183 protein-coding genes, 3 tRNA genes and 1 riboswitch (1 of these 187 cut by a window edge) are annotated in these 230,686 nt (G+C 72.0%); of the genes, 78 read left to right on the forward strand and 108 right to left on the reverse strand.

Annotation, left to right across the window (positions count from 1 at the left end; all coding sequences use genetic code 11):
* Window positions 1-133 precede the first annotated feature (133 nt).
* Window positions 134-415: a DUF4031 domain-containing protein gene (locus tag FYX01_RS15450; protein ID WP_150241941.1), complete on the forward strand. Its 282-nt coding sequence runs from the start codon at window positions 134-136 to the stop codon at window positions 413-415.
* Between the two features lie 45 nt (window positions 416-460).
* On the opposite strand, the gene FYX01_RS15455 is transcribed toward FYX01_RS15450, so the two are convergent.
* From FYX01_RS15455 to FYX01_RS15465, 3 genes are read right to left on the reverse strand one after another with little or no spacing between them, the layout of a single operon-like run.
* The gene (locus tag FYX01_RS15455) at window positions 461-1,153 is read right to left on the reverse strand and encodes an HD domain-containing protein (RefSeq protein ID WP_150241943.1); all 693 of its coding nucleotides are present in this window, start codon (window positions 1,151-1,153) and stop codon (window positions 461-463) included.
* A gap of 29 nt (window positions 1,154-1,182) precedes the next feature.
* Window positions 1,183-1,845, reverse strand: coding sequence for a response regulator transcription factor (locus FYX01_RS15460; RefSeq protein WP_150241945.1), 663 nt, complete (start codon window positions 1,843-1,845; stop codon window positions 1,183-1,185).
* A gap of 40 nt (window positions 1,846-1,885) precedes the next feature.
* Complete coding sequence (locus FYX01_RS15465) at window positions 1,886-3,493, reverse strand: sensor histidine kinase (protein WP_150241947.1); 1,608 nt, start codon at window positions 3,491-3,493, stop codon at window positions 1,886-1,888.
* Window positions 3,494-3,746: 253 nt separating this feature from the next.
* Here FYX01_RS15465 and FYX01_RS15470 point away from each other — a divergent pair, with 253 nt between their 5' ends.
* Window positions 3,747-5,006, forward strand: coding sequence for an MFS transporter (locus FYX01_RS15470; protein ID WP_150241949.1), 1,260 nt, complete (start codon window positions 3,747-3,749; stop codon window positions 5,004-5,006).
* A 96-nt stretch (window positions 5,007-5,102) separates the two neighbouring features.
* A complete protein-coding gene (locus FYX01_RS15475; protein WP_150241951.1) occupies window positions 5,103-5,570 on the forward strand; it encodes a VOC family protein in 468 nt (155 codons plus the stop codon).
* 63 nt (window positions 5,571-5,633) lie between these two features.
* Here FYX01_RS15475 and FYX01_RS15480 read toward each other — a convergent pair whose 3' ends face one another.
* The gene (locus tag FYX01_RS15480) at window positions 5,634-6,404 is read right to left on the reverse strand and encodes a DeoR/GlpR family DNA-binding transcription regulator (protein WP_150241953.1); all 771 of its coding nucleotides are present in this window, start codon (window positions 6,402-6,404) and stop codon (window positions 5,634-5,636) included.
* A gap of 243 nt (window positions 6,405-6,647) precedes the next feature.
* On the opposite strand from FYX01_RS15480, the gene FYX01_RS15485 reads away from it, so the two are divergent.
* Both FYX01_RS15485 and FYX01_RS15490 read left to right on the forward strand, forming a co-directional pair.
* Entirely contained in the window at window positions 6,648-7,367 is a 720-nt protein-coding gene (locus FYX01_RS15485; protein ID WP_150241955.1) for a glycerophosphodiester phosphodiesterase, read from the forward strand.
* Between the two features lie 229 nt (window positions 7,368-7,596).
* On the forward strand, window positions 7,597-8,217 hold the full coding sequence (locus FYX01_RS15490; protein WP_150241957.1) for a TetR-type transcription factor C-terminal domain-containing protein: 621 nt from the start codon (window positions 7,597-7,599) through the stop codon (window positions 8,215-8,217).
* Between the two features lie 31 nt (window positions 8,218-8,248).
* Here FYX01_RS15490 and FYX01_RS15495 read toward each other — a convergent pair whose 3' ends face one another.
* Window positions 8,249-10,183 carry a GDSL-type esterase/lipase family protein gene (locus FYX01_RS15495; protein ID WP_223830499.1) on the reverse strand — a complete coding sequence of 645 codons (1,935 nt, stop codon included), beginning with the start codon at window positions 10,181-10,183 and terminating at the stop codon, window positions 8,249-8,251.
* Window positions 10,184-10,762: 579 nt separating this feature from the next.
* Between FYX01_RS15495 and FYX01_RS15500 the strand changes: the two genes are divergently transcribed.
* Window positions 10,763-11,464 carry an exonuclease domain-containing protein gene (locus tag FYX01_RS15500; RefSeq protein WP_150241961.1) on the forward strand — a complete coding sequence of 234 codons (702 nt, stop codon included), beginning with the start codon at window positions 10,763-10,765 and terminating at the stop codon, window positions 11,462-11,464.
* Window positions 11,465-11,757: 293 nt separating this feature from the next.
* On the opposite strand, the gene FYX01_RS15505 is transcribed toward FYX01_RS15500, so the two are convergent.
* Window positions 11,758-11,831: transfer RNA gene (locus tag FYX01_RS15505), tRNA-Ile, on the reverse strand.
* A 264-nt stretch (window positions 11,832-12,095) separates the two neighbouring features.
* On the opposite strand from FYX01_RS15505, the gene FYX01_RS15510 reads away from it, so the two are divergent.
* Window positions 12,096-13,085: a malate dehydrogenase gene (locus FYX01_RS15510; RefSeq protein ID WP_150241963.1), complete on the forward strand. Its 990-nt coding sequence runs from the start codon at window positions 12,096-12,098 to the stop codon at window positions 13,083-13,085.
* Between the two features lie 197 nt (window positions 13,086-13,282).
* Window positions 13,283-15,790, forward strand: coding sequence for a DEAD/DEAH box helicase (locus FYX01_RS15515; RefSeq protein ID WP_150241964.1), 2,508 nt, complete (start codon window positions 13,283-13,285; stop codon window positions 15,788-15,790).
* Between the two features lie 30 nt (window positions 15,791-15,820).
* Here FYX01_RS15515 and FYX01_RS15520 read toward each other — a convergent pair whose 3' ends face one another.
* Both FYX01_RS15520 and FYX01_RS15525 read right to left on the reverse strand, forming a co-directional pair.
* Entirely contained in the window at window positions 15,821-16,291 is a 471-nt protein-coding gene (locus FYX01_RS15520) for a cytidine/deoxycytidylate deaminase family protein (protein WP_150241966.1), read from the reverse strand.
* Entirely contained in the window at window positions 16,288-16,992 is a 705-nt protein-coding gene (locus FYX01_RS15525) for a RibD family protein (RefSeq protein ID WP_150241968.1), read from the reverse strand. The genes FYX01_RS15520 and FYX01_RS15525 overlap by 4 nt, the downstream gene beginning before the upstream one ends.
* Window positions 16,993-17,462: 470 nt before the next feature.
* On the opposite strand from FYX01_RS15525, the gene FYX01_RS15530 reads away from it, so the two are divergent.
* Entirely contained in the window at window positions 17,463-18,350 is an 888-nt protein-coding gene (locus FYX01_RS15530; protein WP_150241970.1) for an SAM-dependent methyltransferase, read from the forward strand.
* 184 nt (window positions 18,351-18,534) lie between these two features.
* Here the strand turns inward: FYX01_RS15530 and FYX01_RS15535 are convergent.
* From FYX01_RS15535 to FYX01_RS15545, 3 genes are all read right to left on the reverse strand, one after another.
* A tRNA-Asn gene (locus FYX01_RS15535) sits at window positions 18,535-18,607 on the reverse strand.
* Between the two features lie 208 nt (window positions 18,608-18,815).
* Window positions 18,816-20,426, reverse strand: coding sequence for a glucuronyl esterase domain-containing protein (locus FYX01_RS15540; protein WP_150241972.1), 1,611 nt, complete (start codon window positions 20,424-20,426; stop codon window positions 18,816-18,818).
* 510 nt (window positions 20,427-20,936) lie between these two features.
* Window positions 20,937-21,009 (reverse strand) — tRNA-Asn (locus tag FYX01_RS15545).
* A gap of 159 nt (window positions 21,010-21,168) precedes the next feature.
* Between FYX01_RS15545 and FYX01_RS15550 the strand changes: the two genes are divergently transcribed.
* Both FYX01_RS15550 and FYX01_RS15555 read left to right on the forward strand, forming a co-directional pair.
* Entirely contained in the window at window positions 21,169-21,510 is a 342-nt protein-coding gene (locus FYX01_RS15550) for a hypothetical protein (RefSeq protein ID WP_150241974.1), read from the forward strand.
* Window positions 21,510-22,031, forward strand: a complete 522-nt coding sequence (locus tag FYX01_RS15555) for a hypothetical protein (RefSeq protein ID WP_150241976.1) — start codon at window positions 21,510-21,512, stop codon at window positions 22,029-22,031. The genes FYX01_RS15550 and FYX01_RS15555 overlap by 1 nt, the downstream gene beginning before the upstream one ends.
* Before the next feature lie 233 nt (window positions 22,032-22,264).
* Here the strand turns inward: FYX01_RS15555 and FYX01_RS15560 are convergent, their stop codons facing one another.
* The 19 genes from FYX01_RS15560 to ppdK form a co-directional block, all read right to left on the reverse strand.
* Complete coding sequence (locus tag FYX01_RS15560) at window positions 22,265-25,168, reverse strand: FAD-binding and (Fe-S)-binding domain-containing protein (protein WP_150241978.1); 2,904 nt, start codon at window positions 25,166-25,168, stop codon at window positions 22,265-22,267.
* Window positions 25,169-25,305: 137 nt separating this feature from the next.
* Complete coding sequence (locus tag FYX01_RS15565; RefSeq protein WP_150241980.1) at window positions 25,306-26,631, reverse strand: glycoside hydrolase family 18 protein; 1,326 nt, start codon at window positions 26,629-26,631, stop codon at window positions 25,306-25,308.
* 178 nt (window positions 26,632-26,809) lie between these two features.
* Window positions 26,810-27,895: an RNA polymerase sigma factor RpoD gene (rpoD, locus tag FYX01_RS15570; RefSeq protein WP_150242314.1), complete on the reverse strand. Its 1,086-nt coding sequence runs from the start codon at window positions 27,893-27,895 to the stop codon at window positions 26,810-26,812.
* A 104-nt stretch (window positions 27,896-27,999) separates the two neighbouring features.
* A complete protein-coding gene (dnaG, locus tag FYX01_RS27180; protein ID WP_150241982.1) occupies window positions 28,000-30,825 on the reverse strand; it encodes a DNA primase in 2,826 nt (941 codons plus the stop codon).
* A gap of 182 nt (window positions 30,826-31,007) precedes the next feature.
* Window positions 31,008-32,288, reverse strand: a complete 1,281-nt coding sequence (mmsB, locus tag FYX01_RS15580; RefSeq protein ID WP_150241984.1) for a multiple monosaccharide ABC transporter permease — start codon at window positions 32,286-32,288, stop codon at window positions 31,008-31,010.
* On the reverse strand, window positions 32,285-33,865 hold the full coding sequence (locus FYX01_RS15585) for a sugar ABC transporter ATP-binding protein (protein WP_150241986.1): 1,581 nt from the start codon (window positions 33,863-33,865) through the stop codon (window positions 32,285-32,287). The genes mmsB and FYX01_RS15585 overlap by 4 nt, the downstream gene beginning before the upstream one ends.
* A complete protein-coding gene (gene chvE / locus FYX01_RS15590; RefSeq protein ID WP_150241987.1) occupies window positions 33,862-34,953 on the reverse strand; it encodes a multiple monosaccharide ABC transporter substrate-binding protein in 1,092 nt (363 codons plus the stop codon). The genes FYX01_RS15585 and chvE overlap by 4 nt, the downstream gene beginning before the upstream one ends.
* A 37-nt stretch (window positions 34,954-34,990) precedes the next feature.
* Window positions 34,991-36,514: an arabinosylfuranosidase ArfA gene (arfA, locus tag FYX01_RS15595; protein ID WP_150241989.1), complete on the reverse strand. Its 1,524-nt coding sequence runs from the start codon at window positions 36,512-36,514 to the stop codon at window positions 34,991-34,993.
* Between the two features lie 72 nt (window positions 36,515-36,586).
* Window positions 36,587-37,657, reverse strand: a complete 1,071-nt coding sequence (locus tag FYX01_RS15600) for an arabinan endo-1,5-alpha-L-arabinosidase (protein ID WP_150241991.1) — start codon at window positions 37,655-37,657, stop codon at window positions 36,587-36,589.
* A gap of 55 nt (window positions 37,658-37,712) precedes the next feature.
* Window positions 37,713-38,603 carry a carbohydrate ABC transporter permease gene (locus FYX01_RS15605; RefSeq protein ID WP_150241993.1) on the reverse strand — a complete coding sequence of 297 codons (891 nt, stop codon included), beginning with the start codon at window positions 38,601-38,603 and terminating at the stop codon, window positions 37,713-37,715.
* 2 nt (window positions 38,604-38,605) lie between these two features.
* Complete coding sequence (locus FYX01_RS15610; protein ID WP_150241995.1) at window positions 38,606-39,553, reverse strand: carbohydrate ABC transporter permease; 948 nt, start codon at window positions 39,551-39,553, stop codon at window positions 38,606-38,608.
* A gap of 10 nt (window positions 39,554-39,563) precedes the next feature.
* Window positions 39,564-40,895: an extracellular solute-binding protein gene (locus tag FYX01_RS15615; protein WP_150241997.1), complete on the reverse strand. Its 1,332-nt coding sequence runs from the start codon at window positions 40,893-40,895 to the stop codon at window positions 39,564-39,566.
* Between the two features lie 90 nt (window positions 40,896-40,985).
* Window positions 40,986-42,422: an L-fucose/L-arabinose isomerase family protein gene (locus FYX01_RS15620; RefSeq protein WP_150241999.1), complete on the reverse strand. Its 1,437-nt coding sequence runs from the start codon at window positions 42,420-42,422 to the stop codon at window positions 40,986-40,988.
* A 9-nt stretch (window positions 42,423-42,431) separates the two neighbouring features.
* Window positions 42,432-43,124, reverse strand: coding sequence for an L-ribulose-5-phosphate 4-epimerase (locus FYX01_RS15625; RefSeq protein ID WP_150242001.1), 693 nt, complete (start codon window positions 43,122-43,124; stop codon window positions 42,432-42,434).
* The gene (gene araB, locus FYX01_RS15630; protein ID WP_150242316.1) at window positions 43,121-44,797 is read right to left on the reverse strand and encodes a ribulokinase; all 1,677 of its coding nucleotides are present in this window, start codon (window positions 44,795-44,797) and stop codon (window positions 43,121-43,123) included. Before araB ends, FYX01_RS15625 begins: the two co-directional genes overlap by 4 nt.
* 124 nt (window positions 44,798-44,921) lie before the next feature.
* Window positions 44,922-45,968, reverse strand: a complete 1,047-nt coding sequence (locus FYX01_RS15635; RefSeq protein WP_223830494.1) for a LacI family DNA-binding transcriptional regulator — start codon at window positions 45,966-45,968, stop codon at window positions 44,922-44,924.
* A gap of 115 nt (window positions 45,969-46,083) precedes the next feature.
* Window positions 46,084-47,334, reverse strand: a complete 1,251-nt coding sequence (locus FYX01_RS15640; protein ID WP_150242003.1) for a deoxyguanosinetriphosphate triphosphohydrolase — start codon at window positions 47,332-47,334, stop codon at window positions 46,084-46,086.
* A gap of 50 nt (window positions 47,335-47,384) precedes the next feature.
* Complete coding sequence (locus tag FYX01_RS15645; RefSeq protein WP_150242005.1) at window positions 47,385-48,434, reverse strand: YdcF family protein; 1,050 nt, start codon at window positions 48,432-48,434, stop codon at window positions 47,385-47,387.
* Between the two features lie 349 nt (window positions 48,435-48,783).
* Window positions 48,784-51,480 carry a pyruvate, phosphate dikinase gene (gene ppdK / locus FYX01_RS15650; protein WP_150242007.1) on the reverse strand — a complete coding sequence of 899 codons (2,697 nt, stop codon included), beginning with the start codon at window positions 51,478-51,480 and terminating at the stop codon, window positions 48,784-48,786.
* A 549-nt stretch (window positions 51,481-52,029) separates the two neighbouring features.
* Here ppdK and trhA point away from each other — a divergent pair.
* Window positions 52,030-52,674, forward strand: coding sequence for a PAQR family membrane homeostasis protein TrhA (gene trhA / locus FYX01_RS15655; protein WP_394350476.1), 645 nt, complete (start codon window positions 52,030-52,032; stop codon window positions 52,672-52,674).
* A 291-nt stretch (window positions 52,675-52,965) separates the two neighbouring features.
* Here the strand turns inward: trhA and FYX01_RS15660 are convergent, their stop codons facing one another.
* The 5 genes from FYX01_RS15660 to FYX01_RS15680 form a co-directional block, all read right to left on the reverse strand.
* On the reverse strand, window positions 52,966-54,348 hold the full coding sequence (locus tag FYX01_RS15660; RefSeq protein WP_150242011.1) for a permease prefix domain 1-containing protein: 1,383 nt from the start codon (window positions 54,346-54,348) through the stop codon (window positions 52,966-52,968).
* The gene (locus tag FYX01_RS15665) at window positions 54,348-54,722 is read right to left on the reverse strand and encodes a PadR family transcriptional regulator (RefSeq protein WP_150242012.1); all 375 of its coding nucleotides are present in this window, start codon (window positions 54,720-54,722) and stop codon (window positions 54,348-54,350) included. Before FYX01_RS15665 ends, FYX01_RS15660 begins: the two co-directional genes overlap by 1 nt.
* A 368-nt stretch (window positions 54,723-55,090) precedes the next feature.
* Window positions 55,091-56,479 (reverse strand): glycine--tRNA ligase, encoded by a 1,389-nt coding sequence (locus FYX01_RS15670; protein WP_190394346.1) that lies wholly within the window; start codon window positions 56,477-56,479, stop codon window positions 55,091-55,093.
* A gap of 184 nt (window positions 56,480-56,663) precedes the next feature.
* Window positions 56,664-56,960 (reverse strand): antibiotic biosynthesis monooxygenase family protein, encoded by a 297-nt coding sequence (locus FYX01_RS15675; RefSeq protein WP_190394347.1) that lies wholly within the window; start codon window positions 56,958-56,960, stop codon window positions 56,664-56,666.
* An 88-nt stretch (window positions 56,961-57,048) separates the two neighbouring features.
* On the reverse strand, window positions 57,049-60,729 hold the full coding sequence (locus FYX01_RS15680) for a CDP-glycerol glycerophosphotransferase family protein (RefSeq protein WP_150242014.1): 3,681 nt from the start codon (window positions 60,727-60,729) through the stop codon (window positions 57,049-57,051).
* Between the two features lie 336 nt (window positions 60,730-61,065).
* Here FYX01_RS15680 and FYX01_RS15685 point away from each other — a divergent pair, with 336 nt between their 5' ends.
* Genes FYX01_RS15685 through FYX01_RS15700 form a run of 4 tightly spaced genes read left to right on the forward strand, consistent with a single transcriptional unit; the run spans window position 61,066 to window position 63,600 of the window.
* On the forward strand, window positions 61,066-61,443 hold the full coding sequence (locus FYX01_RS15685; RefSeq protein WP_150242015.1) for a DUF6703 family protein: 378 nt from the start codon (window positions 61,066-61,068) through the stop codon (window positions 61,441-61,443).
* Between the two features lie 58 nt (window positions 61,444-61,501).
* Window positions 61,502-62,338 carry a metal ABC transporter ATP-binding protein gene (locus FYX01_RS15690; protein ID WP_150242016.1) on the forward strand — a complete coding sequence of 279 codons (837 nt, stop codon included), beginning with the start codon at window positions 61,502-61,504 and terminating at the stop codon, window positions 62,336-62,338.
* Entirely contained in the window at window positions 62,331-63,227 is an 897-nt protein-coding gene (locus FYX01_RS15695) for a metal ABC transporter permease (protein ID WP_150242017.1), read from the forward strand. The genes FYX01_RS15690 and FYX01_RS15695 overlap by 8 nt, the downstream gene beginning before the upstream one ends.
* A 1-nt stretch (window position 63,228) precedes the next feature.
* Window positions 63,229-63,600 (forward strand): Fur family transcriptional regulator, encoded by a 372-nt coding sequence (locus FYX01_RS15700; RefSeq protein WP_150242019.1) that lies wholly within the window; start codon window positions 63,229-63,231, stop codon window positions 63,598-63,600.
* 112 nt (window positions 63,601-63,712) lie between these two features.
* Here FYX01_RS15700 and FYX01_RS15705 read toward each other — a convergent pair whose 3' ends face one another.
* From FYX01_RS15705 to recO, 4 genes are all read right to left on the reverse strand, one after another.
* Entirely contained in the window at window positions 63,713-64,531 is an 819-nt protein-coding gene (locus FYX01_RS15705; RefSeq protein ID WP_150242021.1) for an SGNH/GDSL hydrolase family protein, read from the reverse strand.
* A gap of 88 nt (window positions 64,532-64,619) precedes the next feature.
* Window positions 64,620-65,381 (reverse strand): SGNH/GDSL hydrolase family protein, encoded by a 762-nt coding sequence (locus tag FYX01_RS15710; RefSeq protein ID WP_150242322.1) that lies wholly within the window; start codon window positions 65,379-65,381, stop codon window positions 64,620-64,622.
* A gap of 35 nt (window positions 65,382-65,416) precedes the next feature.
* A complete protein-coding gene (locus FYX01_RS15715) occupies window positions 65,417-66,232 on the reverse strand; it encodes an isoprenyl transferase (RefSeq protein WP_150242023.1) in 816 nt (271 codons plus the stop codon).
* The gene (gene recO / locus FYX01_RS15720; RefSeq protein ID WP_150242025.1) at window positions 66,229-66,960 is read right to left on the reverse strand and encodes a DNA repair protein RecO; all 732 of its coding nucleotides are present in this window, start codon (window positions 66,958-66,960) and stop codon (window positions 66,229-66,231) included. Before recO ends, FYX01_RS15715 begins: the two co-directional genes overlap by 4 nt.
* 323 nt (window positions 66,961-67,283) lie before the next feature.
* Here recO and FYX01_RS15725 point away from each other — a divergent pair, with 323 nt between their 5' ends.
* Complete coding sequence (locus FYX01_RS15725) at window positions 67,284-68,159, forward strand: CAP domain-containing protein (protein ID WP_150242028.1); 876 nt, start codon at window positions 67,284-67,286, stop codon at window positions 68,157-68,159.
* A gap of 382 nt (window positions 68,160-68,541) precedes the next feature.
* Here the strand turns inward: FYX01_RS15725 and FYX01_RS15730 are convergent, their stop codons facing one another.
* The 3 genes from FYX01_RS15730 to FYX01_RS15740 all read right to left on the reverse strand — a co-directional run bounded on the left by FYX01_RS15730 (window position 68,542) and on the right by FYX01_RS15740 (window position 74,045).
* Window positions 68,542-70,725 carry a TerD family protein gene (locus FYX01_RS15730; RefSeq protein WP_150242030.1) on the reverse strand — a complete coding sequence of 728 codons (2,184 nt, stop codon included), beginning with the start codon at window positions 70,723-70,725 and terminating at the stop codon, window positions 68,542-68,544.
* A gap of 132 nt (window positions 70,726-70,857) precedes the next feature.
* The gene (gene leuA, locus FYX01_RS15735) at window positions 70,858-72,528 is read right to left on the reverse strand and encodes a 2-isopropylmalate synthase (RefSeq protein ID WP_150242032.1); all 1,671 of its coding nucleotides are present in this window, start codon (window positions 72,526-72,528) and stop codon (window positions 70,858-70,860) included.
* A gap of 452 nt (window positions 72,529-72,980) precedes the next feature.
* Window positions 72,981-74,045, reverse strand: coding sequence for an alkene reductase (locus FYX01_RS15740; RefSeq protein WP_150242034.1), 1,065 nt, complete (start codon window positions 74,043-74,045; stop codon window positions 72,981-72,983).
* 389 nt (window positions 74,046-74,434) lie between these two features.
* Here FYX01_RS15740 and FYX01_RS15745 point away from each other — a divergent pair, with 389 nt between their 5' ends.
* Window positions 74,435-75,694, forward strand: a complete 1,260-nt coding sequence (locus FYX01_RS15745; protein ID WP_394350473.1) for a M14 family metallopeptidase — start codon at window positions 74,435-74,437, stop codon at window positions 75,692-75,694.
* 45 nt (window positions 75,695-75,739) lie between these two features.
* Here FYX01_RS15745 and FYX01_RS15750 read toward each other — a convergent pair whose 3' ends face one another.
* From FYX01_RS15750 to FYX01_RS15765, 4 genes are all read right to left on the reverse strand, one after another.
* Entirely contained in the window at window positions 75,740-76,090 is a 351-nt protein-coding gene (locus FYX01_RS15750) for a hypothetical protein (RefSeq protein ID WP_150242038.1), read from the reverse strand.
* Between the two features lie 225 nt (window positions 76,091-76,315).
* The gene (gcl, locus tag FYX01_RS15755; RefSeq protein ID WP_150242040.1) at window positions 76,316-78,031 is read right to left on the reverse strand and encodes a glyoxylate carboligase; all 1,716 of its coding nucleotides are present in this window, start codon (window positions 78,029-78,031) and stop codon (window positions 76,316-76,318) included.
* A 256-nt stretch (window positions 78,032-78,287) separates the two neighbouring features.
* Window positions 78,288-79,169: a 2-hydroxy-3-oxopropionate reductase gene (locus FYX01_RS15760; RefSeq protein ID WP_150242042.1), complete on the reverse strand. Its 882-nt coding sequence runs from the start codon at window positions 79,167-79,169 to the stop codon at window positions 78,288-78,290.
* A 169-nt stretch (window positions 79,170-79,338) separates the two neighbouring features.
* A complete protein-coding gene (locus tag FYX01_RS15765) occupies window positions 79,339-80,136 on the reverse strand; it encodes a hydroxypyruvate isomerase family protein (protein WP_150242044.1) in 798 nt (265 codons plus the stop codon).
* Between the two features lie 389 nt (window positions 80,137-80,525).
* On the opposite strand from FYX01_RS15765, the gene uraD reads away from it, so the two are divergent.
* The 6 genes from uraD to alc all read left to right on the forward strand — a co-directional run bounded on the left by uraD (window position 80,526) and on the right by alc (window position 86,557).
* Window positions 80,526-81,080 carry a 2-oxo-4-hydroxy-4-carboxy-5-ureidoimidazoline decarboxylase gene (uraD, locus tag FYX01_RS15770; protein ID WP_150242046.1) on the forward strand — a complete coding sequence of 185 codons (555 nt, stop codon included), beginning with the start codon at window positions 80,526-80,528 and terminating at the stop codon, window positions 81,078-81,080.
* Window positions 81,077-81,421, forward strand: coding sequence for a hydroxyisourate hydrolase (gene uraH / locus FYX01_RS15775; RefSeq protein WP_150242048.1), 345 nt, complete (start codon window positions 81,077-81,079; stop codon window positions 81,419-81,421). The genes uraD and uraH overlap by 4 nt, the downstream gene beginning before the upstream one ends.
* Before the next feature lie 211 nt (window positions 81,422-81,632).
* On the forward strand, window positions 81,633-82,529 hold the full coding sequence (gene pucL / locus FYX01_RS15780) for a factor-independent urate hydroxylase (protein ID WP_150242050.1): 897 nt from the start codon (window positions 81,633-81,635) through the stop codon (window positions 82,527-82,529).
* Window positions 82,530-82,751: 222 nt separating this feature from the next.
* Window positions 82,752-84,263, forward strand: coding sequence for a nucleobase:cation symporter-2 family protein (locus FYX01_RS15785; protein WP_150242324.1), 1,512 nt, complete (start codon window positions 82,752-82,754; stop codon window positions 84,261-84,263).
* Window positions 84,264-84,415: 152 nt separating this feature from the next.
* Window positions 84,416-85,342 (forward strand): LysR family transcriptional regulator, encoded by a 927-nt coding sequence (locus FYX01_RS15790; RefSeq protein ID WP_150242052.1) that lies wholly within the window; start codon window positions 84,416-84,418, stop codon window positions 85,340-85,342.
* Between the two features lie 87 nt (window positions 85,343-85,429).
* The gene (alc, locus tag FYX01_RS15795) at window positions 85,430-86,557 is read left to right on the forward strand and encodes an allantoicase (RefSeq protein WP_150242054.1); all 1,128 of its coding nucleotides are present in this window, start codon (window positions 85,430-85,432) and stop codon (window positions 86,555-86,557) included.
* Window positions 86,558-86,684: 127 nt separating this feature from the next.
* On the opposite strand, the gene allB is transcribed toward alc, so the two are convergent.
* The 3 genes from allB to FYX01_RS15810 form a co-directional block, all read right to left on the reverse strand.
* A complete protein-coding gene (allB, locus tag FYX01_RS15800; protein WP_150242056.1) occupies window positions 86,685-88,034 on the reverse strand; it encodes an allantoinase AllB in 1,350 nt (449 codons plus the stop codon).
* A 26-nt stretch (window positions 88,035-88,060) separates the two neighbouring features.
* Window positions 88,061-88,489, reverse strand: coding sequence for a hypothetical protein (locus tag FYX01_RS15805; RefSeq protein ID WP_150242058.1), 429 nt, complete (start codon window positions 88,487-88,489; stop codon window positions 88,061-88,063).
* 211 nt (window positions 88,490-88,700) lie between these two features.
* Complete coding sequence (locus FYX01_RS15810) at window positions 88,701-89,978, reverse strand: DUF6986 family protein (RefSeq protein WP_150242326.1); 1,278 nt, start codon at window positions 89,976-89,978, stop codon at window positions 88,701-88,703.
* Window positions 89,979-90,290: 312 nt separating this feature from the next.
* On the opposite strand from FYX01_RS15810, the gene FYX01_RS15815 reads away from it, so the two are divergent.
* Window positions 90,291-91,025 (forward strand): IclR family transcriptional regulator, encoded by a 735-nt coding sequence (locus FYX01_RS15815; RefSeq protein ID WP_150242060.1) that lies wholly within the window; start codon window positions 90,291-90,293, stop codon window positions 91,023-91,025.
* Window positions 91,026-91,341: 316 nt separating this feature from the next.
* On the opposite strand, the gene era is transcribed toward FYX01_RS15815, so the two are convergent.
* The 6 genes from era to FYX01_RS15845 all read right to left on the reverse strand — a co-directional run bounded on the left by era (window position 91,342) and on the right by FYX01_RS15845 (window position 96,473).
* Window positions 91,342-92,310, reverse strand: coding sequence for a GTPase Era (gene era, locus FYX01_RS15820; RefSeq protein WP_150242062.1), 969 nt, complete (start codon window positions 92,308-92,310; stop codon window positions 91,342-91,344).
* Window positions 92,311-92,319: 9 nt separating this feature from the next.
* Window positions 92,320-92,664 carry a cytidine deaminase gene (locus FYX01_RS15825; RefSeq protein ID WP_150242064.1) on the reverse strand — a complete coding sequence of 115 codons (345 nt, stop codon included), beginning with the start codon at window positions 92,662-92,664 and terminating at the stop codon, window positions 92,320-92,322.
* Complete coding sequence (locus FYX01_RS15830; protein ID WP_150242066.1) at window positions 92,661-94,058, reverse strand: hemolysin family protein; 1,398 nt, start codon at window positions 94,056-94,058, stop codon at window positions 92,661-92,663. Before FYX01_RS15830 ends, FYX01_RS15825 begins: the two co-directional genes overlap by 4 nt.
* Window positions 94,055-94,543, reverse strand: coding sequence for an rRNA maturation RNase YbeY (ybeY, locus tag FYX01_RS15835; RefSeq protein WP_150242067.1), 489 nt, complete (start codon window positions 94,541-94,543; stop codon window positions 94,055-94,057). The genes FYX01_RS15830 and ybeY overlap by 4 nt, the downstream gene beginning before the upstream one ends.
* 142 nt (window positions 94,544-94,685) lie before the next feature.
* A complete protein-coding gene (locus FYX01_RS15840; RefSeq protein WP_150242070.1) occupies window positions 94,686-95,804 on the reverse strand; it encodes a PhoH family protein in 1,119 nt (372 codons plus the stop codon).
* 318 nt (window positions 95,805-96,122) lie between these two features.
* The gene (locus FYX01_RS15845) at window positions 96,123-96,473 is read right to left on the reverse strand and encodes a histidine triad nucleotide-binding protein (RefSeq protein ID WP_150242072.1); all 351 of its coding nucleotides are present in this window, start codon (window positions 96,471-96,473) and stop codon (window positions 96,123-96,125) included.
* A 319-nt stretch (window positions 96,474-96,792) separates the two neighbouring features.
* On the opposite strand from FYX01_RS15845, the gene FYX01_RS15850 reads away from it, so the two are divergent.
* A complete protein-coding gene (locus tag FYX01_RS15850; RefSeq protein WP_150242074.1) occupies window positions 96,793-97,323 on the forward strand; it encodes a SigE family RNA polymerase sigma factor in 531 nt (176 codons plus the stop codon).
* Window positions 97,320-98,108 carry a hypothetical protein gene (locus FYX01_RS15855; RefSeq protein ID WP_150242076.1) on the forward strand — a complete coding sequence of 263 codons (789 nt, stop codon included), beginning with the start codon at window positions 97,320-97,322 and terminating at the stop codon, window positions 98,106-98,108. The genes FYX01_RS15850 and FYX01_RS15855 overlap by 4 nt, the downstream gene beginning before the upstream one ends.
* A 113-nt stretch (window positions 98,109-98,221) precedes the next feature.
* Here the strand turns inward: FYX01_RS15855 and FYX01_RS15860 are convergent, their stop codons facing one another.
* Genes FYX01_RS15860 through hrcA form a run of 3 tightly spaced genes read right to left on the reverse strand, consistent with a single transcriptional unit; the run spans window position 98,222 to window position 101,116 of the window.
* The gene (locus FYX01_RS15860) at window positions 98,222-98,959 is read right to left on the reverse strand and encodes a 16S rRNA (uracil(1498)-N(3))-methyltransferase (protein WP_150242078.1); all 738 of its coding nucleotides are present in this window, start codon (window positions 98,957-98,959) and stop codon (window positions 98,222-98,224) included.
* Window positions 98,956-100,098, reverse strand: a complete 1,143-nt coding sequence (dnaJ, locus tag FYX01_RS15865; protein WP_150242080.1) for a molecular chaperone DnaJ — start codon at window positions 100,096-100,098, stop codon at window positions 98,956-98,958. The genes FYX01_RS15860 and dnaJ overlap by 4 nt, the downstream gene beginning before the upstream one ends.
* A gap of 4 nt (window positions 100,099-100,102) precedes the next feature.
* Window positions 100,103-101,116 (reverse strand): heat-inducible transcriptional repressor HrcA, encoded by a 1,014-nt coding sequence (gene hrcA / locus FYX01_RS15870; RefSeq protein ID WP_150242082.1) that lies wholly within the window; start codon window positions 101,114-101,116, stop codon window positions 100,103-100,105.
* A 190-nt stretch (window positions 101,117-101,306) separates the two neighbouring features.
* Between hrcA and FYX01_RS15875 the strand changes: the two genes are divergently transcribed.
* A complete protein-coding gene (locus tag FYX01_RS15875) occupies window positions 101,307-102,146 on the forward strand; it encodes a DUF3097 domain-containing protein (RefSeq protein ID WP_150242084.1) in 840 nt (279 codons plus the stop codon).
* 140 nt (window positions 102,147-102,286) lie between these two features.
* Here FYX01_RS15875 and FYX01_RS26205 read toward each other — a convergent pair whose 3' ends face one another.
* Window positions 102,287-103,165 carry a hypothetical protein gene (locus tag FYX01_RS26205; protein WP_190394348.1) on the reverse strand — a complete coding sequence of 293 codons (879 nt, stop codon included), beginning with the start codon at window positions 103,163-103,165 and terminating at the stop codon, window positions 102,287-102,289.
* On the opposite strand from FYX01_RS26205, the gene FYX01_RS15880 reads away from it, so the two are divergent.
* Complete coding sequence (locus FYX01_RS15880; RefSeq protein ID WP_150242328.1) at window positions 103,154-103,483, forward strand: DUF4870 domain-containing protein; 330 nt, start codon at window positions 103,154-103,156, stop codon at window positions 103,481-103,483. The genes FYX01_RS26205 and FYX01_RS15880 overlap by 12 nt on opposite strands.
* 46 nt (window positions 103,484-103,529) lie before the next feature.
* Complete coding sequence (locus tag FYX01_RS15885) at window positions 103,530-104,171, forward strand: DUF4870 domain-containing protein (protein ID WP_150242086.1); 642 nt, start codon at window positions 103,530-103,532, stop codon at window positions 104,169-104,171.
* Window positions 104,172-104,247: 76 nt separating this feature from the next.
* Here FYX01_RS15885 and hemW read toward each other — a convergent pair whose 3' ends face one another.
* Both hemW and FYX01_RS15895 read right to left on the reverse strand, forming a co-directional pair.
* Window positions 104,248-105,480: a radical SAM family heme chaperone HemW gene (gene hemW / locus FYX01_RS15890; protein ID WP_150242088.1), complete on the reverse strand. Its 1,233-nt coding sequence runs from the start codon at window positions 105,478-105,480 to the stop codon at window positions 104,248-104,250.
* A gap of 94 nt (window positions 105,481-105,574) precedes the next feature.
* A complete protein-coding gene (locus FYX01_RS15895; RefSeq protein WP_150242090.1) occupies window positions 105,575-106,681 on the reverse strand; it encodes a LacI family DNA-binding transcriptional regulator in 1,107 nt (368 codons plus the stop codon).
* 97 nt (window positions 106,682-106,778) lie between these two features.
* Between FYX01_RS15895 and FYX01_RS15900 the strand changes: the two genes are divergently transcribed.
* From FYX01_RS15900 to FYX01_RS15915, 4 genes are all read left to right on the forward strand, one after another.
* Window positions 106,779-108,380 carry a glycoside hydrolase family 13 protein gene (locus tag FYX01_RS15900; RefSeq protein ID WP_150242092.1) on the forward strand — a complete coding sequence of 534 codons (1,602 nt, stop codon included), beginning with the start codon at window positions 106,779-106,781 and terminating at the stop codon, window positions 108,378-108,380.
* Between the two features lie 388 nt (window positions 108,381-108,768).
* Complete coding sequence (locus tag FYX01_RS15905; protein WP_150242094.1) at window positions 108,769-110,016, forward strand: sugar ABC transporter substrate-binding protein; 1,248 nt, start codon at window positions 108,769-108,771, stop codon at window positions 110,014-110,016.
* Entirely contained in the window at window positions 110,016-111,632 is a 1,617-nt protein-coding gene (locus FYX01_RS15910; protein ID WP_150242096.1) for an ABC transporter permease subunit, read from the forward strand. Before FYX01_RS15905 ends, FYX01_RS15910 begins: the two co-directional genes overlap by 1 nt.
* Window positions 111,632-112,537, forward strand: coding sequence for a sugar ABC transporter permease (locus tag FYX01_RS15915; RefSeq protein ID WP_150242098.1), 906 nt, complete (start codon window positions 111,632-111,634; stop codon window positions 112,535-112,537). Before FYX01_RS15910 ends, FYX01_RS15915 begins: the two co-directional genes overlap by 1 nt.
* A 115-nt stretch (window positions 112,538-112,652) precedes the next feature.
* Here the strand turns inward: FYX01_RS15915 and lepA are convergent, their stop codons facing one another.
* Together lepA and FYX01_RS15925 are read right to left on the reverse strand one after the other, a co-directional pair.
* A complete protein-coding gene (lepA, locus tag FYX01_RS15920; RefSeq protein WP_150242100.1) occupies window positions 112,653-114,494 on the reverse strand; it encodes a translation elongation factor 4 in 1,842 nt (613 codons plus the stop codon).
* Window positions 114,495-114,803: 309 nt separating this feature from the next.
* Entirely contained in the window at window positions 114,804-116,057 is a 1,254-nt protein-coding gene (locus FYX01_RS15925) for an RNA-guided endonuclease InsQ/TnpB family protein (protein ID WP_150242102.1), read from the reverse strand.
* 113 nt (window positions 116,058-116,170) lie between these two features.
* Between FYX01_RS15925 and FYX01_RS15930 the strand changes: the two genes are divergently transcribed.
* The 5 genes from FYX01_RS15930 (at window position 116,171) to holA (ending at window position 122,417) form a co-directional block, all read left to right on the forward strand.
* On the forward strand, window positions 116,171-117,145 hold the full coding sequence (locus FYX01_RS15930; RefSeq protein ID WP_150242103.1) for a hypothetical protein: 975 nt from the start codon (window positions 116,171-116,173) through the stop codon (window positions 117,143-117,145).
* A gap of 255 nt (window positions 117,146-117,400) precedes the next feature.
* On the forward strand, window positions 117,401-117,670 hold the full coding sequence (rpsT, locus tag FYX01_RS15935; RefSeq protein WP_150242105.1) for a 30S ribosomal protein S20: 270 nt from the start codon (window positions 117,401-117,403) through the stop codon (window positions 117,668-117,670).
* Window positions 117,671-117,811: 141 nt separating this feature from the next.
* Entirely contained in the window at window positions 117,812-119,005 is a 1,194-nt protein-coding gene (locus tag FYX01_RS15940) for a helix-hairpin-helix domain-containing protein (protein WP_150242107.1), read from the forward strand.
* Between the two features lie 7 nt (window positions 119,006-119,012).
* On the forward strand, window positions 119,013-121,355 hold the full coding sequence (locus FYX01_RS15945; protein WP_150242110.1) for a ComEC/Rec2 family competence protein: 2,343 nt from the start codon (window positions 119,013-119,015) through the stop codon (window positions 121,353-121,355).
* A gap of 99 nt (window positions 121,356-121,454) precedes the next feature.
* Window positions 121,455-122,417, forward strand: a complete 963-nt coding sequence (gene holA, locus FYX01_RS15950) for a DNA polymerase III subunit delta (RefSeq protein WP_150242112.1) — start codon at window positions 121,455-121,457, stop codon at window positions 122,415-122,417.
* 9 nt (window positions 122,418-122,426) lie between these two features.
* Here the strand turns inward: holA and FYX01_RS15955 are convergent, their stop codons facing one another.
* Together FYX01_RS15955 and hflX are read right to left on the reverse strand one after the other, a co-directional pair.
* Complete coding sequence (locus FYX01_RS15955) at window positions 122,427-123,635, reverse strand: amidohydrolase family protein (protein WP_150242114.1); 1,209 nt, start codon at window positions 123,633-123,635, stop codon at window positions 122,427-122,429.
* 453 nt (window positions 123,636-124,088) lie between these two features.
* Window positions 124,089-125,624, reverse strand: coding sequence for a GTPase HflX (gene hflX / locus FYX01_RS15960; protein ID WP_150242116.1), 1,536 nt, complete (start codon window positions 125,622-125,624; stop codon window positions 124,089-124,091).
* Window positions 125,625-125,965: 341 nt separating this feature from the next.
* Between hflX and aceB the strand changes: the two genes are divergently transcribed.
* The 4 genes from aceB (at window position 125,966) to FYX01_RS15980 (ending at window position 131,867) form a co-directional block, all read left to right on the forward strand.
* Window positions 125,966-127,570, forward strand: coding sequence for a malate synthase A (gene aceB / locus FYX01_RS15965; RefSeq protein WP_150242118.1), 1,605 nt, complete (start codon window positions 125,966-125,968; stop codon window positions 127,568-127,570).
* 147 nt (window positions 127,571-127,717) lie between these two features.
* Window positions 127,718-129,208 carry an FAD-linked oxidase C-terminal domain-containing protein gene (locus FYX01_RS15970; RefSeq protein WP_150242120.1) on the forward strand — a complete coding sequence of 497 codons (1,491 nt, stop codon included), beginning with the start codon at window positions 127,718-127,720 and terminating at the stop codon, window positions 129,206-129,208.
* A 44-nt stretch (window positions 129,209-129,252) separates the two neighbouring features.
* Window positions 129,253-130,476, forward strand: coding sequence for an FAD-binding oxidoreductase (locus FYX01_RS15975; protein WP_150242122.1), 1,224 nt, complete (start codon window positions 129,253-129,255; stop codon window positions 130,474-130,476).
* 26 nt (window positions 130,477-130,502) lie between these two features.
* Window positions 130,503-131,867: a (Fe-S)-binding protein gene (locus FYX01_RS15980; protein ID WP_150242124.1), complete on the forward strand. Its 1,365-nt coding sequence runs from the start codon at window positions 130,503-130,505 to the stop codon at window positions 131,865-131,867.
* A gap of 21 nt (window positions 131,868-131,888) precedes the next feature.
* Here FYX01_RS15980 and dapF read toward each other — a convergent pair whose 3' ends face one another.
* Entirely contained in the window at window positions 131,889-132,713 is an 825-nt protein-coding gene (gene dapF / locus FYX01_RS15985) for a diaminopimelate epimerase (RefSeq protein ID WP_150242126.1), read from the reverse strand.
* Between the two features lie 98 nt (window positions 132,714-132,811).
* On the opposite strand from dapF, the gene miaA reads away from it, so the two are divergent.
* Entirely contained in the window at window positions 132,812-133,813 is a 1,002-nt protein-coding gene (gene miaA, locus FYX01_RS15990) for a tRNA (adenosine(37)-N6)-dimethylallyltransferase MiaA (RefSeq protein ID WP_150242128.1), read from the forward strand.
* Between the two features lie 112 nt (window positions 133,814-133,925).
* On the opposite strand, the gene miaB is transcribed toward miaA, so the two are convergent.
* Window positions 133,926-135,392: a tRNA (N6-isopentenyl adenosine(37)-C2)-methylthiotransferase MiaB gene (gene miaB, locus FYX01_RS15995; RefSeq protein ID WP_223830501.1), complete on the reverse strand. Its 1,467-nt coding sequence runs from the start codon at window positions 135,390-135,392 to the stop codon at window positions 133,926-133,928.
* Window positions 135,393-135,713: 321 nt separating this feature from the next.
* Between miaB and FYX01_RS16000 the strand changes: the two genes are divergently transcribed.
* From FYX01_RS16000 to FYX01_RS16020, 5 genes are all read left to right on the forward strand, one after another.
* Window positions 135,714-136,457 (forward strand): amino acid ABC transporter ATP-binding protein, encoded by a 744-nt coding sequence (locus FYX01_RS16000; RefSeq protein WP_190394350.1) that lies wholly within the window; start codon window positions 135,714-135,716, stop codon window positions 136,455-136,457.
* A gap of 45 nt (window positions 136,458-136,502) precedes the next feature.
* Complete coding sequence (locus FYX01_RS16005; RefSeq protein ID WP_150242132.1) at window positions 136,503-137,360, forward strand: glutamate ABC transporter substrate-binding protein; 858 nt, start codon at window positions 136,503-136,505, stop codon at window positions 137,358-137,360.
* Between the two features lie 81 nt (window positions 137,361-137,441).
* Complete coding sequence (locus FYX01_RS16010; protein WP_150242134.1) at window positions 137,442-138,116, forward strand: amino acid ABC transporter permease; 675 nt, start codon at window positions 137,442-137,444, stop codon at window positions 138,114-138,116.
* A complete protein-coding gene (locus FYX01_RS16015; RefSeq protein ID WP_150242136.1) occupies window positions 138,113-139,204 on the forward strand; it encodes an amino acid ABC transporter permease in 1,092 nt (363 codons plus the stop codon). Before FYX01_RS16010 ends, FYX01_RS16015 begins: the two co-directional genes overlap by 4 nt.
* A gap of 153 nt (window positions 139,205-139,357) precedes the next feature.
* Window positions 139,358-141,460, forward strand: coding sequence for a S9 family peptidase (locus FYX01_RS16020; RefSeq protein WP_150242139.1), 2,103 nt, complete (start codon window positions 139,358-139,360; stop codon window positions 141,458-141,460).
* 28 nt (window positions 141,461-141,488) lie between these two features.
* On the opposite strand, the gene recX is transcribed toward FYX01_RS16020, so the two are convergent.
* From recX to FYX01_RS16035, 3 genes are all read right to left on the reverse strand, one after another.
* Window positions 141,489-142,076 (reverse strand): recombination regulator RecX, encoded by a 588-nt coding sequence (recX, locus tag FYX01_RS16025; protein ID WP_150242141.1) that lies wholly within the window; start codon window positions 142,074-142,076, stop codon window positions 141,489-141,491.
* Complete coding sequence (gene recA, locus FYX01_RS16030) at window positions 142,069-143,226, reverse strand: recombinase RecA (RefSeq protein ID WP_150242144.1); 1,158 nt, start codon at window positions 143,224-143,226, stop codon at window positions 142,069-142,071. Before recA ends, recX begins: the two co-directional genes overlap by 8 nt.
* A 158-nt stretch (window positions 143,227-143,384) precedes the next feature.
* Window positions 143,385-143,579 (reverse strand): DUF3046 domain-containing protein, encoded by a 195-nt coding sequence (locus FYX01_RS16035; protein ID WP_150242146.1) that lies wholly within the window; start codon window positions 143,577-143,579, stop codon window positions 143,385-143,387.
* 77 nt (window positions 143,580-143,656) lie between these two features.
* On the opposite strand from FYX01_RS16035, the gene FYX01_RS16040 reads away from it, so the two are divergent.
* Together FYX01_RS16040 and FYX01_RS16045 are read left to right on the forward strand one after the other, a co-directional pair.
* Window positions 143,657-148,210, forward strand: a complete 4,554-nt coding sequence (locus FYX01_RS16040; RefSeq protein ID WP_150242148.1) for an ATP-dependent helicase — start codon at window positions 143,657-143,659, stop codon at window positions 148,208-148,210.
* Window positions 148,211-148,446: 236 nt separating this feature from the next.
* On the forward strand, window positions 148,447-148,938 hold the full coding sequence (locus FYX01_RS16045; RefSeq protein WP_150242332.1) for a GNAT family N-acetyltransferase: 492 nt from the start codon (window positions 148,447-148,449) through the stop codon (window positions 148,936-148,938).
* A gap of 278 nt (window positions 148,939-149,216) precedes the next feature.
* Here FYX01_RS16045 and FYX01_RS16050 read toward each other — a convergent pair whose 3' ends face one another.
* Window positions 149,217-150,431, reverse strand: coding sequence for an ROK family transcriptional regulator (locus FYX01_RS16050; protein WP_150242150.1), 1,215 nt, complete (start codon window positions 150,429-150,431; stop codon window positions 149,217-149,219).
* A gap of 254 nt (window positions 150,432-150,685) precedes the next feature.
* On the opposite strand from FYX01_RS16050, the gene FYX01_RS16055 reads away from it, so the two are divergent.
* The 5 genes from FYX01_RS16055 to FYX01_RS16075 all read left to right on the forward strand — a co-directional run bounded on the left by FYX01_RS16055 (window position 150,686) and on the right by FYX01_RS16075 (window position 156,286).
* Window positions 150,686-151,963, forward strand: coding sequence for an extracellular solute-binding protein (locus FYX01_RS16055; RefSeq protein ID WP_150242152.1), 1,278 nt, complete (start codon window positions 150,686-150,688; stop codon window positions 151,961-151,963).
* A gap of 91 nt (window positions 151,964-152,054) precedes the next feature.
* Window positions 152,055-153,047: a carbohydrate ABC transporter permease gene (locus tag FYX01_RS16060; RefSeq protein ID WP_150242154.1), complete on the forward strand. Its 993-nt coding sequence runs from the start codon at window positions 152,055-152,057 to the stop codon at window positions 153,045-153,047.
* Window positions 153,044-154,012: a carbohydrate ABC transporter permease gene (locus FYX01_RS16065; protein ID WP_150242156.1), complete on the forward strand. Its 969-nt coding sequence runs from the start codon at window positions 153,044-153,046 to the stop codon at window positions 154,010-154,012. Before FYX01_RS16060 ends, FYX01_RS16065 begins: the two co-directional genes overlap by 4 nt.
* Window positions 154,013-154,154: 142 nt before the next feature.
* On the forward strand, window positions 154,155-155,639 hold the full coding sequence (locus FYX01_RS16070) for a glycoside hydrolase family 3 protein (protein ID WP_150242158.1): 1,485 nt from the start codon (window positions 154,155-154,157) through the stop codon (window positions 155,637-155,639).
* Between the two features lie 182 nt (window positions 155,640-155,821).
* Window positions 155,822-156,286 carry an RrF2 family transcriptional regulator gene (locus tag FYX01_RS16075; protein ID WP_073702555.1) on the forward strand — a complete coding sequence of 155 codons (465 nt, stop codon included), beginning with the start codon at window positions 155,822-155,824 and terminating at the stop codon, window positions 156,284-156,286.
* A 166-nt stretch (window positions 156,287-156,452) separates the two neighbouring features.
* On the opposite strand, the gene FYX01_RS16080 is transcribed toward FYX01_RS16075, so the two are convergent.
* The 9 genes from FYX01_RS16080 to FYX01_RS16120 all read right to left on the reverse strand — a co-directional run bounded on the left by FYX01_RS16080 (window position 156,453) and on the right by FYX01_RS16120 (window position 167,322).
* Entirely contained in the window at window positions 156,453-156,809 is a 357-nt protein-coding gene (locus FYX01_RS16080) for a helix-turn-helix domain-containing protein (protein WP_077689304.1), read from the reverse strand.
* Window positions 156,810-156,968: 159 nt separating this feature from the next.
* Window positions 156,969-157,526: a CinA family protein gene (locus FYX01_RS16085; protein ID WP_190394351.1), complete on the reverse strand. Its 558-nt coding sequence runs from the start codon at window positions 157,524-157,526 to the stop codon at window positions 156,969-156,971.
* Window positions 157,523-158,128, reverse strand: a complete 606-nt coding sequence (gene pgsA / locus FYX01_RS16090) for a CDP-diacylglycerol--glycerol-3-phosphate 3-phosphatidyltransferase (RefSeq protein WP_150242160.1) — start codon at window positions 158,126-158,128, stop codon at window positions 157,523-157,525. The genes FYX01_RS16085 and pgsA overlap by 4 nt, the downstream gene beginning before the upstream one ends.
* Window positions 158,125-159,561, reverse strand: a complete 1,437-nt coding sequence (gene rimO, locus FYX01_RS16095; RefSeq protein WP_150242162.1) for a 30S ribosomal protein S12 methylthiotransferase RimO — start codon at window positions 159,559-159,561, stop codon at window positions 158,125-158,127. The genes pgsA and rimO overlap by 4 nt, the downstream gene beginning before the upstream one ends.
* Before the next feature lie 172 nt (window positions 159,562-159,733).
* On the reverse strand, window positions 159,734-160,978 hold the full coding sequence (locus FYX01_RS16100; RefSeq protein ID WP_150242165.1) for a helix-turn-helix domain-containing protein: 1,245 nt from the start codon (window positions 160,976-160,978) through the stop codon (window positions 159,734-159,736).
* A gap of 214 nt (window positions 160,979-161,192) precedes the next feature.
* Window positions 161,193-163,721 carry a DNA translocase FtsK gene (locus FYX01_RS16105; RefSeq protein ID WP_150242167.1) on the reverse strand — a complete coding sequence of 843 codons (2,529 nt, stop codon included), beginning with the start codon at window positions 163,719-163,721 and terminating at the stop codon, window positions 161,193-161,195.
* 227 nt (window positions 163,722-163,948) lie between these two features.
* Window positions 163,949-165,634, reverse strand: a complete 1,686-nt coding sequence (locus tag FYX01_RS16110; protein ID WP_150242170.1) for a ribonuclease J — start codon at window positions 165,632-165,634, stop codon at window positions 163,949-163,951.
* On the reverse strand, window positions 165,631-166,602 hold the full coding sequence (gene dapA, locus FYX01_RS16115) for a 4-hydroxy-tetrahydrodipicolinate synthase (protein ID WP_150242172.1): 972 nt from the start codon (window positions 166,600-166,602) through the stop codon (window positions 165,631-165,633). Before dapA ends, FYX01_RS16110 begins: the two co-directional genes overlap by 4 nt.
* A 339-nt stretch (window positions 166,603-166,941) precedes the next feature.
* Complete coding sequence (locus tag FYX01_RS16120) at window positions 166,942-167,322, reverse strand: phage holin family protein (RefSeq protein ID WP_150242174.1); 381 nt, start codon at window positions 167,320-167,322, stop codon at window positions 166,942-166,944.
* A 97-nt stretch (window positions 167,323-167,419) separates the two neighbouring features.
* Here FYX01_RS16120 and FYX01_RS16125 point away from each other — a divergent pair, with 97 nt between their 5' ends.
* From FYX01_RS16125 to FYX01_RS16135, 3 genes are all read left to right on the forward strand, one after another.
* Window positions 167,420-167,974, forward strand: coding sequence for a GNAT family N-acetyltransferase (locus FYX01_RS16125; protein WP_150242176.1), 555 nt, complete (start codon window positions 167,420-167,422; stop codon window positions 167,972-167,974).
* Window positions 167,975-168,116: 142 nt separating this feature from the next.
* The gene (locus tag FYX01_RS16130) at window positions 168,117-168,989 is read left to right on the forward strand and encodes a 1,4-dihydroxy-2-naphthoate polyprenyltransferase (RefSeq protein WP_150242178.1); all 873 of its coding nucleotides are present in this window, start codon (window positions 168,117-168,119) and stop codon (window positions 168,987-168,989) included.
* A 159-nt stretch (window positions 168,990-169,148) separates the two neighbouring features.
* A complete protein-coding gene (locus FYX01_RS16135) occupies window positions 169,149-169,832 on the forward strand; it encodes a class I SAM-dependent DNA methyltransferase (RefSeq protein ID WP_150242180.1) in 684 nt (227 codons plus the stop codon).
* 198 nt (window positions 169,833-170,030) lie between these two features.
* On the opposite strand, the gene dapB is transcribed toward FYX01_RS16135, so the two are convergent.
* The 11 genes from dapB to FYX01_RS16190 all read right to left on the reverse strand — a co-directional run bounded on the left by dapB (window position 170,031) and on the right by FYX01_RS16190 (window position 181,994).
* Window positions 170,031-170,774 carry a 4-hydroxy-tetrahydrodipicolinate reductase gene (dapB, locus tag FYX01_RS16140; protein ID WP_150242182.1) on the reverse strand — a complete coding sequence of 248 codons (744 nt, stop codon included), beginning with the start codon at window positions 170,772-170,774 and terminating at the stop codon, window positions 170,031-170,033.
* A 26-nt stretch (window positions 170,775-170,800) separates the two neighbouring features.
* Window positions 170,801-171,775 carry an L-histidine N(alpha)-methyltransferase gene (gene egtD, locus FYX01_RS16145; RefSeq protein ID WP_150242185.1) on the reverse strand — a complete coding sequence of 325 codons (975 nt, stop codon included), beginning with the start codon at window positions 171,773-171,775 and terminating at the stop codon, window positions 170,801-170,803.
* A gap of 63 nt (window positions 171,776-171,838) precedes the next feature.
* Entirely contained in the window at window positions 171,839-172,576 is a 738-nt protein-coding gene (egtC, locus tag FYX01_RS16150; protein ID WP_150242187.1) for an ergothioneine biosynthesis protein EgtC, read from the reverse strand.
* Window positions 172,576-173,922 (reverse strand): ergothioneine biosynthesis protein EgtB, encoded by a 1,347-nt coding sequence (egtB, locus tag FYX01_RS16155; protein WP_150242189.1) that lies wholly within the window; start codon window positions 173,920-173,922, stop codon window positions 172,576-172,578. The genes egtC and egtB overlap by 1 nt, the downstream gene beginning before the upstream one ends.
* On the reverse strand, window positions 173,919-175,217 hold the full coding sequence (gene egtA, locus FYX01_RS16160) for an ergothioneine biosynthesis glutamate--cysteine ligase EgtA (RefSeq protein ID WP_150242191.1): 1,299 nt from the start codon (window positions 175,215-175,217) through the stop codon (window positions 173,919-173,921). Before egtA ends, egtB begins: the two co-directional genes overlap by 4 nt.
* 255 nt (window positions 175,218-175,472) lie before the next feature.
* Complete coding sequence (locus tag FYX01_RS16165) at window positions 175,473-175,802, reverse strand: hypothetical protein (protein ID WP_150242194.1); 330 nt, start codon at window positions 175,800-175,802, stop codon at window positions 175,473-175,475.
* Window positions 175,803-175,935: 133 nt separating this feature from the next.
* Complete coding sequence (locus tag FYX01_RS16170) at window positions 175,936-177,015, reverse strand: ABC transporter ATP-binding protein (protein WP_150242196.1); 1,080 nt, start codon at window positions 177,013-177,015, stop codon at window positions 175,936-175,938.
* Complete coding sequence (locus FYX01_RS16175) at window positions 177,012-178,070, reverse strand: ABC transporter ATP-binding protein (protein WP_150242199.1); 1,059 nt, start codon at window positions 178,068-178,070, stop codon at window positions 177,012-177,014. The genes FYX01_RS16170 and FYX01_RS16175 overlap by 4 nt, the downstream gene beginning before the upstream one ends.
* Window positions 178,067-179,062 (reverse strand): ABC transporter permease, encoded by a 996-nt coding sequence (locus FYX01_RS16180; protein ID WP_150242201.1) that lies wholly within the window; start codon window positions 179,060-179,062, stop codon window positions 178,067-178,069. Before FYX01_RS16180 ends, FYX01_RS16175 begins: the two co-directional genes overlap by 4 nt.
* On the reverse strand, window positions 179,059-180,129 hold the full coding sequence (locus FYX01_RS16185; protein ID WP_150242203.1) for an ABC transporter permease: 1,071 nt from the start codon (window positions 180,127-180,129) through the stop codon (window positions 179,059-179,061). The genes FYX01_RS16180 and FYX01_RS16185 overlap by 4 nt, the downstream gene beginning before the upstream one ends.
* Window positions 180,126-181,994, reverse strand: coding sequence for an ABC transporter substrate-binding protein (locus FYX01_RS16190; protein WP_150242205.1), 1,869 nt, complete (start codon window positions 181,992-181,994; stop codon window positions 180,126-180,128). The genes FYX01_RS16185 and FYX01_RS16190 overlap by 4 nt, the downstream gene beginning before the upstream one ends.
* Window positions 181,995-182,234: 240 nt before the next feature.
* On the opposite strand from FYX01_RS16190, the gene FYX01_RS16195 reads away from it, so the two are divergent.
* From FYX01_RS16195 to FYX01_RS16215, 5 genes are all read left to right on the forward strand, one after another.
* Window positions 182,235-182,948 (forward strand): metal-dependent hydrolase, encoded by a 714-nt coding sequence (locus FYX01_RS16195; RefSeq protein ID WP_150242207.1) that lies wholly within the window; start codon window positions 182,235-182,237, stop codon window positions 182,946-182,948.
* 288 nt (window positions 182,949-183,236) lie between these two features.
* Window positions 183,237-183,896 carry an O-methyltransferase gene (locus FYX01_RS16200; protein WP_150242209.1) on the forward strand — a complete coding sequence of 220 codons (660 nt, stop codon included), beginning with the start codon at window positions 183,237-183,239 and terminating at the stop codon, window positions 183,894-183,896.
* Between the two features lie 88 nt (window positions 183,897-183,984).
* Window positions 183,985-185,142, forward strand: a complete 1,158-nt coding sequence (locus tag FYX01_RS16205) for an exonuclease SbcCD subunit D (protein ID WP_150242211.1) — start codon at window positions 183,985-183,987, stop codon at window positions 185,140-185,142.
* Complete coding sequence (locus FYX01_RS16210; RefSeq protein WP_150242213.1) at window positions 185,142-188,147, forward strand: AAA family ATPase; 3,006 nt, start codon at window positions 185,142-185,144, stop codon at window positions 188,145-188,147. Before FYX01_RS16205 ends, FYX01_RS16210 begins: the two co-directional genes overlap by 1 nt.
* Before the next feature lie 101 nt (window positions 188,148-188,248).
* Window positions 188,249-188,677 carry a hypothetical protein gene (locus FYX01_RS16215; RefSeq protein WP_150242215.1) on the forward strand — a complete coding sequence of 143 codons (429 nt, stop codon included), beginning with the start codon at window positions 188,249-188,251 and terminating at the stop codon, window positions 188,675-188,677.
* A gap of 70 nt (window positions 188,678-188,747) precedes the next feature.
* On the opposite strand, the gene FYX01_RS16220 is transcribed toward FYX01_RS16215, so the two are convergent.
* On the reverse strand, window positions 188,748-190,889 hold the full coding sequence (locus tag FYX01_RS16220; RefSeq protein ID WP_150242217.1) for a bifunctional copper resistance protein CopD/cytochrome c oxidase assembly protein: 2,142 nt from the start codon (window positions 190,887-190,889) through the stop codon (window positions 188,748-188,750).
* A 466-nt stretch (window positions 190,890-191,355) separates the two neighbouring features.
* Between FYX01_RS16220 and FYX01_RS16225 the strand changes: the two genes are divergently transcribed.
* The 4 genes from FYX01_RS16225 (at window position 191,356) to FYX01_RS16240 (ending at window position 195,897) form a co-directional block, all read left to right on the forward strand.
* Window positions 191,356-192,603, forward strand: coding sequence for an amidohydrolase family protein (locus FYX01_RS16225; RefSeq protein WP_150242219.1), 1,248 nt, complete (start codon window positions 191,356-191,358; stop codon window positions 192,601-192,603).
* Between the two features lie 186 nt (window positions 192,604-192,789).
* Entirely contained in the window at window positions 192,790-193,911 is a 1,122-nt protein-coding gene (ald, locus tag FYX01_RS16230; RefSeq protein ID WP_150242221.1) for an alanine dehydrogenase, read from the forward strand.
* Between the two features lie 255 nt (window positions 193,912-194,166).
* Window positions 194,167-195,330 carry an enolase C-terminal domain-like protein gene (locus FYX01_RS16235; protein ID WP_150242223.1) on the forward strand — a complete coding sequence of 388 codons (1,164 nt, stop codon included), beginning with the start codon at window positions 194,167-194,169 and terminating at the stop codon, window positions 195,328-195,330.
* Window positions 195,331-195,441: 111 nt separating this feature from the next.
* Window positions 195,442-195,897, forward strand: a complete 456-nt coding sequence (locus FYX01_RS16240) for a MaoC family dehydratase (RefSeq protein ID WP_150242225.1) — start codon at window positions 195,442-195,444, stop codon at window positions 195,895-195,897.
* Between the two features lie 218 nt (window positions 195,898-196,115).
* On the opposite strand, the gene FYX01_RS16245 is transcribed toward FYX01_RS16240, so the two are convergent.
* The 5 genes from FYX01_RS16245 to FYX01_RS16265 all read right to left on the reverse strand — a co-directional run bounded on the left by FYX01_RS16245 (window position 196,116) and on the right by FYX01_RS16265 (window position 204,892).
* A complete protein-coding gene (locus FYX01_RS16245) occupies window positions 196,116-197,810 on the reverse strand; it encodes a glycosyltransferase family 2 protein (RefSeq protein WP_394350474.1) in 1,695 nt (564 codons plus the stop codon).
* A complete protein-coding gene (locus tag FYX01_RS16250) occupies window positions 197,807-199,858 on the reverse strand; it encodes a glycosyltransferase family 2 protein (RefSeq protein ID WP_150242227.1) in 2,052 nt (683 codons plus the stop codon). The genes FYX01_RS16245 and FYX01_RS16250 overlap by 4 nt, the downstream gene beginning before the upstream one ends.
* A gap of 173 nt (window positions 199,859-200,031) precedes the next feature.
* Window positions 200,032-201,693 (reverse strand): glycosyltransferase family 2 protein, encoded by a 1,662-nt coding sequence (locus FYX01_RS16255; RefSeq protein ID WP_150242229.1) that lies wholly within the window; start codon window positions 201,691-201,693, stop codon window positions 200,032-200,034.
* Entirely contained in the window at window positions 201,690-203,714 is a 2,025-nt protein-coding gene (locus FYX01_RS16260) for a glycosyltransferase family 2 protein (RefSeq protein WP_150242231.1), read from the reverse strand. Before FYX01_RS16260 ends, FYX01_RS16255 begins: the two co-directional genes overlap by 4 nt.
* A 131-nt stretch (window positions 203,715-203,845) precedes the next feature.
* The gene (locus tag FYX01_RS16265) at window positions 203,846-204,892 is read right to left on the reverse strand and encodes a class I SAM-dependent methyltransferase (protein WP_150242233.1); all 1,047 of its coding nucleotides are present in this window, start codon (window positions 204,890-204,892) and stop codon (window positions 203,846-203,848) included.
* A gap of 982 nt (window positions 204,893-205,874) precedes the next feature.
* On the opposite strand from FYX01_RS16265, the gene FYX01_RS16270 reads away from it, so the two are divergent.
* Entirely contained in the window at window positions 205,875-206,489 is a 615-nt protein-coding gene (locus FYX01_RS16270; RefSeq protein WP_150242235.1) for a superoxide dismutase, read from the forward strand.
* Between the two features lie 158 nt (window positions 206,490-206,647).
* On the opposite strand, the gene FYX01_RS16275 is transcribed toward FYX01_RS16270, so the two are convergent.
* Window positions 206,648-208,123, reverse strand: a complete 1,476-nt coding sequence (locus FYX01_RS16275; protein ID WP_150242237.1) for an aminotransferase-like domain-containing protein — start codon at window positions 208,121-208,123, stop codon at window positions 206,648-206,650.
* Window positions 208,124-208,242: 119 nt separating this feature from the next.
* On the opposite strand from FYX01_RS16275, the gene FYX01_RS16280 reads away from it, so the two are divergent.
* Entirely contained in the window at window positions 208,243-208,731 is a 489-nt protein-coding gene (locus FYX01_RS16280; RefSeq protein WP_150242239.1) for a DUF3291 domain-containing protein, read from the forward strand.
* On the opposite strand, the gene bioD is transcribed toward FYX01_RS16280, so the two are convergent.
* Window positions 208,697-209,422, reverse strand: coding sequence for a dethiobiotin synthase (bioD, locus tag FYX01_RS16285; protein WP_150242241.1), 726 nt, complete (start codon window positions 209,420-209,422; stop codon window positions 208,697-208,699). The genes FYX01_RS16280 and bioD overlap by 35 nt on opposite strands.
* Window positions 209,419-210,762: an adenosylmethionine--8-amino-7-oxononanoate transaminase gene (locus FYX01_RS16290; RefSeq protein WP_150242243.1), complete on the reverse strand. Its 1,344-nt coding sequence runs from the start codon at window positions 210,760-210,762 to the stop codon at window positions 209,419-209,421. Before FYX01_RS16290 ends, bioD begins: the two co-directional genes overlap by 4 nt.
* Window positions 210,763-211,033: 271 nt before the next feature.
* Here FYX01_RS16290 and FYX01_RS16295 point away from each other — a divergent pair, with 271 nt between their 5' ends.
* The gene (locus FYX01_RS16295; protein ID WP_150242245.1) at window positions 211,034-212,284 is read left to right on the forward strand and encodes an 8-amino-7-oxononanoate synthase; all 1,251 of its coding nucleotides are present in this window, start codon (window positions 211,034-211,036) and stop codon (window positions 212,282-212,284) included.
* Between the two features lie 49 nt (window positions 212,285-212,333).
* Window positions 212,334-213,773 (forward strand): SGNH/GDSL hydrolase family protein, encoded by a 1,440-nt coding sequence (locus tag FYX01_RS16300; protein WP_150242248.1) that lies wholly within the window; start codon window positions 212,334-212,336, stop codon window positions 213,771-213,773.
* A 109-nt stretch (window positions 213,774-213,882) separates the two neighbouring features.
* Here FYX01_RS16300 and rocD read toward each other — a convergent pair whose 3' ends face one another.
* Complete coding sequence (gene rocD, locus FYX01_RS16305) at window positions 213,883-215,157, reverse strand: ornithine--oxo-acid transaminase (protein WP_150242250.1); 1,275 nt, start codon at window positions 215,155-215,157, stop codon at window positions 213,883-213,885.
* 359 nt (window positions 215,158-215,516) lie between these two features.
* On the opposite strand from rocD, the gene FYX01_RS16310 reads away from it, so the two are divergent.
* The 3 genes from FYX01_RS16310 (at window position 215,517) to thiD (ending at window position 219,537) form a co-directional block, all read left to right on the forward strand.
* Window positions 215,517-217,202, forward strand: coding sequence for an acyl-CoA synthetase (locus tag FYX01_RS16310; RefSeq protein WP_190394352.1), 1,686 nt, complete (start codon window positions 215,517-215,519; stop codon window positions 217,200-217,202).
* 417 nt (window positions 217,203-217,619) lie between these two features.
* Window positions 217,620-218,549, forward strand: coding sequence for a DUF368 domain-containing protein (locus tag FYX01_RS16315; RefSeq protein ID WP_150242252.1), 930 nt, complete (start codon window positions 217,620-217,622; stop codon window positions 218,547-218,549).
* 97 nt (window positions 218,550-218,646) lie between these two features.
* A riboswitch (TPP riboswitch) is annotated at window positions 218,647-218,745 on the forward strand.
* Entirely contained in the window at window positions 218,734-219,537 is an 804-nt protein-coding gene (thiD, locus tag FYX01_RS16320; RefSeq protein WP_150242254.1) for a bifunctional hydroxymethylpyrimidine kinase/phosphomethylpyrimidine kinase, read from the forward strand. Its footprint overlaps the riboswitch before it by 12 nt.
* A gap of 85 nt (window positions 219,538-219,622) precedes the next feature.
* On the opposite strand, the gene FYX01_RS16325 is transcribed toward thiD, so the two are convergent.
* Both FYX01_RS16325 and FYX01_RS16330 read right to left on the reverse strand, forming a co-directional pair.
* Entirely contained in the window at window positions 219,623-221,047 is a 1,425-nt protein-coding gene (locus FYX01_RS16325) for an alanine/glycine:cation symporter family protein (protein ID WP_150242256.1), read from the reverse strand.
* A 216-nt stretch (window positions 221,048-221,263) separates the two neighbouring features.
* The gene (locus tag FYX01_RS16330; RefSeq protein WP_150242258.1) at window positions 221,264-221,515 is read right to left on the reverse strand and encodes a DUF6457 domain-containing protein; all 252 of its coding nucleotides are present in this window, start codon (window positions 221,513-221,515) and stop codon (window positions 221,264-221,266) included.
* 256 nt (window positions 221,516-221,771) lie between these two features.
* On the opposite strand from FYX01_RS16330, the gene FYX01_RS16335 reads away from it, so the two are divergent.
* Complete coding sequence (locus FYX01_RS16335) at window positions 221,772-222,983, forward strand: glycosyltransferase family 4 protein (RefSeq protein ID WP_223830495.1); 1,212 nt, start codon at window positions 221,772-221,774, stop codon at window positions 222,981-222,983.
* Here FYX01_RS16335 and FYX01_RS16340 read toward each other — a convergent pair.
* Window positions 222,976-224,304 carry a pyridoxal phosphate-dependent aminotransferase gene (locus FYX01_RS16340; RefSeq protein WP_150242262.1) on the reverse strand — a complete coding sequence of 443 codons (1,329 nt, stop codon included), beginning with the start codon at window positions 224,302-224,304 and terminating at the stop codon, window positions 222,976-222,978. The two genes, FYX01_RS16335 and FYX01_RS16340, sit on opposite strands and share 8 nt — an antisense overlap.
* A 153-nt stretch (window positions 224,305-224,457) precedes the next feature.
* Between FYX01_RS16340 and FYX01_RS16345 the strand changes: the two genes are divergently transcribed.
* A complete protein-coding gene (locus FYX01_RS16345; RefSeq protein ID WP_150242264.1) occupies window positions 224,458-225,396 on the forward strand; it encodes a LysR family transcriptional regulator in 939 nt (312 codons plus the stop codon).
* A 110-nt stretch (window positions 225,397-225,506) separates the two neighbouring features.
* Here the strand turns inward: FYX01_RS16345 and FYX01_RS16350 are convergent, their stop codons facing one another.
* The 3 genes from FYX01_RS16350 to FYX01_RS16360 all read right to left on the reverse strand — a co-directional run bounded on the left by FYX01_RS16350 (window position 225,507) and on the right by FYX01_RS16360 (window position 228,329).
* Window positions 225,507-225,836, reverse strand: a complete 330-nt coding sequence (locus FYX01_RS16350; protein ID WP_150242267.1) for a hypothetical protein — start codon at window positions 225,834-225,836, stop codon at window positions 225,507-225,509.
* A 335-nt stretch (window positions 225,837-226,171) separates the two neighbouring features.
* The gene (locus FYX01_RS16355) at window positions 226,172-227,416 is read right to left on the reverse strand and encodes a glycosyltransferase (RefSeq protein WP_150242270.1); all 1,245 of its coding nucleotides are present in this window, start codon (window positions 227,414-227,416) and stop codon (window positions 226,172-226,174) included.
* A 16-nt stretch (window positions 227,417-227,432) separates the two neighbouring features.
* Window positions 227,433-228,329 (reverse strand): DMT family transporter, encoded by an 897-nt coding sequence (locus FYX01_RS16360; protein WP_150242338.1) that lies wholly within the window; start codon window positions 228,327-228,329, stop codon window positions 227,433-227,435.
* Window positions 228,330-228,715: 386 nt separating this feature from the next.
* Between FYX01_RS16360 and FYX01_RS16365 the strand changes: the two genes are divergently transcribed.
* Complete coding sequence (locus FYX01_RS16365) at window positions 228,716-230,308, forward strand: beta-N-acetylhexosaminidase (protein WP_150242272.1); 1,593 nt, start codon at window positions 228,716-228,718, stop codon at window positions 230,306-230,308.
* Window positions 230,309-230,342: 34 nt separating this feature from the next.
* On the opposite strand, the gene FYX01_RS16370 is transcribed toward FYX01_RS16365, so the two are convergent.
* A protein-coding gene (locus tag FYX01_RS16370; protein WP_150242274.1) for an alanine racemase crosses the window boundary here: on the reverse strand, window positions 230,343-230,686 show its end. Its footprint extends 898 nt past the window's final position; only the last 344 of its 1,242 coding nucleotides appear in the window; its start codon lies off the right edge, out of view — the gene reads right to left on this strand; it ends in the stop codon at window positions 230,343-230,345.

The raw sequence follows: 230,686 nt of genomic DNA on the forward strand, positions 1-230,686 counted from the left end.
CTCCAGGAGTCGTGCGGTGGTGTCGTAGAGTGCACGGGCGAGGGAGTTCAGGTCTTGCGTCACAACATGACCATGGGCTCCCTCGCCTCATGCTCAGACCATGCACCCCTTGGAATTACTCATCTAGAGTTCTGTGGTGATTCTCATCGACACACCTCTCTGGCCCGGGCCGCGCGGCTGGCTGTTCGCCCACCTGGTCAGCGACCGCTCCCACGAGGAGCTGCACGCCTTCGTCCGCGCGCTCGGCGTGGACCCGCGCGCGTTCGACCGCGACCACTACGACATTCCCGAGCACCTGCACGCCCGCGCCCTGGAACTGGGCGCCGAGCACGTCGGCAGCCGCGAGCTGGTCACCCGTCTGCGCGCGTCGGGGCTGCGGCGGCCCAAGGCCGCACGGGCGCGCGACCGCGCCTGACCCTCCCGGGCCGCCGGGCGCGCGCCGCCCGGGGCGGAATCCGGTTCAGTGCGGGGGCGGCTCCTCCGGGGGCGGCGCCTCCAACCGGTCGAGTTCGGCGAGCACGTTCACCCGGGCCCGTGCCTCCCAGCGCGCACGCCCGACCGGGGTGTGGAACAGGTGCGGGGCCTCCAGCAGCGACCGCAGCACCCTGGCACGGCCCGCGCGGAACTCCTCGTCGGAGACGTGTCGGTACTCGGCGCGGACCGCCGTCACGTAGGCCAGGTACCCGTCGGCCGGAGCGGCCAGCACGGACAGGTCGGCGTCGCAGACCACCGCGCCGTCGACGTCCCACATCCCGGGCCGGTGCGTCGCGGTCACCCCGACCAGGCGCGCGACCTCGCGGACGAACGCGGGCTCGGCCCCCATCAGGGACAGCAGCCGCCCGGCCAGTTCCGCGCTCTCCCTCTCGTCGCGTCCGGGGACCCCCTCGTAGACGGCGTCGTGGAACCAGACCGCGTAGCGGACGCGGTCGGCGTCGCGCGCCTCGTCCCGGAGGAGGTCGACCGCACGCAGAGTGGCCTCCAGGTGGGCGAGCGTGTGGTACCGGCGGTGCGGTTCGTTCCAGCGCCCCAGGAGTTCGGCGCCGACCGCCACCGCCTCGGGTGCGTTCCCGGCGAGCCCGCGCCAGGCGGCCTCCAGTCGTACCGCGGCCTTCTGGTCCGACGGTGTCGCACCGCCGGGGCTGTGGAAGCTCATGCCCCCATTCTTCCCCGACCGCCCCGGGCTCAGGTGTGGGAGGTGTCCACGAGTCCGGCCTCGTAGGCGAGGATGGCCGCCTGCACCCTGTTGCGCATCTCCAGACGGTTGAGGATGGCGCTGACGTAGCTCTTGACGGTGCCCTCCACCAGGAACAGCCGCTCGGCGATGTCGGCGTTGGACAGCCCCGCGCCCACCAGGGCCAGCACCTCGCGTTCGCGCTGGGTGAGCTCCTCGACCCGGGCCGAGGCGGCCGCCTCACGGGAGGCCCGGGCCCCGCCGAACCGGGCGATCACCTGCCGTGCCACCTGCGGGGACAGGTAGGCGCCGCCGTCGGCGACGGCGTGCACCCCGCTGATCAGCTCACGCGGGTCCCCGGCCTTGAGCAGGAAGCCGCCGGCGCCGCCGCCGAGCGCCTGGGAGATGTAGCCGTCCTCACCGAAGGTGGTGAGGATGACCACGGCGGTGGAGGGCGCGACCCTGCGGATCTCGGCGGTGGCGGCGAGCCCGTCCATCCGGGGCATCCGGATGTCCAGCAGCGCCACGTCGGGGCGGTGGGAGAGCACCAGTTCGACGGCCTCGCGCCCGTCGGCGGCCTCGGCCACCACCTCGATCTCCGGGTCGCTGCGCATGATCGCCCGCACACCGGCGCGAATCATCGCCTCGTCGTCGGCGAGCAGCACCCTGATCACGTCTGTTCTCTCCTCTGGCATCCGGTTCGGGGGTCCGTGGTCAACGTAGTGGTGCCTCGCCCTTGGTCAGCAGGCGCCCCTCGGCGAAGCACACCTGGTAGACGACCTCCTCGGCCGCGAAGAACGCGGCGTCACTGCGGTAGTAGCTGCAGACGGCGCCCTGGGGAACCGCGCCCTCCTCCAGCGTCCGGGCATCCATGTACAGCGAGGCCGTGGGAAGCACCTCCTCCACATCGGCCTGGCTGTCCCCGACCGTCAGCGAGGCGAACTCCTCCGGGGTCAGCGTGGTCTCCTCCATGCTCCTGGCACCGGTCCAGCCCACGATGAAGACGATCGTCACGGCCGCCATGACCGGCAGCAGCACCAGGGCCAGCGACCATCCGCGCGCCCTGCGACGGGCGGCCGACTGGAGCTGGTCGATCTCGGCGTCCTCCTCCGTCGAGGGCTCCGCCTCCACGGTGCCGTCCAGCGGCATGGCCGCGCAGACCTCCCAGCCGCCGTCGCCGTCCGGCCCCGCGGCGAAGGAGCCCCCGGTCAGGCGGACGCGCTCGCGCAGGCCGATGAGCCCGCGCCTGCCGCCCTCCTCCGTCTCCGGGAGCCGTCCCCGGGGGGTGGAGTTGACCACCCGGACCTCCACCCGCTCCCCGTTCGCGGTGAGCCGCACGGTCACCTCGGAGCCGGGCGCGTACTTGGCGGCGTTGGTGAGCGACTCCTGGACGACCCGGTGGACCGCCCGGTCGACCATCGGCGGCAGGCCGGCGGTGTCGCCCTCGCGGACCAGGTCGACCCGCATCCCGGAGTCGCGGACCCGGCCGACCAGGGCGGCGACGCCCTCGTCCGCGGGGGACGTGGGAACGGGTTCGGCGTCGGTGCGCAGCACGCCGATGATCTCCCGCAGGTGCTGGGTGGCGGTGACCGCGGTGGCGCGCAGTTCGGCGGCCGAGCGGCGGTGCTCCTCCTCCAGGTCGGGGGTGACCTCCAGTGCTCCGGCGCGCAGGGCGATGAGACTGAGCTCGTGGCCCAGGGAGTCGTGCATGTCCTGGGCGATACGGGACCGCTCGCGCAACCGGACCTGGTCGACGGTGAGCCGGTGCTCGCGCTGGAGCTGCCTTGCGTGTTCCCAGCCCGCGGTGGCCAGGGCGACGTGCTGGCGCCGGTAGACGCCCACCAGCCAGGGAAGGACGACGCTGAACGCCATGGTGCTCACGGTGGTGGTCCACACCATCACGTCCTCGGGCCTCGTCAGGGCCGCGGCGACCAGCCACAGCACGGTGCCGGACACGAAGAGGACCACCGCGGACCGCACGTCGGGCATGCGGCGCCCCACCAGGTAGGCCACGCAGAGCACCAGGACGCTGAAGCCGTACACCCAGAACGAGCCGAGCAGGGCCACGACCAGGGAGAGCAACGGGTAGAGGCGGCCGAGCACGACGGCCAGGGCGGTCAGCGCGGCGGCGGCCGCCGCGGCGGCCAGCGCCTCGGTGGCGGCCAGGTTCCCGGAGAGCCGTCGGAAGAGGACCTCCGCCAGGCACAGGGCGGTGATCCCGGTCCCGAACAGCACGTCGCGCAGGACGGCGCCCCTGGTGGGCCAACCCGCCAGCGGACGCAGTGCGCGCTGGACGAACGCGCGCGGTTCGGACAGATCCATGCCGGTGAACCTACACACTCCGCCGGTGGGGCGGCACTGTCGAAAGTCAAGGTGGCGGTCCGGCCTCCTACCTCCGCCGGTACGCCCGGCCCTCCCCCGCCTGCGGTGCCTCGCGGGGAGAGGAGGCGGGAACCGGGACCACCACCGGGAACCGGCCATATCATGGGATGAATTTCGGCCCCTCCCCGATTGCCCGCGCCGTACCGCCGTGCTGGAATCCGAGAGGCGGGAACCACAACAGGACGAGGAACGGATGTCACCACTGCAGACCCTGCGGCGCATGCACGACATCGCCGGGTGGCCGCTGCTCCTGACCACCTTCCTGGCCCGCCTGCCCATCTCCATGTCCCTGATCGGGCTGCTCACCCTGGTCACCACCACGACCGGCAGCGTGGCCGCGGCCGGTGCGGTGACCGGCGCCTTCGCCCTCGGCGAGACCGTGGGCGGCCCCGTCATCGCCCGTTTCGCCGACCGGCACGGGCAGCGGGTCCCCGTGCTGGCCACCGCGCTCGTGGACGCGGTACTGATCACCGTGCTCGTCTACGCCGTCCTGGCCGGCGCCTCCGCTCCCGCCCTGATCGCGCTGGCCGCCGTGACGGGCATGTGCATGCCCCAGATCGGTCCCATGGCCCGCACTCGCTGGGTGGTGCTGATCCGGCGGGGCGGGCAGCGGGGCGTGCAGCGGGAGCGCTCCCTGTCGGCGGCCATGTCGGTCGAGGGGGTGCTGGACGAGGCCGCGTTCGTCCTCGGTCCCGCGCTGGTGGGCCTGCTCACCGTGGCCTTCTCGCCGTCGGCGAGCGTACTGGGCGCCGCGGTGCTCATCGGCCTCTTCGGGTCCGCGTTCGCCCTGCACCCCACCGCACCGCCCGGGGCCCCTCCCGCACCCGGCGCCGAGGGCCGCATCGCCACGCCCGCGCTGCTGGTGCTGGCCGTCCCCATGTTCTGCCAGGGCCTCTTCTTCGGCGGCATGTCCACCGGTGTGACCGCGTTCGCCGCCGGCTCCGGGTACGGCGACCTGTCCGGGCTGATGTACGCGGTGATGGGCGCCAGCAGCGCCGCCGCGGGGCTGATGATGGCCTCCCTGCCCGTGGGGCTGGCCCTCACGGTGCGCACCCGCATCGCGGCGGGCGCGCTGTTCCTGCTCACGCTGCCGCTGTACCTGGACCACGGCGCGGCCAGCCTGGCGGCGGCCGTCTTCGTGCTGGGCGCGGCGATCGGCCCGCACATCGTGAGCCTGTTCGGACTGATCGAGCGGGCCGCTCCGGCCAGCCGCCTGTCCCAGTCGATGGCCGTCATCCTGAGCTGCCTGATCCTGGGCCAGGCGCTGGGGTCGACGGCCTCGGGCGTACTCGCCGACGCCCACGGCCACCAGGGGGCGTTCGTCCTGGCCACCCTGGGAGGACTGGTCTCCTTCGCGGTGACCGCTCTGGTCATGCGCACCCGCTGGTACGGCCCCGCGGAGAGCGGATCGCCCTCCCCCGCGGCGTTGACGGAGCCCACCTCGGAAGGCTGAGAACAACACCTTGCACGAACAGGGTGATCCCGGGAACATCGGGCGTTAAACCCGCGTTAAAGAGTCGCCCATCATTCAGACTCAGACCTAGGCTCAATGATCGTGCTCGATCTACTGGCCACCATCGGCCCCCGCCGCAAAGAGGTGCCCGTGCCACAGCTCAACGGGCTCGCCCGCGTCACTCTGTCGGTCCGCGACCGCGACGAGAGTGTGCGCTTCTACCGCACGGTCCTGGGGTTCCAGGTCCTGGGCAAGCGCGACCACGAGGGCACACGGCGCACCGAGTGCCAACATCCGACCTCGGGACTGCTGCTGGCGCTCATCCAGCACCGAGACAACTTCAAGGGCAGGTTCGACCGCAGACACTGCGGTCTGGACCGCCTCACCATGGGTGTCGCCAACCTGGGCGAACTGGAGGCCTGGGAGGAGCGCTTCGCGGAGATGGATGTGGAGCACTCCCCGGTGATGCACGGCGTGGAGGGCTCCACTCTGCTCTTCTACGATCCGGACGGCACCGAACTGGCCCTGTTCGCCCACGCCGAGCTCGAAGCCGACGACGGCTGAGGACCCGGGGGACGGGCCGGTGGGCGCGTACGGACACCGCCCACCACCCCGCGGGGGCGTCCCCTACTCCACCCCGACCAGCTTCAGGCGCACGTCGCGCTCGGCCAGATCGTCCACGGCGGAGCGCGGCAGCCGGTCGTCGGTGATGATCAGGTCGAAATCCTCCAGGCTGGCCACTCTGAAGGTGCCGAACTTGCCGTACTTGGTGCTGTCGACGGTGAGCACGCTCTTGGAGGCGATCCGCAGCAGCGCCTGTTTGGCGACCACCTTGGCCTCCGAGGGTGTGGTCGACCCGCGCTCGGCGTCCCAGGAACTGCTGGCGATGAAGGCCAGGTCCACGTTCACCTGGCGCAGGAAGTCGGCGGTGAAGCGGCCGACCGAGGAGTGGTCGGAGTGCGAGACCATGCCGCCGGTGTGGATCAGCTCGATCCCCGGGTACTCCATCAGGTGGCCGACGACGTTGAAGTCGCTGGTGATGACGGTCAGGCCGACCTTGTCGGTCAGCAGGGGGACCATCTGCAGCGTGGTCGTGCCCGCGTCCAGGTAGATGGTGAAGTTCTCCCGGACCAGGTCGGCCGCGGCCCGTGCTATGGCCCGCTTGGCGGGTACCTCCAGCTGGGCCTTGGCCAGGTAGGAGGGCTCGCTCTTGAGCCGCGCCGCCAGCCGCACCCCGCCGGTGACCGACAGGACCTTGCCGTCGTTCTCCAGCGCCTGGATGTCGCGCCGCACCGTCATGTGGGATACGGACAGCATCGACGTGAGCTCGTTGATGCTCAGCACGTGGCGCTCCTGGAGGAGCTTGAGGATGTGCTCTCGTCGTTGGTCCGGAATCATCGTTCGCCTCACACTCAGGGGACGGCCATGGGAACGCCGTGCGGTCACGACGCCGTGTAACAAAGTTTCCCAGTTCACCGCACCGCGTCGGCGCCCGCACGACGTGAGTCCGCTCGCAATCGCGTACGCCGCGCGCCCGCGCGCCGCCCCGTGCGGGAACCGGCCCGACCGTCCGGGTCACCCCGGTGGACGTTTTTCCTGTTTACACCACGTGAAGCGAAAGTCTTTGCCACCCTTGGCACCATGACGTTGTCCATCGCACTACGCGGAGACACCGCACGCTTCCCGGGGAACACCCTTCCGGCCCTGCGTTCAGCCTTGCGTGCCGGGGCGGACCTGGTCAAGATCGACGTCCACCTGACCTTCGACGGGTACCTCGTACTGATCGACGAACGAACCGTGGCCACCGCCGGTCCCCCGGCCCGGCCCGTGGGCGAGTCGACCCTGGCCGAGCTGGTCGCCGCCCGCGCCGACGTGGAACGGCGCGTGCCCACCCTCATGGAAGTCCTGGCCGAGTTCGAGGGCGACGGCCCCCCTCCCCTGCTCGTGGACGCCGGCGCGCCGGAGACCGCGCTCGCCGCGGACACCCTGCTGCGCGGACGCGGGTTCGGTGACCAGGTGCTCTTCACCGGTTCCTCCGAGACCCTCGGCGCACTGCGTGCCCGCAGCCCCGACGCCCGGCTGATGCTGGCCTGGGACCAGCCGGGGCTGCCTCCCGAGGACGTGACCCGGTCCCTGCGCCCGAACTTCCTCGGTGCGCACCACACACTGCTGACCCGGGAATTGGTCGAAGAAATACACCGTTCCGGTTGTCTCGTCACGGCCTGGACGGTGAACGACTTTCCCGAAATGGCGCGCGTGATGGGAATCGGCGTGGACGCACTCGCCACGGAGCGGATCGGGGACCTGGCGTCGCCGACCACGGGTCGCGAACGGGGTGAACCGGCCCCCGAACCGGCCTGACGCGGACCGAACACCCCAGGTGAACGGGCGCCCGCCGAGGGCGGATCCCCGGCCTCTCCGCCCCGTGCGGCCGTCGGAGAACGCGCGGTACCAAGCGCACCGAATTTCGCCATTCCACGCTTTTTGTCGGAGTAGCGCGGATACTCTCGAAAACAATGACCCACCGGGTGAGGAGCACATGCCCTCGCTCCCCCTCAAAGGCGTATTCCAAGCGATGAGACACCACCGCATGACGGCCGAAACCTCCCCTCACGCGCTCCGCACCACGGCCCCCGTCCTGGACTGCGCCGCGCGCCTGTTCGCCGAACACGGACCGCGGGGCCTGGCCATGTCCGCGCTGACCCGTCGTATCTCGGCCGAGACCGGGGCCGACGCCGCATCGCTCAGACGCGCCTTTCCCACGCGGTTCGACCTGGCCTACGCCGTCGTGCTCCGTTCCACCCGGGAGCGGGTCAACGGACAACTGGCCGCGGACCAGCCCGGCCGACCCCCCGTCGAACGCATGTCGTCCCTGGTCAGAAGACACGTGGAGATCGGTTGGAAACACCGCGCGACGACCTCGCTGGCGCACGAGATACTACCGACGCTGCGGGCCATCCATCCGACCCGCCACCGCGAGGTCAACTCGCTGGCCCGGGTCTACCGCGAGCACGTCCGCGGGATCATCGTGGACGGCCTGGTCGCGGGCGCCTTCGGGGTACGCGAACCCGGGCGGGCCGCCGACGAGGTGCTGGCGACCTTCGACTCCCTGCTGTACTGGTACGACCCCGATGCCGGGCTGAGCCTGGACGGCCTCGGCGCCATCTACGTGGACCTGGTACTCCACCACCACCTGGGGCACCCGCGCTGACCCGCCCTCCTCGGTCGGTGCACGCCACGTCCTAGCTCCCGACGAGCCGGTACAGGTCGACGGACTCGGCCAGCGCGCGCAGGCCGGCGTCGCCGGGGTGGAGGTGGTCCCCGGAGTCGTAGGCGGGCCGCAGGCGGGTGTGGTCCTGCGGGTCACGCAGGACGGCGTCGAAGTCCCACACCCCGTCGAAGGGCGACATCGGGTCGTTGCTCTGGGAACGCAGGTAGGCGTTGACGTGCTGGCGGGCCTGCTCGACCTCCGCCGTGCAGCGCTGCTCGCCCCCGCACGGGCCGAGCGTGGCCACGAACACCCGCAGGTCGTACTCGTGGGCCAGCCGTGTGAGCTGTCGGATCCCGCTGATCACCGCTTCGGGCGAGGTGCCCCAGCGCAGGTCGTTGATACCGGCGAAGACGACGACGGTGTCCGCGCCGTTCTGGACGAGCGCGTCCCGGTGGACCCGGTGGGCCATCGCGACACCGCTGGGATTGGTGGACACCCCCTCGCCCGGGTAACCGTCCCTGACCACGTGGTTCCCGGACACGCCGAGGTTGAGCACGCCCGGATCCGGCAGTTCGGGCCGCGCGGCCAGGCGGGCACTGAGCACGTCGGACCAGCGGGCGTGGGCGTCGCGGGTGGAGCCGACCCCGTCGGTGACGGAGTCGCCGAACGCCACGATCGCTCCGGGGCCGTCGAGCACCTCCACGCCGGTGAGGAAGGGCCACTGGTCGACCCGGCCGGTGAACGGCTCCCCGGTGGTGTCCAGGGTGTGGTCGCCGCTGCCGGGCTCGCTGGTGTAGTTGGTGTCCACCGAGGCGTAGTGCACCGGCGCGGTGGCCACCCGTCCGGGCAGGTGGACGCTGACCAGGACGTTGGTCTGCGGTGGCACGGAGATCCCGGCGGGATCGCTGAACACCTGTCCCCCGGCCGGGATGACGGTGCCGGAGCGCCCGTCGAAGGTGAGCGGAACCGCGGAACCGTCGGTGGCCGCACCGGTGCCGCGCGGTGCCAGGGAGGCCGCTCCCACGGTGACGGGAGAGGCTGCGAAGGTGTTGTCCAGGCGGATCCGCACGTTGCTGCCGCCGGTGGTGGTGCGTACCGACAACCGCAGGGTCTGGTCCTCCCAGGGGCCGACCTCCAGGTAGCCGGAGGTGGCCCGGGCCCAGGTGCCGGTCCACTCCGGCCCCACCGCGGCGCGCCCGCCCACGGAGAACAGGTGGATGCGGCCCTCGCCGCCACCGGTCTCGGGCAGCACCACGTGGGAGATCTCGCGTGCGGGGTCGACGGGGACGTCGCGCGCGTACAGGCGCACCGCGCCGAGCCCGGGGGCGGCGCCGGAGGCGGAGTTGGCGTGGGGCAGGGTGAGCGCGGCCTCGCTCGCGGGCCCGGCGATCCAGTCGGGAACGGACAGGACGAACTCCCGCTCCTCCCCGTCGGTGTAGACCACTCGGCCGGTGCCGTGGACCTGGGCCCCGGTGTCACCGGTCCCGGTTCCCTCGGTGCGGGTGGCGGTGGCCAGGAAGGTGAGAGACCGGTAGCGGTCGGCGCCGAGCCGGACGGACTGACCGTTGGAAACCAGGTGGTCGGGGCGTCCGGGGGCGTAGTCGGGCAGTCGAAGGGGCGCGCCGAGGAGGACGACCTCCCGGCCGGGGGTCCACCCGGCCGAGGCCAGGGCCTGCCGGGACAGGCTGTTGCCGGATCCGTCGAGGTCGACGTTGGCGGCGGAGCCGTCCCGGGATATGCCGATCCGGTCGATGAGGGAGCTGAAGGGGACCCCCGTGCCCTGGGGGGCCTTCCGCTCGGCCTGTTTCGGGGGTTCGGCGCCGGCACCGTGGGAGACCGCGATGGTGACGACCGTCGCGAAGAGCACCGCCACGACCGCCGTCACCGCACCGCGCAGCAGGGAGGAGGCCGGCTTCCCGCGCCGACGGTGCGCGGCGCGCCGCCGTGACGTCCCGTACGATCCCAACACTCGCCTCCCCGGCACCCGATCCGTCCACCGGTCCGTCGGACGATGCCGGGCGCGCGGTGGTTCTCGAGACGTGGCGCACCCCGTCCCTCTGACCGGCCGTCAGTGTAAACGAGCGGTCCCCGCGCCGCGGGGAGGTTCCAGGACCGTCCAGGCGGCGTTTCACCGTGTCCGGCCCGCGCGGAGGCGAGAGGGCGGATGGGGGGCCGGGCCGGACAGGATCCGGTCGGCGGCCGGCAACGACCGCGCCAGCGCCTCGTCCATCACCAGGTCACCAGGTCACCCGACCGAAGGCTCCCCGCCCCGTCGCCGACGGCCTTCATCGGCCCGAGGCGGGCCGCGGATCCACGACCCGGCCCGACCCACCCGGATCCGCCCCGCCCCGCTCGGTCCAGCCACTCACCACAGCCCTGCGGAGCGTGGTATCCCTCAGGGGCAAGCCGTCGCGCACCCTCACGGACGCGGTCCTCCGTATCCGGCAGGAGCAGGGACCCGGCCACACACCAGGACGCCACGCCGGTGCACAGCGTCCCACGGCGGGAACATAGGACACCAACCTCCGAACCCAGAAGGGTCCGCATGACCTGGCACACCCGCCCCATGGCCGCGTTCGACGTCGAGTCCACCGGCCTGGACCTGGACCACGACCGGATCGTCACCGCCGCCCTGTGGCGCATCGACCCCGTCGCCCGCACCAAGGACGTCACCACCTGGCTCGTCGACCCGGGCATCGACATCCCCCAGGCCGCCACCGACATCCACCACATCACCACCGAGCACGCCCGCGCACACGGCCGCCCCGCCTCCGAGGCGGTACCCGAGATCGGCGCCGCCCTGGAGAAGGCGGCCGTGGACGGCCTACCGGTGGTGGTCTACAACGCCCCCTACGACCTGGGGCTCCTCGCGGCCGAGCTGGAACGCCACACCGCCGGAGTCCGCTTCGACGGGATGCTGCGCGTCCTGGACCCCCTCGTGCTGGACAAGCGGGTCGACACCTTCCGGCGCGGCTCGCGCAAGCTGGTCGACGTGTGCGCCCACCACGGCGTACGCCTGGACGCCGAGAAGGCGCACGGGGCCGCCGCCGACGCGCTGGCCGCCGCCCGGCTGGCCTGGAAGCTCGCCGCGACCTACCCGGAGCTGGCGGAGATGGGCGTCGACGACCTGCACACCGCGCAGGTCACCTGGAAGTCGGAACAGGCCGCCAGTTTCCAGTCCTACCTGCGGCGCAAGGACCCCGAGGCGGTCGTGGACGGCTCCTGGCCGCTCGCCGCCCGCACCTGAGCCCACCGGCCCACGCGGGAGTCAGGGAGTCGACCCACCAGAAGCAGCGGAATGGTCGGTACACAGCCCGTATGTCCTACTTCGCATTCGCACTCACCGCCCCGGCGGAGGGGAACAGAAGCACGGTGCGGGACCCGGCCGGGTTCCATGACTTCCGGGCCCGAAACTTCGACGCGCATTCCCCGTGGCGAAGCGGACAGTCCCGTATCCGGCCGTACGCGCCCGGATAACGGAGAAAGCGCCGCTGGCCTGTATCCGCAGGTCGGCGGCGCTTTTGCCATGCTCGGAAGGGGTAGGCCGGGCAGGACTCGAACCCGCGACCCAGGGATTATGAGTCCCCTGCTCTAACCAACTGAGCTACCGGCCCGCCGTCATCGGCGAACGTCATCCTAACAGGGTGTGTCCTCCGTTTCCGCGCCGTAAATCCGTTACCGGACGGAGCCTGTGGCCACCGGCGGAGGGGCACGGGGACCCCCTACCGCGACCTGGGTCGCGATCCGCGAGGACACGAGGTCTAGGGTGGTGCAGTGCGGCGCGCGCCTGGACGGACCCCAGCGCCCGGTACCGACGCCGCGTCGAACCCGTTGGTAACATCGCGGGCCGCACAACGTCGTTCAGGAGAGTTCACGCCATGTCCAAAGCACCAGTCAACGTCACCGTCACCGGCGCCGCCGGCCAGATCGGCTACGCGCTGCTGTTCCGGATCGCCTCCGGTCAGCTGCTCGGCGCCGACACCCCGGTGAAGCTGCGCCTGCTGGAAATCCCGCAGGCGGTCAAGGCCGCCGAGGGCACCGCGATGGAGTTGGACGACTGCGCCTTCCCGCTGCTCCAGGGCATCGACATCTTCGACGACGCCACCCAGGCCTTCCAGGGAGCCAACGTCGCCCTGCTGGTCGGCGCACGCCCGCGCGGCAAGGGCATGGAGCGCGGTGACCTGCTCGAGGCCAACGGCGGCATCTTCAAGCCCCAGGGCGAGGCGATCAACGCCGGCGCCGCCGACGACATCCGCGTCCTGGTGGTCGGCAACCCCGCCAACACCAACGCCCTCATCGCCCAGAGCCACGCCCCCGACGTCCCGGCCGAGCGCTTCACCGCGATGACCCGCCTGGACCACAACCGCGCGCTCTCCCAGCTCGCCAAGAAGCTCGGTGTGTCGATCAACGACATCAAGAAGCTCACGATCTGGGGCAACCACTCCGCCACCCAGTACCCGGACCTGTTCAACGCCGAGGTCAACGGCACCAGCGCCGCCAAGGCCGTGGGCGACCAGTCCTGGCTGGAGAACGACTTCATCCCGACCGTCGCCAAGCGCGGCGCCGCGATCATCGAGGCCCGGGGCGCCTCCTCGGCCGCCTCCGCCGCCAACGCCGCCATCGACCACGTCCACGACTGGGTCAACGGCACCCCCGAGGGCGACTGGACCTCCGCCGCCATCCCCTCCGACGGCTCCTACGGCGTGCCCGAGGGCCTCATCTCCTCCTTCCCCGTCGTCTCGCGCGGGGGCAGCTGGGAGATCGTCCAGGACCTGGAGATCGACGACTTCTCCCGCTCCCGTATCGACGCCTCCGTCCAGGAGCTCGTCGAGGAGCGCGACACCGTCAAGCAGCTCGGTCTGGTGTAGCACCCGTACCCGTCCGGATCCGCACGACCCGTGCGGGTCCGGGTCCGGGCCACGTGGACGGGCACGCCTCGCCCGGGGGCGTGCCCGTCGTCGTCTCCGGGGCGTCCGGACCGGCCTCGGGGCGTCCGGGCCGGGCCGCTGGGACGGGCGCACGGCACCGTCCCGGCGGGTCTCGGGAAGCAGGCAGTATAGAGACCGTGAGTCTCATCGATGTACTTCCGGCCGAACCAGAACCCGACTCCCTCTTCGAGGCGTTCGCTTTGTGGGCCGAGGAACGGGGCCTCACCCTCTACCCGCACCAGGAGGAGGCGCTCATCGAGGTCGTCTCCGGGTCCAACGTCATCCTCAACACCCCCACCGGCTCGGGCAAGAGCATGGTGGCCACGGGCGCGCTGTTCGCCGCCCTGGCCCGCGACGAGTGCGCGTTCTACACCGCGCCCATCAAGGCGCTGGTGTCGGAGAAGTTCTTCGACCTGTGCAAGATCTTCGGTACCGAGAACGTCGGCATGATGACCGGCGACGCCAGTGTCAACGCCGACGCGCCCATCGTGTGCTGCACCGCGGAGGTCCTGGCCCAGATCGCGCTGGCCGAGGGCGCGAACGCCGACATCAACACCGTCGTCATGGACGAGTTCCACTTCTACGCCGAGCCGGACCGCGGGTGGGCCTGGCAGGTGCCCCTGCTGGAGATGCCGCAGGCGCAGTTCCTGCTGATGTCGGCGACCCTGGGCGACGTCAGCCGCTTCGAGGGGGACCTGGAGAAGCGCACCGGCCGCTCCACCGCCGTGGTCGCCTCCGCCGAGCGCCCCGTCCCCCTCTACTACGACTACCGGGTCACCCCGCTGCACGAGACGCTGGAGGAGCTGCTGGGCAGCGGCAGCGCCCCCGTGTACATCGTGCACTTCACCCAGGCCCAGGCCGTGGAGCGCGCGCAGTCGCTGACCAGCATCAACATGTGCACCAAGGAGGAGAAGGCGGCGATCGCGGCGGAGATCGGCAACTTCCGCTTCACCACCAAGTTCGGCCGCAACCTCTCCCGGTACGTGCGGCACGGCATCGGTGTGCACCACGCGGGCATGCTCCCCAAGTACCGGCGCCTGGTCGAACGGCTGGCCCAGGCCGGGCTGCTCAAGGTCATCTGCGGCACCGACACCCTGGGGGTGGGCGTGAACGTGCCCATCCGCACCGTGCTGTTCACGGCCCTGAGCAAGTACGACGGGACACGGGTGCGCCGTCTGCGCGCCCGCGAGTTCCACCAGATCGCAGGGCGGGCCGGACGGCCCGGGTTCGACACCGTGGGCAGCGTGGTGGCCCAGGCTCCCGAACACGTCGTCGAGAACGAGAAGGCGCTGGCCAAGGTCGGCGACGACACCAAGAAGCGGCGCAAGGTGGTGCGCAAGAAGGCCCCCGAGGGGTTCGTCTCCTGGGACGAGGCGACCTTCAGCAAGCTGATCGAGGCCGAGCCGGAACCGCTGACCTCCCGTTTCCGGGTGAGCAACGCCATGCTGCTGAGCGTGATCGCCCGGCCCGGGAACTGCTTCACCGCGATGAAGCACCTGCTCAGGGAGAACCACGACGACCGCAGGACCCAGCGGCGCCACATCCACGAGGCGATCGCCATCTACCGGTCGCTGCTGGACGGCGGGATCGTGGAGACCCTCCCCGAGCCCGACGAGCAGGGGCGCCCCGCACGGCTGACCGTGGACCTGCAGGCCGACTTCGCGCTCAACCAGCCGCTGTCCACGTTCGCGCTGGCCGCGCTGGAACTGCTGGACAAGGAGTCGCCCACCTACGCGCTGGACGTGCTCAGCGTGGTGGAGTCCACCCTGGACGACCCGAGGCAGATCCTGGGCGCACAGCTCAACAAGGCCCGTGGCGAGGCCGTCCAGCAGATGAAGATGGACGGGATCGAGTACGAGGAGCGCATGGAGCGGCTGGAGGAGGTCGACTACCCCAAACCGCTGGAGGAGCTGCTCAGCCACGCCTACGAGGTGTACCAGAGCGGCCACCCGTGGGTGGGGGACCACCCGCTGCGGCCCAAGACGGTGGCCCGCGACATGTACGAGCGGGCGATGACCTTCACCGAGTACGTGGGCTTCTACGAGCTGGCCCGCTCGGAGGGGCTGGTGCTGCGCTACCTGGCCAGCGCGTACAAGGCGCTCAACCAGACGGTGCCCGACGACGCCAAGACCGAGGAGCTGCGCGACCTCATCGAGTGGCTGGGAGAGCTGGTCCGCCAGGTCGACTCCAGCCTGCTGGACGAGTGGGAGCAGCTGACCAACCCCGAGGTGGAGGTCTCCGGGGACGAGGAGCCCGCCGAGGAGAGGGTGCGCCCGGTGACCACGAACACGCGGGCCTTCCGGGTGCTGGTGCGCAACGAGATGTTCCGCCGCGTGGAACTGGCCGCCCGCCGCCGCTACGACGAGCTGGGCAGGCTGGAGGACAACGGGGAGTGGGACGCCGAGGCCTGGGAGGAGGCCCTGGAGGAGTACTTCGAGGAGCACGACTCGATCGGGATCGGCCCGGACGCGCGCAGCCCGGCGATGCTGCTCATCGCGGAGGAGCCGGAGCTGTGGAGGGTGCGCCAGATCCTCGCCGACCCGGCGGGTGACCACGACTGGGGCATCAGCGCGGAGGTGGACCTGGCCTCCTCCGACGCCGAGGGGCACGCGGTGGTGCACGTGGTGGACGTCAACCGGCTCTGACCGTTTCCGCCCCACCTGGTGGAACCGGGGTCATCCCACCAGGTGGGCGTTGACCCGGCGGACCCCCGAAGCCAGGTCGGGGCGCTCCACCACGGTCCGGCCCGCCGTGCGCAGGCGCTCGGCTCCGTCGCAGTCCACGAACAGGGCGGGCTCGCGCCAGGCGAAGACCACGCGCGGGACCGGCGTGGCCAGGATCAGGGCGCTGCAGGACAGCGGCCGGGAGGAGCGGGAACTGCACGGTTCCAGCGACGAGTACAGGGTGGCCCCGGCCAGCCGGGGGTCGTCTGCGTCCACCTCGCGCAGGGCCGCCTCCTCGGCGTGGTCGCTCGGGTCGTCGCGGCGCGAGTAGCCCTCACCGAGGACGGTGCCGTCGGCGGCGACCACGGCGCACCCCACCGAGAACGCGGTGTCCGAGGGCGGGCAGGAGCGGGACAGCTCGACGGTGCGGCGCAGCCAGTACGCGTCGGCCTCCCCCTCGGCCGGGAGCGGGCCGGCCCTCACGCCTCCTCCCCGGAGCCCAGGCGGTACCGCAGGACGGCCACGTCACCGAGCGACCGGGCCTCCACCAGCCGCATCGGCGCGTCGAAGGTGTGGGGGAAGGCGCCGGGCACGACGAAGCGCGGGGCGTCCTCCTCCCCCACGAAGAACGGGGCGACCGCCAGCCGGAGCTCGTCGACCAGTCCCGAGGTGAGGAACAGGGTGTGGACGTGCCCGCCGCCCTCCACCAGCAGGCGGGACACCCCACGGTCGGCCAGGTCGGCCAGGACCGCCTTGGCGGTGGGGGGATCCCCTGCGTCCACCACCTCGGCGGGCGGGTCGGCGGCGGGTCTCCCCTCCAGCGCGCGCCGGGCGGTCGCGACGCCCGTGCCTCCGGTGTAGACGACGGCGCCCGCGTCCCCGGTGGAGAAGAAGCGGGCCTGGGGGGAGAACTCCCCGCTGCGGGTGACCAGGGCCTTCAACAGGTTACCGGTGCGTCCCCGGCCTCGGCGGCGCTCGCGCAGCAGCGGCGAGCGCACCAGGAGGCGGGGGTCGTCGGCGCGCAGGGTGCCCGCGCCGACGAGGATCGCGTCGCATTCCGCGCGCAGTTCGTCGATCTCGGCGAAGTCGGCCTCGTTGGACAGGCGCAGCCGCCGCGGGCCGGTGTCGTCGATGCGTCCGTCGACCGACATGGCGCAGCTGAGGATGGTGTAGGGGCGGTCCATGCCCCCAGGTTAGCGAGGCCGCGCGTCCCGGGCCGCGCGTCCCGGCGGGACGTCGTATTCTGCCGCGGGAACGGAATTCCCGCAGGCAGTGGCCGGGAACGCGCAATTCCTCGCCGACCGTACGGTAGGTACCTTTTCCCGAACACGTCCGGAAGGGCGCGGAGCCGTCCGAAGACGGCCCGGCGGCGCTTCCCCGGGGTTCATCACGACCTCACCGCCGCACACGCGAAGCCCACCTCCACGGGTTTGCGGGCGGTAACACCGGCCCCCAATTCTTCACATAGTGGACATTGGGCATATAAGTCCTAGCCCGCCCAAGTGAGCCCTTCCCCGCACCGCACGATACTTCCCGGGCACACCGAGCAACGATTTTCACGACCCGTGTCTGTGACTCGGTTAACAACACTGCACACTCGGAATAGAATCCAGAGGCCGACCAGACTTCCCCACCTCAGAACAAGAGGAAGGCGATGCCTCGATTCTCCTCCCCCGATTTCCTCAGGCAGGCGGGGGGCAAACATGTCAGGGCCAACCCTCCACCCCTCCTCGATCTGGCACAGCCCAGCGTGGCCCGGCTGCACTCCTTCCATCTCAAGGGCAAGGACCACTTCGAGGTGGACCGGGACCTGGCCGCCAAGGCGGAGCGGGCCGCGCCGGGATTCCAGGACCTCGTCCTGGGTGAACGGGCCTTCCTCCAGCGCGCCGTCCGCCACCTGGGCGCGGAACTGGGCATCCGACAGTTCGTCCAGTTCGGCGCCGGCCTGCCCGCGCCCGGCGACCCGCACGAGATCGCACACGAGAGCGCGCCCGAGACCCGCGTCGTCTACGCCACCGACGATCCGGTGGTACTGACCCACCACCGCGCCCTGCTCCGCAACGGACGTACCACCACGGCGGTGCACGCCTCCCTCACCCGGCCCGACCGGCTCCTGCGCGACCCCGAGATCCGGGACTTCATCGATCTGGACGAGCCCGTGGGCCTGCTGCTCACCGGAGTGGTCTCCCACACCTCCGACGCCGACACCCCGGCCGAGCACGTCGCGGCCCTGCGCGAGGCCCTCGCTCCTGGCAGCCACATGGTTCTCAGCCACTACTGCCGCCCCGACTCGACCGCCTTCCCGAAGGACGCGTCGCGGGCCGACCAGCTGGAGCGCGTCTTCCTGGACCACCTCGGATCCGGTCGCTGGCGCTCCCGGAGGGCCATCGAGGCCTTCTTCGAGGGCTGGCGGATCTGCGAGCCCGGTGTGATCGAGGTCCAGCGCTGGCGCACGCTGCCCGTGGCCCCGCCCGTGCCCGGCTGTTACCAGATGCCGCAACGCAACCGGCGGCTGATCCTCGGCGGTATCGGCAGGATCTGAGACCCTGCCCTCCCTCTTCCCCGCGTCGAAGCCGCACCGGACCGGCAGCGGGCGAGGGCCGCCCCATCCGGGCGGGTCCACCGGAGCGCTCCGGCGTGCCCGGGGTCGGCCAGGGCGCATCGTGGTGGAGGGCACGACGACGACAGGGCCCCTCCCCTGGTGGGAAGAGACCCTGTTCCTACCGCTCCCGCGACTGGACTCGAACCAGTAACCTGCCGGTTAACAGCCGGCTGCTCTGCCGATTGAGCTACGCGGGATCGTGTCCGCCGAGAGGCCCGAAGCCCTGTCGACGCCCACTAGCCTAGCGCCTTCCGGAGAGTGCTCGCGACGCGTTTTCCACCGTGCTCCCCCGGCTCCGAGGCCCTACACGTCCCCGGACGTGAGGTTTCGCGGGTTCGGACGAGGTCCCGCCCCGGCCGGTGGACACGGGCCGGGACGGGACCGTCAGGGTGTGCGCGGAATCGGTCAGGGGCTGGAACAGGTGAGGCCGCCGGGCTCGGTGGAGGAGTCGCCGGTGGCGGTGAAACCGAAGGTGACGGTGCCGTCGGCCGCGACGGTGCCGTTCCACGGGGTGTTGCCCACCGTGACGGCCCCGCTGGTTCCGGTGCTCTCGCCGTTCCAGAGGTTGCTGATGGACTGGCCGGAGGCCAGGGCCATGTCGACGGTCCAGCCGTTGAGCGCGCCGGCGCTGTCGTTGCGGACCGTCACCTCGCCCTGGAAGCCGCCGGACCAGCTGTTGACCGTCCGGTAGCCGGCGGTGCAGACGCCGTCGCCAGGCGGGTCCTCGTCGCCCGGCGGGTCCTCGTCGCCCGGGGGGTCCTCGTCGCCCGGGGGGTCCTCGTCGCCGTCACCGGTCAGGGTCGGGGTCTGCCAGTCCCTCCATCCGGACAGGTCACCGGACTTGCTGGACGAGATCCTGAACACGCCGGGGGCCTCGCCCGTACCCAGCAGGAACGCCTCGATGCTCTGCCGCAGGGGTCCCTGCCACTCGGACCTGGTGGCGCAGTGGGTACCGTCCTGGACGTCGGACGAGTAACTGATGTTCTCCCCAGCGCCGAGCGCCCTGTAGACCTCGGCTCCGCCCAGGGCCGCCACGCTCCCGGACCGGGCGCCCAACCACTCGACGTGGGGGTTCTCCATGATGAGGAGTCCCCGCGGCGCGATCATGCCCACGATCTCGTGCGTGTCCACCGGCAGCGTGCTCGGGTCGCCCGTGTGGGAGCCGAACGCGTCACCCAGCCACGGCTCCTCTCCGTAGGCGCTGTCCAGGGGCTGGGAGCCGCTCTCCTGGGCGATCCCGCGGAAGACGGGAGCGCCACCGGTACCCGACTCGACCGGCATGGTCAGATCGATGCGCTGGTCGAACGCACCGGCCACGAAGGCGCCCTTGCCGTACCGCGAGCATCCCGTGACACCGGTCGCGTCCGACTGGAGCACACCGCCGCCCGACTGCTCGATGACGTCGATGATGCGGCTCGTGCCCCAGGCCCAGGACATGAGCAGTCCCGTGCCGCTCGAAGAGCCGTAGATGTCGTAGAAGGCGCCCTGCTTGTTGCTTCGGGACGTGCCCTCCGCCCCGACCGCGAAGGGGTCGTAGCTGATGACGGCGGCGCCGGCGGCCTTGATGGTGTCCGTGTCCGCTCCGAATCCCCCGTAGACGATGACGGCCGGGAAGGGCCCGGAACCGCTCGGCAGGTCGACCGAGGCCGAGAAGCTGGTGCTCCGCCCCTGGTCCGTCACGTTCACCGTGATGCTGGACGAGGAGACCGTCCCCGTGACGCTGTCCGGCGGTGCGGGCTTCTCGCCGTAGACGGAGCGCTCCGCCAGTTCGTGGATCTCCGCCCGTCGGCACTCCCACTCCGCCCTGCTGGAGACGCGCGTGCCGTCCAGCTTCGTGAAGGGATCGGGAAGCAGGGAGTCGGAGACCGAGGGGACGGATCCGGGTACCGCGCAGTCGGCACCGTCGTGTTCGTCGGCGGACGCGGCCCGCGGGCTGAGGGTGGTGGCGACCAGGCTCGCGGCGACCACGAAGGCGGCGGCCGTCCACGTCCGGGGGCGATATCGATGGAAGTGCATGAGGACCTCCGGAGGAGGGTGCGCGGCCGACGGGAACGGCCCCGTGCCGGACGGCGTCGGGGTCACGTATCCGCCGGTGCGCACCAACGGGGGGTAGGCACTGGCCACGTCCGGCGAAGGGCGCCACCGGGGACGCGGTGGCGGGGAGACGGCGTGTGGACTTCCGGTGGGGGTTGCGGTGGGTCGCCGGCCGGAACCAGATGGTGACCCATACTAAGAAGAAGTTCCGGCTGTTTTCCAGGAGAGGAACGGAGTTTTTCCGGAATTTTTCGGAACAGACGTGCCGGACGAGCGGAAAGGGCGCGATGAACAGGCCATACGCCTGTGACCGGGGAAGTCCGTCGGCGATCAGCACGGTGTGAGGTCGCCGCGCGCGACCGTGCGCACGGGGGAGCGGGGAGGGAGGGGAACGGTGGAGGCCAGCCGGCGCGGCGGCACGCCACGACGCCTCCGGGCCCCGGAACGACGACAGGGCCCCTCCCCTGCTGGGGAGAGACCCTGTCCCTACCGCTCCCGCGACTGGACTCGAACCAGTAACCTGCCGGTTAACAGCCGGCTGCTCTGCCGATTGAGCTACGCGGGATGGCGTACTCGGCGGCCCTTCCGGGCCGTGAGGACACTCCTAGCCTAGCGCCCTCCGAGGAGTGCTCGTGACCGGTGTCGTCCATGTGTGGTGGAGGCCCTTCGGGGTAACGTCGAGGCAGGATCACGCCGATCGTCCCCGAGGCTGAAGAGGTGCCCCATGCGCTACCGGATCACGTTCGCCGCCGGACTCGCCATCGGTTACGTCCTGGGCGCGAAGGCGGGCAGGAACCGCTACGAGCAGCTCGCCCGCAGCGCCCGCAAGATGGCGGACAGCCCCGTCGTCCAGGAGGTGGCCGGGCTCGTCGGCGCCCAGGTCGGCAACGCGGGCCGCACCGTCTACGACAAGGCCGTGGACAGGATGCCGGTCACGTCGCTGCGCGACTTCCTGGCCCGTCCCACCGACGAGGAGATCGAGTTCGTCGAGTGGGAGAGCCAGAACTCCAACGGCACCCAGCCGCGGGGGGACAAGGGCGCTCCCGGCGCCGGTGGAGAGCGCTAGTGGCCCTGTTCACCAGGGGCGTGCCCTCCGCGGTACGCGCCCGGCTGGAGCGGGGCGAGCGTGTGCTGGCGCACGCGCCCGTCGCCGCCCCGGCCGGGGAGGAAAGCCCGGTCCTGGCCGCCACCACGCGCGCCCTGCACCTGCCCGACGGCCGCACCGTGCCCTGGCAGGACATCGACCAGGCCCGCTGGACCCCGGACACCTTCACGTTCCTGGAGGAGGGGTCGGGCGAGCACACCGTACGCCTGCGTTCGGACCCCGACGCCGACGGCGTGGACTACCGCCGCCTGGCCGAGGCCGTCTCCGAGCGCGTCACCGCGACCATCCTGGTCAACCGGTTCGTACCCTTCCCCCGCGCCGACTCCACCACCGGCTTCCGGCTGGTGGCGCGCCGCCCGCCCGGCGGTACCGACGTGGCCTGGCGCATCCACCTGGGCGAGGGCGTGGACCCGCGGGACCAGCGCCTGTCCGGCGCCGTCTCGCGGGCCCTGGACACCCTCCACGACCAGATGGGTGTCTAGGCAGTGCCTTCTGCGGGCCTCCGCTACGCTTCGGCCCGTGTTCGGGCGTCCGAGGAACGGGAACGGGTTGAAGGAGGCGCAGTGGTGCCTCCGGTGAGACGGCCCGTGCCCACGCCGTCGCCCGCCACCACCCTCAAACGACGGCCTGCGGCCGCAGTTACCCGTCGTCTCACCTCCGCCCCCTCCAGAACCCCGTGGACGCCCGAGCCGACCCCTGGGGCTGAGGTCGCCCCTCAGTCCGCCAGGCCCCGGGCGAGGACCTCGGCCAGGTGCAGGGCGCGGCGACCCGTGCCCTGGTCGATCTGGGTGCGGCAGCTGTAGCCGTCGGCGAGCACCAGGGTGTCCGGTGAGGCCTCGCGCACCCGGGGCAGCAAGTCGCGCTCACCGATGGCCGTGGACACCTCGTAGTGGCCCTCGGTGAACCCGAAGTCGCCCGCCAGACCGCAGCAGCCCGAGTCGAGCACCTCCCCGTCGATGCCCGCGCGCGCGATCAGCTCCCGGTCGGCGTCGAAGCCGATCACCGCGTGCTGGTGGCAGTGCACCTGGGCCATCGCCGAGGCCGGGATCCGGGGCGGCTGCCAGTCGGGGGCGTACTCCTTGAGGAAGCCCGCCAGGGTGTGCACGGCGGCGGCCACCCCCTCGCTCTCCGGCCCCGGGAGCACCTCCACGAGGTCGTGGCGCAGCGCGGCCGTGCAGCTGGGCTCCAGCCCCACCACGGGCAGCCCCTCCTCCACCAGCGGTGCCAGGGCCCGCACCGCACGGCGCATCACCGCGCGGGCCACGTCCAGCTGGCCGGTGGACACCCATGTCAGCCCGCAGCACACCTGGCCCCGGGGCAGCACGACGGTGAACCCGGCGTCCTCCAGCACGCGCACGGCGGCGACGAGCACGTTCGGGTCGAGGTGGTTGCCGAAGGTGTCCGGCCACAGCACCACCCCGGGCCCGTCGGTGCGGGCCTCGCCGCGCGCCGCGCGGCGACGGAACGCCCGGGTGAAGGTGGTGCGGGCGAACGAGGGCAGGTCGCGCTGCGCGGCCACCCCGGCGACCTTCTTGGCCAGGCGCGAGACCCCCGGCAGCCGGGCGGCCCGGTTGGCCTCGGCCGGGGCGAGCGAGGCCAGGCGCGCCCAGACCGGCAGCCAGCCCATCGAGTAGTGGGCGGCCGGCCGCACCCGCCCCCGGTAGTGCTGGTGCAGGAACTCGGCCTTGTAGCTGGCCATGTCCACGTTGACCGGGCAGTCGCTCAGACAGCCCTTGCAGGACAGGCACAGGTCCAGGCTCTCGCGCACCTCCTCCGAGCGCCAGCCGTCGGTGATGACGTCGCCCTTGGCCATCTCGAACAGCAGGTGGGCGCGCCCCCGGGTGGAGTGCTTCTCCTCCTGGGTGACCTGGTAGCTGGGGCACATGACGCCCGGCCCCTCCTGGCGGCGGCACTTGCCGATACCGGAGCAGCGGCGCAGCGCCTTGGCGAAGTCGCCGTCGTCCTCGCGGTAGGCCATGGTGACGTCCGTCAGCGGCAGTGGAGGCCGGGGGTCGGTGTCCACCCTCACGTCGGCGTCGAGCGGGAGCGGATCGACGATGATGCCGGGGTTCATGATGTCGGCGGGGTCCCAGATCCGCTTGAACTCGCCGAAGGCCCGGATGAGGCGCTCGGGGTACATGCGGGAGAGGAGTTCGGAGCGCGCCTGTCCGTCGCCGTGCTCGCCCGACAGGGAACCACCGTGCTTGACGACGATCCCCGCGGCCTCCTCCATGAACTCCCGGTACTCGCGGCGGCCCCGCTCGTGCGTGAGCTCGAAGTCGATGCGCACGTGCAGGCAGCCGTCGCCGAAGTGGCCGTAGACCACACCGAAGCGGCCGTGGCGCTCCATGAGGTCGTCGAAGTCGCGCAGGTAGCCGCCCAGGTTCTCGGGCGGCACGGCGGCGTCCTCCCAGCCCGACCAGGCCTCGTCTCCCGCGGGTGTGCGCTGGGTGAGCCCGGCGCCCTCCTCGCGGATGCGCCAGAGCGCCTTCTGGTGGGCGGGATCGGCGACGACGAGGGCGTCCTGGGGCCGTGAGGCCCCGGGAAGGCCGGAGAGTACGGCCTCGGCCGCCTCGGCGGCCCGCTCGGGGTCCGGTCCGGCGATCTCCACCAGGAGCCAGGCCCCTCCCCCGGGAAGCGGCACGCGGGACCCGGAGCCGTGGCTGTCCAGGGCGGCGACCATGCGCTGGTTGATGCCCTCGACCGTGAGCGGCCGGTGGCCGAGCAGGTCGGGGACGGCGTCGGCCGCCGCGGGGGCGTCCGGATAGCCCAGGACGGCCAGCGCGCGGGCGGGCGGCGTCTCGACCAGGCGCACGGTGGCTCCGAGCACGAACGCGCAGGTGCCCTCCGTGCCCACCAGCGCGGCGGCGACGTTGCGGCCCTTCTCCGGCAGCAGCCGGTCCAGGGCGTAGCCGGACACCCGGCGGCGAAAGTCCGGCATGGCCGTGCGCAGCTCGGCGCGGTACTCCTCCACCAGGCGGGCCAGGGCCGCGTGGATCTCGCCCTCGCGGCCGGGGCGGCGCGCCAGGTCCCGCAGTTCCTCGTCGCTGTCGCAGGAGCCCACGGTGAGCCTGGTGCCGTCGCTGAGCAGCAGGTCGAGGGAGACGATGTTGTCGGCGGTGGTGCCCCAGGCCACCGAGTGGGAGCCGCAGGCGTTGTTGCCGACCATGCCGCCGACGGTGCAGCGGCTGTGGGTGGAGGGGTCGGGGGCGAAGGTGAGCCCGTGCTCGGCCGTGGCCTTGCGCAGCTCGTCCAGGATGACGCCGGGCTGCACTGTGGCGGTGCGGGCCTCGGGGTCGACGCGTTCGATGGCGCGCAGGTGGCGCGAGGTGTCGATGACCACGCCGGTGCCGATGGAGTTGCCCGCGATGGAGGTGCCGCCGCCCCGGGGAACGACCGGCACACCGTGCTCGGCGCAGGCGCGGACCGCCGCCACGCAGTCCTCGACGGTCTCGGGGACGACCACGGCCAGGGGCACGCGACGGTAGTTGGAGGCGTCGGAGGTGTAGAGGGCGAGGGTCCCCGCGTCGAAGGCGACCGTGCCCCGGACACGGCTCTCCAGATCACGGCGCAGGGCGGCGACGTCGGTCGGTTCTGTGGTGCTGTGCGGGTCGGCCATGGTGCACAGCGTGGCGGGTGGGCCGTGGCGTCGCAAGCATGCCGCGCGGGCCCGCCCCGCCGGGCGGTTCCGGTGCCCGGATCCAGGGCCTGGGCGCGGGTCCGGAGCCCGGCGCGGCCCCGCGCGGACGTGCTGGTTCAGCTCTTGAGGGAGTCGTCCATGGCCCGGACCAGCTCGCCCTCGGGGTCCATGTCCAGGTTCCACACCATGAGCCCGCCCAGGCCCTGTTCGAGCACGTACTCGCCCTTGAGGCGGATGACCTCGGGGTTGTCGTAGGTCCACCACTCGTCGCCGTCGTAGACCCAGTAGGCGCCCGCCTCCTCGTCCAGGAAGCGCCGCCCCTCGCGCTCCCGCAGTTCGGAGAAGGCCATGGTCGGCCCGTCGTAGGCGTCGTCGGCGGGCCCGTCCGCCGCCTGTCCGCGCCCGGCGTCGGCGGGGGCCACCCCCTGCCAGCCCCGTCCGAAGGCGGGCACGCCCATCACCAGTTTCTCCGGCGGCGCCCCCATGTCCAGGTAGCTCCGGACCGCCCGGTCGACGCTGTCGGCGTCGGGGTCGAACCCGGGGGTGTACAGGTTGGAGTGGTAGGCGGTCTCCTCGTTCCACGGCCCGGCGAAGTCGTAGCCCTGCACGGTGGCGAAGTCGACGTGGTCGAAGACCGCGTCGTCGTAGGCCCCGCTGGCCGCGGTCCCTCCGGGCAGCGACACGGACAGGGTGTAGTCCGCACCGGTCTCCCGGGACAGCTCGTCGAGCTGGCGGCGGAACTCGGCCACCAGGAGGGCGAAGCCGGCGGCGTCGTCGGGGTGTTCCACGTTGTCCGGGTGGCCCCCTCCCCCGGGCCACTCCCAGTCCAGGTCGATGCCGTCGAAGATCCCGGCGGCCACTCCGTCGCCGCCCTGCGGCTCGTCCTCGAACACCGGCAGGTCGCCGCGCAGCCACAGGTCCAGGCAGGAGGACACGAACGCCTCCCGCGACTCCTCGGTGCGTGCCGCGGTGGAGAAGTGCGTGGACCAGTTCCACCCGCCCAGGGACAGGCTGGCCCCCAGGTGGGGGTGCTTCTGCCGGAGCAGGCGCAGCTGGTGGAGGCTGCCCGCGAGCTCCTGCTCGTAGTCGTCGGCCCGTCCGTCGAGGCTCTCACCCGCGTCGTAGCGACGCTGGTAGAGCTCCCAGGGCTGGTCGTGGTTGCCCGGGACGTGGCACAGCCCCTCCGGGCTGACGTCGCCGAACGCCCACATCAGGCGGGTCAGGTGCTCGGGGGCGCCGCTGTCGTCCAACTCCTTGACGGTGAAGTCGCGGTTGGCCACGTTCCAGTCGGCGAAGTAGCCGATGCGTTCGAGGTTCCTTCCGTTCGCCACCACGAAGACTCCCGTGATCAGTACCGCCGCGGCCGCGACCGCGCCCAGGGCGAGCAGTGGACGCCGCCGGAAGAGGGATCCGGTGCTCGGCGCGGATGGGAAGGCGTTCACACCCCGACCCTAGACGCCGCGTGCCGCGAATCCCCGGGTCGCCGACAGGTCGGCCACATCAGGCCGTCGCGGAACCCGCGTGAGGGCCCGAGCGTTGGGGGTGGCCGGGTCCTGCCGGGGCCGGCGCCGCGGCCGCACCGAACGGTGGCGGGCGCGTGGCCGTCCGGGGCGGGGTGGCTCAGTCGCCGGTGAGGAAGTCGCGCAGCGTCCCGGCACGCGAGGGGTGGCGGAGCTTGGCCAGCGTCTTGGCCTCGATCTGGCGGATGCGCTCGCGGGTCACCCCGAACTCGCGCCCCACCTCCTCCAGGGTGTGCGGATGGCCGTCGGCCATCCCGAAGCGCAGCCGGATGATACGCCGCTCCCGGTCGGACAGACCGGCGAGGACGAGTCCCAGCTGCTCCTGGAGGACGGTGAAGGACGCCGCCTCGACCGGGACGACCGCGTCGGAGTCCTCGATGAAGTCGCCGAAGTCGGACTCCTCCTCACCGATGGGCGACTGGAGCGAAACGGGTTCCCGCGCGATCCGCTGGATTTCCAGGACGCGCTCCCCGCCGAATCCGGCGGCCGAGGATATCTCGGCGATACTGGGTTCGCGCCCGAGTTGCTGGTGCAGTTGGTGTCGGACCCGGACGACCTTGTTGATCGTCTCGACCATGTGCACGGGAATACGGATCGTGCGCGCCTGGTCCGCGATCGCCCGCGTGATGGCCTGCCGAATCCACCATGTCGCGTAGGTGGAGAATTTGAAGCCCTTTCGGTAATCGAACTTCTCCACGGCGCGGATCAGGCCGAGGTTGCCCTCCTGGATGAGGTCGAGGAAAAGCAGCCCCCGTCCCATATAACGTTTGGCGATGGACACGACGAGTCGCAGGTTGGATTCGATCAGGCGCCCTTTGGCCCTTTCGCCCTCCTCGACCAGCGCGGTGAGCTCCTCCGCCGTGCGCACGCCCTCGGCGGGTTCGCAGTGCCGCGCGTACAGGCCGACCTCGATCGCCTTGGCCAGGTCCACCTCCTGCTCGGCGGTCAGCAGCGATACCCGGCCGATCTCACGCAGGTAGAGCCGTACCAGGTCCGATCCGGGGCGTCGGCCGCCGTCGGCGGAGGATCCGGCCTCCTCGGGCTCGGAGACCTCCACACCGGCCTGGGCGAGGTGTGCGACCGCCTGGTCCAGGTAGTCCGGGGACAGGTCCAGCCGGTTCAGGGCCGAGACGACCTCGCCGCGGCTGACCGGGCCCCGACCCGGGTCGGGGAGCAGCCGGACCACCTGGCGGACGGACGGCGTTTCCTTGGTCACAACTGTGGGAGCCACCCCACCATTGTGCCCGCCCGGGTACCGATAAAGGGAGAACTATTATTGTCACCCCGGCGCTACATGCCGCTCGCACGCTCCTCCTGGAGAGCGCGTTTCTGCTGCTGGAGCGCCATGAGTTCGGTGAATATCCTGTTGTGTTCCTCCGCCTGGGAGACCGCGTCGAGCCGGGAGAGCCGAGACTTCAGGTTTGACTCGCGCCGATTGATGGAATGAGTCTTGACTGTGCCCAGTATTTGCCGGGCGTAATGCTCGTCGAGTTCTCCATAGAACTCCAGCTGTTCGACCGCCAAACGCGTGAGGAAATCACGCTGCGTGTCATTGGGCGCGGCCTCGCGCAGGCCGCTCACCCACGCCGCGGGATCGTGCGCGGCGGCCACGCCTCCCCGCTCGGTGATGAGCTTGAGCACCGCCCGGTGCTGGGGGACGGTGAAGTCCTCCTCGGTGAAGGCGTCGAAGCCGACGGCCAGCCAGGGGTACTGCACGGCGATCTTGAGGGCCTGGCGCTCGCGCTGCACGGAGGGGTCGCCGAGGTCGTAGGGTGCCTCCCCGGCGTCCGGGGTGGGCACGGGCCGCGCGGAGTGCGGCCGGAGCGCCGGGCCCCGGCCACGGGCGCCGCGCATGTGCTGCTTGACCCGGCGCAGCACGAAGGCTTCGTCCATCAGGCCGAGCCAGCGGTCGAGGTTCTTGCCGTAGTCCAGGCGCACACCCTCGTTGCGGATGCTCGCGACCACCGGAGCCGCGGCGTCCAACGCGGCGATCCGCCCTTCGGCGGTGCTCAGGTCGTAGCCCTCCATGACGTTGCGGATCATGAACTCGTAGAGCGGAGGAGGGTTCTCGACCAGGTCGACGACAGCCTGTGCTCCGTGCTGGAGTCGCAGGTCGCAGGGGTCCAGGCCGTTGGGCTGCACCGCGACGTAGGTCTCGGATGTGAGGCCGTGTTCCTCGGCGAAGGCGCGCACGGCCGCCTTCTGCCCCGCCTTGTCGCCGTCGAAGGTGAAGACGACCTTGCCGCCCTGGTTGGTGCGCCCGAGCAGCATCCGGCGCAGGATCTTGATGTGGTCCTCGCCGAAGGAGGTGCCGCAGGTGGCCACGGCGGTGGTCACCCCGGCGTCATGGCACGCCATCACGTCGGTGTAGCCCTCGACGATGACCGCCTTGCCCTCCCGGGAGATGTCCCGTTTGGCGAGGTCGAGTCCGTAGAGCAGCCGCCCCTTGTGGAAGATGGGGCTCTCGGGGGAGTTGAGGTACTTGGGCCCGTCCTCACCGGAGTCGAGCTTGCGGGCGCCGAAGCCGACCACCTCGCCGGTGACCTCGCGGATGGGCCACAGCAGCCGGTTGCGGAAGCGGTCGTAGGCGCCGCGCCGCCCCTGGGTGGCCAGGCCGCCCTCGACCAGCTCCTGGTCGGTGAAGCCCTTGCGGCGCAGGTGGGCGGTGAGGTTCTCCCATCCCGCCGGCGCGTAGCCGAGGCCGAAGCGCTCGGCGTGGGTCCGGTTGAACCCGCGCTCGTCCAGGAAGCGCCGGGCGGTGATCGCGCCGGGTGCCAGGAGCTGTTCGGAGTAGAACTCGGCGGCCGCCCGGTGCGCGTCGAGCAGGCGCTGGCGCTTGCCCGAGTCGTGCCTGGCGGTGCTGCGGCCGCCCTCCTCGTAGCGCAGGGTGACGCCGATCTGGCGGGCCAGCGTCTCGACGGCCTCCGCGAAGCTGAGGCTCTCCATCCTCTGCACGAAGGAGATGGTGTCGCCGCCCTCGCCGCAGCCGAAGCAGTTGCCCGTGAGGATGTTGTCCTCCAGGACGAACGCGTGCCCGTCCTCGACGACCGCGCAGAAGACCTCCTCGACGCGGTCGGTCTCCTCCACCGAGCGCACGGTCCAGCCCCGACGTGCGGACTTCCCCCTCGCCCCGGAGAACCGGATCCGGTGTTCGTCGTGGAGGAAGAACGCCTCGGTCAGGTCGTCGTTGACGAAGCGCACCCGGAAGAGCGAGGCGGGTTCCCGGCCGGGGAGGCCCTCGCTTACCTGCTCGGTGACGCCGTAGGTGCCGATACCCAGCCGTGTGCCGACCATACGGACGTGCTCCAGCACGGAGCGGTCGGCGCAGTCGAGCACGACCGCGCCGTCCTCGGCGACGTGTCCGTCCGCGGCGAGGCGCCCGGCGAGCCAGCCGTACAGGTAGGAGGGGGGCTCCTCCGGGGACGGCAGGTCCTTGAAGTGGCCCGGCAGATGGTGCACGAGGACCTGCCGACCATGCTGCGAGGTCTCGCCGTTCGGAAACCACTTGAGGAGGGCGGGGCCCTTCTCGGCGTCGAGCCGGGCCGTGCTGCCCCGGTCCGGCCGGGACCCGTCACCGAAGGTGGTGCCGTGTGCGGCACCGGAAGGGGAGGGGACGGTCGTCGTCACCTGTCCGGCCGGAAAGACGTAGCCGAGCCTGTGGTCCGGCTTCAGGTGCCGGGTGGTGACCTCACGGAGCTCCGACCGGTCCTTGCCCGCCTGCACGAACCAGCGGTGCTCCGGGGTGGCGTAGATCTCCTTGCTCTGGCCGTTCCGGTCCAGGGTCACGCGCATCAGCCGCTGCACTCCGAACGAGTGGAACGGCGCCTCCACCCATCGGGCGCTCCTGGTGAGGATCGTGTGCCTGCCGCCCGCGAGGTCCCGGATCGGCCGCACACCGTCACGGGTGAGGACCCGGGTCTCCCCTGCCAGGCAGTAGTAGAGGTTCTTGGAGGGGGTGACGTTGAAGGAGGGCGACTTCTCGTCGTGGAAGGGGCACAGTCCCTTCAGCGAACCGCCTCCGGCGTTGCGGAGCTGGAGGTACTCACCGATCACGTCCGCGATGGGGGTGCGCTCGCGTACGAGTGCGATGTCTTCGTCTCTGATCCGACCTGCCACGGTCTCCAGGGTAGTTCTCCCCGTCGGCCTTCCGGCCCCCGTCCACAGCCCCCGGGACGACCGGACCGGTGGAGTCCGCGGGCGGCCGGGTGTTCGACGCCCGGAAGCAGGAGCTGGAGCAGGTCTTCCGGGAGGTCCGGGGCTACCAGTGAGTGCCCGGGACCTCCCGGAGACGTCTCCTCTCAGGAGCTCGCCCGCGCCTTGTCCGCGAGGGGCGGTGGTCCGCTGTCGGCCCCTCCCCCGCGCGGCCGGGGGGCGGCCGAGGCGGCGGGCCCGGTGTTGACGCGGCGCTTGTTGTAGATGTCGAAGGCCACCGCGAGCAGCAGCACCAGTCCCTTGATGAGCTGCTGCCAGTCCACGCCCAGGCCGATCAACGACATGCCGTTGTTCAGGACGCCCATGACCAGCGCGCCGACGACGGCCCCGACGACGGTGCCCACGCCCCCGGAGGCGGAGGCGCCGCCGATGAAGGCCGCCGCGATCGCGTCGAGCTCGAACATGGTCCCGGCCCCGGGTGTGGCGGCGTTGAGCCGTGCCGTGAAGACGAGCCCGGCCAGCGCCGAGAGCACGCCCATGTTGACGAACACCCAGAACGTGGTGCGCTGGGTCCTGATCCCGGACAGCGCCGCGGCCTGTTCGCTGCCGCCGACGGCGTAGACGCGCCTGCCCATGGTCGTGGAGCGCATCACGAACGAGTACCCCGCGATGAGCGCGACGAGCAGCAGGCCCACGAGGGGGAGCCCGTTGTAGTCGGCCAGCACGTAGGTGAACGCCAGGATGGCCACGACGGTGAGGGCCGAGGTGGCGGCGGTGACCGGCGCGGGCGCGACCGGCAGCCCGTACCCGCGGGAGCGGGCCCGGGTGCCCCACTGGATCCACACGATCGCGGCGGCCCCGAGCGCGCCCAGCAGCAGGGTCGGCACGTGCGGGCCCCCGCCCTGGCCCGGCAGGAAGCCGCTGGCGATGTCGCGCAGGGACTGGGGAAGCGGGGCGACGGACTCCCCGCCCAGGACCGCCAGGGTCGCGCCGCGGAAGATGAGCATCCCGGCGAGGGTGACGATGAACGCGGGGACGCGTACGTAGGCGACCCAGAAGCCCTGCCAGGCGCCGATGAGCGCGCCGATGAGCAGGGCGACGGGCACGACCGCGACCGTCGGCAGCCCCCACGAGGTGAGCATGATCGCCGACACCGCGCCGGTGAACGCCACCACCGAGCCGACCGACAGGTCGATGTGGCCGGTGACGATGACCAGCATCATCCCGATCGCCAGGATCAGGATGTAGGAGTTCTGCATGATCAGGTTGGTGACGTTGAGCGGTGTGAGGAGCAGTCCTCCGGTGAGGATCTGGAACAGCACGATGATGGCCACCAGGGCGATGGCCATGCCGTACTGGCGGGAGTTCCCGCTCACCAGCGCGCCGCCGATCCGTGCGAGGCGGGAGGTCCTGTCTGGTTCTTTCACGGGTGTCCCCCGGTTCGCGTCATCAGTCTCATGAGGGTTTCCTGGTCGGCCCCCTCGCCGGGGACCTCTCCGGTGATGCGCCCCTCGCACATCGTGTAGATCCGGTCGCACATGCCGAGGATCTCGGGGAGCTCGGAGGAGATCAGCAGTACGCAGGCGCCCTCGGCGGCGAGCTGGCGCACGATCAGGTAGATCTCGTACTTGGCTCCGACGTCGATGCCCCGGGTGGGTTCGTCGAGGATCAGCAGCTCGGGCCGGGTGAACATCCACTTGCCCAGCACGACCTTCTGCTGGTTGCCTCCGCTGAGGGTGCGCACGACCTGGGTCGCGCCGTGGCTCCTGACCCGCATCCGCTCGCTCATACGGGAGGCCTCCACGGCTTCGAGGCCCGGGTCGAGGACCCCGCGCGCGGACACGCGGTCCAGCGCCGCCATCGTGGTGTTGTGGCGGATGTCGTCGTCGAGCACCAGGCCGAGCGACTTGCGGTCCTCGGGGACGTAGGCGATCCCGCCCCGGATGGCCTCGGTGACGCTCCCGGTCGCCATTTCGACGCCGTCCTTGAGCAGGATGCCGCGGACGTGGCGTCCGTAGGAGCGGCCGAACAGGCTCATCGCGAACTCGGTGCGCCCGGCGCCCATGAGCCCCGCCATGCCCACGACCTCCCCGGCCCGCAGGGTGAGGTGGGCCCCGTCCACCACGCGGTGCCCGGTCCGGGCCGGGTGGTCCACCGTCCAGTCCCGGACCTCGAAGCGCACCTCACCGATCTCTCCGATCCGCTCGGGGTGGCGCTGGTCCAGCTCGCGGCCGACCATTCCGCGGATGATGCGGTCCTCGTCGACGGAGGGGGTCCCGTCGGCGTCGCGCTCCACGGCGAGGGTCTCGATGGCGCGGCCGTCCCGCAGGATGGTGATCTCGTCGCAGACGCGCACCACCTCGCCGAGCTTGTGCGAGATGAGGATGCACGTCACGCCCTGCTCCCGCAGGTCCAGGAGGAGTTCGAGCAGCCGGGTGCTCTCCGCCTCGTTGAGCGCCGAGGTCGGCTCGTCGAGGATGAGCAGCCGCACCCGCTTGGCCAGGGCCTTGGCGATCTCCACGAGCTGTCTGGCGCCCACGCTCAGCGCCGAGACGGGCGTGGCCGGGTTCTCGTCCAGTCCGACCCTGCGCAGGAGTTCGTGGGCACGGGCGTGGGTGGCGCCCCAGTCGACGACGCCGTACCGGGCCCGTTCGTGGCCGAGGAAGACGTTCTCGCTGATCGACAGCTGCGGGATGAGGGCGAGTTCCTGGTGGATGATGGCGATGCCGGCGTCCTCGCTGTCGGCGACGCCGGAGAAGGCGCAGGGCTCGCCGTCGACGAGGATCCCGCCGGTGTAGGAGCCCGCCGGGTGGACGCCGCTGAGCACCTTCATCAGCGTGGACTTCCCGGCGCCGTTCTCCCCCATCAGGGCGTGGACCCGGCCGTGCCCGACGCTCAGCGACACCCCGTCCAGGGCCCGCACCCCGGGGAAGTCCTTGTGGATGTCCCGCATCGAAAGGAGCGGTCCGCCCCGGGAGGCGGACCGCCTCTCCTCCTGTCTCATTCGAGTTCAGACTCCTCGTAGTAGCCGCTGCCGACCAGGACGTCGTGGTAGTTGTCGACGTCCACCGAGACGGGTTCGAGCAGGTGGGAGGGGACGACCTTGACCCCGTTGTCGTAGGTCTCGGTGTCGTTGACCGGGACCTCCTCCTCCGCCAGCAGCGCCTCGACCATGTCGACCGTCTGGGTGGCCAGGGCCCGGGTGTCCTTGAAGACGGTCTGGGTCTGCTCCCCGGCGATGATCGACTTGACCGATGCGGCCTCGGCGTCCTGGCCGGTGATGACGGGCAGCGGCTTCTCCCCGGTGCCGTAGCCGACCGCGCGCAGGGACTCGATCACTCCGAGACTGATGCCGTCGTAGGGCGACAGGACCGCGTGCACCTCCTCGTCGGAGTAATTGGCGCTGAGCAGGTTGTCCATGCGGTCCTGGGCGAGGGAGCCGGACCAGCGCTGGGTGGCGATCTGGTCCATGGAGGTCTGGCCGCTCCGGACCACGAGGGTGCCGTCGTCGATGTGGGGCTGGAGCACCGACATCGCCCCGTCGTTGAAGAAGTAGGCGTTGTTGTCGTCGGGCGATCCGCCGAACAGCTCGATGTTGAACGGTCCGTCCTCGTTCCCCAGGTCGAGGGCGTCCACGATGTACTGGCCCTGGAGTACGCCCACCTGGAAGTTGTCGAAGGTGGCGTAGTAGTCGACGTGTTCGCTGCCGCGGATGAGGCGGTCGTAGGCGATCACGGGGATGTCGCCGGAGGCGGCCATGCCGAGCACGTCGCCGAGGGCCTCGCCGTCGATGGCGGCGATGACCAGGACGTCGGCGCCCCTGGTGATCATGTTCTCGATCTGGGCGACCTGGTCCTCCACGACGTCCTCGGCGTACTGGAGGTCGGTGCCGAAGCCGCGGGACTCGAACTCGGCGACCATGTTCTCGCCGTCGTTGATCCAGCGCTCCGACGACTGGGTGGGCATGGCGATGCCGATGGTGCCGTTCTCACCGGAGTCCTGGGCGGCGTCGCCGACGCCGTTGCAGGCGGTGAGCAGCAGGGCCGCCCCGAGCAGTGCCGGGACGACCGCCTTCCGAAGGTGGTGTCGCATGCGCGTGTCCTCTTCTCTCTTCTTCATCCGTGCCGGTTCAACGGCTGCCGGTGGTCAGGGTGAGGGCGGTCCAGGAGACCGGTGGCAGGGTGACGGTGAGCCGCCCCGCCTCCAGCCGCGCGGACTCGTTGTCCCGGGGGACGACCCGGTCGGGGTGGTCCATGGTGTTGGCGGCGTACACGTCGTCGTCGGCGAGGGTGAGAACGCGGGACACGCCGGTCGGGTCGAGGCCGCGCAGGTCGGCCCGGAGGGTGAGCGGCTGGTCGGTGGAGCGGTTGACGAGGAACAGGGCGGCGTGCCCGGTGTCCGGGTCGGAGGTGACCGCGGCGTCGGCCACGGGGACCTCGCCGTACCGGGCGGTCTCCTGCACGGGCGCGGTGACCTCGGCGCGCAGCACGTGGCCGGTGGCGGAGGCGGCGGTGAGGGCGAAGGGGTGGAAGATGGTCTGGCGCCAGGCGGGACCGCCCGGCTCGGTCATGATCGGCGCGATCACGTTGACGAGCTGGGCCTGGCTGGCGGCGGTGACCCGGTCGCTGTGCCGGAGCAGGCTGATGAGCATGTTGCCGACCACGACGGCGTCGGCCACGTTGTACTGGTCCTCGATGACGCGGGGCGCGACCCTCCAGTCGTCGGTGGGCTGCACGGCGGCCTGCTCCTGGTGGCGGCTCAGGTACCAGACGTTCCACTCGTCGAAGGACAGCTGGATGCGTTTGGGGTCGCGGAGCCTGGCGCCGACGGCGTCGGCGGTGGAGACGACGGAGTCGATGAAGTGGTCCATGTCCGTGACCGCGCCGAGGAAGCTGGCCAGGTCTCCGTCGTGCTCCTCGTAGTAGGCGTGCAGGGAGATGTGGTCGACGGCGTCGTAGGTCTCCTCCAGGACGGTGGCCTCCCACTCGCCGAAGGTGGGCATGGTCGATCCGGAACTGCCGCACACGACCAGTTCCAGGTCGCGGTCGGCCATCTTCATGGCCCGGGCCACCCGGGCCGCCTTGCGGCCGTAGGAGCGGGCGTCGAGGTGGCCGATCTGCCAGGGGCCGTCCATCTCGTTGCCCAGGCACCACATGCGGATGCCGTGGGGGTCGGGGTGGCCGTGGGCCGCGCGCAGGTCCGACAGGTGGGTGCCGTCGGGGTGGTTGGCGTACTCCAGCAGGTCCAGGGCCTCCTGGAGTCCCCGGGTACCGAGGTTGACGGCCATCATCGGTTCGATGTCCAGACGCTTGCACCAGGTCGCGAACTCGTTGAGGCCGAACTGGTTGGTCTCGATGCTGTGCCAGGCCAGGTCGCGGCGGACCGGACGCTGTTCCTTGGGGCCGACCCCGTCCTCCCACCGGTACCCGGAGACGAAGTTGCCGCCCGGGTAGCGCACGGTCGTCACGCCCAGTTCGCGGACCAGTTCGGCGACGTCGCGCCGGAAGCCGTCGGCGTCGGCGGTGGGGTGGTCGGGTTCGTGGACGCCGGTGTGGACACAGCGGCCCATGTGTTCGACGAAGGAGCCGAACGTGCGGCGGTGGACCGGGGCGACGGGGGTGGCGGCGTCGACGCGGAGGGAGGCGTTGAGCATGGCGGTCTCCTCGTGGTGTGGCCCGGCCCGGGCGTCATCCGGGCCGGTCGGTCGGTCGGTCGGTCGGCGGGTCTACTGGACGTGGGGCCAGCCGTCGGCCGTCCAGTGCAGCTTCCGGATGGCCATCCGGAAGTCGAAGTCGGGGCCCAGGTCGGTGTCGTAGTAGTGGTAGGCGAGCAGACCGCCGGAGACGGACTGCCCTCCCGAGCCGGTGATGGTGCCCTCCTCGGCGAGGATCACGGTGCCGCCGCCCTCCAGCAGGGGGACTCCGTCGGCGTCCACGTAGGGGCCCGTGACGTCGGCGGACCGGCCGACGGCGACCTTGTAGTCGCTGCCGACGCGGCAGCAGTGGTCGAGGGAGACGAAGAGGTAGTGGTAGCCGTCGCGGTGGGTGATGTGGGGCGCCTCGATGGCGTTGGGCGGCTCACGGCGGTCGGCCAGGTGCAGCACCTCGGCGCCCTCGACGGCCCCGCCGCCCGGCCAGTCCAGCTCGACCATGCGGATACCGCTCCAGAACGAGCCGAACGTCATCCAGTGGCGTCCCTCGGCGTCCTCGACGACGCCGGGGTCGATGGCGTTGTAGGGGTCGCCCTCGAAGGACTCGAACACCGGGCCCCGGTCGACCCACTCGTGGTCGGGGTCGTCGGGGTCCAGGGTGGTGTTGGTGGCCAGGGCGATGAGCGAGCGGTTCGAGCCGAAGGTGGAGGCCGAGTAGTACAGGTAGTAGGTGCCGTCGGAGTGGTGGATCTCGGGGGCCCAGAGGGTCTCCACCCCGGGGATCCTCTCCGTGAGCCAGCCGGGCTTGGCGTCCCAGACGGTGCCGGTGTAGGTCCAGTGCCGCCCGTTCGGTGAACTGCGGATCTGGATGTTGCCGTCGCCGAGTTCGGCGTGGCCGGTGCCGAAGACGTACCAGTCCTCGCCGTCGCCGCCCCGGTACAGGGCGGGGTCGTGGACCCTCAGGCCCCCGGCGAAGGGGTGGATGCCGTCGGGCTGGTAGCCGAGGACCGGCAGCCCGGGGTTGTTGGGCGGCACGTCCCAGTCGGAGCGCGCCGCGGAGGCGGATCCGGTCAGGGCGGTGGTCAGGGACGTGGCCAGGGCCGCGGCGGTGAGGGCCGCCGCGATCCGGATGAGCGGAGGTCGCATGAGCGCTCCTGGGGGGTGGTGGGAGCGGAACGGGGAGCGGGCTGGCGGGAGCGGATCAGCCCTTGATCCCGGCACCCGCCACGCCCGTGACGATGTGCCTCTGGAACAGCAGGAAGACGATGAGCAGGGGGATGGCGCCCAGCACGGCGGAGGCCATGACCTGGGCGTACTGGATTCCGTACTGCCCCAGGACGGTGCCCAGCCCGACGGGGAGGGTCATCATCTCCGGATCGTTGGTCACGATGAACGGCCACAGGAAGTTGTTCCAGGCACCGATGAAGGTGAAGATGCCCACGGCGGTGAGGATGGGCCGGGACAGCGGCAGGATGACGCTCCACAGCACGCGCACGGACCCGGCGCCGTCGATCCTGGCCGCGTCCTCGTAGTCGCGCGGGATGGCGTCGAAGAACCGCTTGAGGATGAACACGAAGACCGGGGCGACCACCTGCGGGAGCGCGACGCCCCAGTAGGTGTCCACCAGGCCGAGCTGGGTCATCAGGACGAACTGCGGCACGATCAGGGTCTGCGGCGGGATGAGGATGCCGCCGATGATCAGGGCGAACAGCCAGGAGCGGCCCCGGAAGTCGAACCGGGAGAACCCGTAGGCGGCCAGCACGCACACCACCAGGGTGAGCGCGGTGACGATCACGGTGATGATCAGCGAGTTCATGGTCCACCGGATGATGTCCCCGCGCCCCAGGACCTGCGCGTAGGCCTCGAAGGTGGCGTCGGGGGTGAACCAGGCGGGCGGCATGGCGGTCGTCTCGCCCTCGGGTTTGACCGAGGTGGCGAACGCCCACAGCAGCGGGACGAGCCAGAGGAGGGCGGCCAGGGCGGCGACCGTGTACAGGGCGGTGGAGCCCACCGTGACGCGCCGCCGCCGGAGGGGTCGTGCGGGGGCGGACGCCGCGGTCGGTGCGGCGGGCCGGGTGGTGGAGGTGACCATGGTCAGGCCTCCTTCCGGGAGAACAGGCGGAACTGGGCGATGGACGCGGCGATGATCAGGACCATGAAGATGTAGGCCATGGACGAGGCCAGGCCGACGCGCAGCCCCACGAACCCGGAGTCGTAGATGTACTGGATGACGGTTCGGGTGGCGAAGTTGGGGCCGCCCATGGTCATCAGGTAGATCTGCTCGAACACGCGCAGGGACCCGATGAGCTGGAGGACGGTGATGAGCGCGGTGGTACGCGCCAGCAGTGGCAGGGTGATGCGGCCGATGCGCTGCCAGGTCCCCGCACCGTCGATGGACGCCGCCTCGTAGACCTCCTTGGGGATGGACTGCATGGCGGCCAGGTACAGCAGGTAGTTGAAGCCGACCTGCCACCAGGCGGTGGCGATGACCACGGAGAACATCGCCGTGTCCTCGCTGAAGAGCCACTCGGGGCCCTGGACGCCGAACCGGGCCAGGGTGCCGTTGAACAGGCCCAGGCTCGGGTTGTACATCCAGTTCCAGATGAGGGTCATCACCGCGACCGGGAGCACGAACGGCGCGAAGAACGACAGTCGCAGGAACCATCCGAGCCTGCGGGCGTGGTCGGTCAGCAGTGCCATGCCGAGCGCGAGCAGGACCATCAGGGGCACGCTCAGGACCGTGAACCACAGCGTGTTCCACAGGGAGTCGTACAGGGCCGGGTCGGTCAGGCTCTCCCGCCAGTTGGCCGTCCCCACGAAGGAGAGCGGCCCTCCGGCCAGGCTGCGGTCGGTGAAGGCGTAGCCGAGGCCGACGACGGCGGGCCACAGCAGGAAGAGGAGGTAGAAGGCGAGGAAGGGCAGGACGAACCACAGGCCGGTCCACGTGGTCGGCCCGCGGCGTACGTCGACGAGGTCGCGTGCTGCGCTCGGGGGCGCGCCGGGGGATGTGCGCGGCTCGGGAGCGCTGGTCTGGCTGGTCATGGTGGGCTCCCTACACCGGTGACGGCACGGTCAGCAGATCGCGGATGGTCCCTTTGAGCTGTGCGAGCGCCTGCTCCGGGGTCTGGGTGCCCTGGTGCAGGGTGGTCAGCGCGCCGGTGGCCTCCTCCTGGAGGCGCCCCGCCGAGCCGCTGAACCAGGCCTGCGGCTCGAACTGGACGTTCTCGGCGGCCTCGCGGTACTCGGCCTGGGGGTGCAGTTCGTCGTACTCGGGGCTCTCCACGACCGGCTGGTAGGCGGGGATGTGCCCGCCCCTCGCCCAGGTGAGGCTGTTGCGCAGCATCCACGCGGCGTACTCGACGGCGGCCCGGGTGCGTTCGGGGTCGCGGTCGCGCTGGTGCGGGAACACGTAGCAGTGGGAGTCGCCGCGTGTGCGGTGGTTGCCGAACACGGCCGGGAACTGGGTGGCGGAGAACCCCACGCCGGTGGCCTCCAGCGTCGGGATCTCCCAGTTGCCGTGGATCATCAGTCCGGCCTGGCCGTTCGCCAGGTTGGCGGCGGTGTCGGCGGCCATGGAGTGGCGGGGCGCCAGCCCCTCCTCCGAGAGCCGGTAGAGCACCTCCATCGCGGCCAGGGCCTTGTCGTCGTCCATCTCGTAGTCGTCCTCGCCGAGGACGAGCTCGCCGTCCTGCTGGCGGTAGAGCGCCCAGAAGTTGGACCAGGGCCCCCAGGTGTCGACGGACACGCCGTAGGTGCCGGTGACGGCCTTGATCTCGCGGAGCATGTCGAAGTACTCCTCCGCCCCCGAGACCTCCATGAGCCGGTCGTCGGCGTCCAGCAGGCCCGCCTGGCGGCACACGTCCAGGTGGTAGTACTGGATCAGCACGTGGGTGTCGATGGGGATGGCGTACAGCCGGCCGTCGAAGAAGCACTTGTCCCAGATGTTGGGCAGCACCACGGTGTCGTCGATGCCCGCCTCGGCCAGCATCGCCGGGTCGACCGGGTCCAGCAGCCGGCCCGGTGCCAGGCTCTCCAGCCGGGACACGTGCGAGGTCGCGATGTCGGCGCCGCGACCGCCCGCGGCTCCCATGGCCACCTTGGTGTAGAAGGGCGCGCCCCAGGTGAAGGTGGTAGCGCGGAAGTCGATGTCGGTGTGCTCGGCCTCGTAGGCGTCGTGCATCTCGATCATCCGCAGGCCGTCACCGCCCGCGAACAGGTTCCACTGGCGCAGTCTGGTCTGCCCGCTGATGAGGGTGTCGGGAGGGGCGCAGCCCGTGGCGGCCACTCCCGCGGCGGCCAGGGCCCCGGTGACGAAGGCCCTGCGGCCCGGCCCCGTGGGAGGAATCGGTGGGGGTGTCTGGTGTGGGGGTGGTGCGGAGCGCATGGTGTTCTCCTTGCGCTGGGGGGTCGAAGAGCTCCCCGGAGCTCTTCGTGGGGGGTGTGGGGATGCGCCGGGGCGCCTGGTGCCTCCGGGTCAGACCCGGACGTACTCGATACCGGAGAGCTCGCACAGGACACGCCAGTCCTCGGCGCGGGCACCGGTGTTCATGACCATGTGGTGGGTGCCGCCCGCGCGGAGCCAGGAGTCCATGCACTCCCGCACTCCCGTCTCGGGGCGGAACTGTCCGTAGGGCATCTCCAGGGACGGCAGCTCGGGTGCGTCGACGACCTCGCCCTCGGCCACGACCAGGCGGAACCTCTCACCGCCGAGGGAGACCAGGGAGGCGAGGGTGGCCGGCCCCGGGCGGTAGCGGAAGAGGATCGTGGGCGGGTCGGCGAGGCCGCCGATGCCCAGTGGTCGCTTGATCAGCCGGACGGGCTCGTCCTCGCGCGCGATCCTCCAGTTGCCCTCGCCCATGTGGCTCATGAGGATGGAGTCACTGGGGAAGTCCATCGCGTACATCTCGGTGAAGTGGCCGTCTCCGGCGAGCTGGTGGCCCGCGTAGACGATCGAGGCGGCCAGGACGTCGCCCTCGCCCGCGAACCCGTATCCCTTGGCCATCAGGGTGGAGGCGGCGGCCATCGGCAGCCGGGTGAAGCGGCCGTCCTCCCCGATCGCGTCGAAGTGGGTGGAGTAGGCGCCGCACCCCGTCTCCTCCAGCAGCCGTTCGATTCCCAGCTGCATGCGGGCGTGGTCGACGCGCTCCTCCTTGGACAGCCGCCCGTCCACCTCCAGGGCCGTGTCCTCCCAGGCCATGAGGTCGCGGACCTCCTCCTCGGGCAGGTCGGCCATCGTCCGGTGCAGGGTGCCCGGCGCGATGACGTGGACCTCGGGGCCGAGCTTGCGCAGCAGGGCGCTCTCGTCCACCCGGGCGTCGCCCATGCCGTTCATCGGGTAGCCGAACACGCCGACCCGGAGGGAGCGCAGCGCGCTGACCGCGCGGGCCGCCCTGGCCCAGCGGTCCACACGCGCGGCGAACTCCGGGCTCCGCCACTCGCCGGTGATGACGTCGAAGGACAGGCCGGCGCGCACCATGGCGTTGGCGGTGTCCTGCGCCCCGTGGATGCCCTGGTTGTAGGTCATGTCGTCCATGTCCCAGGAGGGGCTGACCGCGGGGTCGGGCTGGATGTTCGCCAGTGCGACGGGCAGCCGCATCTGGCCGAACATCCGGGTGACGCGCAGGGAGGGGCCGTAGGTGAGCATGACGACGAGGACCCCGTCGAGGTCGTCGGCCTCGAACGCGCGCATCGCGTTCTCGGCGTCGGCGCGGCCGCGCACCGGCGGGCCGACGGTCCACTCGGCGACGCCGGAGAGCTTCTCGGCGACCCGGGCGGCGTAGGCCGCCTGGTGCTCGGTGATGCCGGGGATCATGTCGTCGTAGAGCGGCTGCATGATGCCGAGCAGACCGATACGGGGTCTGCGGGTCCGCACGGGCGGGTGCTCGGTGGCGGGGGGTGTGGGTACGGGCACTGTGTTTCCCTACTGACCGTAGACGTTCTGGTACCGGTCGTGGAGCGCGTCGATGTGCTCCTGCGGAAGGCGTTCGAGGGGTCCGCCCTGGCGGGCGATGTGGATCGTGTGGGCGACGTCCTCGCACATCACCGCGGCCTTGACCGCCGCCTTGGCGCTCCCGCCGACGGTGAACACACCGTGGCCGCGCATGAGGACGGCGGGTGAGCGGTGGCCGTCGAGGGTGGCGACCACTCCCCTGCCGATGTCGTCGCCGCCGATGAGCGCGAACGGGCCGACGGGGATGTCGCCGCCGAACTCGTCGGCCATCGCGGTGATGACGCAGGGGATGGCCTCACCGCGCGCGGCCCATGCGGTGGCGTAGGGACTGTGCGTGTGCGCGACACCGCCGACGTCGGGGCGGGCCCGGTAGACGTGGGCGTGGGCGGCGGTGTCGCTGGAGGGCTTGTGCCGCCCCTCGACGACCCGGCCGTCCAGGTCGCAGACGACCATGTCCTCCGGGGAGAGGTCCTCGTAGGAGACGCCGCTGGGCTTGATCACCATCAGGTCGGCACCGGGTACGCGGGCGGAGACGTTGCCGCTCGTCCAGGTGACCAGGTTCCACCGCGTGAGCTCGGTGTGCAGGACGCACACGTGGGCGCGCAGGCGCTCCACCTCGTCGCGGTGCTTCCCGGGGACCGTCCGGGACGTGTCGGTGGTCATCGGTCCCCCCTCCCGGTGGCGCTCTGGGCGCTTGTCAGGACGGAGTTGCGCAGGGCCCTCAGACGGTGCAGGCTCCGGCTGCCGCCCCGGCCGAAGTGGTCGTGGAGTTCGGCGTAGACCGCGTACAGCTCGTCGTAGGCGGTGGTCCTGGCCGGGTCGGGGTCGACGGTCTCCTCGCGGACCCGGCCCATGGCGGCCGAGGCTGCGTGGATGTCGGGGTGGGCCCCCGCGGCGACGGCGGCGTGGATGGCGGCCCCGACCGCGCAGCCGTGTTCGGAGGCCACGATCTTCAGGGGGCGTCCGAGCACGTCGGCGTAGACCTGCAGGACGAAGGGGTTGCGGACCATGCCGCCGCCGATGGTGAGGTCCCCCACCGGTACCCCGGAGGCTGCGAAGGCCTCGACGATGGTGCGGGTACCGAAGGCGGTGGCCTCGACCAGGGCCCGGTAGACCTCCTCGGGCCTGGTGGCCAGGGTCATGCCGACGAGCACGCCGGACAGGTCGTGGTCGACCAGGACCGAGCGGTTGCCGCTGTGCCAGTCCAGGGCGACGAGGCCGTGCCCGCCCACCGGCGCCTCGGCGGCCTTGTCGGAGAGCAGTTCGTGGACGGTCAGGCCGCGCTCGCGCGCCTCCTCGTGGTAGGCGGGGGGCACGTAGGACTCGGCGAACCAGCCGAAGACGTCGCCGACGCCGCTCTGTCCCGCCTCGTAGCCCCACGTTCCGGGGGTGATGCCGCCGTGGGCCAGCCCGCACATGCCGGGAACCTCGGCCAGGACGTCGGAGTTCATGACGTGGCAGGTGCTGGTGCCCATGATGGCGAGCATCCGCCCGGGTCCGGTGGTCCGCGCGGTGGCGGCGGTGACGTGCGCGTCGATGTTGCCGATGGCGACGGGGACGCCCTCGGGCAGGCCGGTCCAGCCCGCGGCCTCGGCGGTGAGGGAGCCCGCGCGCTCGCCGAGCTGGGACAGGGGGTGTTCGAGCTTGTCCCGCACGAAGCCGGTGAAGCGGGGGTCGAGAGCGGCCAGGAAGTCCGTGGAGGGCCAGGCGCCGTCCTGGTGGATGCCCTTGTACCCGGCGGTGGCGACGTTGCGGGTCTCGTGTCCGCACAGCTGCCAGACGATCCAGTCGGCGCCCTCGATCCAGCGGTCGGTGCGCTCGTACGTCCCGGGATCGTCGCGCAGGACCTGGAGGGCCTTGGCGAACTGCCACTCCGAGGAGATCCTCCCCCCGTAGCGCGCCAGCCACTTCTCCCCGCGTTCGGCGGCCAGGGCGTTGATCTCGTCGGCCTCGGGCTGGGCGGCGTGGTGGCGCCACAGTTTGGGCCAGGCGTGCGGGCGCGGGGCCAGGTCGGGGAGCTCGCACAGGGGGGTGCCGTCCGTGGTCACCGGAAGGACCGTGCAGGCGGTGAAGTCGGTGCCGATGCCGATGACCTGCCCGGGGGAGGCCCCGGAGATCCGCAGGGCCTCGGGGACGGCGGTGCGCAGGACCTCGCGGTAGTCCTCGGGGCACTGGAGCGCGGTCTCCGGCTCCAGGGGCTCGTCCGATCCCGGCAGGTGGTCCGTGATGACGCCGTGCCGGTAGGCGTGTGCCGCGGAGCCGAGTTCGGCGCCGTCGCCGACCCGGACCACGACGGCGCGGCCGGAGAGGGTTCCGAAGTCGACTCCGATGACCACCGGGTCGGACGGAGGTGAATTGTTAGCGCTCACATTCTGGCCCAAGGGGAAGTCCTTCCACGAGGGGGCGGGCGGGGACGGCAGGGACGGGGTCAGGGCCGGGGATGGAGGAGGGGACGGGGGGTCACGGCGGAGGGGGCCCGCTGCTGCCCCGGATCCGCAGCCGGGCCGGGACGACCCTGCGCGCGGTTCCGGAGGAGGCCGTCGAGCCGTTGCGCTCGGTTCCGATCTCGCCGAGCAGCAGTGCCAGGCTCTCCTTGCCCACCTGGGCGAAGTCCTGGAAGACGGTGGTCAGGGACGGTGTGAGGAACTCGGCCTCGGGAACGTCGTCGAAGCCGACCACGCTGATGTCCCCGGGCACGTTCAGCCCCGCCTCGTGCAGGGCGCGCAGTACTCCTATCGCCATCTGGTCGTTGCCCACGAAGATCGCCGTGACACGCTCCCCCGCGGCCCGCCGGGCCACCAGCGAGTGGCCGAGTGCGTAGCCCGACCGGGGGCTCCAGTCGCCCTGGAGCGGTTCGGAGACCGGTGCGCCGGCCTCCGCCAGCGCCCGGCGCCAGCCGACCACGCGGGCCTCCGACTCCAGCCACAGGGGGTCGCCCTCGATGTGGTGGACGGTCGTGTGTCCGAGTTCCAGCAGGTGGCGGACGGCGTCGTGGGCGCCCTGGACCTGGTCGACGCAGACGACGGGAAGGCCCGATCCCTCACCGCCCTCGACCGCGACCAGGGGACGGGGCCCGGGCAGCGCGGCCAGGGCATCGACCAGGCTGCGCTGGGGGGCGATCGCGACGCAGCCCTCGACCGACTGCTGGATCAGGTACTCGGCGGCCGTGACGATCCCGTCCGGCGACACGTCGTCGAGGCTGACCATGCTCAGGAAGTAGCCCGCCTCGCGTGCCGCGCGCTCGATCCCCGCCAGGGTCTGGGCCGGACCGAAGAGCGTGGTGTCGAAGGCGATGACGCCGAGCACGTTGGTGCGGCGGGTGACCAGGGCGCGCGCGGTGGAGTTGCGGTGGTATCCGAGTTCGTCGATCGCGCTCCGCACCCGGAGCACCGTCTCCTCGCGGACGTTGGGGTGGCCGTTGACGACCCGGGACACCGTCTGGTGGGAGACACCGGCCAGCCGGGCCACGTCCGCCATGACGGGGGTACGGCCACCTGGTGGATTCATCCGAACGACACCTCCGGGCCATGAGCGGGAAACACCTGTGATGTGTGCAACAGTGTTAGCGCTCACATGGAGGAAGTCAACCCCCCTTCCCGAATCGAGGGGACCGGTACCGGCCTCAGCCCACCAGCCGGGCGTGCAGGGAGGTCGCGGAGGTGTCGGTGAGCGAGGCGACCTGGTCGATCACCACGCGCAGCGCCGCGGTGTCGTCCCCGGCCTCGGCGAAGGCCGCGCGGAACTGCGGGTCCAGGCCCTCGGGGGCGCCCTTCCACAGGGCGCCGACCAGTTCGGTGATCAGGCGGCGCTCCTCGACCTGGTAGGCCAGGGCCTCCTCGCGCGAGAGCACGAAGTGGGCGGCGACCGCCTTGAGCAGGGCGCACTCCAGCAGGGGGCGGCGGGGCACGATGAGGTCGGCGCCGTAGCGGGTGAGCCGTCCGGAACCGTGCGCGGCGCGGGTGGCGTTCTCGGCGGCCCGGCAGAAGCGGCCGATGAGTTCGCTGGTGAGGTTCTTGAGGGCGGCGAGGGAGGGCAGGTCCCCGGTGAACTCGCGGGGCCAGACGGGGTCGGCGACCAGGTCGGTGAACACCTCGTCGAGTTCGGCGGCCTCGGCGTCGCAGTAGTGGGCGGCGGCGATCCGGACGACCTCGGCGCGCTCGGCGCTGCCGTGCAGGGCGGACGGGTCCACCAGCCCGGCGTGCAGGGCGTCCTCGACGTCGTGGACGGAGTAGGCGACGTCATCGGCCCAGTCCATGACCTGGGCCTCGAAGCAGGTGCGGTTCCGGGGCGCCCCCAGGCGCAGCCAGGTGAACATCTCGGTGTCGTCGGGGTAGCAGTTGAACTTGTGGGTGTCGCCTCCCTCGCCCCTGCGCCAGGGGTACTTGACGGTGGCGTCCAGGGTGGCGCGGGTGAGGTTGAGCCCGGCGCTGCGTCCGTCGGGTTCGATGACCTTGCCCTCCAGGCGCACGAGCAGGCGCAGGCTCTGGGCGTTGCCCTCGAAGCCGCCGCAGTCGGCGGCGGCCTCGTCCAGCGCACGCTCGCCGTTGTGGCCGAAGGGCGGGTGGCCGAGGTCGTGGGAGAGGCAGGCGGCCTCCACCAGGTCGGGGTCGCAGCCCAGGGCCTGGCCGAGCTCACGGCCGATCTGGGCGCACTCCAGGGAGTGGGTGAGGCGGGTACGCGGGAAGTCGCTCACGCCGGGCTGGACCACCTGGGTCTTGGCGGCCAGGCGGCGCAGGGCGGCGCTGTGCAGGACCCGGGCGCGGTCGCGCTCGAAGGGGTCGCGGGCCCGGTTCTTGCGGTCCTCGCGCGCCCGGCGCTCGGTGTCCTGCGGCGTGTAGCCGGGGGCTCCGCCCTCGCGGGGGTTGTTCCTCATCGTCTGCGAGCCTACTTTCCAGCAGCGACAACACGTGTCGTCCGCGCTGGTCAGGCGGCGTTGACGTCGATATCGCTGCTGTCGTCGAAGATCCAGTAGTACCAGAGCGCGGCGGTCTCCCTGGTGATGTACCAGAGCTGGGTGCGACGCTCGATGACCGCGGGGCCCGAGCGCGAGGGCGAGGTGCCCGCCTCGATGCCGTGGTCGGCGGCCATCCGCTCGGACCGCAGGCTGTGCCAGGGGTCGGAGACGAGGATGGCGCTGTCCCAGGAGCGCTCCTCGAAGACGAGTGAGACGGCCTGGATGCTCTGGAGCGTGTCGCGCCCCTCCTCCACGGCGATGATCTGGTCGGCGGGGACGCCCACCTCGACCAGCCAGTCGCGTCCCGACGCCGCCTCGGTGAAGTTGTCTGCGGGCTGTTTGCCTCCGACGGTGACGATGACGGGCGCGACGCCCTCCAGGTAGAGGACCTGGGCGTGCCGGAGCCGGGCCTCGAAGACGGGCGAGGGGACACCGTTGTACTGGCTGGCGCCGAGCACGACGATGGCGTCGGAGGGGACGCGGTCGTCCTGGCGTGCGGTGTACCAGACCCAGCCCCAGGTGGCGGGCGGCAGGGCCAGGGCGGTGACCAGCAGGAGGGTGACCAGCCAGCGCAGACGGAAGCGGCGCCTCCTGCGACGGGACGGGCGGGGCGGCTCGGGCCGGGTGCCGGGGGGTTCGGGCCCCGGGGCCTCCTCGGGCAGGTCCGGTGCCGGGGGGCGAGGGGCCCGGCCCCGGCCGGGGGGCCGGTCGCGGACGAAGCGCCGGGTGAAGGGAGTCCCGCCGGAGGCGTCCCGGGTGTCGGCGTCCCGGGTGAACTCACTGGTCTGGTCCGGATCGGGGGGAGGGGGCGCCGGGAACTCCCCGCGCCGGAACCGCCGGGTGGCCTCGTCGTCGGGGTCGCGGGAGAACTCGCGGGTGCCGTCGGCGCCGTCGGTACCGGGGGCGGGGGTGAGGGCCTCACGGGAGAAGACCCGGGTGGCCTCGTCGTCGGGAGAGGGAGCGGGGGTGGGGTGGTCCTCCCACGGTTCCTCACCACGGCCGTCGTTCGCCGTTCGCACCGGCTCACCTCCGCACAGATCTTCGGTCGGGGACGTGCCACCCCCACTGGGACGGCCTCCGCCCGCCGCTGGTTCTCAGCGGTCCCGGCAGGAAGGCCGTGGCGGAGGTGGTGTCGGCGCGCCCCCGTCACCGCGCGTGGGGAGGCGGGCGGGAAACGGTGGCCCTTCTGTCGGCCAGAATACATCACGAACAGGTCACGACCACGGTGCGCTGTGACCGCCGACCGGGATGAGTCTAGAGCTTTTCGGGTGTGCTCCCGTCCGTGTGCCGAATCCTTGTACGAGCCCGGGCGCGGTGGCCGGGGGCACCACCGCGCCCGGGCCGCGTCCGGGCTCTGCCAGGGCTCCCTCAGGGCGCGGAGCGGCCGGCGGCCCGGCCCGCCTCCAGGCGCGCGACGGGTACCCGGAAGGGCGAGCAGGACACGTAGTCCAGGCCCGCCCGGTGGAAGAAGTGCACCGACGCGGGATCGCCCCCGTGCTCGCCGCACACCCCGAGCTTGATGCCCGGGCGGGCGGCCCGTCCCTCCTCGACGGCGATGCGGATGAGACGGCCCACGCCGTCCACGTCCAGGGACTCGAAGGGCGACACCCCGAACACGCCCTTCTCCAGGTAGGCGGAGAAGAAGGAGGCCTCCACGTCGTCGCGGGAGAACCCCCAGACCGTCTGGGTGAGGTCGTTGGTGCCGAAGGAGAAGAACTCGGCGTTCTCGGCGATCTGCCCGGCGGTCAGCGCGGCGCGGGGCAGCTCGATCATCGTGCCGACGGGAAGGTCGAGCTCGACGCCGTGCTCCTGTCCCACCTCGCGCAGCACGCGCAGCGCGTCCTCGCGGATGATCTCCAGCTCCTGCACGGTGCCCACCAGCGGGATCATGATCTCGGGGCAGGGGCGGCCGCCCGCGGCGATCCGGTCGACGGCGGCCTGGGCGATGGCGCGCACCTGCATGGTGAACAGGCCGGGCACGACCAGGCCCAGGCGGACGCCGCGCAGGCCCAGCATCGGGTTCTGCTCGTGCAGCTTGTGTACGGCCTGGAGTACCCGCAGGTCGTTCTCGTGGCTCTCGCCGCGCGCCTCGGCCACGGCCACGCGTACCGACAGCTCGGTGATGTCGGGCAGGAACTCGTGCAGCGGCGGGTCGAGCAGGCGTACGGTCACCGGCAGGCCGTCCATGGCCTCCAGGATTCCGCCGAAGTCCTCGCGCTGCAGGGGCAGCAGCGCGTCGAGGGCCTGCGTCTGCTCCTCCTCGGTGTCGGCGAGGATGAGCCGCTCCACCAGCTGGCGGCGATCACCCAGGAACATGTGCTCGGTCCGGCACAGGCCGATGCCCTGCGCGCCCATGCGGCGGGCACGGGCGGCGTCCTCGCGGGTGTCGGCGTTGGCGCGTACGCGCATGCGGCGGGCGGCGTCGACGTAGTGCATGAGCCGGTCCACGGCGCGCACGAGGTCGCCCGCCCGGTCGGAGGCCGGATCGATCTCGCCCTCGAAGTAGCGCACGACGGGCGAGTCCACCACGGGCACCTCGCCGAGGAAGACCTCGCCGCTGGCGCCGTCGATGGATATGACGTCGCCCTCCTCGACCACCTCGCCGCCGGGCGCGGTCATGCGCCGGTTCTTGGTGTCGATGTCGAGTTCCTCGGCACCGCACACGCAGGTCTTGCCCATGCCCCGGGCGACCACGGCGGCGTGCGAGGTCTTGCCGCCGCGGCTGGTGAGGATGCCCTCGGCGGCGATCATGCCCTCCAGGTCGTCGGGGTTGGTCTCACGGCGGCACAGGATGACCCGCTCCCCGCTGCGCGACCACTTGACGGCGGTGTAGGAGTCGAAGACGGCCTTGCCGACGGCGGCTCCGGGCGAGGCGTTCATGCCTCGCCCGATGCGGTGGGTACCGGCTCCGGAGACGGCCTCATCGTCGAAGCGGGGGAACATCAGCTGGGCGAGCTGGTCGCCGGTGACGCGCTGGACCGCCTCGTCCAGGGTGATCATGCCCTGGTCGACCAGCTGGTCGGCGATGCGGAACGCGGCGGCGGCCGTGCGCTTGCCCACGCGGGTCTGCAGCATCCACAGCTTGCCGCGCTCGATCGTGAACTCGATGTCGCACAGGTCGCGGTAGTGGTTCTCCAGGGTGTCCATGACGCCCATCAGCTCCCGGTGGCTGCGGGCGTCGATCTTCTCCAGGTCGGCGAGGGGCACGGTGTTGCGGATACCGGCCACCACGTCCTCGCCCTGGGCGTTCTGGAGGTAGTCGCCGTAGACGCCGGGCTGCCCGGAGGCGGGGTCGCGGGTGAAGGCGACGCCGGTTCCCGAGTCCATCCCGAGGTTGCCGAAGACCATGGAGCAGACGTTGACGGCGGTGCCGAGGTCGGCGGGGATGCGTTCCTGGCGTCGGTACAGGATGGCGCGGGGGGCGTTCCAGGAGTCGAAGACCGCCTTGACGGCGAGGGTCATCTGCTCGCGGGGGTCGCTGGGGAAGGGGCTGCCGGTCTGCTCCAGCACGACCGCCTTGAAGCGGTCGACGAGTCGGCGCAGGTCGGCGGCGTCCAGGTCCAGGTCGCTCGCGACGCCCTTGGCGGCCTTGACCTCGTCGATGGCGTCCTCGAAGAGCTCGCCGTCGATGTCCTGCACGGTCTTGCCGAACATCTGGATGAGGCGCCGGTAGGAGTCCCAGGCGAAGCGCTCGTCACCGCCCTGGGCGGCCAGGCCGACGACGGACTCGTCGTTGAGGCCGATGTTGAGGACGGTCTCCATCATGCCGGGCATGGAGAACCTGGCACCCGAGCGCACGCTGACCAGGAGCGGGTCGTCCGGCTGGCCGAGGCGGCGGCCCATGGCCCTCTCCAGCTCCTTGAGGTTCACCTCGATCTCGGCGTCGAGCCCGGCGGGCACGCTGCCCTCGGAGAGGTAGTGGCGGCACGCCTCGGTGGTGATCGTGAACCCGGGGGGAACCGGCAGGCCGAGGTTGGTCATCTCGGCGAGGTTGGCACCCTTGCCGCCGAGAAGGTCCTTCAGGTCCCTGTTGCCCTCGGTGAACTTGTAGACGTACTTGGCCACGGGGGTTGCTCCCTCGTTCGTCGACGACTCAGCGCTGGGTCGGCGCCTGTGCCCGGATGGCGCGACTCTTCCACACTCCGCGACCCCACTTCCTCATGAACTCCCCGTTTTTGGTGTATTCCCAGTTCAGTACGGTTGAAAAGGTCTATACCAATGGTTCAGCAAAGACGCACCGCGCCTCCTGCGCGGAACATGGGGGATGGATCCGCGACAGCGCTGGTCAGGAGGGTGAGCGCGCTCACGGGGACGCGCGGAACCGGAGGACACCGCCCCGGGTACGGAATCGACCAATCCCATGTCACGGGCACCACGAAGGCCCCCTGTGCCACGAAACACAGGGGTACTGGTGGGTAACCTACGGGCCCGTAGGTTAGGCTGCCGACAGGACCGCAGCGGGGCGGACCGCAGACGGAGGGATGCAGCGTGTCGGAGGAACAGGCTCGGGGGACCGAAGGCACGGAAACCGGTCCGGCCGACCCGGCCCCCCACAAGGAGAACGACCGGCACAGCGGTCGCCACAAGGGGGCCGCGGCGACGGCGGCCGAGGACCTGTTCGAGGCGGTCAAGCCGCGTCTGCGCGGCTGGCTGCACCTGGGGACCGCGCCGTTGGCCCTGGCGGCGGGCATCGTCCTGGTGATCCTGTCCCCCACCCTGCCCGCGATGATCGCCAGCGCCGTGTACGCGCTCAGTTCGGTGCTGCTGTTCGGCACCTCGGCGGTCTACCACGTGGGCCGCTGGTCGACGGGGGCGCAGAAGGTCCTGCGCCGCATGGACCACTCGAACATCTACCTCATCATCGCGGGCACCTACACGCCGTTCGTGCTGCTGGTGCTCGAAGGCACGCTGCGCACCGCCATGCTGGTGCTGATCTGGGGCGGGGCGATCGCCGGGGTCGGCTTCAAGCTGCTGTGGCTCAACGCGCCGCGCTGGCTGTCCACCGCCCTGTACCTGGCCATCGGCTGGGTGGCGGTGCTGTTCATCCCGGACCTGATCAGCGGCACCCATCCGGCGACGTGGATCCTCATCCTGGTGGGCGGGGCGCTCTACAGCGTCGGCGCGGTGGTCTACGGGCTCAAGCGGCCCAACCCGGCACCGCGCTGGTTCGGCTTCCACGAGATCTTCCACTCGCTGACCATCGCGGCCTTCGTCTGTCACTACATAGCGGTGTCCTTCGTGGTCTACACCCCGGGCTGATCCGGCGGGAGCTGAAGGAACGGGCCTCATCGGCACCCCTCGGCCGAACACATCCGGACAAGCGGGACGGCCTCTTCGCGGAGCGCCGAAACGGAGTAGCCGTCCGGGCCGGGACACGGACATCCGTCAGGTCATCGGCTGCCGCCGTCCGCCCGAGGCCACCGGCGTCTCGGCCGCCAGCGTATCCAGGCGCTCGCAGGAACAACGGTCCTCGCCACGCCCCCGCGCGGCTCAGGTCCTCCTCCCCTCCCGGAAGGGACCCGACGCGCGGGGGCGTGGTCGTCGCCCGTGTCAGGCGAAGTCGAACAGCGGCGGGAACACCAGCACGACCAGCCCCGCCCAGACCGCGTAGACCGGAAGGTAGGCCGTCTGCCACCGTTCGATCGCGGCGAACGGACGTACGCCCCGCACGAAGCCCGCCATCAGCCACGCCGACCACACCAGGTGCACCAGCAGCACGAGGTTGAGCCCCAGCGCGGCGGTCTTGTTGGCGGTGAACCCGAACTCGGCGATGCGCGCCAGCATCGCCGTCAGCGCGACGGCGTCCACCGCGAGCGCCGCTCCGACCAGCGCGAGCTGGAGCCAGTCGAAGACGCCCGCCGGGGCCATCGGGTCCCGGGCGGAGACCGAGTACAGCAGGAGGAACAGGACCAGCACCAGAACGGCGTCCATGAGGATGAGCAGGCCGCGATCCACCGTGGTCAGCGGACCGTTCACCAGGAGCGCCACCAGGTCCGCGGCCAACATCAGGACCGCCAGCGGCGTGAAGACCCGGGTCAGGACGGGCGCGATGTTCTCCACCACGCTCTTCTTGGCCTCCACCAGCCACGCGGCCACCAGGAGCGCACCGGGCACGCCGAACGGCAGGAGCCAGTCCTCGAAGAACGGTTCGAGGTCGACGTCGACCAGGGCGAGCACAGCGAAGGTGAGGCCGACGAGGACCATGGACCCCAGCATGATCAGCGCCAGGTACATCACCAGCTCGCCCACGAACCGCACGAAGTCCATGCGCCGCTCGTGGGACCGCCAGTTCCCGCCCGTGTGCAGGACACCCGCGAGCAGCCACAGGAGGACCGGAGCGTGCGTGAACGCGAGTACGGCGGTCATCCCGGGTGACGGGAGCGGGCCGGGGGTCGTCTCGAACGGGTAGAGGTTCACCGCCAGGGCCGGCACCGCCGCGACGGCGGCCACCGCCGCGCACGCGCGCCACGTGACGCGCCGTTTCCAGGCGAACCATCCCGCGAGGAACGGGAGCACCACGAAGGCGAGGTTGCGGATCTGCGCGATCTCACCGTCGACCGACGTGAACAGGAGTTTGACCGCCAGACCCGCGCCGAGCGCGCACGCGAGCACCACACCGAGCTCGCGCCAGCGCGAGAGACCGCCCGCGTCGTCCTCGGCCTCGGGGACGAGGACCAGCTGTTTCCAGAGCCGATGGGAGTGCTCGCGCGCGAACTCCCGCGACACCTCGCCCAGGTTGCCCATGCGCTTGACCGCGACGAGGAAGGCCTCCTCGTCATCGAGGCCGTTCGCCCCCAGGTCGGCTATCTGTTCGCGCAGGTGGTCCTCCATCTCCTCGACGTCCGACGGAGAGATGGCGCGACGGCGGCGCACGAAGCCGCGCCACTGGTCGATCTGGTCCTCCAGGACACCCCCTCGCACGGCGTCGCTCATCAGGCGGTCCCCCCTGCCGCGGCGCTCCCGAGGACCGGAGGGTGCGAGGCTGCCCGCCACACCTGCTTGAGCGCGTCGGCGACGACACTCCACTGCTCCTGCCGCTCGGCCAGCGCCTCCAGTCCTGTCTCCGTGATCGCGTAGTGCTTGCGGCGGCGGCCCGCGTCGGACGTACGCCAGGACGCCTGGACGTAGCCGTTGCGTTCGAGGCGGTGCAAGAGGGGATAGAGCATCCCGTCCGTCCACTGCATCTGTCCGCCGGAGAGCTCGTTGACGCGTTTGACGATGGCGTAGCCGTAGGACTCGCCCTCGGCCAAGATGCCCAGGACGAGCGGCGTGGCCGACGCCGCGACCAGATCCTTGTCGATGTGCACGTGCACTTCCCATACCTAGTTCCGCTAGGGGTCGTTACCCTAGCAGAACTAGGCATTGCAGAGCGAGGTATCGAGACGGCCCCCTCGCCACGGCCATGAGGGCGAGCGACGACGAACCGGGTGGGGAATTCGTCGTCACGATTCCCTTACGCAGTAGGACAATCCGCATCAAACAGCCAGGTACCGCACAGGCCCTACCGCTAGGTTGAGGCCAGGAATCCTCGGCCGTGTGCGGCCGAGGGAGCCGAGGAGGCGGCCGGAGACCACGTCCCCCCGGGCCCGGCCGTCTCACCCCTCCAGAACACGCGACGGCGCCCGCCACCCCCTCAGGGGCGGCGGGCGCCGTCGTCACGTCCGCGGGCCGGGCCCTAGCAGCCGGGCAGGCGCTCGAAGAGGTAGGTCTCCACCCGGTCCAGGGACACGCGCTCCTGGGACATGGTGTCGCGCTCGCGCACGGTCACCGCGTCGTCCTCCAGGGTGTCGAAGTCCACCGTCACGCAGAACGGGGTGCCGATCTCGTCCTGGCGGCGGTAGCGGCGGCCGATCGCGCCGGCGTCGTCGAACTCCACGTTCCAGCGCTTGCGCAGCCTGGCGGCCAGGTCGCGCGCCTTGGGCGACAGGTCGGTGTTGCGCGACAGCGGCAGCACCGCGACCTTGACCGGGGACAGGCGCGGGTCCAGGCGCATGACGGCGCGCTTCTCCAGCTTGCCCTTGGCGTTGGGGGCCTCGTCCACGTTGTAGGCGTCCAGCATGAACGTGAGCACCGCCCGGTCGACACCGGCCGCGGGCTCGATGACGTAGGGGATGTAGCGCTCGTTGTTCTCCTGGTCGAAGTAGGACAGGTCCACACCGGAGGCCTCGGCGTGCGTCTTGAGGTCGTAGTCGGTGCGGTTGGCGACGCCCTCCAGCTCACCCCACTCGGAACCCTGGAAGTTGAAGCGGTACTCGATGTCGACGGTGCGCTTGGAGTAGTGGGACAGCTTCTCCTGCGGGTGCTCGTACAGGCGCAGGTTGTCCTTGGCGATGCCCAGGTCGACGTACCACTGGTGGCGGGTGTCGATCCAGTACTGGTGCCACTCCTCGTCGCCGCCGGGCTTGACGAAGAACTCCATCTCCATCTGCTCGAACTCGCGGGTGCGGAAGATGAAGTTGCCCGGGGTGATCTCGTTGCGGAACGACTTGCCGATCTGGCCGATGCCGAAGGGCACCTTGCGGCGTGCGCTCTGCTCGACGTTCTTGTAGTTGACGAAGATGCCCTGGGCGGTCTCCGGACGCAGGTAGGCCAGGCCCTTCTCGTCCTGGACCGGGCCCAGGTAGGTGCGCAGCAGACCGTTGAACATACGCGGCTCGGTGAAGGAGTCCTTGGCGCCGCAGTTGGGGCAGGCGATCGCGGCCAGGCCCTCGGCGGGCTCGTGGCCGTGTTTGGCCTCGTATGCCTCGATGAGGTGGTCCGCGCGGAAGCGCTTGTGGCAGGACTGGCACTCGGTGAGGGGGTCGACGAACGCCGTCACGTGGCCGGAGGCCTCCCAGACCTCACGGGCCAGGATGACGCTGGAGTCCAGGCCGACGATGTCCTCGCGCTCCTGCACCATGGAGCGCCACCACTGGCGCTTGACGTTGTTCTTGAGTTCGACGCCGAGGGGGCCGTAGTCCCAGGCGGCGCGCAGACCCCCGTAGATCTCACTGGAGGGGTAGACCAGACCCCGGCGTTTGGCGAGGTTGACCAGTGCGTCCATTGCCTCTGACTTGGCGGCCATGGGTGACTCTCCATCCGGCTGGGTGTCGGTGGATCGCGGTTAGCGATACATCGGTTGTCGTGTGGGGCGGTGAGTGTGCGCCGAAACCCGGGAGCGGCAACGGCGGACGACCGCGTCCACCCAGGCTAGGGCACCTGAATACCGCGGGCACACGCTTTTCCCCTGACCACGGGGCCCGGACGGTTCAGGCTGGTGCGTCACCACCGGTCACGACCTCGAACGCGGTGGGTTCGTCGATGGCGCGTGAGAGCAGCGGCACAGCGTTGACCTTGACGTCGAAGTCGGACAGGGCCCGGCGGTAGAACCCGGCGCCGTCCCACTCGGTGACCACGGTCCACAGGCAGGGGTCGTCGGCGGCGCGACCCACCCAGTGGCCCCGGAAGCCGGGGCGGCGGGAGAGCACCTCGACCGCGGCGACGGCGTCGGTCTGGAAGGCCGCGGTGTCGGCCTCGGGCACGGAGTAACGGGTGATGACGATCACGGGATCATTCTGTCCCATCCCGGGGGGCGCCCGGACGAACCGCCCGCGCGGGCGCCCCGGGGAGAGGCCCCGGAGCGCCCGCGCGGGGTCAGCCCCGGCCGAAGACGCGGTCGGCGACGCGCGCGGCCGCGTGCCCGTCGTCGAGCGGGCAGAACTGCTCGACGAAGGCCCGGTAGGAGGCCTCGCCGCGGGCGGCCACCTCGTCGATGTTCACCAGGGCGTCGACGACCTCGTCGGACTCGGTCAGCAGCGGTCCCGGAGCGGTCGACTCGAAGTCGAAGTAGAACCCGCGCAGGTTGTCCCGGTAGCCCTCCAGGTCGTAGGTGAAGAAGAGCATCGGGCGACCGGTGTTGGCGAAGTCGAACATCATCGACGAGTAGTCCGTGACGAGCACGTCGGTGATCAGGAACAGTTCCATGATCTCCGGGTACAGGGACACGTCGTGGACGAAGCCCTCCCCCACGATCGGCACGCTGTCCACCACCCGGGGATGGCGGCGCACGAGCAGCACGTGGTCCTCGCCGAGCCTGTCGTGCATCCGGCGCAGGTCCAGGTGCAGGTCGAGCTTGTGCCTGCCGCGCGTGTAGTACTTGTCGTCGCGCCATGTCGGCGCGTACAGCACCACCTTCTTGTCCTCGGGCAGGCCGAGCCGCCTGCGGGTGCGCTCGGCGATCGCGTCCCGGTCGGGTGAGAAGAAGATGTCGTTGCGCGGGTAGCCGGTCTCCAGGATCTCGCCCTCGAAGCGGAAGGCGCGGCGCAGGATCGGGGTGGCCCAGGGGCTCGGTGAGACCAGGTAACTCCACTGGGCGGTCTCCCAGGCGAGCTTGTCGAAGTAGTCGCGCGACTTGCCGCGGATGTTCTCCACGTCGAAGCCGATCCGCTTGAGCATCGAGCCGTGCCAGGTCTGCACGACCACCTGGTCGGGGCGCCGGTGGAACCACGCGGGCTGGCGGGAGTTGGTGACCAGGTAGCGGCTGCGCGCCAGGGCCTCGTAGTGCTCCCGGCCCCGGTGGCGTACCGGGACGAGGTCGTCGGGCAGGCGCACCTGGCCGTCTGCGACCAGCCACGACATCGGATAGTCCGCCCAGTGTTCCCGTCCGCGCAGTTCCGCGTAGACGCTCTGCGGGCTGTCGGAGTACTGGCGCCCGGTGTAGGTGTCGAAGAGGATCCCCTCGGTGACGGGCTCCCGGCGCTGGACCGGGTAGTGGTGCTCGCGCAGCGCGCGCTGGGCGAAGGCGCCCCGCTCGAAGGGGCGCAGGTCGCTGCCGACCTGGAGCACGGGGACGCCGCGCCCCTGGTAGGAGAGGACGTAGGCGCGCTCCCTGGTCCGTGTCTCCAGCGGCAGGTCGGGGATGAGCGCGTCGGAGAACTCCACGCCCACGTCCGTCGATCCGCCCTCGGCCGCGGGGTCGCTGATCCGGCCCCACAGCTGGTAGGTGCCCGCGGGCAGGGACAGGGTGCCCGACAGGGTGACGACGTCGGCCGGGGAGAGCCGGGCCGTGAAGCGGTGGCCGGAGCGTTCCACCGACAGGGAGTGCTCATCGTCGCGTCCGCGCGCCCTGGCGACCAGGCGCAGCTCGGCGTGGTCGAGGAACTCGCCCTCCAGGAGCAGGTCGCGCCCCTGCCAGCGGGCCCGGTCGACCGTGGGACGGGCGTGTCCGGCGCGCAGCCTCAGGTGGCCGGTCGCCGTACGCTGCACGGCCATTTCCCGCCGGATGCCCTCGTCCGCGTAGGCGGCGGTGGCCACCTCGTCGGGCAGGACCAGCGGAACGCTCCGCTCCCGCGGGGCGGCCAGGTGGACGTCCCACTCCTCCTGGCGGATCACGCCGCCGCACTCGGTGACGCTGCGGGCGAAGAGCTCCTCGGCGTGCACGCGTGCGATGAAGCGGCCGTCGTGGACGAAGACCGGGTACGTGAGCGCGGCGGTGCCGGGGCGCCGTGTCAGGCGCAGCTCGGTGGCCTGGACGGCGGGCGCGGACACCAGTTCGCCCTCCAGCTCCAACTCCCTGGTACGGGTGTCGAAACGGTGGTCGGTGACGCGGACGCGGGTCGGTTCGACGCTGACCACCAGCTGTCGGTCCCTGTTCCAGTGCGGCCGCACCCACACGTCCTCGGCCACCTGGTGGTAGCCGGGCCGCTCGGGTGGCCCGGGGACGGGGCCGGAGACGAACCTGCGCCGGATGATCCCCCGGTTGAGGACGACCAGCTCCAGTTTCCAGTCGCCGGGTTCCCAGGAGCCGGAGGTGCGCAGCACGCTCGGGTCGAGGACGGCGGTGAAGCCGCCGTAGTCGTGGCGGGCGGCGTCGGCGACGTCGGGCAGGCGGTACTCGGCGGCGAGCCGGACGCGCACGGGCACGCGGACCCTGCGGTGGGTGGCGGTGTTGACGGCGAAGGCCACCACGTGCTGCTGCCAGCGCCTGCGGGCGCGCAGGTGGCGGATACCGATCCGGCCGCTGACGTGCAGGCGGCCGTGCCTCCAGTGGATCTCCTCGGTCTTCTGGCGGACCCGGATCTCCTCGTCCAGCCGGTACACCTCACGGGGCACGGCCCTGTCGGGGTCCTCGGACTCGAAGAAGGGGTAGCGGACGTAGTAGCCGAGACCGCGCCGCACGACGGGGGCCTTCTTGATCTCGACGCTCTTGGCGAAGACCGCGACCTCCAGGACGTCGGAGACGCGCCGCTTGCGCACCAGGTGGTACAGGAGCCGGTCGAGGACGTTGAGGCTGTGCAGGAGCCGCGCGGGCACGTGGTCGAGGTAGGCGTTGACCAGGTCGACGGCGACCGCACGGGCCTCCTCGTCGGCCTCGTCCAGGCACAGGAGGAGCTGGTGGAGCTCGCCCCGGAGGAGGGTGCGGTCCCACAGGTCGCGGTCGGTTCCGGGCAGGCTGGCGGCGAGTTCGCCCATGGCGGTGAGGCGGCGGGTCAGGGCGGCCTTGTCCAGGGGGATCCGCGCGGCCTCGCGCTCGCGTCTGAGCAGGACGGGCGCGGGCAGGACGTCGACGGTGCGGGCGGACAGGAGGGCACGGCGCAGGCCGAGGTCGGCGTCCTCGGGGGCGAGGGAGTGGTCGGCCAGGGACTCCCAGAACCCCCTGCGCCAGAACTTGTTGCCGAGGACGCCGTCGGCGGCCAGGTCGGGGATGTCGCGGGGGTCCTCGGCCACGCGGTGCCTGCCGCAGTACTTGCGGTGCGCCTTGGAGGGGGAGGCGCCCAGCTCGTCGAACCTGTACACGTTGCCGACCACCAGGTCCGAGTGTGTGTCGGCGGCGCTGCGCAGGAGGTAGTCCAGGGAGTAGCCGGTGAGTGCGTCGGAGCCCTCCAGGAAGAGCAGGTGGGTGCCGTGGGCGGCGGCGGTGGCGCGTGCGCGCGCGGCGGGCCGGTCGGGAGCGGGCCCACCGGGCAGGAGGGTCACCGCGAGGCCGGGTGGCGGGGACGCGGCGAACGCGGCGGCGACGGCGCGGGCGTCCTCGCGCGCGGACTCGACGGCCTCGTCCCCCTGATCGCCCTCCTCGGCTCGGGCGGGGGCCCCGGGGCCCTCCACGGCGTCGTCGTCGCCATGGGGGTCGGTGTCCGTGCTCTTGGCGGCGGATCCGGATACGCGGAGGCGGTCGCCGTCGCGGACTGGGACGAGAACGACTTCGACGGGCGCCGCGGACTCGGGCGCTCCGGCCTCGCCCCGGTCACCGCCACGTTGGCGGGCCAGGGAGTCGAGGCAGTTCTGCAGGTGTGGCTCCGTGACGTCGAACGTCACGACGACAGTGGCTTGGGGCACGGAAGTCGACATCCTCCGAGAAATTGGTTACCGCGAGCAATATCCACGTAACCATAAGTTACATCTGCCCCTTGCGGAACAAATTATTACTTCAAGTGATTTATTCGTTACCCTGGGTGCGAAGAACTTCGGCGGTTCGCCCGCCGCACGGAAGGGGAGACACATGGCGGGAGGGGACCGCGCCGACACCCGGCGACGCGCCAGGCCTCTGCACTAAGGTTCAGGAAAACAAATACCACAGGCCCGGCGGACCCGCCGCCCATCGCCTGAGGTGGGCGCGTCCGGCCGACGGGCCCATCCGGTGGCGGCACAGGACCAGAAGCGGATACGGACAGCATGGCCCCTCCCGAGCACGGTGACGAGAAGCGGCGGCAGGATCAGGGACGACCCCTCCCGGAGGGAGCCGCCCCCGACCCCAGGACGGAGGGGGCGGGGAGGCTGCGCCGGTCGGTGGAGGAACGCAGCGCGGTGCCGCTGGTGTGGCTGCACCAGCAGCCCCGGTGGCTGGCGCCGCTGGTGCTGGGCGCCCTGTTCGTCGCGGGGCTGATGGCGCCCGGCCTGGTCGGGGCCCTGTGCCTGCTACTGGTCACGGCGTTCCTGGTGTGGCTGGCGTTCCTGACGTGGCCCTCCCTGAGCGCGCAGCAGAGGGTGCCCCGTGTGCTCATGGTGGTGGTCGTGCTGGTGCTCGCGGTGGCGCGCGTCCTGGGCTACTGATCCGCGGGCGAATCCGTCATATTTTGACAACCGTTTTCGTTTTCGTGATAATGGAACGGTGTCTGACCAGTTCACGGACGTCGGGACCGACGTACCACTCGCCCTCCAGGTCGTCGACGCACGTGTCGCCTACGACGGGGTCCCCGTGCTCGACGGTGTGGACCTCGGCGTGCCCGCAGGCCAGACCATGGCCGTCCTGGGTCCCAACGGTTCGGGCAAGTCGACCCTGATGCGCGCGGTGCTGGGCATCGTGCCCCTCACCTCCGGGCAGGTCCTCGTGCACGGCACCCCGCTGCGGCGGTTCCGTGCCTGGCGCCGGATCGGCTACGTGCCCCAGCGGCTCACCGCCGGTGGCGCCGTTCCCGCCACCGTCCGCGAGATCGTCGCCTCCGGGCAGGTCGCCTCGCGCCGCCGCCTGTCCCTGTCCACCCGCGCCGACCGGACCGCCGTCGACGAGGCGCTGGAGACCGTGGACCTGGCCGGCCGGGGCCGCGACTCGGTACGCGAGCTGTCCGGCGGGCAGCAGCAGCGCGTGCTCATCGCCCGCGCGCTGGCCGGGCGGCCCGACACCTTCGTCATGGACGAGCCCATGGCCGGTGTGGACGCCGAGAACCAGCGGGCGCTGGCCCGCACCATCGCCCGCCTACGCGAGCGCGGTTCCACCGTGGTGCTGGTCCTGCACGAACTGGGCCCGTTGGAGAACGTGATCGAACGCGCCGTGGTGCTGGACTCCGGCCGTATCGCGCACGACGGCGCCGCGCCCGAGCCCACCGGCGAGTGCGCGCGTCCCGGCCACGAGCACCAGCACCCGCACCCCGACCCCAACTCCCCCGAGCCCGTGGGCACCACCACCGCCTCGGAGATGATCCGACTCGAGGTACCCGGCCGTGACTGAGCTGCTCGACTACGGGTTCATGCGGCGCGCGCTGATCGCGGCCGTGCTCGTGGGCCTGGTGACCCCGGTCATCGGCACCTACCTCGTCCAGAGGCGCCTGGCCCTGCTGGGCGACGGGATCGGCCACGTCGCCCTGACCGGTGTGGCGCTGGGCCTGCTCACCAGCACCTCCCCCGTGCTCACCGCGGCCGTGGTGGCCACGCTGGGCGCCGTCCTCATCGAACTGGTGCGGGTGCGCACCCGCACCAGCGGGGACGTGGCCCTGGCGCTGCTGTTCTACGGCGGCATCGCGGGCGGTGTGCTGCTCATCGGCCTCACGCCCGGGGCGAGCAACGCCACGCTGGTCTCCTACCTGTTCGGTTCGGTGAGCACGGTGGAGGAGTCCGACCTGTGGGTGGTGGGCGTACTCGCCGCCGGGGTGGCCGCGGTGGTGGCGGTGTTCGGCCGCGAGCTGTTCGTACTGTGCCAGGACGAGGAGGTGGCGCGGGCCCACGGGCTGCCGGTGCGCTTCCTGAGCGTGCTGCTGGCGGTGACCGCCGCGCTGACGGTGGTGATCGCGATGCGGGTGGTGGGCGTGCTCATGGTGAGCGCCCTGATGATCGTCCCGGTCGCCGCCGCCCAGCAGCTCACCAAGAGCTTCCGGGTGACGATGCTCCTGGCCGTGGCGATCGGACTGCTGTCCTCGGTCGGCGGTCTGACCACGTCCTTCTACGCCGAGCTCTCACCGGGCGCGACGATCGTCGTGCTGGCCCTGGCCGTCTTCTGCGTGTCGGTGGTGGTCGGAGGCGTGGCGCGCCGCACCTCCGGGCGCAGGTCCCCGACCACCCACCAGCCCGCGGGGGCGGGCGCGGCCGGTACGATGCCCCAGACTGATCGGGGGAGGGTGTGACATGAGTGCACGACGCGAAGCGGTACGCCAGGCTCTGAGCGGGTACTCCGGTTTCCGCAGTGCCCAGGACCTGTACACGGACCTGCGCGCCGAGGGTTCCAAGATCGGGCTGACCACCGTCTACCGGGCACTGCAGGCACTGAGCGACTCCGGCGAGGTGGACGTGCTGCGCACCGACGACGGCGAGGCCGTCTACCGGGCGTGCGACACCGAGAGCCACCACCACCACATCGTGTGCCGGGTGTGCGCGACCGCCGTGGAGATCGAGGGCCCGACCGTGGAGAAGTGGGCCGCCGAGATGGGCGCCAAACACGGCTTCAGCGGCGTGACGCACACCGTCGAGGTCTTCGGCACCTGCGCCGACTGCTCGTAGGGCGTCCGCCGGCGATGGTCTTGCTCCCAGTGGCACTGTCGGCGGCCGAGAGTGCCGCCAAGGGCAAGATCATCGGGCGGGGGTCCCGGTCACGGTGCTGGTGGTACCGCTGTTAGTCGCGGTGCAGGCGCAGCGTCTCCAGGCTGGGACGCTTGGGGCTCACGTTGTCTCCCGAGGAGCGGCCGGTGAGGCGGCGTCCGATCCACGGCACCAGGAACTCGCGGGCCCAGTACAGGTCCTCCTGGCGCGCTTCCCGCCAGTCGCGGGGCCGGGCCGTCGGCCACGGCTCCTTCCAGTCGCCCTCCACCGGTACCCCGAGCACCTCGCACACGCGCAGGGCCATACGGCGGTGCCCCTCCGGGGACAGGTGCAGGCGGTCCCAGCTCCAGGCACGGGCGTCGTCGAGGATCCGCATGCTCCACACGTCGACCACGTCGCAGCCGTAGCGGTCGGCGATGGCCCGCAGGTGCATGTTGTAGGTGGCGATCCTGCCGCGCATGTGGCGCATCACCGGCTGCCAGTTGGTGTCGAACCCGGTGAACACGACGATGCGCGCTCCGGTCCGGCTCAGCTCCTCCACGGCTCCGGCGAAGGCCACGGCCGCGGCGTCGGGGTCGCAGCCGGGACGGATGATGTCGTTGCCGCCCGCGCACAGCGTGATCAGGTCCGGTGCGAGCTCGACGGCCCGGGGGACCTGCTCGGCGATGATCTGGTCGATGAGCTTCCCGCGCACGGCCAGGTTGGCGTAGCGCACCTCGGCGACGTGGTCCGCGAGGTGTTCGGCCACCCGGTCGGCCCAGCCCCGGTAGCGGCCGTTGGGCACGCTGTCGCTGTCCGGGTGGGGGTCGCTCATGCCCTCGGTGAAGCTGTCACCGAGGGCCACGTAGGAGATGATGTCCTGCTGCGCCGCGTCCGTCCCAAAACCGCTCATGGTGAACGATGATGCAGCCCCGAGGCCGGGTTACGCGACAGTAGGTTGCCGCTTCCCCGGATTTTGGGTGCCACGTCACACCGGAGGGTCAGCGGTCCTTGGTGATCTTGGTCAGCTCCGGGTACTTGGCCGTGACCGAGTCCCCGGAGGAGCGCCCCGTCAGGCGGCGTCCGATCCAGGGGCCCAGCGACTCCTTCACCCAGACCAGGTCGTCCCGGCGCGCCCGGGTCCAGCGGACCGGCTCCAGCGCGGGCCACGACTCGTCCCAGCGCTCCGCCACCGGCACGCCCAGCACCTCGGCCGCGCGCAGGGCCAGGCGGCGGTGCCCCTCCGGGGACATGTGCAGCCGGTCCTCGTCCCAGGCGCGGGCGTCGGTGAGCACTCTCATCGGCCACTGGTCCACCAGGAAGCAGCCGTGCTTGTCGGCGATGGCGCGCACGTGCATGTAGTAGCGCGCGAACAGGCCGATGGTGCCGCGCATGTAGCCCGTGGTGACGTTGACGCCGGTGAACAGGACGACCTGGCTCCCCGCGTCCCGCAGGCGCCCGACCGTGTGGTCCAGGATCCGGGCCATCCGCTCGGGGTCGCCGCCCGGACGCAGCAGGTCGTTGCCGCCCGCGCTCAGGGTGACCAGGTCCGGGGACATCGCCAGGGCGGGCGGGACCTGGTCGGTGACGATCTGGCGCATCAGCTTGCCGCGCACCGCCAGGTTCGCGTACCGGACCTCGCCCAGGTGGTCGGCCAGGTGCTCGGCCAGCCGGTCCGCCCAGCCGCGAAAGGCCGCCCCCGGGCCCGGGTAGGGGTCGCCCACACCCTCGGTGAAGCTGTCCCCCACCGACACGAGCGACATCCCCGGCCTGAGCACCGAACCGTCCTGCGCTGACTTCACTTCTTCTCCTCCGGTACGGGGTTGGGGACGGCGCCGCCGTAGCGGCGGTCCCGGCTCGCGTAGATCTCACAGGCCCGCCACAGGTCGCGGCGGTCGAAGTCGGGCCAGAGCGTGTCCAGGAACACGAACTCGGCGTAGGCGGACTGCCAGAGGAGGAAGTTGGACGTGCGCTGCTCGCCGGAGGAGCGCACGAACAGGTCCACGGGCGGAACGTCGGGGGCGTACAGGTGCTGGGAGATGCTGTTCTCGGTGATCTTGTCCGGGGAGATCAGCCCCGCCGCGGCCTTGCGGGCCAGCTCGCGTGCGGCGTCGACGATCTCGGCCTGACCGCCGTAGTTCACGCAGAACTGGAGGGTGAGCCCGGTGTTGTCCTTCGTCATCTCCTCGGCGTCCTGGAGCTCCCTGATGACGCTCTTCCACAGCCGTCCCGCGCGCCCGGCCCACTTGACGCGGATCCCGCGCGCGTGCAGAGCGTCACGGCGCCTGCGGATGGTGTCGCGGTTGAAGCCCAGCAGGAAGCGCACCTCGTCGGGGGACCGCTTCCAGTTCTCGGTGGAGAAGGCGTAGGCGGACAGGTTGGGAACGCCCATCTCCAGGGCGCCCTCGATCACGTCGAAGAGCGAGGACTCACCGGCCTTGTGCCCCTCGGTGCGCGCCAGTCCGCGGTCCTTGGCCCAACGGCCGTTGCCGTCCATGACCACCGCCACGTGCCGGGGCACCAGCGCGGCGGGCAGTTCCGGGGGACGCGCGCCGCTGGGGTGCGGGACGGGTGCGGTGTACTCCCGCCCTTTGTCGAAGCTGAACAGACTCAAGAACGCTCCACGTGGCGCAGTGATCGGATTCCGTTCTCCAGGTGCCACTGCAGGTAGGCCGCGACCAACCCGCTGCACTCGGAGCGGTGCCTGCCCTCGCTGGCGTCCGCACCGGCCCAGTCCCCTCCGAGCAGGGCCGACATCAGTCGGATCGTGTCCGGGGAAGGGTGCACGGAGCCGTGGGGACGGCACACGGAGCAGACCATACCGCCAGCGTGGACCGCGAACGCGCGGTGTCCTCCCCTGCTGCCGCAGCGGGCGCACTCGGCCAGCGACGGGGCGTACCCGGCGACGGCGAGCGAGCGGAGCAGGTAGGCGTCCAGGACCAGCCGGGAGTCGTGGCCGCCCTCCCCCAGGGTACGCAGGGCGCCGATGAGCAGGAGGAACTGGCGCAGCGCCGGGTCCTTCTCCACGGAGACGACCTTCTCGGCGGTCTCCAGCATCGCGGTCGCGGCGGTGTAGCGGGCGTAGTCGGCCACGACCGCCCCGCCGTAGGAGCGCACCGTCTCGGCCTGCGTGATGACGTCCAGGGTCCGGCCGGTGTACAGCTGCAGGTCGACGTGGGTGCACGGTTCCAGCCGGGCGCCGAAGCGGGACTTGGTGCGGCGCACCCCCTTGCCGACGGCGCGGACCAGGCCGGTTCTTCGGGTCAGGAGGGTGATGATGCGGTCGGCCTCGCCCAGTTTCTGGTTGCGCAGGACGACGCCCTCGTCGCGGTAGAGACTCACTCCCCCATTGTCGCGGATGCCGCGGACCGTCCGTACGGACGGTTGGCTCCGCAAACCCCACCTTGACCAGCTTTGTTACAGTTTAGTTTCCCTTTTCGGGGCATTTGCTCTACTCTCACGCGCTAGGGCGTCCCATGTCGGACCCGCCGCACCTCCCCCGCGGCATTCCGGCGCCAACGCGCGCTCCCGACACCGGCCACCGGGCACCCGTGTGGCCACGGGCACGAACAGCACGGGCCGAGGGGAGAACACCCCTCCTCCCACCGCGGGACGGCAGTATCCGCCCGCGGGCGCCCGAACGATCCCATCCCAAGGAGAGCGATATGGCGCGTGGTCGTCGAGGCAGGCGCAGGACGAGCGCTCGCGGGCACCGCTCGGACCGCCGTACGGGACGGCGCCGGGTACCGCTCGCGGTGTCCCTGGCCGCGGTCCCGGTCGGCCTGGTACTGGCCGCCACGCTGCTGGCCACCGGGACGGGCGAGGAACTCAACCCGTTCCGCAACACGGCCGACGGCCAGGCGGCGGGGCAGGTGGGCGAGGCCGCCACCGACGACTCCTTCGTACCGGAGGCGTCCGAGGAGGACGACTTCTTCGCCGCGCCCTCCACGTCGCCGGAGCGGAATCCGGCGCCCTCAGGCGACAGCGAACCGCAGAGCGCGGATGTGACGGCCTCCTCGATCCCGCAGGACTCCGACGACCAGGAGACCGAAGGCGACCAGGCGGACGCATCAGACGACGGCGCGGGCGGTTCCGGCGGCAATGGCGGAGGCGGCGGAAACGGCAGCGGCGGAGGAAACGGCGGCGGTGGCGGCGGTGGCGGCGGTGTTTCCGCCGGTTCGGCGGTCGGCCGGGTCGTGACGCTGGTCAACAACGAGCGCGCGGAAGCGGGCTGCGGCCCGCTGAGTGTGGACTCCCAGCTGACCGCCGCCGCCCAGGAGCACAGCGAGGACATGGACCGGCGCGACTACATGAGCCACGAGAACCCCGAGGGCGAGGGTCCCGGGGACCGTGCTCGCCGCCACGGCTACGACGCCTGGGGCGCGGAGAACGTCGCCAAGGGGCAGACCAGTCCCGAGCAGGTGATGGACGCCTGGATGAACAGCGAGGGGCACCGCAGGAACATCCTCAACTGCGGCCTGGTCTCGATCGGGGTCGGCGAGTCCGGCAACGCCTGGACCCAGAAGTTCGGCTGGGAGTAGCCCTACGCGGAACGAGGAGCGGGGCCCCGCCCGGGTCGGGTGGGGCCCCGCCCGCACCGTCGAGGAGAGCGCCGGGACTGGAACCGTTAACAGTGGAACCCTCGTCGAGGGTGAGAAGGAAGCCCCGGCATGGCCTCGGACGGTGGGCGGAGGGCGCGACGGCTAATACCAGTGAGAAAAGGGAGTCGAACCCCAGAAGGAAGCCGCCGCATGGCCGCCCTGGTCCCCGCGGTGAGGGAAGCGTGAGGACTGGCCCGGCCCGCCACGCGGATACCGGGTCCGTTGGAGGAGGAAGCCCTCACATGGCCTCACCACCACGGATACTAGCCCAGCGGCCCCGGCCCCGCACCCGGTTTCTCCTCGGGTACGGCGGCCGGGCCGGTCAGTCCGGCAGGAGCGTGCCCAGCTCCCGCGCGGTGAACACCTCGGCCCCCTCCGGCAGCCCGTCCGGGCGCTCCAGACCGACGTAGGCCCAGCGCTCCCCCTCGGGCACCGCCTCCCGCGCCGCCTCCTCGGCGTCGAACGGCGCCACCAGGGCACCGGCCCGCGCCGTCATCGTGAGCAGGTCGCCCACGGTGACGGCGTCGCGCTCCACCAGTGCCCGGGCCAGCAGACCCGCGGACACCCCGGTATCCTCCACCTGGTTGAACGCCAGCCGACCCGTCATGAACAGGTGCAGCCACCGCGCGGTCCACCGGTCGTCCTCACCGCGGGAGAACACCAGCGGGAGCGCGACCCGCGCCGCCCCGCGCAGACCGGACTTGGCCCGCACGGTCCTCGGCTCGAACGGCATGCCCTCCTGCTCGCCGTCGCGGGTCATGAAGCCGAAGAAGCTCTCGGCCAGCTCCATGAAGCCCTCACCGGCGTACACCAGCACCTGCGGCACCACGTGCCTCACCTGGGGGTCCATCGTGGCCAGGCTCAGATCGATCATCTCGGTGGCACCCTCGGGTGCCTCCACGATGTCACCCGAGTGCACCGCGCCCCCGCCCCCCAGACGGGTCCAGGACACCTGCCCGGCCGAGGCGAAGTCGGCGTCGAGCATCTGCACCGACAGGTCGAGGTCGGTGCGGAGCTCCTGCTGGCGCCAGTGGACGAAGAAGCGCAGCCGGTCACCGGTGACCGGCATGGCCGATCCCCTCGGAAGCACGCCCACGCCCCCGGCCACACCCTTGCCCGAGCGCGGCACCGCGACCGTGCGCACGGCCTCGTCCACCAGCACCCGGTCGAAGCGGGGCAGGCGCCGGGCGATGGCCCGGTCCAGTGCCCCCACCACGGGATCGACCCGGTCGGCGGGCAGCGGCTCGCGCCTCTCGGGCTCGACCCAGGCGCGGGCCCGCTGGTTGACGAACATCCGGGCCACACCCGGCCGCCGGCGGGAGGCCAGGTGCTCGCGCGCCGACACCAGGACGCGCGGAGCGACCTGGTCGGCGCGGACGTCCACCGTTCCCGCGACCCGCTCCGCCTCCTCTTCCGAGGCCTGGCTCAGGACCCGGTCGAGGCTCCGGACGAGCATCCCGGGCGCGGTGGCCAGCAGGTCGACCACCCGGCCGGTGTCACCGTCGGCGAAGGCCGCCTCCACCCGCGCGTCGAAGCCGCGCACCCGGCTCTGCCCGCGCGCCACCGCGAACACCTCGCGCGCGTACTCCAGCCGCGGGTACTCGTGGGGGTGCAGGCGCTCGCCGAGCCGCTTGAACGGCTCCCGGTACCGGGCCACGTCGCCGAGCTTGGCCCGGCTGTTCCCCACCACGCCCTCCAGCGCGGTCATCAGGGCGCGGCGCTCGCTCCGACGGAAGGACCGGAACCGGGTGGGCCCGTCCAGGGTGACGTCTCCGTCGGAGAGTGCGCAGGCCAGGCGGAGGACGTCGGTGACGGTGTCCGCGAGCGGGGCGCGGCCCTCGCTCATCCGGGCGCGGTTGACGACGGCGCGGTTCTCCCGGACCGGGATGCGCTCGGGCTGCTCCGCCCCGGCGCACTCGGCGGCCAGCAGCTCCAGCAGGACGAGGTCGTCCTCGCTGAGCGGCAGCGGACTCGCCGCCAGGTCCAGGTACAGGGCGTGCGCCTCCTCCGCCAGGGGGCGCCCCAGGTGCAGCACGCTGACGCGGTCCTTGGCACCCTCCACGAAGGACTCGTGGGCCTCCAGCAGCGCGCCGAAGCCGTGCTGGTAGCGGCCGTACCGGGGCAGCCCCAGCAGGTCGACGCCGCCGACCGTGAGGACGGTCTCCGCCTTGACGCCGGGGTCTGCGAGAGCGTCGGCCAGGCACTCCAGCCAGAACCGGGACGTGTCCGGCACGTTCGCCGGGAAGTCGAGGAAGTAGACGTTGTGCCGCACGTGGTCGCCGACCGCCGCGCGGACGGCCGACAGCACGGGTCCGACCGCCGCCAGGACGTCCTCGGGCCGGAGTCCGGACAGGTGCCGCAGCAGGTCCGCGGAGCAGGTGAAGCCCGCGGTGAGCAGGGCGGCGTCGAACCGGCGCGCCATGGAGGTGCCGTCGCCGAGTTCTCCGGCCGGCTCCGGGACGCGCAGGGTCCGCTTGACGATCTCCGAGTGCAGCATGCGCAGCATCGTCGCACTTCGGCAGCGGTGTCCGCTACGCGTTTTCCGGGGGCGGGCGGTTCGGGAGGCATGACGCCCGTGGGGCCCGTGACCGGCAGCGGTCACGGGCCCCACGGGCCCCACGGGCGTGTGAGCGGGTGCTCAGACGCGGCCGATGGCGCTGCACAGGGCCTTCAGCGAGGCCGTGGTGATGCTGCTGTGGATGCCCACGCCCCACACCACGTTGCCGTCGATGTCGGCCTCCACGTAGGCGGCGGCGCGGGCGTCGCCGTCCCCGCCCATGGAGTGCTCCACGTAGTCCATGACGCGGACCTTGACGTCCACGTCGGCCAGGGCGTCGCAGAACGCGGAGATCGGACCGTTGCCGGTACCGGCCAGCTCGCGGATCTCGCCGTTGACGCGGGCGTCGGCCTCGATCCGGTACGTGCCGTCGCCGTCGGTGGAGGAGCGGTGCGCCAGCACCGCGACCGGGCCGCCGTCGGACAGGTAGGTCGTGGAGAAGATCTCCCAGATGCGCTCGGCGGCGAACTCGCCGCCCTCGGCGTCGGTGAACTTCTGGATGACCTGTGAGAACTCGATCTGCAGGCGGCGCGGCAGGTCCAGCGCGTGGTCGCGCTGCATGATGTAGGAGACGCCGCCCTTGCCCGACTGGCTGTTGACCCGGATGACCGCCTCGTAGTTGCGGCCCACGTCCTTGGGGTCGATGGGCAGGTAGGGCACGTCCCAGGCGGCTTCCTCCTCCTGGGCGGCGAAGCCCTTCTTGATGGCGTCCTGGTGGGAGCCGGAGAAGGCGGTGTAGACCAGGTCGCCGCCGTAGGGGTGGCGCGGGGCGACCGGCAGCTGGGTGCAGTGCTCGACGCTGCGGCGGATCTCGTCGATGTCGGAGAAGTCGATCATGGGGTCCACGCCCTGGCTGAACAGGTTCATGCCCAGGGTGACCAGGCAGACGTTGCCGGTGCGCTCCCCGTGCCCGAACAGGCAGCCCTCGACGCGGTCGGCCCCGGCCATGACGGCCAGTTCGGCCGAGGCCACGCCGGTGCCGCGGTCGTTGTGCGGGTGTACCGACAGGACCACGTGCTCGCGCCGCGACAGGTTGCGGCTCATCCACTCGATCTGGTCGGCGTAGACGTTGGGCGTGGAGCGCTCGACGGTGGCGGGCAGGTTCAGGATGATCTCGCGGCCCGGACCGGGCCGCCAGACGTCCATGACGGCCTCGCAGACCTCCAGGGCGAAGTCCGGCTCGGTGTCGATGAAGATCTCGGGCGAGTACTCGTAGCCGAAGTACTCGGTTCCCTCCAGGTACTGCTCGGCGAAGCGCATGACGTGCCGGGTGCCCTCGACGGCGATCGCCTTGCAGGCCTCGCGGTCCACCCGGAAGACGACGCGGCGGAAGGTGGGCGCGGTGGCGTTGTACAGGTGCACCGTGGCGCGCTTGGCCCCGACCAGGCTCTGCACGGTGCGCTCGATCAGGTCCTCGCGGGCCTGGGTCAGCACCGAGATCTGCACGTCGTCGGGGATCAGGTCCCCCTCGACCAGGGACCGGACGAAGTCGAAGTCGGTCTGGCTGGCGGAGGGGAAGCCGACCTCGATCTCCTTGTAGCCCATCCGGACCAGCAGCTCGAACATCTCGTGCTTGCGGGCGGGGTCCATGGGCTCGATCAGCGCCTGGTTGCCGTCGCGCAGGTCCGTGGACAGCCAGCGCGGCGCCTCGGTGATGGTCTTCGCCGGCCAGGTGCGGTCAGGCAGGTCCACCGGCGCGAAGGGCGCGTAGCGGTGGAAGGGCATGGGGCTGGGCTTCTGCTGCGGCACCATATCGGTGGCTCCTCGGGTGGTTCTGGCGCGTGGTCACGGTCGACCAGGGCAAGCCGAAGTCCCGCGGCGAGGGAGCCGACCTTTTAACGACCCCCGCCGCGGCCGCTAAGGAGAAGCAGCTCGCGCAGCATAGTGACCGCAACGTTAGCAGACCGGCACGAGATCCTGGTACCTCGCGTCCGCATAATGGGACGCACATCACCTGACCTGGGAACTCTCCGAGTGGCGGGGCGAGGCGCCGTGGGCCGCGCCACTACGGGTACCTCGATTTCGAGAGACCCTCGACAGGTCTGTACCATTTCCAGTGAACCCTTCAGTGCTAGGGGGGTTGTTGCAGATCCCGCCGACGGGACCCAGGGTGCGGCCAACACCCGAGGCCGCCACCGGGCGCGCCGCACAGCGCGCTGGTGGCCGTGCCGGTACCGTCGGCGGGATTTCTCGTCCGCGCGGGCTCAGCCCTCCAGACGCGGGTAGTCGGTGTAGCCCCGGTGGTCGCCGCCGTAGTAGGTGGCCCGGTCGGGCGCGTTGAAGGGCCCTCCCGCCCGGATCCGGTCGGGGAGGTCGGGGTTGGCGAGCCAGGCGGCGGCCACGGCGACGGCGTCCGCACGCTCCTCGGCCAGGGCCGCGGTGACGGGGCCGAGGTCGGTTCCGGAGGCGGTGTTGAGCACGAACGCGCCCGCCCACTCCTTGCGCAGCCGCTGGGTGTACTCGGCCGAGCCCGATTCGGTCAGGTGCAGGTAGGCCAGGTCGGAGGAGCGGTGCCGCAGCCCGTCGAGCAGGGCGAGGTACTGCTCCAGGGGGTCGTTCTCGCTGATGCCGTTGAAGGCGGTGCCCGGGGAGACGCGCAGGCCCGTGCGGTCGGCGCCGATGGTGTCGGCGACGGCGTCCACGGCCTCCACCGCGAAGCGGGCCCTGTTCTCGGCGCTGCCGCCGTAGGCGTCGGTGCGCCGGTTGCTGCCGTCGGCGAGGAACTGCTGGATGAGGTAGCCGTTGGCGCCGTGCACCTCCACTCCGTCGAACCCGGCGGCGACCGCGTTCCGGGAGGCGGAGGCGAAGTCGTCCAGGGCCTCGGCGATGTCGGAGGCGGTCATCTCGCGCGGCACCGGGTGCGGAAGCATCTTCTCGCCGTCGAACAGGGACGCGCCCGAGCGGACGGCGGACGGTCCGACCGGCAGGCCGCCGTCGGGGTAGAGGACGGGGTGGCCGATCCGGCCCGCGTGCATGATCTGCGCGAAGATACGGCCTCCTCCCTCGTGGACGGCGCCGGTGACGCGCTTCCACGCCTCGACCTGCTCGGCGCTGTGCAGGCCCGGGGTGTGGATGTAGCCCTGGCCGCGGACGCTGGGCTGGACCCCCTCGGTGATGATCAGTCCGGCCGAGGCGCGCTGGGCGTAGTACTCGACGACCAGGTCGCCCGGGCTGCCGCCACGGGAGCGCGAACGGGTCATCGGTGCCATGAACAGGCGGTTGGGCAGCTGCATCCGGCCGATCCCGACGGGATCGAACAGGTCGCTCATGAAGGCTCCGTGGATCTGGGTGCGTGAGGGCCGTGCCCTCGGGGACGCCCTCACGTTAGGAGGGGGTGTCGTCCGCCTCCTCGCCGGGTGCCGTCCGCCCGGGGAACGGACCGTCCCCGCCGCACGGCGACGGGGGCTCCGAGACCGTCGCCGGCGTCACCGGACAGAAGCTCCAGCGGGTCCGATCCGCCCCGGGCTCCCCGTGGCCGGATCCGGCCACGGGGTGCGCCTGTGTGCGCGGACGCGAAGCGGGCTTCACCTGCCCCGGGGGTTAAACAAGTCAGTTCGCCACGTATGTGACAGAAAGTTAGCCATATTGACAGAACGCATGGCTTTCTTTTGCAATAACGCCACGTATCCGACGCCTCACCCCCGCTCACGGAGGCATCGTGGCAATCAGCCCCCTTCGAAGAACCCTCGTTCCCGTGGCCGTCGGCGCCCTGCTCCTGGGCACCCTGGCCGCAGGCGCCGCCGCCGAACCGGCCTATGACCTCTACGAGGTCCACGGCGCCCTCACCGCCCAGGACCGCACGGAGATCGCCGCCACCGGCGCCGCCATCGACCAGGTCGGTGACGACTCGGTCCTGGTCACCGCGACTCCCGACGACGCCGCGGAGATCGGCCGGCTCGGCTACGGCGTCGATGAGTTCGATCCGCCGGTCCCCCTCGCCAGCCCCGACCCCGGCTACACCACCTACGCGGAACTGCTCGGCGTCGTCGACCAGGTGGTGGCCGAGAACCCCGGTATCGCGACGAAGTCGGTCATCGGACGGTCCCACGAGGGACGCGACCTGGTCGCGGTCAGGATCAGTGACAACGCGAACGCGGACGAGGACGAGCCCGAGGTCCTCTTCGTCCACGCCCAGCACGCGCGCGAGCACCTCACCGTGGAGATGGCCGTCCACCTGATGCACCTGCTCACCGACGGGTACGGCAGCGATCCGCGGATCACCGACCTGGTCGACAGCCGCGAGATCTGGATCCTGCCCAACGTCAACCCCGACGGCAGCGAGTACGACATGTCGGGCACCGACTGGCGGAACTGGCGCAAGAACCGCCAGCCCAACCGGGGTTCCTCCGCCCTCGGCACCGACCTCAACCGCAACTGGGACTACATGTGGGGCTGCTGCGGCGGCTCCTCGGGCAACCCGAGCGGCATCACCTACCGGGGTTCGGCCCCCGAGTCCGCGACCGAGGTGCGCGTGATCGCCGACTTCGTGCGCGGCCGGGTCGTCGGCGGCGAGCAGCAGATCACCACCGCCATCGACTTCCACACCTACAGCGAACTCATCCTGTGGCCGTTCGGCCACACCTACTCCGACGTCACCGGGGGCATGACCCGGGAGGAGTACGAGACCCACGCGGCGCTGGGCGAGCACATGGCCGACGCCAACGGCTACACGCCCCAGCAGTCCAGCGACCTCTACGTCACCGACGGGTCGATCAACGACTGGCTGTGGGGCGACCAGCGCATCGTCAACTTCACCTATGAGATGTACCCGCGCAGCGCGTGGGCGGGCGGCTTCTACCCGCCCTCGTCGGTGATCGAACGCGAGACCGCGCGCAACGAGGAGGCCGTGCTGCGCCTGCTCGACTACGCGGACTGCCCGTATCGGATCATCGGCGCGGAGGCGGCCCACTGCGGCTGACCCGCAGGTGCCGGCCCCGGGCGCGCGGCCCGGGGCCGGCACCGGTCAGAACTTCCCTTCGCAGGCCTGCTGGACGTCGTCGGCGCCGAAGTCCTCCACGTAGGTCTCCTCCGGGGCCTCCTGGAGGTAGCCGTCCGTCTGGGCGCCGTAGAGCATGACGGGGTCCTCCCCGTTCCACTTGAACTGCAGCTGGCAGTCCTCGCTGGCCTCGTAGGTGGCCCACCAGAACCCCTGGGAGTCCGGTGGAGTGATCCTGAACTCCTCACCGGGGAGCCCGTTCTCCACCAGCAGTTGCTGGAACTCCTCCTCCGATCCGCCCTCGGGGGAACAGGCGGCTAGGGTGAGCGCGGCGGCCGCGGCCGCGGCCGCGGAGAGGAAACGCGCGTGGGGGAACATGCTTCCCAACTTCCGAGAGTGCCGACGACGGATCCGTTGCATTCGCCCGTTTCCTGACACGGCGGTCCCGTCGTCCACGTGTTTTCCACGTTTCCCCAGGTCCGAGCTGGAGAAAACGCACGTCACGACACACTCCGGACACAACCCCGTAACGGGGCGTCCGTCCGGGCCCGCGGGCCCGGACGGGAGACGGCCGCCTCCCGTCCGGGCCCCTCGGCGAGGGGGTCAGGCGCCGGGGACCGGCTCGAACTCCTTCACCGCGTCGATCGCGGGACCGTGCGGGGTGTTGGCCTCGCGCTCGATCATGATCTCGACGAGCACCGGCCGCGAGGTGGCCTGGGCCTGCTTGCGGGCCCACTCCAGGGACTCGCGGATCTGCCCGGGCTCCCACACGCGGCGTCCGGAGCAGCCGTAGGCCTCCATCAGCTTGACGTTGTCGGTGCCGTACTCGTCGTAGTGGATGTCCACCTGGTAGTTCATGTCGAACGGGACCGAGGCCTGGCGGATCAGGCCCAGGTACTCGTTGTTGAGCATGATGATCACGTAGGGGACGTCGTACTGGGCGGCCACGGCCAGTTCCTCGACCATGTACTGGAAACCGTAGTCGCCGACGATCCCCACGACCTCGGCGTCCGGATCGGTGCCCTTCAGCGCCTTCTTGACCCCGATGGCGGCGGGGATCTCCCAGCCGAGCGGGCCCGCCTGGCCGCAGATCTGGTAGTGGCGCGGCTTGTGCGCCTTCTGGTGCTGGCCGCCCCAGATCTGGTAGAGGCCGATCGCGGTGACGAAGTAGGTGTCCTCGTCGAAGACCTCGTTGATCTCCTTGTAGACGCGCGGGGCCTTGACCGGGACCGTGTCGAAGTCCTCCCGGCGGGTCAGGGTGGACCTGAGCTCGCCGATCCGGTCGATCCAGGGCCGCACCTCCGCCGTGACGCCGCGGCGCCTGGCCGCGGCCAGCAGCTCGCGGAGGAACACCCTGGCGTCGGAGACCACCCCCAGGTCGGGTTCGAAGACCCGGCCGAGTTGGGTGGCCTCGATGTCGACGTGGACGAACCTGCGCTCGCCCCGGTAGACGTCGATCTGGCCGGTGTGGCGGTCGGCGAACCTCGCGCCCACGGCCAGGACCAGGTCCGACTCCAGGAAGGAGGCGTTGCCGTAGCGCTGGGAGGTCTGCACGCCGGTCATACCGGAGTACAGGGGCGAGTCCTCGTCGAAGGAGCCCTTGCCCATGAGCGTGACCTGTACCGGCACCTGGAGGTGCTCGGCCAGCTCACGCAGCTCCTCGGACGCCTCGGCCAGGATCACGCCGCCCCCGGAGAGGATCAGCGGACGCTCGGCCTCCAGCAGCATGTCCAGCGCGCGCTCGACCCGCGGAAGGTGCGGCTCGACCGTGTTGACCCTCAGCGGGGCGTCGATGGTGGGGTCGTAGTCGATCACCTGCTGGGCGACGTCCAGCGGGATGTCCACCAGCACCGGGCCGGGGCGGCCCTGCCGCGCGACGCGGAACGCCTCCCGGAAGATCCAGGGCGCGGTGGCGGCCTCCTTGATCTGGACGGCCCACTTGGTGACGGGCTTGGCGATCTCGACGATGTCGACCGCCTGGAAGCCCTCCTTGTCCAGCAGGTCGGTGCGCTGCTGGCCGGTGATGCACACGATCGGGACGGAGTCCGCGATGGCCGTGTACAGGCCGGTGATCATGTTGGTCCCGGCGGGACCGGAGGTGCCGATGGCCACACCGACCTTGCCGGTGGTGCGGGACCAGCCGTCGGCCATGTGGGTGGCGCCCTCCTCGTGGCGGACGGTCAGGTGCTCGATACCGCCGACCTGCTCCATCGCCTTGTAGAGCGGCAGGATGGCTGCTCCGGGACAGCCGAAGGCGGTGTCGACGCCCTCGTTCTTGAGGACCTCCACGACCGCGTTCATCGCGGGCATCTGTGGCATGGGAAGTGAACCCTTCGGTACTGGGGCTCCTGGACGCTCGCCCGGCCCCGGGACGTGGTCCGGGCGCCCGAGGGCGGGAACCTGCGGCGCCTTCGGGACGCACGGACACGGAGGACGGCGAGGCGGAGCCCCGGAGGGAAAGCAGTGCTAGGGGTGTTGTGGGCCGGACGGCCGCGCCGACGGTGTCCCGGGTGCGGCCAACACCGGGGACGCCGGAGCGGGACCGTGCAAAGGGGAACCGCGCGGGACGGGGCCGCTACCGGCCGGAGAGCTGCTCGACGATCCTCAGCAGCGCGGAGTGGTCGAGCGAGCCGTGGCCCTGGGCCTTCAGCGCGGCGACGTACTGCGCCACCTGCGCACCGAGCGGGATCGCGATCCCGGCGGCGTGCGCGGAGTCGGTGACGATGCGCATGTCCTTGTCGTGCAGGGCGATGCGGAAGCCCGGGGAGAAGTCGCGCTCGCGCATGGCCCTGCCCTTGCGCTGGAGCACGGTGCTGCCCGCGAGCCCGCCGCCCAGGACCTCCAGGCCGGACTCGGTGTCCACTCCGTGCGCCTCCAGGAAGACCAGGGCCTCGGCCAGGAGCTGGATGTTGCCCGCGACGATGAGCTGGTTGGCGGCCTTGACCGTCTGGCCGGAACCGCTCGGGCCGACCAGGACGGGGGTGCTGCCCAGGACGTCGAAGACGGGTCGGGCCGCCTCGAAGTCGTCCTGGTTCCCGCCGACCATGATGGAGAGCTTGGCCTCGACGGCACCGGCCTCACCGCCGCTGACGGGAGCGTCCAGGACCCGCAGGCCGCGCGCGGTCCCGGCCTCGGCGACCTCCCGGGCGACGTCCGGTCGGATGGTGCTCATGTCGATGACCAGGGTGCCGGGCTTGGCGTTGTCGTAGACGCCGCCCTCGCCGAGCATGGCCTCCCGCACGTCCGGGGAGTCCGGGACCATGGTGATGACGGCGTCGGCGTCGGCGACGGCCCCGGCGACGCTCCCCCCGCGCAGTCCGCCCTCGGCCACCAGGGCGGCGACGCGGTCGTCGGTGAGGTTGTGGCCGGTGACGGTGTAGCCGGCGCGGACGAGGTTGACGGCCATGGGCAGGCCCATGATGCCGAGACCGATGAAGGCGATCTTCTTGACGGGCACGTTGGCCCCCTTCGTGGCTGGTGCTCGTGTGGGTGTTCGCATGCTGCGTGGCTGGTGCTCGTGTGGCTGTGCGGTACCGCGCGGCCGGTGCTCGTGCGGCTGCCCGGTGCCACTCGGCCGGTCCGTGCCGGACGGCTCCGTCACGGCGCGGGCGGGGTGCTCCGGATGCTCAGTCCAGCCAGCCGAAGCTCTTCTCGCTGGGGACGGTCGGTTTGTACTCCAGGCCGACGAGGCCGTCGTAGCCCGCGGCCTGGGCGGCTGTGAGGAGGTCGTGGATCGGCAGCCGCCCGCTGCCGGGTTCCCCGCGCCCGGGGCTGTCGGCGATCTGCATGTGCCCGAACTCGGCGGCGTGGCCGCGGACCACGGCGGCGGCGTCGTCGCCGTTGACCACGAGGTGGTACAGGTCCGCGAGCAGGGCGACGTTGTCGGCTCCGGCCTCCCCGGCCCGGGCCACGAACGCGAGTCCGTCCGCGGCGGTCGTGAACGGGTAGCCCTCGGCACCGCTGATGGGCTCGATGAGCACGGTGCCGCCGACCCCGGCCACGGCCCGGGCGGCCGCGAGGGTGTTCTCCAGCGCGGTCCGGTCCTGTTCGGCGGGGTCGGTCCCGGGCTGGCGCAGTCCGTAGAGGGCGTTGAACCCGGTGGCGCCCGTGCGCTCGGCGATGCGCACCACGACGTCGATGTTGGCTTGGAACTCCGCGCTGCGCCAGGGGTGTGAGAGTACGCCCCGGTCGGGGCCGGGGAGCACCCCCGCGAAGAAGTTGAGGCCGGTGAGGCGGACTCCGGCCCTGTCCAGGGCCTTGACGAAGGCGTCGACCTCGTCCTGGGGCGGGGTCGGGCTCTCGAACGGCCACCAGAACTCGACGGCGTCGAAGCCCGCCTCACGCGCGGCCCGGGGCCGCTCGTGGAGCGGGAGTTCGGTGAACAGCAGGGAGCAGTTCACCGTGTACCCGAGGGTGTGGCTCATACCTTGCCTCCAGCTTATACTTTCACCATGTGGAAAGTAGTTTTCGCTTTAAGGAATGATTGAAGTGTGCGGTGGCCGCCCCCGCTTGTCAACCACCCCCCGGGGGGACGCCACCCGCGCCGACGCCCGCCCCACGGACGCCCTCCGGCGGACGCCGCGAGCCCCTCGCCCTTGGTGCGGACGTACGGATCTTCCTGGCGCGATGACACGCATCTCCTCGCTTCCAGACGATTGCGCCGAGGGTGTTGACAGGGTCACACTGCTATCAACTAGAGTCCCTGCAATCCGCAATACGGAATTATTTGTCTGCACTACGAAATTCTCGGAGCGCGTTCCACGGAGCCCACGGGCTGAGGACCGCGGGCGCCCGCCGAGCCACGGGAGAGCACATGCCCGAGACCACCCCGGAGGAGCGGGCGGACGGATCCGACCCGGGTCTGGACCGCCTGAACAAGCTGCCCGAGGAGGAGTTGCGCGCCCGGCTGGCGCAGTGCCTGAACGTGGACCGCTGGGTCGGGGCCCTCGTCTCCGAGGCGCCCTTCCCCGACCGGGCCGCCCTGTTGGCATCCGCCGACGGGCACGCGCGCTCGATCACCGCCGCCGAGGTGGCCACGGCCCTGGACCGCCACCCCCGCATCGGGGAGAGGGCCACGGGCGGCGGCACCGAGTCCACCTGGTCACGCGGGGAGCAGTCCGCCTTCGCCGCCGGCACGGACGACGCGTCGGAGCGCGTGCAGCGGGTCTTCGCCCACGCCCAGCGTGAGTACGAGGACAGGTTCGGGCAGATCTACCTGGTCTGCGCCAGCGGACGCCCCGGCCACGAACTCCTGGCCGACCTGGTCGGTCGCCTGTCCAACGACCGCGACACCGAACTGCGCGTGGTGGGCGACGAACTGCGCAAGATCGCCGGGCTGCGCCTGGTGAAACTTCTGGAGGACGCATGAGCCATGTGACCACCCACGTGCTCGACGCCGCCCTGGGGCGTCCCGCCCGCGACGTCCCCGTGCGGCTGGAGGCCGCGGCCGACGGCGACCGCGGGTCCTGGAGGACCATCGCCGAGGCGCGCACCAACGACGACGGACGCGTGCCCGACCTGGGGCCCGACCGGCTCGCCGCGGGGTTCTACCGGGTCGTCCTCGACACCGCCGCCTACTTCGACGCGACCGGCCAGCGCGGGTTCTACCCCGAGGTCGCCATCGTGTTCGACCTCGCCGACGAGGACGCGCACTACCACGTCCCGTTGCTGCTGAGCCCGTTCGCGTACTCGACCTACCGGGGCTCCTAGCCACGACCGGCACGGACCACGACCGGCACGGACCCGGCCCGACCGAGGGGAGCGGCTGACAGGAGAGGTTTTCCAGCCAAGGTGCGACACCTGAATCTTCGAGTGCGTGACAGGTCCTTCCGCATGACCACAGCGGTCCTCCCTCGTACGCACGGCGCGCATGCGCGCACGATGACGACTTCACGTATCCACACGGACGGAGTTCACCCTGATGGGCATCCGACTCGGAGACAACCAGTACGGCAAGGCCGAGGTCCGCCTCGTCCACGTCAACCGCGACACCGACGTCCACCGGATCAAGGACGTCAACGTCACCTCCCAGCTGCGCGGGGAGCTGGAGTCGGTCCACACCGCCGGCGACAACAGCACGTGCCTGCCGACCGACACCCAGAAGAACACCGTCTACGCCAAGGCCCGCGAGTGGGGCGGCGTCGGCGCCATCGAGGAGTTCGCCCTGCGCCTGGCCCGGCACTTCGTGGACGAGCACTCCTACGTGCACGGGGCCCGGCAGGAGGTCCACGAGTACTCCTGGGACCGGATCGAGACCGCCGACGGCCCGCACGACCACGCGTTCTCCCGGCGGGGCGCCGAGACCCGCACCACGGTCGTCAACAAGGACGGCGCGCGGGAGTGGGTGGTCTCCGGCTTCGAGGGCCTGTCCGTGCTCAAGTCCACCGGCTCGGAGTTCCACGGCTACCCGAAGACCAAGTACACGACGCTGCCGGAGACGACCGACCGCATCCTGGCCACCGACGTCACCGCCCGCTGGCGCTACGTCGGCGTGGACCACGACTTCGACGGTGCCTACGCCTCCATCCGCGCCCTGTGCCTGGAGGCCTTCGCCCGGACGCACAGCCTGGCCCTGCAGCAGTCCCTCTACGAGATGGGCAGGGCCGTCCTGGAGGCCCGTCCCGAGGTCGCCGAGATCCGCTTCTCCATGCCGAACAACCACCACTTCCTGGTGGACCTGGCCCCCTTCGGCCTGGACAACCCGAACGAGGTCTTCTTCGCCGCCGACCGGCCCTACGGCAAGATCGAGGCCACCGTCGAGCGCGACGACGCACCCGGTGCCGGGGACGCCTGGAAGGCCGTACCGGGCTTCGTGTAGCCCCTCCCCGGGGCCCGTCGCGCGTGACCGGGCCCCGGCACCCCTCTCCCCGTGACCGGAAGGTCCTCCCCCGGTCCCCGGCCCGCTCACCGCGGCGGGCTCCCCCGGCCTCGGCGTGCCCGGATCCCGGGCCGCCCGGCCGGTGCGACACCACCGGGCCGCGTGCCCGAGATCCCGGCCCCCTCCCGGGTGGCCGCCGAGCGCAAAGGCTGGAAACTGGCCATGTCGAACAGTCCGCCCACGAAGGACCCGGCCACAACGAACGCCTCGTCCCCCGCCCGCCCCGAGGACGAGAGGCTGCCCCTGCGCCTGCTGCTCGTCTACGGGCTCCAGCACATCCTGACCATGTACGCCGGCGCGGTGGCGCCCGCCCTCGTCATCGGCGCCTCCGCCGGACTCGCGAACGACCCCGCGGCCATGGGCATCCTGGTCAGCGGTGCGCTCCTGGCGGCGGGCTTCGCCACACTCCTGCAGACCGTGGGCCACCGGCGCGTCGGCGCCCAGATGCCGATCGTGGTGGCCTGCTCCTTCGTCCCCGTCAGCGCCATCACCGCGCTCGCCGCCGGTCAGAACGGCGAGAACCTGCCCGTCGCCTTCGGCGCCTCCCTCGCCGCCGGGCTCTTCGCCCTGGTGCTGACGCCGTTCTTCGGGCAGCTCGTCCGCTTCTTCCCCCCGATCGTCACGGGCACCATCATCACCGTCATCGGCATCAGCCTGATGCCGGTGGCCGCCCGGTGGATCATGGACGGCGCCACCCGCACCCTGGATGACGGCTCCTCCGTCCCGGCCGCACCGCCGGCCGGCCTGGCCCTGGCGGGGCTGACCCTGACGGTCATCCTGGTCGGCTCCCGGGTCCTCCCCGGTATCTGGGGACGGCTGTCCATCCTGCTGGGCCTGCTCGTGGGCACCCTGGCCGCCCTCCCCGCGGGCATGGCCGACTTCAGCCGGATCGGCGAGGCCGACACCGTGTTCGACCCGACCTCGCTGTTCTACTTCGGCGCGCCCCGGTTCGAGGCCGCGGCGATCATCACCATGTGCGTCATCATGCTCGTGGTCCTGACCGAGGGCGCCTCGCACATCATCGCGGTCGGCGAGATCACCGGTTCCAAGGTGGACGCCAAGCGCATCTCCGCGGGCCTGCGCGCCGACGTGAGCGGCTCCCTCATCGGGCCGGTCTTCAGCGCCACCCCCACCAGCTCGTTCGCGCAGAACATCGGTCTGCTGGCCCTGACCAAGGTGCGCAGCAGGTACGTGGTCGCCACCGGGGCGGGCATCCTCATCGCCCTCGGGCTGTTCCCGGTGCTCGGCGGCGTCATGGCCGCCATCCCCGCCCCCGTGCTCGGCGGGGCGGGCCTGGTCCTGTTCGGCAGCGTGGCCGCCAGCGGCATCAAGACCCTGGCCAAGGTGGACTTCACCCACAACCTCAACCTGGTGCTGGTGTCGGCCTCCATCGGCGTGGCGATCATCCCGCTGGCCTACCCGACCTTCTACGCCCACCTGCCCGAGTCGGTCGAGCTGGTCGCGCACTCGGGCATCATCGGGGCGGCCGTCACCGCGATCGTGCTGAACGTGTGCTTCAACGTGGTCGGCCGTGCTCGGGACGCCGCCTCCCCGAGCACGATCGACACCGAGGAGATCGGCAGCGCCGGTCCCGGCGAGGCCAAGTACACCGACCAGGCGGGAGCGGCCTACCTGCGCGACGGCTCCGAGAGCCTGGGGGACCCCCGTTCCTGACTCCCCGGTGCGGGGCGGGCGGAGCTCACGCGTGCGCGCGCCCCGCACCGGTGGGACCGGGCACGCCGGTTCCCCCGACACGGACAGCACGAACACCGGCGGCACGAACACCGGTGTTCCGTTCAGAAGAGCTGAATGGTATCCCTGGGAACGTGACCGACTGGGACCTGCGCAAGCTACGCGTCCTCCGCGCCCTGGAGGAGTTCGGAACCGTCAGGGCCACGGCGGATGCCCTGAGCATGACCCCCTCCGCCGTGTCCCAGCAGCTCTCCTCCCTCTCCCAGCAGGTGGGGGTCGCGCTGCTGGAGGCGCACGGACGGAGGGTCCGCCTCACCGAGGCGGCGCACGCCCTGCTCCGGCACACCGACATCGTGCTCGCCCAACTGGAACGGGCCGAGGCCGAACTGGACGGCTTCGCCCGGGGCGAGGCCGGGCGCGTACGCGTCGGCGCCTTCGCCACGGCCATCCCCAGCCTCGTGGTACCCGCGCTGGACACGCTCCGGCGCGAGTACCCCGGCCTCACCACGAAGGTGCACCAGGCCGAGGCCGCCGAGGTCTACGACCTGCTCTCGGCGGGGGAGGTCGACGTCGGACTGTCGCTGGCCGCCCAGGCCCCCCACGGCCACGACGGCCGCTACGACCGGCGCGAGCTGCTCACCGACCCCCTGGACGCGGCCCTGCCCGTCCACCACCGCCTGGCCTCCGCCCGGGCCCTGCGCCTGCGCGACCTCGCCGAGGAGCCCTGGATCTACGGGGCGGCGGGCCCCTGGCGCGACATCACCGTCGCCGCCTGCGCCCAGGCCGGCTTCGTGCCCGAACAGGCACACGTGGCCTCCGACTGGAGGGCCATCCTCGACATGGTCGCGGCGGGCATGGGCGTCGCGCTGGTCCCCCGCCTGGCCGCCGCGGACGACACCCCCGGCGTCAGCCTGCGGGTCCTGCGCTCCGACCAGCCGCGCCGCCACGTGGTCTGCGCGGTGCGCTCCGGCTCGGGCGGGCGGCCGCAGACCGCCGTGGTGCTGCGCGCCCTGGCGGACACCGCGGCTGGACTGGGCGGCACTATTGTTCAGTCCAACTGAACAGAGTGATCGGAAACTTTCACTGGACGTAACCATTTCACCTTGAGACTCTAGAAATATCCGATAAGTCCACATTTCTGGAGAAACATGAGCGGGGCCCAGCCCACCGATCCGCGCGCCTACAACGCCCAGCCGTACTCGGGCGGTGACCCCTACGCCGACTACCGCCGCACCGACCTCGACTTCTCGGCCCGGGTCGACCTGGCCGACCGCCGCCTGGGCGCCGGTGTCGTCGCCGCCAACGACGAGTTCTTCGCCCACCGCGAGAACCTGCTGCGGACCGAACCGGCCGTGTTCGACCCACACGCCTTCGGGCACAAGGGCAAGGTCATGGACGGCTGGGAGACCCGCAGGCGCCGGGGCGTGAGCGCGGACCAACCGCACCCCACCGCCGAGGACCACGACTGGGCCCTGGTCCGCCTCGGCCTTCCCGGCCTGGTCAGGGGCCTGGTCGTGGACACCGCGCACTTCCGCGGCAACCACCCCCGCGAGGTCAGCGTGGAGGCCGCCCACCTGGCGGGCACCCCCACCACCGACGAACTGCTCGACGCGGAGTGGACCGAGATCGTCCCCCGCACCCACGTGTACGGACATGCCGCCAACGGCTTCACGGTGAGGGCCGGGCGCCGGTGGACCCACCTGCGCCTCAAGCAGTTCCCCGACGGCGGCGTCGCGCGCCTGCGCGTGTACGGCGACCCCGTTCCCGACCCCGACTGGCTGACCGCCCTCGGCGGCTTCGACGTGGCCGCCCTGGTCAACGGCGGTACGGTCGAGGACGCCTCCGACCGCTTCTACTCGCCGCCGGTCAACATCATCTCCCCCGGACGCTCCCACAAGATGGACGACGGCTGGGAGAACCGCCGCCGCCGCGACACCGGCCACGACTGGGTGCGCTTCCGCCTCACCGCCCAGGCCTCGGTCCGCGCCCTGGAACTGGACACCTCCTACTACAAGGGCAACGCCGCGGGCTGGGTGACCGTCCTCGGCCGGGACGCCCACTCCAGCGCCCCGGAGGAGTGGTTCGAGATCGTGGGCCGCACCCGCCTGGAGCCCGACAGCGCACACCGCTTCGTCCTGGGCTCACCGGTCACCGCCACCCACGTGCGCACCGACGTCTTCCCCGACGGCGGCATCGCTCGCCTGAACGTCTTCGGCTCGCTGACCGGGACCGGCACCGCCGACCTCCGGCACCGCTGGGACTCCCTCTGCGGCTGAAGCACGGGTGCCGCGGCGGAGCTTCCGGGCGGTCCCTCGTCGCGGCACCGGAGGCCTCCCCCACGCGCCGGGGGCGGGCGGCGCGTTCGCGCCGCCCGCCCCCGGTCGCGGTCTCCGCGCCCGGGACCTACTCCCGTACGAGCATCCGCCCGGCCGTGTCGTCCGGGCCGACGTCCTCGCCGCGCAGAACGGTGCGGCGCACGCGTCCGAACAGTCGCGCACCGTCGTAGGGGCTCACCGGGTGGCGGTGCCGGAGCTCGCGCACGTCGACCCGGAAGGACTCCTCCGGGGCGACCACAGCGAAGTCGGCGTCGTGGCCGGGAGTGAGGCCCCCCTTGCCGCGCAGGCCGGCCACCCGCGCGGGACCGGCGGCCATCCACCGCACCACGTCCTCCAGCGACATGCCCCGGGCCCGCGCCTCGGTCCACACCGCGGAGAAGCCGACCTGGAGTCCGGACACCCCGCCCCACGCGGTGCCGAAGTCACCGGTGTCCGGGTCCTTGAGCTCGGGGGTGCTCGGCGAGTGGTCGCTGACCACGCAGTCGATCAGCCCGTCCGCGAGCGCCCGCCACAGCAGATCGCGGTTGGCGGAGTCGCGGATGGGCGGGCAGCACTTGTACTGGGTGGCCCCGGCGGGCACCCCCTCGGCCTCCAGGGTGAGGTAGTGCGGGCAGGTCTCCACGGTCAGCGCCACGCCGTCCGCCTTGGCCTGGGCGATCAGCGGCAGCGCGGAGGCGCTGGACAGGTGCAGCACGTGCACCCGGGTCCCCGTGGCCTTGGCCGCCTCGATCACCCGGGCGATCGCCGCGTTCTCGGCGGTGTCGGGCCGTGAGGCCAGGAAGGCGGCGTAGTCGCGCCCGGCGGCGGACGGCGCGCCCTCCAGGACGGCGGGGTCCTCGGCGTGCACGATGAGGCGGCCGCCGAACTCCCCGATCGCCCCGGCCGCCGAGAGCAGCTCCTCCGGAGACAGGTGGCCGAACTCCTCCACCCCGGACGGGGACAGGAACGCCTTGAACCCGTACACCCCCTCCTGCCAGAGCGCGGCGAGCTCCTTGGTGGCACCGGGACGGCTGTTCTCGGGTACGGCACCGCCCCAGAAACCCACGTCCACGGCGAGCTTTCCCTCGGCGGCGGCGCGCTTGGCCTCCAGCCCGCCGACGGTGGTGGTCGGCGGCACGCTGTTGAGCGGCATGTCCAACAGCGTGGTGATCCCGCCCAGGGCGGCGGCGCGGGTGGCGGAGGCGAAGCCCTCCCACCGGGTGCGGCCCGGCTCGTTGACGTGCACGTGGGTGTCGACCAGCCCCGGCAGCAGCACCTCGTCGTCGGCCAGGACGATCTCACGGCGGGCGATGAGGGCGGCGTCATCCCCGGACAGGACACTGACGACACGCCCGTCGAGCACCCCGACGGTGACGGACCGCTCCCCCTCCGGGGTGAGGGCGCGGCGGGCGCGGACGGCGAGATCGTGTTGGGTCATCTGGTGTGGGGCGGATACTCCCGTCCTCAGGCGGGAGGGAAAGCCCCTGCCTCCTTCTGCGTGGTGTAGCCGTAACCGTCCGCCCGCTGGAGCGGGCGCGGGTTCTTCCATGAGGTCCTGACCGGGCCATGCGGGGTTTGCGGAGTGTGGCCGCCAGTGCTGCGCACCGCCACCAGTCCGGCACGCGTGCGGGCACAGGCACCGCGCCCGGCGCACCCGACGACCAGGACCGTGGCGGCGGTCGTGGCGGTGGTCCTGACGGTCTCGGCCCTGCTGGCGGCCGGCGCGTCGGGGGTGTGGGACCCGGGCGGGTGGTCGCGGACGCGGTTCCACCTGGTGCGCCCGCCCGAGGCCACATGGGTGGGCAGGTGCCCGTCCGGGGTGGCGCCACCGGCGGCAGGTGCACCGCCGGTGGTCTCCCCCCGCACATGTTCCACACCGGGTGTCACGCGCACGCGGCCTCCTCGCCCCGTTCCGTCCCTGTTCCCCGGGGTGTCCGCTGACGCGGATTCCAGGGCAGGCCGCTGAGGGAGCACGGCCTGGCGGGTCCTCGGTCCTGTGCGAAACGTAGCCAACGGGTCACCTCTCTGGTGTCGGCTCGTGCTGGCAACGGCAGGCCACCGGCCGCGTGGGCCGAAACCCTCCTCCACCAGGAAGAGGAACCCGTCACCGGTCCTCCTGCCCGACACGTCGGCTGGCCAGGGCGGCGAGCGTGCCGGTGTCGGTTCCGGCGGCCTCCGCCACCTCGGCCTCGTCCAGCGCCCCGCAGCGTATCCCGCTCACCAGGACCGAGGCCAGGGCCTGGGCCGTGGCGGGCTCGTCCAGCACTCCCCCGGAGACGGCGCCGAGGTAGGAGCGCAGGCGCGCCGCCGCGGGCTCGAAGGCCTCCCGGTAGAAGACGTAGGTGGCCAGGTAGCGGGTGGGCAGCTGGTGCGGGTGCAAGTCCCAGCCCTGGTAGAAGCCGCGTTCCAGGGAACGGCGGACCAGGGAGGCGTGCAGCCGCCAGGCGGCGTGCACGTCCCCGGTCCCGCCGACGGGCAGCACGTTGGTGGAGCCGTCGGAGAGCCACACCCCGGTTCCCGCGGCGGCCACCTGCATCACGGCCTTGGCGTGGTCGGCGACCGGGTGGGCCATGCTCTGGTAGGCGGCGGTGATCCCGCAGGCGGCGCTGTAGTCGTAGGTGCCGTAGTGCAGGGCGCTGACCCGGCCCTGCCCGGCGCGGATCATGCGGGCGACGGCGACCGTACCGTCGGGCAGCAGGATCGACTGCGGGGTCTCGATCTGCAGCTCGAACCGCAGCCGTCCCCCGGGCAGGTCCAGACGCCGTTCCAGCTCCTCGGCGAGCCAGGCCATCGCCTCGACCTGCTCCACGGAGGTGATCTTGGGCAGGGTGAGCGCCAGCCCGTCCGGCAGGGCTCCGAGCTCCTCCAGGAGGGTGTGCAGGAACAGGGCGAGGCTGCGGGTGCCGCGCGCGCGTCCGGCGGCCTCCATGCCCTTCATCCGGACACCGAAGACGGTCGGTGCCTGTCCGGCTCCGAGGTCGGAGCACAGGGCCCGGGCCGCCGCGACCACGTCGCGGTCCTCCCGCGCGTCGCCCCGGTCGCCGTAGCCGTCCTCCAGGTCCACGCGCAGGTCCTCGATCGGCTCGCGGCCGAGTTTGTCGCGCAGGCGGGGCAGGACCCCGGCGACGGCGGCCTCCTCCACGCCGGTGGCGGCGGACAGGGCCGCGGCGTCGGGCGCGTGTTCGTCCAGACAGGACAGGGCGGCGCTTCCCCACTCCCGGGCCAGGCCGGTCCGGACCCGGTCCGCGGGCACGTAGACCGTGTGCACGGGCTGCCGGCCCCCGGAGGCCCCCGGATAGTCGAGGGCGAGCCGGGCGTCGGCGTCGGCCAGGCGCGCGTCCAACCCGGCGGCGAGTACGTCCAGGCCCCACTCGGCACCCATGCGCGGGCTCTCGGGCCGGTCCTCTTCCACGTGTGCGTCCTTCCCCAGTATTTTCCCTATCGCGGATACTAACTTCTGCAATTCGGAATAACAAGAAGCACAGGAGTGTCCAGGAAGCAGAGGGAAGCTTCCCGGACGAGCGGACCGCCGCCGCCCCACGTGCTATAGAAGAAGTGATGCCGGGAACCGCCCTCGCATCCACGAAGGCAGGAACCCGAACCCGAGGCCCTCAGCATGGGAGCGCGATCGTTGTCAGCCCCACATACCCCTCTACGCGCCGATGAACAGGGAAAACGTGAACGTTCCAGTGGCGTGCAGTCGCTCGACCGGGCCTTCTCCCTGCTGGAGATCATGGCGGACGCGGGCGGCGAGACCTCGCTGAGCCAGCTGGCCGACTCCTCCGGGCTGCCGCTGCCGACCATCCACCGCATCATCCGCACCCTGGTCGGCAACGGATACGTGCGCCAGCTCCCCTCGCGCCGCTACGCGCTGGGACCGCGCCTGATCGGCCTGGGCGACAAGGCGTCGCAGATGCTGGGCACCTGGGCCCGTCCGCACCTGGCGCAGCTGGTGGAGGACCTGGGCGAGACGGCGAACCTGGCGATGCTGGACGGCGACAAGGTCGTCTACGTGGCGCAGGTGCCCTCACAGCACTCCATGCGCATGTTCACCGAGGTGGGACGGCGCGTGCTGCCCCACTCGGCGGGCGTGGGCAAGGCCCTGCTGTCCCAGCTCGACGACGAGGAGGCGCTGGCCACGGTGCGCCGCACGGGCATGCCCGCCGCCACCGAGCGCACCATCACCGACCCCGACAAGTTCAAGGACGAGCTGCACCGGATCCGCTCGAACGGCTTCGCCATCGACGACGGCGAGCAGGAGGTCGGTGTGCGCTGCGTGGCCGTCCCGGTGGTGGGGGCGCCCTCGGGGATGGCGGTGTCGGTGTCGGGGCCCGAGGCCCGGGTGAGCTGGGAGTTCGTGGACCGGGCCGCACCCATCGTGCGCCGCTGCGCGGCCATGCTGGCCACCGACCTCAACAACCAGGCCTAGGTCGTGTTTTTTGCACCATTCCGGGCTCGCGTCCACCAGGCTGCCTCTCGCCACGCCTCTGCGCTCGTGAAGCACAACCAGGCTGGACTTCGCACATCATCCTGCGAGAGATCGCCTGGGGCGGCCGCTCGCCGACCCGAAAGCCTTCTAGAAAACACTCCCTAGCGGGCCAGCCAAAAACCGTCGCCGGTGCGACGCACGGATCCGACCAGCCGTGATCTTGCTCTTGGTGGCGCCGTGGGGCGTCGGCAGTGCCGCCAAGAGCAAGATCACGGCGTGGGGGCGGGCCGTGGACACACGCCCCGACCCGGCGGGCCTACGTCTGCTGGTCGAAGCCCAGTCTGCGCAGCTGCTTGGGATCGCGCTGCCAGTCCTTGGCCACGCGCACCCGCAGGTCCAGGAACACCCGCCGGCCCAGCAGGGCCTCGATCTGCTTGCGGGCCTGCGAGCCCACGTCGCGCAGCCGCGAGCCCTTCGAGCCGATCACGATCGCCTTCTGGCTGGGCCGCTCCACGTACAGCGACGCGTAGATGTCCACCAGCTCCTTGCCCGGGCGGGTGTTCTCGCGCTCGTACATCTCGTCCACGACCACCGCGATGGAGTGCGGCAGCTCGTCGCGCACACCCTCCAGGGCCGCCTCGCGCACCAGTTCGGCCACCAACATCTCGTCCGGCTCGTCGGTCAGGTCGCCCTCGGGGTACAGCGGCGGCCCCTCCGGCAGGTGCGAGCACAGCACCTCGGTGACCGTCTCCAGCTGGAATTCCCCCTGGGCGGACACCGGGACGATGTCGGCCCAGTCCCCCAGCTCGTCGACCGCCATCAGCTGACGGCCCACGGCCTCCCTGCCCACCAGGTCCGTCTTGGTGACCAGCGCGACCACCGGGGTGTTCGTCTGCTCCGCCAGCTCCTTGGCGATGTAGGTGTCACCCCGCCCGATCGGCTCGTCGGCGGGCAGGCAGAACGCGATCACGTCCACCTCGACCAGGGTGGACCGCACCAGCGAGTCCAACCTCTCGCCGAGCAGGGTGCGTGGCTTGTGCAGGCCGGGCGTGTCCACGATGATCAGCTGTGCCTCGGGCCGGTGCACGATCCCGCGCACCGTGCGGCGGGTGGTCTGCGGCCGACTGCTGGTGATCGCCACCTTCTGCCCGACCAGCGCGTTCATGAGGGTGGACTTGCCCACGTTCGGGCGTCCCACGAAGCACGCGAAACCACTGCGGAAGCCCTCCGGGTGGGAGGGCATCTCCAGCGGCACCCGCAACTTCTCCAGGTCGAGCTCGTTCATCGGTCCTTCTCAACGCCGGGTGATGCTCGCGGGCACCCCGTCGGGGGCCGCGATCACCACCACCTGGGTTTTCAGGTCGTCCGCCACCGCGCGGTCGTCCTCGGTCAACTCCACGGCCTCGGTGACCACCGCGGCGGCCTCCAGGGCCGAGGCCTCGCTGGAGACGGCCGCGGCCACGGCGGCCTGGAGCGCGCTCAGCCGCAGCGAGGGCAACGACACCGTCGTGGCCACGTAGGTACGCCCGGTCTCGTCGCGTACCGCCGCGCCCTCCACCGCCGCGTTGCGGGCACGCGAGGCCCGCGCGAGGGTGACGAGCTTGCCGTCCTCAGGGCCCAACCCCGTCGTATCCGTCACTGATCCATGCTCCTCATGTCGTCGTTCTCGGCTTGGGGCGCCTCCCCGGCGTCGTCGGGCAGGCGCTCCACCAGGACCGTGGTCATCCGGTTCCGGCGGCTGCTCTTGCCCTCAAGGGTGAGCCTGAGACCAGCGTATTCGGCCTGGGCACCGCCGACCGGCACCCGGCCCAGCACGAACGCCACGAGTCCGCCGACGGTCTCCACGTCCGGCACGTCCAGGTCCCGGTCGGGGAACAGCTCGCCCAGCTCGCCCAGCGGCAGGCGCGCGGTCACCCGCACCCGGTCGTCGTCGAGCCAGTCCACCGGCGGGATCTCGTGATCGTACTCGTCGGTGATCTCACCGACGATCTCCTCCACGATGTCCTCCAGCGTGACCAGGCCCGCGGTGCCCCCGTACTCGTCGATGACCACGGCGACGTGGTTGCGCTGCTTCTGCATCTCGCGCAGCAGTTCGTCGATGGGCTTGGTGTCGGGGACGTAGGTCGCTTGGCGCATCACGTCCCCGGCGGTGAGCGGCACGTCGCCCCGGTTGCCCGCGACCGCCGCCCAGCGGTCGCGCAGCCGCTCCACCAGGTCCTTGAGGTAGACGATGCCCACCACGTCGTCCTCGTCCTCACCGGTCACCGGGATACGCGAGTACCCGCTCGTCAGCGCCAGGGCCAGCACCTCGTCGGCGTCGTCTTCGCGTCCGGTGAACACGATGTCGGGGCGCGGCACCATCACCTCGCGCACGGAGGTGTCGTCGAGCTTGAACACCGAGTGGATCATCTGGCGCTCCTCGGGGTCGATGACCTCCCCCTGCTCGGCCAGATCGACCAGCTGGCGCAGTTCCACCTCGGTGCTGAAGGGGCCCTCGCGGTCGCCCTTCGCGCGCGGGGTGAGCGCCCGGCCCGCACCCACCAGCAGCTGGGCGATCGGGCCCACCACGACCTGGACCGGGTGGACGACGGTCGCGCTGGCCCGGGCGACCGGCCCGGAGAACTGGCGGCCCAGGATGCGCGGAGCGATCGCGATCAGCACCGACTCCACCACGACCATCGCCACGGCGGTCAGCGCCAGCGCGGGCCAGCCCAGTCCGAGCAGGAACACCATGCCCACGGCGGCGGCCAGCACCGCGCACACCTCGCACACCACACGCAGGAACAGCAGCACGTTGAGGTGACGGGTGGGGTCGTCCGCCACCCGCCCCCAGCGGCTTTCGGCCACGGCGACGCGCTCGACGCCGCTCACCGCGGGCAGGCCCACGGACATGACACGCGTGACGGCGACCTCGGCCGAGACCAGGAAGCCAGCGACGGCGGTCAGCACGAGGGCCGCCGCGAAGGCGGTGAGCCACTCGGCGGGCTCCCCCGTGGTCAACGGGGCGACGTCGGGCCACTCCGACGGGCTCATCGGGTGCTCTCGTCCTCCTCGGGCCCGGCCGCCTCGCGCTCACGCCAGGCGGCGAGGATCTCGCCCTGCAGTCCGAACATCTCCTTGTGCTCGTCGGGCTCGGCGTGATCGTAGCCCAGCAGGTGCAGGATGCCGTGGGTGCACAGCAGGTCGATCTCGGCCTCGGTACTGTGCCCGGCCTTCCTCGCCTGGCTCTCGGCGACCTGCGGACAGATGATCACGTCGCCGAGGACACCCGGTTCGCTCGTACGGCCGGGGCCGCCGGGGCGCAGTTCGTCCATGGGGAAGGAGAGCACGTCGGTGGGTCCCGGCTCGTCCATCCACCGCACGTGCAGGTCGGTCATCGGGTCCTCGTCCACCAGCACGACGGACAGTTCGGCCAACGGGTGGACGCGCATGGCGTCGAGCACGTGCCTGGCCAGACGGGAGAGCCTCTCCTCGTCCACGCTGGTGACGCCGGACTCGTTGGCGACGTCGATACTCATCGGTTGCGGCTGCCTCACTTGGGATCGCGGCGGCCGGGCGACGCGCCCGGCCGGTGATGCGGCGCGCCCGAACGGCGCGCCCGTGACGTTCGAACCGGTGGGCCCCTGTGTGTCGGGCCCACCGGTTCGAGTGCCTACCGGCTCAGTCTGCCCGTTCCTCGGACACTGTGCCGCCCGGCTCGGACTCCGCCGGGGCGTCGATGGATCCGCGCCGCGCGGATCCGCCCCGGGAGCGGCCGCCGCCGGAGGAGCGCCGGCGCTCCTCCCGGGAGTCGCCCTGGGCGGCGTCGTAGCGGCCGTAGGCGTCCACGATCTGTCCGACCAGCTTGTGCCGGACGACGTCGTCGCTGGTCAGCCGACAGAAGGCGATGTCGTCGATGTCACTGAGGATGTTCTCGATGGTGCGTAGGCCGCTGGTCTGCCCGCCGGGCAGGTCGACCTGGGTGACGTCACCGGTGACCACGATCTTGGAACCGAATCCCAGCCGCGTGAGGAACATCTTCATCTGCTCGGGCGAGGTGTTCTGGGCCTCGTCCAGGATGATGAAGGAGTCGTTCAGGGACCTTCCGCGCATGTACGCCAGGGGCGCGACCTCGATCGTCCCGGCCGCCATCAGCTTGGGGATGGAGTCGGCGTCGAGCATGTCGTGCAGGGCGTCGTACAGCGGACGCAGGTAGGGGTCGATCTTGTCGTAGAGGCTGCCGGGCAGGAAGCCCAGCCGCTCCCCCGCCTCCACCGCCGGACGGGTGAGGATGATCCGGCTGATCTCCTTGTCCTGGAGCGCCTTGACCGCCTTGGCCATGGCCAGGTAGGTCTTGCCGGTGCCCGCGGGACCGATGCCGAACACCACGGTGTGCCGGTCGATGGTGTCGACGTAGCGCTTCTGGTTCACCGTCTTGGGACGGATGGTCCTGCCCCGGTTGGACAGGATGTTGGTGGTCAGCACCTCCGCGGGCCGCTCCGCACCGGGCGAGCCCAGCATGTGGACCATGCGCTCGATGGTGTCGGGGGTGACGTGGGTGCCGCTCTTGGCGAGTTCGATCAGCTCCTCGACGAGGCGGACCACCACGGCGGTCTCCTCGGGGCTGCCACTGATGGTGAACTCGTTGCCACGCACGTGGATGTCGCTGTCGAAGGCCCGCTCCAACGCCCTGAGGAGTTCGTCCCCCGAGCCCAGCAGGCTGATCATCGTGTGCTCGTCGGGCACCACGACCTTGACCTGTGTGTCCCGTGACGGGTGTGTGTGCGTTGTCTCGGACATGGTCTGGCCTGACGGCCGCTGTCCCTACCCTTCGATCGGACGCCTGCCCGCCGCTGCGGACGACGCGCCTCGTGGACGGTTCCCGGCACCGTGGACGACGGCGTCGGGCCGGGCTCCTCGCCGGCGTTCCCAGCGGTCACACCGAACCCTCGAAGCCCACGGCCCCGAGTCTACCAAGGCGGCTCCACCCCGATCGGCCCGTTGTCCCGGCCCCACCGGGACTCCGCCGCGGGCGCCCGCGAGGCCGCTGGAGGTGGCGCGGGTTCCCGCCCCTCGGGCGCCCGGGAGGGGTGAAGCGGTGCCCCGGAACGGGCACGGCTATCCGGGCGGCCAGTTCAGGCCGCGGCCGCCGAGCAGGTGCCCGTGGAGGTGGAAGACCGTCTGCCCCGCGCCGCTGCCGGTGTTGAACACCAGCCGGTACCCGAAGTCGGCGACGTCCTCGGCGGTGGCCACCTCGTGCGCCTCACGGACGATCTCGTCGATCAGTCCGGTGTCCGCGGCGGCGGCCTCGGCGGCGGTGGGGTGGTGCTCGCGCGGAATGATCAGCACGTGCGTGGGCGCTTGGGGGTTGATGTCGCGAAAGGCCACCGTGCGCTCGCTCTCGCGGACGATCTCGGCGGGCACCTCCCCCTTCACGATCTTGCAGAAGAGGCAGTCGTCCTGGGCCATCGAGAACCTTTCCGTCTGTGCGGCCGCCGTCATGGCCACCGCCTCGGGCTGTCCGGAACCATGATGCCGCAGGTCGTCCGTGGACGAACTACTGGAAACAGTCCTTTCGTGATCCTTGGGAAGCCCGTTCGGCCTTGGTCCGAGTTCCAGTCGCGATAGGCTTTGCACCCGTGCGCGTCAGGCCGTCGGCTCCGTCCGGCCCCGGCCGGGTTCCCGCGTGTTCGGATTGAAACGCACGTCTACCTGGAAAAGAAGAGGTATGCCCTTTCGTAAACCCCGCGACAAGGGTGTGCGTCGAACTGATGTGACGACAGAAACCATGGTGGCTGGAGCCACCACGGCTCCTCTCTCGGTGGAGTGGGACGCCGAACACGCCGTGACGGAGCTCTACCGGGAGCACTATCGTCCGCTCGTTCGACTCGCCGCACTGCTCGTCCGCGATCACGCGACCGCGGAGGAGGTCGTCCAGGACTCGTTCGTCGCTATGCACAACGCGTGGCGCCGTCTGCGCGATCCGAACAAGGCCCTGTCCTACCTCCGCCAGGCCGTGGTGAACAAGGCCAGGTCCGTGCTCCGCCACAGGGCGGTTGTGGAGAAGCACGCGCCCAAGGCCCTGCCCGACGCGCCCAGCGCCGAGCACGGCGCACTGAACATGTTGGAGCGCGAAGCCGTCATCCGCGCTCTGCGCAAACTACCCACCCGTCAGCGAGAGGCCATCGTGCTCCGGTACTACGGCGACCTGTCCGAGGCACAGATCGCGGATGCCATGGGGATCAGCCGGGGCGCGGTCAAGAGCCACACGTCCCGCGGCATCTCCGCGCTCCGTTCTGTTCTGGAGCAGGCGACATGAGCAGCCCGACAGATCCGATGAACGATCCGTTCGAGGAGCAGCTCCGCCAGCTGCTCAAGGCCGAGGCCGACACGGTCACGACCTCGCCCGAGGCGTTGAACCTCATTCGTGAGCGCACCGAGCGCAACCGCGGCTCGATCTGGTTCGGCCTGCCCTGGCTACGTCCCGCGCTGGCCGTGGCGGGGGCCACCCTGATCGCCGCTTCCGTGATCATGTCCAGTCCCCAGGTGCGCGACCACGTCCTGGAGATCGTCCCCGCGGGCGCCGACCGCGAGGGCACGCTCACCGAGCAGGAGCGGGGCGACGACGTGACCGTCCCCGATCCCTCCACCGGCTCCGTCGACGGCGCCACCCAGCCGGAACCGTTGCCCCCGGAGGAGCCGGAGGCCTCGCCCAGCCCCGAGGCCGAGGAGGAGGACCCCTCCTCCGAGGAGGCCCCGGAGACCGCCTCCACGTGCCCGGAGCCCGTGGAGAGGCCCTCACCGTCCTCCCCGACGGCGGCCAACGGCGAGGACGGGAAGAGGCCCGCGACCGCCGAGGAGGGCTGCGAGCCGGCCGAGGAGCCCAGCACCGGCACCGGAGGCGGCGAGGGGGCCGGTGACGGTGCCAGCGGCGGCGGCAACGGCGAGGACGACGCCGGAACCGGCACCGGCGACGACGGCGCCGGCGACGACACCGGTGAGGACGGAGGCACCGGCACCGGAGGCGGCGAGGGGACCGGCGGGACCGGTGGTTCCGACGCCACCGGCGGCGACACCACCAACAAGACGGCGACGGGGAACTGACCCGGCCGCACACACGCCCGCACACATGAGAGGCGCCCCGGACCGGAATCGGGGGCGCCTCTGGCTATCCGTGGCCCTGGTGTCCGTGCGAGAGGGGCTCGGGGAACAGCCCCCTACCAGCGGCCGGTGCGCGCCTGGAGCACCGACAGCGCCGCGACCCCGGCCGTGGAGGTGCGCAGCACGCTCGGGCCCAGCAGCGCCCGGACCGCGCCCGCGGCGGTGAACGCGTCGAGCTCGGCGTCGGAGAAGCCGCCTTCGGGGCCGACCACCAGGACGACTCCCGGACCGTCGCCGGTGGGCGGTTCCAGTTCGGACAGGCGGCTGTCGCCGTCCTCGTGCAGCACGATCCCCAGGTCGGCGCCGGCCAGCAGGTCTGCCACCGCGGAGTGGTCCGCGAGGTCGGCGACCTCGGGCAGCCGTCCGCGCCGGGCCTGCTTGGCCGCCTCGCGGGCGGTGGCACGCCACTTGGCCAGCGACTTGGCCGCCCGATCACCCTTCCAGCGGGTGACGCAGCGCTCCGCCGCCCAGGGCACGACGGCGTCGGCCCCGGCCTCGGTCATCATCTCCACGGCCAGCTCGCCCCGGTCGCCCTTGGGCAGCGCCTGGACCACGGTCAGGCGGGGCCGGGGGACCGGTTCCTCCCGGCGCTCCACGACCCCGCAGACGATGTGGTCCCTGGCCACGGCGGTCACGACGCAGCGGGCGACCAGGCCCCGGCCGTCGGAGAGGTCGACGGTCTCGCCCTCCCTGACACGCCGCACCACGGCGGCGTGGCGGCCCTCGGCGCCGCCCACGGTCACCCGGTCGGCCGCGAGGTCCGCGGTACCGACCAGGAAGACCGGCGGTGTCACTTGGCGCCGAAGGCGTCGCGAATCTTGGAGAAGAAGCTGCCGTGCCCGGGGCTGAAGCGGCCCGGGGACTGGTCCTCACCACGAAGTTCGGCGAACTTGCGCAGTAGCGCCTCCTGCTCCTCGTCCAGCTTGCCCGGGGTCTCCACGTCCACGCGGATGCGCAGGTCGCCCCGGCCGCCGCCGTCGAGGTGGCTGACGCCCTTGTTGGGGAGGGTGATGACGTGACCCGAGTTGGTGCCCGGGCGCAGGTCGATGTTCTCGGTCCCGTCGAGGGTGTCGAAGGAGAAGGACGCGCCCAGCGCGGCGGCCGTCATGGGAACGGTCACCGTGCAGTGCAGGTCGTCGCCACGGCGCTCGAAGGTGGGGTGCGGGCGCTGGAGGATCTCCAGGATGATGTCGCCCCGCGGGCCGCCGTTGGGGCCGACCTCTCCCTCACCGGCGAGTTGGATGCGGGTGCCGTCGTCGACGCCCGCGGGAATCCTGACGGTCCTGGTGACCTTCTCGCGCACACGGCCCTCGCCGGCGCAGTCGCCGCAGGGGTTGGTGATGACCGACCCCTGGCCCGAGCACTGCGGGCAGGGGCGGGAGGTCATGACCTGGCCCAGGAAGGACCGGGTGACCTGGGACACCTCTCCCTGTCCGTGGCACATGTCACACGTGGTGCGGTGCGACCCGGCCGCCGTCCCCTCCCCCTGGCACGTCTCGCACAGGATGGCGGTGGGGAAGGTGATCTCCTTGCTGACCCCGAACGCGGTCTCCACCAGATCCAGTTCGACCCGGATCTTGATGCTGCGACCGCGGCGGACCCGCTCCCGGGGGCCGCGCCCGCCGGGCTGGCCGCCGCCGAAGAAGGCGTTCATGATGTCGTCGAAGGCGAACCCGCCCGCGCCGCCGAAGCCTCCGGCACCGCCGCCTCCACCCGGGGCGTACGGGTCCTGTCCCATGTCGAACATCCGACGCTTGCTCTCGTCGGAGAGGACCTCGTAGGCCTGGGTCACCTCTTTGAAGCGCTCCTGGGTGGCCGGGTCCGGATTGATGTCCGGATGCAGCTCGCGAGCAAGCCGCCTGTAGGCCTTCTTGATCTCGTCCTTGGACGCGTCCCGACGCACCCCGAGAACCTGGTAATAGTCTCTGGCCACTGAGTTACTGTCCTGCCAAAATCTGTCCGATGTACCGAGCCACGGCGCGTACTGCTCCCATCGTTCCCGGGTAGTCCATCCGGGTGGGCCCCACCACGCCGATCTTGGCGAGCGACTGGTTTCCCACACCGTAGTCGGCCGAGACGACGGAGGTGGACCTGAGTCCCTCGTGAAAGTTCTCCGCGCCGATGCGCACCGTGAGCATCGACGGGTCCTTCGCCTCCCCCAACAAACGGATGAGGACCATGTTCTCTTCCAGTGCCTCCAGGACGTCCCGGAGGCTGGCGGTGAAGTCGACGGCGGCGAGGTTGGCCGTCCCCGCGAGGACGATCTTCTCCTCGCGCCGTTCGACGAGGCTCTCCAGTAGGACGGAGAGGACCGACACCGCCATCTGACGCTGTTCGGGCGGGACCTGGGAAGGCAGGTCCTCCACCGCGCCGGGCACCTCGCCGAGGTGGAGCCCGGAGATGGCCCGGTTGAGCATGCCGCGCAGGTCGTTGACGGCGGTCTCCTTGGTCTCACCCAGGCCGTCGATGACACGCTGTTCGACACGGCCCGTGTTGGTGATCACGACCATCATGACCCGCTGGGCCCCGAGGGGGATCAGCTCCACGTGCTGAACCGACGAGCGGGTCAGCGAGGGGTACTGGACGATCGCGACCTGACGGGTGAGCTGGGAGAGGAGCCTCACGGTACGGGCGACGATCTCGTCGAGGTCCACGGCACCGGTGAGAAAGGACTCGATGGCGCGCCGCTCCGCCGAGGAGAGCGGTTTGACCGAGGAGAGCCGGTCGACGAAGAGCCGGTACCCCTTGTCCGTGGGCACCCGGCCCGCGCTGGTGTGCGGCTGGGTGATGTAGCCGTCCTCTTCCAGGGCGACCATGTCGTTGCGGATCGTCGCCGGGGAGACACCGAGCCTGTGACGGTCGGCCAGTGCCTTGGATCCCACGGGCTCGTTGGTGTTGACGAAGTCCTCGACGACGGCACGCAGGACCGCGAGCTTGCGCTCATCCAGCAACTCGCCACCTCCTGGCACTCCATGGTCCTCAGTGCTAATTCTATGCCCGACCGCAAACCCGGTCGGCTACCCGTGCGTGGAACGCCCGGGGAACGCGACCTCTTCCTCCCCTTCTTCCTTCCCCACCGGATCGGCGGCACGCGCCGCCGCCACCGGGGACCGGGGCCCCGCACCAGTAGACTGCACGACCGTGGCAACCAAGGGAACCAGCCGTTACAGCAGTGACGTGCTCGCCGAGGACCGGCACAGGCCGAGGAGGAAGGCCGTGCGCGAGGTGCCCCTGTCCCGGGACCTGGTCGTGGAGGACGCCGAGGAGGCGTTCTGCGGGGCCGTGGTGGCCTGGGACAAGGCGACCGTGACCCTGGAGGACCGGCACGGCCGCCGACGCGTGTTCGACCTCGGGCCGTCCGCGTTCCTGGTCGAGGGCGAACTGGCCACGCTCGTGCGCCCCGCCGCGGCTCCGCGGGGACCGCTGCGCAGCGCCTCCGGGTCGGTGGCGGTACCGGACGCGCGTGCGCGCACCGCCCGGGAGAGCCGGATCTACGTGGAGGGCGTCCACGACGCCGAACTGGTGGAGCGGGTCTGGGGCCACGACCTGCGCGTCGAGGGGGTGGCCGTCGAGTTCCTGGAGGGGATCGACGACCTGCCGTCGATCGTGGCGGATTTCTCACCCGGGCCGGGCAGGAGGCTGGGGGTCCTGGTGGACCACCTGGTCCCGGACTCCAAGGAGACCCGGATCGCCGAGCGGGTGCGCGACGAGCACGTGCTGGTGGTCGGCCACCCCTACGTCGACGTGTGGCAGGCGGTGCGGCCGAGTGCCGTGGGCATCGCGGGCTGGCCCGAGGTACCGCGCGGCGTTCCCTGGAAGGAGGGGGTCGTACGGGCTCTGGGGTGGCGGATGGAGACGGGTGAGGCGTGGCGCCGGATCCTGGGCTCGGTCCGTACCTATGCTGATCTGGAGCCGGCCCTGCTCGGCCGGGTGGAGGAGCTGATCGACTTCGTCACCGGACCGCACCCGGACGGCCCCTAGGAAGCACCGCGCGCAAGGGAGCAGGGCAGGACCTAGGATTCTGCCCAGAGCGAGGTGTCGGCGCCGTTGGCGCCTCGGGTCCCCCGCCTCCGGCCCTGCGCGGTCGTCGGTACAGCCCGGTAGTACGAGAACCGCCCCCATCAGCGGAGCCAAGGAAGAGCATGAGCGAGACCCCGACGAATCCTCCCTCCCCGGAGGACCCCCACCAAGGGCAGCAGCCGGACCACGGGCAGAACGAGCAGCAGGAGTACGGACAGCAGCCGGACCAGGGCCGACAGCCCGGGTACGGACAGCCGTCGGGGGCCCATCCCGCCTACGGTCAGCCGTCCGGAGCGCAGTCGCCGTACGCGCCCCGGCCCGACCAGGGACAGCGGCCCTACGCCCCGCAGCCCGGCTACGGTCAGCAGGGGTACGGCCAGCAGCCGCCGCAGTACGGGCAGCCCCAGCCGCCGGAGTACGGCCAGCCCGCCCACGGCCAGCCGTCCGGGGCCCGACCGGGCTACGCGCCGCCCCCGGAGTACGGGCAGCCGCCCCAGTACGGACAACAGCCTCCCCAGCCCCAGCAACCGGGCTACGGCCAGCCCTCCGGCGGTCAGCCCGGGTACGGCCGGCAGCAGCCGGAGTACGGGCAGCCCTCGGGAGCGCAGTCGCCGTACGCGCCCCAGCCCGACCAGGGGCAGCAGGTCGGTGGACGGCCCGCCTACGGACAGCAGCCACCCGGTTTCGCGCCTCCCGGTGACCCCGGTCAGCAGGGGTACGGCCAGCAGCCGCCGCAGTACGGGCAGCCCCAGCCGCCGGAGTACGGCCAGCCCGCCCACGGCCAGCCGTCCGGGGCCCGACCGGGCTACGCGCCGCCCCCGGAGTACGGGCAGCCGCCCCAGTACGGACAACAGCCTCCCCAGCCCCAGCAACCGGGCTACGGCCAGCAGCCCCCGTACCCGGGAGACCCCGCGGCGTACGGTCAGCCCCAGCAGCAGCCCGGCGGTGACAGCGGCACGCTGGTTGCCATGCTCGCCCACCTGTCCGGTTTCGTGATCGCCTGCCTGGGCTGGATCCCGCCGCTGGCGGTCTACTTCGCCAAGCGCAACCAGTCGCCCTTCGTGCGCCACCACGCGGCGGAGGCGGCGAACTTCCAGCTCACCCTGCTGATTCCGTACATCTTCGCCTGGGTCGTTTTCATCGGTTTGGGTATCTTCTTCCCAGCACTGTCCTGGATCGGTTCCCTACTGATCGCTCTGATATGGATCGTCGCCATCGTTTTCGGCGTCATAGGTGCCAGCAGCGCGAACAAGGGGACGTGGTACCGCTATCCGGTGAGTATCCGCCTGCTGAAGTGATCCCCGCACGCACGCAGTCCGATCCGTCCGTACAAAGGAACCAACGATGTCCTATCCCAGCAATCCTCCCGAGGACCCCTACGGCCAGGGCCAGCAGCCGGGCCAGGAGGGATCCGGCGGCTACCCCTCCCAGCCTGGACACCCCAGCGGTGGCTATCCCTCCCAGGCCGGGCAGCCCAACGGCGGCTACGGCCAGCCGGGCCAGCCGGGTCAGCCCGGGTACCAGCAGGGCGGCTACCCGCCTCCGCCCAACCAGCCCGGCGGCTACCCGGGCCAGCCCGGATACCAGGAGCAGGGCGGTTACGGCCCCCAGGGCGCCTACGGTCAGCCGGGCGGTTACGGCCCCTCCTCGGCCACGACCGGTCAGCCCAACTCCGACGAGCGCCAGATGAGCCTGTTCGCCCACCTGGGCGGCGGCATCCTCGGCTGGATCGTCCCGCTGATCATCTACCTGATGAAGAAGGACGAGTCGCCGTTCGTCCGTGACCAGTCGGCGCAGGCGCTGAACTTCCAGCTCCTGATCCTGATCGGCTACCTGGTCTCCAGCGTCCTGATGGTCGTCCTCATCGGTGCCCTGACCTGGTTCGTCGTCTGGGTCGTGTCCCTCATCTTCGGCATCCTGGGCGGCGTGGCCGCCAACCGTGGGGAGTGGTACCGCTACCCGTTCAACGTCAGCTGGATCCAGTAGGACCGCGTACGGCACACGAGGGGCCCGGCCGCCCGGCCGGGCCCCTCGGTCGTGTCCGGGCACAGGTCCCCGGCCCTCAGGTGAGGTCGCGCACCACGGCGTCGGCGAGCAGGCGCCCCCGTCGGGTGAGGACCGCCCTGCCCTCCTTGTGGGCGTCGAGGTCCAACAGGCCCTCGGTGACGGCCCTTTCGGCGGCGTCCCGGCCGTGCGGCTCCAGCAGGTCCAGCGGGCAGCCCTGTTCCACGCGCAGCTCCAGCAGGACGCGCTCGAAGCGGCGCTCCTCCCCGGTGAGCACCTCACGGGCCAGGCCGGGACTGTCCCCGGCGGCCAGGCGGGCGGCGTAGGCGGCGGGGTGCTTGACGTTCCACCAGCGGGTGCCGCCGACGTGGCTGTGCGCGCCCGGCCCCACACCCCACCAGTGGCCACCGGTCCAGTAGAGCAGGTTGTGCGTGCTGCGCCCCTCGGGGGTGCGCGCCCAGTTGGACACCTCGTAGGCGGTGAACCCGGCCGAGGAGAGGAGCTCGTCGGCCATGAGGTAGCGGTCGGCCATCGCGTCGTCGTCGGGCTCGGTGAGCTCGCCCCTGCGGACCCGTGCGGCCAGCCGGGTGCCCTCCTCGACGATGAGCGAGTAGGCGGAGACGTGGTCGGGCCCGGCTGAGATCGCGGCCTCCAGGGAGGCCCGCCAGTCGTCGTCGCCCTCGCCGGGCGTGCCGTAGATCAGATCCAGGTTGACGTGCTCGAACCCGGCCCGGCGCGCCCACTCCACGCACTGCTCGGGGCGTCCGGGGGTGTGGCCGCGTTCCAGCACCCTGAGCACGTGGGTACGGGCGCTCTGCATGCCGAAGGAGATCCGGGTGAACCCGGCCCCGCGCAACCGCGCCAGGTAGTCGGGGGTGACGGTCTCGGGGTTGGCCTCGGTGGTCAGTTCGGCGTCGGGGGTGAGCCCGAAGCGGTCGCGGACGGCGGCGACGATCCGGCCCAGGTCCTCGGCGGGCAACAGGGTGGGCGTCCCCCCGCCGACGAACACGGTGCTCACCGGCGGACGCTCCCCGGTCAGGACCCGGTCGGCCATCTCCACCTCGGCGATGGCCTGGTCGGCGTAGTTGTCGCGGGAGGCGGTGACGCCACCGTCCCGGGAGACCAGCTCCTCGGCCGTGTAGGTGTTGAAGTCGCAGTAGCCGCAGCGCGTGACGCAGAAGGGCACGTGGACGTAGAACCCGAGGGGCCGGTCGCCGAGTTCGGCGAGGGACTGCCCGGGCAGTTCCCCGGTGCGCGGTACGGGATCGCCGTCGAGGGCAACGGAAGGCATGTCCCCAGTGTCGCCGACGGGACGGCGTGCCCAGGCCGGAGCACGTGTGCGCGTCCGGTCCCACCCGTCACCGTCGCGGCCTCGGCCGCGGACCTCAGACCCGGGGGCGTCCGGCCTGGCTGTCCGTGGAGGCGGCGTCGACCGTGGAGACCCGTGTGGCGGAGGGGGTGACGGGGGTTGAGGCGGGGGCGTGCCTGCGTGCGGGGGCGGTGGCGGTGGAGCCGCGGACGACCAGCTCGGGGTCGAAGACGTACTCGGTGTGGGAGACGGGGTGTCCGGCGATCTCGTCGCACAGGGCGCGCACGGCGGCCAGCGCCATGGCGCTGACCGGCTGGCGGACGGTGGTCAGCGGGGGATCGGTGAAGGCGATGAGCTGGGAGTCGTCGAAGCCCACCACCGAGAAGTCCCGGGGAACGCGCATGCCGCGCTGGCGGGCGGCGCGGATGGCGCCCAGGGCCATCATGTCCGAGCCGCAGACCATGGCGGTGACGCCGCGCTCGATGAGCCTGGCAGCGGCGGCGTGGCCGCCCTCCACTCCGAACAGCGACAGCTCGACGAGGTCGTCGCCGTCCAGGCCGTGCCGGACCAGGGCCCGGTGGTAACCGTCGAGCTTGCGGCGGACCGGGACGTAGCGCTCGGGGCCGCTGGTGAAGCCGATGCGGGTGTGGCCGAGCGCGACCAGGTGGTCGACGGCCAGCCGCCCGGCCTCCCGGTCATCGCAGGAGATGAACGCGGCGGGGATGGTGTCGGCGAACCCGTTGACGAGCACGATCGGGAGCCTGTGCGAGACCAGGGCGTGGTAGCGCTCATGGGAGGCGGTGGTGTCGGCGTGGCGCCCGGAGACGAAGAGGATGCCGGAGACGTTACGCTCCAGGAGCAGCTCCACGTACTCGTCCTCGGTTATTCCGCCGGGGGTCTGGGTGCACAGCACGGGCGTGTACCCGCGCTGGGCGAGCGCTCCCTCGGCGGCCTGGGCGAACATCGGGAAGACCGGGTTCTCCAGCTCCGGTATGACCATGCCGACCAGTCCCGCCGAGCGCTGCCGCAGCCGGGCCGGACGCTCGTAGCCGAGTACGTCCAGAGCGGTCAGGACGGCTTTGCGCGTGTCGCTGCCGACACCCGGCTTGTCGTTGAGCACCCGCGAGACGGTCGCCTCGCTGACGCCTGCGTGCCGCGCTATGTCGGCAAGTCGTGGACCCATGGGCGCAACTCTAGTCGAGAGCGGCGTCACATGGCCGAAAGTTGGCGGTAATCTTGCGCAAGAACTTGCAGTCGCCCATAGGGAAGGACCCCCACTGATGGAGCCTCAGTCGCACTGGTGGCGTGACGCAGCCATCTACCAGATCTACGTGCGCAGCTTCGCCGACTCCAACGGTGACGGGGAGGGCGACCTCGCCGGCATCCGTGAGCGCCTCCCCCACCTGGCCGAGCTCGGCGTGGACGCGATCTGGCTGACACCGTTCTACGTCTCCCCCCTCGCCGACGGCGGTTACGACGTCGCCGACTACCGCGACGTCGACCCGCGCTTCGGCACCCTGGAGGACTTCGACGCGCTCCTGGCCGCGGCCCACGACATGGGCATCCGCCTGATCATCGACGTCGTGCCCAACCACTCCTCCTCCGCCCACCGGTGGTTCCGCGAGGCCGTGGCCGCCGAGCCGGGCGACCACGTCCGTTCGCGGTACATCTTCCGGGACGGCCGCGGGTCCGACGGGGAGGAGCCGCCCAACAACTGGAAGTCGATCTTCGGCGGTCCGGCCTGGACCCGGCTCAAGCGGCCCGACGGCACTCCCGAGCAGTGGTACCTGCACCTGTTCGACCCCGAGCAACCCGACTTCGACTGGACCAGCCAGGAGGTGCACGACGAGTTCGACGACGTGCTGCGCTTCTGGCTGGAACGGGGCGTGGACGGCTTCCGCATCGACGTCGCGCACGGCATGGTCAAGGACCCGGAGCTGCCCGACATCGCCGAGGACGCCAAGGCCGACCTGCTCGACGGCAGCACCACGCTGCCCTACTTCGACCAGGACGGCGTGCACGAGATCTACCGCCGCTGGTCGCGGATCGCGGCCGAGTACCCGGGCGACCGCGCCCTGGTGGCCGAGGCGTGGGTGGAGAACGCCGACCGGGTGGCCCGTTACCTGCGCCCGGACGAACTGCACCAGGCGTTCAACTTCGAGTACCTGACCGCGCCGTGGGACGCCGGCCGGCTGCGCGAGGTCATCGACGGCTCCCTGGCGGCCAACAACGCGGTGGGCGCCACCACCACGTGGGTGCTGTCCAACCACGACGTGACCCGGCACGTGACCCGCTTCGGCGGTGGCGAGCAGGGGCTGCGCCGGGCGCGCGCGGCGACGCTGATGATGCTGGGCCTGCCCGGCTCCGTGTACCTGTACCAGGGCGAGGAGCTGGGCCTTCCCGAGGTCACCGACCTGCCCGAGGACGCGCTGCAGGATCCGACGTGGGAGCGCTCGGGCCACACCGACCGCGGCCGGGACGGCTGCCGGGTACCGCTGCCGTGGGAGGACGGAAGCGCCCCGTACGGGTTCGGCCCCGAGGGCAGCGTCCCGTGGCTGCCGATGCCCGAGGGCTGGGGAGCCCTGTCGCGCGCCGCCCAGCGCGGCGTGAAGAACTCGACCCTGGAGTTGTACACCAGGGCGCTGCGCCTGCGCCGGGAGCTGGACGCGCTCGGCGACGGGGCGATGACCTGGCTGGACGCACCCGGGGGCGTGCTGTACTTCGAGCGCGGGTCCGGTGTGCGCGTCGCGGCCAACCTCACCGGTGAGGCCGTGGAACTCGCGGCTGCGGGCGAGGTGCTCGTGTCCAGCGGCCCGGTCGACGAACCGGCCGGGGACGCCCTGACGCTGCCCGCCGAGACGGCGGTGTGGCTGCGCGGCTGACACCGCGCGGGCGGTACCGGGGCACGCGCCCGGTACCGCCCCGGTGTTCTCCCCCACCCCCGCCCCGCCCGTCCGGCGGCGGCGTCGACCGGGGTCGAGACCCGGTCACGTCCGGGTTCGCGTAGCCCGCCATCGTGCGTTCAATGGTGTTACTAAATCCCCGTTCATCACACGGATGATCAGCCTGGCGTCACAGCGCCGCTACGCACCGCAGGACGTCACGCCCGCGTTTCCACTACGTTTCCGCATCTTTATGCAGGAGTTCCGCAAACTCTTTCAAAGCTTGCAAGTTATTGCTAGCGTCACATCACCACGCATGCCCGGCCCGGGGCCGCCGACGAAGCGCATGCGCGACCTCCTCAGTACGGCCTCCCGGAAGGAAGACACCATGAGATTCCGCAGCGCACCAGCGGTCACGGGTATCGCCGCGATCGCACTGATGGCGACGGCGTGCGGCGGCGGTGGCGCCGACGAGGGCGGCGAGACCGCGGCCCAGGACACCCTCGTCATCTGGTCCGACCCCGAGCGCGCCGACGCCATCAAGGCCGCCGCCGCCGAGTTCGCCGAGGCCAACGGCATCGAGGTCGATGTCCAGGGTCTGGCCTTCGGCGACATCCAGGGCGACCTCCTCAACGCCCACCAGGCCGGGAACGCCCCGGACGTCTTCATCGGCGCCCACGACTGGACCGGAAACCTGGTGCGCAACGGCGCCGTCCAGCCCGTCGAACTGCCCCAGGACCGCGCCGCCGGCCTGGACGAGACCTCGCTGGACGCCCTCGGCTACGACGGACAGCTCTTCGGTGTGCCGTACTCGCAGGAGAACATCTTCCTCATGCGCAACGCCGACCTGGCTCCGGAGGCCCCCGAGACCTTCGAGGAACTGGTCGAGGTCGGCACCGAGCTCAGGGACTCCGGTGAGACCAGCGAGGTCCTGTCCATGGCCGTGGGCCAGGAGGGCGACCCCTACCGGATGAACGCCCTGTTCACCTCCGCGGGCGGCTACCTCTTCGGCCAGGACGAGGAGGGCGACTGGGACCCGAACGACCTGGGCGTGGGCTCCGACGAGTCGGTCGAGGCCATGGAGAAGATCGCCGAGTACGGTGAGGCGGGCGAGGACGTACTGCGCCGCTCCATCACCACCGACAACGACGCCTCCCTCTTCTACGAGGGCGAGGCCCCCTTCTTCGTCGCGGGCCCGTGGAACATCGCCGACGCCGACGAGGCGGGCGTCGACTACGAGATCAGCACGATCCCCGGCTTCGAGGGCGGGGAGCCGGCCAGCCCCTACATCGGCTACCAGGCCTTCTTCGTCACCGAGGGCAGCGACAACGGCGCCCTGGCCCAGGAGTTCGTGACCAACTACGTCACCGACACCGACTTCGTCCTCGACCTCTACGAGGCCGACCCGCGCATGCCGGTGCAGACCGAGGCCCTGGAGAGCGTCTCGGCCGACGACCCCAACATCGCCGCGATCGCCGAGGCCGGCGCCGAGGGCATGCCGATGCCCTCCATCCCGGAGATGGGCGAGACCTGGGAGCCGCTCGGCATCGCCCAGGCCGCCGTCATCGGCGGTGAGGACGTCCGTGAGGCCATGGAGGGCGCCCACAGCACGATCGCCGAGCAGATCGGCGAGTAGTGGTGGCTTCCAAGAGCGCCGACAGCGCGGGCGCCTCCGGACAGGGGGCGCCCGCCCGTCCGCACCTGCCAGGCGGCCGGTTCGCCGGAGGCGGGTCGATCGGCGGGCAACTCGTCAGGATCGCGCTGCTGGGCCTGTTCACCGCCCTGGGCGTGTGGGCGGTCCTGCCGCTGTACGTGGGGGGCAACTGGTGGGGTATCGGCCTGGTCGTCGCCGTGGTGGGGCTCGTCTACCGGGTCTACCTGTCCAGGCGCACCGTCCCGGCCAAGTACCTGCTCCCGGGCGTGCTGTTCCTGGTGGCCTTCCAGGTCCTGCCGGTGCTCTACACGATGAGCACCTCGGTGACCAACCTCAGCGACGGCCACCGGGGGGACAAGCAGCAGGCCATCGCCTCCATCGAGGCGTACTCGGTGACCAGCTCGGCGGACGCCGAGGAGTACACCCTGACCGTGGCGACCACCGGCGCCCCCGAAACCGGTGAACTGGTCTTCCTGCTCACCGACTCCGAGGGCGACACCTACGCCGGAACCGAGGAGGGGCTCAGCGGGCTCGACGGCGCGACCGTCGAGCCCTCGGGCAAGGTGACCGAGGCCTTCGGCCACACGATCCTGTCCCCCGCCCAGGTCAACGCGCGCAGCGACGAACTCCAGGAGTTCGCGGTACCCACCGGGGAGGGCACGGGCATCCGCTCCAGCGGACTGTCCACCGCCTTCGAGGGCAGTGCGACCCGCGTCTACGACGAGGCGTGCGACTGCGTGACCGACACCGCGACGGGGACGGTCTACCACGCCGACGACGAACGCGGCGCCTTCTACGACGAGAGCGGCGAGCGGCTGGCGCAGGGCTGGCAGGTCGGCGTGGGCTTCGACAACTTCGCCCGCTTCCTGTTCAACCCGACCTTCGCCTCCTCCTTCTTCACCATCCTGGTGTGGAACATCGCCTTCGCCGTCTCCGTCACCTTCCTGGTGTTCGTGCTGGGGCTGGCGATCGCACTCACCCTGCACGCGCCCAGGCTGCGCGGCAAGGTCGCGTACCGGGTCCTGGTGGTCCTGCCGTACGCGATGAGTTCGCTGGCGATGTTCCTGTTGTGGCGGGACATGTTCAACACCGACTTCGGCCTGTTCAACCGGGTGCTCGGCCTTGAGGTGGACTGGCTGGGTGATCCGTGGACGGCCCGGGCGGCGGTGATCCTGGCCAACGTGTGGCTGGGCTACCCGTACATGTTCCTGGTCGCCACCGGCGCCCTCCAGGCCATCCCGCGCGAGCTGGGCCAGGCGGCGCAGATCGACGGGGCGAGTGCCTGGCAGTCCTTCCGGCACGTCACCCTGCCGCTGCTGATGGTCGCGATGACGCCGATCCTGATCGCGACGTTCGCGTTCAACTTCAACAACTTCAACGCGGTGTGGCTGATCAGCCAGGGCGGGCCGTTCTCACCGGACAATCCGACGGCCGGTGCCACGGACCTGCTCATCACCTACACCTACCGGCTCGCCTTCAACGAGGCCACCGCCCAGTACGGGTACGCGGCGGCGCTGTCGGTGATGATCTTCCTGATCGTGTCGGTGCTGTCCGTGATCAGTCTGAGCAGGAGCAGTGCCCTCAAGGAGGTGGACTGATGGCGGTGGACACACCCGGCACGGTACGCGCGCCCTACCGGCGCACCACCGGAGTCCGGCTGGGCCTGTGGGCCCGCGGGAACGGCTGGCGGCACCTGGTGATGCTGGTGGTCGTGGCCTTCGCCCTGTTCCCGGTGATGTTCGTGGTGTCGGCGGCGCTCAACCCGTTGGGCACCCTGTCCAGCGCGCAGCTGTGGCCCTCCGGGGCGAGCCTGGACAACGCCGCCGACCTGTTCAGGGACACCCCGTTCGCCACCTGGTACACGAACTCGCTGTTCTTCGCCGTGACCAACGCCGCCGTGACGGTGCTGTTCTCGGCGCTGGCGGCGTACGCGTTCAGCCGGATGCGGTTCCGGGGCCGCCGGGTGGGGCTGCTCGGACTCCTGGTCATCCAGATGTTCCCGCAGTTCCTGGCGATCGTGGCGATCTACCTGATGTTCACCAACATCGGCGAGTACTACCCCGTGATCGGCTTCGACACCCGGTGGGGACTGCTGCTGGTGTACCTGGGCGGCGCCCTGAGCATCAACACGTGGCTGATGAAGGGCTTCTTCGACACGGTGCCCAAGGAGCTGGACGAGTCCGCGCAGATGGACGGGGCCTCGCACGCGCAGGTCTTCTTCCGGATCATGCTGCCGCTGGTCACGCCGGTGCTGGCGATCGTGGCCCTGCTGGTGTTCATCGCCACCATCAACGAGTTCCTGATGGCGAGCGTGTTCCTGCGCGACACCGACGCCAAGACACTGGGCCTGGGGCTCTACCAGCTGGTGGCCTCGCAGCGCAACGCGAACTTCGGCATGTTCGCGGTGGGAGCCATCATGCTGTCCCTGCCCACCCTGGCGGTGTTCTGGTTCCTCCAGCGCTACATCACCGAGGGCCTGACCGCGGGAGCCGTCAAGGGCTGAGACGGCCGTGAGGAACAAGGAGGGGCGCCCCGAGCGGGGCCGCCCCTCCTTGTTCCTCACGTGCTCGCAAGCTCGCGTGCGGCGGGCGGACCCGCCAGCACGCGAAAAGCACGGACTACTTCTTCTTCTTGTCCTCGGCACCACCGCTGTCGGTGGACAGAGCGGAGATGAAGGCCTCCTGGGGCACCTCGACCCGGCCGACCATCTTCATCCGCTTCTTGCCCTCCTTCTGCTTCTCCAGCAGCTTGCGCTTACGGCTGATGTCACCGCCGTAGCACTTGGCGAGCACGTCCTTGCGGATGGCGCGGATGTTCTCGCGGGCGATCACCCGGGCGCCGATGGCCGCCTGGATGGGCACCTCGTACTGCTGCCGGGGGATGAGCTCGCGCAGCTTCTTGGTCATCTCCACACCGTAGGCGTAGGCCTTCTCCCTGTGCACGATCGCGGAGAAGGCGTCGACCGCCTCGCCCTGGAGCAGGATGTCGACCTTGACCAGGTCCGAGAGCTTCTCGCCGATGGGCTCGTAGTCCAGGGAGGCGTAGCCCTTGGTACGGGACTTGAGGTGGTCGAAGAAGTCGAAGACGATCTCGGCCATGGGCAGCACGTAGCGCATCTCCACGCGGTCCTCGGACAGGTAGTCCATGCCCTGGAGATCACCCCGCCGCTCCTGGCACAGCTCCATGATCTGGCCGATGTGCTCGGAGGGGCTGAGCAGCGTGGCCTTGACCATCGGCTCGTAGATCGAGGCGATCTTCCCGGTCGGGAACTCGCTGGGGTTGGTGACCGTGTGCTCCTCGCCGTCCTCCATCTCCACGCGGTAGATCACGTTGGGCGCGGTGGAGATGAGGTCGAGGTTGAACTCGCGCTCCAGGCGGGCCCGGGTGATCTCCAGGTGGAGCAGGCCGAGGAAGCCGCAGCGGAAGCCGAAGCCCAGCGCTGCGGAGGTCTCCGGCTCGAACGCCAGGGACGCGTCGTTGAGCTGGAGCTTCTCCAGCGCGTCGCGCAGCACCGGGTAGTCGGTGCCCTCGATCGGGTACAGGCCCGAGAACACCATGGGCTTGGGCTCGTGGTAGCCCTCGAGCATCTCGGTGGCGGAGTGGGCCAGGGTGGTGATGGTGTCACCGACCTTGGACTGGCGCACGTCCTTGACCCCGGTGATGATGTAGCCGACCTCGCCCACGGCCAGGCCGCCGCACTTGGTGGGCTCGGGCGAGCTCACGCCGATCTCCAGGATCTCGTGCGAGGCGCGGGTGGACATCATCTGGATGCGCTCGCGCGGGCTGAGGTGGCCGTCCACGACGCGGACGTAGGTCACCACGCCGCGGTAGGTGTCGTAGACCGAGTCGAAGATCATCGCGCGGGCCGGAGCGTCGGCGTCGCCGACGGGCGGCGGAATCTGGGTGACGATCTCGTTGAGCAGCTCCTCGACACCCGCGCCGGTCTTGGCGCTGACCTTGAGCACCTCGGAGGGTTCGCAGCCGATGATCCCGGCGAGCTCCTCGGCGTACTTCTCCGGCTGCGCGGCCGGGAGGTCGATCTTGTTGAGCACCGGGATGATGGTGAGGTCGTTCTCCAGCGCCATGTACAGGTTGGCCAGGGTCTGCGCCTCGATGCCCTGCGCCGCGTCCACCAGCAGGACCGCGCCCTCGCAGGCGGCCAGGGAGCGCGAGACCTCGTAGGTGAAGTCGACGTGGCCGGGGGTGTCGATGAGGTCGAGCGTGTAGGTCTGGTCGTCGAGCGCGGTGAAGGGGATCCGCACGGCCTGCGACTTGATGGTGATGCCGCGCTCGCGCTCGATGTCCATGCGGTCCAGGTACTGGGCGCGCATCTGGCGGTCCTTGACGACCCCGGTGATCTGGAGCATCCGGTCGGCCAGCGTCGACTTGCCATGGTCGATGTGCGCGATGATGCAGAAGTTGCGGATCAGCGCAGGATCGGTCCAGTTCGGCTGTGCCACCGTGCTCCGTTCACAGGTTGGGTCCGGGTCGTGTGCGCCTCGCGGCGGCCACCCCGCCGCGGCGTGGGCCAACGGCGTCCTCCATCATCCCACGGCGGCCGGGTCGTCCTCTCCTGGACGGCCGCGGTCCGTACGGCAGTATGGGGCTCGGGCGTGGGACTCGCGTCCAGATTATGCGACCCGGCACCGGAAACGGGCCGCACGGGGACAGGCGGCGCGGAGGGCTCGGACGTGGGAGGAGCGGGCGGTTGACTTCCTCCCCCTCTGAAGGAGGGGGATTCCGACCGTCCCTTGCCGGGACGGTTCCGCTTACACGGACTGCCTCACGACAGCGGTTTCCTGCTTCGTCGCCGACCGCGGAAGGGAGGACCCTTGCCGTCTGACACCAGCTCCACAGGCATCACCCGCGTGTTCGCGGGCTGCGGCTCGACCAGCCGCAAGGATGTTCTTCGCCGCGTTCACATCACGGTCGTGCCGTGTGCGGCAGGCCGGGCACGTCCAATAGCGGGTGCCCAAGGAAAGCCTGTCCAGCAGATACCCGCACTCCGAACAGGTCTTACTGCTGGGAAACCACCGATCCACCACCGCCACGACGCGACCGGCCCGCTGGGCTTTGTACTCCAATTGGCGGCGAAACTCCCCCAACCCGGCGTCCAGCACCGACCGGTTGAGTCCGGCCTTGGCGCGGACGTTGCGACCGGGTGCCTCGACGGTGCCTCGGGCAGAGGCAGTCATGCCGGACACGTTCAAGTCCTCGATCGCGATCACGTCGTGCTCGCGCACCAGCCGCGTGGTCACCTTGTGCAGAAAGTCGTTACGGGCGTGGCGGACCTTGCGGTGCGCGACCGCGACCCTGCGCTTGGCCTTGCGCCGGTTGTGGGACCCGCGCTGCTTGCGGGCCATGCGGCGCTGGTAGCGGGCCAGGTTCCTGGCCTTGCTCTCCACATGGCGGGGGTTGGCGATCTTCTCCCCCGTGGACAGGGTGGCGAAGTCCTTGACCCCCACGTCCACACCGATCTCGGCCCCGGACTCGGGGGCGGGTTCGGGTGCGTCGAGCTCGACGGCGAAGGTGGTGTACCAGCGCCCGTCCGCCTCGCGGGAGACGACCACGGTGGTCGGGTTGAGCGTGGCGAGGTCGACGTCATCGAACGACCACGCCACCTTCAGCGGGGTGTCGTGCTTGGCCAGGAACAACTCGCCGTTCTTGATGCGAAACGCCGAGCGGGTGTAGTGCGCCGACTGGCGGCCGTTGCGGTTCTTGAACCTCGGGTAGCGGGCGCGCCCGGCGAAGAAATTCTGCAACGCCGAGTGCTGGTGGCGCAGTGTCTGCTGCAACGGTACCGAGGACACCTCGGACAAAAACGCCAGGTCCTGGGTCTTCTTCCACCCGGTCAGCGCGGCGTCGGTTTGTTTGTAGGAGGTGTTCTCGCCGTGCTGGTGGTAGGCGGTGTGGCGCTGGGCGAGGGTTGTGTTCCACACCAGGCGCACGCATCCGAACGTGCGGCCCAGTTGGGTCGCTTGTTCGGGGTCCGGGTAGGCCCGGCACTTGTACGCCATCCGCATACAGCAAAGTTTACACAAAGGAGATGCATGAGTAAGGCGAAACGGGGATGTGCTGGTCACCTGTCCCGGATTCCTCCCCGACGTGAACGACGGGGCATCCTCCGGGAGACCCGGTGAAGTGGCTTTTGACACGGCTGTTGGCCGGACTGGCCGCGGTCGCGGTCGTGGTGGTGGGAGCGGGGGCGCTGCTCGCCCACCAGTTCTCGGGGGAGCCGGAGCCGTGGGCCTCCTCCCAGGGTGCCGACGCGGCGTGGGTGGGTTCGTGGGAGGACACCGGCGCCCTGGAACGGGTGCTCGGCACCGGCGGGGTGGACACGGTGTACGTGTACGCGGGCGACATCGACGCCGAGGGCGCGGTCGAGCGCGTGGAGGACACCGGAGCGCTGCTGTCCTGGCTGGAGGAGGAGTACCCGGACGTGCGCGCGCTGGCGTGGCTGCGGCACGTGGAGAGCGGATCGTCGCTGGTCCGGGACCGGCTCGACGGGGAGGCCCGCGAGGCGCTCGCCCCGGCGGTGGCCGAGGTGGCCGCGGACGGGTTCGCGGGGGCGCACCTGGAGATCCGGCCGGTGACCGTGAACGACCCGTCGGTTCCCACGCTGATGTCGATGGTGCGCGAGGAGTTGGGCGAGGACCAGGTGCTCTCGGTGCAGTCCCACCACGTGGAGCTGGTGCCGGGCGGGCGGGTGCCGTCCTTCGTCATGGAGCGCGAGGAGAAGTACTGGTCCAAGGGGTACCTGGCGCGGGTGGCCGAGCACGCGGACGAGGTGGTGCTGCCGGGCGTGGGCGCCGGGATGCCCGGGGAGTCACTGTACGGCGGGTTCGTGGTCCGGCAGGTGACCGAGGCGGTGACCGCCCTGCGCGGACGCGGGGACGTGGCGGTGCGGTTCGGACTACCCACGCACGGCGGCGGCGCGTGGGCGCCGGAGGACTCGGAGGAGTCGGTGGCGACCGCGCTGGCCGCCGTACGGTTGGGAGTGACCAGGGCGGAGCCGCCGGAGGGGATGACGGTGGGAGTGGCGTTCTACCTGGGGGACGAGGCGACCGAGAAGGACGTGGCCGCCTACACTGCGGGGTGGCTGCCCTCCTGAGGCGCGGCAGGCGCCCGTGAGGACCGCACGGACTACCGCGAGGGCGCGTACGTGTCCTTCGCGGGTCCGAGCGGTGCCTCGTGTGAGGCATACTGGAAACCCGTGTCTCGGACTTCCACGTTCGATTTTTGAGCCCCGTGGACTCACACACCCGGCGCCGGTACCCACGCTGGCTTCTCGCGGAACGGCTGCCCGCGAGCTGAGCCGCTGGTCCGACCGGCGCGATGATCAGATTAACTTGGAGCACGTTTTCGCATGGCGAACATCAAGTCGCAGAAGAAGCGCATTCGGCAGAACGAGAAGGCTCGTGTCCGCAACCAGTCGGTGCGCTCCTCGCTGAAGACGGCCATCCGCAAGTTCCGCGAAGCTGCCGAGGCCGGGGACATCGAGAAGGCCACCGTCGCGCAGCGCACCGCCGCGCGCGCGCTGGACAAGGCGTCCAGCAAGGGCGTCATCCACAAGAACCAGGCCGCGAACCGCAAGAGCTCGCTCTCCAAGCGCCTGCACGAGCTGCAGTCCGCCTGAGGACCCGCCTTCTGAACCCCGGTCCGGTGTCCGCCACCGGTCCGGGGTTTTCTCTGCCCGGGTCGGAGCACCGCCGCCGGAGTTGTCCACAGCTCGAAATCGGCCGCTGACACAGCGTTCCCGGCTTCCTAACGTAGCCTTATGACCGCTCAGCGCCGTCCCCGGCGCCACTCCCCCGTGCCCGACCAGCAGGAACGACTCCGCGCGCTCACCCTGGACGCCTCCCCCGCCGCCCGGCGTCTGCGCGCGCGTATCCCCCGGCCGCCCGTGGATCCCGCGCCGCCTTCCGACGGCCCGCCGGTCCCGAGCGCGCCCTACGCCGTGGCCGCGCGGACCCCGTACCGCCCTCCGGACTCCGGAGGCGCGCCTCCCCGGCCCCGCGGGACCCGTCCCGCGCCCGGGGAGGCTCGCGTCTCCCCCGACGCGCGGCCCGGACGGGACCCGGGCGGCCTGCTCCCGGTGCCCCCGTCCGACACCACGCCGACGCGGCCCGTGCCGGAGAGGCGCCCGGCCTCCTCCCGGGAGCCGGCCGGGTCCGCCGGGGACGGGGCCTCCCGGGACCGCGCCCGGGAGGCCGGCCCGGGCCCGTGGCACGATCCGACCGAGGGCCGGCACCGGCGCCCGGCGCGTCCCCCGTCGGGGTACACGGAGTTCGCCCCGGAGCCGCCGGACCCGCTCCTGGAGCGGTTGGCCCGGCGGTGGGCGCCCAACGCGGTGCTGTCCCGCCGGGCGGTGCTCGCCCTGCTCGTGCTGGGGGCGCTGGCCGTCGCGCTGGTGCTGGCGCTGCACGACCGGCCGACCACGGTGTCCGCCCCGGAGATGGTCACCCGGGCCGCGTCCGCCGAGCACCCGGCCGGGGAGGAGGGCAGTGGCGCCTCCGAGACGGCGGAGGCCGCAGCGGCTCAGGAGGACCTGGTCGTGCACGTGGGCGGTGAGGTGGAGGACGCGGGGCTGTACACGCTGCCCCCGGGGTCGCGGGTCGCCGACGCGGTGGAGGAGGCCGGCGGCGCGGTCTCCGGGGCCGACCTCGACCTGCTCAACCTGGCGCGTCCGCTGGTCGACGGCGAACAGGTCCTGGTGGGTGTCCCCCCGCCCGCGGGCGGGGCCGGGGCCGCCGGAGCCGGTTCGCAGGGGATCGGCGGGCCGGTGGACGTCAACCGGGCCGACAAGGCGCTGTTGGAGACCCTGCCGGGCATCGGCCCGGTGATCGCCGACAACATCATCGCCTACCGGGAGGAGCACGGTCCCTTCGCCAGCGTCGAGGATCTCGTCAACGTGAGCAAGATCGGCGAGAAGGTGCTCGACACCCTCGGACCCCACGTGACGGCGGGGTGACCCGGCCGTGGTGACGTGGCTGGGAACGGACGCCTACGGGCTGGACCGGCCACCCGACCTCCGGCTCCTGGTACCGGCGGTGGCGGCCTGGCTCACCGCGCTGGCGGCGCTCGCCGTGCCGCCGTGGACGGCTTGGGCGCTCGGCGGGGTGGCGGGGTGCGCGGCGGTCGGTCTGCTCGCGGTGACCCGACCGCCGCTGGAGGCGGTGGCGCTCACCGCCGTGGCGTCGCTGGCCTGCGCGGCCACGGTGGCGGCGGTGACCGGCGTCCACGTGCACAGGGTGGCCGAGAGCGCGGCCCGGGAGGTGTCGGAGCACCGGCGCGGGACGGAGTTCGAGGCGGTGGTGAGCGCCGATCCGGGGTCGCGTGCGGGGATACCCCGGCCCGGACGCGCGGAGTGGGTGGTCAGGGCCAGGACCTCGTGGGTGCGGACGGGGGACGGGGTCCGGGCCTCCCGTGCGCCGGTGGTGGTCCTGGCCTCGGGCGAGGGCTGGCACGACCTGTTGCCCGGCCAGTCCTTCCGGGCACGGGGCGTCTTCCTGGGCACGGAGGACGAACCGCTCACCGCCGCGCTGGTGCTGGTGCGCGGACCGCCCGAGGAGGTGGGCGGACCCAGCCGGTCGCAGGCCCTGGCCGGGCGGGTGCGGGCGCGGCTGCGCGAGGCCGCCTCCGTGCTGCCCCAGCCCGGGCGCGGACTCCTTCCGGCCCTGGTCGTCGGCGACGTGTCCCTGGTCCCGCCGGAGACCGCCGAGGACTTCCGTGCGACGGGGATGACGCACCTGCTGACCGTCAGCGGTGCCAACCTGGCGGTCCTGACGGGCCTGGTGCTGGCGACGGCCAGGCTGGTGCGGGCTCCTCCGTGGTGTTCGGTGGTGGGCGGCACGGCGATGATCTGGGTGTTCGTCCTGGTGTGCCGGCCGGAGCCGAGTGTGGTGCGCGCCGCGTTCATGGGATCGCTGGGGCTGCTGGCCATCGCCACCGGACGCGCCCACGCGGCGCTCGGCGCGCTGAGCGTGACCGTGGTCGGGGTGCTGTTCGTCGCCCCGGGGCTGGCCGCCTCCTTCGGTTTCGCGCTGTCGGTGCTGGCGACCGCGGGCATCCTGCTGCTGGTGCCGCCGTGGACACGGGCGTGGTCGGGGCGCCTGCCGCGTCCGCTGGCGGAGGCCCTCGCCGTGGCGGTGGCCGCCCAGGTGGCGGTCTCGCCCGTGCTGGTACTGCTGTCGGGTGAGCTGTCGTGGGTGGCGGTCCCGGCGAACGTGCTGGCCGCCCCGGTGGTCGCGGCGGTGACCGTGGCGGGGTCGGCGGTGGCGGCCCTGGCCACGGTGTGGCCGGACGCGGCGGCGGTGGCGGTCCGCCTTCCGGGGCTGGGGGTGTCGTGGATCGCGGCGGTGGCCCAGGCCGGTGCACGGGTACCCCACGGTGCGCTGCCGTGGCGCTCCGACGTGGTGGGAGGCCTGTTCCTGGCCGCCGTGCTGGCGGTACTGGTGTTCACGCACGGGCGGTTCCGCCGTGTGGTCGCCGCCGTCGTGGTGGCCGTGCTGGTCCTGGCCCTGGCCGCCCGGTGCGTGCCGGGCGGCTGGCCGCCGCCGAGGTGGGCGCTGGTGGCGTGCGACGTCGGCCAGGGCAGCGCGTTCGTGCTGTCGGCGGGACCGGACTCGGCGATCGTCTCCGACACCGGCGAGGACCCGGAAGCGGTCGACGCCTGCCTGGAGCGCCTGGGGGTGCGTGAGATCCCGCTGCTGCTCCTGAGCCACGACCACGCCGACCACGTGGACGGAACGCCCGGGGTCCTGCGGCACCGGCGGGTGCACACCGCTCTGGCTCCGCCGGGGTTCGGCGACAGCGCCACCGGCCGGTTGCTCGCCGGTGCCGGTGTGGAGCTGCTGGGGGCCGAGCGCGGCCAGCGGCTGAGGGTGGGTCCGTGGCTGCTGCGCGTGTTGTGGCCGAGTGCGGGCTTCTCGGGTTCGGTGAACGACGCCTCGGTGGTGGCGCGGGCGGACGGGACGGCCCTGTCGGTACTGCTGACGGGCGACATCGAGGAGGAGGCGCAGCGAGGGCTGCTGCGGGGACCGGACGCGGACCTGCTGCCGGTGACCGTTCTGGCCGTCCCCCACCACGGGGCGGGCACCCAGGAACCGGCCTTCCTGGAGGCCACGGACCCGGTGGTGTCGGTGACCTCGGTGGGTGCGGACAACACCTACGGGCATCCGGCGCCGTTCACGTGGAGGACGCTGGAGCGGGTGGCGCGGGTGAACCTGCGCACCGACAGGGACGGGGACGTGGCGGTGCTGGACGGCGGCGGTTCCGGACCGGGCACGGCGGTGGTGCGCGGACCCGGCACCACGCGGTAGGACGTGTTCCGTGGACACCGCCCGTCGCGCGGCGGTGCGTTCCCTCCGGACGCGTCCTGGGCGCCCGGCTGGTCTGTGGGGCGTGGCATGCTCTGTTGTATGCCTGCACCCGCCCTGCTCACGATCATCGTCGGGGACGAGGAACTCCTCGTCGACCGGGCCGTCGCCGCCATCGTCGCGGAGGTCCGCGAGTCCGACCCCGAGGTGGACGTCCATGACCTCATGCCCGCCCAGGTGGGGATGTCCACGCTCGTCGAGGTCACCTCGCCCTCGCTGTTCGGTGACCGGCGGGTGGTGGTGCTGCGCTCGTCCCAGGACCTGACCAAGGACCTGGCGGCGACCGTCACCGACTACCTCAAGGACCCCGCCGACGACGTCAACCTCGTGCTCACGCACGCGGGCGGCAACAAGGGCAAGGCACTGCTGCAGGCGGCGGTCAAGGCGGGTGCCCGGCGGGTGGACTGCAAGGGCCCGAGCAAGTCCGCCGAGCGGGTGGCCTTCGTCAGGAACGAGTTCTCCCGGGCCGGGCGCCAGATCACCGCCGACGCCGCGCAGGCGCTGGTGGACTCGATCGGCAGCGAGCTGCGCGAGATCGCGGCGGCCTGTACCCAGCTGGTCGCCGACACCGAGGGCCGGGTGGACGCCGCGGCGGTGGCCCGCTACCACTCCGGCAGGGCGGAGGTCTCCGGGTTCACGGTGGCCGACCGCGCCGTGGAGGGCCGTCTGCCCGAGGCGCTGGAGCAGCTGCGCTGGTCGCTGTCGGTGGGTACCGCCCCGGTGCTGATCAACAGCGCCCTGGCCGGTGCGGTGCGCGGGATCGCCGTGGCCGCCCAGCCGCCGCGCGGCGTCCCCGAGGCGGAGCTGGCCAAGCAGGCCAGGGTGCCTCCGTGGAAGCTGCGTACCCTGCGCCAGCAGGCCCGTGGGTGGAGCCCGGCGGGGGTCACCCGGGCCATGGCGGTGATCGCCGAGACCGACGCGCTCATCAAGGGCGCCGGACGCGATCCCGAGTACGCGCTGGAGCGCGCCGTGATCGAGATCGCCCGGGCACGCGGCAGGCGCTGAGGCCGCGCCTCAGCGGATGGTCCGGCCGCCCTGCCACACGCGCAGGGTGTTCAGGCCCATCGACCAGGCGAACGCGCCCTCGTGGTCGGCGTCCCACTGGACGAGGTCGGCCAGGCTGCCTGGTGCGAGCACACCGCGGTCGCCCAGGCCCAGGGCGCGGGCGCTGCCCACCGTGGCGGCGTGCAGCGCCTCCTGGACCGTCATCTCGAACATGGAGATGGCCAGCGAGATCACCAGCGGCATCGACATCGTCCCGGACTGCCCGGGGTTGTGGTCGGTGCCCAGGCCGATCGGTACCCCGTGGTCGAGCAGGGTCCGCACCGGCGGAGTGCGGCGCTCGTGCAGCGAGGTGGTCGGGCAGGCCACCACCGGTGTGCGCGTGGCGGCCAGCGCCAGGACGTCCTCCTCGTCGGTCTCGTGCAGCAGGTCCACCGACGAACAGCCCATCTCGGCGGCCATCCGCACGGCACCGTGCCGGGGCCGGGAACAGGCGTGCAGCGTGGTGCGCAGCCCCACCGACTGGCCCACGCCCAGCAGCATGTGGGCGTCCTCGGTGGTGAACTGCTGGTTGTCGCAGTACACGTCCACCCCGTCGGCCCCGGCCAGGGCGGCGTCGTTGAGCCAGGAGGCCGCGGCGGCCACGTACTCCCGGGGACGTCCGAAGAACTCGGGCGGCACCCCGTGCGCGGGGAAGAAGGTGACGTTCAGGCGCGGCATGCCCGGCTCCTCCTCCAGGGAGCGCAGCAGGCGCACGTCGGCCAGTTCCCCGTCCCTGGTCAGGTGGTACCCGGTCTTGGCCTCCACCGTGGTACTGCCGGTCAACACCCAGTGCCTGAGCCGCTCACGGACCGCGTTGCACAAGGTCCACGGGTCGGTACCCCGGGTGATGGTCACGGTCGTGGAGACGCCGCCTCCCGCTGCGAAGATGTCCCCCTTGGACGCGCCCTTGGCCCACATGTTGACCTCGGCGTAGCGGTCGCCGGCGTACACCGGATGGCAGTGGGCGTCGACCAGGCCGGGGGTGATCATGCCGCCGCCGATGTTGACGACGTCGTCGACGTCGGTGAGGTCCTCCACCACGCCCGGGATGCGCTGGGGCAGCTCGGCGGCGGGACCCAGCCAGGCCACGCGGTCGTCGTCCATCAGGAGCGCGGCCTTGGTGAACAGCTCGTTCCCGGTCCACAGCCGTCCGATGTTGCTGAGGAGTACTACCGCCATGGGATCGCCCGTCCTCGCCGGTCAGCTCCGCCGCTGTGGCTGGGGGACACGGTCGTGGGATACACGGACGGGCATGACGACCTCGTATCTGGAGCGGTCCGACAGAGCCGGTGGGGGCAGCCGGACGGCCGCCGCGGTGCCGGACAGTGGGGGAGTGTCGGCTGTCGCCGGAACAGCGGCCACTGACGGCCAGTGCTTCAGAACCGTAGTCCATCCGCGGACTCCGTGTACACCTCCTCCTGGCGGCGAATGCGAACATACCGGAGCAGGATTCGCGAGTACTCCGGGTGACGAGCGCCACGAACAGCCGCGCTGGGCCGCGAACGCGTCCGGACGGCACGAGTGGGACACGCCTGGGGCGTGGGCGGTCCATCGGACACAAGAGGGCCGGGACACCCCTGTCGGGGCGCCCCGGCCCTCGGCCGTCACGGTGCGCGGTGTACCACGCTGTTCTCAGACCGCGCTGGGCGTGTACTCGTTCAGCTTGGCGGCGAGCGGCTCGGGGACGAAGGCGTGGATCGCCGTGCCCTCGGCGGTGTGCTCCTCGCTGAGGATGCGCCCCTCCTCGTGCACCCGGGCGACGAGGTCGCCCCGGGAGTACGGAACGAGCGCGCGCACCTCGTGCGCCAGTTCGGGCAGCGCCTCGGCCAGGGCCGCCACCAGTTCGGGCACGCCCTCCCCGGTGCGGGCCGAGACCTCGACCATGTCCGGATAGCGGGTACGCAGCGCCCTGAGCACGTCGGGGTCGGCGGCGTCCACCTTGTTGACCACGACGAGTTCGGGCACGTCGACGGCGTCGATGTCGCCGAACACCTCGCGGACCGCGCTGATCTGGGTCTCGGGGTCGGGGTGGGACCCGTCGACCACGTGCACGATCAGGTCGGAGTCGGCGACCTCCTCCAGGGTGGACCGGAAGGCCTCCACCAGCTGGTGCGGCAGGTGCCGGACGAAGCCGACGGTGTCGCTGAGCGTGAATCCGCGGCCGTCGGGCGTACGCGCCTGTCGGACGGTCGGGTCCAGGGTGGCGAACAGGGCGTTCTCCACCAGGACGCCGGCGCCGGTCAGCCGGTTGAGCAGGCTCGACTTGCCCGCGTTGGTGTACCCGGCGATGGCCACGGACGGCACCTCGCGGGTGCGGCGGACGTCGCGCTTGACCTCGCGCGCGGTGCGCATGTGGGCGAGCTGGCGCCGCAGCTTGGCCATCTTGTCGTTGATGCGTCGGCGGTCGGTCTCGATCTTGGTCTCACCGGGACCGCGCAGGCCCACGCCGCCGCCGGATCCGCCGCCGGAGCCACCCGCCTGACGGGACAGGGAGTCACCCCAGCCACGCAGTCGCGGCAGCAGGTAGCTGAGCTGGGCGAGCTCGACCTGGGCCTTGCCCTCGCTGCTACGCGCGTGCTGGGCGAAGATGTCCAGGATCAGGGCGGTGCGGTCGATCACCTTGACCTTGACCACGTCCTCCAGCTGGCGCAGCTGGCCCGGGGTGAGTTCCCCGTCGCAGATCACGGTGTCGGCGCCGGTGGCCTCCACGACGTCGTGCAGCTCGGCGGCCTTGCCCTTGCCGACGTAGGTGGCGGGGTCGGGCTTGGAGCGGCGCTGGGTGAGGCCTTCGAGGACGAGGGCGCCCGCGGTCTCGGACAGGGCCGCCAGCTCGACGAGCGAGTTGTCGGCCTCGGTCTGGGTCCCGCTGGTCCACACGCCGATGAGGACGACGCGCTCCAGCCGCAGGGACCGGTACTCGACCTCGGTGACGTCGGTGAGCTCGGTGGAAAGCCCCTGCACGCGGCGCAGCGCGTGACGCTCGGCGAGTTCCATCTCGCCCTGGTCGGGGGCGTTGTTCGGGTCGTCGTAGCGGTCGCCGCCGGTGGCCTGGGCCTCGCGGGACGCGTCTGTTGCGTTGACCCCGTCCCCGACGGTGATCGCCTCGCGGAACGCGTCCTCGGCCTCGTGGCCGTGACGGGCGCTTCCGCGGGTGTCAGCTGTATTCATATCCCTCCAGGTGGGTCAACGTGATCGCCACCGTGATTCTTCCCGTGGCCGGGCCGTGGCGGTGCCCTGTCGAGTCGATGGTGACACCTCGTCTTCGCCGGGGCACCTGAATTATCGCAGGACGCGCGGCGGAGCACGGCACCGCGCGCGGACGCGGGGCGGATCCGCGTCACCTCCGGCCAAGAACCCGAGAACTCACGCGGAGAAGTTTTTACGACCTTCCCGTAGCGGGAAACTTCCCGGTCATGTGAGACACGCGCGACGTTGACCGCCCGAAGAACCGGACGGTAACTTAGTTTTCCACATACCAGAAGCTTATTTCGTATTGCGGAAGGTTTTCCATGGGCGCCACGCACGGGGTCGAGATCACAGGTCCCCTCCACGAACGGTTCGACGAGATCCTCACCGAGGACGCCCTCGCCCTCGTCGCCGAGCTGCACCGCACCTTCGAGGGGCGCCGTCAGGAGCTCCTCGCCGCGCGCGAGGCCCGGCAGGAGCAGATCTCGGCGGGTGCCGACCTCGACTTCCTCCCCGAGACCAAGCACATCCGCGAGGACGACGGCTGGCGGGTCGCCCCGCCCGCCCCGGGCATCACGGACCGGCGGGTCGAGATCACCGGCCCCACCGACCGCAAGATGACCATCAACGCGCTCAACTCCGGCGCCAAGGTGTGGCTGGCCGACTTCGAGGACGCCAACACCCCGCTGTGGGAGAACATGATCGGCGGGCAGCTCAACCTGCGCGACGCGCTCGACCGCCAGGTCGACTTCACCTCGCCCCAGGGCAAGGCCTACGCGCTGAAGGAGGACGACGAGCTCGCCACCATCGTCGTGCGCCCGCGCGGCTGGCACCTGGACGAGAAGCACATCCTCGTGGACGGGCGGCGTGTCAGCGGCGGCATCGTCGACTTCGCCCTCTACTTCTTCCACTGCGCCCAGCGCCAGATCGACAAGGGCAAGGGCCCCTACTTCTACCTGCCCAAGATGGAGAGCCACCTGGAGGCCCGCCTCTGGAACGACATCTTCGTCCTGGCCCAGGAGCGCCTGGGGATCGCGCGCGGCACCATCCGCGCCACCTGCCTGATCGAGACCATCCCGGCCGCGTTCGAGATGGAGGAGATCCTCTACGAGCTGCGTGAGCACTCCGCCGGGCTCAACGCGGGCCGCTGGGACTACCTGTTCAGCATCATCAAGGTCCACCGCACCCGCGGCCGCGGCTTCCTGCTCCCCGAGCGCAACGCCGTCACCATGACCGCGCCGATGATGCGGGCCTACACCGAACTGCTGGTCAAGACCTGCCACAAGCGCGGAGCGCACGCCATCGGGGGCATGGCGGCCTTCATCCCCTCCCGCAAGGACGAGGAGGTCAACAAGGTCGCCTTCGCCAAGGTCCGCGACGACAAGTCCCGCGAGTCCGGCGACGGCTTCGACGGCTCCTGGGTCGCCCACCCCGACCTGGTCCCGGTCGCCATGGAGATCTTCGACGGCGTCCTGGGCGAGCGCCCGAACCAGATCGACAAGCAGCGCCCCGAGGTGGAGGTGTCCGCCGCCGACCTGCTCGCCGTCAGCCGGACCCCGGGCGGTGTCACCCTCGCCGGTCTGCGCGGCAACATCAACGTCGCCCTGCAGTACCTGGCGTCGTGGATGGGCGGCAACGGCGCGGTGGCCATCCACAACCTGATGGAGGACGCCGCGACCGCCGAGATCTCGCGCTCCCAGATCTGGCAGTGGCTGCACAACGACATCACCCTCGACAACGGCCCCAAGGTCACCGCCGACCTGGTCAAGGAGATCATCGACGAGGAGCTGGCGGCCATCCGGGAGTCCCTGGGCCAGAACTTCGACGAGGCCCTGTTCAAGCAGGCCACCGAGCTGTTCACCGAGGTCGCCCTCGCCGACGACTACGTCGACTTCCTGACGCTTCCCGCCTACGAGCGCATGCCGTAATTCCGACACAAATTCCACAAAACGGAAAATGATGTCCACCGTGCCCCTTGCCTCGGCAGGGGGCACGGTCGTACTTTCGCCTTGCGAGCTCGCATCCGGCGAGGGCGGGACCAGCCGTGTCGGCGCCGGTGGAACCGGGAGGCCTCCATGTCCGAGAGCGCGACCTCGACGAGGGACCAGGCCGGCGTGGCCGCGCTCGTCCCGCGGCTGCGCCGGATCTGCGGCGAGGACGGCGTCCTCACCGACACCGCCCGGCGCCGCACCTACGAGAGCGACGGCCTCACCCGCCACCGCGCCGTCCCCGGCGTCGTCGTGCTGCCCACCACCGCCGACCAGGTCGCCGCCGTCGTGCGCCTGTGCGCCGAGAACGGCGTGCCCTTCGTCCCGCGCGGGGCGGGCACCGGCCTGTCGGCGGGAGCACTCCCCCACGCCGAGGGCGTCCTGCTCGTCACCTCGCGTATGCGCCGCGTCCTGGAGATCGACGTCGAGAACGAGTGCGCCGTCGTCGAACCCGGCGTGGCCAACCTCGACGTCACCCGCGCCGCCGCGCCGTACGGCTACCACTACGCCCCCGACCCCTCCAGCCAGCAGGTGTGCTCCGTGGGCGGCAACGTCGCCGAGAACTCCGGCGGCGCCCACTGCCTCAAGTACGGGTTCACCGTCAACCACGTGCGCGGCCTGGACATCGTCACCCCCTCCGGCGAACTGGTGAGCCTGGGCGGCAAGAGCCCCGGCGCGCACGGCTACGACCTCATCGGGGCCTTCATCGGCTCCGAGGGCACCCTGGGCGTGGCCACCCGCGTCACCGTCGGCCTCACCCGGTCGCCGGAGCGGACCGTCACCCTGCTCTCCGCGTTCGCCTCGATGGACGCGGGCGGGCGGGCGGTCAGCTCGATCATCTCCGCCGGGGTGCTGCCCTCGGCCATCGAGATGATGGACGCACTGGCCATCGAGGCCGCCGAGAGGGCCGTGGCCTGCGACTACCCCGAAGGCGCCGCCGCCGTGCTGGTCGTGGAACTGGACGGGCCCGCCGCCGAGGTCGACGCCCAACTCGCCGAGGTCACCCGGCTGTGCTCGGAGGCGGGCGCCTTCGAGACCCGCACCGCCACCGGAGCCGACGAGCGCGCCCGGATCTGGAAGGGCCGCAAGTCGGCCTTCGCCGCCGTCGGCCGGATCAGCCCCGCCTACATCGTCCAGGACGGCGTCGTCCCGCGCACCGCCCTGTCCGAGGTGCTGCGCCGCATCACCGAACTGTCGGCCGCCAGCGGCATCCGCGTCGCCAACGTCTTCCACGCCGGGGACGGCAACCTGCATCCGCTCGTGCTGTTCGACGACGCCGAGCCCGGCGCGGAGGAACGGGCCGAGGAGGTCTCCGGGGCCATCCTGGACCTGTGCATCGAACACGGCGGGTCCATCACCGGCGAGCACGGTGTGGGCGTGGACAAGGCGTGCAAGATGCCGCGCATGTACGGACCCGACGACCTGGCCACCTTCGACCTGTTCCGCCGGGCCCTGGACCCGGACGGGATCGCCAACCCGGACAAGCTGCTGCCCACCCCGCGCCTGTGCGGTGAGCAACCCGGCGTGCACCGGAAGGTGCACCCGCTGGTGGAGTCGGGAGTGGCCGAGCAGTTCTGAGCAGCGGGGGCACGCCGGGCAGGACACGAGAGTGGGGAGACACGTTGACACTCGCCGGGGAGTCGGGCACCGGGGGCCGAGCCCTGCGGGAGGGGACCCGCGCCGACGCGGTGGGCGGTCTGGTCCCCGCGCACGTGGCGCGCCCCGACGGCACCGAGGCGCTGGGACGGGTCATGGCGGCCGCCGCGCGGGAGCGGCTGTCCGTCGTCGCGCGCGGCAACGGCACGGCCCTGGACTGGGGCGGCGTCCCCCGCCGCCTGGACCTCCTCGTGGACACCACCGGCCTGTCCTGGATCGAGCACATCGCGGGCGACCTGGTGGTGGAGGTCGGCGCGGGCACCCCCGTGGCCGAGCTGTACGGGGTGCTGGCCGCCGCCGGACAGCGGCTGTCCATGGACCCGGTGCGCACGGGCGGCACCGTGGGCGGGATGGTCGCCACGGGTGTGAGCGGTCCGCGCCGCCTGCTCAGCGGGGCGCTGCGCGACCTGGTCATCGGCATGACGGTGGTACGCGCCGACGGGGTGGTGGCACGCAGCGGCGGCCGAGTGGTCAAGAACGTGGCCGGGTACGACCTGGCCAAGCTGCACACCGGCGGTCTGGGCACCCTGGGCGTGGTCGCCTCGGTGGCCCTGCGCCTGCACCCGCTCCCTCCGGCCCTGCGTGTGGTGGGCCGGGCGATGCCCTCCCGGGAGCACGCCGAGCGGACGCTGGCGGCGCTGCGGCGGAGCACGGTGGTGCCCTCGGCGGTGGAACTGGACCGGCCTCCGGAGGGGCCGGGACACCTGCGGGTGGTACTGGAGGGGACTCCGGGCGGCGTCGGGCCCCGGGTGGCCGAGACCGCCCGGCTCCTGGGCTCGGACCCGGAGGTGGCCGACGCCCTGCCCGGAGGCTGGGGCGTGCTGCCCACGGAGGGCACGCTCGCCCTGGTGTCGGTGCCTCCCGCCGAGAGCGTCCGGGCCGCCGCATGGGTGGGTGAGCTCTCCGGCGCGGTGAACGCGGCCGCGCACGTCACCGGTTCCCTCCCGGCGGGCGCGCTGTACGTGTCCTTCCCCCGGGGCACCGGAGCCGAGGCGGTGGGAACGGTGGTCGACGGCGTACGCTCCGTCCCCGACTGGTCGATGACCCTGCTGCGCGCCGAACCGCGCGTCCACGCCGCCGGGGTGGACCTGTGGGGCGAGGTCCCCGGACTGCCGCTGATGCGGGCGGTCAAGGACTCCTTCGACCCCGGCCGCCGACTGGCCCCCGGGCGTTTCGCGGGCGGCATCTGAAAGACCACGAGTACCCGGGAGGGCCCGTGACCGACCTACCGACCGGCGCCGCGGACGAGGCCGAGCGCGGGACCGCGGACGAGGCCGCGGACGAGCGCGAGCGACTGTTCGGCGACCTCCTCGACGACTGCGTCCACTGCGGGTTCTGCCTGCCCACCTGCCCAACGCACGTGCTGTGGGGGCAGGAAATGGACTCACCGCGCGGGCGCATCCACCTGATGGAGCAGACGCACACCGAGGACGTGCTCACCGAGACCGCCGTCGGACACTTCGACAACTGCCTGGGCTGCCTGGCGTGCGTGTCCGCGTGCCCGTCGGGGGTGGCCTACGACGCCCTCATCGAGCACACCCGGCACCGGGTGGAGGCCGAGTACGACCGCCCCCGGGGCGAGCGTGCGCTGCGGGGGGCGATCTTCGCGCTCTTCCCCTACCGGAGCAGACTGCGGCTGCTGCGCGGCCCCCTGCGCGCCTACCAGGCCAGCGGTGCGTCCTCGCTGGTACGGCGGTCGGGGCTGCTGGAGCGGATCTCCCCGTCCCTGGCCGCGATGGAGCGCGTCTCACCGCCGCTGTCCCCTCCCCCGCCCGCGCTGCCGGAACTGGTGCCCGCCGTCGGACGGGCGCGGGCCCGGGTGGGCATGCTGGTGGGCTGCGTGCAGGGGGCGTTCTTCCCCGAGGTCAACACCGCGACCGCGCGCGTACTGGCCCTGGAGGGCTGTGACGTGGTCGTTCCCCGAGATCAGGGCTGTTGCGGCGCCCTGTCCGGACACGCCGGGCGGCTTGAGGAGTCCGCCGGCTTCGCCCGGCGCCTGATCGAGGTGTTCGAACGCGAGCGCGTGGACCGGATCGTGGTCAACTCGGCGGGGTGCGGCTCCAGCATGAAGCACTTCGACCGCACCCTGGCAGAGGCGGGCTCCGACGAGGCATGGGTGCGCCGGGGCCGGGCCCTGGCCGAGCGGGTCGCGGACCTCACCGAGTTCCTGGTGGACCTGGGCCCGCGCGCCGAGCGCCGTCCCCTCCCCCTGCACGTGGCCTACCACGACGCGTGCCACCTCTCCCACGGACAGGGCGTCACCCGGCCGCCCCGCGCCCTGCTCGCGGACATCCCCGGACTGAGGGTGTCCGACCTGCCCGACAGGGACATCTGCTGCGGCTCGGCGGGGGTGTACAACCTCCTCAAGCCGGAGGCCGCCGGCGAACTGGGCGACCGCAAGGGCCGGGACGTGGCCTCCACCGGAGCGGACGCGCTGGTCTCGGGCAACCCCGGGTGCTCGCTGCAGATCGCCGCCGCCATGGAACGCGCGGGCTCTCCGATCGCCGTGACGCACACCGCCCGGGTGCTGGACGCCTCCCTGCGCGGCCTGACCGTGGAGCGGCTCCTCGGACGTAGCTGACGGGGGAGCAGTGCCCAGGGCTCAGACCAGCGACGTCTCACCCTCGGCCACGATGACGGCGGGGCCGCGCAACCGCGCGCCGTCCAGGTCCAGGAGCACGGTGCACTCGCCCCCGGGGACCCGCACACGCCAGGTCGCGGCCTCGCCCGGAGGGCTGGCGGCCATCGCGGCGGCGACGATCCCGGTGCCGCAGGAACGGGTCTCGCCGGAGCCGCGCTCGTACACGCGCATCTCCAGCACCCCCGGAGCGACCTCGTCGTACACCTCGACGTTGGCACCGGAGGGGAAGGCCTCGCCGTCCAGCACCGGCGGCTCGCTCAGGTCCACCTCCGCGACGGTTCCGGCCACCTCGCAGGCCAGGTGGGGGTTGCCCACGGAGATCTGCGTGCCGTGCACCACCTGCCGGGCCAGCTTGGCGGAGGAGGTCCCGTGCACCTCCACGAAGCCCATGTCCACGGTGATGTCGCCGTCGGCCTCGACGCGCACCTCCTTGGCGCCGTCACGGGTGCCCACCTCGAAGCGATCACCCTGGACGAGTCCCGCGTGCAGCAGGTAGCGGGCGAACACTCTCACCCCGTTGCCGCACATCTCGGCGACGCTCCCGTCGGCGTTGCGGTAGTCCATGAACCACTCGGGGCGCTCGGCCGTGCGCGCGGCCGGGGCGAGGGTCTCACCGAAGGCGCGCGTGCGCACCACACGCAGGACGCCGTCACCGCCGATCCCGGCCCGGCGGTCGCACAGCAGGCGGACGGTCTCCTCCGTGAGGTCGAGATCCCCTTCCGGATCGGGGAGTATCACGAAGTCGTTCTCTGTTCCGTGGCCCTTGGCGAATCGCATGCCGACCATCCTAGGTGCGGCCGCCAACCCCGCCCGCTTCCCGTCCCCGGCGCCTCCGCCGGCGCCGGACGGGTCGGGGCAGGCCCCGGGCTGAATACGCTGGAGGAATGATCAAGGTGATCGCGGTCGTCGGCCCGACCGCTGCGGGGAAGTCGGATCTGGCCGTCGAGATGGCCCTGCGGCTGGAGGAGCGCGTCGGGCGCCGGGGCGAGGTGATCAACGCCGACTCCATGCAGCTCTACCGCGGCATGGACATCGGTACCGCCAAGCTCACCGAGGCCGAGAGACGCGGGGTCCCCCACCATCTGCTCGACGTCTGGGACGTCAGCGAACCCGCGGACGTGGCCAGCTACCAGGCCATGGCCCGCGACCGCGTCGAGGAGTGCACCGACCGCGACGCCCTCCCCATCCTGGTCGGCGGTTCGGGTCTGTACGTGCGGTCGGTCCTGGACCACCTGGAGTTCCCCGGCACCGACCCCGGGGTCCGTGCCCGCCTGGAGGGCGAGCTGAACGACGTCGGCCCGGGTGTGCTCCACGCCCGCCTGGCCGAGTCCGACCCCGCGGCGGCCCGCGCCATCCTGCCCGGCAACGGGCGGCGGATCGTACGCGCCCTGGAGGTCATCGAGCTGACCGGCGAGCCGTTCACCGCGAACCTGCCGGACCACACCTCCTTCTACCCGTGCACGCAGATCGGCCTGACCGCTCCCCGCCCCGAACTGGACGAGCGCATCGGTACCCGCGTGGACCGCATGTGGGAGCAGGGCCTCCTGGAGGAGGTCCGCCAGTTGGACGCGCAGGGGCTGCGGGAGGGCCGGACCGCCTCGCGCGCGCTCGGGTACGCGCAGGCACTCGCCCAGCTGGACGGTGAGATGTCCGCGGAGGAGGCCAGGGAGGCCACCGCCCAGGCCACCCGCCGGTTCGCACGCCGCCAGGAGTCGTGGTTCCGCCGCGACCCGCGGGTGCGCTGGCTGCCCCATGACGCCCCCGACCTCGTGGAGAGGTCCCTGACACAGGTGGAGCGGGCGCTGTCGGTGGCCCCGGAGGAGCCCGGAGCAGCCCTGGTGGACGTGTCCACCTGGGTGCCCAGCTCCCAGCGCACCGCGGAGTAGCCGCCTCCCACGGACACGGACACGGACACGGGTCCGGGCGAGGCCGTCCGCCCCGAGACGACGGCGGCCCCCGGCGCGTGTGCGCCGGGGGCCGCCCGCGTTCACGCGGCGGTCAGGTCTCGCAGCAGCCGCCCGCCGCGGCGGGCTGTTCGGCCGGGACGCCGAGCGCGGGCATGCCCAGCAGCACCTCCGGCCTCCTCTCCGGCACCGGTCGGCCGTTGCGGGCCGCCCAGGCGTCACCCGCACGGGTGCGGCGCAGGCTCCGGACGCCGGAGTCGGCCACGAGGTGGTGCGGGGCGGCGTAGGTGACCTCCACGGTCACCGTGTCGCCGGGGCGCGGCTCCTCGCCGTCGCCGACCGCGAAGTGCACCAGGCGGTTGTCGGGTGCCCGGCCGGACAGGCGCCGGTGCTCGCCGTCCTTCTTGCCCCCGCCCTCGGAGACCAGCAGCTCGACCTCGCGGCCGACCAGCTTCTGGTTCTCCTCCCAGGAGATCCGGTCCTGGAGGTCGACCAGCCGCTGGTACCGGTCCTTGACCACCTCCGGCGGCACCTGGCCGTCCATGGTGGCGGCCGGGGTCCCGGGGCGCTTGGAGTACTGGAAGGTGAACGCCATGGCGAAGCGGGCCTCGCGGACCACGTGCAGCGTCTCCTGGAAGTCCTCCTCGGTCTCGCCGGGGAAGCCCACGATGATGTCGGTGGTGATCGCGGCGTGCGGCATGGCGGCGCGCACCTTCTCCACGATGCTCAGGAAGCGCTCCTGGCGGTAGGAGCGCCGCATGTCCTTGAGGACCTTGCTCGACCCCGACTGCAGCGGCATGTGCAGCTGCGGCATGACGTTGGGGGTCTCGGCCATGGCCTCGATGACGTCGTCGGTGAAGTCGCGCGGGTGCGGAGAGGTGAAGCGGACCCGCTCCAGTCCCTCGACCCCGCCGCAGGCGCGCAGCAGCTTGGAGAAGGCCTGCCGGTCGCCGAAGCCGCTGCCGTAGGCGTTGACGTTCTGGCCGAGCAGGGTGACCTCGCTGACGCCCTCGTCGACCAGCGCGCGCACCTCGGCGAGCACGTCGCCGGGACGGCGGTCCTGCTCCTTGCCCCGCAACGCGGGCACGATGCAGAAGGTGCAGGTGTTGTTGCAGCCGACGGAGATCGACACCCATGCCGCATAGGCGGACTCGCGGCGGCTGGGCAGTGTGGAGGGGAAGTGCTCCAGCGACTCGGCGATCTCCACCTGCGCCTCCCTCTGGACGCGGGCGCGTTCCAGCAGGGTGGGCAGGGAACCGATGTTGTGGGTGCCGAACACGACGTCGACCCAGGGCGCGCGGCGCGTGATCTCGCCGCGGTCCTTCTGCGCCAGGCAGCCCCCGACGGCGATCTGCATGCCCGGGTTGGCGTCCTTGACCGGGCGCAGGTGCCCGAGGTTGCCGTACAGGCGGTTGTCGGCGTTCTCCCGAACCGCACAGGTGTTGAAGACGACGATGTCTGCGGTGGTGTCCTCGGCTGCGCGCGCGTACCCAGCGTCCTCCAGCAGACCGGAGAGGCGCTCGGAGTCGTGGACGTTCATCTGGCAGCCGTAGGTCCGCACTTGGTAGGTACGACTCTGGCTCACGGACCCAGGCTATCGGGTACCGCGGACCGTGCGGGGCCCGTCGGCGCACCCGTGTCGGCCCGTCCGGTCCGACACGGGCCGACACGGGCGCGTCGCGGAACACGGGGAGGCCGCGCGCCCTGCGGAGGGGCCGTGTGAGACGCTGAAGTACGGAACCACGACACGGAGCGACAAACGCGCACCTAATCACCCAAACGGGTAACAGTTTCGCCGATCACGCCGTAACAAGTCTGCTACTCCGCAGACGAGCGGTGATTTTGTGATGACACGGCAATATGGACCCGTTAGGTTCCGAACATGACCTCAACTCCTCTCGTCGTGCTGGAGAACGTCAACAAGCACTTCGGCGACCTGCACGTGCTCCGCGACATCAATATGACGGTGAACTCCGGCGAGGTGGTAGTCGTCATCGGGCCGTCCGGCTCCGGCAAGTCGACCCTGTGCCGCACGATCAACCGCCTGGAGCCCATCGACTCCGGGACGATCACCCTGGACGGGCAGCCGCTGCCCGCCGAGGGGCGCGGCCTGGCCAGGCTCCGCAGCGACGTGGGCATGGTCTTCCAGTCGTTCAACCTGTTCGCGCACAAGACCGTGCTGCAGAACGTGACCCTGGGGCCCACCAAGGTCCTGCGCACGGGCAGGGCGGAGGCCGACAAGCGCGGCATGGAGCTGCTGGACCGCGTACAGATCGGCGAGCAGGCGGACAAGTACCCGGCGCAGCTCTCCGGCGGCCAGCAGCAGCGCGTGGCGATCGCCCGTGCCCTGGCGATGAACCCCAAGGTGCTGCTCTTCGACGAGCCCACCTCCGCTCTGGACCCGGAGATGGTCCAGGAGGTCCTCGACGTCATGACCGACCTGGCCAGCGAGGGCATGACGATGGTCGTGGTCACCCATGAGATGGGCTTCGCGCGCCGCGCCGCCAACCGGGTCGTCTTCATGGCCGACGGCCAGATCGTCGAGGAGAACACCCCGGACGAGTTCTTCACCAAGCCCCGGTCCGAACGGGCCCAGGACTTCCTCTCCAAGATCCTGACCCACTAGCTTTCCCCGCGTTCTTCGCACGAACCAAGGAAGAGGTACCCCAACATGCGAGTTGGTCGCATCAGTAGCATCCTGGGCGGCACCGCGGCCCTGGCCTTCGCCCTCAGCGCCTGCGGCACCGCCGACGTCGGCGGCGGTGGCGGTGGCGGCGACGACAGCGGTGGCGGTGACGGCGGCGGTGAGACCATCACCATCGGCGTCAAGTACGACCAGCCCGGCCTGGGCCTGCTCGAAGGCGACGCCCCCGTCGGCTTCGACGTGGACGTGGCCACCTACATCGCCGGTGAGCTGGGCTACTCCCCCGAGCAGATCGAGTGGGCCGAGGCCGCTTCCGCCAACCGCGAGTCCTTCCTCCAGCAGGGCACCGTCGACATGGTGATCGCCACCTACTCGATCACCGACGAGCGCCGCCAGGTCGTCGACTTCGCCGGCCCGTACTACGTGGCCCAGCAGGACATCCTGGTCAACGCCGGCAACGAGGACATCCAGGGCCCGGATGACCTCGAGGGCAAGGTGCTGTGCTCGGCCTCCGGATCCCGGTCGGCCCACAACATCGTCGACGACATGGAGATCGACGCCGAACTGCGCGAGGCCGGCAACTACTCCGAGTGCCTGTCGCTGCTCGGCAACGGCGCCGTCGACGCGGTGACCACCGACAACACCATCCTCGCGGGCTTCGCCGCGCAGAACCCCGACACCTACCGGATGGTCAACAACCCGTTCGGCGAGGAGAAGTACGGCGTCGGCCTGCCCGCCGGCTCCACCGAGCGGTGCGAGGAGGTCAACGCGGCCATCAGCAAGATGTGGGACGAGAGCTACGCCACCGAGGCCCTGGAGGACGCCTTCGGCGAGACCGACTTCGCCTACGAGGAGTCCACTCCCGAGATCGAGGAATGCCGGTAAGGCCCCTCCTCTGACCGCACGCCCCTCGGCGGGGCCGGATCCGTCCGGCCCCGCCGCTCGGCCCTTGACCAGCTGGGACCCATGGAAGCCTTTCTCAGCAATATCGACAGGGTTGTCGACGGTTTCTCATGGACCGTCCGGCTCACCCTCCTCAGTGCCCTCTTCTCCTTCGTCCTGGGCATCCTGCTCACCGCCATGCGGGTCTCTCCCGTCCCGCTGCTGCGCGGCCTGGCCACCGCCTACGTCGAGAGCATCCGGAACACGCCCCTGACCCTCGTCCTGCTGTTCTGCGGACTGGGGCTGAACAGCGCACTCGGCGTGCACCTGTCCGGCACCGTCGCGCTGGACGTCTTCTGGTGGGCGGTGATCGGCCTGTCCGCCTACACCGCCTGCTTCGTCTCCGAGTCGCTGCGCGCGGGCATCAACACGATCCCCCTCGGCCAGGTCGAGGCGGCCCGCTCGCTGGGCCTGACCTTCACCCAGAACCTGCGGCTGATCGTCATCCCGCAGGCGCTGCGCGCCGTCATCGGCCCGCTGGGCAGTGTGCTCATCGCGCTGACCAAGAACACGACCGTCGCCTCCGTCGCGGGGCTGGGCGTCCAGGAGGCGTCCCGGGAGATGAAGCTCATGTTCGACCAGGGCGTCGCGCCGGTCCTGCCGACCTTCCTCGGCTTCGCGATCGGCTTCCTGATCCTGACCCTGCCGACGGGCTACTTCTTCGGATGGCTCTCCAAGCGTGTGGCGGTGGTCCGATGAGCGCGCAGAAATCCGTCCTCTTCGACGCGCCCGGCCCCAGGGCCCGTGCGCGCAACGTCGTCTACACCGTCATCACGCTGGTGCTGTTCGTGATCGGCCTGGCGGTCCTGTACCTGGGGTTCAACGACTACTTCCGGGGCCAGAGGCCGTCCCTGTTCGACCCTGCCACCTGGGCGGTCAATCCCTCCGGTGAGTGGACGGCGGACAAGTGGGAGCCGTTCCTGCGACCGGGCACGTGGACCGACTACGTCCTCCCGGGCCTGCGGAACACCCTGACCGCCGCCCTGACCGCCTCGGTCCTGGCCATCGTCTTCGGCCTGGTGTTCGGCATCGGGCGCATGTCCGAGCGCTGGTGGATCCGCGTCGCGTCCGGAGCCGTCGTGGAGTTCTTCCGCGGTATCCCGCTGCTGATCCTGATCTTCTTCACGATGGCACTGCCGATCGTGGCCTACCAGCTGTTCGCCATCCCCCCCGGTACCTTCCAGGTGACCGCCCTGGCCGCCGTGGTCACGGGTCTGACCCTGTACAACGGCTCCGTGCTGGCGGAGGTCTTCCGCGCGGGCGTCCTCGCCGTGCCCAAGGGACAGTCCGAGGCCGCCCAGGCCATCGGGATGACCAGGAGCCAGAACATGTGGCTGATCCTGATCCCGCAGGCGATCACCGCGATGATGCCCGCGATCGTCGCGCAGCTCGTGGTCCTGCTCAAGGACTCCGCGCTGGGCTACATCGTCGCCTTCCCCGAGATGCTGCGCAGCTTCACCCTGCTGGCGACGCGCGAGGGCAACGTGATCCCCGCGGCGATCATCTGCGCCCTCATCTACATCGCCATCAACCTGTCCCTGAGCCGGGTCGCGATCTGGCTGGAGCGCCGCAACTCCAGCCGCGGCCGGACCTCGACCAAGCCCGTGGACACCGAGGGGGTGTCGGCGAGGGCCGACACGTCCACCGGCGCCGCGGGCACCGTCGCGGTGGAGCCCACCGTGCAGGAGCCTCTGCCGGACACGCTCCGCGAGGACGGCCCCGCCGAGCCCGGTGACGACGACGCCGGTGACGACGGTGACGACGGCCCCCGGGACGGGCGGGGCTGACCCCTCCCCCCGGACACACGGCCCCGTCCGCGCCCCCAGGCGCGGACGGGGCCGGCGCCGCCTCCGCGGCCTTCTCGGTACTGCACAGGCAAGCGCCTGAGGGCTAAGGTCGACATGTCATCTGATCGGACCCACGACCCTTCCTGAGCGGACATGTCTGAACTGTCGAGCCCCCACGGCTCCTGGCCATCGCCCATCAGCGCCGGTGACGTCGCCCGAGGAGTGCGGCGCATGGCGTTCCCGTCCGTCGTCGACGGGACGGTCTGGTGGGAGGAGAGCCGCCCGGAGGAGGGACGGACCACCCTCATGCGGCGTGACGCCGACGGGGCGGTGACCGAGCTGCTGCCCGCTCCCTGGAGCGCGTGCACCCGGGTGCACGAGTACGGGGGGCGCGCCTACCTGCCGGTCCCCCGCCGTGACGACAAGGCCATCACCCGTATGGGCGTGGTGTTCTCCTCCTCCGCGGACCAGCGCCTGTACCTGCTGGAACACGGATCCCGGGAACCGGTGCCGCTCACCCCCGACGACGGCGCGTCCTCCCGCTACGCCGACCCCGCGCTGGGCGCGGACGGGCGCGGCGTGCTGTGCGTACGCGAACGGCACGAGGACGGCTCGGTCCACCGCTCGGTGGTGTCGGTGCCGCTGTCCGGCCGGGGCGCGCAGGACCCGTCGGCGGTACGCGAGCTGGTCTCGGGCGCGGATTTCTACGCGTCGCCCACACCGTCGCCGGACGGCGCCCACCTGGCGTACGTGCGGTGGAACCACCCCAGGATGCCGTGGGACGGCAGCGAACTGCGGGTGGGCGCCCTGTACGGGTCCGGGCTCTCCGGTGAGTACACGCTCAAGGGCGGCGTGGACGAGTCGGTGGTCTCCCCCGCCTGGGTGGACGACGCGACGCTGTACGTGGCCTCCGACTGGCCGGGCTGGTGGAACCTGTACCAGGCCGGGATCACCGGGCAGGCGATCGCGCTGTACCCGGCCGAGGAGGAGTTCCACGCGTCGCCGGGTCGGCTGGGCAACCGGTCCTTCTGCGTGCTGGACTCGGGCAGGGTCGTGGCGCTGCACGGACACGCGGACATGACCCCGAGCGTGTACGACCCCGGCACCCTGGACCTGACGCCGGTGCGGACCGGGCTGACCACGTGGTCGATGCTGGACACCGACGGGCGCTCGGTGGTGGCGGTGGCCTCCTCGCCGACCGAACCGCAGTGCCTGGTGCGGCTGGACCCGGACTCGGGGAGCGTGGAGGTGCTGCGCCGCGCCGCCGAGAAGCTTCCGTACGCCGCCTACCTGCCGGTTCCCCGAGGGGAGACGCTGCCGGGGCGGTACGGGGCCCCGGTGCACGCGAACGTGTACCCGCCGACCAACCCCGACGTCGCGGTGGAGGGACCCGCCCCGTACGTGGTGTGGGCGCACGGCGGGCCGGTGTCGGCGAGCACGCTGGAGTTCGACCTGGCCAAGGCCTACTTCACCAGCCGGGGGATCGGTGTGGTGGACGTCAACTACGGCGGTTCCACCGGGTACGGACGCTCGTACCGCAAACGCCTGCACAAGGAATGGGGCGTGGCGGACGTGGAGGACTGCGTGGCCGCCGCGCGGGCACTGGTGGAGCAGGGCGCCGCCGATCCGGAGCGGCTGGCGATCCGCGGGCCGAGCGCGGGCGGGTACACGGCCCTGATGGCACTGACCGGGGACACGTTCGCGTGCGGGGTGTCCCTCTTCGGCGTGACGGACCTGCTGGGGTTCAGCGAGACCACGCACGACTTCGAGTCGCACTTCCTGGACTCGTTGGTGGGGACGCTGCCGGGGTTCGCGGAACGGTACCGGGAGAGGTCGCCGGTCCACCGGGCGGGGGACATCGACGCGCCGGTACTGCTGCTGCAGGGCCTGGAGGACAAGGTGGTGACGCCGGACCAGGCCACGGCGATGGCGACGGCGCTGGGCCGGCGCGGGATGCGGTACGCGCTGCTGGAGTTCGAGGACGAGGCGCACGGGTTCACCGCACAGGACGTGCGCGTCCGCGCGCTGGAGGCGGAGCTGGCCTTCTACGCGCGGGTGTTCGGCTTCGAGGCGGACGTGGCACCGCTGGAGCTGGTGGCCACGCCTCCCGAACCGCTCCCGGAGCCGGAGGCCTCCGCGGAGGCGTCCGAGCCGGCCGGGGGCACCGGGACCGGGGGCACCGGGACGGAAGGCACCGGGGCCGTCGAGGAGGCACCGCGTCCCGCCGGTGCCGCGACCCCCACCACCTCCGACTGAGCCCGGAACCAGCCCCGGCGGCGGGAGCTCAGAGGCCGGGGTCGTCCAGACCGGCGTCCACGCCCTCGTGTTCGAGCTCCTCGCGGATCAGCCGGTAGGACAGGCCCGACGGGTAGCCCTTGCGGGCGAGCGCGCCCAGCGCGCGGCGGATCCGGGTCTCCCGGTCCTTGCCCCGGCTGGTGGCCAGGCGGCGGCGGGCCAGGGCCCGGGCGGCCTCCTCCTCGTCCTCGTCGCTGAGCTCGCCGACGGCCTCCTGGACGGTGTCCTCCTCCACGCCGCGGGTGCGCAGCTCCTGGGCCAGCGCACGGCGGGACAGGCGCCTGCTGTGGTGGCGGGAGGACACCCAGGCCCGGGCGAAGGCCGCGTCGTCGATCAGCCCGGCCCCGCCGAACGTGCCAAGGACCGAGGTGATGACCTCCTCGGGGAACTCCCTGCGGTGCAGCGCCCGCTCCAGCTGGGCGCGGGTGCGCGGGGAGTGGGTGAGCATCCGCAGGACCAGGGCCCGGGCCTTGGCCTCGGGATCCTCCCCGGGCGAGCCGCGCCCGCCCGGGGAGGGGTCGTCCTCGGAGGACCCGGGTCGTTGGGGCCGGCCCTGGGACCGGCTCCCCTCACGCATCCGTCGTGGGCGCCTTGGTCGTCCTGGCCGCGGCGCGCTTGGCGGGGGCCTTGGCGGCGGCCACGGCCTCCTTGGCGGATTCGACGGATCCGGCGGCGTCCGCGGCCGGAGCGGAAGCGGTGTCGGCGGCCGGCCCGGAGGCGCTGTCGTCGCCCTTGGAGGGCACGCCCAGCTTCTCCTTGATCTTCTTCTCGATCTCGTTGGACACGTCGACGTTCTCGCGCAGGAACTTGCGCGAGTTCTCCTTGCCCTGGCCCAGCTGGGTGCCGTCGTAGGTGAACCAGGCACCCGACTTGCGCACGATGCCGTGCTCCACGCCCAGGTCGATGAGGCTGCCCTCACGGGAGACGCCCACACCGTAGAGGATGTCGAACTCGGCCTGCTTGAAGGGCGGGGCCACCTTGTTCTTGACGATCTTGACGCGGGTGCGGTTGCCGACCGCGTCGGTGCCGTCCTTGAGCGTCTCGATGCGGCGCACGTCCAGGCGCACCGACGAGTAGAACTTCAGCGCCTTGCCACCGGTCGTCGTCTCGGGCGAGCCGAACATGACGCCGACCTTCTCGCGCAGCTGGTTGATGAAGATCGCGGTGGTGCCGGTCTGGTGCAGCGCACCGGCGATCTTGCGCAGCGCCTGGGACATCAGGCGGGCCTGCAGGCCGACGTGGCTGTCGCCCATCTCGCCCTCGATCTCGGCGCGGGGGACCAGGGCCGCCACGGAGTCGATGACGATGACGGAGATCGCGCCCGAGCGGATCAGCATGTCGACGATCTCCAGCGCCTGCTCGCCGGTGTCCGGCTGCGAGAGGAGGAGCTCGTCGGTGTCGACGCCGATCTTCTTGGCGTACTCGGGGTCGAGTGCGTGCTCGGCGTCGACGAAGGCGGCGATACCGCCTCCCTTCTGCGCGCTGGCCACCGCGTGCAGGGCGACGGTCGTCTTACCGCTCGACTCGGGCCCGAAGATCTCGACGATGCGACCCCTGGGAAGGCCTCCGATGCCCAGGGCCACGTCGAGGGCGATCGCCCCGGTGGGGATCACCTCGATCGGCGGGCGGTCCTCGTCGCCCAGACGCATGACGGAGCCCTTGCCGAACTGCCGCTCGATCTGGGCGAGTGCTGTTTCGAGAGCCTTGTCTCGGTCTCCGGATGCCACGGGATACCCCTGTTGTTGGGTCGATGCCTTTTTCTTCATGATGAGCACGACGCTACGCGGCCGGTACGACAATCGCGACGTCCGACGTCCGCCTGTGGATATCCACACTACCCGAACTTGTGTTCGATGTGACGTACGAAACGCGTGTTCGTGTGGGGTCAGCGCATGGACGCGGGGATGTCGAAGGCCTCGCACACGGCGCGCCACACCTCCTTGGGCCCCACCCCGTCGGCGAGCGCCTGCTGGACCGTGCGGGACCCGAGACCCTCCAGGACGTAGTCCTTGGCCAGGCTCTGCGTGTAGGCCTCGCCGAACTGCTCGTGCATGTTGTTCCAGAAAACCGTGAGTCTCATCGGGCCCAGTATCGGTGATCCACGCGCCCGCCCCGCCCCTCCGGACTTTTGTCACGGCCCACGGGCACACTGGCGGCATGAGCCGTGCGCCACATCCCCTCGAACGCTTCGGACCGGCCACCCGGTCCTGGTTCGACCAGGCCTTTCCCGCAGGACCCACCCCCGCGCAGACCGGGGCCTGGGAGTCGGTCTCACGGGGGAGGAACACGCTGGTGGTGGCCCCGACCGGCTCGGGCAAGACCCTGTCGGCCTTCCTGTGGTCGCTGGACCGGCTGACCTCGGCGCCGGCCCCCGAGGACCGCGCCCGCCGCTGCCGGGTGCTGTACGTGTCCCCGCTCAAGGCCCTCGCGGCGGACGTGGAGCGCAACCTGCGCGTCCCCCTGGCCGGGATCGGGGCCGCCGCCGAGGCCGCGGGGCGCGAGCTGTCCCCGGTCACCGTGGGGATGCGCACCGGTGACACCCCCGCCGGCCGCCGGCGCGGGCTCGCCAGCCGGCCGCCGGACGTGCTCATCACCACACCAGAGTCGCTGTTCCTGGTCCTCACCTCGCGCGCCAGGGAGGGGCTGGCCGGCGTGGAGACGGTGATCGTCGACGAGGTGCACGCGCTGGCGGGCACCAAGCGCGGCGCGCACCTGGCGTTGAGCCTGGAGCGGCTGGACGCCCTGCTGGACCGCCCCGCGCAGCGGATCGGGCTGTCCGCGACCGTGCGCCCGGCCGAGGTGGTGGCGGAGTTCCTCGGCGGTGCCGACGTCGTCTCCCCGCCCGGCTCCCCCGGCATGGACCTGCGCGTGGTGGTGCCCGTCCCCGACATGGACGACCCCGATGCTCCGGGAACGCCCCCGGCACCTCCCGGCGGCGGCTCCCGGGGCGGCGGCTCCCTGTGGCCGTACGTGGAGTCGCGGGTCCTGGACCTGGTCGGGTCCCACCGCTCCACCATCGTGTTCACCAACGGCCGCCGCACCGCCGAGCGGCTGTGCGCCCGCCTCAACGACCTGCACGCCGAGCGACACGGCCTGGAACCGCCGCGGGAGGAGGTGCCCGCGCAGGTCATCGCCCAGTCCGGGCAGAGCCGCGGCGGCGCTCCCGTCGTCGCGCGAGCCCACCACGGCTCGGTGTCCAAGGCCGAGCGGGCCCTGATCGAGGACGACCTCAAGTCGGGGCGGCTGCGCTGCGTGGTGGCCACCTCCAGCCTGGAACTGGGCGTGGACATGGGCTCGGTCGACCTGGTGGTGCAGGTGGCCTCGCCCCCGTCGGTGGCCAGCGGCCTCCAGCGGGTGGGCCGGGCCGGGCACCAGGTCGGCGGGACCTCGCGCGGGGTGTTCCTCCCCCAGTTCCGGGGCGACCTGCTGTCGACGGCCGTGGTGGTGGGGCGGATGCGCGCGGGCGGCATCGAGCGCCTGGAGATGCCGCACGCCCCTCTGGACGTGCTGTCCCAGCAGATCGTGGCGATGGCCGCCATGGACGACTGGCCCGTGGCCGGGCTCGCCGAGCTGGTGCGGCGGGCCGCGCCCTTCTCCGACCTGACCGACCCGGTGCTGGAGTCGGTCCTGGACATGCTGTCGGGGCGCTATCCCTCGGACGAGTTCGCCGAACTGCGCCCGCGCCTGGTGTGGGACCGGGAGGCTGACGTGGTGCGGGGACGGCCGGGCGCGCAGCGGCTGGCGGTGATCAGCGGCGGCACCATCCCGGACCGGGGAACGTACGGGGTGCACCTGGCCGCGGAGGGTGCGGCCCCGGACCGGGGCCGGGCGCCCACCCGGGTCGGCGAACTGGACGAGGAGATGGTCTACGAGTCGCGGGTGGGCGACGTGTTCGTGCTGGGGTCCACCTCGTGGCGGATCGAGGGGATCACCGCAGACCGGGTGCTGGTCTCGCCCGCTCCGGGGCGGCCGGGGCGGATGCCGTTCTGGAAGGCCGACGCGCAGGGCCGACCGGCCGAGCTGGGACGCGCGGTGGGCGCGCTGACCAGGGAACTCGCCGAGGCGGAGCCGAAGGAGGCGCTGGCCCTGGCCGAGGGCGTGGGGCTGGACCGGTGGGCCGCGCACAACCTGGTGGCGTACGTGGCCGACCAGCGCGAGGCCACCGGCCGGGTACCCGACGACCGGACCGTGGTCATCGAGCGCTTCCGTGACCAGGTCGGCGACTGGCGTGTGGTGGTGCACTCTCCGCTGGGCGCCCGGGTGCACGCGCCCTGGGCGCTGGCGATCGCGAACCGGGTGCGGGCGCGGTTCGGGGCGGACGCGCAGGTCGTGCACGGCGACGACGGGATCGTGCTGCGCCTTCCGGACACCGAGCAGGGCGGGCTCGACCAGGCGGGCGGACCGGCCGGCCTGGCCGACCTGGTGGTGCTGGACCCCGAGGAGGCGGAGTCGGCGGTCACCGACGAGCTGCCCGGGTCGGCGCTGTTCGCCGCCCGCTTCCGGGAGTGCGCGGCGCGGGCCCTGCTGCTGCCCCGGCAGCGCCCGGACCGGCGCATGCCGCTGTGGCAGCAGCGGCTGCGGGCCTCCCACCTGCTGTCGGTGGCGAGCCGGTACGGGTCGTTCCCGATCGTGCTGGAGACGGTGCGCGAGTGTCTGCGGGACGTGTTCGACGTGCCCGCGCTGGTGGAGGTGCTCACGGACCTCCGGGCCCGCCGCACGCGTGTGGTCGAGGTGGGCACCGAACGTGCGTCGCCGTTCGCGCGGTCGCTTCTGATGGAGTACACGGCGGCGTTCCTGTACGAGGGGGACGCCCCTGCCGCCGAGTTGCGGGCGCAGGCGCTCACCCTGGACCCGTCTCTGCTGTCGGACCTGCTGGGACGGACGGACCTGCGCGAGCTGCTCGATCCGCGGGTGGTGGAGCACGTCGGCGCGCTGCTGCAGCGCACGGCCGAGGGGACGGGTGCCGGGGACGCGGAGGGCGCGGCGGACCTGCTGCGCGAGGTCGGTCCGCTGACCACGGCCGAGGCCGCCGAACGCGGTGCCCGGCCGGAGTGGCTGGAGGGGCTGGAGGCCTCGGGCCGGGTGGTGCGGACGACCGTGGCGGGCGCCGAGCGGTGGTGCGTGGTGGAGGACGTGGCGCGGCTGCGCGACGCCCTCGGCGCCGAGCCGCCCGCCGGTGTGCCCGCGGCCCTCCTGGAGCCGGTGGAGGAGCCGACGCGCGACCTGGTGTCGCGGTACGCGCGCACGCACGGGCCGTTCACCTCCGCTGAGGCCGCTGAGCGGCTGGGGCTCGGGCGCGACGTGGTGGAGGGCGTGCTGCGCGGGCTCTCCCGCCGGGGACGGGTCTCCGTCGGCGGCTTCCGGCCGGGCGGGACGGGTACCGAGTGGTGCGACGCCGAGGTGCTGCGCCGGTTGCGGCGCGGCTCGCTCGCACGGCTGCGCCGGGAGGTGGAGCCGGTCGGTCCGGAGGCACTGGCCCGGTTCTCGCCGCTGTGGCAGCACGCCGTGCCGGGCGTGCGCCGACGCGGGCCGGACGCGGTGTTCGAGGCGGTGGAGTCGCTGCGCGGGGCGAGGCTGGCGGCCTCGGCGCTGGAGTCGCTGGTGCTGCCCGCGCGGGTGGAGGACTACGCGACCCACCGGCTGGACGAGCTGACCCAGGCGGGTGAGGTGGTGTGGGCCGGGGCGGGGTCGCTGCCCGGCCGGGACGGGTGGGTGTGCCTGTCCCCGACCGACGAGGCGCCCCTCCTGCTGCCCGAGCCGGCTCCCCCCGAGGAGGGCACACTGCCCCACGCGGTGCTGGAGGTGCTGCGTGAGGGCGGAGCGCTGTTCTTCCGCGACATCGCCGACCGGGCGGCGAGGGCGGCGGGCGGCTCCGCGGTCACTGACGCGGACCTGGTCGCGGCGCTGTGGGAGCTGGTGTGGTCGGGTTGCGTCACCAACGACACCCCGGCGCCGCTGCGGGCCGCGCTGGGAGCGGGGGCCGCTCCGCGCCGCGCGCCGTCGCGGCGGCCGTCGCGCGCGGTGGGGCGCCGTCCGGCGATGCCCACCCGGTCGGGGCCGCCCACGGCCGCGGGACGGTGGTGGGCCCTGCCGGAGCGCGAGGGCGATCCCACGAGGCTCACCCTGGCCCGTCTGGAGGCGCGGCTGGAGCGCCGGGGCGTGCTGGTGCGCGGACACCAGGGCGGACGGATCTCGCCGGAGGAGTACCGGGTGCTGCGGACGCTGGAGGAGTCGGGCCGGGTACGCCGGGGCTACTTCGTGGAGGGGCTGGGCGGCGCCCAGTTCGCCCTACCCGGCGCGGTGGACCGGCTACGGGCGCTGTCCGGGGGCGGGGCGGACGCCCCCGTGGTGCTGGCGGCGACCGATCCGGCGAACCCGTTCGGTGCCGACCTTCCCTGGCCGCAGGAGGAGGGGGATCCGGAGAGGCGGGCCAGACCGGGCCGGGTGGCGGGTTCCCTGGTGGTGGTCGACGACGGCCGGTTGACCCTGTACGCGGGTCGGGGCGGCCGTTCGGTGCTGACCTTCGGTTCTCCGCCCGCGCTGCTGGAGCGGGCGGCCCGGGCCCTGGCCGGGACGGTGCGGGACGGGCGCGTGGCGTCGTTGACGGTGGAACGCGCGGACGGGGCGGAGGTGTTCGGCGGCCCCCTGGACACCGCGCTGGTGGCGGCCGGGTTCCACGTGACCCCCAAGGGGCTCCGTCTGCGCTCCTAGGTGCGCTGACCGAAAACGTCGCGGATGTGACGCGCGGGTTCCTCCGCCGATGATCTTGCTCCCAGCGGCACTGTCTGCGGTCGAGAGTGCCACTGGGAGCAGGATCACCCCAGGTGGGGACGGCGGCCCCGGAACGGGCGGGCGCGAAAACGGCTGGACGCGATGGCCGGAACCGGCCAGGATGACGCCTGCCGGAAGAGTGGAGGGGCGCGGTGGAGCACACAGGGGTCCGGCCGATGCGGCCGGAGGACACGTCCCGTCTGGTGGGGGTGTCGCTGGCGGCGGACACGGTGTTCGCCGACGCGGGAGTGGTCCTGCCCCCGGACGACCCCGGGGAGATGCTCGCGCACGCGGAGCGGGTCCTGGTGGCCGACGACCCGGTGACGGGCGCCCCCGTGGTCGGCCTGGCCGCGACCGTGACCGTGGACGGCCACCCGCACCTGGAGCAGCTCGCCGTGCGTCCCGGCCACGGCGGGCGCGGCGTCGGCGGCGCCCTGCTGGGGGCGGTGTGCGCCGAGGCGGCGGCCGCCGGTCACACCCGCCTCACCCTCACCACCTTCCGCGACCTGCCGTGGAACGGCCCCTGGTACGCGAGGCGGGGCTTCACCGTGCTGCCCCGGGAGGAGTGGGGCCCCGGTCTGGAGCAGGTGTGGGAGACCGAGGAGCGGGCGGGTGTCCGGGTGCTGCCGCGTGTGGTGATGGTGCGGGAGCTGTCCCCGCCGGCCTGAGGATCCCCCGGCCACGCGCTCCGGCCGGTACCGGCCCGTCATGGCCGTGGTCCTCGCGAGGCCTGGGATCGGGGCGCCGTGTCCCCCGCGCCGGAGGCCCCCTCGCAGAACCCAGAGCGCGTTTCGAGCCGTCACCAGCCTCCGGAGGGGACCGGTGGTCCGGTCGCCGGACCCGTGGCGCCACGGGGTACGCCCGTGCCCCGGCCGGGTGAGGAGGAGCCGGGGCACGGTACGGGCAGAGGCCATGGGAGGGCTCCCATGGCCCCGGGGGGCACCGGTCACACGGTGGAGGAGAACACGTCCTCCCTGGCGCGTTCGAGGGCGTGCAGGAGCGCGCCGCGCACGACCGGGCTGCCCTCCACCCCGCCCAGGGCGACCTCGGTGGTGTTGGGAGCAATGCGGGCGGTGGCCGCCTGGACCCGCTCGGCGAGCTTGGCGCCGCCCGCGCGGGCGACGTCGCCGCCGAGCACCACCAGGCCGGGGTCGAGGATGACCGTGACGGCGGCCACGCCCCGGGCCAGGCGCTCGGCGAAGGCGTCCAGGAAGGCGTCCCCCCGCGGGGTCCCCGAGGCGGCCGCCGCCGCGACGACCTCGGTGACGTCGGTGCCCTCGATGCCGTACCCGGCGGCGAGTTCGACCACCTGTCCGGCCTTGACCAGGGCCTGGAAACCGTGCGGCAGTTCGCGGTTGGCACCGTCGCGCAGGGACTCGTAGCCGCCGGACAGTCCCACGTCGGTGGGCATGGGGGCACCGGGCACGGGCAGGTAGCCGATCTCGCCCGCGCCGCCGGAGCGTCCCCGGTGGATGCGGCCGTCGATCATGGTGGACATGCCGACGCCGCCGTTGGCGCTGAGCCAGATGAGGACGAACTCGGCCACGCCCGAGGCGGCGCCCTCGGCGTGCTCGGCCAGGGCGGCCAGGTTGACGTCGTTCTCGATCATGACCGAGCGCTCGAGGTCGGCGCGCAGGGCCTCCAGGACGCCCTCGTGCCAGGACATCAGGTCGAAGGAGAAGCGGATGTCGCCGGTGCGGGGGTCGACGACGCCCGGGGTACCGATGACGCAGGCGCGGACCCTGTCCAGGGGGACCCCGGCGGTGTCGGCCAGGCGCATCACCGCGGTGTGCACGAGCGCGACGGGGTCGTCTGAGGCGCGGGGGTCGACGGTGACGTCGCTGATGATCCTCCCGGTGATGTCGGCGATCGTCGCGGTCACCCGCTGCGCGCTGACGTCCAGGGCGGCGACGTAGGCGCTCTCGGGCACCACCGCGTACAGGGCGGCGTTGGGCCCCCGCCCTCCTGCCCGACTGCCCACCACGCGCACCAGGTCCCGCTCCTCCAGCCGCGCCAGCAGTTGGGAGGCCGTTACCTTGGACAGACCGGTCCGCGTTCCCAGCTGAGTCCTGGTCAAAGGCCCCGCGGACAGCAGTAGTTCCAGCGCCGCGCGATCGTTGAGCTGGCGTAGCAGCCGGGGCGTCCCTGGACGTTGAGACATAACCGTGACACCTCACCCTGTTTTTATTAGGAAAGTTTCCTGTTAATTTAGCTCACAACCTCACAGGAGGTCACGTCCTGGCAGGCCCGCTTTTCGGGCCCTTCCGGTACCCGCGCCGGCGGGGCGGCCAACGTGCTATCCCAGCACAATCCCCACGAAGACGTCGAGTCGCGGGGTGGTCCCTCGATCATCCCAGTCGATTCGAGCACAGGCGTCGAACCCCAGCGCGCCGTGCGAAGGGAGAAGAGGTACACATGAGGTTCCCCAAGATCGCCGCGGCCACGGCCGTGGTACTGCTCGCCGCGGCATGCGGTGGCAACTCCGAATCCGGTGGCGGCGGTGAGGCCGACAGCCTGACCGTCTGGGTCATGGGCACCTCCCAGGAGCCCCTCGTCGAGTACTTCGAGGACACCGAGGCACGCTTCCAGGAGAGCCACCCGGGTGTCTCCGTCGAGGTCGAGTTCATCCCGTGGCCCGACGCGCAGGAGTCCATCACCAACGCCCTCGCCGGCGGTGACGCCCCCGACGTCCTGGAGGTCGGCAACGACCAGGTCTCGAACTGGGCCTCGCAGGGCGCCCTGCTGGACATCACCGACCAGGTCGAGGGCTGGGACGCCGCCGCGGGCATCGACGAGGAGGCCCTGGAGTACGGCACCTACGAGGGTGTCCAGTACGGCGTTCCGTGGTTCTCCGGTGTGCGCACCCTGTACTACCGCGCGGACTGGCTGGAGGGGCTCGGCCACGAGCCGCCGAAGACCTGGGACGAGCTGGTCGAGGTCGCCGAGGACATCGAGACCGAGCACGACGTCCCCGGTTTCGCCGCGCCGACCGACTTCACCAACGGCATCGCCAGCTTCATCTGGAGCAACGGCGGCGAGATCGCGGTGCAGGACGGCGACGTGTGGGAGGGCAGGCTCACCGACCCCGCCACCGTCGAGGCCATCGAGTTCTACGCGAGCCTGAGCACCGACGGCATCTCCCCCCAGGACTACGTCGGACAGAACGAGCTCATCGCCCTGGCCGACATGGCCAACAGCGAGCTGGGCATGTACATCGACGGCGGCTGGGCGGTCAGCTCCATGGAGGAGCAGGCCGCGGACCCGTCCGTCGTCGAGAACATCGCCTCCGCGCCGATCCCCGGCGCCGACGGCATCGCCCCGGCCTTCGCGGGCGGCTCCGCCCTGACGGTGTTCACCACCACCGAGCACCCGGACCTGGCCTTCGACCTGCTGACCGTCCTCGGTGACGAGGAGGGCGGCAAGGGCTACGCCGACGTGGCGGGCTTCTTCCCGGCCTACCCGCACCTGCTGGAGAGCGACGAGTACCAGGAGGACCCCGACCGCGCCGCCGCCGCCACGCAGATGCAGAACACCCGCTTCTTCCCGACCACCCCGCGCTGGACCGCAGCCGACCAGGACAGCAAGATCCTGCCGGGCGCCGTGCTGGAGATCGTGCAGGGCGGCGACCCCGAGGAGGTCCTGGAGGCGGCCAACGAGGAGCTCACCTCGATCCTCAACGAGCCGGTCGAGTAGCCGGACCCGACTCACTGTGTAGAGCTGTGCGCGGGCGGGGCCCGCACCAGGACCCCGCCCGCCGCGCCCGGCCCACTCGATTGAGAAGACCATGCCACAAACCGTCGAACCAGCGGCCGAGCGCGAGGCCGAGAGGCCCGTCAGGGCCCCCGTGACCGAACCCGCGCCGCGCCGCCGCAAGTTTCCCACCCCGTACCTGCTCATAGCCCCGGCCCTGATCCTGCTCGCGATCGTGCTGCTGTGGCCGATCGTGCAGATGGTGTGGTACTCGCTCACCAGCTTCACCACCCGCAACCTCCTGCCGAACCAGCCCGGGCCGGCATGGAACGGCTTCGCCCACTACCAGTCACTGCTGACCGACCCCGAGTTCTGGGCGATCCTGCGCAACACGGTCGTCGTCTGCACACTGATGGTCGGCATCACGATGGTGCTGGGCACTCTCGTGGGGCTGCTGCTGCACAAGCTCCCCAATTGGTTCTCGGGGATCGTGGCCCTCGGCATGATGCTCGCCTGGGCCACCCCTGCGCTGAGCGCCTCACTGGTCTTCCGCTGGCTGTTCCTGCCCGAGCGGGGACTGGTCAACGTCGCGCTGGACGGACTGCCGGACTGGCTGGTGGGCGACGGCTGGCTGGAGTACAACTGGTTCCTCGAACCGCTCTCGCTGTTCTCCATCCTGATCACGGTGATCGTCTGGCAGTCCTTCCCCTTCGTCGCGGTCTCCGTCCTCGCCGGGCTCAAGAGCATCCCGCACGAGCTGTACGAGGCCGCGAGGATGGACGGCGCCAGCGCCTGGAAGGCCTTCTGGAACGTCACGTTCCCGATGCTGCGTCCGCTGTTCGCCCTGCTCCTGGTCCTGCAGATCATCTGGGACCTGCGGGTGTTCACCCAGCTGTACATCCTGGCCAACAGCTTCCAGAACAAGGACGTCTACCTGCTCTCGTACTACATCTACCAGCAGGGCTTCAGCGCCAGCCCGGCCAACTACGGCATGGGCTCGGCGATCGCGGTGGTCATGACCGTGATGATCCTCGCCGTCACCGCGTACTACCTGCGCATCATGATCCGCCAGGGGGAGACCCGATGACCGCGACCGACGACACCACCCGCCCCGCCCCGCGCGAACGCGCCACCGGGAGCGCCGAGGCCGGCGGAGCGGGCCGCTCCGGACGCGCCCGCCGCCGCGGTACGACGCGCCGCCTGCGCTCGGTCCCGCTGTACCTGGCCGGCGTCGCGGTGTTCCTGTTCTCCGTCTTCCCGGTGTACTGGATGGTCATCACGGCCCTCAAGCCGGTGGGCGAGATCTTCACCCGGGACCAGACCGTCTTCCCGAGGACACCGACGCTGGAGCACTTCGACAGGGTGCTCAACGGCCAGCTGATCCCGGGCGTGAACTTCTGGCAGTTCCTCGGCAACAGCCTGTTCGTCACCGTCGCGGCCGTGGCCATGGGAGCGTTCCTGTCCCTGCTGGCCGCCGTGGCCGTGGCCCGGTTCCGCTTCCGGCTGCGCACCACCTTCATCATCCTGCTGATGGTGATCCAGATGGTGCCGATGGAGGCGATGATCATCTCGATCTTCATCAACTTCCGCCAGCTGTCCGACGTGAGCGGCATGCAGCTGCTCGGCAACCTGTCCGGCCTGCTCATCGTGTACACGGCCGTGTCCCTGCCGATCACCATCATGATGCTGCGGGGCTTCGTCGCCGCGGTGCCCAAGGAGCTGGAGGAGGCCGCGGCCATCGACGGCGCCGGCCCCTGGACCGTCTTCTGGCGCGTCCTGATGCCGCTGGTCGCGCCGGGCCTGGTCGCGGCGAGCATCTTCGCCTTCATCACCGCCTGGAACGAGTTCATCGTCGCCCTGACGTTCCTGGGCCGCAGCACGGACAACTACACGCTGCCGCTGACCCTGTCCTACTACTTCGGCCGCTTCGGCACCGAGTGGGGACCGATCATGGCGGCCTCCACGCTGCTGACCATCCCCGTGATGCTCTTCTTCCTGTTCGTCCAGCGGCGCATGGTCTCCGGCCTGACCATGGGCGCGGTCAAGGGCTGACCGCCTCCCGCCGGGGCGGGTTCCGCGCGACGGGCGCCGTGGAACCCGCCCCGGACACGCACGCCCCCGACCACGTACCCGCCCCCACGCCACCCGTCTGCCCCGCCCCGGGCACCCCTTCGCTCACCGAACGGAGTCCGTCATGCCGTACGACCCGACCCTGGCACGCCTGGCCAACGCCACGCTGCTGGTGCCCTTCGAGTCCTACCACGCCCCACGCTGGGTCCTGGATGGTCTGGCGGACGGCATCTCCGGTGTCTGCCTGTTCCACAACAACCTCGACGGTCCGGAGCAGGTGACCGCGTTGAACGCCTCCCTGGCCGAGGCCACCGACACCCCGCTGATCTCCCTGGACGAGGAGGGCGGCGACGTCACCCGCATCGGCCAGGCGCGGGGCAGCGACTACCCGGGCAACGCCGCGCTGGGCGCGGTGGACGACCCCGACCTGACCCGCGCCACCCTTCGCTCCCTGGGCGGGCGCCTGGCCGAGCTGGGCTTCAACCTGGACCTGGCCCCGTCGGTGGACGTCAACGTCGCCGACGACAACCCGGTGATCGGTACCCGCTCCTTCGGCGCCGACGCCGAACTCGTGGCCCGCCACGCGGCCGCGGCCGTGCTGGGCCTGCAGGAGGCGGGCGTGGCCGCGTGCGCCAAGCACTTCCCCGGCCACGGCGCCACCTCCCAGGACTCCCACCACGTGCTGCCGCGCGTGGAGGCCGACGCCGACCTGCTGCGGCGCCGCGAGCTGGTGCCGTTCCGGGCGGCGGTGGAGGCGGGGGTCCGGTCGATCCTGACCGCGCACATCGAGATGCCGGGGCTGGGCGGTGACGGTCCGGCCACGCTCACCCCGCGCATCCTCAACGAGCTGCTCCGCGGAGAGCTGGGCTTCACCGGGACCGTGGTCAGCGACGCCATGGAGATGCAGGGCGTCAGCGGCCGGATCGGTATCCCCGAGGCCAGCGTGCGCGCGGTGGTCTCCGGGGTGGACCTGCTGTGCCTGGGCAGGTTCGTCTACGCCGACCAGGTCGAACTGGTCCGCGCCGCCCTGGTGGATGCGGTCCGCGAGGGCCGCCTGTCCGGGGAACGCCTGGAGGAGGCCGCCGCGCGCAACGCCGAACTGCGCACCTGGATCCGGGAGTCGGCCTCCCGGCGCGCGGCAGTCCCCGAGGCCGACGGCGTGGGCCTGGCCGGCGCCCGCCGGGCGGTGCTCGTGAACGGCGACCTGCCGCCGCTGAGGGACCCGTACGTGGTGGAGGTGGACGCCCCCTCCGGCATGGCGGTGGGCGAGGTCCCGTGGGGCCTGGGCCCCTGGTTCCCCGACGTCGAGCGGGTCTCCCCCGAGGAGGGGCACGCCGAACGGCTGGCGGCCAACGCCCGGGACCGTGACCTGGTCGTGGTGGTGCGGGACGCGCACCGCTATCCCGGCACCCGGGCGCTCGTGAACCGCCTGCTCGGCCTCCGTCCGGGGGCCGTGGTGGTGGAGATGGGCCTGCCCATCTGGCGCCCCGTGTGCGGGGCCCACGTGAGCACCTACGGTGCCGCGCACGTGAACGGCCTGAGCGCGGCCGAGCTGCTGGGCGGCGCGGTGGGCGTCCCCTCCCCCTCCCCCTCCCCCGGCGGGAGCTGATCCCCTCCCGCCCCGGCGGGTGGAGAGGGACACACGGACGCGGGCGGGCCGGGTCGGGAACGTCACCGATGTCCCCGAAACCCGGTAGGAGAAGTACCCTTGCCCTGAAGCACTCCGGCCGTCGGCGCACATGTCGGCGTCCGGTGCCCCATTCGCCCTTCTAACCACGGCATAATCACAGCATGCGCCTTTCAGCCCGGGTCGACTACGCGCTACGCGCGGCGGCGGAGCTTGCCGTCGCCGAGGAGGGGCCGGTGACGGCCGAGCAACTCGCACGCGCGCAGGCCATCCCCGGAAAATTCCTCGAGAACATCCTCACCCAGCTACGCCGTGCCGGCCTGGTGCGCAGCCAGCGCGGCCCCGTCGGCGGCTACTGGCTGGCCCGTCCGGCGGCGGAGATCTCCCTGGCCGACATCATCCGCGCGGTCGACGGACCGCTCGCCAACGTGCGCGGGGAGCGCCCCGAACACGTCGACTACGACGGTGCGGCCCGCAGCCTGCAGCAGGTGTGGATCGCCCTGCGCGCGAGCGAGCGCGTCATCCTGGAGGGCGTCAACCTCCAGCACCTGGTGACCAACGAGCTGCCCGCGACGGTGCGGACCCTGGCCGAGGACCCCGAGGCCTGGGTCAACCACACCCACCGCTAGGGCGTGTGTCCGCCGAACACGCCCCGCCCCGCCACGGCCGGAGCCTCCCGCCACCCCGGCGGTCCCGCGTGCGGGAGGGCCTCCGGACACGCGAAAGGAGCCGACCTCCCGGTCGGCTCCTTCACATGGTCACGATGGCGATGGACGGACAGTTCCGAGGTGGGGGTCAGACCCCCACCATGTCGGCGACATGGGGAACGCGATCCGGTACCGGGTCGATGCCGAGGTCCTGGGCGGAGACGGGGTCGGTCGTGACCGAGTCGCCCAGCAGCGCGGCCTCCTGCAGCTCGGCGAGGGCAAGCTGGTCGGAGACCTCCCTCAGTACCTGGGAGAGCGGGACCCCGAGGGCCCCGCAGATCGAGGAGAGCAGTTCGGAAGAGGCTTCCTTCTGCCCGCGCTCGACCTCCGACAGGTAGCCGAGGGATACACGTGCATCGGCCGACACCTCGCGGAGGGTGCGGCCCTGGCGCTGCCGGAGCCGCCTGAGCACGTCACCAAGTAGGTGACGAAGCAGGACCATCATTCGCGCTCCCTCCCACCGGTAGCGACCTTCATATACAACACCGTACCTGCCCCACGCCCGATTCGGGCACCTCTTGCCGTCCTGTTCGCTGGAGGGGGAACCACGTCCGAGGGTGGTTTTGTTCCCCTCGACGAGGGGAGGAGGGACCAACCGAAAGGTTCAGGCCCGGGTGCTTCCCTCCACACTCCCGCGAACGACCGAGTCCAGGAGCGACAGTGCCCCCTCGACCGTTCGGTATCGGATACCCGCACGGTCCCCGGTGAAACGGAACTGATGGACACGGGTCCGGTCACCGGGCGTGGCGACGGCCGCGTAGACGGTGCCGACGGGCTGTCCGTCCTGGGCGTCGGGGCCGGCCACACCGGTCACCGCGACGCCGTAGTCGGCCTCCAGCAGTCGGCGGACGCCGAGCGCCATGTGCTCGGCCACCCCGGGGTGGACGGCGCCGTGTTCGGCCAGGAGGTCCTCCGGAACGCCCAGCAGGCCGGCCTTGGCGTCGGTGGCGTAGGCGACCACGCCGCCCCGGTAGGAACCGGAGGAGCCGGGGATGGCGGTCAGGTGGGCGCCGATCAGGCCGCCGGTCAGCGACTCGGCGGTGGCGCAGGTGGCACCGCGGTCCAGCAGGGCCCGGTGGGCGGCCCCGGCCGCAGTGAGTGCTCCGGACCGGGACTCCGGCTCCTCCGGGCCCGGGCGGCCCCGGTCCTCCTCCCGCCTCACCCCGCGCGCCCCCCGCGGGCACGGACCGCGCGGACGGCGTCGAGCACGTAGGTCAGGCCGGTCCACAGTGTGACCGCGAGCGCCGCTCCCATCACCACGTGGGCGAACCAGGTGAGGACGCCGCTGAGGGGAAGCACCTGCAGGGGGAACAGGTAGACGCTGATCGCGACGATCTGCAGGACCGTCTTGAGCTTGCCGCCCTGGCTGGCGGGCATGACCACGTAGCGCAGGACCGCGAAGCGCAGCGCCGTGATGCCCCATTCGCGGACCAGGATGGCGAGGGTGACCCACCACCACAGGTCGCCCTGCAGGGAGAGCACCACCAGCGCGGCGCCGGTGAGCGCCTTGTCGGCGATGGGGTCGGCGATCTTGCCGAAGTCGGTGACCAGGTTGTGCCGGCGGGCGAGCTCGCCGTCGACGCGATCGGTGATGGCGGCCAGCACGAAGACCGCGAAGGCGGCGAACCGCCACCAGGAACCGTCCAGGAACATGAACCACACGAAGAGCGGCACCATGAGCAGGCGGCTCATCGTGAGGATGTTCGCGATGTTCCACAGCGGAACGTGGGGGCCGGGCGTGGCCGCGGACTCGTGATCGTTCATCTTTGTGCGGCTTCCGGCTGGGCGTCGTCCTGCTCCGCGACGAGGTCGGCGCCGGCCGACTGGATGACGGTGGCACGCACCAGGTCGCCGACGGCGAGGTCCCCGCCGTACAGGATCGTACTGCCGTCCACCTCGGGGGCCTGGTGCTCGGCGCGGCCCTCATAGGCCCCGTCCTCCAGCACCGACTCCACCAGGACCGTCACCTGTGAGCCGATCCGCTCCTCGGCGCGCTGGGCCATCAGCTCCTCGGAGAGCCGGTTGAGCCGGTCCACACGCTCGGCGACGACCTCGTCGGGCAGTCTGCCCTCGTGGGTCGCGGCCTCGGTGCCGTCCTCGTCGGAGTAGCCGAACACGCCGATGGCGTCCAGGCGTGCCTCGGTGAGGAAGGAGACCAGATCCTCGAACTCGGCCTCGGTCTCGCCGGGGAAGCCGACGATGAAGTTGGAGCGGGCACCGGCACCGGGCGCGCGCACCCGGACCGTGTCCAGCAGTTCCAGGAAGCGCTCGCGTTCGCCGAAGCGCCGCATACGGCGCAGGAGGGCGCCGCTGGCGTGCTGGAAGGACAGGTCGAAGTAGGGGACCACGCCGGGGGTGCCGGTGAGGACGTCCACCAGCCCGGGGCGGACCTCGGCGGGCTGGAGGTAGCTGACCCGGACCCGTTCCAGGCCCTCGACGGCGGCCAGGCGGGGCAGGAGCGCCTCCAGGGCGCGCACGTCGCCCAGGTCCTTGCCGTAGGAGGTGGAGTTCTCGCTGACCAGGAACACCTCGCGGACGCCCTCTCCGGCCAGCCACTCGGCCTCGCGGACGATCTCGTCGGGATGGCGGGAGACGTAGGCACCGCGGAAGGTGGGGATCGCGCAGAAGGTGCAGCGCCGGTCGCAGCCGGAGGCGATCTTGAGGTTGGCCACCGGACCGCCGGTCAGGCGGCGGCGCGGGATGGCGGCGCGGTAGGGCAGCTCGGTGCCCTCGGCCCCCGCGAAGTCGGTGAAGTGGCCGGGCACGTGCGCCTGGGAGTCGTCGCGCTCGGCCGGGCTGATCGGCAGCAGGGTGCGCCGGTCACGGGGGTCGTGGGGGACGAGGGAACGCCCGGCCACGACGTCGTCGAGGCGGTCGGTGATGGCGGCGTAGTCGTCGAAGCCGATGACCTGCGCCTCGGGCAGGGCCTCGGCGAGCTCGGAACCGTACCGCTCGGCCATACACCCGGCGGCGACGACCTTCCCCCCCTTGTCGGCGGCCCCCAGGAGGGTCTCGATGGAGTCCTGTTTGGCCGCCTCGATGAACCCGCAGGTGTTGACGAGGGTGACGTCGGCCTCGGTGTCGCCGTCAACGAGGTCCCAGCCGCCAGCCGACAGGCGCCCGGCCAGCTCTTCGGAGTCGACCTCGTTACGCGCACACCCCAGGGTGACAAGTGAGACAGTACGGCGCGATGACATGGCTTCCAAGCATGTGGGAGAGCTTCGAGTGGTGCGGGGGCCGGACCGGTCACGGTTGAACCCTGTCCGGGGCGCGGCGTCGCATGGCGCCGCCCGCAGCCCCCCACACTACCCTGACCGGCTCACCCTCCCGCACTCCGGTCAGGGTTCGCGCCGGCAGCCGACGGCGCCGTCACTGGACCAGGCCGTCCGCGCCGATGGTGACCTCCTTGACCTCCCCGGGCAGCCCGAGGGGTTCGAGTTCCTCTCCGTCGACGGTGACGCTGATCGCCCCGGCGTCGCCGATCCACAGGTCGATGGCCTCCTCGGTCGTGTAGTCCCGCTTCTCGCCCTCCAGTAGGAAACCGACGTACCGGCTCTCGCCGTCGGCCCCCGTGACCTCGATCCAGCTGCGGGCGGAGGCGCTGAGTTCGACGGTGAACTCGGCGGGCTCCGGCGGAGCCGCCTCGGCGGCCTCCTTCGCGCCGCCGGGGTCCACGGCGGAGCCGACGGTGCTCTCACCGGTGGAGGAGTCGAAGGCGGCCCGCAGCGGGTTGCCCGCGTCCCAGTCCTGCCAGGTGCGGACACCGATGAGGACGGACAGGACCACAAGGGCGCCGACGACGGCCCAGGGCCAGTGGCGCCGGACCGCCTCGACCCGCCTGTGGCCGACGGCGCCGAAGGGACGCGGCGCGGGTCCGCCGCCGCGCGCCCTGCCGCCTCCGGCGTGCCTGCCGCCCCGGAGCACGCCGTTCGCCGGCCTGCCGTACACGGGGATTCCGTTCACGGGCCCTTCGTGCGCGTGCCCTCCTTCGTGCGCGTGCCCTCCTTCGTGCGCGGGCCCCCCGCCGGGGACGTGGTGCCCGTCGGGGACGTACTGCCCGTCGGGAAGGTACCGCCCGTCGGGGACGTGGTGCCCTCCGTGGTACTCCTCCCCCGCGTCACGGGGTTCGGGGACCCGTGCGGACCGGGCGTCCCGGAGATCCTCCTCCTCCGCCGGGCGGCCCAGGATCTGCCCGCGTTCGAAGTGGCCCCAGCGCTGAGCGCCGACGCCGGAGTCGTCGTCGCCGAAGCGGTGCGTCGGTGACGAGGACCGTGCGTCCTCCCGCGTGGCCGCCGCGGCGCGCGCCGCGGCGGCCGCACGGATCCCCTCGGGTGTGGCCGCCGGGTGGCGCTGCGGAGAGACGAAGGCGGGTATGGCGCCGCTGGCGTGTTCGCGGTCGTACTCGGCCAGGAGCGGTGCCGGGTCCAGGCCGAGCGCGCGGCAGATGCCGCGGATGTGTCCGCGTGCGTAGAAGTCCCCGCCGCAGGGGATGAAGTCCTCCTGCTCGATGCCCATGAGAACAGGTTCCCGGATACGTGTACGGGCGCTGAGGTCCGCGACCGTGTACCCCGCCGCGACTCGGGCGGCGGACAGGGTCTGGCCGATCGTCGCCATGCGCACTCCCCCCGCTACTGTGCGTTGATGCCGAGACCCACTCTGCCTGCTCAAGGGGCATTTACGCAGGTCACCACGCCCCATGAAGCCCCCAAGATCACACCAAATCGGGCAGGCACGTTTCTAAGGGATGCGAGTGGAGGTTCGGGAAAGTCCGTGACACGGGATCCACCGAACCCCCGACCCGCCCGGGACACACCCGGCTCCGGGCGGGTCAGGAGCCGCGGATGTCCTCCAGGACGGCGGGCAGGTCGTCGGGGGTGACCAGCACGTCGCGGGCCTTGGACCCCTCGCTGGGGCCGACCACGTCGCGGCTCTCCATGAGGTCCATCAGGCGGCCCGCCTTGGCGAAGCCGACGCGCAGCTTGCGCTGGAGCATGGACGTGGACCCGAACTGGGTGGTGACCACCAGCTCGACGGCCTGCAGGAGCAGGTCGAGGTCGTCGCCGATGTCCTCGTCGATCTCCTTCTTCTTGGTCGCGGGGGCGGCCACGTCCTCGCGGTAGCTGGGCGCGGACTGCTTCTTGCAGTGGTCGACGATCCCCCGGATCTCCTTCTCCGCGACCCAGGCGTTCTGGAGGCGGATGGGCTTGCCCGCGCCCATCGGCAGGAAGAGGGCGTCGCCCTTGCCGACGAGCTTCTCGGCCCCGGGCTGGTCGAGGATGACCCGGCTGTCGGACAGGCTGGAGGTGGCGAAGGCCAGGCGGGAGGGCACGTTGGCCTTGATCAGGCCGGTGACGACGTCGACGCTGGGCCGCTGGGTGGCCAGCACCAGGTGGATGCCGGCGGCGCGGGCCAGCTGGGTGATGCGCACGACGGCGTCCTCCACGTCGCGGGGGGCGACCATCATCAGGTCGGCCAGCTCGTCCACGATCACCAGCAGGTAGGGATAGGGCTCGTACTGGCGCTCGCTGCCGGGCGGGGCGGTCAGCTCACCGGTGCGCACGGCGGCGTTGAAGTCGTCTATGTGCCGGTACCCGGAGGCGGCCAGGTCGTCGTAGCGGCGGTCCATCTCCCCCACCACCCACTGCAGGGCCTCGGCGGCCCGCTTGGGGTTGGTGATGATGGGGGTGATCAGGTGCGGGATGCCCTCGTACATGGTCAGCTCGACCCGTTTGGGGTCGACCAGGATCATCCGCACCTCGTCGGGCGTGGCGCGCATCATCAGCGAGGTGATCAGCCCGTTGATGCAGGTGGACTTACCCGCGCCGGTGGCACCGGCGACCAGCACGTGCGGCATCTTGGCCAGGTTCGCGACCACGTTGGAACCCTCGACGTCCTTGCCCAGGCCGACCAGCATGGGATGGTCGTCCGAGGTCGCCGCCGGGGACCGCAGCACGTCGCCCAGGCTCACGATGTCCTTGTCGGTGTTGGGGATCTCCACACCGATCGCGGACTTGCCGGGGATGGGCGACTGGATGCGCACGTCGGCGCTCTTGACGGACAGGGAGATGTTCTTGGCCAGGGCGGTGACCTTCTCGACCTTGACCGCCGGGCCCAGCTCGATCTCGTAGCGGGTCACCGTCGGACCGCGGGTGAAGCCGGTGACGTCGGCGTCGATGTTGAACTGGGTGAGCACCCCGGACAGGGCCGCCACGACCTCGTCGTTGGCCTTGGTGCGCGGCTTGGACGGGCTGCCGGGCTTGAGCATGGTCGGCGCGGGCAGCTCGTAGTCGCCCTCCACCACGCGGGAGGGGATGGTCAGCTGCTCGGTGGTGGCGGGCGCCGGTGTGGGGTCGGGGACCGCCGCCTTCTTCCTCCCCCGCGCGGCCCTCCTCCCGGCTCCGGCCTCCTCGGCCGTCTCCGTTCCCGTTCCCGTCTCCTCGGCCCCGGCCGGCAGGGCGGACTTCTCCTCCTCGCCGGTGAGCGCGGGGACCGCGGGTTCACCGGGCAGCACCGGGCTGTCGTAGGGGCGCTCGTGGTCGCCCGCCACGGTTCCGCCGCTCTTCCTCCCGGGCTTGCGCCCGCGCGCCCTGGCGGGCTTCCTCTCCGTGTCGGCGCCCAGGATGCCGATCCCCGAGTCGGGTCCGTCGTCGCGCTCCATGAGTGCGGTGAACAGGGTCTGCAGGCGCTCGGGGATACGTCGGATGGGGGTGGCGGTGACCACCAGGACGCCGAAGACCAGCACCAGGAACAGCAGCACCCCGGTCAGCCAGGGGGTGACCACGGCGCTGAGCGGCCCGGAGGCGACGAAGCCGATGAGCCCGCCCGCCCCCTGGAGGGCCTCCAGGCCGTCGGAGGGCCGCGGGATGCCGCGGGCGATGTGGATCAGTCCGAGCAGGCCCAGCATGATCGCGGTGAAGCCGATGAACAGACGTCCCGCGTCACCCTCCCGGCCGTTGCCGGGGGTACGCATCAGCCTGATCGCGACCGGCAGGAACAGCAGCGGCAGGATCGGGGAGAACGTGCCGAAGCCGCCGGCCACGACCATGCGGGTGTACTCCAGCAGCAGCCCGTCGCTGCGCCACCACACGGCGGCGGCGATGAGGATCCCCGCGGCGAGCAGGACCAGCCCGGCCCCGTCGCGGCGCAGGTCGGGGTCCAGCCCCCGGGTGCTGCGGCCCACCGCCCGGGCTGAGCCGCCGACGGTGTGCGCGACCAGTTTCCACAGCACCAGCAGGAACTGGCCGAACATGGTGACGGCGAGGGCGATCGGCCCGTCGGGCATGCGCTTCCTCGCCGCGGACTTGCGCGTGGCGGGCTTCTTGCGTCCGGAACCTCCGGAGGAGGCGCGCGTGGCCATCGGGGGTCACCTCCGGGAGAACGGGGTCGTTCGTGCGGTCGGGCAGGACGGCCCGCCACGGCGAGCAGCCTACTGGGGTGTCCACGCCGTCCGCCTCCCACGGGACGGCGTGTCGCCCGAACGGAGCGGCGTGTCGCGCTTCCGCCCGAGGACGCGCGGCCCCGGGAACGCGAGCGGCCCGGGCGCGCCGTGGCGCGTCCGGGCCGCTCGCCGTACCGTGTTCCGGGTCAGACCTCGACCAGAACGGGGATGATCATGGGACGACGCCGGTAGTTGTCGCTGACCCAGCGGCCCGTGTTGCGGCGGATGAGCTGCCGCAGCTGGTGGGGGTCGTTGACCCCGTCCCGGGCCGCCTTGTCCAGGGCGTCCTGGATCCTGTCGACGACGTCGTCGTAGGCGTCCGCGCTGATGCCCGCGCCGCGGGTGTGGATCTCGGGCTCACCGAGGATCTTGCCCGTGGTGGAGTCCACCGCCACGACGACGGAGACGAAGCCCTCATCGCCGAGGATGCGGCGGTCCTTCAGCGAGGCCTCGGTGACGTCGCCGACCGAGGAGCCGTCCACGTACACGTACCCGGCCTGGACCGCGCCGACGATCTTGGCGCGGTTCTTGTACAGGTCCACGGCCACGCCGTCCTCGGCGATGACGATGCGGTCGCTGGGCACGCCCGTGAGCTTGGCCAGGTCGGCGTGGGCACGCATGTGCCGCCACTCGCCGTGCACCGGCATGAAGTTGCGCGGATGCACCATGTTGAGCACGTACATCAGCTCGCCCGCGGACGCGTGCCCGGACACGTGCACCAGGGCGTTGCCCTTGTGCACGACCTTGGCGCCCCAGCGGGTCAGTCCGTTGATCACCCGGTTGACCGAGTTCTCGTTGCCGGGGATCAGTGAGGAGGCGAGCAGGACGGTGTCGCCCTCCTCGATCCGGATCTGGTGGTCCCGGTTGGCCATCCGGCTGAGCGCCGCCATCGGCTCGCCCTGCGAGCCCGTGCAGACCATGAGCACCTCTTCCGGGCGCACCTGGTCGAGCTGCTTGGCGTCGATGATGGTGTCGCCGGGAACGCTCAGGTAGCCCAGGTCGCGCGCGATGTTCATGTTGCGGACCATGGAGCGGCCCACGAACGCGATCTTGCGCCCGTGCTGGACGGCGGCGTCGATGACCTGCTGGACGCGGTGCACGTGCGAGGCGAAGCAGGCCACCACGATGCGCTTCTCGGCCGTCCGGAACACCTTGTCGATGGCCTCGTTCAGGTTGCGCTCGCTGACGACGAAGCCGGGCTGCTCGGCGTTGGTGGAGTCCGACAGCAGCAGGTCGACGCCCTCGTCGCCGAACCGGGCGAAGCCCGCCAGGTCGGTCAGGCGGCCGTCCAGCGGCAGCTGGTCCATCTTGAAGTCACCGGTGTGCAGCACCGTCCCGGCCGGGGTGCGGATGCCCACGGCGAGCGCGTCCGGGATGGAGTGGTTGACCGCGAAGAACTCCAGGTTGAAGGGGCCGCAGTCGTGCCGCTCCCCCTCCTCCACCAGGACGGTCTCCGGCTTGATGCGGTGCTCGCCCAGCTTGGCGGTGATCAGCGCCAGGGTGAGCTTGGAGCCGATGAGCGGGATGTCGGGCCGCTCGCGCAGCAGGAACGGCACACCGCCGATGTGGTCCTCGTGCCCGTGGGTGAGCACGATCGCCTCGACGTCGTCGAGCCGGTCCCGGATGTGGTCGAAGTCCGGCAGGATCAGGTCGACACCGGGCTGCTCCTCCTCGGGGAAGAGCACGCCGCAGTCCACGATGAGCAGGCGCCCGTCGTACTCGAAGACCGTCATGTTGCGGCCGATCTCGCCGAGGCCGCCCAGGGGGACGATGCGCAGGGCGCCCTTGCCCAGGGGCGGCGGCGAGCTCAGCTCGGGGTGCGGATGACTCATACGGATCCCTCCGTGAGGCGCTCGACGCGCACGGCGCTGGCGGGGACGGCCTGGTGCGGGGCCAGACCGATGGGGCCCTTGACGCCCGCGGCGGCCAGGTCCTCGCGCAGGAGGGCCTGGAGCTCGGACGAGGCGTCGGCGAGCGGTGTGCGCACCGGGCCGGAGGGCAGTCCGAACAGGTTGAGGACGGCCTTCGTGGTGATGACGCCCTGGGTGCGGAACATGCCGGTGTAGACCGGGGTGAGGCGGCGGTGGATGGCCAGGGCCTGACCGACCTCGCCCTTCTCGAAGGCGTCGATCATGTCGCGCAGGTCGGAGCCGACGATGTGGCCGACGACGCTGACGAACCCGGCGGCGCCGACGGACAGCAGCGGCAGGTTGAGGATGTCGGTGCCGCAGTAGAAGGCCAGGTCGGTGCGCTCCATGACCCATGAGCTGGCGCCGACGTTGTCCTTGGCGTCCTTGTTGGCCACGATGCGCGGGTGCTCGGCCAGCCGGACCAGGGTCTCGGAGGCGATCGGCGTCCCGGTGCGGTGCGGGATGTCGTAGAGCATGACCGGCAGGTCGGTGGAGTCGGCGATCGACGTGAAGTGCCGGATGAGGCCTTCCTGCGGCGGCTTGTTGTAGTACGGGGTGACCGTCAGCAGGCCGTGTGCCCCCGCCTTCTCGGCCGCCTTGGCCAGCCTGATGCTGTGGCGGGTGTCGTTGGTGCCGACCCCGGCGACGACCGTGGCGCGGTCACCGACGGCCTCCACGACGGACCTGAGGACGCGGTCCTTCTCGTCGTCGCTGGTCGTGGGCGACTCGCCAGTGGTACCGCTGATGATGAGGCCGTCGTTGTGCTGTTCGTCGACGAGGTAGGTGGCCAGTCTGGCCGCGCCCTCGTAGTCGAGCTCCCCGTCTTCGAGCATCGGGGTGACCATAGCGGTCAACATCTTGCCGAACGGGCGGTTCTTGGTGTCCACCATCGTGTGTGAAAGGCGTGCGGACCGCCGCCCGCGGGCGGTGGGGTCCGTGGTAGCCCCTCCTCCTCTCGGTGTGCGTCGGCAGCTGTGGACGTCCCGTGTCTTCCGTGCACGGGTGGGCGGCGCTGCGTGTCCGCCACCACGACCGGCGTGTGCACGACGGTCGCGGGGAAGATCTGTGGTGCCCCTGGGGGCGCGGGACCGCGGTCCCGCCAGGCCACCGTCCTCGTAGGTCGAGGTTGGTGGCTCCGAGAATGTGAACCTACCCGTCCCGGGCCCGTGCCATCCGGCCGGGCCCGGGGTCCGCACGCAGGTCAGGGCGGACGGGAGGGTGTGGAAGGGCTAGTCGTCCCCGCCGTCGGGAAGGAACATGCTCAACAGCCAGCTGACGATGGTGACGACGATCGCACCCCAGAACGCGGGCCAGAAACCCTCGATGTGGAAGGGCAGGTCGAACAATCCTGCGATCCAGTCCGTGAGCAGGAGCAGGAATGCGTTCACCACCAGGCCGATCAGGCCCAGGGTCAGAGCGTAGAACAAGCACCCGACCGCTTTGACGATCGGTTTGATGATCGCGTTGACCACGCCGAAGATCGCGCCGACGGCGAGGTAGACCAGGATCTGGCCGACCGTGTCCTGTGCCGTGACATCGATCCCGTCGATCAGGAAGACCGCCGCCCAAAGGGCGAGCGCGTTCACGATAACTCTGATAATGAGGCTCACAAGGTAGATGTTCCCATGCCATGGCAAGGTCCCGAAACTCCGGCGTAGGTGACCTTGCCTTCAGGCGTGTCGCAACCCCCTCGAAGGAGACCCCACCGTGTCCAGTGCCCAGTTCGTCCGCCCCGCCCGCGCCTCCGACGTGAACACCGTCGTCGACGTCCAGGTGGCCTCCTGGCGGGCGGTGTACGGGGCGCTGCTGCCCGAGGACGTGACCGAGGCGCTGGGCGGCGAGGAGGCCCGTGAGCAGTTCCGCGAGCAGTGGACCACGGCCCTGCAGTCCCCGCCGACCTCCAGGCACAAGCTGGTGGTGTCCACCGACGAGGTCGGCGGGGTGCGGACGGTGACCGGGTTCGCGGCGTTCGGCCCGGCCGGGGACCCGGACCTGTGGCCCGCCACGGACGCGGAGGTGTTCGCCCTGCACGTGGACCCGGCGCGGGCGCGCGAGGGACACGGCAGCCGCCTGGTGAACGCGTGCGTGGACCACCTGGTGGACGACGGTTTCGGCACCGTGCACGTGTGGGTGCCCGAGGCCGACAACGCGCTGCGCACGTTCTTCGAGGCCTCCGGGTGGCGCCCGGACGGCGCCCGCCGGGAGATCGACATGGGGAGTCTGCTCCCGATGGTGCGCCTGCACGCGGCGATCTCCCGCTGAGCCGTCCTCCCGGCCCGGTGACCCGGTCCGGACAACGGGTGGACGCGGGTCGGGACCGCCCTGGGCAGGGACTACCTTGGGGTGGTTGTCTCGGCGCGCACCGGATGGTACGCGCCGTCGTCGAACTGGGAGGGACCGGCGCGTGGCCACGGTCAGTGAATGGGTCTCGGGGCTGCGTCCCCGTACACTTCCGAACTCCGTCGTGCCGGTGGCGGTCGGCACGTCCCTGGCCTTCGCCCTGGGCGGGTTCGTCTGGTGGAAGGCGCTGCTGGCCCTGGTGGTGTCCATGGCGCTGCAGGTCGGCGTGAACTTCGCCAACGACTACAGCGACGGCGTGAAGGGCACCGACACCGAGGCGCGGACGGGCCCGGTCCGGTTGACCGCGACCGGCCTGGCCGCGCCGCGACAGGTGCTGGCGGCGGCCCTGGGCGGCTTCGCCCTCGCCGGTGTGGTCGGCCTGGTCCTGGTCGCGACCTCGTCGTGGTGGCTGCTGCTGGTGGGCGCCCTGGCGATCGCGGCGGCCTGGTACTACACCGGCGGCCGCTCTCCGTACGGGTACCGGGGCCTGGGCGAGGTCTCGGTGTTCGTGTTCTTCGGCGTGGTGGCCGTGGTGGGCACGGTGTTCGTGCAGACGGGATCGGCACCGTGGCAGGCGTGGGTGGCGTCGGTGCCGGTGGGCCTGCTGTCCTGCTCGGTACTGGTGATCAACAACCTGCGCGACATCCCGACCGACCGCGAGACCGGCAAGATCACCCTGGCCGTGCGGCTGGGCGAGACGGGTACCCGGCGCCTGTACGCGGGCGCGGTCGTGGTCGCCTACGCGGCGGCTCTGGCGCTGGCCCCGGTGTCCTGGTGGACGCCTCTGGTGCTGCTGTCGGTACCGCTCGCGGTGCCGCCGGTGCGGCGCGTGCTGGGCGGCCAGGTCGGCCGCGACCTGGTGCTGGGCCTGGGAGAGACCGGGAAGCTCCAGACGGCCTTCGGCGTGCTGTTCTCGGCCGCGCTGCTGCTGGGCTGACCCCGGCGCCCCGGGGCCGCGGAGGCCCCGGCCGCGGGCGGTTCCCGGGCCGACACGCCGGACGGCCGACCGCACAGCGGCCTCCCGCTCCTTCCACGGGCAGTAGGATGCCGCCCACCCGAGACAGGTGCGTACGACACGGCAGGGAGAGATGACACCGTGCCCGGTGAGGACACCGCCCCCGACCCCCTCGAGCAGGCTCCGGACCCACAGGCGTGGGCGGAGCGCTCGGCCCGGCAGGCCGCCGCGTTCGACGCGATCGGTGAGCGCTACGACGAGGCCTTCCCCAGGAAGGAGGGCCAGGAGGACCGGATACGGCGGCTGCTGGACCTCCTGCCGCCCGACGCGTACGTACTCGACCTGGGGTCGGGCACGGGCGTGCCCACCACCAGACAGCTGGTGGCCGCGGGTGCGCGGGTCACCGGCTACGAGATCTCCGAGCGCATGATCGAGATCGCCCGCCGGAACGTGCCGGAGGCCACGTTCGTCCAGGCCGACATCCTCGACCTGGAACCGGTGGAGGCCTCCTACGACGCCATCGTGGCGTTCTTCTCCCTGCTGTGCCTGCCCAAGGCGCGCATCCCCGAGGCGCTGAGCCGTATCCGCGCCTCCCTGGCGCCGGGCGGGCTGCTGTGCCTGTCCATGGTGGAGGCCGACCTGGACGACGTGGCGATCCCCTTCCTGGGCTCGCACATCCGGGTGTCGGGCTACCCGCGCGAGGAGCTGCGCCGGGTGGTGGAGGGGGCCGGGCTGATCGTGGAGGACGAGCGGATCGTCTCCTACGAGCCCGAGGGCGCCCGGCCCGAGGTCCAGGTGTTCCTCACCTGCCGCCGCGGCGCGTAGGGACCGGCCGGCGAAGCGGACCGCGGGGCCGTGTCCCGGACCCGGGACGCGCGCTGGTGCGGTGCCGTCCCGCCCCCACGCCGTGGCCTTGTACCTACAAGTACCTACAAGCGGGGCTCGACGCTCGGATCCCGCCCTACGTACGAGGTCGTCCCTGGTCGGGGTCCGTGGACCGCACCCGGCCGCGGCGGCCCGCCCCTAGTCGAGCCCGAGGAGGGCGTCCAGGCCCACGGTGAGCGGCTCGGACAGGCCGGCCACCCCGCGCACGCCCAACAGCACGCCCGGCATGAAGGAGGTGCGGTTCATCGAGTCGTGCCGGATCCTGAGGGTCTCCCCGTCCGTGCCGAACACGACCTCCTGGTGGGCGATGAGCCCGGCGATGCGCAGCGCGTGCACGCGCACGCCCTCCACGTCGGCGCCGCGGGCACCGGGGATCTCGGAGGTGGTGGCGTCGGGCATGGGCGCGCTACCGGCCTCGCGGCGGGCCTCGGCGACCAGCTCGGCGGTCCGGTAGGCGGTGCCGCTGGGGGCGTCGACCTTCTTGGGATGGTGCAGCTCGATGATCTCGGTGGAGTCGAAGTACGGCGCGGCCTTGCGCGCGAAGTGCATCATCAGCACGGCGGCGATGCCGAAGTTCGGGGCGATCAGCACCTTGGATCCGGGTTTGGCGGCCTGCATGGCGCGCAGGCGCTCCAGCTTGGCCTCGTCGAAGCCGCTGGTGCCCACGACGGCGTGGATCCCGTGGTCGATGAGCCACTCCAGGTTGTCCATCACCACGTCGGGATGGGTGAAGTCGACGACGTGGTCGGCCCCCAGCACCGCGTTCCGGTCGGCGGCGCTGTCCACGCCCGCGACGAGTTCCATGTCGTCGGCGCCCTGAACCGCCCTGACGACCTCTGACCCCATGCGCCCGTCGGCGCCGAAAACTCCTACCTTGAACACGGCACGAGCGTACCGGAACGGGAGGGTCAGCGGACCGAGGCCAGGGCGAGCGCGAAGTCCCCCTCCGGATCGGTCCACCAGTGGACGAGGTCGAACCCGGCGGCGTCCAGCTCGGCGACCAGTCCCTCCCTGCGGAACTTGGCCGAGATCTCGGTGCGCATCTCCTCGTCGGCGGCGAAGTCGACCTCCAGGTCCAGGTCGGCGATCCGGACGCGCTGGTCGACCCGGGAGCGCAACCGCATCTCGATCCACTCCCGCTCGGCGTTCCAGCGCGCCAGGTGGTCGAAGGCCTCGGGGTCGAAGTCGGCGCCGAGCCGGTGGTTGATGACGCTGAGGACGTTGCGGTTGAAGGCGGCCGTCACCCCCTGGGCGTCGTCGTAGGCGGCGACCAGGCGTGCGGCGTCCTTGACCAGGTCGGCGCCGAGCAGCAGCGAGTCGCCGTGGTCGAGGACGCCGCGGATGTCCCGGAGGAAGGCGGCGCGCGGTCCGGGCTCCTGGTTGCCGATGGTGGAGCCGAGGACGGCCAGGAGCTGGCGCTCACCGACCGAGCTGACAGGTAGCAGTCCGAGGTGCTCCTCGAAGTCGCCGACGACGGCGTGCACGTCCAGGCCGGGGTGGTCGTCGGCGACGCGGCGGGCGGAGGAGGCGAGGAAGTCGCCGCTGACGTCGACGGGCACGAAACGGGCGAGGCGGCCGTGGCGGCCCATGGCCTCCAGCAGGAGCCGCGTCTTGACCCCGGAGCCGGAGCCGAGCTCGATGAGCGCCTCGGCGTCCGCCGCCCCGGCGATCGCGTCGGCCCGTCGTTCCAGGATGGCGCGCTCGGCGCGGGTGGGGTAGTACTCGGGCAGCGCGGTGATCTCCTCGAACAGGGCGCTGCCGCGCTCGTCGTAGAACCACTTGGGCGGGAGCTGCTTGGGCCGCGCGCTCAGCCCCTCGGCCACGTCCGTGCGCAGCGCCTTGTCGAGATCGCCGGCGGTCAGGTTTCGATCAATCCGGAACATGGTGCCTCCCTGCGTCCCGGTCGGGACGGGTGCGGTGTGCGGAAGGTGGACGGGGACCTCCCCTCAGCCCAGCGGACGGACCTCGGTGCGCTCCCCCGTGGCCACGACCAGCGAGTCCTCGGGTACCTCGCGCCAGCCGGGCGCGTCGTCGAAGGGCTCCGAGGCGAGGAAGACCCCTCCGCCGGGCTCGCGCAGGGTGAACAGGGTGTCCCCGGCGGCCGTGCCGACGAGCGCCTCGCCGTCGCCGGCCAGCAGGTTGTAGCGGCCCTCGGAGTGCTCACGGGCCTGGCGGACCACTCCGGCCAGGGTCCCGGCCAGGTCGCCCGAAGCCCGCCACAGCCGCACGGTGTGCGCGAACAGGGGAGCGGAGTCCAGGGCGGCGCGGGCGTCCAGCGCCCCTCTCGGCGGGGGCGAGGAGAACGCCGCGGCGAGCGCCTCGTCGTCCCTGACCGCGCCGTTGTGGCTGAACAGCAGCCGGTCGGCGCGGAAGGGCTGGGCGCCCGACTCCTCGGAGCCGAACCCGGGGGTGGCGTCGCGGACGGCGGCCACCACGCACCCGGAGGTGATGGCGCGGGCGGCGTCGGCGAAGGAGGCGTCGCCCCACATGGGCATGGCCCGGCGGTAGCGCAGCGGTTCGGCGTCCGCCCGGGGGTACCAGCCGACGCCGAACCCGTCGGCGTTGACGGTGCCGTACCTCTGCATGCGCGGCGCCCAGGACTGGACGTACAGCGACCGGGGCGCCGCGTACAGCAGCTCGTGCACCGTGCGCGGCGGCCCCAGGTAGGCGAGGTGGCGGCACATCAGGCGGGTTCCGCGTCACGTGCGCACCGGAACCCGCTGAAGACCTGCCGCCGGACCGGGTGGTCCCAGTTGCGGAACGTGGACCGGACGGCGGTGGGGTGGGTGGCCCAGGATCCGCCCCGCAGCACCTTGTACCCGTCGTCGAAGAAGGCCTCCGAGTACTCGCGGTACGGGAAGGCCCCGAACCCCGGATAGCCGGTGAACGTGGTGGAGGTCCACTCCCACACGTCGCCGATCAGCTGCTGCACGCCCAGCGGGGAGGCGCCTTCGGGATGGCGCCCCGCCGGGGAGGGGCCGAGCCTGCGCCGCCCCAGGTTGGCGTGGTGGGGGCCGGGTTCGGTGTCCCCCCACGGGTAGCGGCGGGAGCGGCCGGTGCGCGGGTCGAAGCGTGCGGCCTTCTCCCACTCGGGTTCGCTCGGCAGCCGCTTGCCCGCCCAGGCGGCGTAGGCCCGCGCCTCGTGGAAGCTGACGTGCTGCACGGGTTCGTCGTCGGGCACCATCTCCTGGCGGCCGAACCTGCGGCGGGACCACCCGTCGCCCTCCCGGGTCCAGAAGGCCGGGGAGAGGGCGTCCTTCCCCTCCCGCCATTCCCACCCTTCACGGGTCCACCAGCGGCGGTTCTGGTAGCCCCCGTCGTCCATGAACTCCTGGTAGGCGGCGTTGGTGACAGGCGCGGTGTCGATCCAGTAGGGACCCAGGTCGACGGTGCGGGCCGGGCGCTCGTTGTCGTAGGCCCAGGGGTCGTCGTCGGTGCCCATGGTGAACTCGCCCTCGGGCACGAGCACCTCCCCCTCGGCGGGCGGGCGCAGCATGGCGACGTCGGCGGTGTCCTCCAGCAGCACGGGCGCGCCCCTGCGGAGCTGGTGGGTGGCGAGCATGGTCTCGCCGTGCTGGTGCTCGTGCTGGATGACCATGTGGTAGACGAACCCGGCGTCCAGCAGGGAGCGCCGGTCGTCGGGGGCCTCGCGTGGCCCGGGCACGCCGAGGTCGGCCGAGTCCAGGACGTCGAGCACCTCCCCGCGCACCCGGTCGTTGTACTCGCGGGCCTCCTCCGGGCGCAGCAGCGGCAGGCCGACGCGTTCGGAGCGCGGGTTCTCGAAGGCGTCGTAGAGGCCGTCGATGTCGGGGCGCAGCGCCTCGCGCCCCCCGGCGGCCCGGAGCAGCCACTGCTCCTCGTAGTTGCCGATGTGCGCCAGGTCCCACACCAGCGGCGACATCAGGGGCGAGTGCTGGGCGAGCAGCTCCTCCTCGCCGAGGGCGTCGAGCGTCAGCCCGTTGCTGCTGTGCCTGCTGCGGTCGAGTTCGGCGGCGATGCGCTCCTTGGCGCGCTCCTGTGCGTGGTTCACCGTGCTCCTCCAGCGTGTCCGGGGTCGGGACTCGCGGACCGTTCCGCGGGCGGCCGCTCTCGCGCCGGGCGCGGTGCGGGCACGCGCGGCCGCGTACCGGCGGGGCTGGTCCCCCGCCGCGTGTAGCGGTCGGCGTAGTCGTTGACCAGGACGGACAGGGCGGCGGCGCCCATGCGCGGCAGGGCCTCGACGGCGGCGTCGAAGCAGGCCCGGGCGCATCGGGCGACGTCGGGGTCGGCGATGCCGTGCTGGGCGGACCGCATCCACAGGCGGCGGTCGGGGAAGCGTCCCCGGCACAGCCTCTCGGTGGACTCCTCGGCCACGGCCCGGGCGCGGGGATCGTCGACCAGGGCGGCGGCGAGCGCCACCGGGACCGGCCACCAGCGCGTGGGGAGCGCGTCGATCATGCGCAGCTCCCACCAGCCGCGCGGGCGCACGGGCGGGAAGAGCGTGCTGAGGTGGAAGTCCAGGTCGGCGCGGGTGACCGGGCGGGGCCCCTGTCCGTCGATCCACTGGGCGAGGGTGACGCCGGGGTCCGCGGTCCAGGGGGTGCCCGTGTCGGGACACGCCGGGACCGCCATGACGTTCGCGGCCAGCGCGTACTCGGCCCACGCCGTGGCGGGGTCGGGATCGCTGTCCTGGTCCAGGACCGGCCGGGTCCGGGTGGCGTCGATGGTCGCCCAGATGGCCCACCGGGTGGATTCCCAGCCGGTGGGGCGGCCCCGCCAGGAGGCGGAGTTGGCGAAGGCGGCGACGAGCAGGGGGCCGAGCCGGTGGCTGAGCTCCCAGCGGGCGCGGACGTCGGCGGCGTCCGCGCCGATGTCCAGGCACACCTGGAGCGAGGCGGTGCTGCACATCATGGTGTGGCCGCCGGTGTACCGGTGGTCGGCGAAGAACCGCTCCATGGCCGTGTAGCGGGGCTGCCGGAGCTGGAGCCGGGGCGGGCGGGCGGTGTCGAGTGCGGTCCCGACCAGGTGCAGCCCGGACTCGGCGAGGGTCTTGCCGATGTGGCCCAGATCGGCGGAGAGCGCCTCGTGCGCCCGTGCCGGTCCGGGGAGGGCGGGCGAGCTGAGCTCGAGCTGTCCGCCGGGTTCGAAGGTGATGCTGCTTCCCGCGGGCGGGGGGCCGCTGGCCTCCACCAGAGCCGCGAGGCGGTCGACGGAAACGGGTGCGTTCGGGTCGGCCTGGTCGGTGACCAGCCATTCGGTCTCGACTCCGACCTTTCCGGGAGGGCCGGTCTTGAAACAGATGCCGTTGATGTACTCGTGAACGTCCTCGGTGGTCATCCGGGCCATGGGCTACTCCCTCGACAGCGGTCACCCCCGCCGGGTGACGCCTGACGCCTCCAAGGTCCTGCCCACGACGCCGTCAGACGGAACGCATGGAATGCCCACGAATCTCCGAATACGCCAGGACACTCCCGATGCGGAAGGCGGGCACCGGCGTCGGGAGGCCGGGTGATAGCGGGTTTCGCGGTGGGTGGGCGGACTCCCACCCACCGTTCTGTGATGACCATCACACCGCGGCGAACTCTCGGGGGCCCTGCCCGACTACGGCCCGTCCCCCATGGTCGAGGGCGATGCCGGACACCTCCGCCACACGGTCCAGGCGCAGGCCCCGCCCGCCCTGGGCCCCTGGTGGCCGGCGGTGAGGGGAACCGGTTCCAGGAGGCCTCGTCCAGGTCCACGCGGAGCGGGGAGTGGGGCGGGGGCGGGGGCCTCCGGGGTGGGCGGCAGACCGCCGGACAGGCCCACACGGGTCAGGTGGGCGTCCAGGTCGGGTTCCGCGCCGTGCCAGAAGTCGCGGCCGGTGGTGCAGTGCTCCGGGCGGGGCGCGGGAGCGGAGACGTCGGGACCGGAGATGGCGGTTCCGGATGACATGCCGGTCCTGAACCGGCCCCGTGAGAGCGCTGTTCCGGCACGGATCCCTGCGCCGCGGCCGCGTCCGCTCAGGGAGGGCGGGTGTACGCCGTGCCCTCGTGGAGACGTCCGCGACCAGCGCCCCACCCCGGTCTCAGCCGGTGTTCGGATCCCGGCCGCGGATCCGCCCGGCCGTGTCGTCCGCCGCCCAGTGGCAGGCCACCCGGCGCTCGGCCCCGCCCTCCAGAATCGCCGGGTCCACGGTGCGGCAGCGGTCGGCGACCCCCGCGCGCTCGGCCTCGCCCGAGGCCTGCACCGGGCAGCGCGGATGGAACCGGCACCCCCGCGGCACGCGCTTGGGGTCCGGCGGCTCGCCGGACAGCACCACCGGATCGCCCTCCGCCTCCGGCAGCACCGACAGCAGCGCCCGGGTGTAGGGGTGCGCGGGCGCGGACAGGACCTCCTCCACCGTGCCCAGCTCCACCACCCTGCCCAGGTACATCACCGCGACCCGGTCGGCGATGTTCCACGCCAGTCCCAGGTCGTGTGTGACCACCAGGGCCGACAGTCCCAGGTCGGCGCGCAGGTCCAGGAGCAGGCGCAGGATCTCGCCGCGCACCGACGCGTCCAGGGAGGCCACCGGCTCGTCGGCCACCAGCACCTCGGGTTCCAGCACCAGCGCGCCCGCGATCACCACGCGCTGGCGCTGGCCTCCGGACATCTCGTGCGGGTAACGGGGGAAGAACCGCTCCGGCGGGCGCAGGCCCGCCTTGGCCAGTGCCGCGCCGACCCGGTCGGCCTCGTCGACGGTGGTGCCCTCGTGGATGCGCAGCCCCTCGGCCACGGACTCGTAGACGGTGCGGCGCGGGTTGAGCGACCCGGTGGGATCCTGCTGCACCAACTGCACCCGGCGCCGGTAGCGGCGCATGTCGCGGGACCGGTAGCGCAGCGGGACGCCCTCGAACACCACGTCGCCGCCGGTGGGCCGCTCCAGGCCCAGCAGGGCCCGGGCCAGCGTGGTCTTGCCGCAGCCGGACTCCCCCACCAGCGCCACGATCTCCCCCGCGGCGAGGTCGAGGTTGACGCCGTCCACGGCACGGGCGGAGCCCCGGCCGCCGCCGGGGGCGAATCCGGCCGCGAAGGCGACCTCCACTCCTCTGGCGCTCAGGACGGGGGCCGTCCCCTCCCCGGAGGTCGGCGGAGTCTCGTGGGAGTCGGTCTCTGTGGTACTCACGGGCGCTTCTCCTCGGTGGGGTTGGCGGTCGGCGCCGCGTGCACTCCCCCGCTCCCCGCCGCCCCCAGCGGTCGGGCGGGGCCCACGTGCACGCACGCCGCCTGCCGGGTGGAGGCGCCCTCGGTGTCGGGGTCCACCGGCCACAGGGGCGGGTCGACCGCGGCGCACACGGCCTCGGCCACCGCGCAGCGCGGCCGGAACACACAGCCCGGGGACGGGTCCGCCGGATCGGGCGGATCGCCGGGCAGGCCCCGTGGCGCCAGGCGCGAGGCCGGGTCGCCGATGCGGGGGAAGGCCGCGCTGAGCGCGCTGGCGTAGGGGTGCGCGGGCTCGTGCACGACCTCCGGGGCCGGCCCCTGCTCCACGATCCGTCCCGCGTACATGATCGCGACCCGGTCGCAGGTGGAGGACAGCACGGACAGGTCGTGGCTGATCATCAGCATGCCGATGCCGTGCTCGGCGACCAGCCGCCGCAGCAGGGCCAGGATCTGCGCCTGGATCATCACGTCCAGGGCGGTGGTGGCCTCGTCGGCGATGACCAGGCGGGGTTCGCACGCCAGCGCCATGGCGATCATGACCCGCTGGCGCTGGCCGCCGGACAACTGGTGGGGGTAGTCGCGGGACCGGGAGTGGGGCAGGCCGACCTGCTCCAGGAGCGCGGTGACCCGGGCGGGCGCCTCCCCGGCGGGGACCGTGCCGTGGACGGCCATGGGTTCGGCGATCTGGTCGCCGACCCTCCGGACCGGGTTGAGCGAGTGCATGGCGCCCTGGAAGACGATGGAGGCGCCCGCCCAGCGGACCGCGCGCAGGCGGCCCCAGCGCATGTCGAGGACGTTCTCGCCCTCCAGGAGCACCTCGCCGGTGACACCGGCGGTCCCGGGCAGCAGGCGCAGCAGGGCCAGGGCGACGGTGGACTTGCCGCTGCCGGACTCCCCCGCCAGGCCCAGGGTGTCGCCGGGGTCCAGGGCCAGGTCCACACCGCGTACGGCGGGGACGTCGCCGCCGCCGGTGCGGTAGGTGACGTTCAGGTCGCGGACGTCGAGCAGGGAGGTCAACGCTGCTCCCGGAGTCGCGGGTTGATGACGGATTCGAGTGCCCGGCCGCACAGGGTGAAGGACAGCGCGACCAGGGCGATCGCCAGGCCGGGCGGGACCATGTACCACCAGATCCCGGAGCTGATCGCGCCGGCGTTGCGGGCCGCCTCCAGGACGCCTCCCCAGGACACGGTGGTGGGGTCGCCCACGCCGAGGAAGGCCAGGGTGGACTCGGCGATGATCGAGGTGGCCACGAGCAGGGTGGTCTGGGCGAGCACGACCGGCATGACGTTGGGCAGGACGTGCCAGGCCATGACGTGGGCGTGGCCGCCGCCCAGGGCTCGGGCCCGCTCCACGTAGGGGCGGGCCTCCACGGCCAGGGTCTGGGCGCGCACCAGCCGGGCGGTGGCGGGCCAGACGGTGAGGCCGATGGCGATGATGATGGTGCCGGTACCGCGCGGCAGCACGGCGGCCAGGGCCACGGCCAGGACCAGTGTGGGCAGGACCAGGAACCAGTCGGTGACGCGCATGAGCGCCGAGGAAACGATCCTCCCGGCGGTGCCGCCGGAGGCGCCGAAGTGCCCGGCGGTCATCCCGACCAGGGTGCCCAGGAGCACGGAGACGGCCGTGGCCAGGAATCCCACCGTGAGCGAGACGCGGGAGCCCCAGACGACCAGGTCCAGGACGGAACGGCCGAAGTTGTCGGTGCCGAGCGGGTACTCGGCGCTGGGCGGCTGGTAGGCGGTGCCGGGCGCGCCGGTGATGGTGAGATCGGCCTGGTCGACGAGGAGCGGTGCGGTCAGCGCCAGGGCGCCGATGGCCAGCAGCGCGGCCAGGCCGAACAGCCCGGCGCGGTTGCGAGCGTACTCGCGGGCGAAGCGGCGCAGGGCCTCTCGGCGGCGCCTGCGGGCGAGGGCTCCGGGTGAGGCCGGCGCGGTGGCGCCGTCGGCCTCACCGGCCCGGTCGGTCCCGCCGGCCTCGGGGGTGCCGGGCGTCCCGGCGGGGGCGCTCACGGGCGCACCCGGGGGTCGAGCAGCGGGTACACCATGTCGGCGAGAAGGTTCATGAGGATCACCGAGGCCGCGAAGACCACGAACAGGCCCTGGACGAGGCCGAGGTCGGGCACGCGCAGGCCGGAGTAGAAGAGCTGTCCGAGGCCGGGCCAGGAGAACACGGTCTCCACGAGGATCACGCCGGACACGATCTGGCCGAGGTTGAGGAAGACGAGCGTCACCGTGGGCAGCAGGGCGTTGGGCACGGCGTGCCTGCGTCGCACCAGGGTGTCGCGCAGGCCCTTGGCGCGTGCGGTGGTGAGATAGTCGGCGCCCTTCTCGTCCATGAGCGAGGAGCGCATGATCATCAGGTACTGGGCGTAGATGACCGCGACCATGGTGATGACGGGCAGCACCATGTGCCAGGCGGTGTTCAGCGCGGTCTCCAGGACTCCGTCGGTCCCGGGATCGACCATTCCGCCGGTGGGGAACAGGCCGGGCACGAACCCGCGTCCGGAGGCCAGGAACACGATGAGCAGCAGGCCGAGCCAGAACGTGGGCACCGACCAGAAGAACAGGGCCACGGCGGTGTTCACGCGGTCGCCGCGACCGCCCGGCCTCCACCCGGCGCGGGCGCCCAGGAACAGGCCCAGGAGCGCGGCGACGACCGTGCCGGTCCCGGCGAGCAGGACCGTGGACCCGAGCCTGTCCAGGATGAGCTCGGCGACCGGCTCGCGGTACTGGAAGGAGGTGCCGAGATCGAGGCGGAGCAGTCCGGCCGCGTAGTCCAGGAACTGCTGCCACAGCGGCTCGTCGAGGCCGAACTGGCGGCGCAGCTCCTCGCGCTGCTCCGCGGTGACCTCGCGGCCCTCGGTCATGGCGCGGACGGGGTCGCCGGGCAGGATCCGGAAGAGGAAGAACCCGGCGACGACCACGGCGCCCAGGGAGACCGCCGCGGTCGTCAGGCGTCCGGCCACGTAGCGCGCGACGCGCCAGGCGCGGCCGGACCCGGCGGGGTCCGCCGGGTCGGGGGCGCCGGTCGCCCCGGGCCCGGACGGATCGCCCGCCGTGGTGGGAGTACTGGTCACTCGCGGTCCTCCATGGTGGAGCGTCGGCGGAACAGCAGGAAGCCCCCCGCCGCTACGAGGGCGAGCACGACGGCTCCGACGCCGACCCAGACGCCGGTGGAGGGCCCGGAGGCGGAGGCTCCGGCCTCGGCGGAGGCGGGTTCGGCGGACCACCAGGCCCAGTAGCCCTCCTGGCCCCAGATGTTGCCGCCCTCGGCGGGCTCGTACTGGAGGGAGGCGATCTGGTCGGTGCGGTAGGCCTCCATGATGTTGGGGTAGGCGAGGACGTTCACGACGGCCTCGCGGTAGAGGACCTGCTGGAGCCGGCGGACGAGCTCGGCGCGTCCGGGACGGTCGTACTCGGCGAGCTGGGCCTCGTAGAGATCGTCGTACTCCTCGTCGCAGAAGTAGGCGTCGCCCTGCATCGTGCCGGGCTCGGTGGGCAGGGCCTCGCAGGTGTGGATGCTGAGGACGTAGTCGGGGTCGGGGTTGACCGTCCACCCCGTGAAGATGAGGTCGTACTCGCCGGCGTAGAGGGCGTCGCTGAGCACGCCGGGGTCGACGGTGCGGTTATCGACCTCGATGCCGATGTCGGCGAGGCGCTCGACCAGGATCAGTCCGGCGTTGACGTTGGCGGGACGGTCCTGGTGGACGTGCATGCGCAGCTTGAGGCGGTCGCCGTCGGGTGAGACGCGCACCCCGTCCCCGCCTCTCTCGTACCCGGCCTCGTCGAGCATGGCGTTGGCGGCGTCGGGGTCGAAGTCGGGGGCGGCCTCGTCGCCCTCCGGCTCCCAGTGGAAGTCGGAGTAGCGGGGCGGGATGTAGCCTCCCGCGGCGACGGCCTGGCCGCCGTGCGCCTTGTCGACGATCTCCTGGTTGTCGACGGCCATGGCGATGGCCTGGCGCAGGGTGCGGTCGGCGAGGGCGGGGTGCCCGTCGCCGAACTCCTCGCCGTCCTGGGTCACGGCTCCGGGGTTGACGGTGAAGGCCTGGAAGCGCTTGCCGTCGGCGGTGTTGACGTGGACGTTCTCGGCGGACTCCAGGGCGGTGGCCTGGGCCCGGGTGAGTTCGTAGACGAAGGAGACCTCGCCGCCGCGCAGGGCCTCGACCGCGGCGTCCTTCTCGGAGTAGTAGCGCAGGACGATCCGGTCGAAGCCGGGGGCGCCGCGCCAGTGGTCGGGGTTGGCCTCCAGGGTGATGGACCTGCCCTTGTCGTGGCCGGTGAGGACGAAGGGGCCGCTGCCGACGGTCGGGAAGTCCTCGTTGCCGTACTCGGCGAGGGAGTCTCCCCCCTCCGACTCCTCCAGGATCGGCTCCCAGACGTGCCTGGGCACGATCGGGACGTTCAGGGAGGTCATGGTGGCCTGGGGCTCGTCCAGTTCGACGACCACGGTGTGCCCGTCCGGCGCGGTGACCGACCTGAAGCCGGAGACGTAGTTGCCGTTGGCGACGGACGCCGCCTCGTTCTCCATCATCGTGGTGAAGGTCCAGGCCACGTCGTCGGCGGTGAGGGGCTCGCCGTCGGAGAAGGTGACGTCGTCGCGCAGCTGGAAGGTCCAGGTGAGGCCGTCCTCGCTCGCCTCCCAGGACTCGGCCAGGGAGGCGGCGGGCCCGTTCGTCTCGGGATCGGTGGTGAGGAGGGAGTCGTAGACGTGGCGGAGGATGTTGGTGGTCACGGCGAGCTGGGCCGTGAAGGGGTTGAACGAGTCCACCTGCTGGGAGAGCGCGACCGTGAGGGTGTCGCCGCCGCCCTCGTCCGCGGCTGCGGGGGCGGAGGCGAGGGCGGGGGCCGCGGCCAGGAGCAGGGCGGTACCCGCGGCGGCGACGCGGCGGAGGCGGGTGCTGGGGCGCCGACGGAGGCCGGAGGGATGGTGGTGGGAGTTCATGTGCGGCCCCTGTCAGAGGATCGTGTGGTGGGCGGCGCGCCACCGCCACCCTGGGGTTGGTGGTTGTTTACCAACCTGCGGTGATCAACGTCAATGATCTACGTGGAGCGCCGTGACATCGGCATACATTCGCGCCCGGGTCCGGCGCCGGGGTGGTTCGGTGTGCGCCGCGTGGCGGGCGGATCGTTCACGGCCACCCCGCGTTGGCAGTGAATGCCGTACTCCGCTACGGTTCCGGCCATGATGGGGCACTCGCACGCACTCAGTGGCGTGGTCGGCTGGATGGCGGTCGTTCCGCTGGTCCAAGGCACGGAACTTCCTGGACTCAGCTTCGACCTGGGCCCCGGTGAGGTCATCGCCGGCTCCCTGGTCTGCGCCGGCGCGGCCCTGCTGCCCGACCTGGACCACAAGAGCGCCACGGTGACCAAGACCTACGGCAAGGTCACCGAGACGCTGGGCGGCATGCTCGGCTTCCTCTTCGGCGGGCACCGCATGGGAACGCACTCGTTCTTCTTCGCGATCCTCGTCGGCGTGCTGGTCCAGCTGCTGGCCCTGTGGTCGGAGATGGCGGTCCAGGTCTTCGTGTTCCTGCTGATCGGCATCGCCTTCCAGGGCCTGGGCTTCGGCCTGGACAAGAACCGCATCGCCTCGGGGGTCATCAACGCGCTGGTCACCGGAGGGATCACGCTGGCCCTGTTCACCGCCGGGGTGAACTACAGCTGGCTGGGCCTGGCCGTGGCCTTCGGAGTGGTCCTGCACTTCTTCGGCGACATGATCACCAAGATGGGCGTGCCGATCTTCTGGCCCCTCTACAAGAAGCGCTTCGGCCAGAACATGGGCTTCGTCACCGACGGACCCGTCGAGCAGAAGGTGGTCACCCCGCTGCTGACCGTCGGCGTCATCGTGGGGACGATCTACCTCTTCGACTGGCCCGCCCTGCTGCCCGAGTACTAGGGCGTGCTCTCTTCGGGGCTCCGTTCCGCTTCGCCCGCCCGTCGCCCTCCACCACCCTCAACGGACGCCTGCGGCGCGGCGCCCTCCTTGTTCGGGCGCCTCGAAGGCGGGAGCCTTCGGCGCCTCCGGCGGGTTCGCCCGTTCCTCACGGACCCGCCTACGGCGCCTCCAGAACCCCGCCGACGCCCTGGCCACGCCCCCAGGGGCTGCGCGGGCACTCGCCACACGCCCTGAAGCACAGCGGGCCGGTCCGGGTGATGCGGGGAGCGCTGTTCTAGGCTGGCGGGCGTGACACGATCCTCAGAGAGCCTGACTCCGGAACTGCACACCTACATCGTCGACCACAGCGAGCCCGTGGACGAGGTACTCGCCGACCTCGCCGAGGAGACCGCGCGGCTCTTCCCCGACTACCAGGGCATGCAGATCGGCCCCGAGCAGGGCGCCTTCACCACTCTGCTCACCCGGATCTCCGGCGCGCGCGACGTCGTGGAGGTCGGCACCTTCACCGGCTACTCCTCGATCTGCTTCGCGCGCGGCCTGCCCGAGGACGGCCACCTGCTGGCCCTGGACGTCAGCGACGCGTGGACCTCCGTCGCCCGCCGCTACTGGGAGCGCGCCGGGGTCGCCGACAAGATCACCCTCAGGCTCGGCCCGGCCCTGGAGACCCTGCGCGCGCTCCCCCCGGAGCCCCAGTTCGACCTGGCCTTCGTGGACGCCGACAAGGAGGGCTACGTCGGCTACTGGGAGGAGCTGGTCCCCCGCGTCCGCCGGGGCGGCCTGGTCCTGGCCGACAACACCCTCTCCCACGGGCGCGTGGTGGACACCTCCGCCACCTCCCCGGCGGTGCGGGGCATCCGCGAGTTCAACGACCGGCTGGTCGCCGACGAACGCGTCGCGCAGGTGCTGCTGCCCGTCGGCGACGGCCTCACCCTCGCCCGCAAACACTGACGCGCACCCGGCGGGACCCGCGGACGCCGGTATCCCACCGTCGTCCACGGAACCGGTTCTCCCGAACGCGGCGCGCCCGTCTTCGGTAATGTCCGGTGCCATGCGCCTGCTGCACACCTCGGACTGGCACCTGGGTCGCTCCTTCCACAGGGAGAACCTCATCGACGCCCAGGCCACCTTCCTCGACCACCTCGTCGACACCATCCGCGAACGCCGGATCGACGTCGTGGTCGTGGCCGGTGACCTCTACGACCGCGCGCTCCCCTCGGTGGACGCCGTGCGGCTGTTCGACCGCGCGCTCAGCCGCATCCGCGACACCGGGGCCCGCGCCGTCCTCATCAGCGGCAACCACGACTCCATGACGCGGATGTCCTTCGCCACCGGCCTCATCGACGCCTCCGGCGTCCACCTGCGCAGCTCCCTGGAGGGGGTCGGCGCCCCCGTCGTCGTCGACGACGAGCACGGTTCCGTCGCCTTCTACGGCATCCCCTACCTCGAACCGGAGATCGCCCGCCACCAGTGGGACCTGCCCGAGCGCGGCCACTCCGCGGCCGTCGGGCACGCCATGGACCTGGTCCGCGCCGACCTCGCCGAGCGCCCCGGTACCCGCTCGGTGGTCCTCTCCCACGCCTTCGTCACCGGCGGCGAGCCCTCCGACAGCGAGCGCGACATCTCCGTGGGCGGCGCCTCGCACGTGCCCGTCCCGGTCTACGACGGGGTCGACTACGTCGCCCTGGGCCACCTGCACGGACGGCAGGCCATCACCCCGTCCGTGCGCTACGCGGGCAGCCCGCTCGCCTACTCCTTCTCCGAGGAGCACCACGTCAAGGGCTACTGGGTGGTGGAGCTGGACGCCGGCGGCCTGGCGGGCGCGGAGTTCGTCGAGGCGCCCGTCCCCCGCCCTCTGGCCCGGATCCGCGGCCGGATCGAGGACCTGCTCACCCTTCCCGAGTGGGAGTCCCACACCGGCCACTGGCTCCAGATCACCCTCACCGACCCCCGCCGGCCGGCGCACCCCATGGACCGGCTGCGCGAACGCTTCCCCCACACCCTGGTCCTGGAGTTCGCCCCCGAGGGCGGCACCCCCGACACGCGCCCGGTCGCCGCCTCCGTCGCCGACCGCAGCGAGCGCCAGGTGGTCGCCGACTTCGTCGAGTGGGCCCGTGGCACCCCCGCCACCCCCGAGGAGGAGGCCCTCGTGAACACCGCCGTCGAGCAGGTCCGGTCCCAGGAGGGAATGCGCTGATGCGGCTGCACACCCTCACCATCGAGGCGTTCGGTCCGTTCGCGGGCACCGAGAAGGTGGACTTCGACCGCCTCAGCGCGGGCGGCCTCTTCCTGATCCACGGCCCCACCGGCGCGGGCAAGACCTCCGTGCTGGACGCGGTGTGCTTCGCCCTGTACGGCGGTGTGCCGGGCGCACGCGGCAAGGACCGCTCCCCCAAGAGCGACCACGCGCCGCTGGACCGCGCCCCCCGGATCACCCTGGAGTTCACCGTCCGGGACCGCCGCGTCCGCGTCGAGCGCGGCCCCCGCTGGGAACGGCCCAAGAAGCGCGGGACCGGCACCAAGGTCGAGAACGCCAAGGTCCTCGTCCAGGAGCGGCTCAACGGCCGTTGGGAGGGCGTCACCAACCGCCCCGACGAGGCCGGACAGTTCGTCGGCGACCTGGTCGGGCTCACCCTCGAACAGTTCTGCCAGACCGCCATGCTCCCCCAGGGAGACTTCGCCCGGTTCCTGCGCGCCAAGTCCGACGACCGGCGCGACTCCCTGGAGCGGATCTTCAACACCCGCGTGTTCCGTGACGTGGAGGAGTGGTTCAAGGGGCACGCCAACGGGCTGCGCCGCGAGGTGGAGTCCGCCGACGACCGGGTGCGCGCGGTCGCGGGCCGGATCGCCGAGGTCGGCCGGTCCGCCGCCCCCGACCCGCCCGAGGAGCTGTCGGCGTGGGCCGCCGAGCTGGCCTCCGTCACCGCCGCGACCGCGCGCGACGCCGCGTCCGTGGCCGAGGAGTTCACCGGGGCCCGCGAGGCCGCGCAGCGGGCTCTGAGCGAGGGGCGGGAACTGCGCGAACGCCAGGAGCGGCTGGCCTCCGCGCGTCGGCGCCGTACCGGGCTCGCCGAGCGCACCGACCGGCGCGCGGAGATCGGCACCCGGCTCGACGCGGCCGAACGCACCGAGTCGGTGCTGCCGCTCCTGCGCGCCCGCGACACCCGACGCACCGAGCTGGACAAGGCCGAACTGGCCGTCACCGACCACATGTCCCTGGTCAGCGGCCTGTCCGGGGTCGACACCGCGGACCTGTTCCCGGCGGAGCCCGGCGGTTCCGGCCCCGAGGAGGCGCTGCGCGGCGCCGAACGGGAGCGCCGTGACGAGCTGGCCCGCCTGGAGCTGCTGCGCGGGGACGCCGAGCGCTGCCAGTCCCTGGGCCGCTCCGTCACCGCGCTCACCCGGCGCCTGGGCGATATCCGCGACCAGCGGGAACACCAGCGCGGGCTGGTCGCCGACCTGCCGCCCCGGGTGGAGCGGCTGACCACCAAACTGCGCGGACTGCGCGACCGGGCGGGCAGGGTGGAGGCGGCGGGGACCGCCCTGGCCGCCGCCGAGCGGCGCCGGGACGCGGCCGTGGAGTACGACCGCCTCGGCCGGGAGCTGGAGGAGGCCCACGAGCGGCACGGCGCGACGGTGGACACAGCCCAGGACGCCCGTGACCGCGCCCTCGGACTGCGCGAGCGCCGCATCAGCCACATGGCCGCCGAGCTGGCGGCCGGCCTCGCCGCCGGCGAGCCGTGCGCCGTGTGCGGGTCGGCGGAGCACCCCTCTCCCGCCCGGCCTTCCGGGCAGGGGCTGGTGTCCGCGGAGGAGGAGAAGCGGGCCCAGGCGGCCGCCGACGCCGCCGCCGTCCGGCGCGCCGAGGCGGAGAACGCCGTGGTGGCGCTGCGCGAGCGGCGCGACGCCGCCCGCGAGCGCGCCGAGGGCCGCACCCCGGAGTCCGCCCGCGAGGAGGTGCGGACCCACGTCCGAGCGCTGTCGGAGGCCCGGGACGCCGTGGGGGAGGCGCGCCGGGTGGAGGAGGCGCTGGAGAGGGCCGCCGACGACCTGGAGGGGGCCCGTGCACGCGAGGGCGAGCTGGCCCTCCAGGAGACCCGGGTGGAAGCCGACCGGGAGAACGCCGTCCACGAGCACGGGAGGCTCACAGCCCGGCTGGACCAGGCACGCGGGGACGACGCGGGGCTGGACGAGCGGATCACCAGGCTGAACGGCGAGGCCGACCTGCTCCGCGCCGCCGCCGAGGCCGCCGTCAACCGCGACCGCGCGGCCGAGGAGCTGCGCGCGGCCGCCGCCGAGGCCGAGCGGGCACGGGCCGACGCCCGGTTCGCCGACGAGGCCGGGGTGTGGGAGGCCGCCCTGGACGAGCGGCGACGGCGTGAGCTGCGCGAGCGCGCCCGTTCCTTCGACGACGAGCTGGCCGCCGCCGAGGCGGCGCTGGCCGACCCCGGCCTGGTCGCCGCGGGAGGACTGCCCGCACCGGACCTGGAGGCGCTGGCCGCCGGCTCCCTGCGCGCCTCGGACGCCGCGGACCGCGCGGTGACCTGGCGGAGCACGCTGGAACAGCGTGCGGTCCGGCTCACCGAGCTGCGCGGGGATCTCCGGCGGGAGCTGACGGACCGCGATCCGGTGCTGCACCGCTACACGGTTGCCGAGGGACTGCGCGGCCTGGCGGCGGGAACCTCCCCCGACAACACCGACCACGTGCGCCTGTCCGCGTACGTGCTGGCCTCCCGCCTGGAACGGGTGGTGGCCGCCGCCAACGACCGCCTGGTGACGATGTCGGACGGCCGGTACGAACTGCGGTACACGGTGGACAAGGCCGCCGGCGACGGGCGCGCGCGTTCGGCCGGCGGCCTGGGCATGCGTGTGGTCGACGCCTGGACGGGGGTGGAGCGCGATCCGGCCACGCTCTCGGGCGGGGAGACGTTCTTCAGTTCGCTGGCCCTGGCACTGGGACTGGGCGACGTGGCCGGCGCCGAGGCTGGCGGCGCGGACATCGACACGCTGTTCGTGGACGAGGGCTTCGGCACCCTGGACGAGGACACCCTGGAGGAGGTGCTGGACGTGCTGGACCGGCTGCGCGACGGCGGCCGCGCCGTGGGCGTGGTGAGCCATGTCGCCGACCTGAGGCAGCGGGTCACGACGCGGCTGAGGGTGGTCAAGAGCGCCTCGGGGTCGAGGGTGGAGCACGTGGGCTGACCGGCCCGGTCCCTGTCCCGGGACGGGTGGGTGCCCGCGGCGCGCGGACCGGCCGCGCGCACCCCCACCCCGGATCCGGCCGCCTCCGGACCGGTGCGACAATGACCAGCGTGAATTCGCTGGTCAACATCGCCGTGTTCGGAATCGTGGGCGCCATCATGATGGCGGCCCTCATCGGTCTGCTCCTCGTGCTTCCGGGAGGTGCGAGCGGAACGACTCCCAGGACGCGGGTGGCGTTCGGAACCGCCTCGGTGGTGCTGCTGGTGGCGCTGCCGACGTTGGCCGCGGCCAACACGCTGTCCGCCGGGCCCGGCTTCTGGACGGCGTTCGCCGTGGCCAGCTGCGTCGTGGCCGTCGTGTACGCGGTGAACGTGGGGATGCTGCCGCTGGTGGCCCGCCGCCAGGCCGCGTCCGGGAACCGGTCCGCCCTCGCCTCGCTGCGGCCGTCCCCGCCGGTCCTGGCCGTGGGCCTGCTGGTCTGCCTGGCCCTGGGACTGGTGGGCGCGTCCGTGGCCGCCCTGGTCGTCTGACGCCGCTTCCCCACGTCCCGCCCCCACGCCCCGCGCCCTCCGGCGCGGGGCGCTTCGCCGCCCGGCCGCGCTAGCCGTCCTTCGGACCCGGCGCCTCCGGGTTCGGGCCCGGCGCCTCCGGGGGCGCGGTGTCCTTGGCCGGACCCGTGGCGCGTGAGCGCCGGCCGAGTTCGGCCAGGTAGGCGTTGTAGGCGTCCATGTCGGCGTCGTCGGAGCCGTCCCGGCGGCTGTGCCGTTCGCGGCGGCGCTCCTCCTTCTCGTCGTCGCGCGCCCACTGCCGGACCAGGGCGATCATGACCAGCGCGGTGGGGATCTCGCCCAGCGCCCAGGCGACGCCGCCGCCCTTGTACTGGTCCTCGGCCTGCCCCTCCAGCCAGGGCACCTCGAACTGGCCGTAGAAGTCCATCGCCAGCGGCGCCGACTGCATCATGATCGTGATGCCGAAGAAGGCGTGGAACCCCATCACCACCAGCAGCAGCAGGATCCGCAGCAGGAAGGGCACCTTCCTCGGGGCCGGGTCCACGCCCACGATGATCCAGTAGAAGAGGAAGCCCACGAGGAGGAAGTGCACGCCCATGAACATGTGACCCAGGTGGTCGTTCATCAGCGTGCCGAACAGCGGGGTGAAGTACAGCGCGTAGGGGCTGAGCACGAACAGCGGGGCGGCGACCGCCGGATGCGTCACCACCTTGGAGAAGCGGCTGTTCAGGAACAGGTTCAGCCACTCGCGCGGCCCCCGGTCCCCGCGCCGCGCGGCGGGCCGGAGCCCGCGCAGGGCCAGGGTGACCGGCGCGCCCAGCACCAGCAGGATCGGGGTGAGCATCGACAGCACCATGTGCTGGATCATGTGCGTCGAGAACATCACCATCGAGTAGGTCGCGAACCCGCTCAGCTGTGTGGCGACGATCGTCAGCAGTCCCGCCGCGAAGGACACCGTGCGCCCGACGGGCCAGGGGTCGCCCCGGCGCCGCAGCCGCACCACACCGGCCGCGTACAACCCGCCCCCGATCACCACGAGCATGGCGAAGAACAGGTCGGGGCGCCACAGCGTGAGCAGGGTCCCGGCGCTCATGGGCGGTGGGACGGGGAAGCCGAGGATGATGGTGGCCGGGTCGACGGCGCTCTCCAGCGGCGGGGGCGGCGCGGTGCGCCCCAGCCCGACGGCCACGCCGATGACGGCGGCCATGAGGAGCACCTCGACCAGGGCCACGCGCAGGAACAGCGGGCGCCGGAAGGCCTCCCCCGCCGTGCCCTGCGGCGCGTCGCCGAGGCGCTTGAAGGCGAACTCGCGGTGCATGTAGCCGAACGCGCCCAGGACCACGAACAGGATGGTCTTGACCAGGATGATCAGCCCGTACTCGGTGGTGACCAGGTCCCCGACGGAGTACAGGCGCGCCAGCGCGCTGGCCACGCCGCTGACGGCCACGCCGACGTAGGCCCACAGGGCCAGGCGGCTGAACCGGTTGGCGGCCACCGACGGGTCCTGCGCGTCCCGGCGCACCGCATGGTAGGTGAGGGCGGCCAGCCCGCCCACCCACACGCTAATGGAGATGACGTGCATGGCCAGCCCGGTCACGGCCAGTTCGTGCGCTCCCGAGGAGGCCGAGTGGCCGGTCAGCGCCGGGGGCGTGACGGCGACCAGGGCGAGGACGAGCAGCCACAGACCACCGGTGACGCTGGTGGTCGTGCGTCCGAACAGGGCGATGCCGGTCGTGAACAGGACGACGAACATCAGCGCGATGCCGCCGGAGACGGACCCGGCGTAGGCGGTGACCTCGTCGATGCTGACCTGGCCGGCGGTCTTGGCCAGGAACTCCGAGGCCTGGAAGTAGAGGACGAACACGGCGGAGACGGCCCAGGCCAGGGCCGCCCAGGTGGCGCCTTGCACGTAGCCGACCGCCTGTGGAGACAGCCGGCCCTTGTGGGAGGGCAGCAGGACCGCGGCGAGGAGCAGCAGGCCGATGGCCGCGACCGCGGCGGCGTCCATGGCGGTCTTGGCCAGGGGCAGGCCCCAGCGGACGGCCTCACCGGCGTCGGGCAGGCCCGGGATGACCTCGGGGAAGGCGGCGCCGCCGAGAACGAGGGTGAGGCTCAGACCGATCAGGCACAGGGCCGCGGCGGCCGCCGCGAAGAAGGGGACGCGCCCCGTGCCCGGTGCGTCTTCATGGTGTTCCTGGAAGGGGGGTTTCGGGTTCAGTGCGGGAGGAGCCACGCGCCACTCCGTCGTCGGTCTCGTTTCGATGGCTGGTCAGCGCCCTTGGCCGTGTGACCGCCTCGCCGCCGTCCAGACACTTCCGGCAGGGGCCGCGCACGGAGGAACACCTCGACCAAGGTTAAACCGTTTGCTACACAGTGTCGGACTCGGGCGACTCCGGTAACCCCCGTAAAAGCTCCGGATACGCGGAGCGTCCGGAAGGATGTCGCGTTCCCCCCTCCCCGAGGGGCCTCCCGCGATACGCTCGGGTCCGGTCGCGACGACGGTCCTCCCCGCCTTCGCCGTTCGGCTTCCCCTCCCGCGCCACGGCCCCCGTGGCTCCTCACAGCACATCCTCTCGTCGCGGGCGTGCTCACGAGGAAGATGCGCCTGCTCCAGCGGGCGGACGGTTATGCCTACACCACGCAGAAGGAGGCAGGGGCTTCCTCTCCCGTCTGAGGGCGGGGAGTGTCCCCCACACCAGATGACCGTGTTCGACAGTGTGGTCAGGTCCAGGCGCGTGGTCGCCCCCGAGGGGGTCGGGCCCGCCTCCGTCGGAGTGCGCGACGGCCGGATCGAGGCCGTTGACGCCTACGGTGCCGACATGCCGGCACGCGAGGTGACCGACCTCGGCGACGCGGCGCTGCTGCCCGGTGCCATCGACGTGGACACCGGTGTACACGTGCCGGGGCAGGACCTGGCCGAGTCCTACCGCCTGATGGGCGCGGCCGCCCTGCGCGGCGGTGTGACCTGCGTCGTGGCCTCCCCCGCCCCGGCCCGGCCCGCCATCACGTCCGCGGACGCACTCCAGGCCCACCAGCGCGCGGCGGCGCCCTCCCCGGTGCCGGTGCTGTTCCTTGGCGGGGTGACCCACGGCACCGGCCCGCTCGACCTGGCCGACCTGCAGGCGGCGGGCGCGGTGGCCTTCAGCTGCTCCCTGTCGGACGGGGGAGCCCCGGACATGGCGTCGCTGGGCGACGCCCAGTTGCGCAAGTCGATGGCCGAACTCGCGGCGCTGGACAGCATGCTGCTGGTGCACGCCGAGGACGCCCGGGAACTGGGGGCCCCGCCGGTGCCGGCCGAGCAGCGGCCGCCCCGGGCGGAGCGGCGCGGGCTGGAGCGGGTGATCGCGGCGGCCCGCGTGGTGGGGGCGCGCACGCACGTGTGCCCTTTCACGGCGGCCGAGTGCGCCGCGCTGCTGGCGGCGGCGGGGCAGATCGGGGTGGAGTTGTCGGCGCAGACCTGCCCGCACTACCTGTGCCTGCCCTCGGAGGCGCTGGCGCGGGAGTCGCCCGCCCACGCCTGCCGCCCGCCGGTGCGCTCGGACGCCAACCGCAGGGCGCTGTGGAGCGCGCTGCTGGCGGAGGACTCGTCGATCACCACGGTGGGTTCGGGACACCTTCCCGCCCACGGCCTGTACACGTTGGAGCGGAGTCTGCCCGCGCTGTGGACGGCGGCGCACCGGCGCGGCCGCGGGCTGGCCGACCTGGCGCGGTGGACGGCCGGGGCTCCCGCGGAACTGCTGGGGCTGGGCGGCAAGGGGCGGATCGCGGCGGGCTTCGACGCCGACCTGGTCGCCTTCGACCCCCTCGCACGGGTGGCGGTTCCGGTGGTGGATCCGAGCCCGTACGCGGGTAGGGAGTTGGTAGGCCGCGTGGGACAGGTGTGGGTCTCGGGGCGCAGGACCGAACCGGAGGGCGTCCGCGGTGGCTCCCCGGTCAGCGATCCGTGAGGAGGCCGGGCCGGAGCGTTTCACGACGAACCCTTGCACACCGGGCGTGGACTCGTGTCCCATCCCACGCACCCGCTTTACACGTTGCCAACAAAGTCGCCGACAGCCATGCATGTTGACGATGGCGGCGAAGGGCCCGCGCAGGTCACAGTGGGGATATCAACGGAGATACCAGTAGGAGGAACCGTGCGCATCGGCGTGCCCCGTGAGATCAAGAACCACGAGTACCGGGTGGCCATCACTCCTGCGGGGGTCCACGAACTGGTCAGCCGGGGCCACGAGGTGGTCGTCGAGCGCGACGCGGGCCTCGGTTCCTCCATCCCCGACACCGAGTACGAGACGGCGGGTGCCCGCATCCTGGACACCGCCGACGAGGTGTGGGCCGCGGGCGAGCTCATCCTGAAGGTCAAGGAGCCGATCGCGGCCGAGCACCACCGCATGCGCGAGGGGCAGACCCTCTTCACCTACCTGCACCTGGCCGCCTCCCGCGAGTGCACCGACGCGCTGCTGGAACGGCGGGTGACCGGTATCGCCTACGAGACCGTGCAGCTGCCGGACGGCTCTCTGCCGCTGCTGGCTCCGATGTCGGAGGTCGCGGGCCGCCTGGCCACGCAGGTGGGGTCGGTGACCCTGCAGCGTCCCAGCGGCGGCCGCGGTGTGCTGATGGGCGGGGTGCCGGGTGTGCGCCCGGCCCGGGTGACCGTGATCGGCGCGGGTGTGTCCGGTCTGAACGCGACGCAGGTCGCGGTGGGCATGGGCGCCGACGTGACCGTGCTGGACCTGAACGTGAACAAGCTGCGGCACGTGGACTCGATCTACCAGGGCCGGGTCAAGACCGTGGTGTCCAACGCGTTCGAGCTGGAGCATTCGCTGCTGGAGTCGGACCTGGTGATCGGCGCGGTACTGGTGCCCGGGGCCAAGGCGCCCAAGCTGGTGTCGAACGAGCTGGTGTCGCGGATGCGCCCGGGTGCGGTGCTGGTGGACATCGCCATCGACCAGGGCGGCTGCTTCGAGGACTCGCGTCCCACCACGCACGCCGACCCCACGTTCCAGGTGCACGACACCGTGTTCTACTGCGTGGCGAACATGCCGGGGGCGGTGCCCAACACCTCCACCCACGCGCTGACCAAGGACACCCTGCGCTACACGGTGGCGCTGGCGGAGAAGGGCTGGCGGCGGGCCCTGAGCGAGGACGAGGCGCTGGCCGGGGGCCTGAACACCTTCGACGGCGACGTGGTGTCGGCGCCGGTCGCCGAGGCGCACGGGCTCAAGCACCGCCCGCTGGACGAGGTGCTGGCCACGGGCTGAGACGGCGGACCCCGCCCGGGGCCGTCCACGGTGCCGGTCGGCGCCGTGGACGGCCCCGTCGCGTGAGGGGGTCCCGGCGTGGGGCCGGGGGTGCGGGGCGACCGTGGGGTCCACCCACCGGGCCGGCCGGGTGGCACGGACCGCACCGCTCGGGCTGGTCGTGCAGGTCGGCTGGCGGTACCGTCGAGTGGACAGCCCGTGTCCGGCCCGGTGGTCGGGCGACCGGCGGGAGGACGAGCACCGAGGTGGGACAGCGTGGCACACACCGGCTCGGCGACCGCGACCCGGATCGTCGAACTCGAGCTGATCGGTCTGCGGCCCCAGTCGGGCGTACGGGGCACCGACACCGACGGCCCCGCCCTGGTCCGTGTGGCCGACGACGAGGGCGTCAGCGGCTGGGGGGAGCTTCCACGCGCCACCCGGCCCCAGTGGGACGCCCTGGTCTCGGTCTTCGCCCCCGCCCTGCTGCGCCACTCCTGGAGACGGCCCACCGAGGCGGGCGAGGCATGGGCGGACCTGCCCTGGGACCCGGCGGTGGCCAGCGCCCTGGACACCGCCTGCTGGGACCTGTGGAGCCGCCAGCACAGCACCCCGCTCTCGCACGCCCTGGGCGGGGAGCGCACCGCGCTCACGGCGGGTGTGACCCTGCGCCGGCAGGTGACCGTGGAGTCGGTGGTCACCGAGGTCAACCGCCAGGTCGGATCGGGCTTCAGGCGGATCCGGCTGGAGATCGAGCCGGGCTGGGACGCCGACGTGGTGCGTGCGGTGCAGGGCAGCTTCCCGTTCCTGGTCCTGCAGGCCGACGCCGGTGGACGGTACACCGAGTCCCCCGCCGACCTGGACGCGCTGCGCGCCATGGACGGACTCGGCCTGCTGGCGATCGAGGACCCCTTCGCCCCGGGCGATCTGGCCGCGCACGCCCGCCTGGCCTCGGAGCTGCGCACCCCGGTGGCGCTGGGCCGGTCGCTGGACTCGGTGGAGGACCTGTCCGAGGCGATCCGCGCCGAGGCCGGTAAAGCGGTGAACGTGGACCTGACCCGGCTGGGCGGCCTCACGGCGGCCCGCCGCGCGGTGGACCGCGCCGTGGACGCGGGCTGGCAGGTCTGGTGCGGCTCCTCGGCGGTGACGGGGGTCGGCCGGGCGGCCGCGGTCGCGCTGGGGTCCCTGTCGGGAGCGTCCCTGCCGGTGGAGATGCCCGGTGCCGGGAACCGCTGCCGCGACCTGGTGCTCCCGCCGGTACGCGCGCATGACGGGGTGGTGCCGGTCCCGTTGACGGAGAGCGGCCTGGGACACGGAGTGGACCGTGCGGCGGTGGCCGGGCGCACCGCGCGGGCCCTGCTGGTGGACGCCGAGGGCACGCGTGAGGCCCTCGTCGAGCGCGGACGCGGCGGTGGAGCCCGCCGTGGCCCGGGCCGCTGACCCCGCGGGACCTCCCCCGAGGGGCTCCCCCGCTCCCTTAACCGAACAGTGTTAGGTAGGGTTGCGACACCGTCCGGCCCCCGTTCCGGACCCGACGACTGTGGAGGCGCGGTGCGCGTATTCGCCGACATCAACGAGGTCATCGCATCCCAGGGTGAACACCTGGGCTACACCGACTGGGTGACCATCGACCAGGAACGGATCTCCCTCTTCGCCGACGCGACGGAGGACCGCCAGTGGATCCACATCGACCAGGAGAAGGCGGCCGCGGGCCCCTTCGGCGGCACCATCGCGCACGGGTTCCTGACCCTGTCGATGCTGGCCCACTTCTCCCAGTCGTCCATCTCGCTCACCAAGAAGCCCAGCATGTCCATCAACTACGGGCTCAACAAGGTGCGCTTCCTCCAGCCGGTCCCCTCCGGTTCGCGCATCCGCGACGGTATCGAGCTCAGCTCGGTACAGAAGTCCCCCAAGGGCTACCTGGTGGCCACGACCCACACCGTGGAGATCGAGGACCACGAGCGCCCCGCCCTGGTCGCCGAGTCGCTCGGCCTCTGGGTGCCGTAGGCCCTTCCCCTCCCCGAGGGGTTCGTTCGGGCGCCGGCGGGGTCCTGGAGGTGGCGGAGGTGGGACGACGGGTACTGCGGCCGAAGGCCGTCGTTTGAGGGTGGTGGCGGGCGACGGCGCGGGCACGGGCCGTCACACCGGAGGCACCGAAGGTTCCCGCCTTTGGCGGCGCCCGGACCTGGGGCGAAGCGAAGCGGAGCCCCAGGGCAAGCACTGCCTCAGCGGACGATTCTGCGCAGCACGCGGCGGACCAGGTCCGGGGTGAACCAGCGCAGCTTGCGCTCGGCCCGCTCCGCACGTCGCCGCAGCCTCCCGGCCTCGTTCTCGGCGCGGCTCAGGCGGCGGCGCAGAAGGTCCGTGTCACCCTCGGCGGCGCCGGTCTCCTCCGCCGCGGCGGAGGAGACCGCGAAGATCCCCTCCCCACCCGTCCAGTGGATGCCGCAGACCTGCTCCACCAGCTGGTCGTGGTCCTCCTCCCCCGGTCCGGAGGAGAGGTGGCGGGCCCTGGCGTAGGCGGCGGTGCGCTCCATCCGCAGCGCCCCTTCTCCCTGCGCGTCCCCGGGCGGCAGCGAGCGCAGCAGCCCCGCCCCCGTGCGTTCGGCCGTCCGCAGGAGCTCTCTGAGGGCTCCGGGCTCCAGCCGCGCCCCGGCGGGCGCCCTCAGCAGGAAGGGCACGCGCGGATCGTGTTCCGGCTCGGAGCCGGTGAACCGCACCCGGGGGTCGCCGCGGAAGAGCTCCCTGACCAGTCGCAGGTCCAGGTTCTCCTCCTCCAGCAGGGGCCTGCGCCCCTCTTCGAGCGCGTCCCACGGACCGACGAGCCACAGCCGGACGTCGGGGGTGGTGCCGGACAGCAGCGCCGAGGCGGTGGTGTCCACGTCCTCCAGGGCGGCGCCGTCCACGTCCATCACCGCTTCCAGCACCGGCACCTCCCACAACCGGCCCGGACGCCGGTCGCGCAGGTGGAAGTAGGGCATGCGGTTGGCCAGGTACGGCATCCTGTAGCGGGTGCCCGCCTCGCGCCGGGTCTGCATCTGGGTGCGCCCCAGGTGCCAGCTGCTGGTGTCCAGGTCCGGGACGAAGACCGCCCCCTGCTGGGAGGCCCGGTAGCCGAACTCGCTGTCGCCGCCCAGGATGAGCTCGGCGTCCATCCCCCCGGCCCCGTCGAACAGGGTGCGGTGCAGGGAGCCGGTGGCCCCGATGAACACCTTGTGGGCCTTGTGGTGGGCGGTGCGGAGCTGGTCCTGCCTGTCGATCGTCCGTTCCACCCAGTGCGGGTCGGCGCTCTCGCGGTCGAACAGGTCCGCCGCCCTGCCGGCGCGTACCTGCTCGGCCACGTACTCGGGGTTCATCGTCTCGGGGTCGAAGTCGACGAACATCTTGTGGCCCATGACCACCGCGTAGTCGACCAGGTGGTGCCAGCGCATCTGCGACTCGACGTGCTCGCGGTAGACCAGCATGTCCGCGTCCAGACGCAGGACCACCTGTCCGGAGGAGGCCGCCACACCCGTGTTGACGGCGTGCGCCGATCCCCACCCGCCGGGGGCGGAGGTGATCAGCCGCGTGTTCTCCGGACGCACCGGCGGCAGGGTGAGCGGCTCGGGCGAACCGTCGTCCACCACGACCACCTCCGTCAGGTGCGCGGGATAGCTCTGCGCGGACAGGGAGGCCAGCACCATCGCCAGCTTGTCCGGATGGCCGTGGGCGGGGACGACCACCGACACCGACAGCGCCGGGGTCCACTCCCCCAGCGGCGGCGGCCGGAGCACCGAGTAGTCGTTGCGCCACAGCCGGGGCATGGACCGACCGTCGAGGCCGTGCGGATCGGCGCCCCGGATCCGCGTCACCGGGTCCGTCCGCTCCCCGCGCTGACCGGGTACCAGCCCCGACCCGGGAGCGTTGTCTGAGGTGGTCAACGGTGTCCTCCCGTGTACTCGGTCACTCCGTCGGGCTGTCCCAGGGGTTCGGGTGCCCCCTCCATCAGGGCGCTGGGACGCCAGCCGGACCACTGCCTGGTGCTCTTGCGCACGAAGTAGCCCGGGTCCTCGTTCCACGTGTGGCCCTCGGCCACGCGGCGCAGCACGTAGCACAGCCCGTGGGCGCGGTAGATGCGCCCGCCGCCGCGCCGCACGGCGAGGAGGAGTTGGCTGTCGACCGCCCGGGGCAGGGGGCGGAAGCCTCCGACCTCCTCCAGCACCGAGCGGTCGGTGAGGATGGTCCCTCCCGCGACGTGGGGTGAGGGGAGTTCCGAGTGGTAACTCCTCCACGCGGTCAGGTCCAGTTCCTGGAGATAGACGTAGTCCGTGCTGCTGCCCACCAGGTCGGCCCCGGAGTAGGTACGCGCCAGCATCAGGTCGGCCAGGTGTTCGGGGCCGTACCAGTCGTCGTCGTCCCACTTCGCGATGATCGGCCCCGAGGCGCGGTCGACGGCGTCGTTGAGCACGGCCCCGAACACCTGGTCCGCGGGGGCCTCGTGCACGGTGGCCCGCGCACCCGTGGCGGTGAACTCGGCGATGGCCGAACCCACCTCGGGCAGGTCGGCGGAGAATCCGTGCAGGGTCAGCACCACCTCGAAGCGCACGTGGCGCTGGCGGGCGATCTGGGCGAGCGCGAACCCCACCATCTCGGGGCGGCGGGTGCACATGACCACGGAGACCAGGGGGTCGGGCGGCAGCGGGACTCCGGCCCACCGGGCCAGGGAGCGCCAGCGGGTGAGCTGGCCGTGGGTCCGCAGGGCGGCGCGGCGCAGCCGGATGCTGTGCTCCTCGCGGAGGAGCGGGTCGCGCAGCGCCTCCTCCCCCACCGCGGTCAGCAGGTCGGCCAGGGGCTGGCCGAGGGCACGCGCCCAGGCCGGGACGGGCCCGCTGAGCGTCGGTACGCCCGCGGCCGCGAGGGAGGCGACCGCGCGTACCGCGGCCGCGGGTCCGCCGTGCCCGGACCAGTCCACCCGGACGCCGCGCAGGTAGCGGACCCGGCCGATGTCCAGGTCGGTGACCGTTCCGTTCTCGGGAATCGTGGCCAGGATCCTGTGCCCGTCGCGGATGACCGCGTGCTGGTCGTGGACCGTGAGATCGCCCATGGGACCGCCGGACTTCCGGGCGAAGCCGCAGGGGTTGATGACGCGCTCGTCGATGGGGGCGACCAGCTCCGTGGGGTCCGCCTCCCGCACACGCGGGGGACCGCCCTCACCGGCCCCCGACGGGCGGTGCGCGCCCTCGGAGCGGGTCAGTCTCTCCCAGGATCCGGCTGCGGTGGTCTCCAGGTCCAGGCAGGGGACGGCCTCGTCCTCCCAGACGGGCAGCGGACCGCCGTCGTGGGTGCGTACGACCAGGTCGACGACCGGTGTGACCCGGCGCAGCGGAACGGGGCCGGTGGCGCTCACTCCCGAGGCCGCGACGTCGCCGGAGCGCCACAGGGCGCCTTCGGGTCCGTGCAGCCCGCCCAGGGGCACGGGCCTGGGACCACGCCGGCGGCCGCCTGTTCCGTGCAGGACGTTGTCCAGGGCCGGGGCGGTGTCGGTGCCTCCGGGGAAGAACAACTCGCAGACCCAGCCGCTCTTGCCCGTACGGCGCAGCCGCAGTTCCTGCAGACCCCGCCATTCGTCGATGCCGGGAGGAGAGGGCAGCAGGGGCCCCTGGTGGCCCGGCATGTCGGCCACGGCCGCGACCAGGTGCACGGCGGGCGGCAGGTGGACCGCCGTGGTGAGGGATCGGCGAAGGTCGGTGAGACTGGCCGCGACGACCGCCAGCAGCCCGACCTCCTCCGTCTCTCCCAGCCCGCCCACGCCCCTCACCCGGACCGGCTCGCCCATGGGACGGGTGTCCAGGTCGACGACCCGGTCACGGGCCCCGAGCCGGAGCCAGTCGAAGTAGACGCAGCCCCGCCCCTGGAATCCGGTGTGGCACAGCACCGCGGGTTCGCTTCCGCGTGTGCGCAGGCCCTGGCGGAGTACGGAGGTGATCATGGGGCGACCTCGGTGGTGTGGGAGGCGGAGTCGCGGCCCGTGGGACGCGCACCAGTTCCGAGTGCCCAGCGTAGCCAAATAATCACCGGGCGCACCCGGGGGTGGCGGTGTGTCGCGAACGACCGACACACCGCCGTACCCCTCCCTCCGCCCGGAGGTCCCTCAGGACCGGATCAGCGGGCCAGCTTCCGCAGCGCCCTGCGGGCCAGCCCGGGGGTGAACCAGCGCAGCTTGCGCTCGGCCCGCTTGGCCCGCGCCCGCATCCGCTCCACCTCGGCGAGCGCGTGGTCGAGCTTGCGCCGCAGCGCCTCGGGGCTCTCGGGCCTGGCCTGCCCCTCCTCCTCCGGGACCACGAAGTCCGTCCCGGGCATCCAGTGGGTGCCGTAGACCTCCTCCACACCCCGGTCCAGGTCCTCGGCCGCGGCGTCCGGCCGGAAGCGGCGGGCCCTGGCGTAGGCGGAGGTCCGCTCCAGGCGCAGGACGCCGTCGCCCCGGGTGGCCCCGGGCATGGGCGCGCACAGCAGCCCCGCCTTGTTCTTGTTCGCCTCGCCGATCAGGTCGGCGACCGCCCCGTCCCGCGGCGCCGCCCCGACGGGCATCCGCAGCAGGAAGGGCACGCGCGGATCGTGTTCCGGCTCGGAGCCGGTGAACCGCACCCGGGGGTCGCCGCGGAAGGTCTCCCCGACCAGCCGCAGGTCGAGCCGTTCCTCGTCCAGCGGGGAGCGCCGCCCCTCCCCCAGCTCGGCCCAGGGGCCCACCAGCCACAGCCGGATGTCGGGGGTGGTGCCGGACAGCAGCGCCGAGGCGGTGGTGTCCACGTCCTCCAGGGCGGCGCCGTCCACGTGCATGACCACGTCGACCAGCGGCACCTCCCACTGACGGTCGGGGCGCCTGCGGCGCAGGTGGAAGTCGGGCACACGGTTGGCCACGAAGGGGGCGCGGTAACGGGTGCCCGCGTCACGACGGGTCTGCATCTGGGTGCGCCCCAGGTGCCAGCTGCTGGTGTCCAGGTCGGGAACGAACAGGGCACCCTGCTGGGAGACCCGGTAGGCGAACTCGCTGTCGCCGCCCAGGACCAGTTCCCCGTCCAGGCCGCCCGCGGCGTCGAACAGGGTGCGGTGCAGGGAGCCGGTGGCCCCGATGAACACCTTGTAGGCCATGCGGTCGGCGGTCCGCAGCCTGTCGTGGTTCGTGATCGTCTGCTCCACCCAGTGCGGGTCGGCGCTCTCGCGGTCGAACAGCTCGGCGGCGCGCCCCTCACGGACCTCGGCGGCCACGTACTCGGGGGTCATGGCGCCGGGGTCGAAGTCGACGAACATCTTGTGGCCCATCGCGACCCCGTAGTCGACCAGGTGGTGCCAGCGCATCTGCGACTCGACGTGCTCGCGGTAGACCAGCATGTCCGCGTCCAGACGCAGGACCACCTGTCCGGAGGAGACCGCGACACCGCTGTTGACGGCGTGCGCCGATCCCCACCCGCCGGGGGCGGAGGTGATCAGCCGCGTGTTCTCCGGACGCACCGGCGGCAGGGTGAGCGGCTCGGGCGAACCGTCGTCCACCACGACCACCTCCGTCAGGTGCGCGGGATAGCTCTGCGCGGACAGGGAGGCCAGGACGAGCGCGAGCTTGTCCTGGTGCCCGTGGGCGGGGACGACCACCGACACCGACAGCGCCGGGGTCCACTCCCCCAGCGGCGGCGGCCGGAGCACCGAGTAGTCGTTGCGTCGCGCGCGGGGCTGGTCCCGGTAGTCGGCCTCCCCCCGGGGGAGGGCGGCCCCGGGCTCGGGCCCACTGTCATGGGAGCTCGGCTTCGGGCTCGTGTCAAGCGTGGTCAACGGATCTCCCCCGTGTACTCGGTGGCGGGCTGGCCGAGAGGCGAGGGCTCGCCCTCCATGAGGGCGCTCGGACGCCAGCCGAACCACTGCTGGGTGTGGTCGTGCAGGAAAAAGGCCATGTCCTCGGACCAGGTGTGCCCGCCGCCGGTGCGGCGGAGCACGTACCCGAGTCCGTGGGCGCGGTAGATGCGCCCGCCGCCTCGGATGACGGCGATGAGGAGCTGGGTGTCGATGGCGCGGGGCAGCGGCCGGAAGCCCCCGACCTCCTCCAGCACCACCCGGTCGGTGAGGATGGTGCCCCCGGCGATGAACCGGGTGGCGGCCTCGGACCTGCGGTTGCGCCAGACCGTCAGGTCGACCTCCTGGAGGTAGACGAAGTCCTGGCCGACGCCGACGAGCTCGGCGCCGGAGTAGGTGCGCGCCAGCAGCAGGTCGGCCAGGTGGTCGGGGCCGTACCAGTCGTCGTCGTCCCACTTGGAGATCAGGTCGCCGGAGGCGCGGGCGACGGAGTCGTTGAGCACCGAACCGAAGACCCGGCCCGCGTCGGCCTCGTGCACGACCAGCGGCCGCCCGGTGTCCCTGAACGCGGCGACCGCGGAGCGCACCTCGGACCGGTCCGCGGAGAATCCGTGCAGGGTCAGCACCACCTCCAGGTCCACGCCGCGCTGCCGGGCGATCTGGGCGAGCGCGAAACCCACCATCTCAGGGCGGCGCGTGCACAGGATGACCGACACACGGGGTTCCCGGGGCAGGGGGATCCCGGCCTCGGCGCCCAGGGCCCGCCAGCGGGAACGCCGGCCGTGGGTCCGCAGGGCGGCACGGCGCAGGCGGACGCTGTACTCCTCACGGCGCAGCTGGTCGCGCAGGTCCTCGTCCCCGGCGCTGGTGATCAGGTCCGTGAGCGGTGCGCCCAGGCCCGACGCCCAGGCCGGCACCTCGCCGCTGAGCAGGGGCACCCCGCCGGCGGCCAGCGAGGCGACCGCGCGCACGGCGGCGCTGGGCCCCGTGTGCCCGGACCAGTCCACCCTGACCCCGCGCAGGTGGCGCAGCCGTGACAGGTCGACGTCGGTGACGGTGCCGTCGGCGGCGACGGTGACCAGGTCCTTGTCACCCTCCCGGACGACGGCGTGGGCACCGTGGAGCGTCAGGTCGGCCAGGTTCCCGTTCCCGACCCTGGTGAACCCGGTGGGGTTGACCGTGGTCTCGTCGATGGGCGCGACGGCGTTGACGGACGCCGCCTCGGTGCGCGCGGTGGTGGCGGCCCGGACGTCGGTGTGCTCGTCGGAGGCGATCCGCTCCCAGGAGTCGGCGCCGGTGGTGGCACGGTCCAGGACCGGGACGACCGGGTCGGTCCACTCGGGTCGCTCGCCGCCGCCGGACACGCGTAGTGCCAGGTCGCCGACCGGGGTCACCCGGCGCAGCGGGACGGGCCCGGCCGCGTCCACGCCCCGCGCGCCGGTGTCGCCGGGCCGCCACAGGGCGGCCTCGGGTCCGTTGAGGACGGCCATCGGCGCGGTGGCCGGGCCCCGGCGGCGGCCGCGGGTGCCGTGCACGACGGCGTCGATCACCTGGGCGGTGTCCACCCCGTTGGGGAAGAACAGTTCGCACACCCAGCCGCTCCCGTCCGCGCGGCGCACCCGCACCTCCTGGAGGTCACGCCACTGGCCCATGCCCGGGGAGGCCGGGATCGGGGGCTCCTGATGACCGGTGGTGGCGGCCAGGGCGACCAGGACGTGCACGGCCCGGGGCAGGTGCACGGCGGCGGTGAGGGCGCGGTGCAGGTCGGTGGGCGTGGCGGCCAGGACCGCGACGAGCCCGACCTCGGCCTCCCCGTCCCTGATCCAGGCTCTCGGGAGTTCCAGAGGCCGGCCCAGGGGGTGGGCGTCCAGGTCCACGAGGAGGTCGTCGGGGCGTAGCGGCAGTTCGGCCAGGGTGGAGCGGGTGTCGGCGCCCGCGTGGCACAGCACGGCGGTCTCGGTGCCACGGGCGCGCAGAGTGTGCCGCAAGGCGGTGGTGATCATCGGGTGACCTCGGGTGTGTCGGTCGGGCTCCGGCCGGAGCCCGACGGGCGGTGCGATGGCAGGCCGTGGGAGGTGTGGGAGGCCGTGAGGGATGCGGGGACCACGCGGGGCCGCGGGAGTGGCGGCGGGGCTCAGGCCCCCTTGCGGCTGAAGACGTGGGCGCCCTTCTCCGCGGCCTCCTCGGTGCGGTGGAGTTCGGGGTACTCGTCGAGCCAGCGGTCGCCGAGGCCGCGCTCGTCGGTGCGTGCGGCGTCGTCCAGGACGATGACGACGTCCTCGGTGCAGCGCGGCAGCAGGACGGGTACGGCCGGGTAGCGGGCCTGCAGGCCGGTGGCCTTGGGCGGGCCGTCGACGAACACCAGGCCGATGCCCTCCAGGTCGGCGAAGGCCGAGGTGTCGTACCAGCGGTCGGCGGTCGGGAGCCTCTGGCCGTCGACGGTGACCGTGGTGCCCGCGGTCCCGGTCAGCGGGGCGTGGCGGATCTCGACGACGTCGTCGAGCCCGTGCGCGGCGACCAGCTCACGGCTGAGTTCGGCGTAGCGGGCGTCGTGCTCGAAGGCGACGAGTCTGCCGCCGCCCGCACGGCGCAGCGCGTAGCCGATCCAGACACTGGAGGCGCCGCTGCCGCATTCCACGACCAGTTCCGGGCGCAGCCGGTCGATGTGGCGGACCAGCACCCTGAGCACGTCGGGGGATGCCGCCCAGCCGCGCAGGGGCGGCATGAAGGCGGCCGTGTCGAGGTGTTCGCGCAGCTCGGTCCAGGCGACCTGCTGCTCGTAGTCGTTGCGGCCCTGCACGGTGACCGCGTTCCTGATCTCGCGGTTCATCCGGGGGAGCGTGTGCTCCTGGAGGTGGACGAAGCGCTCGCGGACGCCTTCCAGTGCGCGGACGTTCTCCAGCCGGTCCTGGCCGAACGCCTCGGTGATCCTGCGGCCGTGGGCGTCCACCGCCGTGGTCACGCTCCTGGACAGGGCGCCCATGCGGCGGGACAGCAGCAGCACGCCCAGTCCGAGGGCGCCCACCGCGGCGCAGAGCAGACCGAGGAGGGTGAGGGTGACCACATCCGCCCAGCCGATCACGCCCGAGACCCCCAGCGCGGCGGGGACACAGAGCACGGCGACACCGGCCACCGCACCGGTGACCAGGATCGGACGGAGACGACTGCGAAGCGACCGCATGGACGGATACCTCCACGGGAGTTCCTGGCGCGGCGCCGCCGAGTGCGGGCCGCGGGGGGACGAGAGGGGAAGGAGCCGGTTTCCCCGTGTTGAACCACCGGTGCACCCGCTCCTGGCGGAGGCGGTGCCCGGCGAACCGCTCAGACGCCTCCGACCTTAACGCTTCGGGGAAATAACGGATGCTCCATGACGGAAATCGAAACCTGGAGTACACGCAATTCCCCTGCTGTTCACCCTCTCCTCATGCATTTCTCATTTCTGTGCATCCGGTGTTTTTCTTCTGTTTCGAAGGATCCGTCACCGCCCCATGGTCCCGCACGGGGCCTCCACGCGCCCGGTGCCCGCGTGGCCGCTCCGGACATGCCGCGCACACCGATCACGCCGCCACCAGGGCCTCCGGTCTGCGTCGGCGCTCCGCGGACCCGCCGCGGCGCTCCTACGGCGGCACTGACACGGGTGGAGGAGGTGGGCACCGCGTCCGGGCGGAACGGGGAGTGGGCCCGGGCTCCGAATTCGTCCGCGGATTGTCACCGCCCCTTGTCGCCGGCTCCGGATCCGCCCGGGTGAATGCCGACCGGGCGCACGTCCAACGGTCCGATGACAGGCGGATGTCGCCCTCCGGGAAGACACGCGGATCCCTCCACGGAAAGCGCTCCGCATCCCGTCGCACCACACGTGCGAGGAGGTCCCCCCATAAAAGTGATGATTGGAAGGAGGTAGGAGGGGAAGTGCTGGAGGGGACGGTGGGACGGCGGGCACGAGAGTTCTCCGTGAGGGTCCGGCGCCCGCGGCGACACGGCCCACACGGCCGGTGACCGCGAGAGTCCGGACACCGGGCCCGGCGAACCCGGTTTATTCCCGGGCCGGAGTGTAAACAGCCTGACATCGGGTGAGCGGTCGGCTGACTGATAGCTTGCTGCCTAGCGATCCCATCGCTGGTAAACACGACGAATCGCGTCATTGGAAAGGTGCGTCAGAAGAGATGTCTGCGCCGTACTCGCTTCCCGAACTGCCCTACGACTACGCGGCCCTGGAGCCGTGGATCTCCGGTCAGATCATGGAGCTGCACCACGACAAGCACCACGCGACCTACGTCTCCGGTGCCAACACGGCCCTGGAGAAGATGGCCGAGGCCCGCGAGAGCGGCGAGTTCGGGACCATCCCGATGCTGGAGAAGAACCTCGCCTTCAACCTGGGCGGGCACGTCAACCACTCCATCTTCTGGAAGAACCTCTCCCCCGAGGGCGGTGACAAGCCCGAGGGCGAGCTGGGCGCCGCCATCGAGGACCAGTTCGGCTCCTTCGACGCCTTCCGCGCGCACTTCACCTCCGTGGCCACCACGATCCAGGGCTCGGGCTGGGCGATCCTGGCCTGGGACGCGCTGGGGCAGCGCCTGATCATCGAGCAGCTCTACGACCAGCAGGGCAACACCGCCCTCAGCTCCGTTCCGCTGCTGATGCTGGACATGTGGGAGCACGCCTTCTACCTCCAGTACAAGAACGTGAAGGCCGAGTACGCCAAGGCCTTCTGGAACGTGGTCAACTGGGCCGACGTCCAGGAGCGCTTCCAGAACGCCCGTGGGATCCAGATCGGCTGACGCCCGCGGCTCCCGTCCGGTGCGTGCGCCGGACACGGCGGAGGGCGGCACCACGCGTGGTGCCGCCCTCCCGCGTGTCGGGGTACCCGTCCGGGCGGGGCCGCCCGGCGCCCCGCCCGCGTCCGCCGGTCCGGGAACCGTGCCGGGGACGGGTCGGATCAGACCACCAGGCGGACCGGGTCCTCGGCCACCGGGCCGTACCGGTCGAGTTCGCGCCAGGCCCGGGCCAGTCGCCAGACCAGCTCCTCCCGGGCGGCCCGGTCGTAGGCGAAGGGCAGCCGGAAGCACTCGGAGTGGCGGTCGTCGGTGAACGCCGACATGATCGCCCCCGGAACGAGTTCCACGTCGTGGCAGAGCGCGACCTGCACGTAGGCGCGGGCGTCCACGCCGGGCAGGCGCACCCACAGGGCCGCCCCACCGTCGGGGCGCTTCCACTCCCAGGAGGGCAGGGCCTCGCCCAGCAGCTTCTCCATGTGGTCGAGCGCCTCGCGCAGCATGTCGGAGCGCTGGCGGGAAAGCTCGTCGTAGCGCTCCAGCAGACGCACGGTCACCGCCTGGTCGAGCAGGGGGCCGGCCAGGTCGGCGAGGACCTTGCGGCGGCTCAGGCGCAGGGCCATCTCGGCGGGCGCGCGCATCCAGCCCACCCGGAGCCCGGCCCAGCCGACCTTGGACAGGGACTCCACGGTGATGACCTCGGCTCCGCGCGGGGCGAACGCGGCCAGCGGCGGGGGCTCGTCCGCGGCCCGCATGCCGGTGTAGGCGGAGTCCTCCAGGACGGGTACGCCGTGGCGCGCGGACAGCTCACCCAGCTCACGGCGGCGCGCCACGGACATCATCGTGCCGGTGGGGTTGTGGTACGAGGGCATGGTGTAGATCAGGTGGGGCGCGTGCTCGGCGACGGCACGGCGCACACCGGTCCCGTCGATGCCCTGGTCGTCGAGGGGGACGGGGACGAAGCGGGCGCCCCGGTCGCCCATCAGGTCCAGGCAGCCCACGAAACCGGGATCCTCCACCACGACGGGCGAGCCCCTGCGCAGATAGAGCTGTGAGACCAGGTTGACGGCCTGGTGGGCACCGGTGGTGACCACGATCTGGTCGGGGGTGGTGGGCAGGCCCCGGCCGCTGTAGTGGTCGGCGATGGCCCGGCGCAGCGCCGGCAGGCCGCCCGGATGGTAGGAGCCCTCCGCCATGAGCGCGGGCAGGTCCTCGGCCACGACCTCGCGGATGGCCTCCTCCACCCCGGGGAGCGCTGGGGTGGACAGGCAGGCGGTCGAGATGAGGCCCTCCTCCCGCTGGAAGAGGTTGCGGTACATGGGGTTGCCGTTGCCGTTGGCGGTCCAGCCGTCCGAGCGCACGGGCGCGACCCGGCTGCTGATGCGGGTGCCGCTGCCCTGCCTGCTGTCGAGGATGCCCGCCGAGCGCAGGGAGTCGTAGGCGGAGACGACGGTGGTACGGCTGATTCTGAGGGCGGTGGCCAGGGCGCGCTCGGACGGTAGGCGCTCACCGGGGGTGAGGGTGCCCTGGTCGACGAGCTCGCGCAGGGTGTCGGCGAGGCGCCGGTAGAGGGGACCTTCGCCACGGGGCCAGGTCCCGAGAAGGTCCGCGAGCTCCGCGACACTCCGAGAAGAGTCCATTTTTCCCTCCATTGGATCTACTGGGGCTACCCCCGGACTTCCATAATGGCATCCAACAGGGGGTACCACCAGAGCCAATGCGACCCCTTGAAAGCAGTCCATTCCTTCTGGGAGTCCTCATGCAGTTCCTGGTCCAGAGTCAGCGCGTGCCCGCCGTCCGTCCCGCCGCCCCCCACCGCCCGCGCTGGGACAGGGACCACGGTCGGGGCCCCCGCGGCGCCTCGCCGATTCTGGTGGAGGCCCGCACCGTCCGGGGCGACCGGCGTTTCCTCGGGGCGTTCGCCGCCGCGCTGCGCGAACGTGCTCGGGGCAGCCTCGGACACCTGGAAGAGGTCCACTTCTCCGACGATGGGGACCGGATACACCTGATCGCGCTGTGGCGCTCCCCGGTGGACCTCAGGTCCTTCGTGGAGGAGGCCCACCCGGACGTGCTGGCCCTGCGCGCACGCAGCGGCGCCTTCCCCGAGGTGGAGCGCGTCCTGTGGTGGTCCGCCTCCGGGGCCCCGGTGTCCTGGGAGGAGGCCGGGGAGCGTGCCCGGTGGCTGCGTGAGCGCGGTCCCGGCCCGCACACGTTCACACTGGCCTCGCCGGTCCCCGCTCCGGCGTGACGGCGCCCGTCCACGTGCCGCCCAGGCACGGGGCCAGGAAGCGGCGGGACACGTCCGCGAACGCGGGCGCGGCCAGTGCCCCGCTGCCCTCCGGCACCGCGCCCGCCAGCGGACCCGCGCCCATGGCGGGCAGGTCGGTGAGGTTGCAGCGCATGGCCAGGTCGCAGCGGTCCGGCCAGGACCCCACCACCACGCCGGCCGGGGACAGTCCGCGGGTGCGCAGGGCCTCCGCGGTCAGCGCGGTGGCGTTCAGCGTGCCCAGGCCGGGTCCGGCCACCACCAGCACCGGCGCGGACAGCAGCACCGCGACGTCGGCCAGGGTCTGGCCCTCGGCGTTCAGCCGCACCAGCAGGCCGCCCGCGCCCTCCACCAGTACCAGGTCGTGCGCGCGGGCCAGGCCCCACACTGCGTCGGCTACCCCCTCGGCCCGCACGGGCGCCGCCCCGCACCGGGCGGCGGCCGTGGCCGGGGCCAACGGGTCGGGGTAGCGGACCAGTTCCTCCGTCGTCACGCCCGGCGCGAGCCGGGCCACGGTGTCCGTGTCACCGGACCCGCTCGGCCCCACTCCGGTCTGGGCGGGCTTGAGCACGGCCACCCGTCGACCCCCCGCACGCGCCAGCGCGGCCACCGCCGCCGTGACCACCGTCTTCCCGACCCCGGTTCCGGTCCCGGTCACCACCAGGACGCTCATCGCGGCCCCCCTCCCAGCGAGGCCCGCACCGCCGCGACCATCCCGGCGGTGATCGCGGCCACGTCCTCCGGACCGCACACGTAGGGCGGCATCGCGTACACGTGGTTGCGGAAGGGCCGCAGCCACACCCCCGCCTCCACCGCGGCGCGGGTGGCCTCGCCCGTCCGCACCGGCGTGTCCAGCTCCACCACCCCGACGGCGCCGAGCACCCGCACCTCGCGCACCCCCGGCAGACGTGCGGCGGGAGCGAGGCCCTCGCGCAGTCCGGCCTCGATCCGTGCCACGTCGCCCCGCCAGTCGCCCCGCGCCAGCAGCTCCACCGAGGCCAGCGCGGTCGCGCAGGCCAGCGGGTTGCCCATGAACGTGGGCCCGTGGGCGAGCACCGGTACCTCTCCCGCGGCGATGCCCCGGGCCACCCGGCCCGTGCACAGTGTCGCGGCGAGGGTCAGGTATCCGCCGGTCAGCGCCTTGCCCAGGCACATGACGTCGGGTGCGATCCCCGCGTGGTCGGCGGCGAACAGCTCACCGGTACGGCCGAAGCCCGTGGCGATCTCGTCGAAGACCAGCAGCAGCCCGTACGCGTCCGCGATCCGCCGCAGCTCACGCAGGTAGCCCGGGTGGTGGAAGCGCATGCCGCCCGCGCCCTGTACCACCGGCTCGACGATGATCGCGGCCAGTTCACCCGCGTGCTCGGCGGCCAGGCGCTCGAAGGCGGCCACGTAGCCGGGGTCGGGCCCGGTGTCGAACCCGGCGGGCGGTTCGGGCGCGTACACCTGCGCGGGCAGCACGTCCCCCCACAGGGAGTGCATTCCGCCGGAGGGGTCGCAGACGCTCATCGCGTGGAAGGTGTCGCCGTGGTAGCCGCCCCGCCAGGTGAGGAAGCGGCGCCGCTCCGGGTTCCCGGTGGAGCGTTGGTACTGCAGGCACATCTTCATGGCCACCTCCACCGACACCGAGCCGGAGTCGGCGAGGAAGACGTGCTCCAGCGGCTTCGGGGTGACCGCCACCAGCGTCCGTGCCAGCTCGGCGGCGGGCCCGTGGGTGAGTCCGCCGAACATGACGTGGCTGTAGGCGTCCACCTGGCCGCGCACCGCCGCGTCCAGCACCGGGTGGCGGTAGCCGTGGATCGCCGACCACCAGGACGACATCCCGTCCACCACGTGGTGCGTGCCCTCCTCCGACCACAGGGTCAGCCGCGTCCCCTCGGCCCCCGTGACCACGTACGGCCGCTCCGCCGCGGGAACCGTGGTGTAGGGGTGCCACAGGTGGGCGGTGTCCGCGGCGCGGATCCGCTCGGGGAGGAGTCGGGCGGTACCTGTGCCGGTGGGTGTCGGAGTCATGGTGGTCCATTGTTCACTCTCCGTACGCACGCGTGCCCGTACGGTACCGCCAAGGAATCCACGCGGATCTTTGTGGGCTTCCACGGGTGACGTGCGCATGCGCCGACCGGCAGAGTCGTAGACGCCTCCCTGGCACGAAGGACCGGGCCGCCCCAGCGGGATTGGCCGCCGCTGGGTCGGCCCTTCCGGGGCCCTCGCCCCCGCTCCTGCCCCTGCCCCTGCCCGAACGGCCGGAGTGCGCCCGGCACTACCCGAGGAGACCGCCGCCCGCATGCCGAGCCCCGCCGTCGCCGGTACCGCCCCGTCCCGCCGCCCATGGACCCTGCGGGCCTCGGCCCGCCCGCGCTCCGCGCGCGAACTGCCCCCGGAGCACCCCTTCGCGTGGCTGGACGGGACCGCCCGGAGGCGCGCCGAGGCCGGGCTGACACGTCGCACCGTGCCCCGGGACGCCGACGACGGCCTCCTGGACCTGGCGGGCAACGACTACCTCGGACTGCTGCGCCACCCGGACGTGGTGGAGGCGGCCGCCGACGCCGTACGCGTGTGGGGCGCGGGCGCGGGCGGGTCGCGCCTGGTCACCGGGGACACCGGCCTCCACCACGAACTGGAGCACGAACTCGCCGACTTCTACGGCGCGGAGGCGGCACTGGTGTTCTCGTCCGGGTACGCGGCGAACCTGGCGATGGTCACCGCGCTGGCCGCCCCCGACGGCGGCGCCCCTCCCCTGCTGGTGTGCGACCGCCACAACCACGCCTCCCTCATCGACGCGACCCGGTTGGCCAGGGCCTCCGGCGCGCGCGTGGCGCTCTTCGACCACGCCGAGCCCGACCGGGCCGCCGAGGCGCTCGCGACCGCAGGGGGGAGGTCCCTGGTGCTGAGCGACACCGTCTTCTCCGTGGACGGCGACCTCGCCGACACCGCCTCCCTGGCCCGGGTGGCCCGCGGGCACGGTGCCGCGCTGCTGCTGGACGACGCGCACGGCCTGGGCGTGGTGGGCCCCGGCGGACGGGGCACGGCCACCGCCGCCGGGCTGCGGGGCGCGGACGACGTCGCGGTGTCGGTGACCCTGTCCAAGTCGCTGGGCTCCCAGGGCGGCGCGGTGCTGGGGTCGCGCCGGGTGATCCGCCACCTGGTGGAGACCGCGCGCACGTTCGTCTTCGACACCGGTCTGGCCCCGGCCCCCGTGGGCGCGGCCCTGGCCGCTCTGCGCGTGCTGCGCGCCGAACCCGGGCGGGCCGAGGCGGTGCGCGAACGGGCCCGGCGGCTGGCGGAGGGCCTGCGCGAACGCGGGTTGTCGGCGAGTACGCCCGACGCCGCCGTGGTGTCCGTTCCGGCGCCCTCCCCGGAGGCCGCCCTCAGGTGGCGGGCGGCCTGTCTCGCGGCGGGCGTGCGCGTGGGGTGCTTCCGTCCCCCGTCGGTACCGGACGGCCGCTCCCGGCTGAGGCTGACCGTCCGGGCGACCCTGGACGAGGGCGACATCAACCGCGTTCTGGAGGTCATCGAGACGAAACGCCCCAGGTAGTCTTGCGGATGCACAGGAGCCGTCCGGGACGTGGGAGGCAGCAGCGGTCGTGTCAGCACGTGGCGAGGAACCCGAGGTGCCGGAACCGGTCTCTGGCGACCCCTCCGCCTCCGAGCCCGCGCGGGGCGCGGACCGCGCCGGGACCGACAGAGTCCGCGAGGGCTCCGACACCGCTGTGCCCGACGGCCCCGGCGACGGTGAGGCCCCCCATGGCGGCGGCCCCGGCGGCGGCCCCGGCGGCGGCTCCGACGGCGACGGCCCCGACGGGCCCGGCCACGATGACGAAGGCGGCGGTCGGCCACGGAAGCGGCGCCGGTCCCGGACCGCCGTCGCCGTCTCCCTCGTCCTGGTCCTGGTGGCCACCCTGGCTCTGCCCTTCACCCGCGACGGCCTGGTGTCCCTGTGGTGCGACGTCACCGGAGGCGTGTGCCCGGCCGAGGAGTTCCCCCCGATCGCCGAGGACGAGGGTGCCGACCAGCGGACCCGGATGAAGCCGGAGGAGGCCGCGCTGTGGGGCAACTACGTGGCCCTGGGCGACTCCTACTCCTCCGGCGACGGCGCGGGCGGCTACGACCCCGCCACCGCCGAGTCGGGCGGCTGCTGGCGTTCGGAGAACGCCTACCCCGAGGTCGTCGGCGAGGAGTTCGACTTCTCCGGCGCACTGGCCTTCTACGCGTGCAGCAGCCACAAGGGCTCGGAGATGATCGACCAGCTCGGCACCCCCGAGTCGCAGATCGACCGGGTCACCGAGAACACGTCCCTGGTGACCCTGGGCATCGGCGGCAACGACCTGGGGTTCATCCCCGTCCTGCGCACCTGCATGATGCGGATGCCGCTGCTGGAGAGCAGCGTCTGCGTCGAGCAGGAGGAGGACGTCGAGAAGCGGATGGACACCTTCGAGAAGACCCTGACCGAGATCCTCGGGGAGGTCCGCGACCGCGCGCCCGACGCGCGCGTCCTCGTCCTGGGCTACCCGCGGCTCTTCCCCGAGGACCCGCCGGGCATGTACTACACCCTCACCAAGAGCGACCAGCTGTGGCTGAACGGGCTCGGCCAGCGGTTCAACGAGCTCATCCGCGACGTGGCCTACCGGGTGGACGGCGACGTGTACGGCTCGCGCGGGACCGGCAGCGTCGAGTACGTGAACACCTTCTCCGCACTGACCGGGCACGAGGTGAGCGCCGAGGACGCGTGGCTGAACGGGATCGTGCTCGGCCAGCTGGGTGAGGGGCTGCGCGTGGACCGCGCCAGCTTCCACCCCACCGCTCTGGGGCAGATGTCCATCGCCGAGCGGGTGCGCCTGCAGATCGAGAAGGGCCCGGAACGGGTGCTCTACGTGTCCCGGGAGACCCTGGACAACGTCGACCAGGAACAGTTGATGTCGGAGCTGGGCGGTCCGCTCGACCCCGCGCTCAACGCCGAGACCTCCGAGGCCCCCGAGGCCCCCGAGGTCCCGGACTCCGCCAGCGACGAGGCCGGCGCCCCCTGACCTCCCCCGACGGGACGGGTGCCCCGCCCGTATCCGGCGGGACACCCTGTCACGGTCCGCACCCGGCGCCTGGTCCTACGTCGCGCCGGCCGCGTTTCCGGTCCCGCCGCTAGCGCCCCTCCCTGAGCTCCTCGATCACCTCGGCGAAGCGGTCCAGACCCCAGTTGAGGTCCTCCTCGCTGATCACGAGCGGTGGAGACATCCGCACGGTGGAGCCGTGCGTGTCCTTGACCAGGACGCCGTGCTCGGCCAGCCGCACGCACAGCTCCCTGCCCGTGGCCAGCGACGGGTCGACGTCGATACCCGCCCACAGCCCGATGCTGCGCGCGGAGACCACCCCGTCGCCGACGAACTCCTTCAGACGCCGTCTGAGCACCTCGCCCAGACGGCGCGCGTTCTCCAGGTAGGGGCCCTCGGCCAGCATCCGGACGACCGTCCGCCCCACCGCGCCGGCCAGCGGGTTGCCGCCGAACGTGCTGCCGTGCTGGCCCGGCCGGATCACGCCGAGTACGTCCTCGTCGGCGACCATGGCCGACACCGGCAGGATGCCGCCGCCCAGCGCCTTGCCGAACAGGTAGGCGTCGGGGACCACCCCGCTGTGCTCGCAGGCCCGGACGGTGCCGGTGCGGCCCAGTCCCGACTGCACCTCGTCGGCGATGAACAGCACCCGCTCGCGGTCGCAGACCTCCCTGACCCGGGGCAGGAAGTCCTGCGGCGGCACGACCACGCCCGCCTCGCCCTGCACCGGTTCGATGAGGACCGCCGCGGTGGTGTGGTCGATGGCCTCCTCGATGGCCGCGGCGTCCCCGTAGGGCACCGCGCGGAACCCCGGCGTGTAGGGACCGAAGCCCGTCCTGGCCTCCGGGTCGGACGAGAAGGAGATGATCGTGGTGGTGCGCCCGTGGAAGTTGGCGCCCGCCACGACGATGGTCGCCTCGTTCTCCGGGACGCCCTTGACCTCGTAGGCCCACTTGCGGGCCACCTTGATGCCGGTCTCCACCGCCTCGGCACCGGTGTTCATCGGCAGGACCTTCTCCTTGCCGACCATGTCGGCGAGGGCGCTGACCCACGGGCCGAACTGGTCGTTGTGGAAGGCCCGGCTCGTCAGCGTCACCCGGTCGAGCTGCTGGTGCGCCGCCGCGAGCAGGTCGGGGTTGCGGTGGCCGAAGTTCATGGCCGAGTACCCGGCCAGACAGTCCAGGTACCTTCTGCCCTCGACGTCGGTCACCCAGGCACCGTCGCCCTCGGCGACCACGACGGGAAGGGGGGAGTAGTTGTGTGCCGACCGCGCCTGTGCGAGCGCGATGTGGTCCGTGCTGGAGAGTTCCGCTCCGCCGGGTTCTCCGGCCGAGTACCGCTGTCCCAGATTCTGGGTGCTGCCCATCTAGTCACTCCGATCACCATTGACCGATGTCAGACGATTGATACCCACCACCGGGCCCGGTAGCGCCCTTCCGGCGGGATCCCCAGAAGTTGAGCAGATGATCCGGTGACCCCACAAGGGGTGAAACGTGTCACATCTCCTGGGCGCGGCCCGAAACCCGAGGAGCGGGAAAGCCCCCGCACACCCCCTGAACGGGACTGTTACGAACGCAGTGACCTGGGATAAAACCCCTGGTGACGCGCTCCACAGCCCCGGCCGCGATCGGGCGCTCCCCCGGCGGGTACCGTCGCAGCAACAGCCACTCCGCCGCCGCGAGCCCCGAGCCGTGGACGGCCGCCATCGTGTCAGGGAGGTCAGGCGTGTCCATTCCCGCGTCCACCGACGCCCCCTTCTCCCTCCCCCGGCTGTTCGCCGCGGTCGCCGACGCCGTCCCCGACCGGATCGCCCTGGTCGCGGGCTCGCGGCGGCTCACCTACCGCTCCCTGCACGAGCGCTCGCTGCGCCTGGCCCGGCACCTGGTGGACGCGGGCGTGTGCCCGGGCCAGCACGTCGCGGTCCTGGCGTTCAACCGCGCCGAGTGGGTGGAGTCCTTCCTGGGGATCCTCCGCGCGGGAGCGGTCCCGGTCAACGTCAACTACCGCTACGTCGCGGGCGAGCTGCGGCACGTCCTGGCCGACTCGCACGCGGTCGCGCTCGTCGTCGAGGACTCCCTGGCACCGACGGTCGCCGTGGTCCGCCCCGACCTGCCCAGGCTCCGGCACGTGCTGCTCATCGCGGACGGCTCCGCGCGCGAGGCCGAGGGGACCGACTACGAGCGGGCCCTGGCCTCGGCTCCCGGGGACGCGGTGCTGCCGCCCACCAGCGGTGAGGACCACTACCTGCTCTACACCGGCGGCACCACGGGCTATCCCAAGGGCGTCCTGTGGCGGCAGGCGGACATCTTCCGCGCCGCACTGGAGCGCCGGGCACCGGGTGCGCCCCGCGCCCGGACCCCGGAGGAGTCCGCCGAGCGCGCCATCCGCTGCTTCCCCCAGCGCATGCTGGTACTGGGGCCGCTGATGCACGCGGCCGGGCAGTGGAACGCGCTGAGCATGCTGCTGTGCGGCAAGCGGGTGGTGCTGTACACCGACCGCAGCTTCCGCCCGGACCGGGTGCTGGAGACGGCGCACCGGGAGGGTGTGCACACCGTGCAGCTGGTGGGCGACGCCATGGCCCGCCCACTGGCCCGGCACCTGCTCACCGAGCCCGGACTGTGCCCCGAGCTGACCTCCGTGCGCTCCGGCGGCACCCCGCTCACCCCGGCGGTGCGCGCACTGTGGCACGCCTGGCGCGAGGACGTGGCCCTGGCCGACTCCTACGGGGGTTCGGAGACGGGTGTGTGCGGATCGGCGACCGGAGCCGAGCGGGGCGGCGGCCAGGAGGCCGAGGCCCTGTCCGGAGCCTCCGACAACCGCAGTTTCACCATGGGCGGCAGCATCGCGGTGCTGGACGACTCCCTGTGCCCGCTGCCGCCGGGCTCTCCGGAGGTGGGGCGGATCGCGCGCACCGGCCGGATCCCGCTGGGCTACTACAACGATCCCCTGGCGACCGCCCGCACCTTCCCCACCGACGGCGAGGGCCGCCGCTGGGCGCTGTCGGGCGACTTCGGGACCCGGGCGGCGGACGGATCGATCGTGCTGCTGGGACGGGGCAGCGTGGTCATCAACACCGCCGGGGAGAAGGTCTACCCCGAGGAGGTGGAGGCCGCGCTGAAGGGGCACCCCGCGGTGGAGGACGCCATCGTGGTGCCCGCCCCCGACGAGCGGCTCGGGCAGCGGGTGACCGCACTGGTCTCGCTGGCTCCGGGCGCCCGGTTGGAGGAGGCCGAACTGCGCATGTACTGCCGCGTGCGGCTGGCGGGGTTCAAGGTGCCGCGGACCGTGCACTTCGTGGACCGGGTGCGGCGCACGGCGGTCGGCAAGCAGGACTACCGGTGGGCGGCGTCGGTCGCGCGGGTCGACGCGGCGGCGCCCGACCCGGTCGGTCCGGATCCGCTCTCGCGCTGAGGGGCCCGGCGCCGGAGAGGCCGCGAAGCCCCAGGTCACCGGGTTCCGCGCCCCTCCGCCGCGGAACCCCACACCCCGACGGTAGGGAAACCTTCGTTTCGGGCACAGCGTCAGTATGCTCCTACTCAGCCGAAACAGGGCTCCGGCGCCTTCTGAACAGCCCCTCGCCCGCTCCGCCACCGTTAGACTGACGTCTCCTGGTTCCGGGCCTCACGGTCTCCCCTCCCCCGCCCCGGCCTGGTCGGTGCACCCGGCCGGTACCGGCGGGTCCCGCGTATCCAGTCGGGACCGTGGATCACGTGGACAACCCCTGACCCACCCTCCACCCGTGCACACGGTGCGCGCTCGGTGGCACCACTAGGACGGAGGACGGCGCCCTCGCCCGGGTTCCGGCCCGGGCGGCGCCCAACAACCCAGATGCCAAAGTCAGTAGGCAGCTACATCTTCAACGCGGTGCGCGGCGGCGCGGTGGGAGCCTCCGAGGCCCTGCCCGGTATCAGCGGCGGCACGGTCGCCCTGATCGTCGGCCTCTACGACAAGCTCATCGGCGGCGCGGGCCACATGGTCAGCGGTATCAAGCGCTACGTCACCGACGTCCCGCGCGGCCGCGGCGGGGAGCGGGCCCGGGAGCAGTTCCGCCAGGTGGACTGGAGCGTGCTGATCCCCGCCCTGGCCGGCATGGTGGTCTTCCTCGGCCTGGCCGCCGTCCTGCTCGCCCCACTGGTGGAGTCCTACACCCAGTACGCGTACGCGCTGTTCTTCGGCCTGGTCCTGGCCTGCCTGTGGATTCCCTACACCGGTGCGGGCAGGAGGTGGCGGGCCTGGCACTACCTCGTCGCCCTGGTGTTCGCCGCCGGCGCGTTCTTCCTCACCAGCCTGCCGGGAGCCAACCTGCCCGCCCACCCGGTGCTGGTCTTCCTCGCCGGGTCCGTGGCCGTGTGCGCGCTGATCCTGCCCGGCGTGTCCGGCTCCTTCATCCTGCTCACGCTGGGCCTGTACGAGCCCACCATCAACGCGGTCGGCGACATGGACGTCGCCTACCTGGCGGTGATCGCGCTGGGCGCGCTCACGGGCCTGTCGGTGTTCGTGAAGATCCTGCAGTACCTGCTGGAGCACTTCCACCACATGACCCTGGTCGTGCTCACCGGTCTGATGGCCGGGTCGCTGCGCGCCCTGTGGCCCTGGCAGACCGAGGAGCGCGTCATCCTGCCCCCCACCGACGTCCCGGTCACGGTGGTGTTCATGGTGATCGGCTTCGCGGTGGTGACGGCGGCCATCGTGTGGGAGAACCGCAAGCGCGGCCAGATGGTGGAGACCGAGCACCACCAGAGCCCCACCCGCGTCTGAGAACGCCCGGGGCCGGCCCCCGGGCGCTCCCCGTCGCGGGGTACCCTCCCCGGAGAAGGCCCACAGACGCATACGGAAGTGGGGCCGCCACGGCGGCTCCCACGGCGCGGGGTGCCGGGACACCGTCCCGGCTGAGAGCACACCCGTCGAACCTGCCCTAGTTAGCACTAGCGAAGGAACGCCCATGAGCGCGTACAACATCGTGTCCATCGCCGGCAGCGACCCCAGCGGGGGCGCGGGGATCCAGGCCGACCTCAAGGCCTTCTCCGCGCACGGGACCTTCGGGATGACCGTGGTCACCGCGCTGACCGCCCAGTCCACGCGCGGCGTCGCCGGGGTCCACCCGGTCCCGGCCGCGTTCGTCACCCGCCAGATGGACACCCTCTTCGACGACGCCACCGTGCACGCGGTCAAGGTGGGCATGCTCGGCACCTCCGAGGTCACCGAGGCGGTGGCCGAGGCGATCGACCGCCACGCGCTGACGAACGTGGTGGTGGACCCGGTGATGGTCGCCAAGAGCGGCGACCGGCTGCTGGAGTCCTCCGCCGTCGAGGCGCTGCGGAACGAGCTGCTGCCCCGCGCGGACCTGGTCACCCCGAACCTGCCCGAGGCCGCCGACCTGCTGGAGGAGCCCGAGGCCGCCGACCTGGCGGCGATGCGCGTCCAGGCCGCGCGGCTGCTGGACCTGGGGCCGCGCCGGGTCCTGCTCAAGGGCGGTCACCTGTCCGGCGGGGAGAGCGTCGACGTCCTGGTCTCCCGGGACTCCGACCCTGTCGAGTTCCGCGCCACGAGGGTGGTCACCCGCAACACGCACGGCACCGGGTGCACCCTGTCCTCCTCGATCGCGGCCCTGCTGCCGCAGCGTCCGGACGTCGCCGCGGCCGTCGGGGACGCGAAGGCCTACCTGACCGAGGCGATCCGACGTGCCGACGGGATCGACGCGGGCGGCGGCCAGGGCCCGGTACACCATTTTCACGCCTGGTGGTAGGAGCGGGTCCGGGGGCACCCGGGCCCCGACGACACGGAGGAGGGGACCGGCACGGCGCCGGTCCCCTCCTCACACGCGCGGTGGGCTACTTGCTCACGTCCTCCATGATCGCGTCCGGGTTCCTCCAGTCCGGGTGCTCGAAGAACCTGCGCGTCTCGGCCACGATGACCGGGGACAGCAGCAGGAGTCCGATGAGGTTGGGCAGTGCCATCAGGCCGTTGGCGATGTCGCTGAACAGCCACACCGAGTCCAGGCTGGCGATCGAGCCGATGAAGATGACGGCGATGAACACCAGGCGGTAGGGCGTGACCAGCTTGCGGCCGGCCAGGAAGACGATGCACCGCTCGCCGTAGTAGGCCCAGCCGAGCAGGGTCGTGAAGGCGAACACGGCGACCGCGACGGCCACGATGTAGGTGCCGACCGGGGCGAGTCCGGGGCTGAGGTTGCCCAGGCCCTCGGCGACCGCGCTGCTGGTCATCAGGGAGCCGTCCTCCCTCTCCTCCCCCGAGGCCTGCCAGGCACCGGTGGTGATGATGACCAGGCAGGTCATGGTGACCACGATGATGGTGTCGATGAAGGTCTGGGTCATCGAGACCATGGCCTGGCGGACCGGCTGCCTGGTCTTGGCCGCGGCGGCGGCGATACCGCCGGTGCCCAGGCCCGACTCGTTGGAGAAGATGCCCCGGGAGAAGCCCTGCTGGATGGCGAGCATGATGCCCGCCCCCGCGAAGCCGCCCGCCGCGGACGTGCCGGTGAAGGCGTCGGTCACCACGAGCTGGAGCGCGGGCAGGATGGCGGCCCAGTTGACGGCCAGGACGACCAGGCAGGCGCCGACGTAGAGGACGATCATGATGGGCACCAGGCCGGAGGCGACCCGGCCGATGCTCTTGATCCCGCCGAGGATGACGGCGCCCGCGATGACGGTCAGCGCCAGGCCCACCATCCACGGCGCCAGCGGCGTGATGTTGGTGATCTGGTCGGAGACGGCGTTGGACTGGGTGCCGTTGCCGATACCGAAGGCGGCGATGGCCCCGAAGACCGCGAACGCCACGCCCAGGGTGGTGCCCAGGCCGCCGCGGATCCCGTGCTTGAGGTAGTACATCGGTCCGCCGCTCTGCTCGCCCTTGGCGTCGGTGCGGCGGAACTTCACCCCCAGGAGGGCCTCGCTGTACTTGGTGGCCATACCGATGAGGCCGACCACCCACATCCAGAACAGCGCGCCCGGGCCGCCCACGCCGATGGCGAGCGCCGCACCGGCGATGTTGCCGACACCGACGGTGGCGGCGAGGGCGGTGCTCAGGGCCTGGTAGTGGGAGATGTCCCCCTCGACGGAGGGGTCCTCCTTGCGGCGGACGAGGGCGAGCCACAGTGCGTGCGGCAGGCGGAAGAGCTGGAGCAGGCGCAGTCGGACCGTGAGGAACATGCCGACGACGAACAGCAGCGGGATGAGGACGAAGGGTCCCCAGATGATGCTGCTGACGATGCTCGCCATTTCGAGGAGTTGGTCCACAGGGGATCTCCCTATCGGTGAGTGTGTGGGGACGGGGCCGTCGGCGTCTCGGTACGGGGGGATCCGACGCCCTCGCGATCGCGTCGGCACTGGTGAAGGCCTTGCGATACCGGCAAAGAATGGCACCGACGCGTAACGAACGCGTCACGCCTGTTCCACATGCGGGTTTCTTCGGGAACTTCGGGAACTCTCGCGCCCTCTCGCGCGTGTGCGCCCTCAGACACCGCTCTCGTCGTCCTGGGCCAGGGCGAGTCTGCTGAGGACGGCCGCGGCCTCGTCCGGGTCCGCTCCCCGGCCCACAGCGACGCCGAGGAGATAGGTGGTCAGGGGTGCCGCGGGCCGGGCCACGGAATGGGCGGCGTCCCTCGCCAGGTCCAGGACCCGGTCGACGTCCGCTTTCCGGAGCGGCTCCGTACCGGTCAGATCCAGTTCTCTTCTGACCACTTCCGCCCATTCGGTGAGGGTCACCGCATGACTCCTTACAGCAGCAGATCGATTACGTGAGGCGACCGCGGCCACCGGATCATCACCCGGAGGCCACACGGGCGCACGGACACCTTCACCGCCCGCTCGGTCAGTCCACGCCCGGTCTTCGGACGCGGTTCCCCCGTGCCCAAGCCGGGGTTCACCCCCCGAGCCTAGCGTCGAAGGCAGTCATCCCCCGGCGTTGGGAGCCACCCGCATGTCCCCGACCGAGACCCGCCGGCCACTTCGCGTGGCCATCGTGACAGAATCCTTCCTTCCACAGGTCAACGGGGTGACCAACTCCGTGTGCCGGGTCGTCGACCTGCTGGCCGCACGGGGCCACGAGGTCCTGGTGCTGGCCCCCGGCCCCGGCCCCTCCTCCTACGCGGGCTTTCCGGTGGTCCGCATGCCCTCCCTGCCCCTGCCCTTCTACCGGGACTTCTCCGTGGGGCTGCCCGCCCGGCGCACGATGACCGCGGCGATCCGGGCCTTCTCCCCCGACGTCCTGCACCTGGCCTCCCCCGCCCTGCTCGGCTCGGCGGCCGTGGAGACCGCCCGCAGATGGGCGCTGCCGACCGTCGCCGTGTTCCAGACCGACCTGCCCGGCTTCGCCGGCCGCTATCACCTGCCCGGCGAGGACGCCCTCTGGTCGCTGCTGCGGCGCACCCACGCGGCCGTGGACCGCACGCTGGTACCGTCCTCGGCCACCATGGAGGCGCTGTCCTCCCGGGGGTTCCCGCGGTTGGACCTGTGGCGGCGCGGGGTGGACACCCGCCTCTTCGACCCCGCCCACCGCGACGAGGAGCTGCGGCGCGGGCTCGCTCCGCACGGGGAGGCGATCGTGGGCTATGTGGGACGGCTGGCCCGGGACAAGCGGGTGGACCTGCTGGCGCACGTGGCGCGGCTGCGCGGAATCAGACTGGTCGTGGTGGGCGACGGCCCCGAGCGGGCCCGTCTGCGACGGCGCCTGCCCGACGCGGTGTTCACCGGTCAGCGCACCGGCGAGGACCTGGCCCGCCTGTACGCGTCCATGGACGTGTTCGTGCACACCGGCGCCGACGAGACGTTCTGCCAGTCCGTCCAGGAGGCCCTGGCCTCGGGTGTCCCGGTGGTGGCACCGGCCTCGGGCGGGCCGCTGGACCTGGTGGTTCCCGAGCACAACGGGCTGCTGTACGCCCCGGACTCGGTACGCGAGCTGCGGGTGGCGGTGGGACGGCTGGCCCACAACCGCGAGGTGCGGCGGCGGATGGCCGAGGGGACCCGTCCGTCGGTGGAGCACCGTACGTGGGAGGCGGTCGGTGAGCAGCTGCTCGGCCACTATCACGCGGTGATCGCTCCCAGCCGGGAACTGGCCGCCCACGGCACCGGGGCGGACATGGTTCCGGCCTCCCCCGGAAGGAGCGGCCGGGGGAGGCCGGAGGAGTACACGTCCGCCCCGCCCCCTTCACGGGGCGGACGCTGGTCTAGCTGACCGCCTGCGGAGCGGAGGCCTGGGACCGCGCGAGGACGGGGCCGGACGCCTCGGCGAGCAGTTCGTCCAGGACCTCGGCCAGACGGTCGAGGTGGGCGCGGACCCACGGCAGCGCCAGCGGGTCGGTGGCGGCGAGAGCGGCGTAGCGGCGCTCCTCGGTGTCGCCGTAGAGCAGGCTGGTGGCGACCCGCATGCGCAGGGCGCCGGAGCCCTCTCCGAACTCGACCGCGGGCAGCACGCCCATGCCGAAGCGCTCCAGCAGCAGTCCGGTCAGCTCCGGGCCGGTGGTCACGCCGTACCGGGCGGCCAGCTGTTCGCGGGCCGGTTCGAAGTCGGGGTAGAGGTAGAACGCCGCCCGGGGCACGGAGACGGCCGCGCCCGCGCGGGAGAACGCCCCGGTGACCGCGCCGGCGACGATGCCGTGCAGGCGGCGGCTGCGGTCGATGTGGTCCAGGAGCTCGGCGGGTTCGGTGAAGGCGTACGCGGCGGCCTCCTGGACGGGCGCGGACGGGCTCGACCAGATCTCGCTGGCCACGCCGAGCAGTCCGTCGCGCAGGCGGCGGCCGACCTCGGAGTCGGGCAGGCGCACGACGCCGATGCGCCAGCCGCCCAGGGCCAGGTTCTTGCTCAGGCCGGTGGAGATGACGGTGCGTTCGGGGGCGTACTCGGCCGGACCGTGTACCTCCGCGGGTTCCTCGCCGGGGGCCGCGGGGTGGACGAGGTCGCGGTAGATCTCGTCGGAGATGATCACCAGGTCGAGTTCGCGGGCCACCTCGCACAGGCGGCGGACGGTGTCGGCGCCGGCCACGGTGCCGGTCGGGTTGTCGGGCAGCGTGACGATGACGGCGTTGACCGTACGGCCCCGCTCCCGGGCGGCGGTGACCGCGGCGTGCAGCAGGTCGGGTTGGGGTACGCCGCCCTGACCGGTGGCCGTGGGGACCATGACGGGCCGCTGGCCCACCAGCCGGCTCTGCGCCGCGTAGCTGACCCAGCTGGGCGCGGCGATCGCGGTGTCGCCGCCGATCTCCAGCAGGAGGCTGTACAGGAGCGGCTTGCTGCCGGGCCCGGCGATGACCTGCGCGGGGTCGGTGGGCAGCCCACGGCGTTCCCAGTACCCGGCGGCGGCCTCGCGCAGCGCCTTCGACCCGGCGACCGGGCCGTAGGCGTTGGCGCCGTTCCCCGCGGTGAGCCGGTCCCTCATGACCGGGTGGACCGGGAGCCCGGCCTCACCGAAGCCCAGGGGAAGCACGCGCACCCCCTGGCGGCGCTTCTCCGCGAGGGCTTCGTTGACGGCGAGGGTCGCGGACACAGTGACGGTCATCGATGACTCATCTCCGGCTTGTCGTGTGATGCGGGGCCGCACCGTGGGTCAGTGCGGGACCGCACCCTGGGTGGTGACCTGTCACCCCCACACTGCCCAGATCCAGGCATCAGTACAAGCGAGTCTTTTCGATGCTGAGCGTAAGATGTTCTTATGCTTGATCTTCGTCGCCTGCAGGTCCTCCGCGAGTTCAGTGTCCGGGGCACGATCGCGGCCACCGCGGCCGCCCTGGGCTACACGCCCTCGGCGGTCTCCCAGCAACTGGCCACACTGGAGAGGGAGACGGGCGTGGCGCTGCTGGACCGCTCCGCGCGGGGCGCCGAGCTGACCGACGCCGGGCGGCTCCTGGTGGCCCAGGCCGAGGACATCCTGGCGTTGGTGGAGGCGACCGAGTCGGTGCTCGCCGAGCGGTCCGACCTCGCACTCGGTGTGGTCACCGTCACGGCGTTCCCGACCGCCGCCGTGGCGTTCGCGCCCCTGCTCGTGCCGCGGCTGCGCCGGCACGAGGGGATGCAGCTGCTGCTGCGCCAGACCCTGATGGCCACGGGGACCCAGCAGGTGCGCTCACGGGAGGTGGACGTCGCGCTGGTCGACGACTGGTCCGGGCAGCACCCGGGGCGCGCCCCGGACAGCGGACTGCGGCACATCCACCTGATGCGCGACCCGATGGTGCTGGCGGTGCCCGAGGACCATCCGCTGGCCGATCCCTCCACACCCGTGGCGCTGGAGACGCTGTTGAGCGAGTCGTGGATCGTGACGCCCGGGAGCGAGCGTTCGCGCTACGGCATGGACCGGCTCCTGGCCGAGGTGGGCGGCCTGCCCGCGTCGGCCTGGGAGTTCGAGGGGCTGGGAACGGTGCTGAGCCTGGTGTCGCGCGGGATCGGGATCGCCGCGGTCCCGGCCCTGGCGATGGCGGGCGGACCGGCGGGACTGGTCTACCGCAGGCTGCCCTCCGCCGCGCCCGAGCGGCACGTCTACGCGGTGGTGCGCTCGGTGACCGCGCGCCGTCCGGCGGTGCAGGTGACCCTGGCCGCCCTACGCGACGCCTCCCGGCAGGTGAGCGGGGAGATCGCCGAGGCCACGGTCGCGTAGCGCGGTGGCCCCGGGACGACGACGCGCGGCCCGCTCCTGGCGGGCCGCGCGTCGGGTGCGTCGTGTTCGGTTGTGGGACGGTGTCTGGTCGTCGTGCGCCCGAGCACCGCTCACCCTTGGCTTTCCCTGCGGCGCGTCCGGTCGATCCGGCGGCGCAGTCTGCGACAGACATGGCGTGCCCGGTCACGGTCGTCCCGGGCGTTCCACCATCGCGCGTAGGCTTCCAGTCTCCTTTTTCGCAGTGCCTCCAGCTCGGCCTCCATCCGGTTCACCCTGTGTTCCAGGTCGATGCGCTCGCGTTCGAACACCGACATGTCACGCTCGTGGAACCCCGCCTCGCGCTCGGCGCTGACGAGCCGTTCGGTGAGGCCTTCGGCGGCGTTGCCGCCACGGGCGATCCAGCGTCGGCCGGACTGTGCACTGATGCCTTCGAACCACACATCAACTGGTGTTTCCCGCAGAGGGACAACATCACAGGTCGCTACGCAAAGAATACGGAAAGTGGCAAAGGGCTCAAACCCTTACAAATAACGCATTTCAGGCACAACGGGAGAGCGTGCGCCGTCACAGAACACCCTCGCGGCGACCACCGCCCCACCGCGCACAGGGTGCCCACAAGCTTTTCGGGGGGCACTGGCCGCATCCGGCAGCCGGGACGACCCGGGTATCCGTCGTCTCATGCCACGGTCAACACACCACCGCGCACAGGAGGCGCCCCACCTCCGTTCCGCCCCCGAGGTGTCCCGGTCCTCCCGTCCCGGCACACGCCCGCCGATCACACCGCGACCGGCCGCGCGGCGACCGCCCTCTCGACCCACAGCGGAACCGGAGGCGCCCCCCGCAGCCGCTTGTAGGTCTCCTCGAACCGCTCCAGCGACCGGTGGTGGTCGTGCCGCAGCGCGATCTCCCGGCTGGCCTCGCCCATGGCGCGCCGGTCCTTCTCCGGGCCGAGCACGGTGAGCAGCCGGTCCGCCAGGCGCTCGACGTCTCCGGGCGGGAAGAGGAACCCGTTGCGCCCCTCCTCCAGCAGGTGCGGCAGAGCCATCGCGTCGGCGGCCACCACCGGCAGACCGGTGGACATCGCCTCCAGGGTGGCGATGCTCTGCAGTTCGGCCACGCCGGCGATGGCGAAGGCGTCCCCCGCCGCGTACACCAGCGGCAGGTCCTCGTCCGGCACGAACCCCAGGAAGAACACCCGGTCGGCCACCCCCAGCTCCACCGCCAGCGCGCGCAGCTCCTTCTCGCGCTGACCGACCCCCGCCAGGGCCAGCTGGGCGTCCCGTTCCGGCACGATCCCGGCCAGCGCCCGGATCGTGTCGCCGATCCGCTTCTCCTCGTCCAGCCGCCCCACGAACACGATCGTGTCCCGGTCGGGCAGGCCGAACCTCCGGCGCGCCGCCGCCCGGTCCCCGCCCCGGGGGTGGAACCGCTCCAGGTCGATCCCGCACGAGATGTCCTCGACCGTGCGGGCGAACCCCTGTTCCCGTAGCAGCCGTGCCGCGCGCGGCGTCGGTGTGGTCACGTAGTCGGCCTCGCTCGCCACCCGGACCATGTCCTTCCAGGCCAGTGTCCCCGCCAGCTCCCGCATCGGAGCGGGCACCCGTGCGTGCGCGTACAGGTTGTCCGGCATGAAGTGGTTGGTCAGCACCACCGGGATACCGGCCGCCCGGCCCTTGCGCAGCGCCGACCGGCTGAGCGGGAAGTGGCTCTGCGCGTGTACGACGTCCGGGTCCATGCGCTGCACGATCCTGGCGATGTGCCCGCCCAGTCCCAGCGGGACGGCGGCGCGCATGCTGGGTTGGAAGGGTATGGGGGCCGAGCGCATCCGGTGCTCGGTCACCGCGCCGTTGACCGTCACGTACGGTTCGCCCCGCTCGGAGGGGCACGCCACGTGGACACGGTGTCCCCGCCGCGCCAGCCCCTCGGCCAGGCGATGGGTGAAGTACCCGGCGCCGTTGACGTCGGGAGGATAGGTATCGGTGGCGATCAGGACCCGCAGCGGGCGGTCGGACTGGGCCATGGTGGAACTCCTTCGTTCAGCGTGTGGGGGTACGGGAGCTGGTCCCGGTGTGTCCGGGGCCCCGCGGGGCCTCGGGGTTGCGGTGGCGCGCCTGCGCCAGCGCGATGGTCCCGGCGACCGCCAGGACGGTGAAGGCCAGCGCGCCCAGCTGGGCGGGCGGGGTCCTCGGCGCCCCCTCCCCCAGGAGCAGGGCCCCGATGGCCACACCGACCACCGGGTCGGTGATCAGGAGGGCCGCGTAGGCGGCCGAGAAGTGCCCGGTCCGGTAGGCGTTCTGCATCAGCAGGGCGCCGAAGACCCCGGTCGCCAGGGCGAGCGGGGTCAGCCAGCTGATGACGCTGGTCCAGTCCTCGTGGGCGTTCGCGGTGATGACCCGTGCCAGCCCCGACGTGGTGCCCATGGCCGCCCCGCCCGCGAGGGCGAGCAGGATGGCCCGGGCCGAGCTGTTCATCCAGTGCGCGGTGAGGTGGACGAGGAACCCGGCGCCGAGGGCGGTCCCGGTGAGGACCAGCGCCGCGCCCGTGGTCATGGTGGGGGTGTCGGCCGCGTGCGGGAACAGGGAGAGCACCCCGACGAGGCCCACCATGACGGCGGCCCCGGCGACGATCTGGGAGAGGCCGACCCTGCGGCCGCTGAACACGGCCGACAGCACGATGGCGAAGAGCAGGCCCGTCACGCCGATCGGCTGGATGATGGTCAGCGGAGCGCTGCTGAGGGCGACCAGGTGCAGGAGCGAGCCCAGGACCGCGGCGGCGCTGCCGATCATCCAGCGGGGCTGGCGGAGCAGGTGCAGCAGGAAGCCCCCGCGCGCCACCTGGTGTCCCGGGGCGCGGACGGCGTCGCGCTCCTGGAGGGCGGAGCCGAGCGCCAGGGTGAACGCGCCCGCCACGGCGATCAGGACCGACAGCAGCATCGGCACCGCCCTCCCGTGTGCCCCGGGGCCGTCCCCCACATCCCCTGCATCGTGTCCTCCGACGCTCGATTCCGGCCCGCGCGCACCGGCTGCGGATAGGGCCACAACCGTACGGACGGGCGTCATGCCGCGGCGATAACGGCAGCTCCCGTCCTGAGGTGGTGTTCACCCCACCTCCGCGACGGGGCCGCCCCGGATCCGCTGCTCCTCCCCGAGGGGACGGTCTCGTCACAGCGCCCGCGTGAGCGGAGCAGGTCGAAAAAGCGGGCAGGGGTCCGTCCCGACGCGGACGGGTTCGGTGGCCGATGGCCTCCGGGGGTGTGCCTCCGCGGAAGCCCATGACACTATGTCCGGTATTGGTCTAGACCGGATAGGAGCGGTTCCCCGTGCCTGACACCTCCCCCTTCTCCAGCCGTCCCGTCATCCCCCGTCCCGCCACGGCGGTCGGGGATGGCACCGAGGGACTCACCCTCGCCTCGTCGACCAGGGTGTCCGCCGACCCCGAAGCCCGGGGCACGCTCATGTGGCTCCAGCGTGAACTCGGGGCGGCCACCGGGCTGTCCCTGGCCACCGGCGACGAGGACAGCGCCCAGATCCGGTTGAGCGTGGACGCCGAGGCGGGCCTGGGCCGCGAGGGCTACCGGCTGATCGTGGACGGCGAGGGGGCCATCATCGTCGGCAACGACCCCGCCGGGGTGTTCTACGGTGCGCAGACCCTCCGCCAGCTGCTTCCCGCCGACGCCTACCGCGACGCCCCGCTGGGCGGCGCCGCGTGGTCCCTGCCCGCGGTGAGCGTCACCGACGCGCCGCGCTTCCGCTGGCGGGGGGTGATGCTGGACGTGGCCCGCCACTTCGTTCCCAAGCGCGAGGTACTGCGGTTCATCGACCTGATGGCCATGCACAAGCTCAACGTGCTGCACCTGCACCTGACCGACGACCAGGGCTGGCGTGTGGAGATCCGCCGCTACCCGAAACTGACCGAGGACGCCTCCTGGAGGGCCGAGAGCCAGCAGGGCACCGGCAGGCCGCCGGTGTTCGACAACCGCCCGCACGGCGGTTTCTTCACCCAGGACGACATCCGCGAGATCGTCGCCTACGCCGACGCCCGGCACGTCGCGGTCGTCCCCGAGATCGACGTGCCCGGCCACTCCCAGGCGGCCATCCACGCCTATCCCGAGCTGGGGGAGAGCGGGCGGATCCCGGTGGGGACCCAGTGGGGCGTCTTCGAGGAGGTGCTCGCGGTGACCGACGACGTCCTGGAGTTCTACCGCAACGTCTTCGACGAGCTGATGGAGCTGTTCCCGAGCACCTACGTCCACGTGGGCGGCGACGAGTGCCCCAAGGACCAGTGGAAGGCGAGCGAGTCCGCGCAGAAGCGGATCAAGGAGGAGGGGCTGGCCGACGAGGACGAGCTGCAGAGCTGGTTCATCCGCCAGCTGGACGAGCACCTGACCTCGCGCGGGCGCCGTCTGGTGGGCTGGGACGAGATCCTGGAGGGAGGTGTCGCGCCCGGGGCGACCGTGATGTCGTGGCGCGGCGAGGAGGGCGGTGTCGCCGCGGCCCGCGCCGGACACGACGTGGTCATGGCCCCCACCCACACCTCCTACCTGGACTACAGGCAGTCGGACTCCCATGACGAGCCGGTCAGGGTGGGCACGCTGCTGCGGACCGAGGACGTCTACCTGGCCGAGCCGGTGCCCTCCGGCCTCACCGAGGAGGAGGCCGGGCACGTCCTGGGCGCGCAGGTGAACGTGTGGACCGAGCACATCGACACGCCGCGCAGGCTGGACTACATGGTCTTCCCGAGGCTGTCGGCGTTCGCCGAGCAGGTGTGGTCCGCCGGGGATCGCGACTACGCCGAGTTCGAGCCGCGCCTGAGGCGGCACCTGGAGCGGCTCGACGCGGCCGGGGTGGAGTACCGCCCGCTGGAGGGGCCGCGCCCGTGGCACACCCGCCCGGGCGTCGTGGGCTGGGGCTGACCGCCGCGGAGCCCGGCGCGCCCGGGGACACCCCTCAGAAGTAGGTGGCCACCGCGTCCACCACGGTGTCCCGGTCGTCCACCACCGGGATGACCTGCCAGCGGTCGAACGCCGTGCACGGGTGCGAGATCCCGAAGGAGACCAGGTCGCCGGGGCTGACCTCCAGCCCCGGCGGCACGCTCAGGTAGGCGTGGTGGTCGTTGAGGTCGGTCACCTCCAGGCCCCGTGCCGCCACGGTGCTCCCGTCCGCGCGCCGCAGCCGGCGCGGGACCGGGAACCCCTGGTCGTAGTTGGCCTCACGACGGCCCAGGGCGGCGATCGCCAGGCCGTCCTCCGGAACGGAGATGACCTGCGCCCACAGCTCCAGGGCCCCGGACA

Source organism: Nocardiopsis quinghaiensis (assembly GCF_008638365.1).
Lineage (GTDB): Bacteria > Actinomycetota > Actinomycetes > Streptosporangiales > Streptosporangiaceae > Nocardiopsis > Nocardiopsis quinghaiensis.

What these genes read in the sequence shown, in the direction of transcription:
- FYX01_RS15455 (WP_150241943.1), bottom strand. Translation starts at nt 1,153, where the DNA reads ATGAGCTTCCACAGCCCCGGCGGTGCGACACCGTCGGACCAGAAGGCC.
- FYX01_RS15465 (WP_150241947.1), bottom strand. Translation starts at nt 3,493, where the DNA reads ATGGATCTGTCCGAACCGCGCGCGTTCGTCCAGCGCGCACTGCGTCCG.
- FYX01_RS15470 (WP_150241949.1), top strand. Translation starts at nt 3,747, where the DNA reads ATGTCACCACTGCAGACCCTGCGGCGCATGCACGACATCGCCGGGTGG.
- FYX01_RS15475 (WP_150241951.1), top strand. Translation starts at nt 5,103, where the DNA reads ATGATCGTGCTCGATCTACTGGCCACCATCGGCCCCCGCCGCAAAGAG.
- FYX01_RS15480 (WP_150241953.1), bottom strand. Translation starts at nt 6,404, where the DNA reads ATGATTCCGGACCAACGACGAGAGCACATCCTCAAGCTCCTCCAGGAG.
- FYX01_RS15485 (WP_150241955.1), top strand. Translation starts at nt 6,648, where the DNA reads ATGACGTTGTCCATCGCACTACGCGGAGACACCGCACGCTTCCCGGGG.
- FYX01_RS15490 (WP_150241957.1), top strand. Translation starts at nt 7,597, where the DNA reads ATGACGGCCGAAACCTCCCCTCACGCGCTCCGCACCACGGCCCCCGTC.
- FYX01_RS15500 (WP_150241961.1), top strand. Translation starts at nt 10,763, where the DNA reads ATGACCTGGCACACCCGCCCCATGGCCGCGTTCGACGTCGAGTCCACC.
- FYX01_RS15510 (WP_150241963.1), top strand. Translation starts at nt 12,096, where the DNA reads ATGTCCAAAGCACCAGTCAACGTCACCGTCACCGGCGCCGCCGGCCAG.
- FYX01_RS15525 (WP_150241968.1), bottom strand. Translation starts at nt 16,992, where the DNA reads ATGGACCGCCCCTACACCATCCTCAGCTGCGCCATGTCGGTCGACGGA.
- FYX01_RS15530 (WP_150241970.1), top strand. Translation starts at nt 17,463, where the DNA reads ATGCCTCGATTCTCCTCCCCCGATTTCCTCAGGCAGGCGGGGGGCAAA.
- FYX01_RS15540 (WP_150241972.1), bottom strand. Translation starts at nt 20,426, where the DNA reads ATGCACTTCCATCGATATCGCCCCCGGACGTGGACGGCCGCCGCCTTC.
- FYX01_RS15550 (WP_150241974.1), top strand. Translation starts at nt 21,169, where the DNA reads ATGCGCTACCGGATCACGTTCGCCGCCGGACTCGCCATCGGTTACGTC.
- FYX01_RS15560 (WP_150241978.1), bottom strand. Translation starts at nt 25,168, where the DNA reads ATGGCCGACCCGCACAGCACCACAGAACCGACCGACGTCGCCGCCCTG.
- FYX01_RS15585 (WP_150241986.1), bottom strand. Translation starts at nt 33,865, where the DNA reads ATGAGACAGGAGGAGAGGCGGTCCGCCTCCCGGGGCGGACCGCTCCTT.
- chvE (WP_150241987.1), bottom strand. Translation starts at nt 34,953, where the DNA reads ATGCGACACCACCTTCGGAAGGCGGTCGTCCCGGCACTGCTCGGGGCG.
- arfA (WP_150241989.1), bottom strand. Translation starts at nt 36,514, where the DNA reads ATGCTCAACGCCTCCCTCCGCGTCGACGCCGCCACCCCCGTCGCCCCG.
- FYX01_RS15600 (WP_150241991.1), bottom strand. Translation starts at nt 37,657, where the DNA reads ATGCGACCTCCGCTCATCCGGATCGCGGCGGCCCTCACCGCCGCGGCC.
- FYX01_RS15605 (WP_150241993.1), bottom strand. Translation starts at nt 38,603, where the DNA reads ATGGTCACCTCCACCACCCGGCCCGCCGCACCGACCGCGGCGTCCGCC.
- FYX01_RS15610 (WP_150241995.1), bottom strand. Translation starts at nt 39,553, where the DNA reads ATGACCAGCCAGACCAGCGCTCCCGAGCCGCGCACATCCCCCGGCGCG.
- FYX01_RS15615 (WP_150241997.1), bottom strand. Translation starts at nt 40,895, where the DNA reads ATGCGCTCCGCACCACCCCCACACCAGACACCCCCACCGATTCCTCCC.
- FYX01_RS15625 (WP_150242001.1), bottom strand. Translation starts at nt 43,124, where the DNA reads ATGACCACCGACACGTCCCGGACGGTCCCCGGGAAGCACCGCGACGAG.
- FYX01_RS15635 (WP_223830494.1), bottom strand. Translation starts at nt 45,968, where the DNA reads ATGAATCCACCAGGTGGCCGTACCCCCGTCATGGCGGACGTGGCCCGG.
- FYX01_RS15640 (WP_150242003.1), bottom strand. Translation starts at nt 47,334, where the DNA reads ATGAGGAACAACCCCCGCGAGGGCGGAGCCCCCGGCTACACGCCGCAG.
- FYX01_RS15660 (WP_150242011.1), bottom strand. Translation starts at nt 54,348, where the DNA reads ATGAGCGACGCCGTGCGAGGGGGTGTCCTGGAGGACCAGATCGACCAG.
- FYX01_RS15670 (WP_190394346.1), bottom strand. Translation starts at nt 56,479, where the DNA reads ATGGCCGCCAAGTCAGAGGCAATGGACGCACTGGTCAACCTCGCCAAA.
- FYX01_RS15685 (WP_150242015.1), top strand. Translation starts at nt 61,066, where the DNA reads ATGGCCCCTCCCGAGCACGGTGACGAGAAGCGGCGGCAGGATCAGGGA.
- FYX01_RS15700 (WP_150242019.1), top strand. Translation starts at nt 63,229, where the DNA reads ATGAGTGCACGACGCGAAGCGGTACGCCAGGCTCTGAGCGGGTACTCC.
- FYX01_RS15705 (WP_150242021.1), bottom strand. Translation starts at nt 64,531, where the DNA reads ATGAGCGGTTTTGGGACGGACGCGGCGCAGCAGGACATCATCTCCTAC.
- FYX01_RS15710 (WP_150242322.1), bottom strand. Translation starts at nt 65,381, where the DNA reads ATGTCGCTCGTGTCGGTGGGGGACAGCTTCACCGAGGGTGTGGGCGAC.
- FYX01_RS15725 (WP_150242028.1), top strand. Translation starts at nt 67,284, where the DNA reads ATGGCGCGTGGTCGTCGAGGCAGGCGCAGGACGAGCGCTCGCGGGCAC.
- FYX01_RS15730 (WP_150242030.1), bottom strand. Translation starts at nt 70,725, where the DNA reads ATGCTGCGCATGCTGCACTCGGAGATCGTCAAGCGGACCCTGCGCGTC.
- leuA (WP_150242032.1), bottom strand. Translation starts at nt 72,528, where the DNA reads ATGGTGCCGCAGCAGAAGCCCAGCCCCATGCCCTTCCACCGCTACGCG.
- FYX01_RS15740 (WP_150242034.1), bottom strand. Translation starts at nt 74,045, where the DNA reads ATGAGCGACCTGTTCGATCCCGTCGGGATCGGCCGGATGCAGCTGCCC.
- FYX01_RS15750 (WP_150242038.1), bottom strand. Translation starts at nt 76,090, where the DNA reads ATGTTCCCCCACGCGCGTTTCCTCTCCGCGGCCGCGGCCGCGGCCGCC.
- gcl (WP_150242040.1), bottom strand. Translation starts at nt 78,031, where the DNA reads ATGCCACAGATGCCCGCGATGAACGCGGTCGTGGAGGTCCTCAAGAAC.
- FYX01_RS15765 (WP_150242044.1), bottom strand. Translation starts at nt 80,136, where the DNA reads ATGAGCCACACCCTCGGGTACACGGTGAACTGCTCCCTGCTGTTCACC.
- uraD (WP_150242046.1), top strand. Translation starts at nt 80,526, where the DNA reads ATGCCCGAGACCACCCCGGAGGAGCGGGCGGACGGATCCGACCCGGGT.
- uraH (WP_150242048.1), top strand. Translation starts at nt 81,077, where the DNA reads ATGAGCCATGTGACCACCCACGTGCTCGACGCCGCCCTGGGGCGTCCC.
- pucL (WP_150242050.1), top strand. Translation starts at nt 81,633, where the DNA reads ATGGGCATCCGACTCGGAGACAACCAGTACGGCAAGGCCGAGGTCCGC.
- FYX01_RS15785 (WP_150242324.1), top strand. Translation starts at nt 82,752, where the DNA reads ATGTCGAACAGTCCGCCCACGAAGGACCCGGCCACAACGAACGCCTCG.
- alc (WP_150242054.1), top strand. Translation starts at nt 85,430, where the DNA reads ATGAGCGGGGCCCAGCCCACCGATCCGCGCGCCTACAACGCCCAGCCG.
- allB (WP_150242056.1), bottom strand. Translation starts at nt 88,034, where the DNA reads ATGACCCAACACGATCTCGCCGTCCGCGCCCGCCGCGCCCTCACCCCG.
- FYX01_RS15810 (WP_150242326.1), bottom strand. Translation starts at nt 89,978, where the DNA reads ATGGGTGCCGAGTGGGGCCTGGACGTACTCGCCGCCGGGTTGGACGCG.
- era (WP_150242062.1), bottom strand. Translation starts at nt 92,310, where the DNA reads ATGAACGAGCTCGACCTGGAGAAGTTGCGGGTGCCGCTGGAGATGCCC.
- FYX01_RS15830 (WP_150242066.1), bottom strand. Translation starts at nt 94,058, where the DNA reads ATGAGCCCGTCGGAGTGGCCCGACGTCGCCCCGTTGACCACGGGGGAG.
- ybeY (WP_150242067.1), bottom strand. Translation starts at nt 94,543, where the DNA reads ATGAGTATCGACGTCGCCAACGAGTCCGGCGTCACCAGCGTGGACGAG.
- FYX01_RS15840 (WP_150242070.1), bottom strand. Translation starts at nt 95,804, where the DNA reads ATGTCCGAGACAACGCACACACACCCGTCACGGGACACACAGGTCAAG.
- FYX01_RS15845 (WP_150242072.1), bottom strand. Translation starts at nt 96,473, where the DNA reads ATGGCCCAGGACGACTGCCTCTTCTGCAAGATCGTGAAGGGGGAGGTG.
- FYX01_RS15850 (WP_150242074.1), top strand. Translation starts at nt 96,793, where the DNA reads ATGGTGGCTGGAGCCACCACGGCTCCTCTCTCGGTGGAGTGGGACGCC.
- FYX01_RS15855 (WP_150242076.1), top strand. Translation starts at nt 97,320, where the DNA reads ATGAGCAGCCCGACAGATCCGATGAACGATCCGTTCGAGGAGCAGCTC.
- FYX01_RS15880 (WP_150242328.1), top strand. Translation starts at nt 103,154, where the DNA reads ATGCTCGCCCACCTGTCCGGTTTCGTGATCGCCTGCCTGGGCTGGATC.
- FYX01_RS15885 (WP_150242086.1), top strand. Translation starts at nt 103,530, where the DNA reads ATGTCCTATCCCAGCAATCCTCCCGAGGACCCCTACGGCCAGGGCCAG.
- hemW (WP_150242088.1), bottom strand. Translation starts at nt 105,480, where the DNA reads ATGCCTTCCGTTGCCCTCGACGGCGATCCCGTACCGCGCACCGGGGAA.
- FYX01_RS15895 (WP_150242090.1), bottom strand. Translation starts at nt 106,681, where the DNA reads ATGGGTCCACGACTTGCCGACATAGCGCGGCACGCAGGCGTCAGCGAG.
- FYX01_RS15900 (WP_150242092.1), top strand. Translation starts at nt 106,779, where the DNA reads ATGGAGCCTCAGTCGCACTGGTGGCGTGACGCAGCCATCTACCAGATC.
- FYX01_RS15905 (WP_150242094.1), top strand. Translation starts at nt 108,769, where the DNA reads ATGAGATTCCGCAGCGCACCAGCGGTCACGGGTATCGCCGCGATCGCA.
- FYX01_RS15915 (WP_150242098.1), top strand. Translation starts at nt 111,632, where the DNA reads ATGGCGGTGGACACACCCGGCACGGTACGCGCGCCCTACCGGCGCACC.
- FYX01_RS15925 (WP_150242102.1), bottom strand. Translation starts at nt 116,057, where the DNA reads ATGCGGATGGCGTACAAGTGCCGGGCCTACCCGGACCCCGAACAAGCG.
- rpsT (WP_150242105.1), top strand. Translation starts at nt 117,401, where the DNA reads ATGGCGAACATCAAGTCGCAGAAGAAGCGCATTCGGCAGAACGAGAAG.
- FYX01_RS15940 (WP_150242107.1), top strand. Translation starts at nt 117,812, where the DNA reads ATGACCGCTCAGCGCCGTCCCCGGCGCCACTCCCCCGTGCCCGACCAG.
- holA (WP_150242112.1), top strand. Translation starts at nt 121,455, where the DNA reads ATGCCTGCACCCGCCCTGCTCACGATCATCGTCGGGGACGAGGAACTC.
- FYX01_RS15955 (WP_150242114.1), bottom strand. Translation starts at nt 123,635, where the DNA reads ATGGCGGTAGTACTCCTCAGCAACATCGGACGGCTGTGGACCGGGAAC.
- hflX (WP_150242116.1), bottom strand. Translation starts at nt 125,624, where the DNA reads ATGAATACAGCTGACACCCGCGGAAGCGCCCGTCACGGCCACGAGGCC.
- aceB (WP_150242118.1), top strand. Translation starts at nt 125,966, where the DNA reads ATGGGCGCCACGCACGGGGTCGAGATCACAGGTCCCCTCCACGAACGG.
- FYX01_RS15970 (WP_150242120.1), top strand. Translation starts at nt 127,718, where the DNA reads ATGTCCGAGAGCGCGACCTCGACGAGGGACCAGGCCGGCGTGGCCGCG.
- dapF (WP_150242126.1), bottom strand. Translation starts at nt 132,713, where the DNA reads ATGGTCGGCATGCGATTCGCCAAGGGCCACGGAACAGAGAACGACTTC.
- miaA (WP_150242128.1), top strand. Translation starts at nt 132,812, where the DNA reads ATGATCAAGGTGATCGCGGTCGTCGGCCCGACCGCTGCGGGGAAGTCG.
- FYX01_RS16000 (WP_190394350.1), top strand. Translation starts at nt 135,714, where the DNA reads ATGACCTCAACTCCTCTCGTCGTGCTGGAGAACGTCAACAAGCACTTC.
- FYX01_RS16005 (WP_150242132.1), top strand. Translation starts at nt 136,503, where the DNA reads ATGCGAGTTGGTCGCATCAGTAGCATCCTGGGCGGCACCGCGGCCCTG.
- FYX01_RS16010 (WP_150242134.1), top strand. Translation starts at nt 137,442, where the DNA reads ATGGAAGCCTTTCTCAGCAATATCGACAGGGTTGTCGACGGTTTCTCA.
- FYX01_RS16015 (WP_150242136.1), top strand. Translation starts at nt 138,113, where the DNA reads ATGAGCGCGCAGAAATCCGTCCTCTTCGACGCGCCCGGCCCCAGGGCC.
- FYX01_RS16020 (WP_150242139.1), top strand. Translation starts at nt 139,358, where the DNA reads ATGTCTGAACTGTCGAGCCCCCACGGCTCCTGGCCATCGCCCATCAGC.
- recX (WP_150242141.1), bottom strand. Translation starts at nt 142,076, where the DNA reads ATGCGTGAGGGGAGCCGGTCCCAGGGCCGGCCCCAACGACCCGGGTCC.
- FYX01_RS16035 (WP_150242146.1), bottom strand. Translation starts at nt 143,579, where the DNA reads ATGAGACTCACGGTTTTCTGGAACAACATGCACGAGCAGTTCGGCGAG.
- FYX01_RS16040 (WP_150242148.1), top strand. Translation starts at nt 143,657, where the DNA reads ATGAGCCGTGCGCCACATCCCCTCGAACGCTTCGGACCGGCCACCCGG.
- FYX01_RS16045 (WP_150242332.1), top strand. Translation starts at nt 148,447, where the DNA reads ATGCGGCCGGAGGACACGTCCCGTCTGGTGGGGGTGTCGCTGGCGGCG.
- FYX01_RS16050 (WP_150242150.1), bottom strand. Translation starts at nt 150,431, where the DNA reads ATGTCTCAACGTCCAGGGACGCCCCGGCTGCTACGCCAGCTCAACGAT.
- FYX01_RS16055 (WP_150242152.1), top strand. Translation starts at nt 150,686, where the DNA reads ATGAGGTTCCCCAAGATCGCCGCGGCCACGGCCGTGGTACTGCTCGCC.
- FYX01_RS16060 (WP_150242154.1), top strand. Translation starts at nt 152,055, where the DNA reads ATGCCACAAACCGTCGAACCAGCGGCCGAGCGCGAGGCCGAGAGGCCC.
- FYX01_RS16065 (WP_150242156.1), top strand. Translation starts at nt 153,044, where the DNA reads ATGACCGCGACCGACGACACCACCCGCCCCGCCCCGCGCGAACGCGCC.
- FYX01_RS16070 (WP_150242158.1), top strand. Translation starts at nt 154,155, where the DNA reads ATGCCGTACGACCCGACCCTGGCACGCCTGGCCAACGCCACGCTGCTG.
- FYX01_RS16075 (WP_073702555.1), top strand. Translation starts at nt 155,822, where the DNA reads ATGCGCCTTTCAGCCCGGGTCGACTACGCGCTACGCGCGGCGGCGGAG.
- FYX01_RS16080 (WP_077689304.1), bottom strand. Translation starts at nt 156,809, where the DNA reads ATGATGGTCCTGCTTCGTCACCTACTTGGTGACGTGCTCAGGCGGCTC.
- pgsA (WP_150242160.1), bottom strand. Translation starts at nt 158,128, where the DNA reads ATGAACGATCACGAGTCCGCGGCCACGCCCGGCCCCCACGTTCCGCTG.
- rimO (WP_150242162.1), bottom strand. Translation starts at nt 159,561, where the DNA reads ATGTCATCGCGCCGTACTGTCTCACTTGTCACCCTGGGGTGTGCGCGT.
- FYX01_RS16100 (WP_150242165.1), bottom strand. Translation starts at nt 160,978, where the DNA reads ATGGCGACGATCGGCCAGACCCTGTCCGCCGCCCGAGTCGCGGCGGGG.
- FYX01_RS16105 (WP_150242167.1), bottom strand. Translation starts at nt 163,721, where the DNA reads ATGGCCACGCGCGCCTCCTCCGGAGGTTCCGGACGCAAGAAGCCCGCC.
- FYX01_RS16110 (WP_150242170.1), bottom strand. Translation starts at nt 165,634, where the DNA reads ATGAGTCATCCGCACCCCGAGCTGAGCTCGCCGCCGCCCCTGGGCAAG.
- dapA (WP_150242172.1), bottom strand. Translation starts at nt 166,602, where the DNA reads ATGGTGGACACCAAGAACCGCCCGTTCGGCAAGATGTTGACCGCTATG.
- egtD (WP_150242185.1), bottom strand. Translation starts at nt 171,775, where the DNA reads ATGTTCCGGATTGATCGAAACCTGACCGCCGGCGATCTCGACAAGGCG.
- egtC (WP_150242187.1), bottom strand. Translation starts at nt 172,576, where the DNA reads ATGTGCCGCCACCTCGCCTACCTGGGGCCGCCGCGCACGGTGCACGAG.
- egtA (WP_150242191.1), bottom strand. Translation starts at nt 175,217, where the DNA reads ATGGCCCGGATGACCACCGAGGACGTTCACGAGTACATCAACGGCATC.
- FYX01_RS16165 (WP_150242194.1), bottom strand. Translation starts at nt 175,802, where the DNA reads ATGTCATCCGGAACCGCCATCTCCGGTCCCGACGTCTCCGCTCCCGCG.
- FYX01_RS16190 (WP_150242205.1), bottom strand. Translation starts at nt 181,994, where the DNA reads ATGAACTCCCACCACCATCCCTCCGGCCTCCGTCGGCGCCCCAGCACC.
- FYX01_RS16195 (WP_150242207.1), top strand. Translation starts at nt 182,235, where the DNA reads ATGATGGGGCACTCGCACGCACTCAGTGGCGTGGTCGGCTGGATGGCG.
- FYX01_RS16205 (WP_150242211.1), top strand. Translation starts at nt 183,985, where the DNA reads ATGTCCGGTGCCATGCGCCTGCTGCACACCTCGGACTGGCACCTGGGT.
- FYX01_RS16210 (WP_150242213.1), top strand. Translation starts at nt 185,142, where the DNA reads ATGCGGCTGCACACCCTCACCATCGAGGCGTTCGGTCCGTTCGCGGGC.
- FYX01_RS16215 (WP_150242215.1), top strand. Translation starts at nt 188,249, where the DNA reads ATGACCAGCGTGAATTCGCTGGTCAACATCGCCGTGTTCGGAATCGTG.
- FYX01_RS16225 (WP_150242219.1), top strand. Translation starts at nt 191,356, where the DNA reads ATGACCGTGTTCGACAGTGTGGTCAGGTCCAGGCGCGTGGTCGCCCCC.
- FYX01_RS16250 (WP_150242227.1), bottom strand. Translation starts at nt 199,858, where the DNA reads ATGATCACCTCCGTACTCCGCCAGGGCCTGCGCACACGCGGAAGCGAA.
- FYX01_RS16260 (WP_150242231.1), bottom strand. Translation starts at nt 203,714, where the DNA reads ATGATCACCACCGCCTTGCGGCACACTCTGCGCGCCCGTGGCACCGAG.
- FYX01_RS16265 (WP_150242233.1), bottom strand. Translation starts at nt 204,892, where the DNA reads ATGCGGTCGCTTCGCAGTCGTCTCCGTCCGATCCTGGTCACCGGTGCG.
- FYX01_RS16270 (WP_150242235.1), top strand. Translation starts at nt 205,875, where the DNA reads ATGTCTGCGCCGTACTCGCTTCCCGAACTGCCCTACGACTACGCGGCC.
- FYX01_RS16275 (WP_150242237.1), bottom strand. Translation starts at nt 208,123, where the DNA reads ATGGACTCTTCTCGGAGTGTCGCGGAGCTCGCGGACCTTCTCGGGACC.
- FYX01_RS16280 (WP_150242239.1), top strand. Translation starts at nt 208,243, where the DNA reads ATGCAGTTCCTGGTCCAGAGTCAGCGCGTGCCCGCCGTCCGTCCCGCC.
- bioD (WP_150242241.1), bottom strand. Translation starts at nt 209,422, where the DNA reads ATGAGCGTCCTGGTGGTGACCGGGACCGGAACCGGGGTCGGGAAGACG.
- FYX01_RS16290 (WP_150242243.1), bottom strand. Translation starts at nt 210,762, where the DNA reads ATGACTCCGACACCCACCGGCACAGGTACCGCCCGACTCCTCCCCGAG.
- FYX01_RS16295 (WP_150242245.1), top strand. Translation starts at nt 211,034, where the DNA reads ATGCCGAGCCCCGCCGTCGCCGGTACCGCCCCGTCCCGCCGCCCATGG.
- rocD (WP_150242250.1), bottom strand. Translation starts at nt 215,157, where the DNA reads ATGGGCAGCACCCAGAATCTGGGACAGCGGTACTCGGCCGGAGAACCC.
- FYX01_RS16315 (WP_150242252.1), top strand. Translation starts at nt 217,620, where the DNA reads ATGCCAAAGTCAGTAGGCAGCTACATCTTCAACGCGGTGCGCGGCGGC.
- thiD (WP_150242254.1), top strand. Translation starts at nt 218,734, where the DNA reads ATGAGCGCGTACAACATCGTGTCCATCGCCGGCAGCGACCCCAGCGGG.
- FYX01_RS16340 (WP_150242262.1), bottom strand. Translation starts at nt 224,304, where the DNA reads ATGACCGTCACTGTGTCCGCGACCCTCGCCGTCAACGAAGCCCTCGCG.
- FYX01_RS16345 (WP_150242264.1), top strand. Translation starts at nt 224,458, where the DNA reads ATGCTTGATCTTCGTCGCCTGCAGGTCCTCCGCGAGTTCAGTGTCCGG.
- FYX01_RS16355 (WP_150242270.1), bottom strand. Translation starts at nt 227,416, where the DNA reads ATGGCCCAGTCCGACCGCCCGCTGCGGGTCCTGATCGCCACCGATACC.
- FYX01_RS16360 (WP_150242338.1), bottom strand. Translation starts at nt 228,329, where the DNA reads ATGCTGCTGTCGGTCCTGATCGCCGTGGCGGGCGCGTTCACCCTGGCG.